The organism is Actinomadura monticuli (assembly GCF_041463655.1).
Lineage (GTDB): Bacteria > Actinomycetota > Actinomycetes > Streptosporangiales > Streptosporangiaceae > Spirillospora > Spirillospora monticuli.
Map to the genome: position 1 here is coordinate 113590 of NZ_JAXCEI010000001.1, position 169372 is coordinate 282961.

161 protein-coding genes, 1 tRNA gene, 2 rRNA genes, 2 pseudogenes and 1 riboswitch (2 of these 167 running past the window's edge) are annotated in these 169372 nt (G+C 73.9%); of the genes and pseudogenes, 71 read left to right on the forward strand and 95 right to left on the reverse strand.

Going from position 1 to position 169372, the window contains the following annotated elements:
* A protein-coding gene (gene mobA, locus SM611_RS00535) for a molybdenum cofactor guanylyltransferase (protein ID WP_371946761.1) crosses the window boundary here: on the reverse strand, nucleotides 1–238 show its start. It extends 317 nt beyond the left edge of the window; 238 of the gene's 555 nt are visible here — the first part of the coding sequence; the start codon lies at nucleotides 236–238; the stop codon falls past the left edge of the window.
* Nucleotides 239–1228 carry a GTP 3',8-cyclase MoaA gene (gene moaA, locus SM611_RS00540; RefSeq protein ID WP_371946762.1) on the reverse strand — a complete coding sequence of 330 codons (990 nt, stop codon included), beginning with the start codon at nucleotides 1226–1228 and terminating at the stop codon, nucleotides 239–241.
* Nucleotides 1229–1369: 141 nt separating this feature from the next.
* On the opposite strand from moaA, the gene SM611_RS00545 reads away from it, so the two are divergent.
* Complete coding sequence (locus SM611_RS00545; RefSeq protein ID WP_371946763.1) at nucleotides 1370–2176, forward strand: alpha/beta hydrolase; 807 nt, start codon at nucleotides 1370–1372, stop codon at nucleotides 2174–2176.
* Nucleotides 2177–2213: 37 nt separating this feature from the next.
* Here the strand turns inward: SM611_RS00545 and SM611_RS00550 are convergent, their stop codons facing one another.
* On the reverse strand, nucleotides 2214–3407 hold the full coding sequence (locus tag SM611_RS00550) for an RtcB family protein (RefSeq protein ID WP_371946764.1): 1194 nt from the start codon (nucleotides 3405–3407) through the stop codon (nucleotides 2214–2216).
* Between the two features lie 63 nt (nucleotides 3408–3470).
* Nucleotides 3471–5297 (reverse strand): SelB domain-containing protein, encoded by a 1827-nt coding sequence (locus tag SM611_RS00555; RefSeq protein WP_371946765.1) that lies wholly within the window; start codon nucleotides 5295–5297, stop codon nucleotides 3471–3473.
* A 392-nt stretch (nucleotides 5298–5689) separates the two neighbouring features.
* On the opposite strand from SM611_RS00555, the gene SM611_RS00560 reads away from it, so the two are divergent.
* Entirely contained in the window at nucleotides 5690–7120 is a 1431-nt protein-coding gene (locus SM611_RS00560) for an MFS transporter (protein WP_371946766.1), read from the forward strand.
* A gap of 153 nt (nucleotides 7121–7273) precedes the next feature.
* Nucleotides 7274–9154: a propionyl-CoA synthetase gene (locus SM611_RS00565; RefSeq protein ID WP_371946767.1), complete on the forward strand. Its 1881-nt coding sequence runs from the start codon at nucleotides 7274–7276 to the stop codon at nucleotides 9152–9154.
* Between the two features lie 29 nt (nucleotides 9155–9183).
* Here the strand turns inward: SM611_RS00565 and SM611_RS00570 are convergent, their stop codons facing one another.
* A complete protein-coding gene (locus SM611_RS00570; protein WP_371946768.1) occupies nucleotides 9184–9459 on the reverse strand; it encodes a GlsB/YeaQ/YmgE family stress response membrane protein in 276 nt (91 codons plus the stop codon).
* 101 nt (nucleotides 9460–9560) lie between these two features.
* Nucleotides 9561–10553, reverse strand: coding sequence for a selenide, water dikinase SelD (gene selD / locus SM611_RS00575; protein ID WP_371946769.1), 993 nt, complete (start codon nucleotides 10551–10553; stop codon nucleotides 9561–9563).
* Between the two features lie 178 nt (nucleotides 10554–10731).
* Between selD and SM611_RS00580 the strand changes: the two genes are divergently transcribed.
* From SM611_RS00580 to SM611_RS00590, 3 genes are all read left to right on the forward strand, one after another.
* Entirely contained in the window at nucleotides 10732–12564 is a 1833-nt protein-coding gene (locus SM611_RS00580) for an AMP-dependent synthetase/ligase (RefSeq protein ID WP_371946770.1), read from the forward strand.
* A gap of 23 nt (nucleotides 12565–12587) precedes the next feature.
* Nucleotides 12588–12680: transfer RNA gene (locus tag SM611_RS00585), tRNA-Sec, on the forward strand.
* 82 nt (nucleotides 12681–12762) lie between these two features.
* Nucleotides 12763–12945 (forward strand): DUF3099 domain-containing protein, encoded by a 183-nt coding sequence (locus SM611_RS00590; RefSeq protein WP_371946771.1) that lies wholly within the window; start codon nucleotides 12763–12765, stop codon nucleotides 12943–12945.
* A 4-nt stretch (nucleotides 12946–12949) separates the two neighbouring features.
* On the opposite strand, the gene SM611_RS00595 is transcribed toward SM611_RS00590, so the two are convergent.
* The gene (locus tag SM611_RS00595; protein WP_371946772.1) at nucleotides 12950–13276 is read right to left on the reverse strand and encodes a DUF4333 domain-containing protein; all 327 of its coding nucleotides are present in this window, start codon (nucleotides 13274–13276) and stop codon (nucleotides 12950–12952) included.
* 211 nt (nucleotides 13277–13487) lie between these two features.
* Here SM611_RS00595 and fdhD point away from each other — a divergent pair, with 211 nt between their 5' ends.
* The 5 genes from fdhD to SM611_RS00620 all read left to right on the forward strand — a co-directional run bounded on the left by fdhD (nucleotide 13488) and on the right by SM611_RS00620 (nucleotide 19477).
* On the forward strand, nucleotides 13488–14300 hold the full coding sequence (fdhD, locus tag SM611_RS00600; RefSeq protein ID WP_371946773.1) for a formate dehydrogenase accessory sulfurtransferase FdhD: 813 nt from the start codon (nucleotides 13488–13490) through the stop codon (nucleotides 14298–14300).
* 129 nt (nucleotides 14301–14429) lie between these two features.
* Nucleotides 14430–15365 (forward strand): metal-dependent hydrolase, encoded by a 936-nt coding sequence (locus SM611_RS00605; RefSeq protein WP_371946774.1) that lies wholly within the window; start codon nucleotides 14430–14432, stop codon nucleotides 15363–15365.
* A gap of 128 nt (nucleotides 15366–15493) precedes the next feature.
* On the forward strand, nucleotides 15494–17263 hold the full coding sequence (locus tag SM611_RS00610; RefSeq protein WP_371946775.1) for an SDR family oxidoreductase: 1770 nt from the start codon (nucleotides 15494–15496) through the stop codon (nucleotides 17261–17263).
* A 61-nt stretch (nucleotides 17264–17324) separates the two neighbouring features.
* Nucleotides 17325–18938, forward strand: a complete 1614-nt coding sequence (locus SM611_RS00615; protein WP_371946776.1) for a phytoene desaturase family protein — start codon at nucleotides 17325–17327, stop codon at nucleotides 18936–18938.
* A gap of 104 nt (nucleotides 18939–19042) precedes the next feature.
* Nucleotides 19043–19477 carry a CBS domain-containing protein gene (locus tag SM611_RS00620; RefSeq protein ID WP_371946777.1) on the forward strand — a complete coding sequence of 145 codons (435 nt, stop codon included), beginning with the start codon at nucleotides 19043–19045 and terminating at the stop codon, nucleotides 19475–19477.
* A 13-nt stretch (nucleotides 19478–19490) separates the two neighbouring features.
* Here SM611_RS00620 and yczR read toward each other — a convergent pair whose 3' ends face one another.
* Nucleotides 19491–20957 carry a MocR-like transcription factor YczR gene (gene yczR / locus SM611_RS00625; RefSeq protein ID WP_371946778.1) on the reverse strand — a complete coding sequence of 489 codons (1467 nt, stop codon included), beginning with the start codon at nucleotides 20955–20957 and terminating at the stop codon, nucleotides 19491–19493.
* Nucleotides 20958–21052: 95 nt separating this feature from the next.
* On the opposite strand from yczR, the gene yczE reads away from it, so the two are divergent.
* Complete coding sequence (gene yczE / locus SM611_RS00630) at nucleotides 21053–21676, forward strand: membrane protein YczE (RefSeq protein ID WP_371946779.1); 624 nt, start codon at nucleotides 21053–21055, stop codon at nucleotides 21674–21676.
* Here yczE and SM611_RS00635 read toward each other — a convergent pair.
* The 4 genes from SM611_RS00635 to SM611_RS00650 form a co-directional block, all read right to left on the reverse strand.
* Nucleotides 21673–22800, reverse strand: a complete 1128-nt coding sequence (locus SM611_RS00635) for a glycerate kinase (protein ID WP_371946780.1) — start codon at nucleotides 22798–22800, stop codon at nucleotides 21673–21675. The two genes, yczE and SM611_RS00635, sit on opposite strands and share 4 nt — an antisense overlap.
* On the reverse strand, nucleotides 22800–23690 hold the full coding sequence (locus tag SM611_RS00640; protein WP_371946781.1) for a hypothetical protein: 891 nt from the start codon (nucleotides 23688–23690) through the stop codon (nucleotides 22800–22802). The genes SM611_RS00635 and SM611_RS00640 overlap by 1 nt, the downstream gene beginning before the upstream one ends.
* A complete protein-coding gene (locus SM611_RS00645; protein WP_371946782.1) occupies nucleotides 23687–24775 on the reverse strand; it encodes a S66 peptidase family protein in 1089 nt (362 codons plus the stop codon). The genes SM611_RS00640 and SM611_RS00645 overlap by 4 nt, the downstream gene beginning before the upstream one ends.
* Before the next feature lie 102 nt (nucleotides 24776–24877).
* The gene (locus tag SM611_RS00650) at nucleotides 24878–25645 is read right to left on the reverse strand and encodes an SIR2 family NAD-dependent protein deacylase (protein WP_371946783.1); all 768 of its coding nucleotides are present in this window, start codon (nucleotides 25643–25645) and stop codon (nucleotides 24878–24880) included.
* Between the two features lie 134 nt (nucleotides 25646–25779).
* On the opposite strand from SM611_RS00650, the gene SM611_RS00655 reads away from it, so the two are divergent.
* Complete coding sequence (locus tag SM611_RS00655; RefSeq protein ID WP_371946784.1) at nucleotides 25780–26733, forward strand: sulfotransferase family protein; 954 nt, start codon at nucleotides 25780–25782, stop codon at nucleotides 26731–26733.
* A gap of 25 nt (nucleotides 26734–26758) precedes the next feature.
* On the opposite strand, the gene SM611_RS00660 is transcribed toward SM611_RS00655, so the two are convergent.
* A complete protein-coding gene (locus tag SM611_RS00660) occupies nucleotides 26759–28696 on the reverse strand; it encodes an ABC transporter ATP-binding protein (RefSeq protein WP_371947395.1) in 1938 nt (645 codons plus the stop codon).
* A gap of 202 nt (nucleotides 28697–28898) precedes the next feature.
* On the opposite strand from SM611_RS00660, the gene SM611_RS00665 reads away from it, so the two are divergent.
* On the forward strand, nucleotides 28899–30809 hold the full coding sequence (locus tag SM611_RS00665) for a Xaa-Pro dipeptidyl-peptidase (protein ID WP_371946785.1): 1911 nt from the start codon (nucleotides 28899–28901) through the stop codon (nucleotides 30807–30809).
* A 40-nt stretch (nucleotides 30810–30849) separates the two neighbouring features.
* Here SM611_RS00665 and SM611_RS00670 read toward each other — a convergent pair whose 3' ends face one another.
* The 3 genes from SM611_RS00670 to SM611_RS00680 all read right to left on the reverse strand — a co-directional run bounded on the left by SM611_RS00670 (nucleotide 30850) and on the right by SM611_RS00680 (nucleotide 33781).
* Entirely contained in the window at nucleotides 30850–31596 is a 747-nt protein-coding gene (locus tag SM611_RS00670; RefSeq protein ID WP_371947396.1) for an enoyl-CoA hydratase/isomerase family protein, read from the reverse strand.
* A gap of 257 nt (nucleotides 31597–31853) precedes the next feature.
* Nucleotides 31854–32066, reverse strand: coding sequence for a helix-turn-helix domain-containing protein (locus tag SM611_RS00675; RefSeq protein ID WP_021596738.1), 213 nt, complete (start codon nucleotides 32064–32066; stop codon nucleotides 31854–31856).
* Between the two features lie 116 nt (nucleotides 32067–32182).
* Entirely contained in the window at nucleotides 32183–33781 is a 1599-nt protein-coding gene (locus tag SM611_RS00680) for an ABC-F family ATP-binding cassette domain-containing protein (RefSeq protein ID WP_371946786.1), read from the reverse strand.
* 325 nt (nucleotides 33782–34106) lie between these two features.
* Here SM611_RS00680 and SM611_RS00685 point away from each other — a divergent pair, with 325 nt between their 5' ends.
* Entirely contained in the window at nucleotides 34107–34901 is a 795-nt protein-coding gene (locus tag SM611_RS00685; protein ID WP_371946787.1) for a VOC family protein, read from the forward strand.
* A 45-nt stretch (nucleotides 34902–34946) separates the two neighbouring features.
* Here SM611_RS00685 and SM611_RS00690 read toward each other — a convergent pair whose 3' ends face one another.
* The 3 genes from SM611_RS00690 to SM611_RS00700 are packed head-to-tail and all read right to left on the reverse strand — an operon-like array spanning nucleotide 34947 to nucleotide 37003.
* On the reverse strand, nucleotides 34947–35708 hold the full coding sequence (locus SM611_RS00690) for an AIM24 family protein (protein WP_371946788.1): 762 nt from the start codon (nucleotides 35706–35708) through the stop codon (nucleotides 34947–34949).
* Between the two features lie 3 nt (nucleotides 35709–35711).
* On the reverse strand, nucleotides 35712–36365 hold the full coding sequence (locus tag SM611_RS00695; protein WP_371946789.1) for an AIM24 family protein: 654 nt from the start codon (nucleotides 36363–36365) through the stop codon (nucleotides 35712–35714).
* The gene (locus SM611_RS00700) at nucleotides 36365–37003 is read right to left on the reverse strand and encodes an AIM24 family protein (protein WP_371946790.1); all 639 of its coding nucleotides are present in this window, start codon (nucleotides 37001–37003) and stop codon (nucleotides 36365–36367) included. The genes SM611_RS00695 and SM611_RS00700 overlap by 1 nt, the downstream gene beginning before the upstream one ends.
* A gap of 68 nt (nucleotides 37004–37071) precedes the next feature.
* On the opposite strand from SM611_RS00700, the gene SM611_RS00705 reads away from it, so the two are divergent.
* Entirely contained in the window at nucleotides 37072–37467 is a 396-nt protein-coding gene (locus SM611_RS00705) for an ABC transporter permease (RefSeq protein ID WP_371946791.1), read from the forward strand.
* A 66-nt stretch (nucleotides 37468–37533) separates the two neighbouring features.
* Here the strand turns inward: SM611_RS00705 and SM611_RS00710 are convergent, their stop codons facing one another.
* Nucleotides 37534–38211 (reverse strand): response regulator, encoded by a 678-nt coding sequence (locus SM611_RS00710; protein WP_371946792.1) that lies wholly within the window; start codon nucleotides 38209–38211, stop codon nucleotides 37534–37536.
* Entirely contained in the window at nucleotides 38208–39422 is a 1215-nt protein-coding gene (locus tag SM611_RS00715; protein ID WP_371946793.1) for a sensor histidine kinase, read from the reverse strand. Before SM611_RS00715 ends, SM611_RS00710 begins: the two co-directional genes overlap by 4 nt.
* 133 nt (nucleotides 39423–39555) lie before the next feature.
* On the opposite strand from SM611_RS00715, the gene SM611_RS00720 reads away from it, so the two are divergent.
* Nucleotides 39556–40119: a hypothetical protein gene (locus SM611_RS00720; protein WP_371946794.1), complete on the forward strand. Its 564-nt coding sequence runs from the start codon at nucleotides 39556–39558 to the stop codon at nucleotides 40117–40119.
* A 159-nt stretch (nucleotides 40120–40278) separates the two neighbouring features.
* On the opposite strand, the gene SM611_RS00725 is transcribed toward SM611_RS00720, so the two are convergent.
* From SM611_RS00725 to SM611_RS00785, 13 genes are all read right to left on the reverse strand, one after another.
* Nucleotides 40279–40611 carry a metal-sulfur cluster assembly factor gene (locus SM611_RS00725; protein ID WP_371946795.1) on the reverse strand — a complete coding sequence of 111 codons (333 nt, stop codon included), beginning with the start codon at nucleotides 40609–40611 and terminating at the stop codon, nucleotides 40279–40281.
* On the reverse strand, nucleotides 40608–41066 hold the full coding sequence (gene sufU / locus SM611_RS00730) for a Fe-S cluster assembly sulfur transfer protein SufU (RefSeq protein ID WP_371947397.1): 459 nt from the start codon (nucleotides 41064–41066) through the stop codon (nucleotides 40608–40610). The genes SM611_RS00725 and sufU overlap by 4 nt, the downstream gene beginning before the upstream one ends.
* 43 nt (nucleotides 41067–41109) lie before the next feature.
* Nucleotides 41110–42372, reverse strand: a complete 1263-nt coding sequence (locus SM611_RS00735; protein ID WP_371946796.1) for a cysteine desulfurase — start codon at nucleotides 42370–42372, stop codon at nucleotides 41110–41112.
* 50 nt (nucleotides 42373–42422) lie between these two features.
* Nucleotides 42423–43187: a Fe-S cluster assembly ATPase SufC gene (sufC, locus tag SM611_RS00740; RefSeq protein ID WP_371946797.1), complete on the reverse strand. Its 765-nt coding sequence runs from the start codon at nucleotides 43185–43187 to the stop codon at nucleotides 42423–42425.
* Between the two features lie 26 nt (nucleotides 43188–43213).
* Complete coding sequence (locus tag SM611_RS00745) at nucleotides 43214–43576, reverse strand: non-heme iron oxygenase ferredoxin subunit (RefSeq protein ID WP_371946798.1); 363 nt, start codon at nucleotides 43574–43576, stop codon at nucleotides 43214–43216.
* Nucleotides 43573–44709 (reverse strand): Fe-S cluster assembly protein SufD, encoded by a 1137-nt coding sequence (gene sufD / locus SM611_RS00750; protein ID WP_371946799.1) that lies wholly within the window; start codon nucleotides 44707–44709, stop codon nucleotides 43573–43575. The genes SM611_RS00745 and sufD overlap by 4 nt, the downstream gene beginning before the upstream one ends.
* Entirely contained in the window at nucleotides 44709–46121 is a 1413-nt protein-coding gene (gene sufB / locus SM611_RS00755; protein WP_371946800.1) for a Fe-S cluster assembly protein SufB, read from the reverse strand. The genes sufD and sufB overlap by 1 nt, the downstream gene beginning before the upstream one ends.
* A gap of 112 nt (nucleotides 46122–46233) precedes the next feature.
* On the reverse strand, nucleotides 46234–47046 hold the full coding sequence (locus SM611_RS00760) for a helix-turn-helix transcriptional regulator (RefSeq protein ID WP_371946801.1): 813 nt from the start codon (nucleotides 47044–47046) through the stop codon (nucleotides 46234–46236).
* Nucleotides 47047–47126: 80 nt separating this feature from the next.
* On the reverse strand, nucleotides 47127–48101 hold the full coding sequence (locus SM611_RS00765) for a universal stress protein (RefSeq protein WP_371946802.1): 975 nt from the start codon (nucleotides 48099–48101) through the stop codon (nucleotides 47127–47129).
* Nucleotides 48098–49552, reverse strand: a complete 1455-nt coding sequence (locus SM611_RS00770; RefSeq protein WP_371946803.1) for an amino acid permease — start codon at nucleotides 49550–49552, stop codon at nucleotides 48098–48100. Before SM611_RS00770 ends, SM611_RS00765 begins: the two co-directional genes overlap by 4 nt.
* On the reverse strand, nucleotides 49549–50484 hold the full coding sequence (gene arcC, locus SM611_RS00775; protein ID WP_371946804.1) for a carbamate kinase: 936 nt from the start codon (nucleotides 50482–50484) through the stop codon (nucleotides 49549–49551). The genes SM611_RS00770 and arcC overlap by 4 nt, the downstream gene beginning before the upstream one ends.
* Nucleotides 50485–50523: 39 nt before the next feature.
* A complete protein-coding gene (argF, locus tag SM611_RS00780; RefSeq protein WP_371946805.1) occupies nucleotides 50524–51525 on the reverse strand; it encodes an ornithine carbamoyltransferase in 1002 nt (333 codons plus the stop codon).
* A gap of 38 nt (nucleotides 51526–51563) precedes the next feature.
* Nucleotides 51564–52805, reverse strand: coding sequence for an arginine deiminase (locus SM611_RS00785; protein WP_371946806.1), 1242 nt, complete (start codon nucleotides 52803–52805; stop codon nucleotides 51564–51566).
* Between the two features lie 199 nt (nucleotides 52806–53004).
* Between SM611_RS00785 and SM611_RS00790 the strand changes: the two genes are divergently transcribed.
* The 5 genes from SM611_RS00790 to polX all read left to right on the forward strand — a co-directional run bounded on the left by SM611_RS00790 (nucleotide 53005) and on the right by polX (nucleotide 58326).
* Nucleotides 53005–53943 (forward strand): ATP-binding cassette domain-containing protein, encoded by a 939-nt coding sequence (locus SM611_RS00790; RefSeq protein WP_371946807.1) that lies wholly within the window; start codon nucleotides 53005–53007, stop codon nucleotides 53941–53943.
* Between the two features lie 50 nt (nucleotides 53944–53993).
* A complete protein-coding gene (locus SM611_RS00795) occupies nucleotides 53994–54710 on the forward strand; it encodes an ABC transporter permease (protein ID WP_371947398.1) in 717 nt (238 codons plus the stop codon).
* A 3-nt stretch (nucleotides 54711–54713) separates the two neighbouring features.
* A complete protein-coding gene (locus SM611_RS00800) occupies nucleotides 54714–55661 on the forward strand; it encodes an EamA family transporter (protein ID WP_371946808.1) in 948 nt (315 codons plus the stop codon).
* A gap of 71 nt (nucleotides 55662–55732) precedes the next feature.
* Nucleotides 55733–56569, forward strand: a complete 837-nt coding sequence (prcB, locus tag SM611_RS00805) for a proteasome subunit beta (RefSeq protein ID WP_371946809.1) — start codon at nucleotides 55733–55735, stop codon at nucleotides 56567–56569.
* 38 nt (nucleotides 56570–56607) lie between these two features.
* Complete coding sequence (gene polX, locus SM611_RS00810) at nucleotides 56608–58326, forward strand: DNA polymerase/3'-5' exonuclease PolX (RefSeq protein WP_371946810.1); 1719 nt, start codon at nucleotides 56608–56610, stop codon at nucleotides 58324–58326.
* A gap of 7 nt (nucleotides 58327–58333) precedes the next feature.
* Here polX and SM611_RS00815 read toward each other — a convergent pair whose 3' ends face one another.
* The 3 genes from SM611_RS00815 to SM611_RS00825 all read right to left on the reverse strand — a co-directional run bounded on the left by SM611_RS00815 (nucleotide 58334) and on the right by SM611_RS00825 (nucleotide 61690).
* Nucleotides 58334–59326 carry a COX15/CtaA family protein gene (locus SM611_RS00815; protein WP_371946811.1) on the reverse strand — a complete coding sequence of 331 codons (993 nt, stop codon included), beginning with the start codon at nucleotides 59324–59326 and terminating at the stop codon, nucleotides 58334–58336.
* Between the two features lie 134 nt (nucleotides 59327–59460).
* On the reverse strand, nucleotides 59461–60687 hold the full coding sequence (locus SM611_RS00820; protein ID WP_371946812.1) for a PrsW family intramembrane metalloprotease: 1227 nt from the start codon (nucleotides 60685–60687) through the stop codon (nucleotides 59461–59463).
* 73 nt (nucleotides 60688–60760) lie between these two features.
* Nucleotides 60761–61690: a heme o synthase gene (locus tag SM611_RS00825; RefSeq protein ID WP_371947399.1), complete on the reverse strand. Its 930-nt coding sequence runs from the start codon at nucleotides 61688–61690 to the stop codon at nucleotides 60761–60763.
* 547 nt (nucleotides 61691–62237) lie between these two features.
* Between SM611_RS00825 and tkt the strand changes: the two genes are divergently transcribed.
* From tkt to SM611_RS00875, 10 genes are all read left to right on the forward strand, one after another.
* On the forward strand, nucleotides 62238–64364 hold the full coding sequence (gene tkt / locus SM611_RS00830; protein ID WP_371946813.1) for a transketolase: 2127 nt from the start codon (nucleotides 62238–62240) through the stop codon (nucleotides 64362–64364).
* 9 nt (nucleotides 64365–64373) lie between these two features.
* On the forward strand, nucleotides 64374–65489 hold the full coding sequence (tal, locus tag SM611_RS00835) for a transaldolase (protein WP_371946814.1): 1116 nt from the start codon (nucleotides 64374–64376) through the stop codon (nucleotides 65487–65489).
* The gene (locus SM611_RS00840; protein WP_371946815.1) at nucleotides 65486–67135 is read left to right on the forward strand and encodes a glucose-6-phosphate isomerase; all 1650 of its coding nucleotides are present in this window, start codon (nucleotides 65486–65488) and stop codon (nucleotides 67133–67135) included. The genes tal and SM611_RS00840 overlap by 4 nt, the downstream gene beginning before the upstream one ends.
* 128 nt (nucleotides 67136–67263) lie before the next feature.
* Nucleotides 67264–68964, forward strand: coding sequence for a phosphoheptose isomerase (locus tag SM611_RS00845; RefSeq protein WP_371946816.1), 1701 nt, complete (start codon nucleotides 67264–67266; stop codon nucleotides 68962–68964).
* Complete coding sequence (locus SM611_RS00850; protein ID WP_371946817.1) at nucleotides 68961–70553, forward strand: glucose-6-phosphate isomerase; 1593 nt, start codon at nucleotides 68961–68963, stop codon at nucleotides 70551–70553. The genes SM611_RS00845 and SM611_RS00850 overlap by 4 nt, the downstream gene beginning before the upstream one ends.
* 94 nt (nucleotides 70554–70647) lie before the next feature.
* Nucleotides 70648–72174 carry a glucose-6-phosphate dehydrogenase gene (gene zwf, locus SM611_RS00855; protein ID WP_371946818.1) on the forward strand — a complete coding sequence of 509 codons (1527 nt, stop codon included), beginning with the start codon at nucleotides 70648–70650 and terminating at the stop codon, nucleotides 72172–72174.
* The gene (opcA, locus tag SM611_RS00860; protein ID WP_371946819.1) at nucleotides 72174–73205 is read left to right on the forward strand and encodes a glucose-6-phosphate dehydrogenase assembly protein OpcA; all 1032 of its coding nucleotides are present in this window, start codon (nucleotides 72174–72176) and stop codon (nucleotides 73203–73205) included. The genes zwf and opcA overlap by 1 nt, the downstream gene beginning before the upstream one ends.
* Nucleotides 73202–73954, forward strand: coding sequence for a 6-phosphogluconolactonase (gene pgl, locus SM611_RS00865; protein WP_371946820.1), 753 nt, complete (start codon nucleotides 73202–73204; stop codon nucleotides 73952–73954). The genes opcA and pgl overlap by 4 nt, the downstream gene beginning before the upstream one ends.
* Nucleotides 73955–74095: 141 nt before the next feature.
* Nucleotides 74096–75301, forward strand: a complete 1206-nt coding sequence (locus tag SM611_RS00870) for a L,D-transpeptidase (protein ID WP_371946821.1) — start codon at nucleotides 74096–74098, stop codon at nucleotides 75299–75301.
* Nucleotides 75302–75359: 58 nt separating this feature from the next.
* Nucleotides 75360–75707, forward strand: a complete 348-nt coding sequence (locus tag SM611_RS00875; protein WP_371946822.1) for a cupin domain-containing protein — start codon at nucleotides 75360–75362, stop codon at nucleotides 75705–75707.
* An 8-nt stretch (nucleotides 75708–75715) separates the two neighbouring features.
* Here SM611_RS00875 and SM611_RS00880 read toward each other — a convergent pair whose 3' ends face one another.
* The gene (locus SM611_RS00880; RefSeq protein ID WP_371946823.1) at nucleotides 75716–76348 is read right to left on the reverse strand and encodes a helix-turn-helix transcriptional regulator; all 633 of its coding nucleotides are present in this window, start codon (nucleotides 76346–76348) and stop codon (nucleotides 75716–75718) included.
* A 5-nt stretch (nucleotides 76349–76353) separates the two neighbouring features.
* A complete protein-coding gene (fdxA, locus tag SM611_RS00885; RefSeq protein WP_371946824.1) occupies nucleotides 76354–76677 on the reverse strand; it encodes a ferredoxin in 324 nt (107 codons plus the stop codon).
* 288 nt (nucleotides 76678–76965) lie between these two features.
* Between fdxA and SM611_RS00890 the strand changes: the two genes are divergently transcribed.
* Genes SM611_RS00890 through SM611_RS00900 form a run of 3 tightly spaced genes read left to right on the forward strand, consistent with a single transcriptional unit; the run spans nucleotide 76966 to nucleotide 79268 of the window.
* Nucleotides 76966–78168, forward strand: coding sequence for a sensor histidine kinase (locus SM611_RS00890; RefSeq protein WP_371946825.1), 1203 nt, complete (start codon nucleotides 76966–76968; stop codon nucleotides 78166–78168).
* Nucleotides 78149–78577 (forward strand): pyridoxamine 5'-phosphate oxidase family protein, encoded by a 429-nt coding sequence (locus SM611_RS00895; protein ID WP_371946826.1) that lies wholly within the window; start codon nucleotides 78149–78151, stop codon nucleotides 78575–78577. Before SM611_RS00890 ends, SM611_RS00895 begins: the two co-directional genes overlap by 20 nt.
* A gap of 19 nt (nucleotides 78578–78596) precedes the next feature.
* Entirely contained in the window at nucleotides 78597–79268 is a 672-nt protein-coding gene (locus SM611_RS00900; protein ID WP_371946827.1) for a response regulator transcription factor, read from the forward strand.
* Here the strand turns inward: SM611_RS00900 and SM611_RS00905 are convergent.
* A complete protein-coding gene (locus SM611_RS00905) occupies nucleotides 79265–80770 on the reverse strand; it encodes an MDR family MFS transporter (protein WP_371946828.1) in 1506 nt (501 codons plus the stop codon). The genes SM611_RS00900 and SM611_RS00905 overlap by 4 nt on opposite strands.
* 83 nt (nucleotides 80771–80853) lie before the next feature.
* On the opposite strand from SM611_RS00905, the gene SM611_RS00910 reads away from it, so the two are divergent.
* The 5 genes from SM611_RS00910 (at nucleotide 80854) to SM611_RS00930 (ending at nucleotide 85680) form a co-directional block, all read left to right on the forward strand.
* On the forward strand, nucleotides 80854–81309 hold the full coding sequence (locus SM611_RS00910; protein WP_371946829.1) for a MarR family winged helix-turn-helix transcriptional regulator: 456 nt from the start codon (nucleotides 80854–80856) through the stop codon (nucleotides 81307–81309).
* A gap of 135 nt (nucleotides 81310–81444) precedes the next feature.
* A complete protein-coding gene (locus SM611_RS00915) occupies nucleotides 81445–82575 on the forward strand; it encodes a sensor histidine kinase (RefSeq protein WP_371946830.1) in 1131 nt (376 codons plus the stop codon).
* On the forward strand, nucleotides 82572–83246 hold the full coding sequence (locus SM611_RS00920; RefSeq protein WP_371946831.1) for a response regulator: 675 nt from the start codon (nucleotides 82572–82574) through the stop codon (nucleotides 83244–83246). The genes SM611_RS00915 and SM611_RS00920 overlap by 4 nt, the downstream gene beginning before the upstream one ends.
* 90 nt (nucleotides 83247–83336) lie before the next feature.
* Nucleotides 83337–83549 (forward strand): hypothetical protein, encoded by a 213-nt coding sequence (locus SM611_RS00925; RefSeq protein WP_371946832.1) that lies wholly within the window; start codon nucleotides 83337–83339, stop codon nucleotides 83547–83549.
* 1 nt (nucleotide 83550) lies between these two features.
* Complete coding sequence (locus tag SM611_RS00930; protein WP_371946833.1) at nucleotides 83551–85680, forward strand: MMPL family transporter; 2130 nt, start codon at nucleotides 83551–83553, stop codon at nucleotides 85678–85680.
* Here SM611_RS00930 and SM611_RS00935 read toward each other — a convergent pair whose 3' ends face one another.
* From SM611_RS00935 to SM611_RS00955, 5 genes are all read right to left on the reverse strand, one after another.
* Nucleotides 85681–86052 (reverse strand): VOC family protein, encoded by a 372-nt coding sequence (locus SM611_RS00935; RefSeq protein ID WP_371946834.1) that lies wholly within the window; start codon nucleotides 86050–86052, stop codon nucleotides 85681–85683.
* Between the two features lie 174 nt (nucleotides 86053–86226).
* Nucleotides 86227–86688, reverse strand: coding sequence for a nitroreductase family deazaflavin-dependent oxidoreductase (locus tag SM611_RS00940; protein ID WP_371946835.1), 462 nt, complete (start codon nucleotides 86686–86688; stop codon nucleotides 86227–86229).
* A 4-nt stretch (nucleotides 86689–86692) separates the two neighbouring features.
* On the reverse strand, nucleotides 86693–87106 hold the full coding sequence (locus tag SM611_RS00945) for a VOC family protein (RefSeq protein WP_371946836.1): 414 nt from the start codon (nucleotides 87104–87106) through the stop codon (nucleotides 86693–86695).
* Between the two features lie 242 nt (nucleotides 87107–87348).
* On the reverse strand, nucleotides 87349–87561 hold the full coding sequence (locus SM611_RS00950; RefSeq protein WP_371946837.1) for a DUF397 domain-containing protein: 213 nt from the start codon (nucleotides 87559–87561) through the stop codon (nucleotides 87349–87351).
* Nucleotides 87558–87797: a Scr1 family TA system antitoxin-like transcriptional regulator gene (locus SM611_RS00955; protein ID WP_371946838.1), complete on the reverse strand. Its 240-nt coding sequence runs from the start codon at nucleotides 87795–87797 to the stop codon at nucleotides 87558–87560. Before SM611_RS00955 ends, SM611_RS00950 begins: the two co-directional genes overlap by 4 nt.
* Before the next feature lie 59 nt (nucleotides 87798–87856).
* On the opposite strand from SM611_RS00955, the gene SM611_RS00960 reads away from it, so the two are divergent.
* Nucleotides 87857–88243, forward strand: coding sequence for an ATP-binding protein (locus SM611_RS00960; protein WP_371946839.1), 387 nt, complete (start codon nucleotides 87857–87859; stop codon nucleotides 88241–88243).
* 126 nt (nucleotides 88244–88369) lie between these two features.
* Here the strand turns inward: SM611_RS00960 and lexA are convergent, their stop codons facing one another.
* Complete coding sequence (lexA, locus tag SM611_RS00965; RefSeq protein ID WP_371946840.1) at nucleotides 88370–89044, reverse strand: transcriptional repressor LexA; 675 nt, start codon at nucleotides 89042–89044, stop codon at nucleotides 88370–88372.
* Nucleotides 89045–89101: 57 nt separating this feature from the next.
* Here lexA and SM611_RS00970 point away from each other — a divergent pair, with 57 nt between their 5' ends.
* The 4 genes from SM611_RS00970 (at nucleotide 89102) to SM611_RS00985 (ending at nucleotide 90905) form a co-directional block, all read left to right on the forward strand.
* Nucleotides 89102–89401, forward strand: a complete 300-nt coding sequence (locus SM611_RS00970) for a hypothetical protein (RefSeq protein ID WP_371946841.1) — start codon at nucleotides 89102–89104, stop codon at nucleotides 89399–89401.
* 134 nt (nucleotides 89402–89535) lie between these two features.
* Complete coding sequence (locus SM611_RS00975; protein WP_371946842.1) at nucleotides 89536–89931, forward strand: ArsR/SmtB family transcription factor; 396 nt, start codon at nucleotides 89536–89538, stop codon at nucleotides 89929–89931.
* Nucleotides 89864–90346 carry an SRPBCC family protein gene (locus SM611_RS00980; protein WP_371946843.1) on the forward strand — a complete coding sequence of 161 codons (483 nt, stop codon included), beginning with the start codon at nucleotides 89864–89866 and terminating at the stop codon, nucleotides 90344–90346. Before SM611_RS00975 ends, SM611_RS00980 begins: the two co-directional genes overlap by 68 nt.
* A complete protein-coding gene (locus SM611_RS00985; RefSeq protein ID WP_371946844.1) occupies nucleotides 90333–90905 on the forward strand; it encodes a TIGR03086 family metal-binding protein in 573 nt (190 codons plus the stop codon). The genes SM611_RS00980 and SM611_RS00985 overlap by 14 nt, the downstream gene beginning before the upstream one ends.
* A gap of 10 nt (nucleotides 90906–90915) precedes the next feature.
* Here SM611_RS00985 and SM611_RS00990 read toward each other — a convergent pair whose 3' ends face one another.
* A complete protein-coding gene (locus SM611_RS00990) occupies nucleotides 90916–91314 on the reverse strand; it encodes a VOC family protein (protein ID WP_371946845.1) in 399 nt (132 codons plus the stop codon).
* A 71-nt stretch (nucleotides 91315–91385) separates the two neighbouring features.
* On the reverse strand, nucleotides 91386–92771 hold the full coding sequence (gene pdxR / locus SM611_RS00995) for a MocR-like pyridoxine biosynthesis transcription factor PdxR (protein ID WP_371946846.1): 1386 nt from the start codon (nucleotides 92769–92771) through the stop codon (nucleotides 91386–91388).
* 47 nt (nucleotides 92772–92818) lie between these two features.
* Here pdxR and SM611_RS01000 point away from each other — a divergent pair, with 47 nt between their 5' ends.
* Complete coding sequence (locus tag SM611_RS01000) at nucleotides 92819–93547, forward strand: phosphodiesterase (protein ID WP_371946847.1); 729 nt, start codon at nucleotides 92819–92821, stop codon at nucleotides 93545–93547.
* 98 nt (nucleotides 93548–93645) lie between these two features.
* Here SM611_RS01000 and SM611_RS01005 read toward each other — a convergent pair whose 3' ends face one another.
* Nucleotides 93646–94422: an IclR family transcriptional regulator gene (locus SM611_RS01005; RefSeq protein ID WP_371946848.1), complete on the reverse strand. Its 777-nt coding sequence runs from the start codon at nucleotides 94420–94422 to the stop codon at nucleotides 93646–93648.
* Between the two features lie 22 nt (nucleotides 94423–94444).
* Nucleotides 94445–95914, reverse strand: a complete 1470-nt coding sequence (locus tag SM611_RS01010) for a dihydroorotase (protein WP_371946849.1) — start codon at nucleotides 95912–95914, stop codon at nucleotides 94445–94447.
* Between the two features lie 297 nt (nucleotides 95915–96211).
* On the opposite strand from SM611_RS01010, the gene SM611_RS01015 reads away from it, so the two are divergent.
* The 6 genes from SM611_RS01015 to SM611_RS01040 all read left to right on the forward strand — a co-directional run bounded on the left by SM611_RS01015 (nucleotide 96212) and on the right by SM611_RS01040 (nucleotide 101661).
* Nucleotides 96212–97399: a CaiB/BaiF CoA transferase family protein gene (locus SM611_RS01015; RefSeq protein ID WP_371946850.1), complete on the forward strand. Its 1188-nt coding sequence runs from the start codon at nucleotides 96212–96214 to the stop codon at nucleotides 97397–97399.
* Nucleotides 97396–98232, forward strand: coding sequence for an HpcH/HpaI aldolase/citrate lyase family protein (locus tag SM611_RS01020; protein WP_371946851.1), 837 nt, complete (start codon nucleotides 97396–97398; stop codon nucleotides 98230–98232). The genes SM611_RS01015 and SM611_RS01020 overlap by 4 nt, the downstream gene beginning before the upstream one ends.
* Nucleotides 98232–99050 (forward strand): cyclase family protein, encoded by an 819-nt coding sequence (locus SM611_RS01025; protein ID WP_371946852.1) that lies wholly within the window; start codon nucleotides 98232–98234, stop codon nucleotides 99048–99050. Before SM611_RS01020 ends, SM611_RS01025 begins: the two co-directional genes overlap by 1 nt.
* A complete protein-coding gene (locus SM611_RS01030; RefSeq protein ID WP_371946853.1) occupies nucleotides 99047–100444 on the forward strand; it encodes an MmgE/PrpD family protein in 1398 nt (465 codons plus the stop codon). Before SM611_RS01025 ends, SM611_RS01030 begins: the two co-directional genes overlap by 4 nt.
* A gap of 11 nt (nucleotides 100445–100455) precedes the next feature.
* On the forward strand, nucleotides 100456–101187 hold the full coding sequence (locus SM611_RS01035) for an aspartate/glutamate racemase family protein (protein WP_371946854.1): 732 nt from the start codon (nucleotides 100456–100458) through the stop codon (nucleotides 101185–101187).
* A gap of 264 nt (nucleotides 101188–101451) precedes the next feature.
* Complete coding sequence (locus tag SM611_RS01040) at nucleotides 101452–101661, forward strand: hypothetical protein (RefSeq protein WP_371946855.1); 210 nt, start codon at nucleotides 101452–101454, stop codon at nucleotides 101659–101661.
* Here SM611_RS01040 and SM611_RS01045 read toward each other — a convergent pair.
* From SM611_RS01045 to SM611_RS01055, 3 genes are read right to left on the reverse strand one after another with little or no spacing between them, the layout of a single operon-like run.
* A complete protein-coding gene (locus tag SM611_RS01045) occupies nucleotides 101648–103081 on the reverse strand; it encodes an NAD(P)/FAD-dependent oxidoreductase (RefSeq protein WP_371946856.1) in 1434 nt (477 codons plus the stop codon). The genes SM611_RS01040 and SM611_RS01045 overlap by 14 nt on opposite strands.
* Before the next feature lie 50 nt (nucleotides 103082–103131).
* A complete protein-coding gene (locus tag SM611_RS01050) occupies nucleotides 103132–103734 on the reverse strand; it encodes a GNAT family N-acetyltransferase (RefSeq protein WP_371946857.1) in 603 nt (200 codons plus the stop codon).
* Complete coding sequence (locus tag SM611_RS01055; protein WP_371946858.1) at nucleotides 103727–104422, reverse strand: carboxymuconolactone decarboxylase family protein; 696 nt, start codon at nucleotides 104420–104422, stop codon at nucleotides 103727–103729. The genes SM611_RS01050 and SM611_RS01055 overlap by 8 nt, the downstream gene beginning before the upstream one ends.
* A gap of 162 nt (nucleotides 104423–104584) precedes the next feature.
* Here SM611_RS01055 and SM611_RS01060 point away from each other — a divergent pair, with 162 nt between their 5' ends.
* Both SM611_RS01060 and SM611_RS01065 read left to right on the forward strand, forming a co-directional pair.
* Entirely contained in the window at nucleotides 104585–105649 is a 1065-nt protein-coding gene (locus SM611_RS01060; protein WP_371946859.1) for a GNAT family N-acetyltransferase, read from the forward strand.
* The gene (locus SM611_RS01065; RefSeq protein ID WP_371946860.1) at nucleotides 105633–106403 is read left to right on the forward strand and encodes a class I SAM-dependent methyltransferase; all 771 of its coding nucleotides are present in this window, start codon (nucleotides 105633–105635) and stop codon (nucleotides 106401–106403) included. Before SM611_RS01060 ends, SM611_RS01065 begins: the two co-directional genes overlap by 17 nt.
* Here SM611_RS01065 and glyA read toward each other — a convergent pair.
* From glyA to gap, 8 genes and pseudogenes are all read right to left on the reverse strand, one after another.
* Entirely contained in the window at nucleotides 106400–107671 is a 1272-nt protein-coding gene (gene glyA, locus SM611_RS01070) for a serine hydroxymethyltransferase (protein ID WP_371946861.1), read from the reverse strand. The genes SM611_RS01065 and glyA overlap by 4 nt on opposite strands.
* Before the next feature lie 53 nt (nucleotides 107672–107724).
* A riboswitch (ZMP/ZTP riboswitch) is annotated at nucleotides 107725–107811 on the reverse strand.
* Nucleotides 107812–107903: 92 nt separating this feature from the next.
* Nucleotides 107904–108704 (reverse strand): annotated as a pseudogene (locus SM611_RS01075) (DMT family transporter); the annotation flags it as partial.
* Between the two features lie 130 nt (nucleotides 108705–108834).
* On the reverse strand, nucleotides 108835–109305 hold the full coding sequence (locus tag SM611_RS01080) for an Lrp/AsnC family transcriptional regulator (protein WP_371946863.1): 471 nt from the start codon (nucleotides 109303–109305) through the stop codon (nucleotides 108835–108837).
* Between the two features lie 310 nt (nucleotides 109306–109615).
* A complete protein-coding gene (locus tag SM611_RS01085) occupies nucleotides 109616–109987 on the reverse strand; it encodes an RNA polymerase-binding protein RbpA (RefSeq protein WP_371945493.1) in 372 nt (123 codons plus the stop codon).
* A gap of 81 nt (nucleotides 109988–110068) precedes the next feature.
* The gene (gene secG, locus SM611_RS01090) at nucleotides 110069–110311 is read right to left on the reverse strand and encodes a preprotein translocase subunit SecG (RefSeq protein WP_346046783.1); all 243 of its coding nucleotides are present in this window, start codon (nucleotides 110309–110311) and stop codon (nucleotides 110069–110071) included.
* Nucleotides 110312–110448: 137 nt separating this feature from the next.
* Complete coding sequence (gene tpiA / locus SM611_RS01095) at nucleotides 110449–111243, reverse strand: triose-phosphate isomerase (protein WP_371946864.1); 795 nt, start codon at nucleotides 111241–111243, stop codon at nucleotides 110449–110451.
* Nucleotides 111244–111246: 3 nt separating this feature from the next.
* Entirely contained in the window at nucleotides 111247–112434 is a 1188-nt protein-coding gene (locus SM611_RS01100) for a phosphoglycerate kinase (protein ID WP_371946865.1), read from the reverse strand.
* Nucleotides 112435–112584: 150 nt separating this feature from the next.
* Complete coding sequence (gene gap, locus SM611_RS01105) at nucleotides 112585–113592, reverse strand: type I glyceraldehyde-3-phosphate dehydrogenase (RefSeq protein WP_371946866.1); 1008 nt, start codon at nucleotides 113590–113592, stop codon at nucleotides 112585–112587.
* 234 nt (nucleotides 113593–113826) lie between these two features.
* Here gap and SM611_RS01110 point away from each other — a divergent pair, with 234 nt between their 5' ends.
* The 3 genes from SM611_RS01110 to SM611_RS01120 are packed head-to-tail and all read left to right on the forward strand — an operon-like array spanning nucleotide 113827 to nucleotide 117045.
* Nucleotides 113827–114573, forward strand: a complete 747-nt coding sequence (locus tag SM611_RS01110; RefSeq protein ID WP_371946867.1) for a hypothetical protein — start codon at nucleotides 113827–113829, stop codon at nucleotides 114571–114573.
* Nucleotides 114570–115841 carry a hypothetical protein gene (locus SM611_RS01115; protein ID WP_371946868.1) on the forward strand — a complete coding sequence of 424 codons (1272 nt, stop codon included), beginning with the start codon at nucleotides 114570–114572 and terminating at the stop codon, nucleotides 115839–115841. The genes SM611_RS01110 and SM611_RS01115 overlap by 4 nt, the downstream gene beginning before the upstream one ends.
* On the forward strand, nucleotides 115831–117045 hold the full coding sequence (locus tag SM611_RS01120; protein ID WP_371946869.1) for a hypothetical protein: 1215 nt from the start codon (nucleotides 115831–115833) through the stop codon (nucleotides 117043–117045). The genes SM611_RS01115 and SM611_RS01120 overlap by 11 nt, the downstream gene beginning before the upstream one ends.
* Nucleotides 117046–117137: 92 nt before the next feature.
* Here the strand turns inward: SM611_RS01120 and whiA are convergent, their stop codons facing one another.
* The 4 genes from whiA to uvrC form a co-directional block, all read right to left on the reverse strand.
* Nucleotides 117138–118118 (reverse strand): DNA-binding protein WhiA, encoded by a 981-nt coding sequence (whiA, locus tag SM611_RS01125; RefSeq protein WP_371945485.1) that lies wholly within the window; start codon nucleotides 118116–118118, stop codon nucleotides 117138–117140.
* A 61-nt stretch (nucleotides 118119–118179) separates the two neighbouring features.
* Nucleotides 118180–119157 (reverse strand): gluconeogenesis factor YvcK family protein, encoded by a 978-nt coding sequence (locus SM611_RS01130; RefSeq protein WP_371946870.1) that lies wholly within the window; start codon nucleotides 119155–119157, stop codon nucleotides 118180–118182.
* A 37-nt stretch (nucleotides 119158–119194) separates the two neighbouring features.
* On the reverse strand, nucleotides 119195–120073 hold the full coding sequence (gene rapZ / locus SM611_RS01135) for an RNase adapter RapZ (RefSeq protein WP_371946871.1): 879 nt from the start codon (nucleotides 120071–120073) through the stop codon (nucleotides 119195–119197).
* Nucleotides 120070–122064 (reverse strand): excinuclease ABC subunit UvrC, encoded by a 1995-nt coding sequence (gene uvrC / locus SM611_RS01140; RefSeq protein ID WP_371946872.1) that lies wholly within the window; start codon nucleotides 122062–122064, stop codon nucleotides 120070–120072. The genes rapZ and uvrC overlap by 4 nt, the downstream gene beginning before the upstream one ends.
* 194 nt (nucleotides 122065–122258) lie before the next feature.
* Between uvrC and SM611_RS01145 the strand changes: the two genes are divergently transcribed.
* Nucleotides 122259–123488 (forward strand): mechanosensitive ion channel family protein, encoded by a 1230-nt coding sequence (locus SM611_RS01145; protein ID WP_371946873.1) that lies wholly within the window; start codon nucleotides 122259–122261, stop codon nucleotides 123486–123488.
* Here SM611_RS01145 and SM611_RS01150 read toward each other — a convergent pair.
* The 4 genes from SM611_RS01150 to SM611_RS01165 all read right to left on the reverse strand — a co-directional run bounded on the left by SM611_RS01150 (nucleotide 123475) and on the right by SM611_RS01165 (nucleotide 128551).
* Nucleotides 123475–123960, reverse strand: a complete 486-nt coding sequence (locus SM611_RS01150; RefSeq protein ID WP_371946874.1) for a Rieske (2Fe-2S) protein — start codon at nucleotides 123958–123960, stop codon at nucleotides 123475–123477. The genes SM611_RS01145 and SM611_RS01150 overlap by 14 nt on opposite strands.
* Before the next feature lie 107 nt (nucleotides 123961–124067).
* Nucleotides 124068–124502: a Rieske (2Fe-2S) protein gene (locus SM611_RS01155; RefSeq protein WP_371946875.1), complete on the reverse strand. Its 435-nt coding sequence runs from the start codon at nucleotides 124500–124502 to the stop codon at nucleotides 124068–124070.
* A 140-nt stretch (nucleotides 124503–124642) separates the two neighbouring features.
* On the reverse strand, nucleotides 124643–127477 hold the full coding sequence (gene uvrA / locus SM611_RS01160) for an excinuclease ABC subunit UvrA (RefSeq protein ID WP_371946876.1): 2835 nt from the start codon (nucleotides 127475–127477) through the stop codon (nucleotides 124643–124645).
* Nucleotides 127478–127759: 282 nt separating this feature from the next.
* Nucleotides 127760–128551 (reverse strand): MBL fold metallo-hydrolase, encoded by a 792-nt coding sequence (locus SM611_RS01165; protein WP_371946877.1) that lies wholly within the window; start codon nucleotides 128549–128551, stop codon nucleotides 127760–127762.
* A 70-nt stretch (nucleotides 128552–128621) separates the two neighbouring features.
* Here SM611_RS01165 and SM611_RS01170 point away from each other — a divergent pair, with 70 nt between their 5' ends.
* The gene (locus tag SM611_RS01170; RefSeq protein WP_371946878.1) at nucleotides 128622–129380 is read left to right on the forward strand and encodes a maleylpyruvate isomerase family mycothiol-dependent enzyme; all 759 of its coding nucleotides are present in this window, start codon (nucleotides 128622–128624) and stop codon (nucleotides 129378–129380) included.
* 37 nt (nucleotides 129381–129417) lie between these two features.
* Here SM611_RS01170 and SM611_RS01175 read toward each other — a convergent pair whose 3' ends face one another.
* From SM611_RS01175 to SM611_RS01185, 3 genes are all read right to left on the reverse strand, one after another.
* Nucleotides 129418–130110 carry a Crp/Fnr family transcriptional regulator gene (locus tag SM611_RS01175; protein WP_371946879.1) on the reverse strand — a complete coding sequence of 231 codons (693 nt, stop codon included), beginning with the start codon at nucleotides 130108–130110 and terminating at the stop codon, nucleotides 129418–129420.
* A gap of 161 nt (nucleotides 130111–130271) precedes the next feature.
* The gene (locus SM611_RS01180; RefSeq protein ID WP_371946880.1) at nucleotides 130272–134099 is read right to left on the reverse strand and encodes a tetratricopeptide repeat protein; all 3828 of its coding nucleotides are present in this window, start codon (nucleotides 134097–134099) and stop codon (nucleotides 130272–130274) included.
* Nucleotides 134096–134584: a hypothetical protein gene (locus SM611_RS01185; protein WP_371946881.1), complete on the reverse strand. Its 489-nt coding sequence runs from the start codon at nucleotides 134582–134584 to the stop codon at nucleotides 134096–134098. Before SM611_RS01185 ends, SM611_RS01180 begins: the two co-directional genes overlap by 4 nt.
* Nucleotides 134585–134777: 193 nt before the next feature.
* On the opposite strand from SM611_RS01185, the gene SM611_RS01190 reads away from it, so the two are divergent.
* Nucleotides 134778–135443 (forward strand): MBL fold metallo-hydrolase, encoded by a 666-nt coding sequence (locus SM611_RS01190; RefSeq protein WP_371946882.1) that lies wholly within the window; start codon nucleotides 134778–134780, stop codon nucleotides 135441–135443.
* A 97-nt stretch (nucleotides 135444–135540) separates the two neighbouring features.
* The gene (locus tag SM611_RS01195) at nucleotides 135541–136116 is read left to right on the forward strand and encodes an ATP-binding protein (RefSeq protein WP_371946883.1); all 576 of its coding nucleotides are present in this window, start codon (nucleotides 135541–135543) and stop codon (nucleotides 136114–136116) included.
* Here SM611_RS01195 and SM611_RS01200 read toward each other — a convergent pair.
* On the reverse strand, nucleotides 136109–136447 hold the full coding sequence (locus SM611_RS01200) for a hypothetical protein (protein WP_371946884.1): 339 nt from the start codon (nucleotides 136445–136447) through the stop codon (nucleotides 136109–136111). The two genes, SM611_RS01195 and SM611_RS01200, sit on opposite strands and share 8 nt — an antisense overlap.
* Nucleotides 136448–136542: 95 nt before the next feature.
* On the opposite strand from SM611_RS01200, the gene SM611_RS01205 reads away from it, so the two are divergent.
* The 4 genes from SM611_RS01205 (at nucleotide 136543) to SM611_RS01220 (ending at nucleotide 139570) form a co-directional block, all read left to right on the forward strand.
* Complete coding sequence (locus SM611_RS01205; protein WP_371946885.1) at nucleotides 136543–136833, forward strand: hypothetical protein; 291 nt, start codon at nucleotides 136543–136545, stop codon at nucleotides 136831–136833.
* Between the two features lie 191 nt (nucleotides 136834–137024).
* Nucleotides 137025–138110, forward strand: a complete 1086-nt coding sequence (locus SM611_RS01210; protein WP_371946886.1) for an S-(hydroxymethyl)mycothiol dehydrogenase — start codon at nucleotides 137025–137027, stop codon at nucleotides 138108–138110.
* Nucleotides 138110–138754 (forward strand): MBL fold metallo-hydrolase, encoded by a 645-nt coding sequence (locus SM611_RS01215; RefSeq protein WP_371946887.1) that lies wholly within the window; start codon nucleotides 138110–138112, stop codon nucleotides 138752–138754. The genes SM611_RS01210 and SM611_RS01215 overlap by 1 nt, the downstream gene beginning before the upstream one ends.
* Before the next feature lie 90 nt (nucleotides 138755–138844).
* Nucleotides 138845–139570, forward strand: a complete 726-nt coding sequence (locus tag SM611_RS01220; RefSeq protein WP_371946888.1) for a hypothetical protein — start codon at nucleotides 138845–138847, stop codon at nucleotides 139568–139570.
* Here SM611_RS01220 and SM611_RS01225 read toward each other — a convergent pair.
* Both SM611_RS01225 and SM611_RS01230 read right to left on the reverse strand, forming a co-directional pair.
* A complete protein-coding gene (locus SM611_RS01225) occupies nucleotides 139567–141159 on the reverse strand; it encodes an adenylate/guanylate cyclase domain-containing protein (protein ID WP_371946889.1) in 1593 nt (530 codons plus the stop codon). The genes SM611_RS01220 and SM611_RS01225 overlap by 4 nt on opposite strands.
* 74 nt (nucleotides 141160–141233) lie before the next feature.
* Nucleotides 141234–141728: a winged helix-turn-helix transcriptional regulator gene (locus SM611_RS01230; protein WP_371946890.1), complete on the reverse strand. Its 495-nt coding sequence runs from the start codon at nucleotides 141726–141728 to the stop codon at nucleotides 141234–141236.
* A gap of 96 nt (nucleotides 141729–141824) precedes the next feature.
* On the opposite strand from SM611_RS01230, the gene SM611_RS01235 reads away from it, so the two are divergent.
* Entirely contained in the window at nucleotides 141825–143219 is a 1395-nt protein-coding gene (locus tag SM611_RS01235; RefSeq protein ID WP_371946891.1) for an MFS transporter, read from the forward strand.
* Here SM611_RS01235 and SM611_RS01240 read toward each other — a convergent pair.
* From SM611_RS01240 to SM611_RS01250, 3 genes are read right to left on the reverse strand one after another with little or no spacing between them, the layout of a single operon-like run.
* Complete coding sequence (locus SM611_RS01240) at nucleotides 143216–144607, reverse strand: vWA domain-containing protein (protein WP_371946892.1); 1392 nt, start codon at nucleotides 144605–144607, stop codon at nucleotides 143216–143218. The two genes, SM611_RS01235 and SM611_RS01240, sit on opposite strands and share 4 nt — an antisense overlap.
* A 1-nt stretch (nucleotide 144608) precedes the next feature.
* Nucleotides 144609–145478 (reverse strand): AAA family ATPase, encoded by an 870-nt coding sequence (locus tag SM611_RS01245; protein WP_371946893.1) that lies wholly within the window; start codon nucleotides 145476–145478, stop codon nucleotides 144609–144611.
* Nucleotides 145475–145909, reverse strand: coding sequence for a hypothetical protein (locus tag SM611_RS01250; RefSeq protein ID WP_371946894.1), 435 nt, complete (start codon nucleotides 145907–145909; stop codon nucleotides 145475–145477). The genes SM611_RS01245 and SM611_RS01250 overlap by 4 nt, the downstream gene beginning before the upstream one ends.
* A 123-nt stretch (nucleotides 145910–146032) precedes the next feature.
* Here SM611_RS01250 and SM611_RS01255 point away from each other — a divergent pair, with 123 nt between their 5' ends.
* Entirely contained in the window at nucleotides 146033–146395 is a 363-nt protein-coding gene (locus SM611_RS01255; RefSeq protein WP_371946895.1) for a hypothetical protein, read from the forward strand.
* Between the two features lie 3 nt (nucleotides 146396–146398).
* On the opposite strand, the gene SM611_RS01260 is transcribed toward SM611_RS01255, so the two are convergent.
* The 11 genes and pseudogenes from SM611_RS01260 to SM611_RS01310 all read right to left on the reverse strand — a co-directional run bounded on the left by SM611_RS01260 (nucleotide 146399) and on the right by SM611_RS01310 (nucleotide 160183).
* A complete protein-coding gene (locus SM611_RS01260) occupies nucleotides 146399–148585 on the reverse strand; it encodes an acyl-CoA dehydrogenase family protein (RefSeq protein ID WP_371946896.1) in 2187 nt (728 codons plus the stop codon).
* A gap of 73 nt (nucleotides 148586–148658) precedes the next feature.
* Complete coding sequence (locus tag SM611_RS01265; protein ID WP_371946897.1) at nucleotides 148659–149672, reverse strand: TerC family protein; 1014 nt, start codon at nucleotides 149670–149672, stop codon at nucleotides 148659–148661.
* 246 nt (nucleotides 149673–149918) lie between these two features.
* Nucleotides 149919–151118, reverse strand: a complete 1200-nt coding sequence (locus tag SM611_RS01270) for a glycosyltransferase family 4 protein (protein WP_371946898.1) — start codon at nucleotides 151116–151118, stop codon at nucleotides 149919–149921.
* Nucleotides 151111–152772, reverse strand: coding sequence for a murein biosynthesis integral membrane protein MurJ (murJ, locus tag SM611_RS01275; RefSeq protein ID WP_371946899.1), 1662 nt, complete (start codon nucleotides 152770–152772; stop codon nucleotides 151111–151113). The genes SM611_RS01270 and murJ overlap by 8 nt, the downstream gene beginning before the upstream one ends.
* A 35-nt stretch (nucleotides 152773–152807) precedes the next feature.
* Entirely contained in the window at nucleotides 152808–153779 is a 972-nt protein-coding gene (locus SM611_RS01280) for a hypothetical protein (RefSeq protein ID WP_371946900.1), read from the reverse strand.
* Between the two features lie 4 nt (nucleotides 153780–153783).
* Complete coding sequence (locus tag SM611_RS01285; RefSeq protein ID WP_371946901.1) at nucleotides 153784–154740, reverse strand: copper transporter; 957 nt, start codon at nucleotides 154738–154740, stop codon at nucleotides 153784–153786.
* On the reverse strand, nucleotides 154737–155987 hold the full coding sequence (gene steA, locus SM611_RS01290; RefSeq protein ID WP_371946902.1) for a putative cytokinetic ring protein SteA: 1251 nt from the start codon (nucleotides 155985–155987) through the stop codon (nucleotides 154737–154739). Before steA ends, SM611_RS01285 begins: the two co-directional genes overlap by 4 nt.
* Nucleotides 155988–156081: 94 nt before the next feature.
* The gene (recN, locus tag SM611_RS01295; protein ID WP_371946903.1) at nucleotides 156082–157788 is read right to left on the reverse strand and encodes a DNA repair protein RecN; all 1707 of its coding nucleotides are present in this window, start codon (nucleotides 157786–157788) and stop codon (nucleotides 156082–156084) included.
* 214 nt (nucleotides 157789–158002) lie between these two features.
* Nucleotides 158003–158899: pseudogene (locus SM611_RS01300) on the reverse strand (NAD kinase); the annotation flags it as partial.
* Nucleotides 158900–159026: 127 nt separating this feature from the next.
* A complete protein-coding gene (locus tag SM611_RS01305; RefSeq protein ID WP_371946904.1) occupies nucleotides 159027–159830 on the reverse strand; it encodes a TlyA family RNA methyltransferase in 804 nt (267 codons plus the stop codon).
* Complete coding sequence (locus SM611_RS01310) at nucleotides 159827–160183, reverse strand: hypothetical protein (protein WP_371946905.1); 357 nt, start codon at nucleotides 160181–160183, stop codon at nucleotides 159827–159829. The genes SM611_RS01305 and SM611_RS01310 overlap by 4 nt, the downstream gene beginning before the upstream one ends.
* A gap of 113 nt (nucleotides 160184–160296) precedes the next feature.
* Between SM611_RS01310 and SM611_RS01315 the strand changes: the two genes are divergently transcribed.
* Nucleotides 160297–160638 carry an SCP2 sterol-binding domain-containing protein gene (locus SM611_RS01315; RefSeq protein WP_371946906.1) on the forward strand — a complete coding sequence of 114 codons (342 nt, stop codon included), beginning with the start codon at nucleotides 160297–160299 and terminating at the stop codon, nucleotides 160636–160638.
* Here SM611_RS01315 and SM611_RS01320 read toward each other — a convergent pair.
* Both SM611_RS01320 and SM611_RS01325 read right to left on the reverse strand, forming a co-directional pair.
* A complete protein-coding gene (locus tag SM611_RS01320; RefSeq protein WP_371947400.1) occupies nucleotides 160635–161636 on the reverse strand; it encodes an HAD-IIA family hydrolase in 1002 nt (333 codons plus the stop codon). The two genes, SM611_RS01315 and SM611_RS01320, sit on opposite strands and share 4 nt — an antisense overlap.
* A gap of 56 nt (nucleotides 161637–161692) precedes the next feature.
* Nucleotides 161693–162145 carry a tetratricopeptide repeat protein gene (locus tag SM611_RS01325; RefSeq protein WP_371946907.1) on the reverse strand — a complete coding sequence of 151 codons (453 nt, stop codon included), beginning with the start codon at nucleotides 162143–162145 and terminating at the stop codon, nucleotides 161693–161695.
* Nucleotides 162146–162211: 66 nt separating this feature from the next.
* On the opposite strand from SM611_RS01325, the gene SM611_RS01330 reads away from it, so the two are divergent.
* Complete coding sequence (locus tag SM611_RS01330; protein ID WP_371946908.1) at nucleotides 162212–163561, forward strand: DUF1015 family protein; 1350 nt, start codon at nucleotides 162212–162214, stop codon at nucleotides 163559–163561.
* A gap of 7 nt (nucleotides 163562–163568) precedes the next feature.
* On the forward strand, nucleotides 163569–164507 hold the full coding sequence (locus SM611_RS01335) for an MBL fold metallo-hydrolase (protein WP_371946909.1): 939 nt from the start codon (nucleotides 163569–163571) through the stop codon (nucleotides 164505–164507).
* A 41-nt stretch (nucleotides 164508–164548) separates the two neighbouring features.
* On the opposite strand, the gene SM611_RS01340 is transcribed toward SM611_RS01335, so the two are convergent.
* The gene (locus SM611_RS01340) at nucleotides 164549–165715 is read right to left on the reverse strand and encodes an alkaline phosphatase PhoX (RefSeq protein ID WP_371946910.1); all 1167 of its coding nucleotides are present in this window, start codon (nucleotides 165713–165715) and stop codon (nucleotides 164549–164551) included.
* A gap of 108 nt (nucleotides 165716–165823) precedes the next feature.
* Nucleotides 165824–166690, reverse strand: a complete 867-nt coding sequence (locus SM611_RS01345; protein WP_371946911.1) for a hypothetical protein — start codon at nucleotides 166688–166690, stop codon at nucleotides 165824–165826.
* On the opposite strand from SM611_RS01345, the gene SM611_RS01350 reads away from it, so the two are divergent.
* Entirely contained in the window at nucleotides 166679–167056 is a 378-nt protein-coding gene (locus tag SM611_RS01350; RefSeq protein ID WP_371946912.1) for a hypothetical protein, read from the forward strand. The genes SM611_RS01345 and SM611_RS01350 overlap by 12 nt on opposite strands.
* A gap of 871 nt (nucleotides 167057–167927) precedes the next feature.
* Here the strand turns inward: SM611_RS01350 and rrf are convergent.
* Nucleotides 167928–168044: ribosomal RNA gene (gene rrf / locus SM611_RS01355) — 5S ribosomal RNA — on the reverse strand.
* Nucleotides 168045–168197: 153 nt separating this feature from the next.
* A 23S ribosomal RNA gene (locus SM611_RS01360) occupies nucleotides 168198–169372 on the reverse strand (it continues 1891 nt past the right edge of the window).

A 169372-nucleotide genomic window follows, 5' to 3' on the forward strand; every position in this document is an offset into this window, starting at 1 on the left:
CCTCGGCGAGCCCGGCGCGCAGCGCGGGCACCGGACCGGCGCCGGGCGGGTCCTCGCGGACGACGACGGCGCCGGGCAGGACGTCCCGGCGCGGCCCGACCACGATCAGCCGGGACGCCCCGGCCACCGCGGCGGCCGTCCATTCGACGAGCGCGCGCCCGCCGACCGGCGCGGCGGGCTTGTCGGCCCCGAACCGCCGGGCCCGGCCGCCCGCCAGCAGGACCGCGTCGAACTCCACTCAGCCGCCGATCGCCGACATGGGCCGGGCCGGCTGCAGGAAGGACGGGTCGTCGATGCCGTGCCCGGCGCGCTTGGCCCAGACCGCCTTGCGCCAGCGCTCGGCCAGTTCGCCGTCGGTGGCGCCGCCGCGCAGCGCGTCCCGCAGGTTGGACTCCTCGGTGGCGAACAGGCAGTTGCGGATCTGCCCGTCGGCGGTCAGCCGCACCCGGTCGCAGGCGCCGCAGAACGGGCGGGTCACCGAGCCGATCACGCCGACCGTGGCGGGGCCGCCGCCGATCACGAACGACTCGGCGGGGGCGCTGCCCCGGTCGTGGGCCTCGTCCGGGGCGAGGTCGAACTCCGCCGACAGCCGGTCCAGGATCTCGTCCGCGGTGATCATGTCCGCGCGGGTCCAGCCGTGCTGGGCGTCCAGCGGCATCTGCTCGATGAACCGCAGCCGGTAGCCCCGCTCCAGGCAGTAGCGCAGCAGCGGCACGGCCTCGTGGTCGTTGACCCCGCGCATCAGCACCGCGTTGATCTTGACGGGTTCGAGCTCGGCGGCGCGCGCCGCGGCGAGGCCCGCCAGGACGTCCGGGAGCCGGTCGCGGTGCGCGAGCCGCTCGAACGTGCCGCGGTCGAGGGTGTCGAGGGAGACGTTCACCCGGTCGAGGCCCGCCGCGGCGAGCGGCGCGGCCAGCCGGTCGAGCCCGATGCCGTTGGTGGTCAGCGAGATCTGCGGGCGCGGCGACAGCTCCGCGGTCCGCCGCACGATCTCCGCCAGCCCGCGCCGCAGCAGCGGCTCGCCGCCGGTGTAGCGGACCTCGGTGACCCCGAGGTCGCGGACGGCGAGGCCGACGAGCCGGACCACCTCGTCGTCGGTGAGCAGTTCCGGCTTGGGCAGCCAGTCCAGCCCCTCCGGGGGCATGCAGTAGGAGCACCGCAGGTTGCAGCGGTCGGTGAGCGAGACCCGCAGGTCCGTCGCGGTACGGCCGAAGGTGTCGACCAGCACTGGCGCCCCTTCCTGCTGGCCGGCGGCCGATCTCGCGGCGCGCCGGGTGTTGCGGTCGGTCACACCAGCCTATTGCGGTGGTTGACGTTTCGTCGCATCACGGTGGACCGTTACGTTCTGTCGAGCATGAGGGAGGCCGGAGTGACGACGGCGCGGGAGTGGGAGTTCGCCGGGACGCGGGGCGCGGTCACCGCCCGGATCTGGGTGGACGGGGAGCCGCGCTACATCGCGGTCCTCGTGCACGGCTACGGCGAGCACCTCGGCCGCTACGACCGCGTCGCGGACGTCCTCGTCCGGCACGGCGCCGTCGTCTGCGGGCCCGACCACATGGGTCACGGCCGCTCCGCCGGCGACCGCGTGCTGATCGAGGACTACGAGGACGTCGTCGCCGACCTGCACACGGTCGTGGAGTCGGCGCGCGGCGACCATCCCGGCCTGCCCGTCGTGATGATCGGCCACTCGATGGGCGGGCTGATCGCCGCCCGCTACGCCCAGCTCCACGGCGGCGGCCTCGCCGCGCTCGTCCTGTCCGGCCCGGTGCTCGGCCGCTGGCACGCCGTCGACGAGCTGCTCCCCCTGGACGAGATGCCGGACGAGCCGATCGACACGTCCACGCTGTCCCGCGACCCGGCCGTCGGCGCGGCCTACGCCGAGGACCCGCTCGTCTGGCACGGCCCGTTCAGGAAGCGCACGATCGAGGCCCTCGACACCGCCCTGCGCCGCGTCGACGAGCACGGCTCCCTGGGCGCGCTGCCGACCTTCTACGTGCACGGCGAGGACGACGAACTCGTCCGCCCCGAGGACACCCGCGCCGGCATCGAGAGGATCCGCGGCGCCGACCTCACCGAGCGGCTCTACCCGGGCGCCCGCCACGAGGTGTTCAACGAGACCAACCGCGACGAGGTCCTCGCCGACGTCACCGCGTTCATCGACCGGGCCCTCGCCTGAGCGGCGGCCGCCCAGGCGCCGCCCAGGCGCCGCGCCGTCAGCCCTTGACGCAGATGAGCTGGCGGAGGCGGGCGACGACCTCGACCAGGTCGGACTGGGACGCGATCACCGTCTCCAGGTCCTTGTAGGCGCCCGGGATCTCGTCGACGACGCCGCCGTCCTTGCGGCACTCGACGCCCTTCGTCTGCTCGATCAGGTCGTCCACGGTGAAGCTCTTGCGGGCCTTGTTGCGGCTCATGCGGCGGCCCGCGCCGTGCGAGGCCGAGTTGTAGGCGGTCTCGTTGCCGAGGCCGCGCACGATGTAGGTGCCGGTCGCCATCGAGCCCGGGATGATCCCGAGGTCGCCGCGGCCCGCGCGGATCGCGCCCTTGCGGGTGACCAGCAGCTCCTCGCCGCCGTACACCTCCTCCGCCACGTAGTTGTGGTGGCAGGAGATGACCTGGCCCCACCTGCAGCGCTTCTCGCCGAACTGCCTGGTCACGACGTTCTGCGCGAGCGCCGTCATGACGGCGCGGTTGCGGCGCGCGTACTCCTGCGCCCAGAACAGGTCGTGGCGGTAGGCGTCCATCTTGGCGGTGCCGGTGAGGAACACGGCGAGGTCGTTGTCCGGAAGGTCCTGGTTGTGCGGGAGCTTCCGGGCGGCCTCGATGTGGTGCTCGGCCAGCTCGTTGCCGATGTTGCGCGAGCCCGAGTGCAGGACGAGCCAGATCGCGCCCTTGTCGTCCGCGCACAGCTCCAGGAAGTGGTTGCCGCCGCCGAGCGTGCCCATCTGCTGGCGGGCGCGGCCGAGCCGGGCCCGGACCGCCGGGTGCAGGTCGTCGAACTGCTTCCAGAAGTCGTACCAGCCGCGCTCCTTCAGGTTCGGGAGCGCGGACGGGTCGACGGGGCTCTTGTGCGAGCCGCGCCCGACGGGGATCGCCCGCTCCAGCCGGTGCCGGAGGCCGGACAGGTCGTCCGGCATGTCCTCCACGGCGAGGGACGACTTGACGGCGGTCATCCCGCAGCCGATGTCGACGCCGACGGCCGCCGGGGACACCGCGTCCTTCATCGCGATGACCGAGCCGACGGTCGCGCCCTTGCCGTAGTGGACGTCGGGCATCACCGCGAGGCCCTCCACCCACGGCAGGGCGGAGACGTTGCGGAGCTGGTCGAGGGCGACGTCCTCGACGGTGGCGGGGTCGGTCCACATGCGGATGGGAACGCGGCCGCCCTCGAGCGTCTGGTACGGCATGCCTTCTCCTTGATCGACGGGAACCGGACCGCGATCCATGAGGCCAGAATCACCGGCCGCTGTTCAACCGGTTTTCCCGTCCTGGAGGGGTTCATCACCGTTCGACCTGCGGCGTTCGGTGAGCCCGAGCCGGTCCAGATGGCGCAGGAGCGCGACGGCGACCCGGCGGCTGGTGCCCAGCGCGTCGCCCGCCTGGCCGGGCGTGAACGGCTGCGGCAGCGCGTCGAGGACGCGCAGCGCGGCGCGGTCGGCGCCCGGCAGCAGGACGATCCCTCCCTCGCCGCCCTCATCGCCGCCCTCCTCGCCGCCGGCGTCGATGCGCAGGACGGCGCCCGCGCGGTCGGCGGCGGCGAGCAGCTCGCCGGTGAGGCCCAGCTCGGCCAGGCGCTCGGCGGACGGCGGCGAGAACGGCGCGTCCGCGAGGTCGGCGCGGAGCCGCTCCACGGCCCCGGCCCAGGGCGGCGGAGGCGTCGCGGCGATCGCGGTGGGGGCCGCCGGGCGGGCCCCGGGATCCGGCGCGGAACCGGGCGCGTCCGCCGGCGCGGGGCCGTAGACGCGCCCGGCGTCCACCCGCAGCGGCGGCCGGACGAGCGCGGCGACCAGCTGCCGGGCCGGCAGGCCGAGCCGCAGCCGGACGGTCTCCAGCGGGATGCCGGGGGCGTGCGGGCTGCCCGCGGCGTGCCGGGACGCCTCCGCGGCGAGCCGGTCGAACAGCGAGGACCAGTGCGCCGGGTCGGCGATCCACTCGCCGTTCAGCGCGACGGCGTCCGGCGGCGGCGCGCAGCCCATCAGCGACAGCTCCGAGCGCCGCAGGACGCCGTGCCGGCGCAGCACGACCGCGCCGTCCGGCCGGTCCGGCCAGGACGCCAGCTCCCGGGCGCGGGCGGCCCCCGCGCCGCGGCTCACCAGCGTCGGCGGCCGGACGTCCAGGACGCTCACCCCGGCGATCGAGCGGCGCGCCGGGTCGCGCAGGACGCCGGTGTCGCCGAGGTGCAGGGCGAGCCGGGTGTTCAGCGTCAGCCGGGCGGTGTCGGGGCCGAGCGGCCGCAGCCCGACGGGGACGGCGGCGGTCCCGAGGTGCAGGGTCAGCCGCCGCGCGAGCCGCCCGGACGCCTCCCCGAACCGGGTGCGGACGTCGACGCAGGTGGTGTGGGTCCAGGCGCCGGGGGTGACCAGGGCCATGCCGACGTCCACGCGGCCGGCGTCGCGGAGCGTCAGCACGACGCGGGAGACGCCGCCGACCGTGTCGCGCGGCTCGCCGGCGCAGCCGATCGTCCGGACGCGGACGCGGTCCGCGGCGGGCATGAGCAGCAGCTCGTCGCCGACCGCGACCGTCCCGGCGGCGAGGGTGCCGGTCACGACGGTCTGCCGCCCGGCGGTGAAGGCGTGGTCGACCCACAGCCGCACCGGGGCGGCCGGGTCGGGGACGGGCAGCCGGCCGGCGAGCCGGTCGAGGGCGGCGGCCAGCTCGTCCACGCCGGCGCCGGTGAGGGCGCTGACGGCGACGGCCTCCACGCCGCGCAGCGCGGTGCCGGCGAGCCGCTCGCGGAGTTGGCGCAGCGCGGGCCGGGCGTCGGCGGCGTCGGCCTTGGTGACCGCGAGGACGCCGGACCGGACGCCGAGCGCGCCGAGGGCGTCCAGGTGCTCGCCGGTCTGCGGCATCCACCCCTCGTCGGCGGCGACGGCGAGCAGCGCGGCGGGCGCGGGCGCGGCGCCCGCGAGCATGGCCGGGACGGATCGCTCCCCGCCGGGGACGTCGACGAACGCGACGCGCCGCCCCGAGGGCAGCTCGGTCCAGGCGCCCGCCTCCCCCGGCTCCTTGCCGGTGAGGGCGCGCACGAGCGCCGACTTGCCGTGCCCACCGTGTCCGGCGGTGGTGACGACCTGCATCAGCGTCCTTTCCGGGCCGGGGCGCGGAAGGCCGTGCGGGGGGATGCGTCGCGGGGGTCGTGCGGACGAAACTCGCCCGATAGCGGGTCCACGGAAGCCAACCCTAGGGACGCCGGGCCCCCGCGCAAAACCGGGTCGGGCCCGCCGCCCGCACCGGAAGATCCCACTGACCTCACGTAAACCACAAACGACCAGAAATCGCCACCGGTTCAGCTCCGTCCGGAACCGGTATCTCCCGGTCACCTCCGGCCGCATGCCGCGAACCCGGCCGCTCTACACTTACTTAACCTAAGTAACCACAGCGTCCAGGCACGCGGGCGCGGCGCCGCGCGGCCGGGTCCCCGGCGGCCGGACGTCGCCGATCGCACGAGAACCGCAGGGGGGAGGTCCGCATGACCGGTGCCCAGACGACGGCGCAGACCGCGGCCGGGCACCCGGCCGGGGGTCCCGCCCGCACCGGCGGCACCCTGCTCGCGCTCGCCGCCGCCGGGATGGTCGTCTCGGTCCAGCAGACCCTGGTGCTGCCGCTGCTGCCCCAGTTCATGGTCCGCTTCGACGCCCCGATCACCGACGTGACCTGGGTGTTCACCGCGTCGCTGCTGGCCGGCGCGGTCGCCACCCCGCTGCTGGCGCGGTTCGGCGACATGTACGGCAAGAAGCGGATGATCGTGCTCACGCTCGTCCTGCTGGTGACCGGCTCGGTGGTCTGCGCGCTGTCGGCGTCGCTGCCGGTCCTCATCGCCGGACGCGCCCTGCAGGGCGTCTCGTCCTCGCTGATCCCCCTCGCGATCGGCATGATCCGGGACGCCTTCCCGCGCGAGCGGATCATCACCGCGATCGGCATCGTCAGCGCCACCATGGGCGTCGGCGGCAGCGCCGGCATGATCGTCACCGGGCTGATCGCCGCGCGGACCGGGAGCCACCACCCGGTCTTCTGGATCACCGCCGCGCTGGGCGCCGCCGCGCTGGCGCTGGTCGCCGTCTGCGCCCGCGACGCCGGGGCGCGGGCCGGCGGGCGGCCCGACCTCGCGGGCGCCGCGCTGCTCGCCGCCTGGCTCGTCTGCCTGCTGCTCGGCATCAGCCAGGGCAACGCGTGGGGCTGGACGTCCGGCGGCGTCCTCGGCCTGTTCGGCGCCGCCGCCGCGCTGTGCGCGGTGTGGACGGTCGTCCAGTTGCGGGTCCGCGCCCCGCTGGTGCGGCTCACCCTGCTGGTCGGCGCCCGGTCGCTGTCGGCGAACATCGTGTCGGCGCTGCTCGGCTTCTCGATGTTCGCCGCGTTCACGCTGATCGCCGGGTTCGTGCAGGCGCCGTCCGCGGAGGTCGGGTACGGGCTGGACGGCACGGTGCTGGACGTCGGCCTCTACATGCTGCCGAGCACCGTCACGATGCTGGTCTTCTCGGCGCTGGCCGGGCGCATCGCGGGACGGATCGGCCCCGCCTACACCCTCGCGACCGGGTCGGCGTTCGCCGGGCTGTGCTACGCGTGGCTGGCGGTCTCCAACTCGCACGTGTACGACATGCTCGCGTTCAGCGCCATCCAGGGCATGGGGTTCGGGATCGCCTACGCGGCGCTCGGCACGCTCGCCGTCCAGCACGTCCCGATGGACCAGAGCGGCATCGCCAGCGGGATCAACTCGCTCGTCCGCACCGCCGGCGGCAGCGTGGCGGGCGCCGTCACCGCGTCGATCCTGGCCGGGCAGGTGATCGCCGGGACCGAGGTCCCCACGCTCGGCGCCTACGAGCTGTGCTTCTGGGTCGTCGCGGCGGGCGCCGCCGTGGCCGCGCTCATCGCCGTCGGCCACGGCCTGCGGCACCCCGACTGACGGGCGGCGCGGCCCCGCCGGCACGCGGGCCGGGCGGCGCGGGCCCTTGACGAACCGGCCCCGGGCCATGCCCTATAGGGGTGCGGCCCGAAAACACCCGACCGGGGCCGCAGCGCAGATCCGGGCCAGCGACCCCGCACCGGGAGGACGACCATGGGCGCCTACGCGGCCGCGTACGAACGCAGCATCGCCGACCCGACCCGCTTCTGGGGGCTGGCGGCGCGCGACGTCCGCTGGCTCGTCCCGCCGGACCGGGTCCTGGACGACGGCGCGCCGCCCTTCTACCGCTGGTTCACCGGCGGCGAGCTGAACACGTGCGACAACGCGCTGGACCGGCACGTCGAGGAGGGCCGCGGCGACCAGGCCGCGCTCATCTACGACAGCCCGGTCACCGGCACGGTGCGCACCTACAGCTACCGGGAGCTGACCGCCCTCGTCGCGCGGTTCGCCGGGGCGCTGCGGGCGCAGGGCGTCGACCGCGGCGACCGCGTCGTCATCTACCTGCCGATGGTGCCGGAGGCGGTCATCGCGATGCTGGCGTGCGCCCGGCTCGGCGCGGTGCACTCGGTCGTCTTCGGCGGGTTCGCGGCGCGGGAGCTGGCCGTCCGCATCGACGACGCCCGGCCGAAGGTGGTCGTGTCCGCGTCCTGCGGGATCGAGGGGGGCCGGATCGTGCCCTACAAGCCGCTGCTCGACCAGGCGCTCGAGCAGGCCCGGCACAAGGTCGAGCGGTGCGTGATCCGGCAGCGCGAGCAGCTGCACGCCGACCTCGTCCGGCCGCGGGACGTGGAGTGGGACGAGGCCGTCGCCGCCGCCGAGCCCGCCGAGTGCGTGCCCGTCGCCGCCACCGATCCGCTCTACATCCTGTACACGTCCGGGACGACCGGGCGGCCGAAGGGCGTCGTCCGCGACAACGGCGGGCACGCGGTGGCGCTGCGCTGGTCGATGGAGAACGTGTTCGGCGTCGGGCCGGGCGACGTGTTCTGGGCGGCGTCCGACGTCGGCTGGGTCGTCGGGCACTCCTACATCGTGTACGCGCCGCTGCTCACCGGCTGCGCGACCGTCCTGTACGAGGGCAAGCCGGTCGGGACGCCGGACGCGGGCGCGTTCTGGCGCGTGGCCGCGCAGCACCGGGTGAAGGCGCTGTTCGCCGCGCCGACCGCGATCCGCGCGATCAAGAAGGAGGACCCGGAGGGCGCGCTGCTCGCCGGGCACGACCTGTCCGCGCTGGACACGCTGTTCCTCGCCGGGGAGCGCCTGGACCCCGACACCTACCGGTGGGCGTCGCGGATCCTGGACCGGCCGGTCATCGACCACTGGTGGCAGACCGAGACCGGCTGGCCGATCGTGGCGAACCTGCGCGGGCTGGAGCCGATGCCGGTCAAGGCGGGTTCGCCGTCGGTGCCGGTGCCCGGCTACGACGTGCGGATCCTCGGCCCGGACGGCGGTTCGGTCCCGCCCGGCGCCGACGGCGACATCGCGATCCGGCTGCCGCTGCCGCCCGGCACGCTGCCCACCCTGTGGCAGGACGACGAGCGGTTCGTCGAGTCGTACCTGACGAAGTACCCGGGGCACTACCTCACCGGCGACGGCGGGCACATCGACGAGGACGGCTACGTGTGGGTGATGGGCCGCACCGACGACGTCATCAACGTGGCGGGGCACCGGCTGTCCACCGGGACGATGGAGGAGGTCATCTCCTCCCACCCGGCCGTCGCCGAATGCGCGGTCATCGGCGTCCAGGACGCGCTGAAGGGGCAGGTCCCGCGCGGGCTCGTCGTGCTCAAGAGCGGGGTCCTCGCCGAGCCCGCCGAGCTGGGCGCGGAGCTGGTCGGGATGGTGCGCGAGCAGATCGGGCCGGTGGCGGCGCTGAAGGAGATCACGGTCGTCCCGGCGCTGCCGAAGACGCGCTCGGGCAAGATCCTGCGGGGCGTGATGCGGGGCATCGCCGACGGGCAGGAGGTGACCGTCCCGTCCACGATCGAGGACCCCGAGGTGCTGGAGGGCCTGCGTCCCGTCCTGCGCCGGTCCTAGGGCCGCGGAAGGAGCGAGCGGGGCGCGGGCTAAGGGCGGTCGCCGGCCCCCTTGGGCCAGAACGCCGCGACCAGGCAGACGCCGGCCGCCGCGACCACGATCTGCAGGAGCGTCTCCCAGGGGCTCCAGCCGCCGTCACCGAGGCCGGACACCTGGGCCAGGCCCGTCCCGGCGAACGCCGCGACGACGCCTGCCGCCATCAGGAGCCAGGCCGGCATGCCCGGCCGGCCCGGCACGAGCAGCCGTCCGAAGACCCCGATCACCGCGCCCAGGACGACTGCGGCGGCGAGTCCCCCGATGGTCATGCCCGCTCCTCAGCTGCCCCGCCCGGCGATGCGTCGCCGTTCCCCCTACCCGCATCCGGGACGGTGACACGGGCGGGTCAGCGGCCGGATTAGCGGCCGGGTCAGCGGACGAGGAGCGCGTGCCGCCCGCGGGGGACGAGTTCGCCGACGACGGGGGCGCCCGGGACCTCCCCGGCGACGAGCAGCCCGCCGGAGGTCTGCGCGTCGGCCAGCAGCAGCCGCTCCTCCTCGGCGATCCGGCGGAAGTCGGTGTGCGGGGACACCCACGCCAGGTTCCGCCGCGTCCCGCCGGGCACGAACCCGTCCCGGACGGCGGACCGCGCCCCGTCCAGGTAGGGGACGGCGGCCGCGTCGACGACGGCGGTGACCCCGCTCGCGCGCGCCACCTTGTACAGGTGGCCGAGCAGCCCGAAGCCGCTGACGTCCGTGGCGCACGCGGCGCCGCGCTCCAGGGCGGCGACGCCCGCCTGCGCGTTGAGCCGCGTCATCGTCTCCACCGCGTGCGGGAACACCTCGCCGGTCGCCTTGTGCCGGGCGTTGAGGACGCCGAGGCCGAGCGGCTTCGTGAGCGACAGCGGGACGCCGGGCCGGCCGGCGTCCAGCCGCAGCAGCCGGGCGGGGTCGGCGACGCCGGTCACGGCCAGGCCGTACTTGGGCTCGGGGTCGTCGATGCTGTGCCCGCCCGCGATCGCGCAGCCGGCGAGCGCCGCGACGTCCCGGCCGCCGCGCAGCACCTCGCGGGCCAGTTCGGCGGGCAGCGTGTCGACCGGCCAGCCGAGCAGGTTGAGGGCCATCAGCGGCTCGCCGCCGACCGCGTAGACGTCGGACAGCGCGTTGGCGGCGGCGATGCGGCCCCAGTCGTAGGCGTCGTCGACGACGGGGGTGAAGAAGTCGGCGGTGGAGACGACGGCCCGGCCGCCGGCGACGCGCAGCACGGCCGCGTCGTCGCCGTCGGGCCCGCCGACGAGCAGCGCGTCGTCGCCGCCGGTCAGGCCGGTGACGACCCGCTCCAGCACCCCGGGCGGGATCTTGCAGGCGCAGCCGCCGCCGTGCGCGTACTGCGTCAGGCGGGCCACGGGGGCGAGGCGGGTCACCCGCATGATTTAACGCACAACCTCCGCAAATGATCAAGGAACGCACAGTACGGATGCGGTCACCGAGGGCGGAACATCACGCCCGACCAGCGCGGAAATGCACGAAACCCTTGTCCGAACAACGTTCGGCATGATGCGATTTCCCTTCTGCAAGTCATCACTTACATCAAGGGGCGTCATGGGTAGTGGGGACAGGAGTGCCGAGGGCGTGGCGGGGCAGACGATCTGCACCAGCCTGGCCGCGACCGTGGAGAAGCACGGCGGCCGGCCGGCCTACGCGGACCGGATCGACGGCGAGTGGAAGACCCTGACCTGGGCGGACACCCGTACCCGCGCGCTGGAGACGGCCGCCGGGTTCGCCGCCCTCGGCCTGGAGCCCGGCGACGTGGTCGCGCTGATGATGCCGAACCGGTCCGAGCACGTGCTGGCCGACCTCGGCGCCGTGCACGCGGGCGGCGTCCCGACCACCGTGTACGCGACGCTCGCGCCCGACCAGGTCGCCTTCGTGGCCGGGCACTGCGCCGCCAAGTACGCCGTCCTGAACGGCGGGGACCAGCTCGACCGCTGGGAGCCCGTCCTCGACCGGCTCCCCGAGCTGCGCAAGATCATCGTGGTGGACGCCGCCGCGTGCCCGTCCGGCGACCGCTACCTCAGCTGGGACGACTTCACCGCGCTCGGCCGCGAGCGGCTCGCCGCCGACCCGGCCGAGATCGACCGCCGCTGGCAGGCCGTCAAGCCCGAGGACACCGTCACCCTCCTCTACACCTCCGGCACCACCGGCGACCCCAAGGGCGTCCTGATCACCCATTCGATGGTGCTGAACGAGGCGGACATGGTCCAGCGGACCTCCGTGCTGCCCGAGCACCCGGCCGGCGTGTCCTACCTGCCGTTCGCGCACATCGCCGACCGCGTCCTCAGCTACTACCTGCCCATCCGGCTCGCCTCCCACATCCACTTCTGCCCGGACCCGGCCCAGCTCACGGCCGTCCTGGGCGAGGTGCGGCCGCACTCCTTCTTCGGCGTGCCGCGCGTCTGGGAGAAGATCATGGCCGGCATCCAGGCCGTCCTGTCCGCCGAGCAGGACGAGGCCAAGAAGCAGGCGGTCCAGGGGGCGCTCGACGCGGGCCGCGCCTACGTGACGGCCCAGGAGTACGGCAACACGCTCACCCCCGAGATCACCGCCGCGTTCGAGGCGGCCGACAAGGCCGTCCTCACCCCGATGCGCGGCCTGCTCGGCCTGGACCGCGTCCGCCAGGCCTCCAGCGCCGCCGCGCCGCTGCCCGTCGAGGTCGCCCGCTTCTTCGCCGGCCTCGGCCTGAAGATCTTCGACGCCTACGGGATGACCGAGACGACCGGCGCCGTCACCGCCAACCTCGCCGACTCCTTCAAGCTCGGCACCGTCGGCCGCCCGTTCGACGGTGTCGAGCTGAAGCTCGCCGACGACGGCGAGATCCTCGTCCGCGGCGCCACCTGCACCCCCGGCTACCTGCGCCGCCCGGACGCGACCGCCGAGCTCATCGACGCCGACGGCTGGGTGCGCACCGGCGACATCGGCCGCATGGACGCCGACGGCTTCCTCACCGTCGTCGACCGCAAGAAGGAACTGATCATCACCGCGGGCGGCGAGAACATCGCCCCGTCCCTCATCGAGAACCACCTCAAGGAGCACCCCCTCGTCGGCCAGGCGCTCGCCTTCGGCGACCGCCGCCCCTACGTGGTCGCCCTGATCACCCTCGACGGCGAGGTCGCCCCCGTCTGGGCCGCCGCCCACGGCATCGACACCACCGACCTCGCCGCCCTCGCCGACCACCCCCTCGTCAAGGAGGAGGTCGCCAAGGCCGTCGAGGACGCCAACGCCCGGCTCGCCCGCGTCCAGCAGGTGAAGAAGTGGCGCCTGCTGCCCGCCGAGTGGACGGCCGAGAGCGAGGAGCTGACCCCGACCCTCAAGCTGAAGCGCCGCGTCGTCCACACCAAGTACTCCCCCGACATCGAGGACCTCTACGGGTCCTGATCACGGCAGCTAGGATCACCTGCGGAGGCGTGTGAGCGCCTGGTGGCCTCCCCGGCCTTCAAAGCCGACGGTCCCGAGGATCTCGGGACGGCGGGTTCGATTCCCGTACGCCTCCGCCGCCTCCCCTCCGCCGCGCCCTCCGCGATCGCCCCCTCGCCCCGCCGGCGGTGTCCCGGCGGGGCGACGTAGCCTGGAGGCATGCGGAGGCGGAAGATCGCCTACGGCGTCATGATGGGGACGTGCCTCACGCTGTTCGTGCTGGCGTGGGCCGTCGTGCGGGACTGGTCGCACACCGCCGCGATCGTGATGTCGGTGGTGGCGCTCGTCATCCCGCCGTTCGCGGCGATCGTGGCGAACTGGAACATCGACCGCCGCGACTGAGCGGCTACTCGCCGCCCTTCGGCTGCGGGGGCTCCTTCATGCTGAAGCGGACCTGGTCGCCCTCCACTGAGGTGACCGTGACGATCAGCGGGTACTCGCCGCCCTTGGCGTCCCGGACGGTGCACTGGATCGCGGTGCCGACCTCGCCCTTCAGGTCCTCCGGGCATTCGGCGGTGGCCGGCCCGATACCGCCGTCGTCGAACGGCCCGCTGAACTTGGCGACGATCTGCTCCTCCACGTTCGCGGCGGAGACGGTCTTGGTCACCTCGCAGGCGGCGGTGGTCAGCGCCAGGGCGCCGAGGAGGACGGGTACGGCCAGGAACTTGCGCATCGGTGTCGTTGCTCCCCGTCTGTTCTCTGTCTGTTCTCTGTCTGTTCTCAGCGGCGCCCCGGTCCCCGTGGGCGCCTTGGCACGTTCCGATGCTCGGGCCGCGGGCGCCCCGGGCGCCAGGGCGCCCCGTCCCGAGCGAAAAGGGACCAGGAAAGGGACAGAACGGTCCGAACTTTTCGTTACCCGCGGGTATCCGGGGTACGGTCGCGGCATGGGGCGGATCACCGTGCGCAAGCCCGTGCTGCGGCTGAGCACGACCGGCGCGCGGGGCCGCAGGCCCGACACCCTCGCGGTGGAGGAGCCGCTGGAGATCCGCGTCGCCGGCAAGCCGCTCACGATCACGATGCGGACGCCCGGCCACGACTTCGACCTCGTCGCCGGCTTCCTGGCGGCCGAGGGCGTCATCGGCGACGCCGGCGACCTCGCGTCGATGCGGTACTGCGCCGACACGGCCGAGCAGAACACCCTGGACGTGACGCTGGCGCCCGGCGTGCCGCCGCCGGACGACTCGATGACCAGGGCGTTCACGACGACGAGCGCGTGCGGCGTGTGCGGCAAGTCCAGCATCGAGGCGCTGCGCGCCGGCCGGCCCTACGAGGTCGCCGCCGATCCGGTGCGGCTCGCGCCGGACGTGCTGGCCGCGCTGCCGGACCGGCTGCGCGCGGCGCAGCGGGTCTTCGACCGGACGGGCGGGCTGCACGCGGCCGGGCTCTTCGGCGCCGGGGGCGGGCTCCTCGCCGTCCGGGAGGACGTCGGGCGGCACAACGCGGTCGACAAGGTGATCGGGTGGGCGCTGCGGCAGGGTCGGCTGCCGCTCACCGGCACGGTGCTGGTGGTGAGCGGGCGCGCGTCGTTCGAGCTGACGCAGAAGGCCATGACGGCGGGGGTTCCCGTGCTCGCGGCCGTGTCGGCGCCGTCGTCGCTGGCGGTGGAACTCGCCGAGGACGCCGGGATGACGCTGGTCGGCTTCCTGCGGGGCGAGACCATGAACGTGTACGCGGGAGCCGCGCGTATCGTCCCGTGACGGGCGGCGCTTGTCATCACAGACCGAAAACCAAGCGGTAACTTGTTGGGCCGACCGCAAGAAACCGCGGCCCCACAGGAGTTGACTGCTCCCCCAATGGCATACGCGCGCGCGGAAGCGAGGGACGGCATGACGAGGCCCCTGACAGGCGGCGCACCCGCGTCCGGCATCGATGAGCGACACCCGCCGATCAAGCCTCGGCGGGTGTCGTTCGACTGGTCGGGGACGCCGCTGCACTGGGTGCCCGGCGACCCCGTCGCCACGCACATCATCAACTCGTTCCACATCGTCCTGCCCGAGGGCGAGAAGTGGTTCATCCAGTGCGTCAAGGACGCGCGCCCCTACATCAGGGACGAGCGGCTGCTGGAGGAGATCAAGGGCTTCATCGGCCAGGAGATGGTGCACGCCCGCTCCCACCAGGGGGTGCTCGACCAGATCCTGGAGCGGAACGGGATCGACGTCTCCAAGATCACCGACGCGGCGGCGAAGGGCAACGCCGAGCGGCCCGCGCAGATGGCGGCGCTGAAGGAGAAGAACCCGCGGGCGTGGCGGCGCCGGCTGCGCTTCGAACTGGCCGCGGTCGCCTCGATCGAGCACTACACCGCCGTCCTCGGCCAGTGGATCATGGACAACGAGCGGTTCGAGAACGCCGGGGTCGACCCGACCATGCTGGACCTGCTGCGCTGGCACGGCGCCGAGGAGGTCGAGCACCGGTCGGTCGTGTTCGACGTGTACAAGGCCATGGGGGGCCGCTACCCGACGCGCGTCGCGGCCTGGGTCGTGTCGCTGTTCTTCCTGTACTGGGCCCTGATCGGCGGGTCGCTGTACCTGCTCAAGCAGGACCCGACGGTCACCAAGCGGGTGACGCCGCTGCGCGTGTACCGGGCGTACCGGCGGTCGGTCCGGCAGGGGCACGTGCCCGGCATCTTCAAGCTGCTGCTCGGCGAGGCGCCCGTCTACCTGAAGCCCAACCACCACCCGTCGAAGGTGTGCTCGACCCCGCGCGCGCTGGAGTACCTCATGCAGTCGCCCGCCGCGAAGGCCGGGGGGTACGACCCCTACTAGCCGACGCCGGCCGCCCAGACCTCGCCTGAGGGCCCGTACCGCCGCGCCGTACGGGCCCTCGGCGTCGGGTGGCGGGGCTCACGCCGCGCCCCCTTGACCAGGGACGGATTCGGCGGTTTATTACCAAGATGTCTAATAAAGCGGCCCGAGTCCCTCCGGTCGGCAGGCGCCGGGTCCACGGCGAGGGCGTCGACCTCGCCGTCTACGAGCAGGGCGACCCGGCGCGGCCGACGCTGCTGCTCGTCCACGGCTACCCCGACACCCACGCGATGTGGGACGAGGTGGCCGCGCTGCTCGCCGAGCGGTTCCACGTCGTCCGGTACGACGTGCGCGGCGCGGGCGCGTCGTCCCGGCCGTTCGGCCGCAAGCGCTACGCGCTCGACTACCTGATGTCCGACATGCGCGCCGTGCTGGACGCGACCGCCCCCGACCGCAAGGTGCATCTGGTCGGGCACGACTGGGGGTCGATCCAGGGCTGGGAGGCGGCCTGCACGATGCCGGACCGCTTCGCCTCCTTCACCTCGATCTCCGGGCCGTGCCTGGACCACGTCGCGCACTGGATGCGCCGCAAACTCGCCCGCCCCACGCCGTCCAACCTGCGGCGGGCGGCCGGGCAGGCCGCGCGGTCGGGCTACATCTACTTCTTCCAGACGCCGCTGCTGCCGGAGCTGCTGTGGCTGGGCGGGCTGACCCGGCTGTTCACCCGCGCCCTGGCCGTCGGCGAGGGCGTCGCGCCGCGCCCCGGCCACCCGGCGCGGACGATGGCGCGCGACGCCGCCGCCGGAGTCGGCCTGTACCGGGCGAACATGGTGCGGCGGCTGCGCAGCCCCCGCGACCGGCGCACGGACGTGCCGACGCAGGTCATCGTCCCCACGCGGGACCTGTTCGTCTCGCCGCACCTGGTCGGCGGCCTCGGCGGGCGCGTCCCCGAGCTGTCGCTGCGACCGGTCCCGGCCGGGCACTGGGTGCCGCGCAGCCACCCCGGCCTCGTCGCCCGCTGGATCACCGAGCACGTCACGGGCGTCCAGGGCGGCCCGCTCACCGCCGCCGAGTCCCGCACGCTCGGCCGGGCGCGGGTGCGGCCGGAGCGGCGCCCGTTCGACGGCTCCCTCGTCGTCGTCACCGGCGCGGGCAGCGGCATCGGCCGCGCCACGGCGCTGGCGTTCGCCGGGCGCGGCGCCGAGGTCGTCGCCGCCGACCTCGACCTGGAGACCGCCCGGCGGACCGCCGAACTCGCCGGCCCGGCCGCCCGCGCCTTCCAGGTGGACGTGTCGGACCCCACCGCGATGGAGGACTTCGCCAAGGCCGTCCTGCACGAGCACGGCGTCCCGGACGTCGTCGTCAACAACGCGGGCATCGGCATGGCCGGGTCCTTCTTCGACCACACCGCCGACGACTGGCGCAAGGTCCTGGACGTCAACCTGTGGGGCGTCATCCACGGCTCGCGGCTCTTCGCCGCGCAGATGGCCGAGCGCGGGCAGGGCGGCCACATCGTCAACACCGCGTCGGCCGCCGCGTTCACGCCGTCGCGCGCGCTGCCCGCCTACTCCACCAGCAAGGCCGCCGTCCTGATGCTGTCGGAGTGCCTGCGCGCCGAACTGAAGGGCAGGGGCATCGGGGTCAGCGCCATCTGCCCCGGGATCGTCGACACCGGCATCACCCGGACGGCCCGTTTCGTCGGCCAGGACGAGGCCGGCCAGGCCCGCAGCCGGGACCGCGCGGCGCGGGCCTACGCCCGTCGCGGCTACGGGCCGGAGCGCGTCGCGGAGCGGATCGTCGCGGCCGTCCGGGACGACCGCGCGGTCGTCCCGGTCACGCCCGAAGCGCGGCTGGGCCGCCTCGCCTCCCGCGCGGCCCCGGGGGCGCTGCGGCTGCTGGCCCGGCTCGGCCCGGGCTGACCGCCGCCACCGGCCGCCGCCCGCCCCGGTAGCCGTAGGGTGATCAGGGGAGGGATGCCGCATGGCGGACGCCGTGGTGATCGGCGCGGGGCACAACGGCCTCGTCGCGGCCAACATGCTGGCCGACGCGGGCTGGGACGTCGAGGTCCTGGAGGCGCAGCCCGAACCGGGCGGCGCGGTGCGCAGCGACCGGGGCGTCCACCCCGACTATGTCAGCGACCTGTGCAGCGCGTTCTACCCGCTCGGCGTGGCGTCCCCGGCGATGCGCGCGCTGGACCTCGAACGGCACGGGCTGCGCTGGCGGCACGCGCCGGCCGTCCTCGCCCATCCGCTGGCGGACGGGCGCGCCGCCGTCCTGGAACGCGACCGGGACGCGACCGCGGCCGGCCTGGAGGCGCTCGGCGCGGGCGACGGCGAGGCGTGGCTGCGGCTCTGCGCGCTGTGGGACGAGCTGGGAGAGGACGTCCTGCGCGCCCTGTTCACCCCGTTCCCGCCGGTCCGGGCGGCGCTGCCGCTGGCGGTGTCGGCGCGCCGCGCGGGCGGGCTGCGCGTCGCGCGGTCGCTGCTCGCGCCGGTCCGCACGCTCGGCGAGCAGGAGTTCACCGGGCCGGGCGGGCGGCTGCTGCTCGCCGGGTCGGCGCTGCACACCGACATGTTCCCCGAGTCGACGGCCGGGTCGGTGTTCGCGTGGCTGCTCGCCATGATCGGCCAGCGGCACGGCTGGCCGGTGCCCGAGGGCGGCGCGGGCGAGCTGACGGCCGCGCTCGTGAGGCGGCTGGAGTCGCGCGGCGGACGCGTCCGCTGCGGCACGCCGGTCGCGTCGGTCGTCGTCCGGGGCGGGCGCGCGCTCGGCGTGCGCACCGCGGGCGGGGAGCCGGTGCGGGCGGCGAAGGCCGTCCTCGCGGACGTGTCGGCGCCCGCGCTGTACGGCGGCCTCGTCGGCTGGTCCGACCTGCCGGGGTCGCTGCGCGCGGACATGCGGCGCTTCGACTGGGACCACGCCACCTTCAAGGTCGACTGGGCGCTGTCGGGCCCCATCCCCTGGTCGTCCCCGGGCGCCGCACGGGCCGGGACCGTCCACCTGTCCCCCGGCATGGAGGCGCTGACCGACTACAGCGCGCAGATCGCCACCGGCCGCGTCCCGTCCGAGCCGTTCGCGCTGCTGGGACAGATGACGACCGCGGACCCCGCCCGCTCCCCCGCCGGGACGGAGTCGGTCTGGGCGTACACCCACGTCCCCCACCGGGTGACCGCCGACGCGGGCCCCGACGGCATCACCGGCGCGTGGGACGAGCGGGAGCGGACCGCGATGGCCGACCGCCTGGAGGGCGTCGTGGAGCGCCTCGCGCCCGGCTTCCGCGCGCGGATCACCGGCCGCCGCGTCACCGCGCCTCCCGCGTTCCAGGACCACGACGCCAACCTGGTGAACGGCGCGCTGAACGGCGGGACCGCGCTGATCCACCAGCAGCTCGTGTTCCGGCCCGTGCCCGGTCTCGGACGGGCCGAGACGCCGGTCGCGGGCCTCTTCCTGGCGTCGGCGTCCGCGCATCCGGGCGGCGGCGTCCACGGCGCGTGCGGGGCGAACGCCGCCCGCGCCGCGCTCGCCCACGCCGGGCCCGCGGGCCGCGTCCTCACCCCCGCCCTCCGGGCGCTCGGCCGCCTCCTGGCTCCGTAGCCGGTTTTGGCCGCCGCGGGGTTTTCCTCCGGGCCGGAACATGCGACCTTGACAGGAACGAGCCGGGCGGGAGCGACCCGGCGACCCACACCGGAGCGTGAGGAATGCGGATTCGCGACATCCTTCGGCGGAAGGGAGACACGGTGGCGACGGTCCGGCCCGACGCCACCGTGCGTCAGCTTCTCGCCGTCCTGGCTGAGCACAACATCGGGGCGGTGGTGGTCTCGCCCGACGGGGCGTCGATCGCCGGCATCGTCTCCGAGCGCGACGTGGTGCGGCGGCTGCACGACCGCGGCGCCGCGCTGCTCGACCGTCCCGTCTCCGACATCATGACCGCGGAGGTCCGCAGCTGCGCCCCCGGCGACAAGGTGGAGGACCTGCGCCGCACCATGACCGAGCACCGGTTCCGGCACGCGCCCGTCGTCGAGGGCGGCCGGCTCGCCGGGATCGTCAGCATCGGCGACGTCGTCAAGAGCGCCATCGACGAGCTGGAGAGCGAGCGCGAGCACCTCGTCGGCTACATCCAGGGCGCGCCCTGACGGGCCCGGCCCGTCACACGTAGGCCGGGAGGGGACGGGCGGCGGGGGCCGCCCGCACCTCCCGGTGGGCGAGCGCCAGCCGCTCGACGGCCGTGCGCAGCGTGTCCGGCGGCAGCACGTACGGCAGCCGGACGTAGTCCTCCAGCACGCCGTCCGCGCCGAACACCGGCCCGGCGACGACCCGGACGCCGAGCCGCTCGGACGCCTCGGCCAGCGCGGTCGCGACGGGCGCGCCGATCCGCGCCCACAGCGACATGCCGCCGTCCGGCAGCCGGAACTCCCAGCCGGGCAGCAGCTCCCGCAGCGCCGCGGCGAGCGCGTCCCGGCCGCGCAGCAGGCTCTCCGCGCGCTCGGCGCGGACCTCCTCCACCCGCAGCAGCAGCTCCCGGACGATCAGCTGGTCGAGCACCGGGCTGGCCATGTCGAACGGCTCGCGGGCCAGCACGAGGCGGCGGGCGAGCGGCGCCGTCGTGCGGATCCAGCCGATGCGGAGCCCGCCCCACAGCAGCTTGGAGGCGGACCCGACGGTGATGACCCGCCCGCCGCCGTCGTAGGCGGCCAGCGGCGCCTCGCGGGGCGCGGCGAGGTCGTGGGCGAGGTCGGCGAACGTCTCGTCGGCGACGACGAACGCGTCGGCGCGGCGCGCGGCGTCGACGAGCGCGGCCCGGTCGCCGGCCCCCATGAGGTGGCCGGTCGGGTTGTGGAAGTCGGGGATCGTGTAGGCCATCCGGACGGCGGCCTGCCGCATCGCGCCGGCCGCGAGCTCGACGTCCCAGCCCTCGTTGACGCCGACCGGCACGAGCCGGGCGCCGCGGCGGCGCAGCGCGCCGAGCGCGTGCGGGTAGGTGGGGCGCTCCACCATGACGGCGTCGCCCGTCTCCACGAGCAGCTGCGTCAGCAGCGTGAACGCGTGCTGCGCGCCCGTGGTGACGACGATCTGGTCGGCGCGGGTCGGGACGCCGCGCGCCGCGTACCCGTCGGCGACGACCTGCCGCAGGCCGGCCAGCCCGGCGGGCTCGTAGCCGGGGCCGGAACTGTAGCGGGGCAGCTCCTCGACGGCGGCGGCGACGGCCTCGTGGAAGATCGCGGGGGCGCCGGGGGTGGCGCAGCCGAGGTCGATGAAGGTGCCGTCGTCCGGCGCCGGGTACGCCTTGCCGAACCGCCCGCCGGGCGGGGCGCCGCGCCGCCCCTCCGCCGACATCCGCACCGGGGGCAGGGCCGTCCAGCTCCCGGCGCCCTGCCGGCTCTCGACGTAGCCCTCGTCGCGGAGCCGGTCGTAGGCGGTCGTCACGGTGGTGCGGCTGACGCCGAGGGCGGCGGCGAGGTCGCGTTCGGCGGGCAGCCGGGTCCGCAGCGCGAGCCGCCCGTCCAGGACGAGGCCGCGCACGGCCCGGGCCAGTGAGGCGTAGACGGGGCGCTCCCGCGACACGTCGCCCAGCAGCCGGGCCAGGTGCGGACCGCTCACATAGCGGGTGCTCATACAAGCCACTTTCGCATAATTGGCCCTGCCGAGACCAGTCCACTTGCCGCCAAGGTAGTCCCGAAGATGGCCACTCATGATTCGGGGAGCGGATAATGGCCTTGATGGCACGGCGGCTCGTGCAGCTCTACGTCGGATTGGCCTTGTACGGGCTCGGGGTCGCCCTGCAGGTGTCGTCCGGCCTGGGGAACGACCCGTGGGACGTCTTCCACCAGGGGCTGTCCCGCCGCTTCGGCCTGTCCATCGGGCTGTGGATCATCATCGCGGGCGCGGTGGTGATGCTCGCGTGGATCCCCATGCGGCAGCGGCCCGGGATCGGGACGGTCAGCAACGTCGTCCTCATCGGGCTGTTCGCCGACCTGTTCCTGTGGCTGCTGCCCGCCCCCGACGCGCTCGCCGCGCGCTGGGCGTACCTCGTCGTCGCGATCCTCGCCGGCGGCGTCGCCACCGGCTGCTACATCGGCGCGGGCCTCGGGCCCGGCCCGCGCGACGGGCTGATGACCGGGATCGCCGCGCGGGGGCACTCGATCCGCGTCGTCCGGACCGGGATCGAGCTCACCGTGCTGGCCGCCGGCTGGTTGCTCGGCGGCACCGTCGGCGTCGGGACGCTGCTGTACGCGGTCGCGATCGGCCCGCTGACGCACGTCTTCCTGCCGAGGCTGACGATCGAGTCCCCGGCCCCGGAACCGGCCCCCGAGCCGGAACCCGCCCCGGCCTAGCGGGCGAAGAGGCGGACGGCCTGCTCGGCGGCGCCCGACAGGAGCGCGGCGGCCTCCGCCCTCAGCTCGTCCAGGGTGCGGGGGCCGTCGGCGATGCTGAACGCGGCGGTGAGGCCCAGCGCGTGCAGCTCCTCCAGCGGCCCGGCCACGCCGCCGGCCAGCGCGACGCACGGGACGCCGCGGGCCCGCGCGAGGACCGCCACGGCGGACACGACCTTGCCGGCCGCGCTCTGCCCGTCCACCCGCCCCTCCCCGGTGACGACCAGGTCGGCGCCGGCGAGGGCGGCCGGGAGCCCCACGGCCTCGGCGACGAGGAGCGCCCCGCCGGACGGCTCCGCGCCCAGCGCCCCCACGAGCCCGCCGCAGGTGCCGCCGGCCGCGCCCGCGCCGGGCAGGTCGTGGACGCGGGGCCCGCCGGCGGCGGCCAGCGCGTCCGCGAAGACGGTGAGGGCGGCGTCCAGCTCCGCGGCCTGGCCGGGGGACGCGCCCTTCTGCGGGCCGAACACGGCGGCGGCGCCGTCCGGCCCGACGAGCGGGTTGGTGACGTCGCAGGCGACGCGGAACCGGGTCGCGCGGACCGCGTCCGGCACCCCCGAGCCGTCGATCGACGCGAGCCGGGCGAGGGCCGCGCCGCCCGGCGGCAGCTCCGCCCCGGCGGCGTCCAGGAAGCGGAATCCGAGCGCGCGCAGCAGCCCGGCGCCCCCGTCGGTGCTGGCGCTGCCGCCGATGCACACGAGCACGTCGCGGGCGCCGCGCCGCACCGCGTCCGCGATCAGCTCGCCGGTGCCGGTGGTGGCGGCGTTCATCGGGTCCGGCGGGACGTCCTCGACCAGCGGCAGCCCGGACGCGGCGGCCAGCTCCACCACCGCGGACCGCCCGTCGCCGGACAGGGCGTAGCGGGCCCTGACCGGGCGCCCCAGCGGGTCGGCGGCCGCGACCTCGACCGCGTCGCCGGCGCGGGAGCGCAGGAAGCAGTCGAGGGTGCCCTCGCCGCCGTCCGCCATCGGCACGGCCGCGACCTCGGCGCCCGGCACGGCGCGGAGCGCGCCCGCCTCGACGGCGGCGCACGCCTGCGCCGCCGACAGGCTCCCCTTGAACGAGTCGGGGGCGACGACGATCCGCATCAGTGTTCGGCGGCCAGGGTGGCGAGGACGGAGGCGAACTCCTCCGGCAGCACCATCGTGTCGCCCTCGTACCGGGTCTCCAGGTAGGTCAGCTCGCCGGCGCGCCACCAGTACAGGTGCGGGCTGAGCGAGCCGGGACCCTCCTCGTAGGCGCGGTGGGCCTGCGCCTGCAGCTCGGTCGCCGCGGCCACGGCCGCGCGGTACCGGGCCCTCGGGTGGCCCTCGGCGATGCGGAGCGGGTGGGCGACGATGAGGCTGCGGTTCGGCGCGATGACGAGCGCCCCGTACGGGCCGATCGGGAGGTACTCCTCCAGCCAGGCCAGGTGGGTGACGGCGTAGAACGTCCAGCCGTGCAGGACGGAGACGCGGACGCCGCCGAGGTCCTGCTCGTCCAGTTGCAGGGGGCCGTCGGCGCGGACGTTGGCGCGGCCGAGCATGAACAGCGCGTCGCCGGAGACCGGCCAGCCGTCCATCTCCTCGGTCGTGACGGTCCGCACGGTGGTGGGGGTGTCGACGACGACGGCCTCGATCAGGCCGGGCGCGAACGGCCGGGCCGCGAGGACGCCGTTGTCGGCCTCCGCCGGGTAGATGCGGGTGCGCAGCAGGTACTGGGCGAGGTCGAAGTCGCTCAGGTCGAGCGGCTCCTCGATCGCGGTGACGATCGTGGTGACGTGGTCGGACACCAGGGCCGGCCAGTCGTCGCGCGGCACGAGCCGGGCGAGCTGCCGCAGGTCACGCAGGCTGACGTGCAGCCTGTTCGCGCCCTCCAGCAGCATCACCTCGCCGGGCGCGTGGGTGCAGCGGTAGCCGAGGCTCTCGGCGACCAGTACGAGCAGCGAATCGAGGGTCCCGTCGTCCCAGGGTTCGGGACGGGCATGGCGGCCGCTCATCGCGCACCTCCCGAGGGCGCTTCGAGGGTGAGCGCGCCGGGTTCCGGCACGGCGGGGTGCGGATCTGCGGGGTCGGGTGAGGCGATCAGCACCGCGGGGGCGCCGAGTTCGAGGGTGAGCTGGCGCGGGCCGTGCCCGGCGGGGACGCCGGCCAGCAGCGGGACGCCGAGCGGGCCGAGCCGCGCGGCGAACACCGCGTCGAGCTCGGCGGGGTCGCCGCAGTCGTGCCAGGAGCCGAGCGCCACCCCGGCCGCGCCGTCGAACCAGCCGGCCTGAAGGAGCTGGACGAGCATCCGGTCGATCCGGTAGGGCGCCTCGGTGACGTCCTCCAGGAAGACGACGCGGCCCGCGGCGGGCGGCGGGGCGTACGGGGTGCCGAGCAGCGCGGTGAGGAGCGAGAGGGTGCCGCCGGTGAGCGGCCCCTCCGCGCGCCCCGGCCGCAGGACGCGCGTGCCGGGCAGGGTCACCGGGCCGCCGAACAGGGCCGCGCGCAGACAGGCGAGGGTGGCGCCGCCGGGCTCGTCCTCGGCGAGGAGGCCGGCGGGCATGGGGCCGAAGGACGTGGTGACTCCCAGGCGCGTTCCAAAGGCGGTGTGCAGTGCGGTGATGTCGCTGGAGCCGTGCAGGATCTTCGGGCCGGCGGGGGCGTCCGCGGCGGCGCCGAGGGCGTCCCAGTCGAGGTGGTCCAGGACGCGGGTGGCGCCGTAGCCGCCGCGCGCGCAGACCACCGCGCGGACGCGCGGGTCGCACCAGGCGGACTGCAGGTCGGCGGCCCGGTCCGGGTCGCTCCCGGCGAGCCGGTGCCAGTCGTCGCGGACGGGGCCGGGCGCGCCGAGGTTGACACGGTCGAGGGCGTGCTTCCCGACCACGGCGTCAAGGCCGAGGTCGCGCAGCGCGGCGAGGCCGGCCTCCAGCCGGGCGGGCTCGGCGGGGCCGCTGGGCGCGATCACCGCCACCCGGTCGCCCGGCCGCAACCTCCGGTACCTGCGGGTCTTCCGGGACGGGCGCCGACCGCCGGGCATGCCGACGGCGGGCGCGGCCTGCGGCCCGTCGGCCGCCTCCGCGCGGGCGCCCCCGCTCTTCAACCCGATCCCTCCTCGCACCGCGACGGATAGAGCTTGTCAGGATCCGGACCCCAGTGGAAGGGGCGGCCGGTCACGACCCGCCAACAGATCGGCGTCACCGGGTCAGCGCCCCCTGCCGAGCGCGAGGCCGGCGAGGCGCGGCAGCACCTCGCCGATCGGCCGCCGCAGCACCGCGTCGGCCAGCCCATCGTACGGCGTCTCCTCGGCATTGATGATCACCAGCCGGGCGCCGTGGTCGACCGCCTCCAGGCACAGCCCGGCGGCGGGCTGCACGGTCAGCGAGGTGCCGACGGCGAGGAACAGGTCGCAGGAGCGGGCGGCGGCGACGGCCGCGTCCAGGACGTCCCGGTCGAGGGCCTGGCCGAAGGAGATCGTCGCGGACTTCTGCACCCCGCCGCACGCGGCGCAGGGCGGGTCGTCCTCGCCGGCGTCGACGCGGTCGAGGATCTCGGGCATCGGGGTGCGCAGGTCGCAGGACAGGCAGACGGCGTCGCGCATCGTGCCGTGGATCTCGATGACGGTGTCCTCGGACGATCCGGCGCGCTGGTGCAGGCCGTCGATGTTCTGGGTGATCAGGGCGCGCAGCAGCCCGCCCCGCTCCAGCTCGGCGAGGGCGGCGTGCGCGGCGTTGGGCTCGGCGTCCCAGACGGGGTTGTCGCGCCGGGACCGCCACGCGCGCCTGCGGACCTCGGGGTCGGCGAGGTAGGCGCCGATCGTGGACATCGCCTCCGCCGCCGGGTCCTTCGTCCAGACGCCCTGCGGGCCGCGGAAGTCGGGGATCCCGCTGTCGGTGGATATCCCGGCGCCGGTCAGCACGGTGATCGCCTCGACCTTGGGCAAAAGCTCGGCGAGCGTCAGGGGAGCGTCCACCCTCACATGGTAGGCGCCGCCGCCCGCCGGCGCGGCGGCCGGCGCCCGCCCCGGCTAACGGATGGGTATCGGGCACGCCCTCACGCAGGGTCACGGACCGACCGGTCCCGAAAAGGTGACAAACTGTGCCCCGTATGAGTTCGACGCCGCACATCCTGGTGGTCAACGGCACCAAGGTCCGCCGCCCGGTGTTCATCCTGGGGGCTCCGCACTCGGGTGCGGAGCTGCTGGCGCGCGCGGTCAAGCGGTCCCCCGGCTTCCATCTGACCACCGGCCGCCCCGGCGTCCTGCGCGTCACCTACGCGTTCGCGCGGCAGCCCTCGATCGCGACCGAGCGCGGGGAGGGCGCGGCGCGGGTGCTGCGGGACGCCTGCGCCGAGGCGTGGCTGGTCTCGGCCCGCGCCTGCGCGCAGTGCCCGGACGACTGCCGCGAGCTCGCCGGCCTGCCGCCGGGCCCGCCCGGCCGCCCGGCGCCGGACGGCGACCCGCCCGAGCCGTGCGTGGACCCGCAGGGGATCGCCCGGTTCGCCGACGCCTCCCCCGACCTGATCTACAGCGCCGACGTGCTGCTGGACGCCTTCCCCGACGCCCAGCTCGTCCAGGTGATCCGGGACGGCCGGGACGCCGTCGCCGACATGCTGGACGACGAGCGCTGCCTCGCCTGGTTCAAGCCGGGCCTCGCCAACCTCGACACGGTGTTCCCCAACCCGTTCTTCGGCGTGGAGGACCACACCGAGCGCAACCGGTGGCCGCGCGCGGCGCTCGCCGTGAAGTGCGCGCTGCGGTGGCGCGGCTCGGTGCGGCTCAGCGCGAAGCTGCGGCGGCAGGTCCCCGAGGAGCAGCTGTTCACGATCCGCTACGAGGACCTCGTCGGCCGGCCGCGCGCCATCGCCGCCGGCCTGGCGGAGTACCTGGACGCGCAGATCCCCAAGTCCTCCCTGTCGGGCCTGGTCAGGGCCGGCGGCGCGAGCGACGGCGGCGTCGGGTCGTGGCGGGACCGGCTCACGCCGCGGCAGGCCGCCCAGGTCGAGAAGATCGCCGGCACCGAGCTGCGGCGGCTCGGCTACCCGACCGGCCGGGAGGGCTGAGCCGCCGCCGCCCGGCGCCGGGCCGCTACTCGGCGCCCAGCGGCTCGGTCTGCCGCCCGTCCCGCTGGTGGGAGAACTGGGTGCGGTACAGCTCGGCGTACAGGCCGCCCTGCAGCAGCAGCTCCTCGTGCCGGCCGCGCTCGGCGACCCGGCCGTTCTCGATCACCAGGATCTGGTCGGCCTCCCGGATCGTGGACAGCCGGTGCGCGATCACCAGCGACGTCCGGCCGGCGAGCGCGGTGCGCAGGGCGCGCTGCACGGCCGCCTCGGACTCGGAGTCCAGGTGCGCGGTCGCCTCGTCCAGCACGACGACGGACGGCGCCTTGAGCAGCAGCCGGGCGATCGCGAGCCGCTGCTTCTCGCCGCCCGACAGCCGGTAGCCGCGGTCGCCGACGACGGTGTCCAGGCCATCGGGCATGTCGGCGACGAGGTCGCCGATGTGCGCGGCCTCCACCGCCGCGAGGATCTCCTCGTCGGTGGCGTCCGGGCGGGCGTAGCGCATGTTCTCGCGGATCGAGTCGTGGAACAGGTGCGCGTCCTGGCTGACGACGCCGATCTCGGCGCGCAGCGATTCGAGGGTCACGTCGCGGACGTCGGCGCCGCCGACGCGGACGGCGCCGCCGGACACGTCGTACAGCCGCGACACCAGGTGCGTGATCGTCGACTTGCCCGCGCCGGACGGCCCGACGAGCGCGACGAGCTGCCCGGGCTCGGCGCGGAAGTCGACGTCGTGCAGGACCTCGCGGCTGGGCGAGGTGTCGGTGCGGGCGATCGACTCCAGCGAGGCGAGCGACACCTCGTCCGCCGCCGGATAGGCGAACCGGACGTGGTCGAACTGGACCGACGGCGCCTTCGCCAGGGACGGCCCGGCACCGTTGCCGGCCGGCGCGCGCCGCTCGCCGAGCGGGCGGGCGTCCTCGCGGTCGCGGATCAGCGGCTTGAGGTCGAGCACCTCGAACACCCGGTCGAAGCTGACGAGCGCGGTCATCACGTCGACGTGGACGTTCGACAGCGCGGTCAGCGGCCCGTACATCCGGGTCAGCAGGGTGGCCAGGGCGACGAGCGTGCCGAGCTGGAGGGTGTCGCCGACGACCAGGAAGCCGCCGACGCCGTAGACCATGGCGGTGGCGAGCGCCGCGACCAGCGTGAGCGCGGTGAAGAACACCCGCCCGTACATGGCGGCGACGATCCCGATGTCGCGGACGCGCGCGGCGCGGCGGGAGAAGTTCTCCTCCTCCTCGGCGGGCCGCCCGTACAGCTTGGCGAGCATCGCGCCGGCGACGTTGAACCGCTCGGTCATCAGCGAGCCCATCTCGGCGTCCAGCACCATCTGCTCGCGGCTGATGCGCTGCAGGCGCTTGCCGACCCACTTGGCCGGCAGGATGAAGATCGGGAGCAGCAGCAGCGCGATCAGCGTCACCTGCCACGACAGGATCAGCATCGTGACCAGCACCAGGACCAAGCTGATCACGTTGGACACGACCGACGACAGGGTGGTGGTGAGGGCCCGCTGCGCGCCGATGACGTCGTTGTTGAGGCGGCTGACGAGCGAGCCCGTCTGCGCCCGCATGAAGAACGCGACCGGCTGCCGCTGGACGTGCGCGAAGACCTGGCTGCGCAGGTCGTAGATGAGTCCTTCGCCGATGCGCGCCGAGTACCAGCGCTGCGCGAGTCCGAGCACCGCCTCGACCAGCGCGAGCGCCGCGACGGCGACGGCGAGCCAGACCACGACGTCCTGCCTGCCGGGCACGATGCCGCTGTCGATGATCGACTTCAGCAGCAGCGGGTTCGCCACGACGATCACCGCGGCCAGCGAGTTCAGCGCGAGGAAGATCACCAGCTCGCGGACGTAGGGACGGGCGTACCCGGCGATCCGGCCGACCGTGCCGGGCTTGAGCTTCTGCTGGGTGACGGAGCTGTCCTTGCGGAAGGAGGCCATCACCTGCCAGCCGTTGCCCGGCATTCCCGGCATTCCCACATTTGCCTCCGGCGCCTCAACGTCATCGACGTAATCAAGTAAGCATCTCAGTATCCGGCCCCCACAACGCACTCCCGCCCGGCGGGCTTCCCGGCTCCGCTCACGGCGTAACCGGCTCTGGACAACCCGCCGCGCCGGTGCGACCGTGATCGCGTCCCAGGCTCACACCCCCCCCAGGAGCCCACAAGTGAGACGACGCCTTCCCGGCGGCGCCGGCGTGATCACCGTCACCGCCGCGCTGCTCGCCACGACCGCGCTTCCCGCCGCGGCGGACACCCCCGCGAAGGGCGCCGCGCACGTCACCGTGAAGAACGGCGAGACGCAGCCGGTGTTCTCCCGCGCCGACGCCGTCACCCAGACCGTCGACATCGAGACGACGGCCGACAGCGACCGCGACGGCGTGCGGGACCGCGTGCGGATGCGGATCATGCGTCCGAAGGAGACCGCCACCGCCGGCCTCAAGGTCCCGACGATCCTGGAGCCCAGCCCGTACTGGGCCGGGATCAACGACGTCCCCAACCACCCGGTCGACATCGGCGACGCGCGGGCGCGGTCGCTGACCAGTACGAAGCGAAACCTCGCCGAGTTCTTCCCCGGGTACTACGACAACTACTTCCTGCCGCGCGGGTACGCGGTCGCCGACCTCGACAGCATCGGGACGGGCGGCTCGACCGGCTGCCCCACGTCCGGGGACCGCAGCGAGCAGGCGGGTGCCAAGGCGGCGGTGGACTGGCTGAACGGCCGCGCCCGCGGCTGGACGCCGGACGGCGCGCCGGTGCGGGCGACCTGGTCGACGGGGAACGTCGGCATGATCGGCCAGTCCTACGACGGGACGCTGCCGAACATGGCCGCCGCCACCGGCGTCGACGGCCTGAAGGCCATCGTCCCAATCGCCGGGATCTCCAGCTGGTACGACTACTACCGCGCGGGCGGCGGCGTGGTCGCGCCCGGCGGCTACCAGGGCGAGGACCTGGACGTCCTGGCCAAGGCGGTGCTGACGCGGCAGAACCCGGCGGTCTGCGCCGGGATCATCGACGAGATCGAGGCGGCCCAGGACCGCGAGACCGGCGACTACTCCAAGGTGTGGGCCGAAAGGGACTACGTCGGGCAGGCGCGGAAGGTGCGCGCCGCCGTCATGGTCGTGCACGGTCTCAACGACTGGAACGTCAAGATCAAGAACTCGGTGCAGTGGTGGAACGCGCTCAAGGAGACGGGCGTGCCGCTCAAGCTGTGGCTGCACCAGGGCGACCACTCCACGCCGTTCGGCTGGCGGATCGAGGAGTGGCTGCGGCAGACGCTGCACTGGTTCGACCGGTACCTCTACGGCGTCCGCAACGGGATCGAGCGCGAGCCGCGCGTCGACGTCCAGCACGCGGACGGGACGTGGGAGACGGCGCGCGACTGGCCCGTCCCCGGCACCCGCACCGTCCCGCTCAGCCTGAACGCCGGGCCGTCCGGGCAGCCCGGCACCCTCGGGCTCCTGCCCCGGCCGGGTGAGCGCCAGACGTTCACGGACGCGGGCAAGACCCGCACCGCCGAGCAGCTCCTCGCCGGGGAGGAGCAGGCGGACCCGAACCGGCTCGCCTACCTGACCGGGCCGCTGCCGGGCGCCGTCCGGATCGACGGCATCCCGTCGGTCTCCCTGCGCGCCTCGCTCGACGGCCCGTCGCCGTACCTGACGGCGCTGCTGGTCGACTACGGCACCGACGCCCGCCCGACCGGCTCCCGCGCCTCCACCGACCAGCAGGTCTGCTACGGGGAGAGCGTGCCGGGCGACGCCGGCTGCATCTACCGGCAGGTGCTGCGGACCGAGACCGCCGACTACAAGATCATCACGCGGGGGTGGCTGGACGTCCGGAACCGGCACGACTTCAGCCGGACCGAGCCGATCAAGGCCGGGAAGGCGTACACGTTCCGGTGGGACCTCGAACCCACCGACTACACCGTGAAGGCCGGCCACCGGCTCGGCGTGATCCTGCTGTCGACCGACTACGACTACACGCTGCGCTACCCGGCCGGGACCGAGGTCGCGGTGCGGCCCGGCGCCGCGCGCGTGCTGCTGCCGCTGGCCCGCGGCGGCCGCGAGTCGCTGAGCTGAGGCCCGGGGCGGGCCGGAGCACCCGGCCCGCCCCTCCGGCTCACCTGCCGAACATCTCGCGGAGGCGGCCGATCTGCTCGCGGCGCTCCGCGGCGCACTGCTCCTCGAGGGTGTTGTCGGCGGCCTCCCACAGCAGCCGCTTGGTCGCCACGGCCGCGCCCGGGTTCACCGCCAGCAGCGCCGCGACCAGGTCGCGGACGGCGCCGTCCAGGCCGTCGCGCGGCACCACGATCTCGGCGAGCCCGAGCCGGGCGGCCTCCTCGGCGAGGACGGTCCGCGCCGTCAGGCACAGCTCCAGCGCCCGCCCGATCCCGACGATCTCCACCAGCGGCTTGGTGCCGGTCAGGTCGGGGACGAGCCCGAGCGCGGGCTCCTTCATGCAGAACTTGGCGTCGTCGGCCGCCACGCGGATGTCGCAGGCCAGCGCGAGCTGGAACCCGGCGCCGATGGCGTGACCGTGCACGGCCGCGACGGTGACGATGTCGGGGCGCCGCAGCCAGGTGTAGCCCTCCTGCAGCTCCGCGATGAAGCGGTCGGTGCCCTCGGCGTCGGCGCCGTCGGCGAAGCCCTCGCCGCCGCCGGAGAACATGCCGAGGTCGATGCCCGCCGAGAACGACGGGCCCGCGCCCCGCAGGACGACGACGCGGACGTCCGCGGGCAGGGTGCGCCCGATCGCGGCGAGGCCGCGCCACGTGTCGAACGTCATGGCGTTGCGCCGCTCGGGCCGGTCCAGCGTGACGGTCGCGACGGCGCCGTCCACCTCCAGGCGGAGGCCGGCCTTCTCCAGATCCGGCCCCTGCGGGTCCGCCTTCCCCGCCCCGGCGCCCGCCCTGGCCGTTTCCGGCCGTCCGGCCGTTGTCGCGTCCCCCACTGGTCTCCCTCTCGATGAGCGTGCCCCCGCCGCGCGGGCGGGAGCATGGCGGGCCCGCCCCGCCGTCCACGGGGCGGGACCCGCTCGCCCGGCCCGCCGCCGCGACCGAACCTTACTCGGTCGTTCGCGGCGCCGGACCGGGCGGTGCGCTCATCCCGGGGGCAGGTGTCCGGTCAGGACTTCTTGCCCCGGGTCGCGCCACCGCGACCGCGCAGGTTGACGCCGGACTCGGTCAGAATCCGGTGAATGAAACCGTACGAGCGGCCGGTGGCGGCTGCCAGGGCGCGGATGCTCTCGCCGGAGTCGTACCTCTTCTTCAGGTCCGCCGCCAGCTTGTCGCGCTCGGCACCGGTCACGCGGGTGCCCTTCTTAAGGGTCTCGGCCACGAGTACCTCCCGTAGTGATGTGGTGACCGCTGCGTTATCCCCCGCCATGATCAGTCATTCCCGGCTGTTCGGCTACCCACTCGGCCAGAAAAGATCTGCGGAAGTCACCTCGCAGGTCACGCGAGCGCCACCAGATCGGCAAACTCGTCACTCCAGATGTCTTCCACACCATCCGGCAGCAAAATCACTCTTTCCGGTGAGAGCGCCTCGACGGCCCCCTCGTCGTGCGTCACCAGGACGATGGCCCCGGCGAACGTTCGCAGGGCGGAGAGGATCTCCTCGCGGCTTGCCGGGTCGAGGTTGTTCGTGGGCTCGTCCAGCAGCAGGACGTTCGCGCTCGACACCACGAGCATCGCCAGCGCCAGCCGGGTCTTCTCGCCGCCGGACAGCACGCCCGCGGGCTTGTCGACGTCGTCGCCGGAGAACAGGAACGAGCCGAGGATCTTGCGGACCTCGACCGGCGCCATGCCGGGCGCGGCCGACTGCATGTTCTCCAGGACGGACCGGTCCACGTCCAGGGTCTCGTGCTCCTGCGCGTAGTAGCCGATCCGCAGGCCGTGACCGGCCACGACCGCGCCCGTGTCGGGCTTGTCGACCCCGCCCAGCAGGCGCAGCAGCGTGGTCTTGCCCGCGCCGTTCAGGCCGAGGACGACGACGCGGCTGCCCCGGTCGACGGCCAGGTCCACGTCGGTGAAAATCTCCAAAGATCCGTACGATTTCGACAAACCCTCCGCGGTGAGCGGAGTCTTCCCGCACGGGGCCGGGTCCGGAAAGCGAATCTTGGCCACCTTGTCGGCCTGCCGCTCGCCCTCGACGCCGGCGAGGAGCTGGCGCGCGCGGCGGTCCATCTGCTGGGCCGCCTTCGCCTTGGTGGCCTTGGCGCGCATCTTGTCGGCCTGCGACAGCAGCGCGGACGCCTGCCGGTGCGCGTTGGCCGACTCCCGCTTGCGGCGACGCTCGTCGGTCTCCCGCTGGTCGAGGTACTTCTTCCAGCCGACGTTGTAGATGTCGACCACGCTGCGGTTGGCGTCCAGGTGGAACACCCGGTTGACGACCGCGTCCAGCAGCTCCACGTCGTGGCTGATGACGACGAGGCCGCCCTGGTGGCCCTTCAGGAAGTCGCGGAGCCAGACGATCGAGTCGGCGTCCAGGTGGTTGGTCGGCTCGTCCAGCAGCAGGGTGTCGGCGCCGGAGAACAGGATGCGGGCCAGCTCCACGCGGCGCCGCTGCCCGCCCGACAGCGTCCCGAGGGGCTGGGTCATCACCCGGTCGGGCAGGCCGAGGCTGGAGGCGATCGACGCGGCCTCCGCCTCCGCGCTGTAGCCGCCCAGCACGTGCAGGCGCTCTTCGAGGCGCCCGTAGCGACGGACGGCCTTGTCGCGCTCGGCGCCCGTCGCGGTGGCCATGGCGTCCTCGGCGGCGCGCAGCTTGCGGATCACCTCGTCCAGCCCGCGGGCGGACAGGATCCGGTCGCGGGCCAGCTCGTCCAGGTCGACGTCGCGCGGGTCCTGCGGCAGGTAGCCGATCGTGCCGGACGACGTCACGGCGCCCTGCGCGGGCAGCGCCTCCCCGGCCAGCACCTTGGTGAGGGTGGTCTTGCCGGCGCCGTTGCGCCCGACGAAGCCGACGCGGTCGCCGGGGTTGACCCGGAACGTGGCGGCCTCGATGAGCAGCCGGGACCCGGCGCGCAGCTCGATGTCTTTCGCGATGATCACAGTGACAGGGCTCCCCTGACGGACGGCTCGGTGGACAGGCGCACGAAACGGCGCGCCGCGCGGCCGTCGTGGACCGTGGGCGCGCCGGAGCGGCCTGTCAGTTCGGGAGCGGAACCATTCCCCAAGTGTACGGGACCGCCGGGCGGGCCTCGCCGCTGCGAACGACGCCGTCCGGGGGCCGGAGGACGGTCGGCCGGTCCCGGCCATCGCGGTCCGGCGCGAGGGCGATGTGTGAACGCCGCGGCGGGGGCCACTATGAGGGTGGTGGCGTGCGGTGGGACCGGCAGCGGGGCCGGTGGTACCCGCGCGAAGGAGTGTGAGTCGGATGACGCAGGTCACGACCAACCCGCCGGACGGGACGCCGAACTGGCTCGACATCGGCGTCCCCGACATCGACCGGGCCAGGACGTTCTACGGGACGCTCCTCGGCTGGCAGTTCGAGGACACCGGCGCCGAGGGCGGCCACTACAACCTGTGCACGCTGCGCGGCGAGCCCGTCGCCGGGATGATGCGGAACCCCGACGACCAGCCCGACGAGTACTGGTGGAGCGTCTACTTCGCCGCCGACGACTGCGACGGGCTGGTCAAGCGCGCCACGGACGCGGGCGCGGAGGTCGTGGTCCCCGCCATGGACGTCATGGACCAGGGACGCATGGCGATCCTGAAGGACCCGCAGGGCGGCCAGTTCGGCCTCTGGCAGGGCCGCTCCCACCCCGGCTCCCGGATCGTCAACGACCCGGGGTCGTTCGTCTGGAACGAGCTGGTCACGCCCGACTCGGCGGCCTCCGGCGAGTTCTATCGGACCCTGTTCGGCTACGAGCTGGAGCCTGTGCCGGGCGGCATGGACTACCTCGTCCTGCGCCGCCCGGACGGGCGCTACGTCGGCGGCATCCTGGGCGGCTCCGGCGTCGTGGTCGGCGGCGGCTCCGCGGAGGTCACGTCCTGGACGACCTACTTCGCGGTGGACGACGCCGACGAGGCCGTCCGGAAGGTGCGGGCCGGCGGCGGCTCCGTCGACTCCGGGCCGGCCGACAGCCCGTACGGCCGGTCGGCCGCCGTCCGCGACCCGTTCGGGGTGCCGTTCCATGTGATGAAGCCGGCGCCCGAGCCCGCGTCGTGACCGGTCTCCGGGGCCCGGGCGCCCTGCGTCCCGGGCCCCGGGAGGTCAGCCCTGGCGCTCGGCCGCGAGCCGCTGGCCGATCGTCTGGTGGAGCCGCTGGAGCCCGGACGTGCCGACGAGCCCGATCTGGCCTTCGAGGTCGCGCAGCAGGACGTCCTCGTTCATGACGACCTCCGACGACTGCATCATCACGGTGCCCTGGCCGGTGAAGTCGAACTGGTGCTCCTCACCGGACTGGCCGCCGATCCCGAACACCATCCGGGCGGCGCCGAACGCCCCGCGCATGTAGGAGTGGTCGTAGTGGTGGCAGGGGGACGGGCAGTCGGCCCAGCCGAGCAGCGCCTGCGGGTCGACCCTGATCGGCGGCTCGACGAAGTGGACGGGCCCGTTGGAGGCCGCCACGAACCGCCCGGTGCCGATCAGCGTCAGGAAGCCGGGGATGATCGACTGCTTCAGCTCCAGGCCCGGCTCGAAGGCCAGGAGGTTCCCGGCCCGGACGGTGAGGTTGCCGTCCTCCAGGTCGAAGGAGTTGACGTCGAACCCGCGGTCGGCGAGGACGAGCTTGCCCTGCCCCTGCGCGACGATCCAGTCCTGCGCGTACAGCGGGGAGTTGAACGTGTGCGCGACGAGGGAGTCCAGCGGCCCCGCCGACAGCGCCTCGAACCTGATCTGCCCGTAGTAGGCGATCATCTTGCCCTTCTGCGCGAACCACTGCCCGTTGAGGTCGACGCTGAAGGCGTAGGGGTTGACGTTGTCGTTGGACGGGAGGGTGTACGGGTTCCAGGTCTGCGTGCCGAACGTGCTCACGGGTCAGATCTTCCTCTCGCTGGCCTGGACGTAGACGACGCCGGAGCCGCTCAGCTCCAGCTGGAAGCCCTCGCCGGAGCCGCGCCCGACCAGGTCGCGCAGCCCCATCGCCGCGGTCAGCTTGTTCTGCACCTGGCCGCGGTGGGCCACGTACGCCTGCGGGTCGACGTGGACGGGGCGCTGCGGCGTGATCGGCAGCTCCATCACGCCGCCGTGCGACAGCAGCGCGCACGCGCCGTGCCCGGTGAGCGTCGTGGTGAACAGGCCCTGCCCGGTGACGGCGCCGCGCACGATGCCGCGCACCCCGCCCTGCTCGCCCATGAACATCGTCCCGACCTGCAGGGTCGCGTCGTGGACGAGGAGCCGGTCGGCCTCGGCGTAGAGGGTGTCGGCGCCGTTCAGCTCGACGACGGTGACCTCCAGCCCGCCGTGCCCGAACATGACGCTGCCCTGCCCCGTCACGTGCATCATCGCGCTGTGCTCGCCGGCGACGGCGCGTCCGATCGCGCCGCCGACGCCGTGCCCGGCCGTGGTGGACGGGGCGAACGACACGGGCCCGGTGTAGGCCAGCATCGCGCCGCGCTTGCTGTAGACCTCCTGCCCCGGCCCGATCCGCACCTGGAGCATCTTGGAGTTGATCGACTGGTAACCGGGCATCAGATCTCCAGGATTCCGCCGCGCTCGGCCGGCTGGACGTAGACCAGCCCATGGCCCTGATACCGGAACTGCACGCTCTCCCCCGATCCCTGGCCGATCACCGTCCGCCAGTTGACGTCGGTGACCACGTCCTGCTGGAGCTGCCCGTGATGGCACACGTACGCGTGGGGGTCGACGCACAGCGGCGTCTGCGGCGTCACCTCCAGCGCGATGGCCGGTCCCTCGGACAGGACCGCGACCGTGCCGTGCCCCTCCACCTTCGTCGTCGCGAGGCCCTGGCCGGTGCCCATGCCCCGCAGCCCCACGAACTGCACGCCGGTCTGGAGGTTCCCGTCGAGGGCCAGCAGGCTCTCCGACTCCACGAACAGGGTGTCGCCGGTGAGCTGGACGAGGGTGACCTCGGTCGCCTCGCTCGCCAGGTAGACCGTCCCCTGCCCGCTGACCTCCATGAGGGTCATGCCCTCGCCGGCGATCCTCCGCTTGAGGGCGCCCCGCAGCCCCTCGCCACCCGTCATGCCCTGCCGCTTGAACGTCATCTGGCCCTCATAGGCGACCATGGATCCGTTCAGCGCCCTGACGGTCTCGCCGCCGAGGTCGACGGCGAGCATCTTCGAGCCGTTCAATCGAAATTGCGCCACGAAGCGAGAAGATACAGCCCGGCGCGTTGCCGGTCCCGCTCGCGCGCACATCGGGAAGGATGAGCACCATGTGGATCGCTCCCGAACGCCGCAGTCTCAGCCGGTGGGCCGTGCCAGGGCTCGTCCTGGGCGCCGGTGTGGTGGTCGGGGCCGTGCTGGCCGCCGATGGACGGTCCGGGACGGCCCTCGCCGCGCTGGCCGCGCTCGCCGGATACGCGGGCTACCTCGCCTACCGGCGCAACGAGCCGGCGCTGCCGGTCAGCGACGGGTTCGGCTCCGGCACGCGGGCCCGCGCGCACCTGCGCGCCGCCGCGATGACCGGGGACGTGCTGACCGTCGCGGTGGTCGGCGCGCTCGTCGTGCAGGCGCTGCGCGGCGCCGACATCACGGCCTACGCGTGGCTCGCGGCCGTCGCCGGCGCGACCTACCTGCTGTCCGCGCTGGCCGGCACCCGCAGCCTCTGAACCCGGCGCATCGCGGACCGGCCTCCCCGGTCCGCGCCAGGCCGTGCTGAGACCGTCCGTGCGGCGTCAGCGCGGGCCCGGCGCCTCCTTGTGCGGATCATGCCGGGAAAGTCCGGTGGCGGCCGTTTCCTGGGCGAGGATGGCGGCCTGGACGCGGCTCGCCAGCCCGAGCTTGCCGAGGATGCGGCTGACGTGCGTCTTGGTGGTCGTCTCCGCCATGTCGAGGCGGGCCGCGATCTGCTGGTTCGACAGGCCCTCGCCCAGGCACGCGAACACCTCGCGCTCGCGCGGGGTCAGCCCGTCCAGGCCGGGCGTCTCCGCCGGGGCCGCAGGACGGGACGCGAACGCGCCGATCAGCCGCCGGGTGACCCGCGGCGCGATGACGCCCTCCCCCGCCGCGACCGTCCGGACGGCCTCCACCAGCCGGTCGGCGTCCACGTCCTTGAGCAGGAAGCCGGCCGCGCCCGCGCGCAGGGCGCCGAACACGTACTCGTCCATGTCGAACGTGGTCAGGACCAGGACGTCGGCGATCCCAGCGATCTCCCGGGTGGCGCTGATGCCGTCCAGGCGGGGCATGCGGACGTCCATGAGCACGACGTCGGGGCGCAGCTCGCGGGCCAGCTCCACCGCCCGCGCGCCGTCCGCCGCCTCGCCCACGACCCGGACGTCCGGCGCGCCGCGCAGGATCAGGACCAGGCCCGCCCGCACCGCCGCCTGGTCGTCGGCCACCAGCACCTCGATCACGGCGCCGCCTCCGTGCGGTCGACGGGCAGCTCGGCGTGCACCCGCCAGCGGCCGCCGTCCGGTCCCGCGTCGAACTCCCCGGCGAGCATCGCCGCGCGCTCGCGCATCCCGACCAGGCCGCTGCCGGTGCCCGGCAGCCGGGCCCCGTCCCGGCCGAGCGGGCTGGACACGTCGATCACGAGCCGCGGGCCGTACTCGACCCGCACCTCGGCGCGGCCCGGCCCGGCGTGCTTGAGCGCGTTGGTCAGCGACTCCTGGACGATCCGGTACGCGGCCAGCTCCACCGCCGCGGGCAGCTCCGGCGGCTCCCCCACCAGCTCCAGGAAGGCCGACAGGTCGGACCTGCCGGTGTGCCGGACGAGCCGGTCCAGCTCGGCGAGCCGCGGCCGGGTCGCCGGGTCCTCGGCGGCGCCGTCGCGCAGCAGCCCGATCATCCGGCGCATCTCGGCCAGGCCCGCCACGCTGTTCTCCCGGATGACCTCCATGGCCCGCTCGATCTCGGCCCGGTCGAGGTCGGGCACCCGCAGCACCGCCGAGGAGTGCAGCGCCACCGCGCTGAGATGGTTGGCGATCACGTCGTGCAGCTCGCGGGCCATCCGGGCCCGCTCGGCGGTCACCGCGGCGCGCCGGTCCAACTCGGCCAGCCTGGCCACCTGCTCGGCCCGCTCGCGCTCCGCCTCGGCCCGCTCGCGCTCCGCCTCGGCGCGGCGCCGCTCCGCCTCGGCCCGGAAGCGGTGCTCGCGGACGGCCATCGCGGTCAGCACCGGCGCCACCCAGACGAGCCCGGCGACCGCGCCCGCCACCACGCCGACGGCGACGTCCCGCAGCCCGGTCCCGACACCGGCCGCCACCGCCAGCGACGCGAGCACCGTCGCGCCGAGCAGCCACTCCGCCGTCCGCCGCCGCCCGTACAGGCTCGCCGCGTACAGCGCGTCCCCGTAGATCATCGCCGTCGCGATGCTCGGCCCGAACGCCACGTCGGCGAGGTTGAACGGGGTCGCCAGCGCCAGCCCGGTCAGCGGCGCCGTCCGGCGCAGCAGCATCGCCGCGCACAGCCCGAGCAGCGGGACGAGCCGGACCCAGAACGGGAAGTCCCAGTCGTCGCTCCACGTCGAGTAGCCGTGCGCCGCGAGCATCAGCAGCCCGCCGGCCAGCGCCGCCGCGACGATCAGCGCGTCCTGGCGCGTGGTCGCCCGTCTGATCAGGTGCACCGGTCCATCACAGCATCCCGGCGCTCGTGCCTCGTCCGCCCGGGTGAGGAGCCCGCGTACATCCTTCGGACGACCCGCGAAACCCTCACCGCAGACGACGATCCGGCGCCCGGCCGCGCGCACGATGGAACACGTGCTCATCGCCGTCATCGCCGGCTGCGAGATCGGGTTCTGGATCGTCCTCGCCGCCGGCCTCGCCGCCCGCTACCCGCTGCGCCTGCGCCGCACCGGCGCCGCGCTCCTGCTGTGCGTCCCGCTGGTCGACCTGGTCCTGCTGGCCGCGACGGCGGTCGACCTGCGCGGCGGGGCGACCGCCGGCACCGGCCACGGCCTCGCCGCCGCCTACCTCGGCTATTCCGTCGCGTTCGGCCACAGCATGGTCCGCTGGGCCGACGAGCGCTTCGCGCACCGCTTCGCCGGGGGCCCGCCGCCCCGCGGCAAGCCGAAGTACGGCGGCGCCCGCACCCGCTACGAGTGGCGCGAGTTCGGCAAGGCGACCCTCGCGACCGCCATCGCCTGCGGCCTCCTCCTCGCGATGATCGTCCTGGTGGATGACCCCGGCCGCACCGAGGCCCTCTCCGCCTGGACGGCCCGCCTGGGCACCGTCCTGGCGATCTGGTCCATCTGGCCGATCAGCCACACCCTCTGGCCGGCGAAGCCGAAGGACCGCGAAGAAGACCGCGTACGGCGAGGGTGAGGCCCGGCGACGCGGACCCGTGATCTCGCCCGGGTCGGGGGTGCCGACACGGGCTCCCGCCGCCCGGTGCCCGTCCGGCCGAAGGCGAATCCCCCGCGGCGGCCCGGAGACGCGTAAGGCCGCGCCCCGGGCGGGGGCGCGGCCTCGTGGCGCGGAAGGTCAGACGTTGAAGCCGAGGGCGCGCAGCTGGTCGCGGCCGTCGTCGGTGATCTTGTCCGGGCCCCACGGCGGAAGCCAGACCCAGTTGATCTTGACGTCCTTGACGAGCCCCTCCAGGGCGCTGTGGGCCTGGTCCTCGATCACGTCGGTGAGGGGACAGGCAGCGCTGGTCAGGGTCATGTCGAGGGTGGCGATCTCGTCGTCGAGGTTGACGCCGTAGATCAGGCCGAGGTCGACGACGTTGATGCCGAGTTCGGGGTCGACGACGTCCTTCAGGGCCTCCAGGACCTCTTCCTCCTGGACGGTCGAGCCGGTCGCGGGCGTGTCGGTCATGATGCCTCTCCGAGTGCGCGTGCGGTCGCGTCCTTCCACGCCATCCAGGCGAGCAGGGCGCATTTGATCCTGGCGGGGTACTTGGAGACCCCGGCGAAGGCGACGGCGTCCTCCAGGACGTCCTCGTCCGGCTCGGTGTCCCGGCCGCGCGACTGCATCAGCGCCAGGAACTCCTCGCCGACGGCCATCGCCTCCTTCACGGACTTTCCGATGATCAGGTCGGACATCACCGAGGCGCTCGCCTGGCTGATCGAGCAGCCCATGGCGTCGTAGGAGACATCGGCGACCGTGGCGTCCTGGCCCTCGCCGTCCAGGTGGACGCGCAGCGTCACCTCGTCACCGCAGGTCGGATTGACGTGGTGCGCCTCGCCCTCGAACGGCTCCCGCAGCCCCTTGTGGAGGGGATTGCGGTAATGGTCCAGGATGACCTCCTGGTACATCGCCTCCAGCTGCATGTCGTCCCTTTCCAAGCCTTTCTCGCTACAACCGGCCCGTCGCTCAGTGTGTTCCGAAGAACTTCTGGGCGTGCCGCACCGCGTCGGCGAGCGCGTCCACGTCGGCGAGGGTGTTGTAGAGGTAGAACGTCGCGCGGGTGGTCGCCGGGATGCCGAAGCGCCGGCAGATCGGCCAGGCGCAGTGATGGCCGACGCGGACCTCGACGCCCAGGTCGTCCAGGACCTGGCCGACGTCGTGCGGGTGGATGTCCTCGACGGTGAACGACACGGCGCCGCCGCGCGCCTCGGTGGTGCCGGGGCCGATGATCCGGACGCCGGGGATCTCGCCGAGCCGCTCCAGCGAGTAGCCGACGAGGGCCTCCTCGTGGGCGTGGACGCGGTCCATGCCGATCTCGGTGAGGTAGTCGCACGCGGCGCCGAGCCCGATCGCCTGCGCGGTCATCGGCACGCCCGCCTCGAACCGCTGCGGCGGCGGCATGAACGTGCTCTCCTCCATGTGGACGACCTCGATCATGGAACCGCCGGTGATGAACGGCGGCATGGCCTCCAGCAGCTCGCCGCGCCCCCACAGGACGCCGATGCCGGTCGGGCCGAGCATCTTGTGCCCGGAGAAGGCGAGGAAGTCGGCCCCGAGCGCGGTCACGTCGACCGGCTGGTGCGGCACCGACTGCGCGGCGTCCAGCAGGACGAGCGCGCCGACGGCGTGGGCGCGCTCGACGATCCGCTCGACCGGCGGAACGGTCCCGAGCACGTTCGACTGGTGCGTCAGCGCGACGATCTTGGTGCGCTCGTTCACCAGGCCGTCGAGGTCGGCCAGGTCGAGGCGGCCCTCGTCGGTGATCCCGAACCAGCGCAGGGTGGCCCCGGTGCGGCGGCACAGCTGCTGCCACGGGACGAGGTTCGCGTGGTGCTCCATCTCGGTCACCACGACCTCGTCGCCGGGACCGACCGCGAACCGCTCGGCCTCCGGGCCGGCGGTCGCGGCGTTGCTCATCGCGTACGCGACGAGGTTGATGCCCTCGGTGGCGTTCTTGGTGAACACGATCTCGCCGGGCGTCGCGCCGATGAACCGGGCGATCGACGCGCGGGCGTTCTCGTAGGCCTCCGTCGCCTCCTCGGCGAGCAGGTGCGCGCCGCGGTGCGGGGCCGCGTTGTGCCGCTCGTAGAACTCCCGCTCGGCGTCCAGCACCCGGACGGGCTTCTGCGAGGTCGCCCCCGAGTCGAGGTACACCAGAGGACGCCCGCCGCGGACCGTGCGGCGCAGCAGCGGGAAGTCCTTCTTCAGCTCCTCGGGCAGCATGTTCATGCCCTGCCCCCGTGAGGGGTCGCCCCCCCACGCCCCCCGGTTCGCTTCGCTCATGCGGACGCGCCCGCCTTCGCGTACTTCTCGTAGCCCTCGTTCTCCAGCTCGTCGGCCAGCTCCGGGCCGCCCTCGGCGACGACGCGGCCGCCGGCGAAGACGTGCACGAAGTCGGGCTTCACGTAGCGCAGGATGCGGGTGTAGTGGGTGATGAGCAGGACGCCGGTGTCGCCGCCGGCGAACCGGTTCACGCCCTCGGAGACGACCTTGAGGGCGTCGACGTCGAGACCGGAGTCGGTCTCGTCCAGGATCGCGACCTTCGGCTTGAGCATCTCCAGCTGCAGGATCTCGTGCCGCTTCTTCTCACCACCGGAGAAGCCCTCGTTCAGGCTGCGCTGCGCGAACGCCGGGTCGATGGACAGATCGTCCATCGCCTGCTTCATCTCCTTGGAGAACTCGCGGAGCTTCGGGGCCTCGCCGCGGACGGCGGTCACGGCCGAGCGCAGGAAGTTGGAGACGGACACGCCCGGCACCTCGACGGGGTACTGCATCGCCAGGAACAGCCCGGCGCGGGCGCGCTCGTCGACCGACATGGCGAGGACGTCCTCGCCGTCCAGCGTGACGGCGCCGGACGTCACCTCGTACTTGGGGTGCCCGGCGACGGCGTAGGCCAGGGTGGACTTGCCGGAGCCGTTCGGCCCCATGAGCGCGTGGGTCTCGCCGGCCTGCACGGTCAGGTCGACCCCGCGCAGGATCTCCTTCGCCCCGTCGGAGCCGTCGCCGACGGAGACGTGGAGGTCGCGGATCTCTAGCGTGGCCATAGTGCGTGTAGTCCTTCGTCGTGGGGTCAGTCGCCGGTGAGCGAGACGTAGACGTCCCCGCCCTCGACCTTGACCTTGTAGGTGGCGACCGGCTGCGTGGCCGGCGGGTTGGTGGGCTTGCCGCTGCGCAGGTCGAAGCAGGACCCGTGCAGCCAGCACTCGATGGTGCCGTCGTAGATCTCGCCCTCGGACAGCGAGACCTCGGCGTGCGAGCAGATGTCGTTCACCGCGAACACGTCGTCGCCGCTGCGCGCGAGCGCGACCGGGGTGTCGTCGATCTCGACGCCGAGGGCCCCGCCGGCGGGGATCTCCTCCAGCGCGCACACCTTCACGTATCCCCCCTGGGGGGACGACCCCCCGGACCCCCCGGACTTCGCGGATGTGGTCATCGAGCCGCTCCCAGGTCCAGCTCTTCCTCGATCGCCTCGCGGACCTTGTCGCGGACCTCGGCGACCTCGATGCGCTCGACCAGCTGGCCGAGGAAGCCCCGGACCACCATGCGGCGCGCCTCGTCGAAGGTGATGCCGCGCGCCCGCAGGTAGAACAGGTGCTCGTCGTCCAGCCGCCCGGACGCCGAGGCGTGCCCGGCGCCGGCCACCTCGCCGGTGAGGATCTCCAGGTTCGGGACCGAGTCGACCCGCGTCCCGTCGGTGAGGACGAGGTTGCGGTTCAGCTCGTAGGTGTCGGTGCCCTCCGCCTCCGCGCGGATGATCACGTCGCCGATCCACACGGCGTGCGCGTCCTGGTCCTGCAGGGCGCCGCGGTAGTCGACGCGGCTGCGGCAGTGCGGGACGGTGTGGTCGACGAGGAGGCGGTGCTCCAGGTGCTGGCCGCCGTCGACGAAGTACACCCCGTACAGCTCGGCGTCGCCGCCCGGCTGGTCGTAGGCGACCGACGGCGAGATCCGCACGACGTCGCCGCCGAGCGAGATGTTGTGCGAGACGAAACGGGCGTCGCGGCCGAGCCTGGCGTGCTGGTGGGAGACGTGGACGGCGTCGTCCGCCCAGTCCTGCAGGCTGATCACCGAGAGGCGGGCGCCGTCGCCGACGACGAACTCGACGTTGTCGGCGTAGGTCGCCGAGCCGCGGTGCGTCAGCACGACGGTGGCCTCGGCGAACGGCTCCACCAGGACGGTGGTGTGGCCGTAGGCGGCGGCCGAGGCGTCCTCGCCGCGCAGCCGCAGGACGGTCGGCGCCGAGGCGACGGCCTCCTTCGGGACGGTCACGACCGTGGCCTCGGTGAAGGAGTTCCACGCCTGGGCGCTGACCCGGTCGGCGGGGACGTAGGACCTGCCGAGGCGCGGGTCCTCGCGCCCGACGGTCTCGACGGTCACCTCGGGGGCCGGCGCGACCTCGAGCAGGACCTTGCCGCCGTCCTCGGCGGTGCCCTTGTGCAGGCCGCGCAGGCGGCGCAGCGGGGTGAACCGCCACTCCTCCTCGCGGCCGGTCGGCACGTCGAAGTCGGCGACGTCGTAGGACGCCTTCTCGTGCAGCGTCGAGAGAGGCTTGGTGTCGAGCCCCATCAGCCGACGGCTCCTTCCATCTGCAGCTCGATGAGCCGGTTCAGCTCGAGGGCGTACTCCATCGGCAGCTCCCGCGCGATGGGCTCGACGAACCCGCGCACGATCATGGCCATCGCCTCGTCCTCGGTCATGCCGCGGCTCATCAGGTAGAACAGCTGCTGCTCCGACACCTTGGAGACGGTCGCCTCGTGGCCCATCTCGACGTCGTCCTCGCGGACGTCGACGTAGGGGTAGGTGTCGGACCGGCTGATCTGGTCGACGAGCAGCGCGTCGCACTTGACCGTCGACTTGCTGTGCTCGGCGCCCTCCTGGATCTGCACCAGCCCGCGGTAGGACGTGCGGCCCCCGCCGCGCGCCACCGACTTGGAGATGATGCTGGAGGAGGTGTTGGGCGCGGCGTGCACCATCTTGGCGCCGGCGTCCTGGTGCTGGTCCTCGCCCGCGAACGCGATCGACAGGGTCTCGCCCTTGGCGTGCTCGCCGAGCAGGTAGACCGCCGGGTACTTCATGGTGACCTTGGAGCCGATGTTGCCGTCGACCCACTCCATGGTGGCGCCCTCGTAGGCGACGGCGCGCTTGGTCACCAGGTTGTAGACGTTGTTGGACCAGTTCTGGATGGTCGTGTAGCGGACGCGGGCGTCCTTCTTCACGATGATCTCCACGACGGCCGAGTGCAGCGAGTCCGACTTGTAGATCGGGGCGGTACAGCCCTCGACGTAGTGGACGTAGGAGCCCTCGTCGGCGATGATCAGCGTCCGCTCGAACTGGCCCATGTTCTCGGTGTTGATCCGGAAGTAGGCCTGGAGCGGGATCTCCACGTGCACGCCCGGCGGCACGTAGATGAACGAGCCGCCCGACCACACCGACGTGTTGAGCGCGGCGAACTTGTTGTCGCCGACCGGGATCACTGAGGCGAAGTACTCCTGGAAGAGCTCCGGGTGCTCGCGCAGGCCGGTGTCGGTGTCGACGAAGATGACGCCCTTCTCCTCAAGGTCCTCACGGATCTTGTGGTAGACGACCTCCGACTCGTACTGCGCGGCGACGCCGGCGATCAGGCGCTGCTTCTCGGCCTCGGGGATGCCGAGCTTGTCGTAGGTGTTCTTGATGTCCTCGGGGAGCTCCTCCCAGGACGCGGCCTGCTGCTCGGTGGAGCGCACGAAGTACTTGATGTTGTCGAAGTCGATGTCCGACAGGTCGGAGCCCCAGGTGGGCATCGGCTTCTTGCCGAACAGCCGCAGCCCCTTCAGGCGCAGGTCGAGCATCCACTCGGGCTCGCTCTTCTTGCCCGAGATGTCGCGGACGACGTCCTCGTTCAGCCCGCGCTTCGCCGAGGCGCCGGCCTCGTCGGAGTCGGCCCAGCCGAACTTGTACCTGTCGAGCCCCTCTAGTTCAGGGTGGGCTGCCGTAGTCATAGAACAACTCCAGAGAGTGATTGCTTAGTCACGTCGCGATGGCCGAGCGACCGGCGGCACGGTATGCCGTCGCAGGACGTGGAGACTCCGCCGCCGGGCGGCCTGTGAAGCGTCAACCTCGGCCCCCCGGGTCGGACCCCCCGGCCTCGGCCGTTGGGTGGATGTCAGAGGGACGTCCCTCCGGACCGTCACCTCGGTCCCGGTCGACGCACAGGTCGGCCGGGCTGACGTGGGTGGTGCAGATCCCGTCGCCGTGGGCGATCGTGGCCAGCCGCTGGACGGGCGTGCCCAGCAGGCGGCTGAACGCCTCGGTCTCGGCCTCGCACAGCTGCGGGAACTCCGCGGCGACGTGCGCGACCGGGCAGTGGTGCTGGCAGAGCTGCTCGCCGCCGCCCGGCTGGGGCGCCTTCGCCGCGGCGGCCGCGTAGCCGTCGCCCGACAGGGCCTCGGCGAGCGAGCGGACGCGCTGCTGGGGCGGAGCGTCCTGCACGACGGGGCGGTAGCGCTGCTCCAGGTCGGCGATCTGCCGCCGGGCGAACTCGGCGACCGCGTGGTCGCCGGCCGTCTCGGCGAGGAACCGCAGCGCGCTGGTCGCCAGGTCGTCGTAGGCGTGCACGAAGGCGCTGCGCCCGGCGTCGGTGATGGCGAACCACTTGGCGGGGCGTCCCCGGCCGCGCCGGGTCTGCGGCACCCGCGCCTTGCGGACCTCGATCATGCCCTCGGCCAGCAGCGCGTCCAGGTGCCGGCGGATCGCGGCCGGCGTGAGGCCGACGCGCTCGCCCAGCGTGGACGCCGTGACCGGGCCGTGCTCGAGGATCAGCCGGGCCACCCGCGCGCGCGTGTCGCGCTCGGCGTGGCCGGGGCCGGACGGCACGCCGGAAGGCCGCGCGGCGGCGCCCCCGGTGGTCGTCTGATCCTCGCTCACGTATTTCACAACATCAGTGTGCCGTAATTACTTCCCCCGAAACACCGGAACGCCGATGTCGTAGCTCACGCAGGTAAGCCTTACCTAACCTGGGCTTTCTCGCCCACGGTCGGCGCGCTCGCCCCGCGCGGCAGGAGCAGCACCGGGCAGCGCGCGGCCCGGACGATCTTGCCGGAGGTCTCCCCGAGGAAGACCTTGCGCAGCGGCCCCTCGTGGCTGGACATGCAGGCGAGCACCTCGCCGTGCAGCATATCGACGGTGCCGAGCGTCTTGGCGATGTCGGTCCCGACGGCCGTGAGCCGCTCCACCGGCGTCCCGCCGCCGAAGAGCCCGGCGGCGTAGCGCAGGTCCTCCTCGGCCTGGGCGAGCTGGCGGTCCAGGACGCCGCCCGGGGCGCGGAACCGCGCCGTCAGGCCGGGCGGCCGCAGCACCAGGGTGAGCAGGCGCAGCTCCGCGTCCAGCCGCTCGGCGAGCGCGGCGGCGGCCGACAGCGGCCCGTCGCCGTCGCGGCGCCGCCAGTACGCGAGCGTCATCCGGGAGATCCGCCGCGGCGGATGCTCGGCGTAGCCGCGCGGGGCCAGCATGACCGGCACGGGCGATCCGTGCAGCAGCTGGTCGGCGGTGCTGCCGATGGCGACCCGGCCGCGCCGCCCGCGCGGCCCCGAGCCCGCCACGATCAGGTCGGCGCCCACGTCCCCGGCGACCTGGATGAGGCCGCGCCCGCTGCCCCGGTGGGCGTGCACGCGCAGGGCCACGTCCCGCTCCGGGACGCCCAGCTCCGCCAGCCGCGCCGCGGCCCCGGTGAGCGCCTCGTCCGCCTGGCCCCTGAGGTAGGCGACCCACTCGGCGTCCACGGCGCCCGGGCCTGGGGCGGGCCACGGCGGCGGATGGACGTGGACCGCCGTCAGCGGCGCCCCCATCGTCCGGGCCAGGAGGGCGGCCAGCGCGAGCGCGTCGTCGCCGCGCTCGTCGGGGGCGTAGCCGACCAGCACCCGCATCCCGTTGTCGTCGTTCCCCCGGTCGCCGCTCCCCTTCATCTCGTTCATGTCGTTCATGGCGTCCCCCTTCCCGCGGATCCGGCCGCCAGCCGCGAGTGGCGGCGGCCGTAGAGGAAGTAGGCGGCCAGCCCGACGGAGCACCAGAGCGCGAACACGACCCAGGTGACGCCGCCGAGGCCGACCATCAGGTACACGCAGAACCCGACGCCGAGCAGCGGCGTCACGGGGAACAGCGGGGTGCGGAAGCTGCGCGGCAGCTCGGGCCGGGTGCGGCGCAGGACGATGACGCCCACGTTGACCAGCGCGAACGCGAACAGCGTCCCGATGCTGGTGGCGTCCACGAGCCGGCCGAGCGGGATGACCGCGGCGAGGACCCCGATGAACACCGCCACGATGACGGTGTTGGCGACGGGGACGCGCCGGCCGGGGCTGACCTTCTGGAACACCTCCGGGACGAGGCCGTCGCGCGACATCGCGAACAGGATGCGGGTCTGCCCGTACATGACGGTCAGGACGACGCTGGCGATGGCGATCACGGCGCCGAGGGCGAGGATCATCGACGGCCAGGACCGCCCGGTCGCCACGTCCAGCACCTGGGCGAGGGACGCCTCCGCGCCGCTCAGATCGAACTGCCGCCAGTTCATCGCGGCGACGGCGGCGAGCCCGACCAGCACGTAGATCACGGTCACGATGACCAGCGACAGGATGATGGCGAGCGGCAGGTCGCGGCGGGGGTTCTTCGCCTCCTCGCCGGCCGTGGAGGCGGCGTCGAAGCCGATGTAGGAGAAGAACACCTTGCCGCCGGCGGCGCTGATCCCCGCCCAGCCCATGGGCGCGAACGGGCTGAGGTTCCCGGACCGGAACGCGGTGAAGGCGATGGCGCAGAAGAACAGCAGCACGGCGATCTTGAGGAACACCATGACCGTGTTGGCGGTGGCGCTCTCGGACGTTCCGCGCAGCAGCAGCAGCGTCGCGAACAGCACCACGACCACCGCGGGGACGTTGACGAGGCCGCCCTCGCCGGGCGGGTTGCTGATCGCCTCGGGGATCGTGAAGCCGAACGCCGAGTCGAGGAACGCGTTGAGGTAGGAGCCCCAGCCGACCGCGACGGCCGACACCGACACCGCGTACTCCAGGAGCAGGCACCACCCGCAGACCCACGCGACCAGCTCGCCGAGCGTCGCGTAGGCGTAGGAGTAGGACGAGCCGGAGACCGGGATCGTCCCGGCCAGCTCCGCGTACGACAGGGCGGAGAACAGCGCGGTCACGGCGGCGAGCACGAACGACAGGACGACGGCGGGGCCGGCGAGCGGCACCGCCTCGCCGAGGACCACGAAGATGCCGGTGCCGAGGGTCGCGCCGACGCTGAAGAACGTCAGCTGCAGCAGGCTCATCGTGCGCTTCAGCTCGCCGCCCTCGCCCTGTCCGCCCTCGGCGACGATCTGGTCGACCGGCTTGGTCCGCAGGAGGCTGCGCGCGAACCCGGTCCCCGCCGTCCCGGCGGTCACAGGGTGCTCTCCAGGGGCCAGGTGGCGTTGGGGGTGACGATCGTGCCGGCGGTGCCGGCGAGGATCTCCACGCACTGGTCGAGCAGCCCGATCGCGGCCATGTCGCCGGTTCGCTCGACGAAGCCGGACGCCGCCGCGACCTTGGGTCCCATCGACCCGGCGGGGAAGTCCTCGGCCCGCAGCTCGTGCGGGGTGGTGTGGGTGATCTCCTCCTGCTCGGGGGCGCCGAAGTTCCGCATCACGCGGGGGACGTCGGTGAGGATGAGCAGGGCGTCCGCGTCCATGCTCTCGGCCAGGACGGCCGCGGTGAGGTCCTTGTCGATCACCGCCTCGACGCCCTCCAGCCGCCCGACGTCGTTGCGGAACACCGGGATGCCGCCGCCGCCCGCGCACACGACGACCGTCCCGAGCCGGACCAGCTCCCTGATCAGCCGCGTCTCGATCACCCGCTGCGGGCGCGGGGACGGCACCACGCGGCGCCACGCCTCGCCGTCCTGGCGGATCGTCCAGCCGTACTCGCCGGCGAGCTTCTCGGCCTCCTCCCGGTCGTAGACCTGGCCGACGAACTTCGTCGGGTTCTCGAACGCCGGGTCGACCGCCGACACCAGCGTCTGGTTGATCATCGCCATCACCTGGCGGCCGGGCAGCGCGTTCTGCAGCGCCTGCAGCATCCAGTAGCCGATCATCCCCTGGGTCTCGGCGCCGATCGTGTCCAGCGGGTAGGGCCGGGTCAGGTTCGGGTCGTTGACGCTCTCCAGCGACAGCACCCCCACCTGCGGCCCGTTCCCGTGCGTGATGATCAGCTCGTGCTTCTCGGCGAGCGGCGCCAGCGACCGGACCGCCCGGTCGACGTTGTGGCGCTGCGGCTGGGCGTCGGGCGTATCGCCCCGTCTGACCAGCGCGTTCCCCCCGAGCGCGACGACCACGCGCATGCTGCCTCCCCCTCCCCCCTGCGGCGGGCCCCGCCCCGCTCAGCCGAGCGTCGCGACCATGACCGCCTTGATCGTGTGCATCCGGTTCTCGGCCTCGTCGAAGACGATGGAGGCGCCGGACTCGAACACCTCCTCGGTGACCTCCAGCGCCTCCAGGCCGGTCTTCCGGTAGATCTCCTCCCCCACTGCGGTCTCCCTGTTGTGGAAGGCCGGGAGGCAGTGCATGAACCGGGCGCCCGGATTGCCGGTCGCCCGCATGACCTCGGCGTTGACCTGGTACGGCGTGAGCAGCGCTATGCGCTCGTCCCACACCTCCTCCGGCTCGCCCATCGACACCCACACGTCGGTGATGACGAAGTCGGCGCCCCGCACGCCGTCGGCGACGTCCTCGGTAAGCGTGATCTCGGCCCCGGTCTCGGCCGCGACCGCCTCGGACGGCCGGACGACCGTCTCCTCGTCCGGCCAGAGGGCGCGCGGCGCGACGATGCGCACGTCCATGCCGAGGAGCGCGCCCGCGGCCACGTAGGAGTGGCCCATGTTGTTGCGCGCGTCACCCAGGTACGCGTACGCGACGTCCCGCAGGGGCTTGCCGCCGTGCTCGCGCATGGTGAGCATGTCGGCGAGCATCTGCGTGGGGTGCCACTCGTCGGTCAGGCCGTTCCACACGGGGACGCCCGCGTACTCGGCGAGTTCCTCGACGAGCCGCTGGCTGGAGCCCCGGTACTCGATGCCGTCGTACATCCGCCCCAGGACGCGCGCCGTGTCCTTCATCGACTCCTTGTGGCCGATCTGCGTCCCGCCCGGGCCGAGGTACGTCACGTGGGCGCCCTGGTCGTGCGCGGCGACCTCGAACGCGCAGCGCGTGCGGGTGGACGCCTTCTCGAAGACGAGCGCGATGTTCTTGCCGGTCAGGACGCGCGTCTCGGTGCCGCCGTACTTCGCGGCCTTCAGCTCGGCCGCGAGGTCGAGCAGGGACCCGAACTCCTCCGGGCGGAGGTCGAGTTCCCTGACGAGGCTGCGGCCGCGCAGGTCGAGCGCCATTTCCGGTCTCCCGAGGGTCGTGCCGAGGCTGGTGGACGTCAGGCGTCCCGGACGAGCGGGCAGGTCATGCAGCGGGGGCCGCCGCGGCCGCGGCCGAGCTCGCTGCCGCGGATGGTGATGACCTGGATCCCGTTCCGGCTCAGCTGGTTGTTGCTCGTCGCGTTGCGCTCGTAGGCGACGACGACGCCGGGCGCCACGGCCAGGACGTTCGCGCCGTCGTCCCACTGCTCGCGCTCGGCGGAGAAGACGTCCTGGGAAGGGGTGATGACCTTGACGGAGTCCAGGCCGAGGGCGGCGGCGATCGCCCGGTACATGTCCTCCGGCGGGTGATCGGTGATCTTCAGTTCCTTCTCGGTGTCGCCGGGCTCGACGGTGTGGGACGGCAGCGTGCCCAGGCCCTCGTAGGCGGTGAACACGCCGTGGTCGACCATCGTCATGACCGTGTCCAGGTGCATGAACGCCCGCTTCTGCGGCATCCGCAGCGCGACGATCCGGGTGCACGAGCCGGAGGCGAACAGCGACTGCGCGAGCATCTCCACGGCCTGCGGCTGCGTCCGCTCGCTCATCCCGACCAGCACCGCGCCGTTCCCGATGACCAGGACGTCGCCGCCCTCCAGCGTCGCCGGGGCCATCGCCGTCCCGGTGTTCCAGACGTGGAAGCCGCCCTCCTCCGGGCGACCGTAGCCGGCGGCGAACAGCGGATGCCAGCGGTAGACGGCCTCCATGTTCACCGTCTCGCGCATCCGCGCCTTCTTGCGCATCGTGTTGATCGAGACGCCGTCGTAGATCCAGCAGGACGTGTCGCGGGTGAACAGGTGGTTCGGCAGCGGCGGCAGGATGAACCCGTCCATGCCGACCGAGTGGAACGCGATCGACGCGGGCTCGGGCATCCGCTCCAGCATCTCCCGCTTGGTGATGCCGCCGATGAGGAACGAGCTCAGCTCCTGCACGTCCATGGCGTCGAAGCAGTTGCGGATCGCGTCGGTGGCCAGCGGGCCGAACCAGTGCGGGTCGACGACGGCGTCCAGGATGTGCTTGCGCGCCTCCGGGATCCCGACGGTCTCGCCCAGCAGGTCGATCAGCAGGTGCGTGCGGACGCCCTCGGCGCGCAGGACGTCCTCGAACTCCTTGTGCTCCTCCACCGCGCGCCGCACCCACAGCACGTCGTCGAAGAGCAGCCCGGCCGCGTTGGACGGGGTGAGCCGCTTCAGCGACAGCTCCGGCCGGTGCAGCAGCACCTCCCGGAGCCGGCCGGCCTCCGAATCGACGTGGAACGGCATCCCCCACCTCCTCGGGGCCCGGCCACGGTGCCGCTCGACCCCAGGTCACCGGGGACGGCCCGGCGACAGGCCGTCAATTCCCCGAGGCCGGGCGGTGAAACTGGACCGGCGCCCGCCCGGAGGCTTTGCCGGACCTTCACCCGCCGCACCGGCGGGACCCGGCGCGGAGCCGTCCGGAACCGGACCTAAACTCGTCGGCATGACACCCCCCGGAGGCGGCGGCCGAGACAGCGCGGTCGAGCTGCACTCGCTCGTGAAGCGCTACGGCTCCGCGACGGCCGTGGACGGCCTGTCGTTCCGCGCCGCCCGGGGCGCCGTCACCGCGCTGCTCGGGCCGAACGGCGCGGGCAAGACGACCACGATCGAGATCTGCGAGGGCTTCCGGCGGGCCGACGCGGGGACCGTCCGGGTCCTCGGCCTCGACCCGGCCGCCGACGGCCGGTCGCTGAAGCCGAGGGTGGGCGTGATGCCGCAGTCCGGCGGCGTCCCCGGGACGGCCCGCGCCGGCGAGTTCCTGAACCTCGTCGCCTCGTTCCACTCCGCGCCGCTCGACACGTCCGCCCTGCTGGAGCGGCTCGGCCTCACCGAGCACGCCCGCACCCCGTTCCGGCGCATGTCGGGCGGGCAGCAGCAGCGGCTCTCCCTCGCCGTCGCCGTGGTCGGGCGCCCCGAGCTGGTCTTCCTCGACGAGCCCACGACCGGGCTCGACCCGCAGGCCAGGCACGCCACCTGGGAGCTGATCGAGGAGCTGCGCGCCGCCGGGGTGTCGGTGGTCCTCACCACCCACAACATGGAGGAGGCCGAGCGCCTCTCCGACCGCGTCGTCATCGTCGACCATGGCCGGGTCGTGGCCGACGGCGCGCCCGAGGAGCTGACCGGCGCCGAGCGGCAGCTGCGGTTCCGCGCCCGGCCCGGCCTCGGCCTGGAGGAGCTGCTGTCGGCGCTGCCCGCGGGGAGCGCCGCCAAGGAGTCGCCCGCCGGGCACTACCTGATCGAGGCGGACGTGCGGCCCGAGCTGCTCGCCACCGTCACCGCCTGGTGCGCCTCGCACGGCGTCATGACCGAGGACCTGCGGATCGAGCGCCGCACCCTGGAGGACGTCTTCCTCGAACTCACCGGACGGGAGCTGCGCTCGTGACCGCCACCCTGGACCTGTCCCCCGCGCCGGGGGCCGCGCCGCTGCCGCGGATGATCATGTCGCAGGCCGGCTACGAGTTCCGCGCCGTGCTGCGCAACGGCGAGCAGCTGCTGCTCACGCTGATCATCCCGGTGGTGCTGCTCGCGCTGTTCAGCGCCACGTCCCTGCTCGACCTCGGCTCCGGCCGCCGGGTCGACTTCCTCGCGCCGGGCGTCCTCGCGCTCGCGGTGATGTCCACGGCGTTCACCGGCCAGGCCATCGGGACCGGCTTCGAGCGGCGCTACGGCGTCCTCAAGCGGCTCGGCGCGACCCCGCTGCCGCGCGGGGGCCTTATCGCCGCCAAGACCGCCAGCGTCCTCGCCGTCGAGATCGTGCAGGCCGCGGTGATCTGCGCGGTGGCGTTCGGGCTCGGCTGGCGCCCGGACGGCGACCCGGGCTCCGTGCTCGTCCTGCTGCTGCTCGGCACCGCCGCGTTCTCCGGGTTCGGGCTGCTCATGGCCGGGACGCTGCGCGCCGAGGCCACCCTCGCCGCCGCGAACCTCGTCTACATCCTGCTGCTGGCCGTCGGCGGCGTGGTCTTCCCCCTGGACAAGTTCCCCGGCCCGGTGCGGGACGCGCTGGAGCTGCTGCCGATCTCGGCGCTCGCGGGCGGGCTGCGCGACGTCCTGCGGGACGGCGCCGTACTGCCCGCGCAGCCGCTGCTCGTCCTCGCGGTGTGGGCCGTCGCCGGCCTCGCCCTCGCCGCCCGGTTCTTCACATGGGAGTGACCTTTGGCCCTCGCTGAGGCGCCCGGCTCGTTCGGCGGCGCGAGCCGCGCGCCCGGCCGCATCCGCACGCTGTCGCCGGCGTCGGTGCCGCCGCCGGCGCTGATCCTGCTCGGCATCGTGTCCGTGCAGGTCGGCGCGGGCCTGGCCAAGCATTTGTTCGAGCGGATGCCGCCGACCGCGGTCGTGTCGATCCGGCTGCTGGCCTCGGCGCTGGTGCTGGGGTTCCTGGCCCGCAAGGCGCTGCGGACCGTGCTGCGCGACCACTCCTGGACGAGCCTCGCCGTCGTCGCCGGCTACGGGGTCTCCCTCGCCGGGATGAACTTCGCGTTCTACCAGTCGCTGTCGCGGATCCCGCTGGGCGTGGCGGTGACGATCGAGTTCCTCGGCCCGCTGTCGGTCGCCATCGCCGGCTCCCGCCGCCCGCGCGACGCCCTGTGGGTCGTGCTCGCGGGCGCGGGGGTGGTCCTGCTCGCCAGAGGCGGCGGCGACGCGGACGTCCTCGGCATCGTGTTCGCGCTGCTCGCCGCGGTCGGCTGGGCATCCTACATCCTGCTCACGGCCGCCACCGGGCGGCGCATCCCCGGCACCACCGGGCTGGCCCTGGCCAGCATCATCGGAACGCTGGTCATGCTGCCGGGCGGCATCGCGACCGGTGTCGCCGCGGACGGCGCCGCCCTCCTCGACCCGGCGCTGCTGGCCATCGGGCTCGGCGTCGGCCTGCTGTCCTCGGTGATCCCGTACTCGCTGGAGCTGGAGGCGCTGCGGCGCGTGCCCGCCCGCGTCTTCGGGATCCTGATGAGCCTGGAGCCCGCCGTCGCCGCGCTCGTGGGCGTCGTCGTGCTCGGCGAGATCCTCAGCGGGCGCCAGTGGGTCGCGATCGGCTGCGTCATCGTCGCGTGCGCGGGGGCCACGCGGGGGCAGAAGGAGCCGCCGGCGGCGCCCGAGGCGTGAGTGGCGGGCGCGTGTGGCAGCGTGGAAGGATCGGCGCGTACGGGTCGTCCAGCGTGGGGAGAGGAGCCGCCGTGATCGGCCGGACCGAGGACCAGGGGATCCCGCCCGAGTTCTTCGAGGCGGGGTCGGCGTCGTTCGTCGACTTCCTGCGCCTGCACTCGCCCGAGCTGCTGCCGATCAACCGGGTGCCGGAGGGGGACGCCCCCGAGCTGCCGCACGGGACGACCGTCCTGGCGCTGACGTTCCCGGGCGGCGTCATGATGGCCGGTGACCGGCGCGCCACACAGGGCAACCGCATCGCCTACCGGGAGCTCGACAAGGTGCAGCGCGCCGACGAGTACTCCGCCGTCGCCTTCGCGGGGACGGTCGGGCTGGCGCTGGAGATGGTCCGGCTGTTCCAGGTCGAGCTGGAGCACTACGAGAAGATGGAGACCGTCCCGCTGTCGCTGCCGGGCAAGGCCCGCAGGCTGGGCGCGGTCATCCAGGCCAACCTCGCGCAGGCGCTGCAGGGGCTCGCGGTCGTCCCGCTGTTCACCGGCCTCGACCCCGACTCCGGCGAGGGACGGATCTACACCTACGACATCACCGGCGCCCCGCAGGAGGCCCGCGACTTCCACGCCGACGGGTCGGGCTCCCCGTACGCGATCGGCGCGCTGAAGAAGCTCTACCGGCACGACCTGTCCCTGGAGGACGCCGCCACCGTCTGCGTACAGGCCCTCTACGACGCGGCCGACGACGACACCGCCACCGGCGGGCCCGACCCGTCGCGGCGCATCTACCCGACGATCGCGGTCGTCACCGCGGACGGCTACCGGCGGCTGCCCGGGGACGAGGTGGCCGCGATCGCCGACGAGGTCGTGCGCGCCCGCATGGACAACCCCGGCGGGCCGGTCGCGCCCCTGCGCTGATCATGGGGAATGTCGTACCCGGCTCCTAGACTCGGCGTATGGCACGGGCGAACGACGAGGCTGCGGCCCTCATCCAGGAACTGGCCGACCTGCTGTCCATCACCGGCGGCGACGGCTTCAAGGTCAGGGCGTACGAGAAGGCCGCGCGGGCGATCGCCGGGTACCCCGACGACATCGCCGGGCTCGACCTGGCCGGGCTGCGCAGGATCCCGACCGTCGGCGAGGCGATCGCCAAGAAGGTCCTCGACTACACCACCACCGGCACGATCCGGCAGGTGGAGGAGCTGCGCACCCAGATACCGGCCGGGGTCCGCGCGCTCACCGCCATCCCGACGCTGGGCCCGAAGAAGGCCCTCGCCGTCTACGAGGAGCTCGGCATCTCCTCGGTGGACGAGCTGGCCGCCGCCATCAAGGAGGGCCGGCTGCGCGGCCTCAAGGGCTTCGGCGCCAAGACCGAGGAGAACATCCTCCGCGGCATCGAGCTGATGCGGAGCTCCGGCGAGCGCGTCCTGGTCGACGCCGCCGCGGGCGTCGCCGACGAGATCGTCGCGGCCCTCTCGAAGCTCCCGCAGGTGGAGCGCTGCGCCCACGCGGGCTCGCTGCGGCGGATGCGCGAGACGATCGGCGACGTGGACGTCCTCGCCGCCTCCCGCGACCCGCGTCCGATCATGGAGGCGTTCACCGCGCTGCCACTGGTCGCGGAGGTCATCGCGGGCGGCGCCAAGAAGACCTCGATCCGCACCGGCAAGGGGCTCCAGGTCGACCTGCGCGTCGTCCCGCCGGAGTCGTGGGGCGCGGCGCTGCAGTACTTCACCGGCTCGCAGGCGCACAACATCCGCACCCGCGAGATCGCCGTCAAGGCGGGCCTGAAGCTGTCGGAGTACGGCCTGTTCGACGCCGGGAGCGACGAGCTGATCGTGTCGGAGACCGAGGAGGAGGTCTACGAGCGCCTCGGCCTTCCCTGGGTCCACCCGACCCTCCGCGAGGACACCGGCGAGATCGAGGCCGCCCGCAGGGGCGCGCTGCCCCGCCTCGTCACCGTCGACGACCTGCGCGGCGACCTGCACAGCCACACCGACCTGACCGACGGCGTCGCCTCCCTGGCCGACATGGTCGACGCCGCGCGCGCCCGCGGCCTGGAGTACTACGCGATCACCGACCACGCGCCGAACCTCGTGATGCAGCGCATGACGGACGAGAAGATGCTCGCCCAGCGCGCCGAGGTCGCCGAACTGCAGAAGAGCCACCCCGGCCTCGTCCTGCTCCACGGCACCGAACTCAACATCGACCCCGACGGGAACGTCGACTGGGACGCCGACTTCCTGTCCGGCTTCGACGTGTGCGTCGCGTCGGTCCACTCGCACTTCACCCAGGACCAGGACGCCATGACCCGCCGCCTCGTCCGCGCCTGCGAGAACCCCCACGTGCACGTCATCGGCCACCCCACCGCCCGCAGCATCGGCCGCCGCCCGCCGGTGGACGCCGACTGGGACGAGGTGTTCCGCACCGCCGCCCGCACCGGCACCGCGATGGAGATCGACTCGTTCCCCGACCGGCTCGACCTGCCCGCCGACCTGGTCCGCCGGGCGAAGCGGTTCGGCGTGAAGTTCTCCATCGACACCGACGCGCACTCCCTGGGCCACCACCGCAACATCCGCTACGGCGTCGGCACCGCCCAGCGCGGCTGGCTGACACCCGACGACGTCATCAACACCTGGCCGCTCGACCGCCTCCGCGACTTCCTGCGCAAGCGCTGAGCCGTCGTCAGGCGGGCTGCGGGGCCTCGGCCTGCGCGACGGCCGGGGCCGGCGCCTCCGCGGGCACGGGGCCGCGGTCGCGGAGGGCGAAGAAGAGGCGGAACGCGGCGATCCACATCAGCACCGCGCCGAGCATGTGCAGCAGCACCAGCCCGGCCGGGACGCCGAGGAAGTACTGGGTGTAGCCGATCGCGCCCTGCACGACGATCAGCCCGGCCAGCTCCAGCGCGCGGCGGCGCGCGGCGGCCGGGCCGCCGGAGCGGTAGAGGGCCGCGATGACGGCCGCGGTCAGGGCGATGGTGAGCCACGCCAGCTCGCCGTGGATGCGGGCGACCTCGGTGATGTCGAAGCCGTAGCGGCGGGACTCGGCGTCCCCCGCGTGCGGGCCGGTGCCGGTGACGACGGTGCCCGCGACGAGGACGGCGGCGCAGGAGGCCAGCAGCACGGCGGCGAGGCCGCGCGTCCAGGGCCCGGCGAGCGGGCGCGGCGGCGCGTCGCCCTCCCCCGCGCGGACCCACAGCGCCACGCAGAAGACGAGCAGCGCGGGCGAGACGAGGAAGTGCAGCGACACGGCCGCCGGGTGCAGCTTGGTGAGGACGACGATGCCGCCGATGACGGCCTGCGCGACCACGCTCATCGGCTGCGCCAGCGCCCACCACACCAGCGACGTGCGGCGCGGGCGCAGCCGCAGCGCCGCGACGAACACCAGGAGGCCGATGCCCAGCACCAGAAAGGTGATCAGCCGGTTGCCGAACTCGATCGACATGTTCAGCACATGGTGCTCGGGGTTGTGGGTGGGGACGAGGCTGTCGCCGGTGCAGCGCGGCCAGTCGGGGCAGCCGAGCCCGGACTTGGTGACGCGGACGGCGCCGCCGCTGACGACGATCAGCACGTTGCCGAGGACGCCGAGGAGCGCGAGCAGCCGCAGCGACCCCGGGGTCGGACGCCACACGGCGTTCCACGTCCGAATCGGGAGGGTAGACGACTGTCGCTCTGCCACGGCACCAATCGTATGGCCGGGTCGCCGTGGCCTTGACCCGCCCCCCGGTTACGTCCCGCAGGCGTCGGGCGCGTGCTGATCGGGGTGCCTTGCTGATCGGGCGCGGGTCGGGCGCGGGTCGGGTCCCGGGCCGGTCACCTTCCGTACGGGTCGGGCGGCCGGGGCGGCAGGAACCCCGACGGGCCCTGCGCGGCCCACGGCGGGCCGGCCGGCCAGTTCGCCCCCGGCCGCGGCGGCGTGCGCAGGAACGCCTGCCTGGCGAGGGACATCAGCTCCAGCAGCGAGTCGCGGCGGGTGACGAACCAGCGCTCCTCGGCCACCCCCCGGTCGGCGCGCTTGTGCAGCAGCGCCAGCTCGGTCGCGGCCAGCTGGTAGTCGGTCATGGCGCGGCCCGCGGCCGGGCCGCCCACGGACCGGGCCCATCGGCGGGCGGCCCGGCGGGACGGGATGGAGCGCAGCATCCGCACGTCCTGCGGCGTCACCAGGCCCGTCCCGGCGTACATCGGCAGGTAGGTCTCGATGCGGCGGACGGTGCCGCGCCGCTCGACGAACACGATGACGATCAGCGTGACGAGGACGCAGAAGTCCAGCAGGTAGACGATGCCGAGGCCGGCCAGGCCGAACGCGCCCGCGGCGCCGTTCCACAGGCCGTGCAGGATCATCGCGCCGAGCAGGCCAGCGAGCGGCGCGGCGATCTGGCCGCGCCGGTGGGTGGCGGCGTAGGCGACGCCGAGCCCGGTCATGGACGTGAACAGCGGGTGGCTGAGCGGCGCGATGAGGCCGCGCAGGATGAACACCGCCTGGAGCTGCTGTGCGCCGCCGTCCTCGAACGCCCGCATGTAGTAGGTGATGTTCTCCATCATGGCGAAGCCGAGGCCGACCATGGCGGCGTAGATGATGCCGTCGGCGAAGCCGTCGATCTCGTTGCGGCGGAACCACAGCAGGCCGAACAGGACGGCGCCCTTCAGCGTCTCCTCGATGACGGGCGCGCCGAAGGTGGCGCTGACGAAGTGGCCCTCGGTCTCGCCGAAGATGGGCACGGTCACGTACAGCAGCCCGGCCGTGTTGAGGACGAGCGCGCCGAGCACGGCGATGCCGGCGCCCCACATGAACGAGAACGCGAGGGCGCGCGGCGGCTCGGGCTCCAGCCGGTCGAGGGTGAGCGCGAGGGCGATCAGCACCGGGATCGGGAGGATGGCGAGCAGCACGCCGACCCAGAAGCCCGCCCCGCCGAACGCGGCGTCGGCGCCGAACGCGACCAGGATGCAGAGCCCGGAGACGGTCATGCCGACGATGAGGCCGACCGGGGGCCGGCCGGGAACCCGGCCCTCCAGCACCGCCTTCGGGTCCATGCGTGCCATGACGTGAGCGTAACGGCAGGTCGGGCGAAGCGCTAAGCCGGAAAGGTCACGGAACGTGATCGGACCTGGGGCGTCAGTGGAGAAGGGGGTCGACCGCCACGGCGGTGAACAGCAGCGCCAGGTACACGTTGGACAGGTGGAAGAAGCGCATCGGCCGCAGGTGGACGCCGGTGACGCCGGCGCGCACCGCCTTCAGCAGCCGGTGGCCCTCGGCGAGGAACACCAGGCCGAGCACGACCGCGACGGCGCCGTACACCGGGCTCATCCCGGCGACCGGCCACAGCGCCAGCGAGGCCGCGACCGTGGCGTAGGTGTAGGCGAGGCTCTCGGTGACGACGCGGCGCTCGGACGCGACGACCGGCAGCATCGGAACCTTGGCGACGGCGTAGTCCTCGCGGTAGCGCATCGCGAGCGTCCACGTGTGCGGCGGCGTCCACAGGAACACCACCATGAAGAGGACGAACGGCGTCCAGGCGACGGATCCGGTGATCGCGGCCCAGCCTATGAGGACGGGCATGCATCCGGCGATGCCGCCCCAGACGACGTTCTGCGAGGTGCGCCGCTTGAGCAGCAGCGAGTAGACGAAGACGTAGAACAGGATCGCGAACAGCGACCCGGCCGCGGCGACGGGGTTGACGGCCAGCAGGAACCCGGCCGTGGACAGCACGGCCAGCGTCACCCCGAAGATCAGGGCGCGGGCCGGGGTGACCTGGTGGCGGGCCAGCGGGCGGCGCCGGGTGCGGCGCATCTTGGCGTCGATGTCGCGGTCGATGTAGCAGTTGATCGCGTTGGCGGACCCCGCGGACATCGTCCCGAACGCCAGCGTCAGCAGCACCGTGGACAGCGGCGGGACGCCGCCGGCCGCCAGGAACATCACCGGGATGGTGGTGATCAGCAGCAGCTCGATGACGCGCGGCTTCGTCAGCGCCACGTAGGCACGGACGCTCGCGCCCACCGTCCGGCGGGCGGCGCTTTCGGCGGGGTTCGGCACGAGGGCCGGCACGAGCGTCGGCTCTTCAAGCTCGATCCCGCGCTTGTTACTGAGCACCGTCACAATCGGGTCCACGTCCAACTAGGGATGAGAAATCGGTCCACCTCGGCGGTGCCCCCGCGTTTCCGGGCCGGCCTCGGGTTGGGTGCGACTTCGGCTTGGTCTGGTTGCCGCGGCCGCTGGCCGTCAGCCGCGCAATCACTGTAGTCCGCCCCCTCCGGAGGTCGCGCACCGGGTCACCGGACGCGCCGGACGGTGACCGTCCGGGCCCCGGTCCGCGTCCCGGATCACCCCCGGGATCACCCGTGCGGGGGGTTAATCGACGAGGCGTCCGGGCAAGGGTGTTCGAAGGCGCCAGGAGCGGCCCGGGCCCCCGACCGCGGTGTCGCGCGGCGCTTCTCCGCCGCCTGCGGCCACCCTCCCGCGCGATAGGCTCGCCAGGGGCGCGGCATGATCTTCGCCCGCCGCGGACCGGGCGGCGGCACGGGGCAGGGGAAGCTGTGGCGCCCGACATCACAAGGTGACACATACAACCGGTTCGAGAGGAGCCTGGCGTTCCGTGAGCAGGGACAACAGCACGTTTGAGTGGTCCGACCAGGACCGGCGCGCGGTGGACGTGATCCGCGCCCTCGCCATGGACGCGGTCGAGGAGGCCGGCTCCGGTCACCCCGGGACGGCGATGAGCCTCGCGCCCGCCGCCTACCTTCTGTTCCAGCGCTTCCTCCGGCACGACCCTACGGACCCGAACTGGGCCGGCCGGGACAGGTTCGTGCTCTCCTGCGGCCACTCCAGCCTGACCCTCTACATCCAGCTGTACCTGTCGGGCTACCCGATGACGCTGGACGACCTGAAGGCGCTGCGCAAGTGGGGCAGCCTCACCCCGGGCCACCCCGAGCACGGGCACACCGCCGGGGTGGAGACGACCACCGGGCCGCTGGGGCAGGGCATCGCGAACGCGGTCGGGATGGCGATGGCGGCCCGCCGCGAGCGCGGCCTGTTCGACCCCGACGCGGCGCAGGGCGAGTCCCCCTTCGACCACATGGTCTGGGCGTTCGCGTCGGACGGCGACATCGAGGAGGGCATCAGCCACGAGGCGTCCGCGCTGGCGGCCCACCAGCGGCTCGGCAACCTGGTGCTGCTCTACGACGACAACAAGATCTCCATCGAGGACGACACCGCGATCGCGCTGTCGGAGGACGTGCGCGCCCGGTACGCCGCCTACGGCTGGGACGTCCACCACGTCGACTGGACCGAGGACGGCGACTACGAGGAGAACGTGGCCGCGCTCGCGGCGGCGTTCGCGGCGGCGAAGGCGGAGACGTCCCGGCCGTCGTTCATCGCGCTGCGCACGATCATCGGCTGGCCCGCCCCGAACAAGAAGAACACCGGCAAGATCCACGGCTCGGCGCTCGGCGCCGACGAGGTCGCCGCGACCAAGCGGATCCTCGGCATGGACCCGGCGGAGACGTTCCACGTGCCCGAGGACGTCCTGGCGCACGCCCGCGAGGTGTGCGCGCGGGGCCGCGACGACCACGCCGAATGGACCAAGTCGTTCGACGCGTGGCGGTCGGCGAACCCGGAGCGGGCCGCCGAGTACGACCGGATCTCCGCGCGCACGCCGCCCCCCGGCTGGGAGAATGCGCTGCCGGCGTTCGAGGCGGGCAAGGACATCGCGACCCGCGCCGCGTCCGGTGAGATCCTCGCGGCCCTGGCGCCCGTGCTGCCGGAGCTGTGGGGCGGCTCGGCCGACCTGGCCGAGAGCAACAACACGACGATGAAGGGCGAGCCGTCCTTCATCCCGGAGGAATTCCAGACCAAGGAGTTCCCCGGCCACCGCTACGGCCGCACGCTGCACTTCGGCGTCCGCGAGCACGCCATGGGCGCGATCTGCAACGGCATCGCGCTGCACGGCGGCACCCGCCCGTACGGCGGCACGTTCCTGATCTTCAGCGACTACATGCGCCCGGCCGTGCGGCTGGCGGCGCTGATGAAGCTGCCGGTCACCTACGTGTGGACGCACGACTCGATCGGCCTCGGCGAGGACGGCCCGACGCACCAGCCCGTGGAGCACCTGTGGGCGCTGCGGGCGATCCCCGGCCTGGACGTGGTCCGGCCGGCGGACGCCAACGAGACGGCGGTCGCGTGGCGGACCGTCCTCGGGCACACCGACCGGCCGGCGGGCCTCGCGCTGACCCGGCAGAAGCTGCCGACGCTGGAGCGCGGCGGCGAGATCGCGTCCGCCGAGGGCACCGCGAAGGGCGGCTACGTGCTGGCCGACGCCGACGGCGGGCAGCCCGATGTGATCATCATCGCGACCGGCAGCGAGGTCCAGCTCGCGCTGGAGGCGCGCACGGCGCTGCAGGCCGAGGGGACCCCGACCCGGGTCGTGTCGATGCCGTGCGTCGAGTGGTTCGAGGCGCAGACCGACGCCTACCGGCAGGAGGTGCTGCCGCCCGGCGTCCGCGCCCGGGTGTCGGTCGAGGCGGGCGTCGCGCTCGGCTGGCGGAGCTACATCGGCGACGACGGCGAGTCGGTGAGCCTGGAGCATTTCGGCGCCTCCGCCGACTACAAGACGCTGTTCCTGCAGTTCGGGATCACCTCCGAGCGGGTCGTCGCGGCGGCGAAGGCCAGCCTGATCAAGGCCGGCGTGCACGGCGCCGGGCGCGGCGAGACCACCGGCAACTAGGAGAGGGCGATGAGCGACATTCTGAAGGAGCTCTCGGACGAGGGCGTGTCGATCTGGCTGGACGACATCAGCCGGGAGCGGCTGCGCACCGGCAACCTCGCCGAGCTCGTCAAGGACAGGCACGTCGTGGGCGTCACGTCCAACCCGACCATCTTCGCGAAGGCGCTGAGCAAGGGGAACGCCTACGACGACCAGGTCCGCGACCTGGCGCTGCTCGGCGTGGACGTCGAGGAGGCGTCCCGCGCGATCACGACCCACGACATCCGGTGGGGCTGCGACGTGCTGCGGCCGGTGTACGACCGGACGGACGGCGTGGACGGCCGCGTGTCGATCGAGGTCGACCCGCGCCTCGCCAAGGACACCGCCAAGACGGTCGCCGAGGCGCGGATGCTGTGGTGGCTGGTCGACCGGCCCAACCTGTTCATCAAGATCCCTGCGACGCCGGAGGGCCTGCCCGCGATCACCGAGACGCTGGCGCAGGGCATCAGCGTGAACGTGACGCTGATCTTCGCGCTGGAGCGCTACGGCGCGGTGATCGACGCGTTCTTCGCCGGGCTGGAGCGGGCGCGGGAGAACGGCCACGACCTGTCGAAGATCGCGTCGGTGGCGTCGTTCTTCGTCAGCCGGGTGGACACCGAGATCGACAAGCGCCTCGACAAGATCGGCTCGGACGCGGCGACGTCGCTGCGCTCGAAGGCGGGCCTGGCCAACGCCCGGCTCGCGTACGCGCTGTACGAGGAGAAGTTCGGCACCGGCCGGTGGAAGGCGCTGAAGGACGCCGGGGCCCGTCCCCAGCGGCCACTGTGGGCCTCGACCGGGGTGAAGGACCCGGACCTCAACGACACGCTGTACGTGGACGAGCTGGTCGCGCCGGGCACCGTCAACACGATGCCGGAGGCGACGCTGGTGGCCGAGGCCGACCACGGCCAGGTGCGCGGCGACACCGTCCGCGGCTCCTACGGCGACGCCCGCGCGCACATGGCGGCGCTCAAGGAGGTCGGCGTCGACTACGACGACGTGGTGCGGGTCCTGGAGGACGAGGGCGTGGAGAAGTTCGCGGCGTCGTGGAAGGGCATGCTCGACTCCATCACCGGCGAGCTGGAGTCCAAGAAGGCCGGCGCGTGACCTCGGTGGTGACCGCCGGGGGGATCTCGGTCACCATCCGCGGCGCGGTCGTCGACGAGAGCGAGACGGTCCTGGACCGTCTCGTCTCCGACGGCGTGCCCGGGTCGCTCACGTCCCGGAACGCCAAGCTGTGGGGGCCGGACGCGGCCCCGCTCGCCGCCCGCCGGCTCGGCTGGCTGGACCTGCCGGAGACCTCGCGGTCCCTGCGGGACCGGCTGGCCGGCCCGGCGGGCGCCGCCGCGGGGCTCGACCGGATCGTGCTGGCCGCCGCCGGGGGGGCGGCGCTGGCCGCCGAGGCGATCTGCCGCAAGGCGGGGGCGGAGCTGACCGTCCTCGACACCACCGACCCGCACGAGGTGTCGGGCGCCCTGTCCGGCGACCTGTCCCGGACGCTCGTGGTCGTGGCGGACGACGGCGTCGAGGCCGACTCGGTGCGCCGCGTGTTCGGGCGCGCGTTCTCCGAGGCCGGCCTGGGCGGCGCGGAGGCGGCGCACCGTTTCCTGGTGGTGGCGGACGAGGGCTCGGACCTCGCGCACGCCGCCGAGGAGGCCGGCCACCATCTCGTCCTGGCCGAGCCCGACGTCGGCGACCGGTTCGGCGCGCTCGGCGCCCGCTCGCTGGTGCCGGCGGCGCTCGCGGGCGTGGACGTGGACGCGCTGCTCGACGAGGCGACCGGGTTCGCGGCGACGCTGCGGCAGCCCTACGAGAACCCGGCGCTGGCGCTGGGCGCGGCGCTCGGCTCGTCGGCGCTCGGCGTCCGCGACAAGCTGGTGATCGCCGACCACGGCTCGGGCCTGGCCGGTCTCGCCGGGTGGGCGGAGCAGCTGGTCGCCGGGGCGATGGGCAAGGACGGCAGGGGCCTGCTGCCGGTCGTGGTGGAGAGCGCGGACGCGCCGGGCTTCGAGCTGGCCGACGACCTGCGCCGGGTGATCCTGGGCCGCCGCCCGGACGAGCCGGGCGCCGGGCGCGAGGCGGGGGTGAGCGTCGCCGGGCCGCTCGGCGCGCAGTTCCTGCTGTGGGAGTACGCGGTCGCGGTGGCGTCCCGGGTGACCGGGGTGAACCCGTTCGACGCGCCGGACGTCCGCGCGTCGCGGGAGAGCACGGAAGCGCTGCTGCGGTCGGAGGAGGGCGCGGCGCCGACGGTCGTGCGGCGCCCGCCGGAGCTGGTCGAGGACGCGGTCGAGGTGCACGCCCCGGAGGACGCGCTGCGCGGCGCGCGGACGCTCGGCGAGGCGCTGGAGACGATCCTCGCGGACGTCCCGGGCGGCGGCTACCTCGCGGTGCTCGCGTACCTGGACCGGTCCGGGGACGCGGCGGCGGCGGCGCTGCGACCGCTGCTGGCCGCGCGGGGCGGCAAGGTGCGCAGGCATCCGGCGCCGGTCACGTTCGGGTGGGGCCCGCGCTACCTGCACACCGCGGGCCAGTACCACAAGGGCGGGCCGCCGAACGGGGCGTTCCTGCAGATCACCGGAGCGGTCACCGGCGACGTGCCGGTGCCGGGCCGGCCCTACAGCCTGGGCGAGCTGCAGCTCGCGCAGGCGTTCGGCGATCTGCGGGTGCTGCGGGCGCTCGGCCGCCCGGCGGTCCGGCTGCACCTGCGCGACCGCGCCGCGGGCCTGGCGCAGCTGGCGGCGGCGCTCGCCTGACGGCGCCCGGACGCGGACCGGTCCGGACGCAGCGCGACCGGGCGGGTTCGAAATGCGACCAAAGAGATCATCGGAGATGGTCGCGAATGCCCGTTCTCTCCTGAAACGATGGGGGGCGGGAGGGAACGGTGTCCGGATTCGACGTATTGACGCGCGGTGACGTGCTGGACTCGGCGCTGCGGGCGAGGGACTACCTCGTGAGCTGCGGCGTCCCCGGCGCGCTGGCCGCGAAGGACCCGCGGCTGTGGGGGCGGCGCGCGGTAGACCACAGCCGGCTGGGCTGGCTCGACCTGCCGTTCGCCTCCCGCGGGCTGCTGAGCCAGGTGAACGGGCTGGTGGCGGAGGCCCGCTACTCGGGCCTCGACCACATCGTGCTGATCGGCGTCGGGGCGGAGAGCCTCGCCGCGCAGGCGGTCATGGAGGCGCACGCGCCCGCCCTCGCCGCCGCGGGCGGCCCGGCGGGCGCGGCCGGCTCCGAGCGGCGGCCGACCGGCGAGCTGACCGTGCTGGACGGCGGCGACACCGCCGCGCTGGCGTTCGCGATGGAGCGCCTCGACCGGACGCTCGTCGTGCTGGCCAGCAAGGCGGGCGTGTCGCTGGAGGGCGACGCCTACCGGCGGATCTTCGCCGAGGCGTTCCGCGAGCGGGGCCTGTCGGAGCGGGAGATCGCGGGCCGGTTCCTGGTCATCACCGACCACGGGAGCCCGCTGCACGACTTCGCCCGGCAGTGCGGCTACCGGATCGGGCTGACCGACCCCTACCTGCCGGGGCACTACGGCGCGCTGTCGGCGTACGGGCTCGTCCCGGCGGTGCTGGCGGGCGCGGACGCCGACCGGCTGCTGGACGAGGCGGCGTCGCTGGTGCCGTCGCTGTCCAAGGACGAGGACAATCCGGGGCTGCTGCTCGGCGCCGTCATCGGCGGCTGCGCGCAGCAGGAGCCGGGCGGCCTCGCCCGCGACAAGGTGCTGCTGCGCGAGCCCGGCGGGCCCGGCGCGCTGACCGCGTGGATCTCCCAGCTCCTCGCGGTCGGCACCGGCAAGCGGGGCCGCGGCGTGCTGGCGTTCGAGCCGCCCGGCGGGCGCGGCGACTTCCCCGACGTGCACGGCGTGTCGATCAACCCGCGGTCGGCGGCGCAGGACGACTCCGACACCTCGGTGTGGGCGCCGCTCGGCGCGCAGTTCCTACTGTGGGAGTACGCGACGGCGGTCGCCGGGTGGCTGCTCGGCGTGAACCCGTTCGAGGCGGGCAGCTCGGTCGTGCAGGAGTCGGAGGACGACGCGGCGACGCTGCTGCGCACCGCGTCGTCGGGCTCGCTGACGGCGGAGCGGCCGGTGTACGTCGAGGACGACATCGAGGTGCACGCCGACTTCCCGTGGCCGGCCGGCGCGGAGCTGCAGACCGTCCTCGGCGGGCTGGTCGCCTCGGTGCCCTCCGACGGCTACCTGTCGGTGATGACGTACCTGTCGGGCGACTTCTCCGGGCGGTACCTGGCGCCGTCGCTGGCCCGGGCGTCCGGGCGTCCCGTCGCCTACGGCCCCGGCCCCGGCTACCCGCACGCGACCGGCCCGGTGCACAAGGACGGGCCCGGCAACGGCGCGTTCCTCATCATCACCGGCGATCCGGCGCCGGGCGACGCGCTCGCGGCGCATCCCGTCCCCGGCCGGCCCTACAGCCTGGCGCAGCTGCGGCTGGCGCGGGCGCTGGGCGAGCTGCGGGCGCTGCGCGAACGCCGGTTGCCGGTGATCCGGCTGCATCTGCGCGACCCGGTCGAGGGCGCGGGCAGGCTCACCGAGGCGGTCCGGGCGGTGGCTGGGGCGCGCAGGCCGTGAGCTTCACCGCCGTCGTCTCGGGGGAGACGGCCATCACCGCGCGCGGCCCGCTCAAGGACGCCGCGGAGCGGATGCTCGGCCGGCTGTGGATCGACCAGGTGCCGGTCCGGCTCGCGTCGGAGGACCCGTCGCTGTGGCCGTCCGCCGCCACCGCCGGGGTGGAGGGCCGCCCGCTGTGCTGGCCCGGCCAGCCGGGCCCCGGCCGCGCGGTGCTGGACCGCGCCGAGGAGCTGCGCGCGCAGGCCCGCGCGGACGGGCTGACCGAGGTGGTGCTGCTCGGCGGCGGCGCCCCGGCCCGCGCCGCCGAGCTGATCGCCGCCGCGGACGGCGCGCCGCTCACCGTCCTGGACGGCCTGGACCCCGGCCCGCTGCTGCGGCTGCGCGACGACGGGGAGCGGCTCGCCCGGACGGTGATCGCAGTGACCGGCGACGATCCGGCCGCCGAGACGCTCCGCCTGGTGCTCACCGGGATGCTCGGGGACGCCGGCCTCTCCCCCGCCGAGGCCGCGCGGCGGTTCGTCACGGTCGCCGAGCCGCGCGCCGCGGCGGCCAAGCACGCCATCGAGGCGGGGCACGCGCTCGTGGAGGCCCCGGCGGCCACCGTGTTCGGCGCGCTGTCGCCGTACGCGCTGGTGCCCGCCGCGCTCGCCGGCGCGGGCGTCCGGACGCTGGTGCGCGAGGCGACCGCCGTGCTGCCCGCGCTGACCCGGCCGGAGAACAACCCGGGTCTCGTCCTCGGCGCCATCCTGGGCGGGGCCGCCCGCGCCGGCCGCCGCACCGCGGTGCTCGGCGGCTACCCGGCGGAGCTGCCCGGCATCGCCCGCTGGGCGGCGGCGCTGCTGGAGGAGGCGGCCGGCGGCCGGCTGGTCCCGGTCGTCCAGGACGGCGGGCTGCCGCTGGCGCCCGCCGGCGACCTGTTCCTGGTGACGTTCGGCGGGCGCCCGCACCAGGACGACGCCACCGTCGCCGGGCCGCTCGCCGCGCAGCTCGTGGTGTGGGAGTACGCCGCCGCCGTCGCCGCCTACCTGCTGGAGGCGGACCCGCTCGCGCCGTCCGTCCCGGCCGCCGCCATGACGCTGGACGACGGCGCCGGGGAGCCGCTGTTCGCCGACGGCGACCGCGGCCGGGCCGTCGAGGCGCACACCGCGGTGCCCGCGCTGCTCGGGGCGTCCGGGCTCACCGCGCTGCTGGACGGGCTGGTGGGCGGGATCGGGCCGGGCGGCCATCTGGACCTCGTCGCCTACCTGGATCCCGACGAGGCGCGCGGCCAGGGCCTGGAGGTGCGCCGGCTGGCCGCGCTGCTCGCCGCCCGCTGCGGCCGGCCGGTGCGGGCCTGCTGGGGCGGGCCGCCCCGCCGGGCCGGGAATGATCGATCCGGCGGTGGCGTATACCTCCTGGTGACCGGGAACGTCGTCCACGATGTGCCGGTCCCCCACCGGCACCACCGGCTGGGCATGCTGCAGCTCGCGCGGGCGCTCGGGGACGCCCGCGACGCGCGCGCGGCCGGCCGCCCGGTCGTGCGGCTGCACCTGCAGAACCGCTGGGCGGGCCTCGCCCGGCTGCTGGACTCCGCCAGAGGGGACCGATGAGCGCCCGTCCGTGAGTTGGGTCCCGCAAGACGAGTTGGGGCAGGATGCTTGCAGTAGTGAGACGAGAAGGCGCAGTCCGATCAGAGGGGGCCACGTGACCAACCCAGCCAATCCGCTCCGCGACCCGCGGGACAAGCGCCTGCCGCGGGTGGCGGGGCCGTGCGTGCTCGTGCTGTTCGGGGTCACCGGGGACCTGTCCCGCAAGAAGCTGCTGCCGGCGATCTACGACCTGGCGAACCGGGGGCTGCTGCCGCCGGGGTTCTCGCTGGTCGGCTTCGCGCGCCGCGACTGGGAGAACGAGGACTTCCGGCAGATCGCCTACGAGTCGGTCAAGGCGCACGCGCGGACCCCCTTCCGCGAGGACGTGTGGACGCACCTGTCGGAGGGCATGCACTTCGTCCCCGGCGAGTTCTCCGACCCGGGCGCGTTCGACGCGCTGTCGATGGCCGTCAAGGAGCTCGACGAGTGCCGCGGCACCGGCGGCAACTACGCCTTCTACCTGTCGATCCCCCCGAAGTTCTTCCCGCAGGTCGTCGAGCAGCTGCAGCGCAGCGGCCTCGCCGACCGCGAGGACGGCGCCTGGCGCCGGGTCGTGATCGAGAAGCCGTTCGGCCGCGATCTGAAGACCGCGCTGGAGCTGAACGACACCGTGCACCGCGTCTTCCCCGAGGAGTCGATCTTCCGGATCGACCACTACCTCGGCAAGGAGACGGTGCAGAACATCCTGGCGCTGCGGTTCGCCAACACCATGTTCGAGCCGATCTGGAACCGCTCCTTCGTCGACCACGTGCAGATCACGATGGCGGAGGACATCGGGATCGGCGGCCGGGCCGGCTACTACGACGGCATAGGCGCGGCCCGCGACGTCATCCAGAACCACCTGCTGCAGCTGCTGGCGCTGACGGCGATGGAGGAGCCGACGTCGTTCCGGGCGGAGGCCGTCCGCGCCGAGAAGGCCAAGATCCTGTCCTCGGTGCGGGTGCCCGGCGACATCGCCCAGGCCACCGCGCGGGGGCAGTACGCGGCGGGCTGGCAGGGCGGCGTGAGCGTCCCCGGCTACCTGGAGGAGGACGGCATCCCCGCCGACTCCCGCACCGAGACCTACGCCGCGATCAAGCTGGAGATCCAGAACCGCCGCTGGGCGGGCGTCCCGTTCTACCTGCGCACCGGCAAGCGGCTCAGCCGCCGCGTGACCGAGGTCGCGATGGTGTTCCAGAAGGCGCCGCACCTGCCGTTCTCGGAGACCGACACCGAGGAGCTCGGGCAGAACGCGCTGGTGATGCGGGTGCAGCCGGACGAGGGCATCACCGTCCGGTTCGGCTCCAAGGTGCCCGGCACCTCGATGGAGATCCGCGACGTCAACATGGACTTCGCCTACGGCGAGTCGTTCACCGAGACCTCCCCCGAGGCCTACGAGCGGCTGCTGCTGGACGTGCTGATCGGCGACCCGCCGCTGTTCCCCCGGCAGGAGGAGGTCGAGCTGTCCTGGCGGATCCTCGACCCGATCACCGAGTACTGGGCCGGCCGCGGCGGCCTCGACCAGTACAAGTCCGGCGGCTACGGGCCCGACAGCGCCGACGAGCTGATGGCGCGGGACGGGCGCACCTGGAGGCGGCTCTGATGAACATCGATCTCACCGGGACCACCACCCGCAAGATCCAGGACGCGCTGACGCAGTCCCGGCACCTGATGGGCGGCCCGGCCGTCGGCATGGTGCTCACCCTCATCATCGTGACCGACGAGTCGGCGCAGTACGACGCGGTCCGCGCCGCGACGGAGGCGGCGCGCGAGCACCCGTGCCGGGTGCTGACCGTGATCTCCCGCGACCCGCGCGGCGGCTCCTCGCGGCTGGACGCCGAGATCCGGATGGGTGAGACCGGGCCGGGCGAGACCGTCCTGCTGCGCATGTACGGGCCGCTCGCCGAGCACGCCGACTCGGTGGTCGTCCCGCTGCTCATGCCCGACACGCCGGTCGTGACGTGGTGGCCGGGCGGCAAGGTGCCGAAGGCCCCCGCCAAGGACCCGCTGGGCGCGCTCGCGCAGCGCCGGGTGACCGACTCCTACGCCGCCCGCGACCGGCTCGGCACCCTCGCCCAGCTCGCGGAGGGGTACCGGCCGGGCGACACCGACTTCACCTGGACGCGGCTGACCTCGTGGCGGTCGCTGCTGGCGGCGGCGCTCGACCAGCACCACGACGAGATCGCGTCCGGCGAGGTGACGGCCGAGCCGGACAGCCCGAGCGCGGAGCTGCTGGCCGCGTGGCTGTCGGTCCGGCTGGGCGTGCCGATGGCGCGGACGGTCTCCGAGGGGCCGGGGATCACCGGCGTCCGGCTGACGACGACGTCCGGCGACATCGTGATCGACCGCCCGGACGGGCGGGTCGCGACGCTGTGCCGCCCGGGCCAGCCCGACCGGCAGGTGTCGCTGCTGCGCCGCCCGATGGCCGAGCTGCTGGCCGAGGAGCTGCGGCGGCTCGACCCCGACGAGGTGTACCGCGAGGCGGCGGCCCGGTTCGCCAAGGACCTCGCGCACGGGACGGCGAAGCCGGGCGTCGCGAGCGACCCGGTGTCGGCGACAGCGGAGGCCGCGAAGACCGAGCCGGCCCGGCGGCACGCGCGGGAGCGGCGGGACGACGCGGCCGGGGACGCGTGAGCGCCCCCGCGGTCCTGGTCCACCGCGACCAGGACCTGCTCGCCGAGGCCGCCGCGGCGCGGCTGGTGACCCGCGTCGCCGACGCCCAGGCGGCGCGCGGAACCGCGTCGGTCGTGCTGACCGGCGGGGGCGTCGGCACGGCGGTGCTGGCCGCGCTGGCCGCCGCCGGCGCCCGCGACGCCGTCGACTGGTCCCGCCTGGACGTGTGGTGGGGCGACGAGCGGTTCCGCCCGTCCGGGGACCCCGAGCGCAACGAGACCGGGGCGCGCGCGGCGCTGCTCGACCACGTCCCCGTCGACCCGGCGCGGGTGCACGCGATGCCCTCGTCCGACGGCCCGGACGGCGACGACCCGGAGGCCGCGGCGGAGCGGTACGCCGCCGCGTTGCGCGCCGCCGCCGCTCCGGGCGGCCCGGTCCCGGCGTTCGACGTGCTGATGCTCGGCGTCGGGCCGGACGCGCACGTCGCGTCGCTGTTCCCGGGCCTGCCGGCGCTGCGCGACGAGCGTCCGGTGGTGGCGGTGCACGACTCCCCCAAGCCGCCGCCGACGCGGATCTCGCTGACGTTCCCGTCGCTGCGCGCCGCGCGGGAGGTGTGGGTGCTCGCGGCCGGCGGGTCGAAGGCGGACGCCGTCCGGCTCGGGCTGGCGGCGGGCACGGACGTCGCGGAGGCGCCGGTCGCCGGCGCCCGCGGCCGGGAACGGACCCTGTTCCTGCTGGACAGGGCGGCCGCGTCGGGGCTGCCCGCCTGAGAGGGGACCGGCGAGTGCGCCAGGTTCCGCATGTCTCGCGCTGAACCGTGCATAACCTGAGCACGTGCATACCTTGTGCATGCCTTGAACGAGGGATGACCCGCAGTGCGGGCCGGGCAGGCGAGCGTGAGGAGTTCTCAGGTGCTCAAGGGTCGGACCGGGACGGCGAGCGCGGCGGTCGCCGGGGCGGTGCTTCTCGCCGTCGCGGGCTGCTCATCGGGCGGCGACGGCGACGGCAAGGGCGGGGACGGCGGCAAGGGCGGGGACGAGGTCGAGCTGGCCATCGCCCCCGCCACGGGGACCGGGCAGGCGGCCCCCGACCAGCCCGTCACCGTCACCGCGGACAACGGCAGGCTGACCAGCGTGACCCTCACCTACGGCAAGAAGAACGCCAAGGCGGAGGGCAGGCTCGCGGCGGACGGGAAGTCGTGGAAGTCGGCGTGGACGCTGCGCCCGTCCACGACGTACACGGTCACGGCGAAGGGGACCGGAGACGGCGGCGGGCAGGTCACCGCGACGTCGACGTTCACGACGCTGACGCCGCGCAAGAAGCTGACGTCCGGCATGTCGCCGCTGGACGGCGAGACCGTCGGGGTCGGCATGCCGGTGCAGCTGCTGCTGTCCCGGCCGGTCGCCACCAAGGCCGGGAAGATCGCGGTCGAGAAGGCACTCGAAGTCCGCATGTCGAAGCCGGTCGAGGGCGCCTGGTACTGGATCAGCGACAAGGAGGTCGACTTCCGGCCCCGCGATTACTGGCCGTCCGGGCAGAAGGTGAAGGTCATCGCGCACCTGGCGGGCCTGAAGGCCGGCGAGGGCATGTACGGGATGACGGACCGCAGCGCGAGCTTCACCGTCGGCCCCCGGCACATCACCACGATCGACGCCGAGAAGCACCGCGCCACGGTGACGAACGGCGGCGAGACCGTGCGGACGATGAAGGTCAGCCTCGGCAAGCCGGGCCACGACAGCTACAGCGGGACGATGATCGCGCAGGAGAAGAACGCGCACATCGTCATGGACTCGGCGACGACCGGCGACCCCGGCGAGTACCGGATCCCGACGAAGTGGAACGTCCGCCTCACCTACAGCGGGACGTTCGTCCACTCGGCGCCGTGGTCGACCGACGCGCAGGGCAACGACAACGTCAGCCACGGGTGCGTGAACGCCTCCCCGTCCGACGCGAAGTGGTTCTACGACTTCACGAACCGCGGCGACGTCGTCAAGGTGACCGGCACGTCCCGGCGGCTCCAGTTCGGGAACGGGCCGACGCCGTGGGCGAAGTCGTGGGACGGCTGGCTGGCGGGCAGCGCGACCGGCAGGCCGGTCACCGGCCTCCCGCTCACGTAACGCCGATCACGGGGCCCCGCCCGTGTGCGCGACGCGATCAAGGGGCAGACTTGATGCCATGCAGAAGCTCTCGTTGGACGCACAGGTCCGTGACCATCTGAAGCGCGCCGCGGCCGGCTCGACCGGGCGCAGCGCCGACACCGTCTACGGCGGGCATGAGCGCGTCCTGCGCCAGACGCTGGTGGCCCTGACGGCGGGCACGTCGCTGGCGGAGCACGAGAGCCCCGGCGAGGCGACGATCTACGTCCTGCACGGGCGGGTCCGGCTGCTGGCCGGGGAGCACGCGTGGGACGGGATGAGCGGCGACATGCTGATCGTGCCGGAGGCGCGGCACAGCCTGGAGGCGCTGGAGGACGCGGCGGTCCTGCTCACGGTCGCCAAGACCGGCGTCGCCAAGACCGGCTGAGCGCGGGTTCAGCCGCGGCGCAGGTGGGTGAGGCAGGCTCCGGGCTCGGCGAAGGGCTCCAGCCGGTCGGCCTCGATCGGCGCGTCCAGTTCCTTCAGCGCCCCCTGCATGAGCCCGAGGTGGACGTCGCAGACGAGCGGCCCGTACTCCTCGGCCAGTTCCAGGAACGGGCAGTGCCGCAGCCGGATGAGATCGCCGTCGGGCCGGGGCGCGAAGTCCAGGTCGTCCAGCAGGGCGGTGAGCCGGCCCGCGGCCTCCTCGCCGGTCAGCCGCTGGAACGGCGGTGGCCGGTCGACGAGGTAGCGGCCCCATTCGCGGCCCGCCCGCGCGGCGTTCTCGCGGGCGGCGGGCCCGTCGGAGGCCAGCCGGCTGAGCAGGATCTGGGCGAGCAGGCGGTAGCCGCGGGCGCCGCCGCGATCCATGCCGGGGCGCGGCGTGTAGACGGTGCGGGGGCGGCCGGGGCCGGAGGGCTGCTCGGCGGTGCGGTCGACGGCGCCCTCGGCGGTCAGGGCGTCCAGGTGGAACCGCGCGGTGTTGGCGTGCACGCCGAGTCTCTCGGCGACCTCGGCGACGCCGAGCGGGGAGCCCGCGTCGCGCAGGATGTCGAGGACCTCCCGGCGGCGGGAGCGTTCGGTGGTCATGCGGGTCACCCCTCCCCCGCCGGCGGCAGCGCCGCGATCAGCGGGTGGTCGCGGTCGAGCGCGCCGAGCTTGGTGGCCCCGCCCGGGGCGCCGAGGTCGTCGAAGAACTCGGCGTTCGCCTGCGTGTAGGCCTTCCAGCGGTCCGGCAGGTCGTCCTCGTAGTAGATCGCCTCGACCGGGCACACCGGCTCGCACGCGCCGCAGTCGACGCATTCGTCGGGGTGGATGTAGAGGGCGCGCGCGCCCTCGTAGATGCAGTCGACCGGGCACTCGTCGACGCACGCCCGGTCCTTGACGTCGACGCACGGCTCGGCGATCACATAGGTCACGGCTCGCTCCTCACACCCGCACGGCACCTCCGCACATTTCTTACAATTCTACATGTAATTATAAGCGAACCGGTAGAGGGGTGCCCGCCGCCCGGCCGCGCGGTTCCGCGAGGATCTCACGAACGGGGGTTGCGGCGGGGAATCGATCGGGGCCGCCGTCGAGTCCCGCCCCTCCAGGGACGCGCGGGATCCCGCGCGGCCCGCGGCCTTCCGCGTGCCGACCAAAGTCGATGCCCCGTCTACCTGCGGCCACTGGCGGGCGCGGACGGCGCGGCTACCGTTGGGCGGGTGGACCTCTTTCGGCGCTCGTGGCGCGAATGGCTCGGCGACGTGGGCCTGACCGCCGCCGCGGGCGCGCTCGGCACCCTGCTCCTGCTGGGGACGGAGGAGGACCCGCCTCCCGACGTGACGATCGTGGTCCCGCGCGATCTCGCGATCGGCGCGGTCTGGCTGGTCTTCCTGCTGCTGTTCCGGCGCCGGTGCCCGGCGGCCGTCGCGGTGACGATGATGTTCGCCCAGTGGACGGCGACGTCGGCGCTGGGCACGGCCGCGATCGCCGTGTATTCGCTGGCGATGCTGCGGTCCTGGCGGACGGTGCTGCCGATCGCGGGCGCGAACATGGCGCTCATCGTCACGCTGTTCTGGATCACCTCGACCTGGCACCAGTTCCGGCAGGGCACGGTCGTCTTCGTGCTGCTCTACGCGGTGCTGATCACGGCGGGCATGCTGGTCAGGTCGCGGCGGCAGCTGATCGCCTCGATGGACGAGCGGGCCCGCGCCGCCGAGACCGAGCAGCGGCTGCGGGTCGAGGAGGCGCGGCTGCTGGAGCGCGAGCGCATCGCCCGCGAGATGCACGACGTCCTCGCGCACCGCATCTCGCTGCTGGCCGTCCACGCGGGGGCGCTGGAGTTCCGCCCGGACGCGCCCGCCGACCAGCGCGAGGCCGCCGGGATCATCCGGCGGAGCGCCTACGAGGCGATGGAGGACCTGCGCGAGGTGATCGGCGTGCTGCGCGACGACGCGCCGGGCGGCGACCCGGAGCGCCCGCAGCCGACGCTCGCCGACGTCTCCGCGCTCGTGCAGGAGTCGCGGCGGGCCGGGGGGCGCATCACGCTGGAGGAGAACGTCCCCGACCTCGGCCGGGTCCCGGCCCGCGTCGGGCGGCACGCGTACCGGATCGTCCAGGAGGGGCTGACCAACGCCCGCAAGCACGCCCCGGGCGCCGAGGTCACGGTGTCCCTGGACGCCGGGGCGGAACTGGGCGTCGAGATCGTCAACCGGCTGCCGCCCGGCCCGCCCGCGGCGCCGCTGCCGGGCTCCGGCGCGGGCCTCGTCGGGCTCGCCGAGCGGGTCGCGCTGCTCGGCGGGACGCTGGAGCACGGCCGCACCGGCGACGGCCGGTTCCGGCTGCGCGCCCGCCTGCCGCTGGAGACCGCGCATGCCCGCGAGACCGGCGGGAAGGGTGAGGTGCATGGCAGCGAACTCCTCTGAGCGGCCCGTGCTGGAAGAACTCGACCGCGCCGAATGCCTGCGCCTCATCGCGGGCGGCGTGATCGGCCGCGTCGCGTTCGACGACGGCGAGGGGCCGACGGTCATCCCGGTGAACTACGCCGTCGACGGCGACGCCGTGATCTTCCGGACGTCGGTGTCCGGCCGGCTGAACCGCAGCCTGCTGACGTCCGTGGTCGGCGGGGAGGTCCGGGCGGCGTTCCAGGTCGACCGGTTCGACGAGGCCGACCACGCCGGCTGGAGCGTGCTGCTGCGCGGCGGCGCCCATCCGCTGTCGGAGGAGGAGATCGAGAAGGCCGCGCGGGTCGAGGCATGGCCCGGCGGCGACCGCGAGGCGTGGTTCCGGCTGTCGGCCATGGAGGTCAGCGGCCGCCGCCTGCACCGGCCCTGACCGGCCCTAGGCTGGCCGGATGGAGTCCTCCCCCGTCCGCGTGCTGATCGTGGACGACGACGCGCTCGTCCGCGCCGGCCTGTCGATGATGCTGGCGAACGCCGACGACCTGGAGGTGGTCGCAGACGTCGCGGACGGCGCCGAGGTCGTCGCCGCCGTGAACCAGCACCGCCCCGACGTCGTCCTGATGGACGTCCGGATGCCCCGGCTGGACGGGCTCGCCGCGACCGAGCTGCTGCGCTCCCGCCGCGAGCCGCCCGAGATCATCATCCTGACGACGTTCGACACCGACGACCACATCCTGCGGGCGATGCGGGCGGGCGCGAGCGGCTTCCTGCTGAAGCACACCCCGCCGCCGGAGATCATCCGCGCGATCCGGCAGGTCGCGGCGGGCGAGCCGATGCTGTCGCCGGCGGTGCTGCGCAAGATGATGTCCTACCTGGCCGAGAGCGGCGCCGACCCGCGCCGCGACCGCGCCCGCGAGCTGCTGGCCCGGCTGAGCGACGGGGAGCGGGCCGTCGCCTCGCTCGTCGGGCGCGGCCGGACCAACAGCGAGATCGGCCGGGAGCTGTCGCTGAGCGTCGCCACCGTGAAGGCCTACGTGTCGCGGCTGCTCACGAAGCTGGACCTGAACAACAGGGTGCAGGTCGCCCTCCTCGTCCACGACGCCGCCCTCGACGACCGGCCCTAGTCCTTCGGCCCGCGCGGAACCAGCGGGACGTGCCGCAGGAGCAGCGCGGCGGCCAGGCCCACGGCGAGGACGGGCAGCGCGGTGACGAACAGGGTAGAGAACGCGTCCGCGAACGCCGCCGCGACGCCGTCGCGGACGGGTCCGGGCAGGGTGGCGAGGACTTCCGGGCGGACGGCGTCGGCGAACGCGGGGACCCGCCCGTCCGGGACGCGCCGGACGACCTCCTCGGCGAACCGGCCGGCCACGATGGCGCCGAAGACGGCCATCCCGGCGGCGGTGCCGAGCATCCGGGTGGCGAACACGCCCGCGCTGGCGGCGCCCAGGTCGCGGGGCGGCGCGGCGTTCTGCGCGATCAGCATGACGACCTGCTGGGACAGTCCGGCCCCGAATCCGAGGACGGCCATGTAGCACCCGGCGGTGAGCAGGCCGGTGCGGGCGTCCATGGTGGCCAGCAGCGCCACGCCCGCCGCGCTGATCGCCATGCTCGCGGCGGGGAGCCGGTGGTAGCGGCCGGTCCGGTGGATGTACTGGCCGGCGCCCATCGAGGCGGCCAGCAGGGCGGCCATCATGGGCAGGAGCAGCAGGCCCGACCGGGTGGCGTCCACTCCCCCGACGACCTGGAAGAACATCGGCAGGTAGGTGGCGAGGCCGAAGCCGGTGGCGCCGCCCACGGCCGCGACCGCGCAGGCGACGGCGAACGACCGGTCGCGGAACAGCCGCGGCGGGATGACGGGTTCGGCGGCCGTCCGCTCGGCGAGCACCCACGCCGTGAACAGGACCGCCGCGCCCGCCCCGAGCGCGAGGACGACCGGCGCGTCCCACGCGTACCGGGTCCCGGCCCAGCTGGTGAACAGCGTGAAGCAGGTGACCGCCGCGCCGAGCAGGACGATGCCGAGGTAGTCGATCCGCGGCCGGTCCCGCGGCGCGGGCAGGCGCAGGAACAGCACGGTCGTGGCCGTGGCGGCGAGGCCGAGCGGCAGGTTGAGGTAGAACGCCCACCGCCATGAGGCGTGGTCGGTGAGGAACCCGCCAGCCAGCGGCCCGGCGATGCTGGAGACCGCGAAGACCAGCGTCGAGTAGCCCTGGTACTTGGCGCGCTCCCGGGGCTCGAACAGGTCGCCGGCCAGCGCGAACATCGAGCTCATCAGGCAGCCGGCGGCGGCGCCCTGCACCACCCGGAAGACGATCAGCAGGTCCATGGTGGGCGCCGCGCCGCACGCCGCCGACCCGGCCAGGAACCCGGCGAGCCCGGTCAGCAGGACGGGGCGGCGCCCGAACAGGTCGCCGAGGCGCCCCGACAGCGGGACGGTGACGCTGGTGGCCAGCACGTACGCCGTGGACACCCAGGCGAGCCGGTCGAGCCCGCCGAGGTCCCCGACGATCGTCGGCAGCGCGGTGCCGAGCACCGTCGCGTCCAGCGAGGACATGAGGCCGGCGAGCATCAGCCCGCCGAACACCCAGAGCCGCTCGCGGCGGCTCATCGGCACGGTCGTCGCGCCCATGCGCACCTCCCATATGTATGCTTAGGGCAACTAGATGCTAAGAGCATGTAGATGAGATGCGCAAGCCGATTAGACTGGCCGGCATGGACGAGGGGGCACTGGACTCGGTCGAGCGGAGCATGGTCCGGCTGCGCCGGGGCATGTCGCGGCAGCGGCTCGGCAAGGCCGCGATCCGGGACCACAACCTCCCCGTCGACGTGCGGGTCCTGCACGTCGTGGACGTCGTCGACGAGGGCCCCGACCGTCCCGGCGAGGAGATGAGCGTCGGCGTGGTCGCCGCCCGGCTCGGCGTGGACGCCTCGCGCGGCAGCCGCATCGTCGCCGAGGCCGTCAAGTCCGGCTACGTCCGGCGCGTCGCGTCCCAGGAGGACGGCCGCCGCATCCACCTGGAGCTCACCGACGCCGGCCGCGCCGTCGTGGAGGCCACCCGCCGCACCCGGCAGGAGCACTTCGCCAAGGCCATGAGCGGCTGGACGGACGAGGAGCGCGCCGAGTTCGCCCGCCTCCTCGCCCGCTTCGTCCACACCTACGAGGACTGACCCCGCCCGTCCGGCAGGTCATCCTCGGGTTGCGGGTGAGCGCCCGCCGCCTCCACCCCAGGTTGCGGGTCCGGCCCGCGAGGTTGGGCCGTGCGGCGGACAGCGCGGACGGGGCCTCCCGTCTAGGCTGGTCGCATGGGTGGTCGTCGCGTCCTCCGGGTGCGGCACGGCCGGTTCCGGGACGCGGCCCTCGCCGGCGGCGTACTGCTGGTCGTGGCCGCCGGAAGCCTGAACTCGTTCATCGGCGCCGCCCCCGAGCCGCGGGGCGTCAAGGCCGCGGGCTGGGCGCTGATCGTCCTCACCTGCGGCGCGCTGTACCTCTCCCGCCGGATGCCGGCCGCCGTCGCCTCCCTCGCGCTCGTGGCCACCGGCACGTACTACGTCATCACCGTCAACGACGGCGCGCTGATGATCGCGCTGATCGTGGCGCTGTACAGGGTCGCGGCCCACGGCAGGCTCCAGGCGGCCGTCGCCCTCGGCGCCGTCACCGTGATCGGCACCGGCGCCGGGACGCTGCTCGGCAACGACGACGTCAACGCGGTCGCCCTGTTCATGCTGACCGGGTGGATCGTGGCGGTGGTCGCGCTCGGCCGGGTCCGGCACGGCCGCCTCGCCTACCTGCGGGAGGCCGAGCGCCGCGCCGCCGGCGAGGAGCGGCTGCGCATCGCCCGCGAGCTGCACGACGTCGTCGGGCACCATCTCTCGCTCATCAACGTCCAGGCGGGGACGGCGCTGCACCGCTTCCACCGGGACCCGGCGCAGGGCGAGGCCGCCCTCGCCGCCGTCAAGCAGTCGAGCCGGGAGGCGCTGCGCGACCTCCGCGCGACGCTCGGGGTCCTGCGGCAGGCCGACGAGGAGGCGCCGACCGCGCCGCCTCCCGGCCTGGACGGCATCGGGGAGCTGATCGGGTCGGCGCGGTCGGCGGGGCTGACCGTGCACGGACGCGTCGCGGCGGCGGACGCGCCCACCGAGGTGGGGCTCGCCGCGTACCGGATCGTCCAGGAGTCGCTCACGAACGTGTCGCGGCACGCCGCCGCGGCGAAGGTCACCGTCAGCGTGCAGCACGGTGCGGGAGAGCTGCTGATCGAGGTCGCCGACGACGGCCCGGGGCAGGCGCAGGGCGCGGGCGCGCCCGGAAGCGGGGTGGACGGCATGCGCGAGCGGGCCCGCGCGCTCGGCGGCGAGCTGACGGCGGGCCCCGGACCGGACGGCGGCTTCCTCGTCCGGGCGCGGCTGCCGTACCGGAACGGAGCGTCCAGCCGATGATCGAGGTCCTGCTGGCCGACGACCAGGGCCTGGTCCGGGCCGGGTTCCGCTCCATCCTCGACGACGAGGACGACATCACGGTCACCGGCGAGGCCGCCGACGGCGAGCGGGCCGTGGCCGCCTGCCGCGAGCTGCGCCCGCACGTGGCGCTGCTGGACGTGCGGATGCCCCGGATGGACGGCCTGGAGGCCGCCCGCCGCATCACCGCCGACCCGCGCCTCGACGGCGTCCGGGTCGTCATCCTGACCACGTTCGACCTGGACGAGTACGTGTACGGCGCGCTGCGCGCCGGCGCCACCGGCTTCCTGCTGAAGGACACCGAGCCGGCCGAGCTGATCCACGCCGTCCGGGTCGCGGCGCGCGGCGACGCGCTGATCACGCCGTCCGTCACCCGGCGGCTCATCGGCGAGTTCGCCGGGCGCGTCGAGGCGCCCGTCCCCGGCCCCCGGCTGAAGGCCCTCACCGAGCGGGAGCGCGAGGTCATGCTCCTGGTCGCCGCCGGGCAGAGCAACGACGAGATCGCCGCCCGGCTCGTACTGAGCCCCGCCACCGTCAAGTCGCACGTCAGCCGCATCATGGCGAAGGTGGGCGCGCGGGACCGCGCCCAGCTGGTCGTCCTCGCCTACGAGTCGGGCATGGTCAACCCCCGCTGGATGCGACCCGGGACGTAGCCGGCCGGGCCGTCCCGCAACCTGCGGGGTGCCCCGGATGCGATCCAGGGGCCGATGCCGGACGGCATGCCGCACGCCGACGCTGGGGGCATGAATCTTCCCGGCGCCCTCATCGGGTTCCTGGTCGGCGGAGCCGCGGGCTTCCTGCTGACCGAGACGGTGGGCGCGTTCTTCACCTTCGTCATCGACCGGACGCTCGACGTCGACGGCACCCCCGTGCTGCTCGCCGCCTTCATCGCCGTGCCGATCCTGACCGCCGTGCTCGGCGCCGCCGTCGGCGCCCGCTTCCAGAACCGAGGTTGACGTGCCCACTCCCTCCTCCGGCCGGTTCGGCCGCCTGGCCGCCTGGTCGCAGCGCCATCGCTGGACCGCCCTCCTGCTGTGGGTCGCCGTCGTCGCGGCGATCACGGCCGGCTCGCAGGCCGCCGGAAGCGCCTACCACAACGACTTCTCACTGCCCGGCACCGACGCCCAGGCCGCCGCCGACCTGATGACCGAGCACGGCTCCCGGCAGGCGGGCGCCACCGTCCAGATCGTGGCGGAGGACGCGCGGGGACTCGCCGGCGACCGGCCGGTCATCGCGCCGATGCTCGCGAAGGTGCGCGGGCTCCCCTCCGTCGCGGACGTCGGCGAGCTGTCGGTGTCGGAGTCCGGCACCATCGGGTACGCCACCGTGACCCTCGACGCCACCGCGCAGGACGTCCCCAGGGAGCACGTCACCGAGATCATCGAGACCGCGCGGGCCGCCGCCGGGGACGGGCTGCGCATCGAGCTCGGCGGCGACCCGGTGCGCGGCGCCGAGGAGGGCGGGGGCGGCGCGGCCGAGGGCGCGGGAATGCTCGCGGCCCTGGTGATCCTCGTGCTGCTGTTCGGCTCCGTCGTCGCCGCCGCGCTCCCCCTCGGCACCGCCCTGTTCGCGGTCGGCGGCGCGGTCGGGCTGATCGCGCTGGCCTCGCACGTCTTCACCGTCGCCGACTTCACCCCGCCGATCATGATGCTGATCGGCCTCGGCGTGGGCGTCGACTACGCGCTGCTGATCTTCTACCGCTACCGGCAGGAGCTGCGGGACGGCGCCGACCCGGCCACCGCCACCCGGCGGGCCCTCGACGCCGCCGGGCGCACCGTCTTCTTCGCCGGCTGCACCGTCATCATCGCCCTGCTCGGCCTGATCGCGCTCGGTCTCGGCTCCCTGCAGGGGGTGGCGCTGGCCGTGGCGCTGACCGTGCTGGTCACGATGGCGGCGTCCCTGACCCTGCTGCCGGCGCTGCTGGGCGTCTTCGGCGCGCGGATCCGGCGCCAGGTGCTCAAGCGGGCGGCGAAGGCCCGCACGGGTGAGGGCCGCTGGCACCGGCTGGCGTCGGCCGTCCAGCGCCGTCCCGTCCCGGCGCTGCTGGCGGCCGCCGTCGCGCTGCTCGCCCTGTCGGCGCCCGCGCTGACCATGCGGCTCGGCTTCGCCGACGCGGGCAACGACGCGCCGTCCAGCACCGGCCGGCAGGCGTACGACCTTCTCGCGGAGGGCTTCGGCCCCGGGTTCAACGGGCCGCTCATCGTCGTGGCCAAGGGCGACGCCGGACCGCTGCGCACGGCCCTCGTCCAGACCGAGGGGATCGCCGCCGCGACGCCGCCGTTCCCGTCCCGGGACGGCGCGGTGTCGGCCGTCATCGCCTACCCGGCCACCGCGCCGCAGGACGAGGCGACCACCGACCTCGTCCACGAGCTGCGCGACGACGTGCTGCCGTCCCTCTCGGCCCGCACCGGCGTCGACTACCTGGTCGGCGGCCCGACCGCCGCCACCCAGGACTTCTCCGACGCCGTCTCGGCGCGCATGCCCCTGTTCGTCGCCCTCGTCGTGGGCATGTCGGCCCTGCTGCTGATGGTCGTGTTCCGCTCGGTGCTGATCCCGGTCAAGGCCGCCCTGCTCAACCTGCTGTCGATCTCCGCCGCGCTCGGCGCGATCACCCTGGTGTTCCAGGACGGCCGGTTCGGCGCGCAGAGCGGCCCCATCGAGGCGTTCATCCCCGTCATGATCTTCGCGATCGTGTTCGGCCTCTCCATGGACTACGAGGTCTTCCTCGTCTCCCGCATCCACGAGGAATGGGAGCGCACGCGGGACCCGTCGCTCGCCGTCCGCGAGGGCCTGGCCGCCACCGGCAGGGTCATCACGGCCGCCGCCGCCATCATGATCGTCGTGTTCGCGGCGTTCGTCCTGAGCCCCGACCGCATGCTCCAGCAGTTCGGCCTGGGCCTGGCGGTGGCCGTCCTCCTGGACGCCGTGGTGATCCGCTGCCTGATCGTCCCGGCGGTCATGCAGCTGCTCGGCCGCCACGCCTGGTGGCTCCCCGCGCCCCTGGCCAGGCGCCTCCCGAAGGTGGCCCTGGAGCGTCCTGAAGCGACCCCCGGCGACCCGCTCGGAGTCGGCGCGGCCGACCGGTGATCAGCCGACGCGGCGGCGCAGGAGGCAGAACTCGTTGCCCTCCGGGTCCTGCAGGACGACCCAGCTCTCCTCCCCCGTCTGCCCGACGTCCGCGTGCCGCGCCCCGAGGGCCAGCAGCCGCTCGAGCTCGGCGTCCTGGTCCCGGTCGGTGGCGTTGACGTCGAAATGCAGCGGCAGCTTGCCCGCCTTGGCATCCGTGCTGCGGCCGAGGACGATCGTCGGCTGGAGCCCGCCGAACCCCTCGCGGGGCCCGATCTCGATGCCCTCCTCGTCCTCGTCGAGCACCACGAAGTCCAGGACCTCGCACCAGAACCCGGCGAGCACCTCCGGGTCCCGGCAATCGATCACCAGTTCCGTGATCCGGCACGCCATCCGGCCACCTCCTCGCTGTTGCCGCCCAGGGCACTCCGATGTCCCCGGACGTTCCCAACCTAGGGGCATGATCGCGCCGGGGTTGACTCCGCCCGAGTGGGCGCTGCCCCGGGCCACGCCGCCGCCGCCGGAGCGGCGGTAGGGCGTGACCCGGGCGAGGTGAACGCAGGCCGGTCACCGGCTGGTGAGACGGACTACCGGGTACTCGCGGTCGGACTTGCTCTGGTACTTCGCGATGCGGGGCTGGGCTTCGGCGATGCGCTGCCATGCCCGCTCGCGGTCGGCGCCTTCGAGGCGGTGCGGCGTCACCGGTACTGGTTCCTCGCCGGGCAGTTCGATCAGCGCCCGGTCGGGGTTCGCCATCAGGTTGTCGAACCAGTCCGGGTTGCGGGTACCGCCGCCCGACGCGACGATCAGCCGCGAATCCCCCTCGTCGGGGAACCACGCGACGGGCGTCTCCCGCGGCTGCCCGCTCCGGCTGCCCGCCGTGTTCAGGATCAGCACGTCCATGCCCATGAACGTGCCGCGCCCCCGCCGGACCTTCCGGTTCATGCGGGCGTTCATACGGTGCTGCATCCACCGGGAGAACGCCCCGGGCGTGCCGGGCCTGCGGCCTCCCCCCTGTTTCTCGGCCATCGGACTACCCCCGCACCTCGTTGATGCGGACCATGTTGCCCGCGGGGTCGCGGAAGGCGCAGTCGCGGACGCCGTACGGCTGCTCGGTCGGCTCCTGGACGACCTCGGCGTCGCGTGCCTGCACGCGCTCGAAGACGCCGTCGAGGTCCGGTGTGGCCAGGACGATGATGCCGTAGGTGCCCTTGGCCATCATCTCGGTGATCACGCGCCGCTCCTCGTCGGTGACGCCGGGGTCGGCGAACGGCGGGGTCAGGACGATGGACGTGCCCGGCTGCCCGGCGGGGCCGACGGTGATCCAGCGCATCGTGCCCTTGCCGACGTCGTTGCGGACCTCGAAGCCGAGGGTGTCGCGGTAGAAGGCGAGTGACGCCTCCGGGTCCTCGTGCGGGAGAAAGGCGGTGTGAATGGTGATGTCCATGCCCATCACGCTAGGCGCGGCCCGCTGACCGGCGCTTCTTGATTCCTGACCGGTTGGGTCACCTCTTCCCCTGCACACCGCACGCGCGTCAGCCGAGCACGTCCTCGGGGTGGCCGACGCCGGAGATCCCCCACCATGGAAGCGCCCTGTCTCGCCGTCGCGACCGACACGCTGCGGCGGCCTGCGGCGGAGGCGCTCGCCGTGCCCCTACGCCGACCGCACGCTTTCGGCCATGCGTGACTTCACAGGTCGAACGCACCACGCTTGGCCTCGGTCAGGAAAACACACCACTCACTCTGCGCGAACGCCAGCACCGGCCCGGACGGATTCTTGGAGTCTCGCGCGAGGACATCCGCCGTCTTCCCCTGCGCGGCAACCTCCACACAGTTGGTGCCGTCCGTAGTGCTGTAGCTGCTCTTGCGCCACGGCAAACCCTCAATTTGGTGGATGCTCATAGATCGCACGCTATCCGCTCGACAAGTGCCCGTGAATCCTCTTTCGTCAGGGCGAGGGAGGCCAGCACCTCATGGACCCGCTCGTAGTACGAGACGTCCGCGAGGTTATCGATGAACCAGCTGCGCACGAGGCCGTGGACGGCGACAACCTTCACCGGGTCGTCCAGCCCGATGTCCAGGATGGAGAATGTTCCGTCCAGCCCTGGGTGACCGCCAGTGGCAAGGGGCAGAATCAAGGATGATCACCCATGAGACCGGGGAACTGCGGCTTCTCGCCGTCCTGACATTGCCCGGTGTGGATCGTTCTGTCCGGCATGCCCGGCGGTTTCTGCGGGACACGCTCGTCCCCGAGCACGTGGAGACCGGCGACGAATTGCTGGACGACATGGCGCTCGTCGTGGACGAGTTCGCCGCCAATTGCATCGCGCACACCGCGTCGGGACGGGGCGGGAAGTTCCACATCGCGCTGTGGGCGGGAGAGGGCGTGCTCCGCGCCGAGGTGACCGACGAGGGCGCGCGTGGAGCACGGCCTCTGCTGCGGGACGCGGCGGACGGCGAGAGCGGGCGCGGCCTGCAGATCGTCGCCGCGCTCGCGTCCCGCTGGGGTCACCGCCCCGACGGCCCCCGCACCACCGTGTGGGCCGAGTTCCCGAGTCCCGCCGGTCGTCCTAGAGCGTCTTGACGAACCGCGCCGTACGCCTGCGGCCGGCACCGCGCTCTGCGGGTCCGCGAGCCAGTACTTGACTCGGGCCGTCACCTCGTCCACCGATGCGGGGTACCCCAATGGCGACCGCCATGACGGCCGGTCTCAGACGCTGCGCAGGACGGAGACGACGACGCCCAGGACGACCGCGTCATCGCCGTCGATGACGTCGTAGGCCGGGTTGCGGGGTTCGAGGAGGACGTGGCCGTCGCGGCGGCGGAAGACCTTGACGGTGGCCTCGCCGTCGATCATCGCGGCGACGATCTGGCCGGAATGCGCCTCGGGCTGCTGCCGGACCACCACGAGGTCGCCGTCGCAGATCGCGGCCTCGATCATCGAGTCGCCGCGGACGCGGAGGGCGAAGACCGTGCCGCGCCCCGTCAGCCCGGCGGGCAGCGACAGGATGTCTTCGACATGCTCCTCGGCCGAGATGGGCGCGCCGGCGGCGATGTCGCCGACGACGGGCACGACCACCGAATCGTCGGCGGCCTCCGACGCGGGGCGGTCGTGGAGGAACGCCCGCACGTCGATCGGCCGGGTCACCGAGGCGCCGCGGCGCAGGAACCCCTTGTCCTCCAGGCTCGCCAGGTGCCGGGACACCGACGACGCGGAGCGCAGGCCGACGGCGTCGCCGATCTGGCGCGCGCTCGGCGCGTACCCGTACCGGACGGCCCAGTCCCGGATGGCGACCAGGATCCGCTGCTGGCGCGCAGGCAGAACCGAGGCGTCCAGCCCCTCGAACCCGTCAAGATCGTAATCGCTGGTCACCCGGGAAAGCATAGGGCCCGCCCCGCGCGACGGAGGCCCGAGCGGGGCGCGCGGGGGTACGGTCACCCGATGAGTCACGGTTCGCGCCGGTACCGCTACGTGGGCCCCCCGGAGATCCTCGCCGCGGTGCGGCCGGACGCCGAAGGGACTCCGATCGGATCGCCGGAGGATCTGGCCTCCTGGCTGGCCCCGATGGACCGGGCCGCGCTGCGGCATCCCGGCGGGTTCACCGGGCCCGTCGTCTTCCGGCGCTGCCCCCGCTGCCACGAGCGCAACCTGGTCAAGGACGACGATTTCACCTGCGCCGTCTGCGACGCGGAGCTTCCGCGCACCTGGAACTTCGACGCCGCCCCGTCGCGCGGAGAGTGAGCGCCCCCGGGTCGGGCGACCTGTCCGGGGAACCCTCACCAGGGCTTGACGCTGCACTTTCAACCGCATGGTTTACAACGGGGTGGCGTCCGGCCTACGATGGTTTCAACCAAGAAGTTGAAACAGGAGGGCCGATGACCGCGGACGCGCTGTCCCAGGTCTTCGCGGCGCTCGCGGATCCGACCCGGCGCGACATGGTGGCGCGGCTCTCGGAGGGCGACGCGACCGTGAGCCGGCTGGCGGAGCCGTACGCGATGAGCCTGCAGGCCGTCTACAAGCACCTGCGGGTGCTGGAGGACGCCGGGCTCGTCAGCCGCCCGCCGGGGCCGCAGCCGCGTCCGGTGCGCCTGGAGGTGGAGGCCCTCGACCTGATGGACACCTGGATAGAACGCCACCGGGCCCGCGTCGAGCGGCGCTACCGCCGGCTCGACGCCGTCCTGGCCGACATGGAGGAGGACGAGCATGCACAAGATCACAGAGACGGTCATCGAGGCCGACCCGAAGCTGCCGGTCATCCGGATGGCGCGTGACTTCGCGGCGACGCCCGAGCAGCTGATGCGCGCGCACACCGACCCCGAGCTGTTCGCGAAGTGGGTGGGGCCCGACGGCCTGACCACCCGGATCGAGCACTGGGACGCCCGTTCCGGCGGCAGCTGGCGATACGTGGCGGCGCAGGGCGACGCCGAGTTCGGGTTCCACGGCTCCTTCCACGAGGTGGCGCCGGGCCGCATCGTGCAGACCTTCACGTTCGAGGGCGAGCCCGAGGGGGTCGCGCTGGAGACGCTGTGGTTCGACGACCTCGGCGACGGGCGCACCCGGCTGCGGGCGCAGTCGCTCGTCGACAGCTTCGAGGGCCGCGACGCCTGGCTGCGCAGCGGCATGGAGACCGGCGTCAACGAGGGCTACGCCAAGCTGGAGAGGATGATCGCCGATGGCGCTGTCTGAGCGTCCGGCCGAACGGCACCGGGAGGTCGCCGGGCTGTTCACCGACCGGGTCCGCGGCGCCTCGTCCTGGGACGCGCCGTCCCCGGTCGACGGCTGGGCCGCCCGCGACGTCGTGCGGCACCTGACCGAGTGGTTCCCCGGCTTCCTGTCCGCCGGCGCCGGCATCGACCTGCCGCGCGGGCCGTCGGTGGACGAGGACCCGGTCGCCGCCTGGCAGGTCCACTGCGACGGCGTCCAGGCCGTCCTGGACGACCCGGGGACGGCGGACCGGAAACTCACCAACCCGCACATCGGCAGCCTCCCCCTGGACACCGCGATCGACCGGTTCTACACCGCCGACGTGTTCATGCACACGTGGGACCTCGCCAAGGCCACCGGCCAGGACGCGCGGCTCGACCCCGCCTTCTGCGCCGAACTCCTCGGCGGGATGGAGGCGATGGAGGAGGTCCTCCGGTCGTCCGGCCAGTACGGGCCCCGCGTCGACGTGCCCGGTGACGCGGACGTCCAGACCCGGCTGCTGGGCTTCATCGGCCGGGACCCGTTCTGGCCGGGGCGGTGACGTCCCGGCGTCAGGCGGCGATCGGGGTCAGGAAGATCCAGACGTGGCCGGACGGGTCGCGGAGCATGGACTGCCGCGCGCCGTAGGGCATGTCCGCCGGGGCCGACAGCAGTTCGGCCCCGGCCGCCGCGGCGCGGGCGGTCAGGGCGTCGACGTCCGGGACGTAGACGTGCAGGAGCACGGACGTCCCCGCTTCGCCCGGAGGTCCGAACGGGCCCTCGGCGTCACCGAGCATGAGCGTGGACCCCTGGACGCTGATCTCGGCATGGACGATGCGCCCGTCGTCCCCGTCGAGCCGGAACAGTTCGGAGGCGCCGAACGCCTCGGTGTAGAACTTGATCGCTTCGGCGGCACCGTCGATCATGATGTGCGGGATGACCGAGTACCTGTAGTGCTCCGGGATGTCCATGCGCTCCACGCTAGGTAGCCGCCGTCCCCCCGCGCATCGGGCCGCGGCCCCTCTCGTCTGCGACGAAAGGCCTAGGTCCGTGCCGTGAGGACGGCGCACAGCGCGTCCAGGGCGGGCCGGTAGGCGGCGCCCCGCGGGGTGCTGTATCCGACGACGAGGCCCTGCGGGCGGCCGGCCGGGTCCTGCCAGTGGTCGCGGAGCGGCATGAGCGCGAGGCCGGCGGACGCGGCGCGCCGCATGACCTCGTCCTCGTCCGGCCCGCCGGGCGGGAGCAGGACGAGGGCGTGCAGCCCGGCCGCGACGCCCTGCACGCGGACGTGCGGGGCGCGGGCGCGCAACGTCTCGACCAGCAGGTCGCGGCGGCGCCGGTAGCGGAGCCTGGACGCGCGGACATGCCGGTCGTAGGCGTGCGTGCCGATCAGGTCGGCGAGGACGAGCTGCCCGAGCGACTGCGTGTGGGCGTCGGCGAGCCGCTTGGCCTCGGCGACGGGCTCGACGAGGTGGGCGGGCAGGACGAGCCAGGCGAGGCGCAGCGCCGGGGCGAGGGTCTTGGACGCGGTGCCGCCGTACACGACGTGGTCGGGGGCCATCCCCTGGAGGGCGCCGACGGGCTGCCGGTCGTAGCGGAACTCGCCGTCGTAGTCGTCCTCGATGATCGTGCCGCCGGTGTCGCGGGCCCAGGCGGCGAACGCGCGGCGGCGTTCCGGGTGGAGGGTCGCGCCGGACGGGTACTGGTGCGCCGGGGTGAGCACGGCCGCGGCGGCGTGGCCGGGCGCCTCGGGGCGGGCGCCCCTGCCGTCCACCGGCAGGGGGACGATCCCGGTCCCCGCGCGCTCGACGATGGCGCGGTGGAAGAAGTGGCCCGGTTCCTCCATCGCGAACGGCCCGGCGAGCACCCCGGCCAGCAGCCCGAGAGACTGCGCGTACCCGGAGGCGACCACGATCCGCTCGGGGTCGGCGTGAACGCCCCGGGCCCGTCCGAGATAGCCGGAGAGGGCCGCGCGCAGTTCGGGACGGCCGCGCGGGTCGCCGAGGGCGTGCACGTCCGGCGGCGCCCCCGCGAGGACGCGGCGGGTCGAGCGCAGCCAGGCCGCCGAGGGGAAGGTGCTCAGGTCCGGGAGTCCCGGCCGCAGGTCGTGCCGGGGCGCCTCGGGGGCGTCCGGGACGCGCGGCCAGGCCGCCGGCGCCGGGGCGAGGGCCGGCGCGACCCGGGTCCCGGAGCCGGGGACGGCGATGAGGTGGCCCTCGGCGGCCAGCTGGTCGTAGGCGGCGCTGACCGTCCCGCGCGCGAAGCCGAGCTCGGCGGACAGGGCGCGGGTCGAGGGGAGCGCCGTGCCCGGGGCGAGGCGTCCGGTGGCGATGGCGGCGCGGAGGGCGCGCTCCAGACCCGCCCGGCGCCCGCCGGACGGGTCGACGTCCAGGTGCAGGTCGACGGAAGTGGCCCAATCCTTCGGCATGCCACCGGATCTTAATCTTGGTCCGGTGCCCGCCTAGATTCACGGGCATGCTTGTTTTCGCGCATCTCAGCGACACCCACCTCGACCTGGGCGACCGGAGCGCCGAACGCGCGGCGCGGGTCATGGACCACCTCAACGGCCTGCCGCTGGACGCCGTCCTCGTCACCGGGGACATCGCCGACCACGGCGAGCCCGCCGAGTACGAGCAGGCCCGCAAGCTGCTGGCCTCGCCGCATCCGGTGCTGCTGTGCCCCGGCAACCACGACGTGCGGGGTCCGTTCCGGGAGGTCCTGCTGGACGAGCCGCCGCACGGCAACCCGGTCAACCGCGCTCACAGGATCGCGGGCGCCACGTTCGTGATGTGCGACTCGACCGTCCCCGGCAAGGACCACGGGTTCCTCGACGACGACACGATCGGCTGGCTCGACCGGCAGCTCGCCGACGACCCCGGCGGGCCGGCGTTCGTGTGCTTCCACCATCCGCCCGTGCCGCAGGGCATCCCGTACGTGGACGGGATCCGGCAGTTCGGCGAGGAGCGCCTGGCCGAGGTCATCGAGCGGCATCCGCGGGTCGTGGCCGTGCTGTGCGGGCACAACCACACGGCGGCGGCCACGACCTTCGCGGGACGGCCCCTGCTCGTCGCGCCCGGGGTCGTCTCGACGCTCGTCTTCCCCTGGCAGGGCGGCGACGTCGCCGACCACGGCGCTCCCCCGGGCGCGGCGCTCCACGTCCTGCACGACGACGGCCGTCTGACGACGCACTACCGCACCTTCTAGGTGCACCGGGTGCGTTGACCTGCGGCGTGTTGTTGGTATGAGCGCGCCGGAAGCAACAACACGCCGCAGATCAACGGCGTGGTGACCCGGCGGGCGCACTAGCGGTGCGTCGTCCAGGTGCGGGTGATCTCCTCGGCCGCGTCGCGGACGAGGGTCCGGTAGCGGTCGACGGCCTCCGGGGTGAAGCGGTGCCGGGGCCCGCACACGCTGATCGACCCGTGGACCTCGCCGTCCGGGCCGAAGAGCGGCGCGGCGACCGAGCCCGCGTCGGCCTGCCGCTCGCCCAGGGAGAGGGCGACGCCCTCCTCGGCGGTCTCGGCGAGCCGGGCGCGGAGCGCGGCCTCGTCGGTGACGGTCCGGTCGGTCAGCGCGGCCCGGGGGCGGGCCAGCACCGACTCGCGGCGCGCCGCCGGCAGGAACGCGAGGATCACCCGGCCCGAGGAGCCCGCGTGCAGCGGGAACCGCCGGCCGACCTCGACCGTCATCTTGACCTCGCGGGGGCTCTCGAACTGGTCGAGGTAGACCCGCTCGTCCCCGGCGAGGCCGGACAGCGTCGTCGTCTCGCCGGTCTCGTCCCGCAGCCGCCGCAGCACGGGCGCGGCGGCGGTGCGGACGTTGAAGCGCCGCAGCGCGCTGACGCCGAGGGCGACGGCGGCGGGGCCGAGCCGGTAGCCGGCCGTGCCCGCCTCCAGCATCTCGCGGGACACCAGCGACTGCAGGATGCGGTACACGACGGCCTTGGAGATGCCGAGCTCGCGGCTGATGGCGGTGACGCCGAGGTGCTCGGGCCCGCCGGCGAACAGCAGCAGCACGTCGGCGACGCGCCCCGCCGCCTCGGTGCCGCCCGCGGGCGGGGCGGCGGTCTGGCCGGTCACCGGACGATCCTAGGCAACGGGCTCACCGGCCGCGGCGCAGGTAGCGGCCGACGGGGTCGCCGGTGATCGCGCCGTCCCGGTACACGTGGTTGCCGCGGACGAACGTGTCGGTGACGCGGGCCGTCATCGCGAACCCCTCGAAGGGCGTGTACTCCTGCGCCGACTCGGAGTCGGCGGCGCGGACCGTCCAGGACGCGTCGGGGTCGACCAGGGCGATGTCGGCGTCGTACCCCTCGGCGATGGCGCCCTTCTTGAGCAGGCCGTAGCGGCGGGCCGGGTTCCAGGACGTCAGCCGGGCGACGCGCTGGAGCGGCAGGCCGCGCTTGAGGCCCTCGCCGACGAGTCCCGGCAGCAGGTACTCGGCGCCGCCGAACCCCGACTTGGCGAGGAAGACGTCCTCACGGTCGGCGCCGAACTTCATCTCGTCCCGGCAGCAGGCGTGGTCGCTGACGACCCAGTCGACCTCCCCGGCGAGGACATGCCGCCACAGCGCCTCGACGTCGGAGCGGTCGCGCAGCGGCGGGTTGACCTTGCCGCCGAGGCCGTGCGCGGTGTCGACGTCCGCGAGGAGGTGCCCGATGGTGACCTCGCGGCGGAAGTCGATGTGCGGGAACGCGCCCGCCATGGTCAGCGCGGCCGACAGCGCCTTCTCCGACGACAGGTGCAGCAGGTTGATGTTCGGCAGGCCCGTCTCGTGCGCCAGGTAGGACGCGATCGTGACGGCGAGGCCCTCCGAGTGCGGCGGGCGGGACGCGCTGTAGGCGCGCAGGCCCGACAGCGACCGGTCCTGCTCGACGATCCTGGTGTAGGCGGTCATGATCTCGGCGGTCTCGCAGTGCAGCGACAGCGAGATGTGCGGGGCGTACTCGGCGAGCCGCTCGCGGGCCCCCTGGACGCCGCGCATGACGAACTCGAAGTGGGCGACGTCGTAGCGCTCGTCCGGGGGCGTCATGAGGAACTCGCTCTGGCCGGACGAGCGGCCGTGCAGCCCGTGGCTCCCGTAGAACATGAAGATCTTGAAGGACGTGACGCCGTGCTCCTCGACGAGGTACGGGATCTCGTTGATGTGCTCGGCCATCATCGGCGCCAGGTGGAACCCGTAGTCGACGTAGGCGTTGCCCCGCGCGGCGCTCAGCACCTCGGGGAAGAACTCGCGGTAGGGCCCGCCCTTGTTCAGGTAGTACTGGCCGGTCCGCATGTAGGTCAGGGATGTCGTGACGCCGCCCTGCGCACTGGCGCGGCTCTCGGTCCGGGTGTCGGTCGCCAGCTCGTTGTAGATGCCCCAGTGCTGGTGGGCGTCGACCACGCCGGGGAAGGCGAGCCGCCCGCCCCCGTCGACCACGGTGGCGGCGTCGTCGTCGGGCAGGCCGGGCGCGACGCGGACGATCGTGCCGTCGTTGACGGCGACGTCCAGGGGTTCCGGCCCGGTGCCCTCGGGGGCGTCGGGACGGACCACCCGCACGTTCTTCAGCAGCAGCTCGGTAGTCGCCATGGGACATCTCCTCAGTTCTCGCGGGTGGTCCTCACTCGGGCGACGGCGCCGGCCCCCGGGCGGGCATTCGCCCCTCCCGCCCCGTCCGTCCGGTGATCGTTCCGCTAAGAGGAACATCGGGTCACTGATGCGCCATGGTGGCACTCGTCATGCCGATCGGTCAACATCTGGGAAAACTTGACCCAGCTCGACGAGCAGTGCCACCTTGAGAGTCCCGGGGCGCCCGCGCGAACCGGCCGAGCTGTCCACTATCGTTTCTTTTAGCGGAACGATCGTCCGTGAAGGCGGTACCGTCCCATGACCGACGCGCTGTCCGGCATCCGGGTCCTCGACGCGGCCACGCTGTTCGCCGGCCCGCTCGCCGCGACGCTGCTCGGCGACTACGGGGCCGAGGTCATCAAGATCGAGCACCCGAGGGGCGACCCGGTGCGCAGCCACGGCGCCCAGCGCGACGGCGTCGGGCTCTGGTGGAAGATGCTCGGCCGCAACAAGAAGGCGATCACGCTCTACCTCGGCTCGCCCGAGGGGCAGGAGCTGTTCCGCCGCCTGGCCGCCGACGCCGACGTGGTGATCGAGAACTTCCGGCCCGGGACGCTGGAGCGCTGGGGGCTCGGCTACGACGTGCTGAAGGAGATCAACCCCGGGCTCGTCCTCGCCCGGGTCACCGGGTTCGGGCAGACCGGCCCGTACGCCCGGCGCCCCGGGTTCGGGACGCTCGCCGAGGCGATGAGCGGGTTCGCCGCGATCACCGGGGAGCCGGACGGCCCGCCGACCCTGCCGCCGTTCGGCCTCGCCGACGGGATCGCCGCGCTGACCACCGCGTTCGCGGTCATGACCGCGCTGCGGGCGCGGGCGGCGACCGGCGAGGGGCAGGTGGTCGACCTCGCCATCGTCGAGCCGATCCTGACCCTGCTCGGCCCGCAGATCATCGCCTACGACCAGCTCGGCGAACTCCAGGCCCGCACCGGGAACCGGTCGCACAACAACGCGCCGCGCAACACCTACCGCACCCGCGACGGCGGCTGGGTCGCGATCTCCACCAGCGCCCAGTCGATCGCCGAGCGGGTGATGCGGCTGGTCGGCCGGCCCGAGCTGATCGACGAGCCCTGGTTCGCGACCGGCGCCGAGCGCGCGAAGCACGCCGACGTGCTGGACGAGGCCGTCGGGTCGTGGATCGCCGCGCGCGACCGCGGCGAGGTCGTCAAGGCGTTCGAGGAGGCGCAGGCCGCGGTCGCGCCCGTCTACACCGCCGCCGACGTCATGGCCGACCCGCAGTTCGAGGCCCTCGGCACCATCGCGACCGTCCCCGACGACGAACTGGGGCCGGTGAAGATGCAGAACGTCCTGTTCCGGCTGTCGCGGACGCCGGGGCGGATCGAGTCGGCGGGGCCGCCGCTCGGCGCGCACACCGCCGAGATCCTCGCCCGCTACGGGGTCGACGAGGCCGGGCTGGCCGAGCTGCGCGGCAAGGGCGTGATCAGGTGACGCCCCGCTCCTGGCTGTACGTGCCGGGTGACCGGCCCGACCGGTTCGGCAAGGCGCTGGACTCCGGCGCCGACGCGGTGATCCTCGACCTGGAGGACGCCGTCGCGCCGTCCGCCAAGCAGGACGCGCGCCGCAACGTCCTGGACGCGCTGGCCGCCGGTCGGCCCGCCCACGTGCGGATCAACGCCCCGGCCACCCCCGACGGCGCCGACGACATCGCGCTGCTGGCGAACGCGCCGGACGCGCTCGCCGGGGTCCGGGTCCCCAAATGCGAGGACCCGGACGAGCTGCGCCGTGTCGCCGACGCGCTCGGCGTTCCGGTGTTCCCCGTCCTGGAGTCGGCCCTCGGGGTGGAGAACGCCCTGCTGCTCGCGACGGCGCACCCGCTGGTCGCCGGGATCTCGCTCGGCGAGGCCGACCTCGCCGCCGACCTGCGGGCGGGCGGCGACGCGCTGGCGTGGCCCCGGTCCCGGGTCGTGGTGGCCGCCCGCGCCGCCGGGCTCCCGTCCCCGCCGCAGAGCGTGTGGACCGCCGTCCGCGACCTGGACGGGCTGCGCGCCGACACCCTCGCGGGACGGCGGGCCGGGTTCTTCGGCCGGTCGGTGATCCATCCCGCGCAGATTCCGGTCGTCCACGAGGCGTGCGTCCCCGATCCGGACGACGTCGCGTGGGCGCGCGACCTCATGGACCGGCTCGCCGAGCAGGGCGAGGCGGCATGGATCGACTCCGCCGGGCACTTCGTGGACAAGGCCGTCGTCGAGCGCGCCGCCTGGCTGCTCGACGCCGCCGCGTCCGCCGAGTCCGCCGCCCGGCCCGTCCAGGAAGGCCACTGATGAACTCTCGGGATCCGCTGCTCGCGGCCGTCGCCGGCGGGGTCCGGCTGATCGAGCTGGGCCAGCCGTTCTTCACCGGCATGCCCTGCTCCCCCAACCACCCCGGCTTCCGGATGACGCTGATCCGGCGGCACGGCGACATGGAGCGCCCGGACGGCGGGTCCGCCGCCAACGAGATCATCGTGACCGGCGGGCACGTCGGCACGCACATCGACGCGCTCTCCCACGTCAGCCACAACGGCGAGCTGCACGGCGGGATCTCCGCCGCCGAGGCGCAGCGCGGGGGCGCCTTCAGCCGGCACGGCGCCGAGAACCTCCCGGGCCTGCTGCGCCGCGGTGTGCTGCTGGACGTGGCGGCCGTCCACGGGGTTGCGACGCTGCCGCCCGGCTACGGCGTGACCGCCGAGGACCTCCAGCTCGCCGCCGAGCGCGCGGGCGCGGAACCGGGCGAGGGCGACGTGGCGCTGATCCGCACCGGCTGGTCCCGCAACTTCGGCGACGCGACCGCCTACCTCGGCAAGGAGACGGGCGTCCCCGGCGCGACCCCGTCCGCCGCGCACTGGCTGGCCGCACGCGGGATCGTCGCGACGGGCGCCGACACGACCGCCTACGAGCAGATCCCGGAGGGGGCCGGGCACGCCGTCCTGCCCGTGCACCGGATCCTGCTGGTCGAGTCGGGCATCTTCATCCTGGAGCACCTGGACCTGGAGGCCCTGGCCGAGGCCGGACCGCACGAGTTCGTGTTCGTGCTGGCCCCGCTGCGGATCAAGGGCGGCACCGGCTCCCCCGTCCGCCCGCTCGCGGCGGTGACGGCATGACGCCCGTCCAGCGGTTCGCCGCCCTCGCCGCGTCCGCCGCCTCGCACGGGCTGCCGGCGGAGCTGCGCGAGGACGCCGCCCGCCGCGTCCTGGACGTCCTGGGCAACAGCCTGGCCGCGACCGCGGAGCCGCCCGCCCGCGCCGTCGGGGCGCTCACCGCCGAATGGGGCGGCGAGGGCCGCGCCACCGCGATCGGCACCGGGACGCGCCTGCCGGAGCCGAGCGCCGCGCTGCTGAACGGGACGCTCGCCCACTCGCTCGACTTCGACGACACGCACCTGCCGTCCGTCCTGCACCCGTCGGCGTCGGTGGTGCCCGCCGCGCTGGCCGTGGCGGAGGCCCGTGGCGCGACCGGGGCCCGGCTGCTGGACGCCGTCGGGGTCGGGATCGAGATCACCGTGCGGCTCGGCATGGCCGGCTACGACCGCGAGCTCGGGAACTCGGTGTTCTTCGAGCGCGGGCAGCACGCCACGGCGATCTGCGGGACGGTCGGCGCCGCCGCGTCCGCCGCCATGCTGTCCGGCCTGGACGCCGCCGGCATCGCGGACGCCATGGGCATCGCCGCCAGCATGGGCTCGGGCATCCTGGAGGCCAACCGCACGGGCGGGACGGTCAAGCGGATCCACTGCGGCTGGGCCGCGCACGCCGCCGTCACCGCCGCCGGGCTCGCCCGGACCGGGATCACCGGCCCGCCGACCGTCCTCGAAGGGCGCTTCGGGTTCCTCCAGGCGTTCTGCGGCGACCAGGTCGACCTGGACGCCCTCACCTCCGGCCTCGGCGAGCACTGGGAACTGCCCGGCATCTTCTTCAAGCCGTACCCGTGCAACCACTTCACGCACGCCGGGATCGACGCGGCGCTGCGGCTGCGCGCCCGCGGCCTGGACCCCGCGGACGCCGAGTCGATCGAACTGGGCGCGCCGACGCCCGTGCTGCGGACCATCGGCGAGCCGCACGAGGACAAGATCCGGCCGAAGTCGGGGTACCACGCCGCGTTCTCCGGCCCCTACACGGTCGCCGCGGCCCTGCTCGGCGGCGGCGGCCTCGGCGTCTTCCACGAGGACTTCACCGACGCGGCCGCCGCCGACCCCGACCGGCTGGCGCTGGCGGCGAAGGTCCGCTGCGTCCCCGACGCCCGCTGCGACGAGATCTTCCCGCACCAGTTCCCGGCCGTCCTGCGCGTCCGCACCCGCGGCGGCGCGCTGCTGGAGGAGCGGGTGGACGCCAACCGGGGCGGGCCCGGCAACCCGCTCTCGGCCCGCGAGCTGGCGACGAAGTTCCGGCTGAACGCCGCCCGCCGCGTCCCGGAGTCCCGGGCCGAGGAGATCACGGCCCACGCCTACGGCCTCGCCGGCCTGGAGGACCTGGGTGCGCTGACGTCCCTGCTCCTGGGCTAGTTTCGGGTGCCATGAGGCATCTCGGCATCCTGGCCCACAGCGCGGAAGGCGCCGCGCTCTGCTTCCGGACCTTCTGCCAGGAAGGCTTCCGCGAGCTGGGCCCCGACGACCATCCGGACGTGACGCTCGACCTGATCGCGCTGGCGCGCAGCATGCCCGCCTGGGACGCCGGCGACCACGACTCGATCAGGGTGACGCTGGCCGAGAGCGCGCGGCGGCTCGCGGCGGCGGGCGCCGGCTTCTTCGTCTGCCCCGACAACACCGCCCACCTGGCCCTGGAACGTCCCGGCGACGACCTGCCGCTGCCGGGCCTGCACATCGCCGACGTGGTCGCCGGCCGGGCCGCCCGCGACGGCCGGACCCGCGTCGGCGTGCTCGGCACCCGCTACACCATGGACGGCCCCGTCTACCCGCGCGAGCTGGCCGCGCGCGGGATCGCCGCCGAGGTGCCCGGGCCCGCCGACCGCGAGACCGTCGACCGGATCATCTTCGACGAGCTGGTCAACGGCGTCTTCACCGAGGAGTCGCGCCGCGAGTACGTCCGGATCATCGAGCGGCTCGCCGAGCGCGGCTGCGACGCCGTCGCGCTCGTGTGCACCGAGATCCCGCTCCTGGTCACGCCCGACGTGTCGCCCCTGCCCACGCTCGACTCGACGCGGCTGCTGGCCCGCGCCGCGTTCGACGTCGCCGTGGGCCGCGCCCCCCTCCCCACCTGGCACGGCGGACACTTCGACCGGGAGTGAAACGTACCGTCCCTATGTTCGAGGCATGCAGAAGACAGAGACGGTCATCGACCGGTACGCCGACGGCGGCCGTGCCCCGGCGCCGGCCAGGCGCCGGGGCTCGCCGCGGGTGCGGTCGAGGCGGTCGTGCACGGAGGGGAGGGCGTCCGGTGAGCTTCCACGATCTTCACCACGGTGACCGCCCGCTGGTCCTGCCCAACGCGTGGGACTTCGCCAGCGGCGCCGCGCTCGCGCAGGCGGGCCAGCGCGAGGGTCTCGGCCCGCGTGTCGCCGGTCAACGTCCTCTACCTGCCGGGCAAGACCGGGTATCCGCGGCTGGAGCGGCTCGGCGTGCACCGGATCAGCACCGGCTCGCTGCCGTTCCGCAAGGCGCTGCAGGCCGCCGTCGCGGCGGCCCTCGGCGTCACCGGCGAGGACGGTGACCGGCCCGCGCCCTCCTACGGTGACGTCCAGCGGCTCGTCAGTGGCCGGTGATCCGGTCGGCGAGCCGCGCCAGGGCCGACGTGCCCGCAGCCCCCGTGGCCGACTCGCGCGCGTCGGCGGCCCGGTAGAGCGCGTACATGGCGTGGACGCCGAGCCAGCGCAGCGGCTCCGGCTCCCAGCGGCGTACGCCGCGGTCCACCCACGGCAGCGCGGTCAGCGCGGTGTCCTCGCCCAGAACGAGGTCGCGGAGCGTCCGGCCGGCGAGGTTGGCCGCCGCGACGCCGTGCCCGGTGTACCCGCCCGCGTGGCCGAGCCCCGCCGCACGGTCGAGGACCACGGTCGAACACCAGTCGCGGGGCACGCCGAGGACGCCCGACCAGGCGTGGTCGACCTGTGCCTCGTCGGCGACGGCGGGGAACATCGCGGTCAGCATCGTCCAGAGGGCACCGACGGTGCCGGGGTCGGTGCGGCCGCCGTCGTCGACGCGGGAGCCGTAGCGGTACGGGCGGCCCCGGCCGCCGAACGCGATCCGGTCGTCGGCGGTGCGCTGCGCGTACATGTAGTAGTGCGCCATGTCGCCGAGCAGCTCGCGGCGCTCCCAGCCGATCGACTTCCACGTCACCGCCGGCAGCGGCGTCGTGACGATCATCGAGCTGTTCATCGGGAGCCAGTCGCGGCGGTGGCCGGGCATGCCGGCGGTGAAGCCCTCGGTGGCACGCAGCACGTACCCGGCGGTGACCGTGCCGTACGGGGTGACGGCGGACGCCGCGCCGCCGCGCCGCGGGTTGATCCGGACTACCGGCGTCCCCTCGTAGATCCGCACGCCGAGCCCCCGGACGACCGCGGCGAGGCCGCGCGCGAGGGCGGCCGGCTGGACGCGGGCGCAGTGCGGGCTCCACGCCGCGCCGGTCGCGCCCTCGACGCGGAGCCGGTCGTCCCGCTCGGTGGCGGGCAGCGGCACGAGGTCGTCGTCCGCCCAGCCCCAGCGGCGCGCCTCGTCGACCATGGCGGCGAGCCGGGCGCGCTGCGCGGCGTTGCGGGCGACGTGCAGCACGCCGCCCTTCACGAGGTCCGCGTCGATGCCCTCCTCGGCGGCGACGCGGACGACCTCGTCCACCGCCCCGAACATGGCGCGCTGCAGCGCGATCGCGGCGGGGCGGCCGTGCCGGGCGGCGTACCGCTGCCGGTCCCCGGCGATCTCGCCCAGCACCCAGCCGCCGTTGCGGCCGGACGCGCCGAACCCCGCGAACTCCCGCTCCAGCACGACGATCCGCAGGTCGGGGCGGGCGCGCTTGAGGTAGTAGGCCGTCCAGAGGCCGGTGTAGCCGGCGCCGACGACGCAGACGTCCGCCGTGCGGGGGCCCGGCAGGCGCGGTCCGGGGCCGGGGCGCCCGCCGGCCCGGTACCAGAAGGACACGCCGCCGTTGACGAATCCGGGCGCGAGCGGCGCTCTGCCCGAGGAGGGACTCATGCGCACATACTGCTGTATTCCGCAGCAAGAGCAACAGGTGGCAACGGATTCTATGGGATCGCGTCGACTATTCGACGGGATCCGACCCAGCGGGAGCGGTCCGCCGCGTAGTAGGCGGCGCCGTCGGGGCCCGCCGGGCCGTCCCGCCACCGCCGCATCCCGAGCTGGAGCGCGATCTCCGCCGACGCCGCGTTGGCCATGTCGATCTCGGCGGTGATCCGGTGCACGCCGACCACGCCGAACGCGTAGTCGAGCACCGCGCGGGACGCCTCGGCGGCGAGGCCCCTCCCCCAGTGGTCCGGCTCCAGGCTGTAAAGGATCTCGACGTCCACGCCGTGGCCGAGCGGCCCCTCGTGGTGGCTGAGCCCGGCGACGCCGATCAGCGGGTCCCCGGGCGCGGCGCCGGCGGCGCCGGCGCCGTCGATCCCGCCGGACCAGCGGACCGGGCGCAGCGCCCACAGCCCGTAGCCCTCCGTCGCGAAGTCCCGCTCGCTCGCCTCGATGATCTCACTGACCTGGACGGGCGTGACCATCCGGTCGTCGAAGAGGTGGCGCCGCACGAGCGGCCCCGTCCAGTGCGTCAGCAGCGCGCGGTGGTCGCGCATCGACACCGGGTGCAGCACGAGCCGCACCGTGCGCAGGACCTCATCCATCCCCGGCCCCGCCCGTGCCCGGCGCCGCCGGGTCGTCCGCGGGCCACTCGGGCGCGTCCTCGCCGTCCGGGACGCCCACCCGGAACACGCGCAGCTGCAGCGCGAGCGCCTTGTAGTAGCCGACGAGCGTCACCAGCTCGACGAGGGCGGCGCGGCCGAGCGTCGCGACCGCCTCGGTGAACACGGCGTCGGCGAGGTCGCCCTCGGCGGCGAGCTGCCGGGCCGCCTCCAGCACGACGCGCTCGCGGACGTCGCCGAACATGGGCGCGCGGCCCTCCCGCAGCGCGTCCATCTCCGCGTCGGTGAGCCCGTGCCGGCGGCCGATCCGCTCGTGCGCGTACCACTCGTAGTCGGACCGGACGTGCGCGGCGACGACCAGCGTGGCGATCTCCCGCTCGCGCTTGGTGAACGCCGTCCGGAACCGCAGCGCGACGCCGAGGTCCTGGAGCGGCAGCCCGACGGACGGGCTGTACAGCATGGCGTTGAAGGGGCCGTGCAGCCGCCCGATGTCGTCGGCCATGCCGAACGGCGGGGTGCGGCCGGCGGCGCGGGGGCCACCCGTCACCGCCTCGTACACGGCTCGCTGCTCGTCGCTGAGCGAACCGGGGAGCAGCAGCGGCAGCCGGGTCGAGGACGGGCCGCGCCGCGGTCGATCGTTGACGTCCTCACCGCTCACGGGGTCGATCACTTACCGCACGCTAGGCGGTCGGCGCGGACGGCTCAACCCCCGGTCCGGAATGTGAAACCACCGGCACACGGTGACGTAGCGGTCGCGTAACACGGGTCGGCCAGCCTTGCGGGCGACCCCACCGGGCGCACACGGCGCCCGGCCCCCCGGAGGGAACGTTCCATGCCGCTGTTCCGCATCCGCACCGAGATCGAGGACAGGCCCGGACGCCTGGCCCTGCTCACCGCCGCGCTGGGCCGGCGGGGCGCCAACATCCTCGGCCTGTCCGTCCAGATGGACGCCGAAGGGGTCGTGGACGAGTTCATCGTCGACGTCCCGCACGGCGGCCCCGGCGCCCGGGAGCTCGCCGAGACGCTGGGCGCGGCGGGCGGGGCCCGCACCTCCGTCCTTCCCGCGCGCCCGCACGAGCTGGTGGACGAGCCGACCCGCGCCCTCCTGCTGGCGTCCCGGCTGCGGTCCGAGCCGCACGCCCTGCCCGGGGTCCTCGCCGAGCTGCTGCGCGCCGACGAGGCGGGCTGGGCCGAACCCGGCGTGCCCGAGCCGGACCGCTGCGTCCTCCTCGTCCCGGCGAGCGGCCGCCGCGTGCGGCTGCGCAGGTACGGGCTGCCGTTCACCGCGACGGAGGCGGCGCGGGCGGACGCCCTGGTGCGGACCGCGCTGCCCGCCGCGCCGCGCCGTCCCTCCCGCCGCCGGATGACGCTCCGCGACGGCACGCAGGTCGTCGTCCGGCCGATCGAGCCGCGCGACGCGGACGCCGTCCGCGCGCTGCACGAGCGCTGCTCCCTCGACAGCCGCAGGATGCGCTACTTCAGCTCGAAGCCGTACCCGACGCAACGGGTGTTCGAAGGATTCTGCGACCCGGCGCGCGGCCTGACGCTGGTCGCCGAGGGCGCGGACGGGTCGCTGCTCGCGATGGCGCACCTCGTCCACGTCATCGATCCGGGCGTCGCGGAGGTGGCGTTCCTGGTCGAGGACGCCTGGCAGGGCCGCGGTCTCGGGCGCGGCCTCGCCGAGCTGATCCTGGCGGTGGCGCACGACCGCGGCCTGGTGGAGCTGCGCGCGACGGTGCTCACCGCCAACACGCGGATCCGGCGGCTGCTCGGCTCGCTCGGCGGCCGGGCGCGGCACACCGAGGACGCCGCGATCCTGGAGATCAGGCTGCGGCCCGGCGCCCGTCCCGGCGGCGCGGAGGCGCTGGCAGGATGGCCGGGTGAGCGGCATCTATGACGACCCCGGGGCCTACGAGCTGGCCTGCTCGTTCCGCGACGTGGCCGCCGAGGCCGACGTCCTGCTCGGCTGGTGCGCCGAGCACGGCCTGAAGCCCGCGACGGTGCTGGAACTGGCCGCCGGGCCGGCCGAGCACGCCCGCGAGTTCGGGCGCCGCGGCCTCGCGGCGACGGCGCTCGACCTGAACCCGGCGATGTGCGCCTACGCCGCCCGCCCCGGCGCGCGGATCGAGGTCGTCCAGGACGACATGACCCGGTTCGACCTCGGCCGCCGGTTCGACCTCGTCGTCACGATGCTCGACTCGACGTCCCACCTCATGACGCTGGACGCGTTCGTCGCGCACCTGCGCCGCGTCGCCGCGCACCTGTCCCCCGGCGGCCTCTACATCGTGGAGATGTCGCACCCCCGCGACCGGCTGGGCGGCGAGCCCAGCGTCAGCACCGGCTGGACGGTCGAGCGCGGCGGCGTCCGGGCGAGCGTGCGGTGGGGCGAGCCGTCCGACCGGCTCGACCCGGTCACCCAGATCGCCGACGACCACGTCACGATGACGATCACGGAGGGGGACGCCACGCGGGTGATCCGCGACGTCGTCCCCTACCGCTTCTGGACCGCCACCGAGCTGGACGCCGCGCTCCGCCTCGCCGGCGGCCTCGGCGTCGTCGCCCGGTACGGCGACTTCGGGACCGGCGAGGACGCCGTGGCCCTCACCGACCCCGAGGCCTGGCGCATGATCACCGTTCTGCGCGGCGCCTAGCGCGGCGTCGCCCAGCCCGGCATCGGGTAGGACGCCAGCAGTTCCCGGATCTCCCCGGCGACCCGCTCGACGACCGTCCCGTCGTTGCCGGCGGCGGCCTGCACGACCTCGTCGATCCACGCCGCCACCTGCGGCATCTGCCCCTCGGCGAGGCCGCGGGTGGTGATCGCGGCGGTGCCGAGCCGCAGCCCGGACGGGTCGAACGGCTTGCGCGGGTCGAACGGGACGGCGTTGTAGTTCAGCTCGATCCCCGCGCGGTCGAGGGCCTGCGCGGCGGGCTTGCCCGCGACGCCCTTGTTCGTCAGGTCGATCAGGATGAGGTGGTTGTCGGTGCCGCCGGAGATCAGGTCGTAGCCGCGGTCGGCCAGCGCGGCGGCCAGCACCTTCGCGTTCGCGACGACCTGCCGCGCGTACCGGGCGAAGCCCGGCTCCGCCGCCTCCCGCAGCGCGACCGCGATCGCGGCGGTCGTGTGGTTGTGCGGGCCGCCCTGCAGGCCCGGGAACACCGCCTTGTCGATCGCCTTCGCGTGCTCGGCCGTCGACATGACCATCGCGCCGCGCGGGCCGCGCAGCGTCTTGTGCGTGGTCGTGGAGATCACGTCGGCGTGCCCCACCGGGGACGGGTGCGCGCCGCCCGCGATCAGCCCCGCGATGTGCGCGACGTCGGCGGCGAGCACCGCGCCCGCCTCGCGGGCGATCTCCGCGAACGCCGGGAAGTCGATCGTCCGCGGGATGGCGGTGCCGCCGCACCAGATGAGCTTCGGCCGCTCCTTCAGCGCCAGGTCGCGGACCTGGTCCATGTCGACGCGGCCGGTGTCGGCGCGCACGTCGTAGCGGACGGGGCGGAACCACGTGCCGGTGGCCGACACCGACCAGCCGTGCGTGAGGTGCCCGCCCATCGGCAGCGACAGGCCCATCACCGGGTCGCCGGGCTCCAGGAACGCCATGTAGACGGCGAGGTTCGCGGGCGACCCCGAGTACGGCTGGACGTTGGCGTGCTCGACGCCGAAGAGCTCCTTCGCCCGCCCGATCGCCAGCAGCTCGATCGGGTCGACGTTCTGCTGCCCCTCGTAGTACCGCTTGCCGGCGTAGCCCTCGGAGTACTTGTTCGTCAGCACCGACCCGGTGGCCTCCAGGACCGCCGGGGACACGTAGTTCTCGGACGCGATCAGCCGGATCTTCTCGTACTGGCGGCGGGCCTCCGCCTCCACCAGCCCGGCGATCTCCGGGTCGCTGCTCTGCAGATGGGGTACGGGCGGTTCGTGCATCGTGAGCCTCCGCGCTGCTCGCGCCGGGACTTCGGGCGCCCCGGCGAAGGGGACCCGTACACCCAGGCGCGCGGCGTGCGGACTAGTTTCGCTCCCCGGTGGTCGTCTCCACCTTGACTGCGCCAGTCACGTGATCGCCATCATATCGGGCCGGCCGCGCCCGTGCCGGGACGGAGACGACGAACAGCCCGCCCAGCAGGAGCAGCGATCCCGCCGCGACGGGGAGCGAGAGGCGCTCGCCGAGGACCGCGATGGCGAGACCCGACGCCACCAGCGGCTCGGCGAGGCTGAGCGTCCCGGCGGCGGCCGCCGTCACCCCGCCGAGGCCGGTGACGAAGAACATGTACGCGGCCGCGGTCGCCGCGATCCCGAGCCAGCCGACCAGCAGCGCCGAGCGCGGCGCGGCGAGGGCGGGCAGTTCCGCGAGCGTCCAGGGCAGCAGTGCCGCTCCCCCGGCCAGCAGCGTGACCGACACGGCCGCGGCCATGCCCGCGTCCCGTCCCGTGAGGACCTTGGCGGACACGGTGTAGACGCCGAAGCACGTCCCGCCGGCGAGGCTCAGCAGGATGCCCACCGGGTCGACGCCGACGGTGGACCCGGGCAGCATCAGCAGCGCGACGCCGCCGATCGCGGCCGCCGTCCCGGCCCACCACCTGCGGCTCAGCCGGGTCCCGAGGACGAGCCGCTCGCACAGCCCGGTCGAGACCGGCGCCAGGCCGAACACCACGGCGGTCGCGACGGCGGCGCCGGTGCGGTCGACGGCGCTGAAGAACGCCGCCTGGAACGTCCCGGTCGCGGCGGAGGCCGCCAGCAGCGGCGGCCACGTGCGCCGCCCGAGCGTCACGAACGCGCGCCGGTTCGCCACGAGCGCGAGCAAGGCCAGGATCAGCCCGCCGGACAGGATCCGCGCCCCGCCGACCGCGACCGGCCCGGCGGCGGGGGCGGCCAGCACCTGCGCGGGCCCGACGGACCCCCAGAGCACCCCGGCAGCGAGCACCAGCATCGATCCGGAGGCATTGCTTCGTCGGTCCATGCGTCGGACGCTAGAAGAAGATGCGGCCCATCTGTTCAGCAGCCGTCGTTCGTTCGACCCAGAGGGCTGCGGCCGTCACACGTTCGTTCTGATCGTGGCGAAGGGGCAGCCCGGCGCAGGACGTTCGGGACTACCGCCTGTCCGGCGATGGAAGTTCGGACTGCTCCACCGCCTGGACGTGGTCGTAGACGACCGTGGTGCGGACGTCCACGAACTCCTTGCGCCGCGCCAGCCGGTCGAGCACGAAGTCGCGCAGGTACGCGGTGCTCGGCACCGCGACGTGGACGAGCAGATCCTCGTTGCCCGTCACCACGAACACCCCGACGGTCTCGGGCATCGCGGCCATGCCGTCCCGGGCCGACTCGATCGCCTCCCGCGACTGCGGCCGGATCCGGATCGAGATCAGCGCCTGCACCCCGCGGCCGAGGCGCTCGAAGTCGACCGCCGCGTGGAATCCGGTGACGACTCCCCGGGACCGCAGTGCCCGCGTCCGCTCCAGGGCCGTGGACGGCGCGATCCCCACCGCCTCGGCCAGCTCCCGGTTCGTCTGCCGCCCGTCCCGCTGCAACCGCCGCAGGATCGCCTGGTCGACCGCGTCCACCCGTCGCCTCCGAATCGTCCGCCGGTGCCGAACTCCCGCGCGCGAACCACGCCCGCGAGCCTCATATCCCGAAGAATATTCGACGGGAGGCGGTCCCTGCTCGTGGCGGCGCTTCCGCGGGGGCTCAGGCCCGGCGCCTGGACGCCTCATGGAGGGACAAAGCCGGAGATAGCCAGCACGGTGCTGGTGTCCACCGACGACCGCCTCTGCGCCCCCGACCGCTGACGCCGCGTCCCCGCCCCCGAAACGGCGTGCGGCCCGGTCCCCTTCGCAGGGGCCGGGCCGCACGGATGCCTGTGCGGAGGGCGGCTCAGCGGGCCGCGGCCTCCATGGCCTTCTTGACGGCGGCGCGCTTCTGGCGGAGCTTGGCGAGCGCCTCCTCGAGGATGGCCTCGCCGTCCTCGTCGCTGCGGCGCTCCTTCACGTAGGCCAGGTGCGTCTTGTACGGCTCGGTCTTCGGCGGCGCCGGGGGGTTCTCGGAGTCCTGACCGGCGGGGAACCCGCAGCGCGGGCAGTCCCACGTCTCGGGGACCGCGACGTCCGTCGCGAAGCTGGGGCGGGTCTCGTGCCGGTTGGCACAGTAGAAGGTCACCCAGACGCGGGGGGCGGCGTCGCCGCGCTCCGCCTCTCCCATCGGACCGGCCCCGACACGGCTGCCCCGAATCGCGTTGCCACTACCCACGGATAACTCCTCGCTCGGTGTTCCGCCGCCGCCCGTGACCTCCTGGGGCGGCGCGGTGATCGCATGTGTCAGACGGGTGGCTCAGCCGACGCCCTTGTGCTTGAACAGCAGCCCCAGCACGACGATGGACGCGAACCACAGCACCCCGACGCCGACGGTCAGCCGGTCGAGGTTGCGCTCGACCACGGACGACCCGCCCAGGGACGACGAGACGCCGCCGCCGAACATGTCCGACAGCCCGCCGCCCTTGCCCTTGTGCATCAGGACGAGGACCACCATCAGCAGGCTCGTGACGATGAGCACGATGGACGATGCGATGATCACGATTCTTCAACGCCTTTGTCTGTAGGTCGGGACGGAGGGTCGGGCCGGGCGGTTTACCCGTCAGCTACGAAGGGTACGACGAACTACCCGCTGGTTCGGCAAGAACCCCCAGTTCAAACTGAATTGATCAGTTTTGATCAGACGGGGAGCTCCCGGTACCGGCAGATTTTGACGAACTCTCCCGGGTCCAGGCTGGCGCCGCCGACCAGGGCGCCGTCCACGTCGTCCTGCGCCATCAGCTTGGCGACGTTGCCGCCCTTGACCGAACCGCCGTACAGGATACGCACCTCGTCGGCCACCCCGCCGTCGTACAGCTCGGCGATTCGCGTCCTGATCTCGGCGCACACCTCCTGCGCGTCCTGCGGGGTGGCGACCTCGCCGGTGCCGATGGCCCAGACCGGCTCGTAGGCGATCACGGTGCGGCGCGCCTGCTCGGCGGTGATCTTCTCCAGCCCGCCGTCGAGCTGGGTGAGGCAGTGCCGGACGTGCTCGCCCGCCTTGCGGACCTCCAGGCCCTCGCCCACGCACAGGATCGGGGTGAGGTCGGCGGCGAGCGCCGCCCGCGCCTTGGCGTTGACGACGGCGTCGTCCTCCGCGTGGTACTGGCGGCGCTCGGAGTGCCCCACCACGGCGTAGGTGCAGCCGAGCTTCGCCAGCATCGCGGCGGAGATCTCGCCGGTGTAGGCGCCGGAGGCGTGCTGGGAGACGTCCTGCGCGCCGTACTGGATCCCGAGCCGGTCGGCGTCGATCAGCGTCTGCACGGAGCGGATCGCGGTGAACGGCGGGATCACCGCAACGTCGACGGCGTCGTAGTCGGGCTCCTTGAGCGCGAACGCCATCTTCTGGACGAGCGCGATCGCCTCGAGGTGGTTGTTGTTCATCTTCCAGTTGCCGGCCATCAGCGGCTTACGGGAAGGGGTAGCGGGGGCCATCGGTCAGTCCTCCAGAGCCTGCAGGCCGGGCAGCGTCTTGCCTTCGAGGTATTCGAGGCTGGCGCCGCCGCCGGTCGAGATGTGCGAGAAGGCGGCCTCGTCGAAGCCGAGCTGCCGGACGGCCGCGGCCGAGTCGCCGCCGCCGACCACGGTGAACGCGCCCGAGTCGATGAGGCCCTGCGCGACGGCGCGCGTGCCGTGCGAGTACGGCTCCATCTCGAACACGCCCATGGGGCCGTTCCAGAACACCGTCCGGGCGTCGGCGAGGCGCGCGGCGAACAGCTTGCCGGACTCGGGGCCGATGTCGAGGCCGAGCCGGTCGGCCGGGATCGCGCCGGCGGCGACCACGGCGTGGTCGGCGTCGGCCGCGAACGCGGTGGCCGCGACGATGTCGACGGGCAGCACGAACTCGACGCCGGCCTCCTCGGCCCGCCGCAGGTAGTCGCGGACGGTGCCGAGCTGGTCCTCCTCCAGGAGGCTCTTGCCGACCTCGTGGCCCTGCGCCTTGAGGAAGGTGAACACCATGCCGCCGCCGATCAGGATGCGGTCGGCCTTGCCGAGCAGGTTGTCGATGACGCCGAGCTTGTCGGACACCTTGGACCCGCCGAGCGCGACCGCGTAGGGGCGCTCGACGTCCTCGGTGAGCCGCTTCAGCACCTCGACCTCGGCGGCGATCAGCCCGCCGGCCGCGTGCGGGAGCCGCCGCGGCACGTCGTAGACGGAGGCGTGCTTGCGGTGGACCGCGCCGAACCCGTCGCCGACGTAGACCTCGGCGAGGGCGGCCAGCCGGTCGGCGAGCGCGCCGCGCTCGGCGTCGTCCTTGCTGGTCTCGCCCGGCTCGAAGCGCAGGTTCTCCAGCAGCGCGACGCCGCCGTCCGCGAGGCCCTCGGCGGTGGCGCGGGCGGAGTCGCCCACGACGTCGGACGCGAACGCCACGTCCGCGCCGAGCAGCTCGCCGAGCCGCCGGGCGACCGGCGCCAGCGAGAACTCGGGCTTGACCTCGCCCTTGGGACGGCCGAGGTGGGCGCAGACGATGACCTTGGCGCCCTTGGCGCGCAGCGCCTCGATCGTCGGGAGGCTGGCCCGGATCCGCCCGTCGTCGGTGATGGCGCCGTCCCGCAGCGGGACGTTCAAGTCCGCGCGGACGAGCACCCGCCTTCCGGCGACGTCGAGATCGTCAATGGTGCGCATCGGGATGCGATGTCCTTCCCTGCACGGCCGCGCCGTGGCCGCGCGCCCATCCTGGGCGCGGCGGCCACGGCGGAGACGGCTTGTCGAACGGTCGGGGTCAGGGTTCGTCCGGGGGCGGCCCCCAGACCCCCGGCTCCGCCCGAACGGCGATCAGAGCTGCGAGCCGACGAGCTTGACGAGGTCCACGAGGCGGTTGGAGTAGCCCCACTCGTTGTCGTACCAGCCGACGACCTTCACCTGGTCGCCGATGACCTTGGTCAGCCCGGAGTCGAAGATGCAGGACGCCGGGTCGGTGACGATGTCGCTGGAGACGATCGGGTCGTCGGTGTAGGTGAGGTAGCCCTTCAGCGCGCCGCTCTCGGCGGCGGCCTTGAACGCCGCGTTGACCTCCTCGACCGTGACCTCGCGGGACACGTTGACGGTCAGGTCGGTGGCGGAGCCGGTCGGCACCGGGACGCGCAGCGCGTAGCCGTCCAGCTTGCCCTTCAGCTCGGGCAGCACGAGGCCGATCGCCTTGGCGGCGCCGGTGGAGGTCGGCACGACGTTCAGCGCGGCGGCGCGGGCGCGGCGCAGGTCCTTGTGCGGCGCGTCCTGCAGGTTCTGGTCCTGCGTGTAGGCGTGGATCGTCGTCATCAGGCCCTTCTCGATGACGAAGTTGTCGTGCAGCACCTTCGCCAGCGGGGCCAGGCAGTTGGTGGTGCAGGACGCGTTGGAGATCACCGTGTGCGCCGCGGGGTCGTACTTGTCGTCGTTGACGCCCAGCACGAGGGTGACGTCCTCGTTCTTGGCCGGCGCCGAGATGATCACCTTCTTGGCGCCGTTGTCGGCGTGCACCTTGGCCTTGGTGGCGTCGGTGAAGAAACCGGTGGACTCCACGACGACGTCCGCGCCGACGTCGCTCCACTTCAGGTTGGCGGGGTCGCGCTCGGCGAACGCCTTGATCGCCTTGCCGCCCACGACGATCTCGTCGGCGGTCGCGCGCACGTCCTCGGGGAAACGGCCGAGGATGCTGTCGTACTTGAGCAACTGGGCGAGCGTGGCGTTGTCGGTCAGGTCGTTGACCGCCACGATCTCGATGTCGGCCCCGCTCGCCTTCACAGCGCGGTAGAAGTTGCGGCCGATCCGGCCGAACCCGTTGATGCCTACTCGGATGGTCACGGAACGGCTCTCCCTCACGTCGTATCGCCCGGCTCGGGCCGGACTGTTAACTGCGGTGGACCCGGGGTCCTCCCCGCTCTCGACCCTATCCAATGACTCGCGGGTAGCCCGACACCGGCGGTGTGGGTTTTCACGGGTGAGACGGGCGTCCCCCGGCCGGGGGATTCCTCCGCTTGTACCCCAGCTCACGGCATTCGTCGATCATCACTACACTCGCCGTCCATGTGGCGCGGCATGTCTGTCCTGGTGATCGGTGCTTTGCTCGCGTGCGTGCCGGTGCCCGCCGCGGGCGCCGCGGGCGCCGTGCTGGAGCGTGCGAAGCCGGTGAGCCGCATCGACCACCTCATCGCGGAACTGCGCCGCGACCCCGTCTACGTGACCGATCACGCACCGCGTGCGCTGCCGGCGGACGCGGCCGGGCGGATCAAGAAGGCCGTCGCCCGGCTCGGCGTCCCCGCCTACGTCGCGGTGACGCCGACGGTGCTCGCCGACGGCTACGGGACGGAGGACCTCGTCCCGCTGCTGCACGACGACCTCGGCCGCCCGGGCGTCTACATCGTCGCGGACCCGACGAGCCCGTCGTTCACGGCCGTCCAGTACGGCGGCGCCACGCTCCCGGTGAAGGACGCGATGTGGGCCACGGCGTCGGAACTGCCGTCCGACGCGGGCGCGGTCGCGATGGTCGAGCGGTTCGTGGAGATCGTCCTGTCCGGCCGCGCCAAGGAGCGGCGGGAGGCCGGCGGGCCGCGGCCGAAGTCGAAGACGCGCATCGCCCTGGACGCCCACGACCGGTCGGAACGGGCCGCGAGCCGGGCCGAATGGCGTGCTTTCGCCACCGGTACCGCGCTCAGCGGCGGCGCGCTCCTCCTCCTCCTGCTCCTCTTGGCGTCCTACCGGAACCGGAGGCGGAAGGCACGGGCCGGAAAGACGCGGAGCAAGGCCAGGCCGGTTTCCGCGGCGGGCGGAAGGAAGCGCCGGTGAACGCCATCGCCCGGATTCTCGTCCTCACGGCCGTCGCCGTCGTCGCACCGCTGCTCGCGGCGGCGCCCGCGGCCGCGAGCGAGCCGGTCCCCGCCTACGCGCAGCACAGGCTGGAACGCGTCGCGGCGGCGCTCGCCGAGGACCCCCTCTTCGTCGACCCCGACATGGCCTCGGCGCTGGACGAGGCCGGACGCGCTCGCGTCCGGGAGGCGATGCGGTCGGCGGCGGCCGTGCTCGGCACGCCCGTCTACGTGGTGGTGATCCCCAACAAGTCGGAGTCGGAGAGCCAGGGCAGGGACGACGTGTTCCTGCACTGGCTCCACGACAGGCTCCGGCGCGACGGCCTCTACGTGCTCGTCAACTCGTCCTCCTGGTTCGAGGAGAAGGCGTTCGGCGTGCCGCGCCGGCTGTACTCCATCGAGGACGACACCGCGGACCGGCCCGCCGACACCGAGAACCGGTTCGCCGACCTCGCCGACCGGCTGTCCGCCCGGCTGCGGGTCATCCGGGACGCCCGGTCCGGGCCCCCGGACACCCCCCGCCTCTACAGCACGCCCGACCCGTTCGGGCAGGAGGACCGGCTGCGGCCGGCCGAGGCCGAGACCAGGGCCCCCTTCCTCACCGGCCTGCTGCTCGCCGGCCCGGTCGCCGGCCTCACCCTGTACGGCGCGGGCGTGGGCGCCGCAGCGTACCGGCGGCGGCGCCGCGAGCCCCGCCCGGTCCCCGCCATCGCCACCGTGGAGGCCCGCCCGGGTGCGCCCGCCGAGCCGTCCATGAAGTGGCTGCGCCGCATGGGCCGCCGGGAACTGGACCGGCTGCGCGCCCTACTGCCCAAGAGCACCGGGAACCCGGGCCGCGAGTACGCGGTGTCCGCCTATGACGTCGCGCAGATCCTCTACGACGACGCGGGCGACGATCCCGGCAGGTCCCTCGACCTCGTCGGCACGATCGTCCTGGCCCGGCTGGGACGGGCGGCCCTCGTCCACAAGACCGAGAGGCCCCCGGCGCCCTGCTACGTCAACCCGCTGCACGGCACGTCGACGCAGAACCGGAAGCTGCGGCTGGGCACGGCGGGCCCCAGGCGGCGCCGCGTCTGCGCGGCGTGCGGAGGCCGCGGCACGGCGGAGCTGGCGGCGCGGGAGCTGAAGGTCCCCGGCCCGGACGGGCCGCGCCCCCACCACACCATCGCCGGGGTCTGGAAGGACACCGCCTTCGGGGCCGACGGCGATCTGATCCGGCGCATCCAGGAGTATCTCGGTGTCGAGTGAACCATCCCCCGGCGATCGGCTGGCCGCGGCGCTGCGGCGCTCCCCCATCTACGTCGACCCGTCCCTCGCCTCCGCGCTGCCCGAGGCGGACCGCGCACGGCTCAGCGCCAAGTTCCGCGGATTCCCCGTCCCCGTCTTCGTCGTCCTCGTCCCGCTGGTCAAGGGCGGAACCTGGAGCGACGACGACCAGCTGGCGACGGTCGTGCACGCGAAGCTCGGCAGGGACGGCGTCTACATCACGTTCAGCGACATCGGCGACGACCTGCGGGCGAAGGAGTTCGGCGGCGACCACCAGGCCCGCTACGCCGCCTGGGCTGTGGCCTTCGACCGCTCCATGGACGACGCGTCGCTCGCGGCCCGCCTCGACCGCATCGCCGACCTCATGCTGTCGGGCAACGCGAAGAAGGAGTACGACCGCCAGTCGGCGCTGATCCAGAAGCGCGCCCAGGAACGCCGCTCGGAGTCGGAGCCGGAGGAGGACCCGTCGTCCGGCGGCTCCTCGGCCGTGCCGCTCACTCTCGGCGCCGCGGGCGTCGCGGCCGCCGCCGGACTCGGCGGCCTCCTCCTGTGGCGGCGCCGCCGCATGGCGTCGGCGCACCGCGCGGGCAGCGCGCTGCTCCTGCCCAGGACGGTCTTCTCCACGGCGAAGCGCGCCAGCGAGGACCAGCTCCGCGAGCAGACGTCCCGCGAGGTCATCGCCTTCGGCGAGCTCCTCGACACCACCGACGTGCCCGTCTCCGGGGAGCGCGCCGGCGACCTGATGACCAGGGCGCTGGACGCCTACCAGGCGGCCTCCAAGACGCTGGACCGGGCACGCGGCGTCCCGGACCTGGCGGGCGTCCTGGTCCTGCTCGACCAGGGCCACGACGCGCTCGCGTCCGCGCGGGCCGTCGCCGCGGGCGAGCCGGAGATCCCGCCGAGCCCGCTCTGCTTCTTCAACCCGCTGCACGGCGACGCGGCCACCAGGATCGAATGGCGCCCCATCGGCTCCCGCCGCCGCCTGCGCGTCCACGCCTGCCGCGACTGCGCCCGCGCCGCCCGCGCGAAGGAGACCCCCGACATCCTCATGGACCGCCGTGACGGCCGCGACGTCCCCTATTTCGAGGCCGACCCGTCCGAGAGCGTCTGGGCCGAAACCGGCTACGGCCACCTCCGCGACGACCTGATCCACCGAGTCCTCAGAGGCGACCTGAACCCCAAATAACCCGGGGAACACGCCCCCTCTTGGACCGCAACAGCGGCGCGAGGATCGCCTGCGTCGCAACGGGGGATTGGGGGGTCGCGCCCCCCAGTGAATTACGGCGCGAGCATGTCGGCGGTCAGGTTGGCGTCGGTGCCGGGGATGCCCTGGTCGCCGGCGCGTTTGTCGGCCATGGCGAGGAGGCGGCGGATGCGGCCGGCGATGGCGTCCTTGGTGAGGGGCGGGTCGGCGAGCTGGCCGAGTTCCTCCAGGGACGCCTGCTTGTGCTCCAGGCGGAGGCGGCCGGCGTTGACGAGGTGCTCGGGGGCGTCGTCGCCGAGGATCTCCAGGGCGCGGGCGACGCGGGCGCCGGCGGCGACGGCGGCGCGGGCGGAGCGGCGGAGGTTGGCGTCGTCGAAGTTGGCGAGCCGGTTGGCGGTGGCGCGGACTTCGCGGCGCATGCGGCGCTCTTCCCAGGCGAGGACGCTGTCGTGCGCGCCGAGCCGGGTGAGGAGGGCGCTGATCGCGTCGCCGTCGCGGACGACGACGCGGTCGACGCCGCGGACCTCGCGGGCCTTGGCGTGGATCTTGAGGCGGCGGGCGGCGCCGACGAGGGCGAGCGCGGCCTCGGGGCCGGGGCAGGTCACTTCGAGGGACATGGACCGGCCGGGCTCGGTGAGCGAGCCGTGCGCGAGGAACGCGCCGCGCCAGGCCGACTCGGCGTCGCAGGCCGCCCCCGCGACCACGTGCCGGGGCAGGCCGCGGACGGGCCGGCCGTTGCCGTCGATGAGGCCGGTCTGCCGGGCGAGCGACTCGCCGTCCCGGAAGACGCGGACGACGTAGCGGTTGCCCTTGCGCAGTCCGCTCGGCGCGAGCACGACGACCTCGGAGGTGTGTCCGAACACCTCCGCGATGTCCTTGATCAGGCGCCGTGCCGCGACCCCGGTGTCGATCTCGGCCTCGATCACGATTCGCCCGCTGACCAGGTGCAGGCCGCCCGCGAACCGCAGCAGCGTCGAGACCTCGGCTTTGCGGCAGCACGGCTTCATGACCGTGAGCCTGCTCAGCTCGTCCTTGACCACACCGGTCATCGCCATCTGATGAACCCTCCCCCTATCGGACTCCCAGCAGTGTGGCCGATTTCGGCCCCGCGGGTCGTCACTCGCTGAAGATCTGTACGAAGGCTTGGGCCAGCCGGGCGGGTTCATGACGCGGCGAGCCGTCGTCGGCGGCGACGTCGGCGAGGACGAGGCGCCCGCCGAGGGCTTGGACGGCCTTGTCGAGCGCGGCCGGGTCGTCCACCACGTCGCGGTCGGCGACGACGACGTCGACGCGCAGGTCCGGGGCGTGCGCCTGCAGGACCTCCAGGTGGGTCTGCGGTGAGAAGTCGTCGGTCTCGCCGGGTTGCGGCGCGAGGTTCAGCGCGACGACGCGGCGGGCGCGGGCGGTGGTGAGGGCGCGGGCCAGCGCGGGCACTTTGAGGTGCGGCAGGACGCTGGTGAACCAGGAGCCGGGGCCGAACACGATCCAGTCGGCGTCGTCGACGGCGTCGAGGGCCTCCTGGCAGGCGGGCGGGTCGGCGGGGACGAGCGACACGCCGAGCACCCCGCCGGGCGTCTTCGCGCACGCCACCTGCCCTTTGACATGGGTGATCTCGTCGGGGCGGGCCGGGTCGGCGCCGCGCACCTCGGCGACGATGTCGAGGGGGACGGCCGCCATCGGGAGGACGCGGCCGTGCGCGCCGAGCAGCCGGCCGACCCAGTCGAGCCCGGCGACGGTGGAGCCGGACGCGTCGGCGCCGCCGAGCAGTTCCCACAGAGCGACGATGAGGAGGTTGCCGACGGCGTGGTCCTTCAGGTCGCCTTCGCTGCGGAACCGGTGCTGGACGACGTCGCGCCAGGTCTGGCCCCATTCGTCGTCGCCGCAGAGGGCGGCGAGCGCCATCCGCAGGTCGCCGGGCGGCAGCACGCCGAGTTCGCGGCGGAGCCGGCCGCTGGAGCCGCCGTCGTCGGCGACGGTGACGATCGCGGTCAGCCGGTCGGTGACGCGGCGGAGCGCCGACAGCGAGGCGTAGAGGCCGTGGCCGCCGCCGAGCGCGACGACCTTCGGACCCGCGTCCGGGCCAGGGGACTTCACCGTGCCGTTTCTCTCCTCGTCCGGGAGCCGCGGGCGGTCATTCGCGGCCGAGGTCGCGGTGGGCGACCTGCACGTCGATGCCCGCGTCCCGCAGCCGGGCGGAGATCTGTTCCGCCATGGCCACACTACGGTGTTTTCCGCCGGTGCATCCGACGGCGAGCGTGACGTAGTGCTTGCCCTCGCGCTCGTACCCGTCGGCGAGCAGACGCAGGACCTCGGCGTAGGCGTCCAGGAACTCCTTGGCGCCGCGCTGCCCGAGGACGTAGTCGCGGACGGCGGTGTCGCGGCCCGTCTTCGGCCGCAGTTCCGGCACCCAGTGCGGGTTCGGCAGGAAGCGGCAGTCGACGACGAGGTCGGCGTCGACCGGCAGGCCGTACTTGTAGCCGAACGACACGACGGTGGCGCGGAGGCTGGACTCGCCGGTGTCGTTGCCGAAGAACCCGATGATCTTGTTGCGCAGCTCGTGCACGTTGAGGCCGCTGGTGTCGATCACGAGGTCGGCCTCGGCGCGCACCTCGCGGACCAGCTCCCGCTCGCGGGCGATGCCGTCCACCAGGCGGCCGTCGCCCTGCAGCGGGTGCGGGCGCCGGACGCTCTCGAAGCGGCGCACCAGGTCGGCGTCGCTCGCCTCCAGGAACACGACCCGCGGGTGGACGCCGCGCGCCTCCAGCTCGGCGATCGAGGAGTGCAGGTCCTCGGTGAAGGCGCGGCTGCGCACGTCGACGACGACGGCGATGCGGGGCACCGCGTCCTTCACCCGGCCGCCGAGGTCGGCCATCGTGGCGAGCAGCCCCGGCGGCAGGTTGTCGACCACGAACCAGTCGAGGTCCTCCAGGGACTTGGCCGCGGTGCTGCGGCCCGCCCCGGACATGCCGGTGACGATCACGATGTCCGGGATCTTGGTCTCGCTGGTCATGCCCGTCTCCCCCTGTGCTCCCCGTCGCCGGCGCCCCCGCCGGCGCTCTCGCCTCCGCCGCCCGGGACGGCGCCGCCGTGCAGCGCCGCGACGATGCTCTCCGCGCTGCGCATGCCGATCCCCGGGACCTCGGCGACCTGCTCGGGCGTCGCGTCCTTCAGCCGCTTCAGCGAGCCGAAGTGCTTCAGCAGCGCCGCGCGCCGCGCCGGGCCCAGACCCGGAACGTTATCGAGTTCGCTGGCCGTCATGGACTTGGACCGCCGCTGCCGGTGGAAGGTGATGGCGAACCGGTGCGCCTCGTCGCGTACCCGCTGGACGAGGAACATGCCCTCGCTGTTGCGCGGCAGGATGACGGGATCGCCCTCGCCGGGGAGCCACAGCTCCTCCAGCCGCTTGGCGATGCCGCAGACGGCGATGTCGTCGACGCCCAGCTCGTCGAGGGCGCGCTGGGCGGCGGCGACCTGCGGCGGGCCGCCGTCGACGATCACCAGGTTGGGCGGGTAGGCGAACTTGCGCGGCCTGCCGGTCTCCGGGTCGATCGGCTGGTGCGCGCCCTCCTCCTCGGGGTCCCCCAACGTGTCGAGCTCGCCCAGCTTCTCGCTCTCGGCGAGGTAGCGGCGGAACCGGCGGAGGATCACCTCGTGGATGGAGCGGACGTCGTCCTGCCCCTCGACGGCCTTGATCGTGAACCGGCGGTACTCGCCCTTGCGGGCCAGCCCGTCCTCGAACACGACCATGGAGGCGACCACGTTGGTGCCCTGCAGGTTCGAGACGTCGTAGCACTCGATGCGCAGCGGCGCCTCGTCGAGGCCGAGGGCGTCCTGGATCTCCTGGAGCGCCCGGCTGCGGGTGGTGAGGTCGGACGCGCGGCGCGTCTTGTGCTGCTTCAGCGCCTCGTGGGCGTTGCGCGCGACCGTCTCCAGCAGGGCCTTCTTGTCGCCGCGCCGCGGAACGCGCAGCCGGACCGGCCCGTCGCGCTGCTCCGACAGCAGCTCGGTCATCGCGTCCTCGTCGGGCGGCAGCGCCGGGACGAGGACCTCGCGCGGCACCGACTCGCTCTCGCTGTAGGTCTGGATGAGGAAGTTCTCGACGAGGTCGCTCGTGGTGACCTCCTCGACCTTGTCGACCACCCAGCCGCGCTGCCCGCGGATGCGGCCGCCGCGCACGTAGAACACCTGGACGGCCGCCTCCAGCTCGTCCTCGGCGAAGGCGATCATGTCGCAGTCGGTGCTGTCGGGCAGGACGACGGCCTGCTTCTCCAGGGCGCGCTCCAGCGCGCGGACGTCGTCGCGGAGCCGGGCGGCGCGCTCGTACTCCTGGGACGCGGCGGCCTCGCGCATGTCGCGTTCGAGGCGCTTGATGAACCGGGTCGTGTTGCCCGCCATGAAGTCGCAGAAGTCCTCGGCGAGCAGGCGGTGCTCCTCCGGGGAGACGCGGCCGACGCACGGCGCGGAGCACTTGCCGATGTAGCCGAGCAGGCAGGGGCGGTCGAGCTGGTGCTGGCGCTTGAACACGCCGGCGCTGCACGTCCGGACGGGGAACACGCGCAGCAACTGGTCGACCGTCTCGCGGATCGCCCACGCGTGGGAGTACGGCCCGAAGTAGCGGACGCCCTTGCGCTTCGCACCCCGCATCACCATCACCCTCGGGAAGTCCTCGTTCAGGGTGACGGCGAGATACGGATAGGACTTGTCGTCGCGGTAGCGGACGTTGAACCGCGGGTCGAACTCCTTGATCCAGGAGTATTCGAGCTGGAGGGCCTCGACCTCGGTGCCGACGACCGTCCAGTCGACCCGGGAGGCGGTCTGCACCATCGTCTGCGTGCGGGGGTGCAGCGAGGAGAAGTCGGCGAAGTAGGAGTTCAGCCGCGAGCGCAGGCTCTTCGCCTTGCCCACGTAGATGACCCGGCCGTGCTCGTCGCGGAATCGATACACCCCGGGGGACTCCGGGATCGAGCCCGGAGCGGGTCGGTAGGTCGCCGGATCTGCCACGCTCAGAAGCCTAGTGGGCGCCGCCGACACGCCGGGCTCCGCGCGCGGCCCGCGCGGCCCGCGCGGCCAGCCCGGGCGCGCGGAGCCCGGCGCGGGTGACATAGATCTCCCGTTCGCGGCCGGATGACCGCAAAGAGAAGGGAAAGGGAAGGTCGGACGGAGGTTTCCGACCGGCCGAGGGGGTCGTTGCACACATGTCCGCGTTCTGGGCATGGGCCGTTCTGGCGGCCGTCGTCGCCACGTCCGTGATCGGCGTCGAGGGAGGGCGGCGGCTGCTCGCCGGCCGGCTGTCGCACCGCTGGCCGGGGGCGGGCCGGGTCGCCCGCCGCTGCGCCGCGCCCGCGTTCGCGTTCGCGGCGGTGGTCAGCACCAACGCCGCGATGCCCTACCACCTGCTGCACGGCCAGGTGGACGGCGTCGTCCGGCACGCGCTGCGGATCGCCGCCATCGGCGCCACCACCTGGCTGGTGCTGCGCATCGCCTACGCGCTGAGCGATCCGCCGCTGGCCCGGCTGATGAACATCGAGGGCGAGCGCAACCGGCGGGCCAGGCGCGCCCGCACGCAGATGTTGCTGCTGCGCCGGATCGCGGCCGTGCTGATCGTGATCCTCGCGGTGGGCGCCGCGCTGTTCACCTTCCCGGGCGTCCGGGCGGTCGGCGCCGGGGTGCTGGCCTCGGCGGGCGTCGCCGGGCTGGTCGTCGGGATCGCGGCCCGGCCCACGCTCGGCAACCTGCTCGCCGGGCTGCAGCTGGCGTTCAGCGACGCGCTCCGCCTGGACGACATCGTGGTCACCCAGGACATCTGGGGACGGGTCGAGGAGCTGACGCTGTCGTACGTGGTGCTGCGGCTCTGGGACGACCGGCGGATGATCTTCCCGGTGTCGCACTTCACCGAGCAGCCGTTCGAGAACTGGACCCGGCACTCCAGCCGCCTCCTCGGCTCGGTGGAGCTGCACGTGGACTGGACGGTCCCGGTCGAGGAGCTGCGCGCCGAGCTGTACTCCGCGCTCCAGGACAATCCGCTGTGGGACCGCCGCGAGTGGATCCTGCAGCTCGTGGAGACCCGGCCGAACGGGCTGGTCACGCTGCGCGCGCTGATGAGCGCCGCCGACTCGGCGAGCACCTGGGACCTGCGCTGCGACATCCGGGAGCACCTCGTCGCCTACGTCCGCGACCACTACCCGGAGGCGCTCCCCCGCTTCCGGGTGGGCGCCGAACCCGTCGCCGACGGCGCGGCGCCGCGCGCGGACGCGCCGGCCCCGGACGGCCCGGCCCCGGACGCGGACCTCGGCCCGCAGACGTCGGGCGGCGCCTCCGCCGGCGTGAACGCGCCCGAGGACCCCGACGGCGACCGGGCCGACCCGCACGCGGACGGCCCGCGCGCGGACGGCGCGGCGCGGCCGACGTCGCTCAGGCGAGCATGATCTTGTCGCCTTGGACGGTGACCTTCTTCGTCTTCAGCGGCTTGTCCGCGGGCGGGTTCACCACCGAGCCGTCGGCGATGTCGAACTTGCTGCCGTGGCACGGGCAGTTGATCGTCCCGCCCGACACCGAGCCCACGCTGCAGCCGCGGTGCGTGCACGCCGCGGAGAACGCCGTGAACCGGCCCTGCCGCGGCTGGCAGACGACGACCTCGGCGTCCTCGAAGACCTTGCCGCCGCCGACCGGGATCTCACCGGCGGACGCGAGGGCGGCGCCGGCTCCGGCGTCCCGACCGCCGGATTCGGCGCCCGTCCCGGAGCCGCCGGACTCCTCGCCGTCCCCGGACCCGCCGCACGCGGCCGCCAGCCCGGCCACGCCCGCGAGACCCGCGCCGACGAGCAGCCCTCTGCGGCTGCTCACCTTCCCGGCGTCCTGCTCCGTTCCCTCCGCCTGCGACTTGGACCCCTGTGCCATGCTCGCCCCTCCGGTGACATCTCTCGATTCCGCCATCACCCGGAAGCACGGATGCGCGGGCGAAGTGGTTCAAACCCGAACCAAATCACCCAGGGGACGCTCGTCGGTCAGGTGACGACGATGCCGCCGTTCTCGACCCGCACCGGGTACTCCTTGAGCGGCTTGTCCGCCGGCCCCCGCGCCACCGATCCGTCGGCGATCTTGAACTCGCTGCCGTGGCACGGGCAGTGGATCATCCCGTTCCGGACGCTGCCCACCGTGCAGCCCTGGTGGGTGCACACCGCTGTGAACGCCTTGAACGAGCCCTGGCTCGGCTGCGTGACCACGACCTTGTCGTCCCCGTAGATCTTGCCGCCGCCGACCGGGACGTCCGCAGCCTTCGCGATCTGCTTGCCCTTGAGGTCCTCGGCGGACTTCTCCCCGCCGCCGGAGGCGCATCCGGCGAGCGCCGCGGCCCCGACGGCCCCGGCCCCGCCGTACAGCACCGCGCGGCGCCCGATCGACCCGGCGCCGGCGGCCCCACCCGTCATGTTCTCTCCCATGGGTCCCATCTTCGTGCACGTCACGCCATGTCCCGAACCGACCCCTGCGGCTCGTGCGCGACCGCTGCGGCTCGGCCTTCCGCGTCGGCGACGCCCGAGCCGGATGGCCGGCTCCGCCGGTCGGGAGACCGGCCGCGCCGTCAGAGGATCTTCTTGAGGAACTGGCCGGTGTGGCTGGCCTCGACGCGGGCCACGTCCTCGGGGGTGCCGGTGGCGACGACGGTGCCGCCGCGCGAGCCGCCCTCGGGGCCCATGTCGATGATCCAGTCGGCCGTCTTGATGACGTCCAGGTTGTGCTCGATGATGATCACCGTGTTGCCCTTGTCGACCAGGCCGTTCAGGACGCCGAGGAGCTTGCGGATGTCCTCGAAGTGCAGGCCGGTGGTCGGCTCGTCCAGCACGTAGATGGTGCGGCCGGTGGAGCGCTTCTGCAGCTCGGACGCCAGCTTGACGCGCTGCGCCTCGCCGCCGGACAGCGTCGGGGCGGGCTGGCCCAGCCGGACGTAGCCGAGGCCGACGTCGTTCAGCGTCTTCAGGTGCCGGTGGATGGCCTTGATCGGCTCGAAGAACTCGGTGGCCTGCTCGATCGGCATGTCGAGCACCTCGGAGATCGTCTTGCCCTTGTAGTGGACCTCCAGGGTCTCCCGGTTGTAGCGGGCGCCGTGGCAGACCTCGCACGGGACGTAGACGTCCGGCAGGAAGTTCATCTCGATCTTGATGGTGCCGTCGCCGGAGCAGTTCTCGCAGCGGCCGCCCTTGACGTTGAAGGAGAACCGGCCCGGCTGGTAGCCGCGCACCTTCGCCTCGGTGGTCTGCGCGAACAGCTTGCGGATGTGGTCGAAGACGCCGGTGTAGGTCGCCGGGTTGGAGCGCGGGGTGCGCCCGATCGGCGACTGGTCGACGTGCACGACCTTGTCGAGCTGGTCGACGCCGTTGACCCGCCGGTGCTTGCCGGGGACGGTCCTCGCCCCGTTCAGCTTCTTCGCCAGCGAGTTGTAGAGGATGTCGTTGACCAGCGTCGACTTGCCCGACCCGGACACGCCGGTGACGGCGGTGAGGACGCCGAGCGGGAACGCCACGTCGACGTCGCGCAGGTTGTTCTGCTGCGCGCCCTTGACGGTGACCTCGCGGCCCTTCGTGCGCGGCCGGCGGATCTGCGGGACGGCGATCTCGCGGCGCCCGTCCAGGTAGGCGCCGGTCAGCGAGCGCTCGGACTTCTTCAGGTCCTCGACGGTGCCGGACACGACGATCTCGCCGCCGTGCTCGCCCGCGCGGGGGCCGATGTCGACGATCCAGTCGGCGGCGGCGATGGTGTCCTCGTCGTGCTCGACGACGATCAGCGTGTTGCCCATGTCGCGGAGCCGGAGCAGCGTCTCCAGCAGCCGGTGGTTGTCGCGCTGGTGCAGGCCGATGGACGGCTCGTCCAGCACGTAGAGGACGCCGACGAGGCCGGAGCCGATCTGCGTCGCGAGCCGGATGCGCTGCGCCTCCCCGCCGGCGAGCGTCGCGGACGCCCGGTCGAGGGTCAGGTAGTCGAGGCCGACGTCGAGCAGGAACCCGAGCCGGGCGTTGATCTCCTTGAGGACGCGCTCGGCGATGTGCGTCTCGCGCTCGTTCAGCTCCATGGCGAGGAGGAACTTCGCGGCCTCGCCGATCGGCAGCGCGGCCACCTCGGCGATCGACATCCCGCCCATGGTGACGGCCAGCACGACCGGCTTGAGCCGGGCGCCGTCGCACGTCGGGCAGGGGATCTCGCGCATGTAGCCCTCGAACCGCTCCCGGCTGGAGTCGCTCTCGGACTCGGCGTGCCGCCGCTGGATGTAGGGGATCACGCCCTCGTAGGCCGTGTAGTACGACCTCGTCCGGCCGTAGCGGTTCTTGTACCGCACGTGGACCTGGGTCTCGTGCCCGTTGAGGACGGCCTTGCGCGCCTTCGCCGGCAGCTTGGCCCACGGGGTGTTGAGGTCGAACCCCATGGCGTCGCCGAGCGCGGACAGCAGCCGCAGGAAGTAGTCGCTGACGTGCCCGTTGGACCAGGGCTGGATGGCGCCCTCGCCCAGGGTGAGCTCATCGTCCGGGACGACGAGCTCGGGGTCGACCTCCATGCGGGTGCCCAGGCCGGTGCAGTCGGGGCAGGCCCCGTAGGGCGAGTTGAACGAGAACGACCTCGGCTCGAGCTCCTCGAACGACAGGTCGTCGTAGGGGCAGTAGAGGTGCTCGGAGTACATCCGGGTGCGGTTCTCGTCGCCCTCGTCGAGGTCGACGAAGTCGAGGACGATCGTGCCGCCCGCGAGCCCGAGCGCGGTCTCCACCGAGTCGGCGAGCCGCTGGCGGGCGGAGTCCTTCACGGAGAGCCGGTCGACCACGACGGAGATGTCGTGCTTCTCCTGCTTCTTCAGCTTGGGCGGCTCGTCCAGGCGCACCGTCCGCCCGTCCACGAGCGCCCGCGAGTAGCCCTTGGACTGCAGCTCGCGGAACAGCTCCAGATACTCTCCCTTGCGCCCGCGGATCACCGGCGCGAGCACCTGGAACCGCGTGCCGGGCTCCAGCTCCAGCACCCGGTCGACGATCTGCTGCGGCGCCTGCCGGCTGATCGGCCGGCCGCACTCGGGGCAGTGCGGGTGCCCGATCCGCGCGTAGAGCAGCCGCAGGTAGTCGTACACCTCGGTGATCGTCCCGACCGTCGACCGCGGGTTCTTGCTGGTCGACTTCTGGTCGATCGACACCGCCGGGGACAGCCCCTCGATGAAGTCGACGTCGGGCTTGTCCATCTGGCCGAGGAACTGCCGGGCGTACGCCGACAGCGACTCCACGTACCGGCGCTGGCCCTCCGCGAAGATCGTGTCGAACGCCAGGCTGGACTTCCCGGAACCCGACAGACCGGTGAACACGATCATGGAGTCCCGCGGGAGGTCGAGCGAGACGTCCTTCAGGTTGTGCTCGCGTGCTCCACGCACGATGAGTCGGTCATGCACGGTGTTGATCCGGTTCCTCTTCTGGGCGCGGCGGTGGGGAGAGACACGTCGGTCTCAGGCTAGCCACGGGGTACGACAGAATCCCCCGACTCTGTAACGGCGACGGCCGCCGCCGCATTTCATGAAGCTACCCGCCCGGCCCGAGCGGTCCGAACGGCACTTCCGCACCGTACACGTGTTCGAACGCCCCCCGCCACCGCAACACCCGACCCCGCCCGCCCCGGGGACCGCGCACCCCACCCCACCTGGGACGGAGGGCCGCGGCGGAGGCGCTCGGACGAATCACCCGTCGTCCAGGGCGTAGCCGAGGTAGCGCTCGGCGGAGCGCCGGACGGCGTCCTTGCCGTCGGTGTAGACGATCTTCCTCCACCAGGCGCCGTAGACGCGGTCGAAGTCGTAGGGCTCCAGCAGGCGCAAGGCGCGGCGGATCGTCCGGGGACGCTCCGGGATGAGGTTCGGGTAGCTGTACATGAAGCTCACCCAGTCGCGGTCGTTGACCACCTGCAGGATGTCGCCGGAGAACAGCGCGCGGCCGTCGCGCCAGTGCAGGACCTGGCCGCCGTCGAAGTGGACGCCAGCGTTGACCAGCGTGAGGCCGTCCGCCAGCTCGTGGGCGTCGCCCTCCCAGAAGACGACCGCGTCGTCCGGTCGGGCCACCCAGCGGCGGTCGGCCTGGTGGATGTAGACGGGCGCGTCGAACGCGTGCGCCCACTCGATCATCGAGCCGTAGAAGTGCGGGTGGCTGATGGCGATCGCGGAGACACCGCCGAGTTCGGCGACCTGCCGGACGAGGTCGTCGTCGATGTGGGTGACCATGTCCCACAGGACGTTGCCGGACGGGGCCCGCAGCAGCAGGGCGCGCTGCCCGATGGCGGTGGACGGCTCGGTGCCGATCCCGACGACGTCCGGGCCCTCCTCGGCGACCCGGCCCCGGTGGCCGGCGCGCAGCTCCTCCAGGGACGTCCATCTCTGCCCGTCCCAGCCGACGTACTGGCGCTCGTCCTCGCAGATCGGGCAGTCGGGGCGCGGCCCGGCGTACTGGACGCCGCAGGTCGTGCAGATCGGAAGATCCATGATCACCATTGTCTGGCACGGGACCGGCGGGTGCGACAGGATGGAGGCTCTTCTTCGGCTGAGGAGGGTCATGGACGGGGTCATCCACTGGCGGGCCGTGCTCGACGAGCTGGACACGGGCACCGAGCGCCTCATCGGGACTCTGGGCGGGCTCACCGAGCCCGACCTGCGCGGACCGTCGGCGCTGCCGGGGTGGAGCCGCGGACACGTCGCCACCCACATCGCCCGCAACGCCGACTCCCTGTGGAACCTGCTCGAATGGGCGCGGACCGGGGTGGAGATCCCGCAGTACCCGAGCCTGGACAAGCGCAACGCCGACCTCGACGCGGGCGCCGGCCGGAGCGGCGCCGAGCTGATCGCGGACGTCCGCGCCACCGCAGAGCGGTTCGCCGCGCAGGCCCGCGCGCTCTCCGAGGACGCCTGGAACGCTCCCGTGAAGGCGATGCAGGGCTGGCCGCACCCCGCCTGGTACACGGTGTTCCGCCGGTGGAACGAGGTCGAGGCGCACCACGCCGACCTCGCCGCGGGGTACGGGCCCGCCGACTGGCCCGAGCCGTACGTCCGGTGGTCGTCGGCGGCGACGCTCACCGGCCTGGCGGCGCTCCCGGAGGGGCGGCGCGGCGAGCTGGCCGGGTACCGGATCACCGCGACCGACTCCGGCGAGTCCGCCGCGCCGGGCTGGACGGCGGGCGGCCCCGAGGCGTCCGGTTCGGCGCGGGCGCTGCTCGGCTGGCTGAGCGGCCGCACCGACGGGTCCGGCGTGCACGTCCGCCCGGACGCCCCGCTCCCGGCGCCCCCGCCCTGGCCGTACGAGCCGTCGGGCTTCTAAGCCGTCCTCGCCCGAGGAGGCGGCGCCGGCGAGGGCGTCAGTCGTCGCCGGCGAGCCTGCGCAGAGCCTCGGCGGACCGGACGACGATCGCGTTGCGGGCGACGGTCAGGCCGTCGCGGAGCGGCTCGGCGGCGAGGATCTGCGCGACCTTCCGGCGCCCCATCCCGGCCCAGCGGCCGAGGTCCTGCTGGGAGATCGGCACCTGGACGTGGACGCCCTCCACCGGCGCGCCGTCCGGCCGCTCCTCCTTCACGGGCGTGCCGAACCGTTCGGCCAGGCGCAGCAGGCGGCCCGCGAGGCGGCGCCCGGGGTCGTCGGGGAAGTGGGCGACGCGCAGCTCGTTGGAGTCGCGCAGCCGCTCGGCGAGGACGGCGGCGACGGCCCACACCGTCCCCGGGTGGGCGTCCAGGACGCCGCGGAACCGGGCGGCGGGCAGCACGAGCGCCTCCACCCGGGTCATCGCCTCGGCGTTGGCGTGCCGGATCCCGCCGTCGGCGGCCTCCACCTCGCCGACCAGGTCCCCCGGCCCGAGCACGTCGAGGATGGCGATCTGGCCGTCCCGGTCCACCCAGATCTTCACGGCGCCGGTGCGCAGCACGAAGACCTGCGACGCGCGGGTGTGCTCGCGCATCAGGAACGCGCCCGGCCGGATCACCACCGGGGCGGCGGACGCGCGCAGCGCCTCCCGGACGCGCGGGCCCAGCGCGTCCCAGAACCGGGTGCCCGCCATCTCTCCTCCCCACCGGACCCGGCCCGGCCGGGGGCCGGGGCCACGCCCCTCGTGATCACATGTCGGGGCCCAGGGAACGCGGCGCTGCGCCGATGGACTACCCCCATCCTCCAGTCCCGCCCGCCGCGAGACAATCGGCGGATCGCCGCGGGCGGCCCTCGTCACATGTCGAGGGACCTTTCCGATTCCAGCAGGTTGTCGAGGGCGCGGACGCGGCGCAGGCAGTCGGCCGCCGCGGCCCGGTCGCCGAGCGCGAGATGGGAGTCGCCCAGCAGCCGCAGCGCCTGCCGGAGCCCCCGCTGGTCGTCCATGTCGCGGCGGATGGCGATCTCGGCGTTGACGTGCTCCACCGCGCGGGCGTGCTTGCCGAGCAGCTGGGACGCGCGGGCCATCGAGTGCAGCGCGTGCGCCTGCTCGCGGGCGGCGCCCAGCTCGGCGGCGAGGTCCAGGGCGCGCATGCCGGTCTCCAGCGCGTCGTCGGCGCGGCCGAGGTCGAGGTGGATGGCGGCGAGGTGGACCAGTCCGGTGGCCTCGCTGTGCCGGTCGCCGACCTCGCCGAGGAAGCGCAGCGCCTCCAGTTCCTCCGTCAGCGCCTCCTCGGGGCGGCCCGCGCGGCGCAGCACGGCGGCGAGGGTGTCCAGCCCGACGCCGAGGCCGTACCAGTCGCCGCCCGACCTGCGCAGGTGCAGCGCCTGCCGGGCCGCGCGCTCGGCCTCCTCGGGCAGCCCGAGCCAGGAGTAGGTGCGGGCGAGGCTGCCCAGCGTCCCGGCCATGCCGCCCCGCGCGCCGAGCCGGGACCACAGGTCGAGGGCCTCCAGGCCGAGGACGAACGCCTCCTGCGGGCGGCCGAGGCGGCGCATCACGACCGACAGGTGCTCCAGGTCGTGGGCCTCGCCGTGCTGGTCGCCGATCTCGCGGCGGATCTCCACCGACCGCAGCAGGTGCTCGCGCGCCTCCCGGTACCGGCCGAGCCGCCAGTGGACGATCCCGATCTGCGCGAGCGCCTCGGACTCGCCGTGCCGGTCGCTGGTGTCGCGGTGCAGCCGCAGCGCCTGCCCGCAGTAGGTGAACGCCTCGGCGAACTTCGTCGCCTCGCACATCAGCATCCCGAGCGTGGTCAGCGCGCGCGCCTCTCCGTGGCGTCCGCCCAGGGCGCGGTAGGTGCGCAGGGCCTGCTCGGCGTCCTGCTGGGCCATGCCGCGCAGGCCGAGCGCGGCGTTCATCCGCGCGAGCTCGGTCAGGGCCTCGGCGGCGCCGTGCATGTCGGCGAGCTCCTGCCGGATGGACAGCGCCTCCAGCGCGTGCGTGACCGCCTCGTGCACGTTGCCCTGCCGCCGGTGCACGCCGGCGAGGGTGAGCAGCGTCTCGGCCGTGCCCGCCTGGTCGTCGATCCGGCGCCGGACGGCGAGCGCCGTGGCGGCGTGCTCCAGCGCCGTCTCGTAGTCGCCGAGGCCGAGGTGGGCGCGGGCGAGCGTGCTGCGGCTCTTGGCCACTCCGGCGTCGTCCCCCAGCTCCTCGTGGATGTCCAGGGACCGCCGCGCGTGGTCGATCGCCGTCAGGTAGCGGCCGAGGACGACGTGGACGTCGGCGAGCGTGGCGAGGGTGACGGCCTCCCCGTACCGGTCGGGCGGGTCGACGGCCCGGAACCCGCGCCGCGCGTCCTCCCCGTAGCCGATGGCCTGGACCGAGCCGCCCTGCTCGAAGTGCGCCATCGCGAGGTTGTGCAGCATCACGGCCGCCGCGGCCCAGTCCTCCTCGGCGCGGGCCGCGTGCAGGCCCGCCTGCTGGACGGCGATGTTGTCCTCGCTGTAGCGGCGGAACTCCTGGAAGTCGAACAGCGCGTCGGCGAGCTCCCAGCAGGTGCGGTGCAGGCCGAGCCGGGCGGCCTGGTGGACGGCGGCGACCAGGTTGCGCCGCTCGGCCTCGAACCAGGCGAGCCCGGCCGCGCGCTCGGCCGCCGAGGGGCGTCCGCGCGCCCCGTCCCGGCCGGCCGGGCCGCGGTGCGCGGTGGGCCGGGGCCGGTTGGGCAGCGCGGCGCCCGACGCGCGGGCCTCGGCGAGGTACCCGGCGAGCAGGCGCCGCTGCGCCGCGTGCAGCTCGCCGTCGGAGTCCTCCCTGAGCCCGCGCTCGCGGGCGAACTCGCGCAGCAGGTCGTGCATCCGGTAGCGGCCGGGGGCGGCGTCGTGCACGAGGTACGCCTGCCGGAGCCCCTCCAGGCATTCGCGCGCCTCGTCGGCCGTCCGGTCCTGGAGGGCGGCGAGGGCGGCGGGCGTGAAGTCGGGGCCGGCGACGAGCGCGAGCCTGCGGAACGCCTCCCGCTGGTCCCGGCGCAGGCCGCGGTAGGCGACGTCGAACGTCGGGTCGACGACCGCGCTCAGCCCCGGCGCGGGCGTCCCGGGCGCGGCGGCGCCGGGCGCGTCGCGGGCGGCCAGCTCGCGGACGGTCCCGGCGATCGACTCGTCCGGGTTCTCGGCCAGCCGGCCGGCGATGACGCCGAGGGCGAGGGGCAGGTGGCCGCACTCGCGGGCCAGCCGCACGACGGCCTTGTGCTCGTCCCGGACGCGGGCGTCCCCCGGCCCGAGGACGTTGGAGATGAGGTCGACGGCCTCCTGCGTCGCCATCTCCCGCAGCTCCAGGGTCCGGACGTCGGCGCCTTCGAGCAGCGCGGGCAGCCGCCGCCGGCTCGTCACGACGACCAGCCCGGACGCGACCGCCGCCAGCAGCGGCCGCACCTGCTCGGGCTGGACGGCGTTGTCGAGGATCAGCAGCATCCGGCGGTCGCGCAGCAGCGAGACGCACTGCGCCGCCAGCTCGTCCTCGGTGCGCGGCAGCTGGTCGCCGGGCACGCCCGCCGCGCGCAGCACCTGCCCCATCGCCTCCGCCGGGGTGGCCGGGCTGCGGGTCGTGCCGCGCAGGTCGGCGAACAGGGCGCCGTCCGGGAACCGGTCGGCGACGCGGTGCGCCCAGTGCAGCGCCAGCGTCGTCTTGCCCACGCCGGCCATGCCCTGGACGATCACCGCACGCGGCCACACGGACTGGCCGACCAGCAGGTCCAGCTTGCTGAGGCTCACCGCGCGCCCCGCGAAGAACGGGTTGTCGGCGGGGAGACGCGCGCCGGGCGGCCGGCCGCCCGGCGGGTCCAGGCGCACCGGCTCGCGGGTCGCGATCCCGGCGTCCCCCGCCGTTTCGGCGGTCTCGGCCGGGCGGGCGGGCTCGGCGTCGGCGGCCGGCCACTCGTCCCCCCACGGGCTCGCGGCGCGGCGCAGCCGCTCGACGTCCAGCACGGTGAGGGGGCGGGCCCGCTGGTGGAGGATGCCCTTGGCCCGCCACGACCGGAACCACCGCACCAGCGTCTCGCGGGAGATCCCCGCCCAGTTCGCCAGCTCGGCCTGGCTGAGCTTCAGCGGGATCCGCGTCCCGCCCCCGGCGCCGGGCTCGCCGAACCGGTGCGCCAGCTCCAGCAGGTGGTAGGCGAGGCGCTGCGGGTGGTCGGCCGCCCGCACCGCGTGCCGGCGTCCGCCGAACGTGACGCCCTCCGAGATCGCGTGCATCATCGCCTCGGCGACCTGCGGGCTCGCGGCGAGGAGGCTGCGGAACTTGGCGCGGTCCACCCGCAGCGCCGCGACGTGGTCGAGCGCGGCGACGGTGCCGCGCTGCGGGTGCCCCCACGGGGCGAGGAACCCGACCAGGTCGCCCGCCCCGAACAGATCGATGATCGACTCGTCGCCGTCGCTGGAGTCGACGAACTCCTTGGCGACCGCGTTGCTCGCCGCGCGCGGCGACGCCTTGAACACCACGTACACGGCGGGGGCCACCGACCCCTGGTGGCACAGCATCCCGCCGGGCGGGATGTCGGTGCGCCGGCCCATGGCGCGCAGGGCCTGCCGGTCGGTGGCGGCGAGCCGGTCCCAGAAGCTGCCCGGCCGGACGTCGGGGACGTGGTCGGCCAGTGCGGGATCGGTCGGTACGGGGTCGATCAATCCGGTCATCCTCCCGCCATCGCCGCCGCCAGCGTCCAGAAGAGGAACAGGACGGAGGTCGCCACGGCCCACGCGACGGACTGCCAGGACAGCTCGCCGCAGCGGTGCGCCGCCGACAGCAGCCTCCGCAGCTCCGCGTCGCGGACCCGGTCGTCCAGCGCGAGCGCCGACCCGAACGGCGTCCACGGCACGCCCGGGTCGACCGGCGAGCCGGTCCGGCCGCGCACCTCGCCGAGCACCGCCACCAGTGTGCGGCGCGACCGGACGGCGTAGCCGGCCGAGACCGCGAACGCTCCGGCCGGCACCGGCAGCAGCGCCAGCGCCGGGAGGCCGGGCGGGCCGGCCGCCAGCCGGGAGACGGTCCCGGCCAGCACGAGGGCGAGGAACACCGCGGCGATGGCGGAGTCCCTGCCGCAGAGCCGGACCAGCGTGCAGGCGTGCCCGAGGAGGTCCTCCGGCTTCTCCCTGTCCGGTCCGGGACGGAATGCGGTCACCAACGCTTCACCGTCCTCACGGGTCGAACCTGATCTTCCAGTTCCCATGCTGCGGTGGCAAGGCGGGATTGTCCGTCCGCGTGCGCACGGTTGGGCTGCGTCCGGTGACTCATTCGCGCCGCGGCCGTGGTTCACCGGCGCCGCGCGATGATGGAGGATGGTCTAGCCTGCGTACGACCGACGGGGAGGACCCATGACCTACACCGGGAACGTCGAGACCGGCGGACGCCCCGACGTCCGGGAGCTGCCCGGGCTGACGATCACGAAGGTGGCGGTCGGCCCGTACGACAACAACGCCTACCTGCTGCGCTGCGCCGCGACCGGCGAGCAGCTGCTCGTCGACGCGGCCAACGAGGCGCCCCGGCTGCTGGAGCTGGTCGGCGACGGGCCCCTCACCCGCGTCGTCACCACGCACCGCCACCAGGACCACTGGATGGCGCTGAGCGAGGTGGTGCGCGCCACCGGCGCCCCGGTCGCCGCCCACCCGCGCGACGTCGAGGCGCTGCCGGAGCCGGTCGCCGAGCCCGTCGAGCACGGCGACACCGTCCGGTTCGGGCGGGTGTCCCTGGACGTCATCCACCTGCGCGGCCACACGCCCGGCTCGATCGCGCTGCTGTACGACGCCGGCGGCGAGCTCGCCGACCGGCCGCACCTGTTCACCGGCGACAGCCTCTTCCCGGGCGGCGTCGGCAACACGTGGGGCGACCCGACCCGCTTCAAGCAGCTCCTCGCCGACGTCGAGGAGCGCGTCTTCGACCGCCTGCCCGACGCCACCTGGTTCTACCCCGGCCACGGCAAGGACTCGACCCTCGGCCGCGAGCGCCCCTCGCTCCCGGAGTGGCGCGAACGGGGCTGGTGACTCCGCGGCCCGAGGCGGAACAAGCGGTGGGGGGTGTTCGTTGGCCCCTTCACCACCGGGCCGAACCCAGGAGACGACCATCCACGAAGTCCACGAGGTGGATCCGGAACCCGCCCTGCGCTACCCGGCGGGCTCGCTGGTGCTGGTCGCCGGGCTGCCGGGGGCGGGCAAGAGCACGCTGCTCGACCGGCTCTACGGGCTGCGGGGCGACGAGACGGCGCCGGTGCCCGCCGGCGGCGCGCTGGTGATCGACTCCCGGCAGTCCCGCAACTGGTGGGCGCGGTTCCTGCGTCCCCTCCCCGTGCGGCTGCGCACCCCGCTCGTCCACGCCACCCACGTGTGGCGCATCGGCCGGGCGATCCTCACCGGGCACGGGGTCGTCGCGCACACCCGCGGCACCTGGCCGCACATCCTGCACCTGTTCGCCTGGCTGGCGCGCCGGCGCGGCGGGCGGCTGCACCTGATCCTCATCGACGTCGCCCCCGAGACCGCGCGGGCCGGCCAGTTCGCCCGCGGCCGCGTCGTCACGTCCACCACGTTCAACCGCCACTGCCGCCGCTGGCGCCCCCTCATCGACCGCGCCCGCGGCGGCGGCCCCCTGCCGCCCGCCGCCGGCGTCACGGTCCTCGACCGCGACGCCGCCGACAAGCTCCAGGCCATCCGCTTCACCTGAGCGCGGCGAACCAGCGGACGATCCGGGCGGTGCCCGCGACGTTGGAGCCGAGATGGCGGGAGCCGCCGTAGAGCGTGTCGCCCACGTCGACGACCGGGACGTCCACGCCGCGCCGCCGGAGCCAGGTGGCGCAGTGGTCGGTGTTGGCGGTCGCGGCCTGCTCGTCGCCCGCCGTCTTGTAGAGGCGGACGGGGACGCGGGGCGTCCAGGCGGCGCAGACCTCCGCGTCCACGCGCAGGGCCTCGGCGAAGGTGCCGGACGGGTGGCGCAGCGTCTCGAAGCCGCGTGGGGTGAGGAGTTCACCGAGCGTGTCCGGCAGGCCCTTGAGCATGACGGGCCCGGGTGTGGTGCCGTCGAAGTAGCCTTCGACGCGGCCCGCGTACTCTCCTCCTGGAACACCTCCCGAGGGGTCGCGTAGATGCCGCCATGGACGCGGTTCCAGGCCGTGAGCAGATACGAGGCGTAGGCGACGGACATCTTCTCGTCCAGCTCCCCGCGCAGCAGCGCCGGCAGCTCGGCGCCCCGGAAGTCGTAGGCGCCGCTGATCGGGGCGACCGCGCGAAGCCGGAACCGGCGGTCGGCGCCGTCCTGGAGAGCCCGGGCGAGGCCGAGGGCGGACGAGGCGCCCTGCGAGAAGCCGGTGGCGAAGACCCGGCCGTCCAGGACGCGCCCCCTGCGGGGCGCGAAGTCGCGGGCGGCCCGGAGCATGTCCAGTGACGCCGTCGTCTCGGACGGGACGTCCTTCCACTCCCGCCGTCCGGACGCGCATCCCGCACACGGGTGATCTCTCCCCTCGTACTCGTGGGGGTGTCCGCCCGGACGGCAGGGCGCGGGCAGGTCGGGACGGGCTGTACCAGGGCCGGGATATATAGGGTCGGGAGGAGAGCGAGACGAGGAGAGGCGGCAGTATGGCGCAGCAGGTACGCGGGGTCGTCGCACCGGGCAAGGGCCAGCCCGTGCGGATCGAGACGATCAACGTCCCGGACCCGGGTCCGGGCGAGGCGGTCGTCGATGTCCAGGCGTGCGGGGTCTGCCACACCGACCTGCACTACCGCGAGGGCGGGATCAACGACGAGTTCCCGTTCCTGCTCGGGCACGAGGCGGCCGGGGTCGTCGAGTCCGTCGGCGACGGCGTGACCGAGGTGGCGCCGGGCGACTTCGTCGTCCTGAACTGGCGGGCGGTGTGCGGGCAGTGCCGGGCCTGCCTGCGGGGGCGTCCCTGGTACTGCTTCGACACCCACAACGCCGCGCGGAAGATGACGCTGGAGGACGGCACCGAGCTGTCCCCCGCGCTCGGCATCGGCGCCTTCGCCGACAAGACGCTGGTGCACGCGGGGCAGTGCACGAAGGTCGACCCGGCGGCGAAGCCCGAGGTGGCGGGGCTGCTCGGGTGCGGCGTGATGGCCGGGCTCGGCGCGGCGATCAACACCGGCCGGGTCGGGCGGGGCGACTCGGTCGCGGTCATCGGCTGCGGCGGGGTGGGCGCGGCGGCGGTGCTCGGCGCGCGGCTCGCCGGCGCGGCGCGCATCATCGCGGTGGACCTGGACGAGCGGAAGCTGACCACCGCGTCCGCGCTCGGCGCCACGCACACCGTCAACGGCCGGGAGAAGGACGTCGTCGAGACCGTGCGCGAGCTGACCGGCGGGTTCGGCGCCGACGTGGTCGTGGACGCGGTCGGCCGCCCGGAGACCTACGAGCAGGCGTTCTACGCGCGCGACCTCGCGGGGACCGTGGTGCTCGTCGGGGTCCCCACGCCGGAGATGAGGCTGGAGCTGCCGCTGCTGGACGTCTTCGGGCGCGGCGGGTCGCTCAAGTCGTCCTGGTACGGCGACTGCCTGCCCTCGCGCGACTTCCCGATGCTCATCGACCTCTACCTGCAGGGCCGCCTGGACCTCGACGCGTTCGTGTCCGAGACGATCGGGCTGGGCGACGTGGAGGCGGCGTTCGAGAAGATGCACCACGGCGACGTGCTGCGCTCGGTCGTGATGCTCTGATGGCCGCGGACGCGCCGCGGGCGCGCATCGACCACGTCGTCACCTCCGGGACGTTCTCCCTCGACGGCGGCACGTGGGAGGTCGACAACAACGTCTGGATCGTCGGCGACGACGCCGAGGCGATCGTCATCGACGCCGCGCACGACGCCGACGCGATCGCGGCGGCGGTCGGCGACCGGCGCCTCGTGGCGATCGTGTCCACGCACGGGCACGACGACCACATCGACGCGGCGCCCGCGTTGAAGGCGCGCACGGGCGCGCCGATCCTGCTGCACCCGGACGACCTCATGCTGTGGAAGCAGAGGCACCCGGACCTCAGCCCCGACGGCGACCTCGCCGACGGCCAGGTCATCACGGTGGCGGGCACCGGGCTGACCGTCCTGCACACGCCGGGCCACAGCCCCGGCGCGGTCTGCCTGCACGCGCCCGCGCTGGGCACGGTGTTCTCCGGCGACACGCTGTTCAGCGGCGGGCCGGGCGCGACCGGCCGGTCGTTCTCCGACTTCCCGACGATCATCACCTCGATCCGGGAGCGGCTGCTGACGCTGCCGCCGGAGACGACCGTCCGCACCGGGCACGGCGACTCCACCACGATCGGCGCCGAGGCGCCGCATCTGGCCGAGTGGATGGCCCGCGGGCACTGACCCGGCTAGTGTCCCCCGTGTCGGACAGGCGTGTCGGACAGGCGTGGCGGGCAGGCGTGGCGGGCAGGCGTCCGGGGCCGGGAGGGTGCGATGCGACGGGGGGCGCCGCTGGCCCTGCTGCTGTGCGGGGCGCTGGCGGGGTGCGGGCAGAGCGCCGAGGGGGCGGCGGGACGGGTCCCGCCGCCGGCGGCGCCGGCCCCCGCCGCGACCGCGTCGGCCGCGTCGACCGCGCCGGCGCCGGCGCTGACGGGCTCCCCGTTGCTCGGACGGGCCGGCGGGTGGCGCGTCACCACCTACTACACGGCGCGCGAAAGCCTCTACGACGGTGAGCGCAAGGCGGTCCGGGGGTGCGAGACGTTCCACTGCTCGCACGGGAAGTCTCCGCTCGGGGCGTATCCGGCCGACTTCCTCAAGGTCGTCCAGATGGAGGGCAGCGGGCGCATCACCGAGGGGCCGCGGCGGGGCCGGTACCTGAACTGGTCGCACAGCGTCGGCTTCTGGCTGGACGACACGACGCGCGACTCGCGGGGGCGTCCGCTGCGGCCGTGGGCGTCGGCGGCGGCCGACAAGTCCGTCCTGGCGCGGGGCCGGCGGTTCGCGATCGTCGGGTGCGGCAAGGACGGCAACGGCCGCCCCGTCCAGGGCGAGGTGTGCGCGGTGTTCCGGAAGGCCCGCTGGACGGTCACCGATCTGTTCCGTCCCGGCTACGGGGGCGAGAACCACGCCGACGTCTATATCGGCGAGGAGCAGGGCTCGCGCCTCTCGGAGTCGCCGTTCTACACGACGCTGAAGGGCGCCACCCTCGGCCCGTCCTAGGAGGGGACGCGCTCGGACGGGCGCGGCGACGCGAGCCGGGTGGCCCGCGTCCGGCCCCGGAGCGTGACCTCCTCGCCGAGCGACCACCGCGCGGCCTCCTCGGGGTCGGCCTGCGCGACGAGGGAGCCCGAGGCGAGGACCCGCTCCTCGGTGCCCTTGGCCATGTCGGTGAGGCGGGCGGCCTCGTTCACCGGGTCGCCGATCACGGTGTACTCGAAGCGCTCCTCGGCGCCGATGTGCCCGGCGACCGCCTCGCCCGCCGAGACGCCGACCGCCGCCGCCAGTTCGGGGACGTCCTCGCGCAGCCGGCGGGCCAGCTCGCGGGCCGCGGCGAGCGCGCGGCCGGGCGCGCCGTCCAGCGGGAGCGGCGCGCCGAAGATCGCGAGCGCGGCGTCGCCCTCGAACTTGTTGATCCAGCCGCCGTGCGCGCCGACGACCTCGACGACGACGGCGAAGAAGTCGTTCAGCAGCCGGACGACCGCGGCGGGCGGCCGGTCGGCGGCGAGCCGGGTGGAGCCGATGATGTCCACGAAGATCACCGCGACCTCCCGCAGCTCGCCGCCGAGGTCGATGCCGCGCTCGACGGCGACGCGCGCGACGTCCGCGCCGACCTGCCGGCCGAACAGGTCGCGGAGCCGCTCGTGCTCGCGCAGCCCGGCCGCCATGTGGTTGAACCCGGCCTGCAGCAGCCCGACCTCGCTGGCGTCGTAGACGGGGACCTCGACGTCCAGGTCGCCGCGCTGCACGCGGGCGAGGCCGAGCCGCACCGACTCGACCGGGTCGGCGATGGCGCGGGCGGCGGTGTAGGTGACGCCGAGCCCGACGAGGAGCGCGATGCCGCCGAGCGCGAGCACCGCGACGGCGAAGTCCCGCACGGTGATCCGGGCGATGACGAACGAGCCGATGGCGAGGGTGATCAGGCCGAGGATCGGGACGGCGGTGCCGAGGCCCCAGGCGAGCACGGAGCGGGCGACGACGCCGGGCAGGCCGGTGCGGCTCGGCAGCTCGCTGCGCATCGCGGTGGTCACCGCGCGGCGCAGCAGCCGCTCGGTCAGCAGGTAGACGATCGTGCAGGTGGTGAGGCCGCCGAGCAGGCTGGTCAGGCCGAGCTTGACGGCGAGCAGCCCGGAGAACGGGGCGTTGATGACGACCCAGCCGACCGTCCCGATGCCCCACAGCGTCAGGTGCAGGGCCATCAGCCGCAGCGGCCCGTACAGCAGCAGGGCGCGCTCGTGCCGGTCGGGCTCGTCGTGCCGCTCGACGAGGCGCCGGACGCGGCGGAAGAACCGCTCGCCGAGCAGCAGGCCGACGGGCACGGCCGCGGACACGTAGGCGGTGAAGACGACCAGGTTGATGAGCTGGAGCCGGTCGGAGACGTGCCCGACCGGGTCGGGGACGACGACCGCGAACACCAGGACGACGAGGGCGCCGCCGAGGTTGGCGAGCCCGGTGGCGATCGTGACGAGGATGCGGGCGCGGCGGGCGATCCGCGCGCGCGAGTCGCCGGGCGCGCCGTCGATCAGCCGCCACAGGAGGCCGAGCCGGTTCCGCCTGGGCCGTGGCGCAGGCGTCGCCTTTTCGGTCTCCATGAGCGTGCAGATTAGCCGGTCAAATCCCGCAAAACCCGACAGCAGGCGCGCGTTCTCGGCGAGGGATTGCTCACTCAGGTGCGAATCGGGTCCAGCAGGCGGTGCGGTGACCGCAGCACCAGGCTGACCGGGTCGGTGCGCCGCCGCACCCCCGGCCCGGCGTGGATCTCCAGCTCCTCCGGACGGACGTGGCGCCCGCAGCCGGAGCACGTCCCGTCCGGGCCGACCCGGGTGCCGCAGGCCACGTGGACGAAGACGCGGCACGCCTCGGCGGCCAGGTGGTCCTCGGCCCAGCGGGCGAGCGTGTGCACGACGGGCCACAGCTCCTTGCCCATGTCCGTCAGCAGGTAGTCGTGGCCCTCCTTGACCAGGACCCCGGTCTCGACGAGCGACTGCAGGCGCGCCGACAGCACCGCCCGCGGGATGTCCAGGTGGACGAGGAAGTCGCTGAACCGGCGCACGCCGTAGAAGGCGTCCCTGATGATCAGCAGCGTCCAGCGCTCCCCCACGACCTCCAGCGCGCGGGCCAGCGAGCAGTCCTGCGCCGCGTAGTCCTTGCCGAGTGCCATGCGCCCCACATTACCCGCCGGGGAGTTCAATGATTGAACCAGGCGTGCTACCGTCGGCTCATTCTAGTTCGTTCACTGAACTTGACGGGAGAGCACATGACGACCCTGGCCGCACCGCGCGCGGCGCGCCGCGCGTCCGGCCCGCCCGCCGCGCTGGCGCTGCCGGCCGCCGCGACCCTGCTGGCCCTCATGAACTACTGCGCGCCGGCGGCGACGCTCGCCGACACCGCCCGCGGCCTGCACGCCGGGGCGACCGCGCAGATCTGGCTGATGAGCTCCATCAGCCTGGGCCTGTCGGCGGCGCTGCTCGCGGCCGGCGGGCTCGCCGACGACCACGGCCGCAAGCGGATGTTCGTCCTCGGGGCGGCGGCGCTCGCCGTCTCCAGCGTGGCGTGCGCCCTCGCCCCCAACGCCCCGGTGTTCGTCGCGGGCCGGATCGCGCAGGGCGCCGCCAGCGCCGCGCTGCTGGTCACCGGGCTCGGCATCGTCGGCGCGTCGTTCGAGGGCCCGCGCCGGGCGCGGGCGACCGGCGCGTGGGGCGCGATGGTCGGCCTCGGCATCGCGCTCGGCCCGATCGGCGCGGCCGGGCTGACCGTGCTCGGCGGGTGGCGGCTCTGGTACTGGGCGACGGTCGCCGCGTCCGCCGTGCTCGCCGCCGCGGCCGCCCGCACGCTGGCGGAGTCGCGGGCCGAGCGGCCGCGCGGCGTGGACGTCCCGGGCCTCGCCACCATGAGCCTGGGCGTCGCGGCGCTCGTCGCGGCGATCACCTGGGGCCGCACGGGCTGGACGTCCCCGGCCGTCCTCGCGCTGTTCGCGGTCGCGGCCGTCCTGCTCGCCGCGTTCGCGCTGGTCGAGTCGCGGCGCCGGGACCCCCTGGTCGACCTCGCGCTGTTCCGGCGGCCCGCGTTCCTGCTGTCGGTGACGGGCGCACTCGTCACCGGGCTCGCCGTGATCGGCGTCATGACCTACCTGGCGACGATGATGAGCCTGGTCATGGGCCTGTCGCCGGTCGAGGCGGCGCTCGTCCTCGCGATCTGGTCCGCGCTGTCGTTCGCCGTCGCGCTGCAGGCGCACCGGCTCCCGGCGCGGCTGCCCGTCCGGCGGCTGCTGGCCGCCGGGTTCGCGCTCGCCGCCGTCAGCGAGTTCGCGATGGCGGACCTGGCCCCGGACGCGCACTGGTGGCGCCTCGCCCCCGGCCTCGCCGTCGCCGGCGTCGCGAGCGGCCTCACCAACGCGATGCTCGCCCGGCTGGCCGTGGAGAGCGTCCCCGCGGACCGGGCGAGCATGGGCGCCGGCGCCAACAACACCGCCCGCTACATCGGGGCGTCGCTCGGGGTGGCGGTCGTCGGCGCCGTCGCGACCGGCTCCGGGCACGACCCGTCCGCGCTGGCCCGCGGCACCAACACCGCCATGGTCGTCTCCGCGGTCGCCGCCCTCGCCTACGCCGCCCTCGCCCTGGTCATCCGCGACCGCCGGCCCGCGTCCGGCTAGGCCAGCTCCTCGACGAAGGCGGCGAGCTGCGTCAGGTTGCGGCACTCGAACATGGGGAGCAGCTCGCCGTAGCGGGACGCGGCGGAGTCACCGGTGTCCCACCGGTCGCGCGGCTCGGGGTTGAGCCAGTACGCGTGCCGGGCGCGGTCCACCATCGAGCGCACGATCGGCAGCGACAGCTCCCCGTAGTTGGAGCGCGCGTCGCCGAGGATCAGCAGGGACGTCCTGGACGTGACGGCGTCCCGGTACCTGTCGTCGAACACCTTGATCGCGTGGCCGTAGTTGGAGCGGCCGGTGATCCAGACGAGGTCGGCCTCGGCGGCGAGGCGCGCCATCGCGTCCACCACGTCGGTGCCGGGCGCGAAGTACTTGGTGATCTCGTCGGTGGCGTCGATGAACGCGAACGCGCGGACCTTGCTGAACTGCTCGCGCAGCGCGAACGTCAGCAGCAGGGTGAAGTGCGCGAACGCCGACACCGAGTCGCTGGCGTCGCACAGCACGACCAGTTCCGGCTTGTGCGGGCGGCGCGGCCGGTGGTGCGTGGTGAGCGGCACTCCCCCGCTGGCGAGGGACGCGCGCACCGTCCGGCGGAAGTCGAGCCGCCCGCGGCGGCCGTGCCGCTGCCGCTGCACCAGGCGGGACGCCAGCTTGCGGGCCAGCGGGTACACCTCGCGGCGCAGCGCCTCCATCTCGGCCCGGCTCGCGCTCGCGAAGTCCAGCCGCTCCAGCGGCGGCCGGACGGCGATGCGGGCGGTCCGCTCGACGCCGGTGTCCTCGGCGATGCGGCGCCGCACCTCGCCGGCGACCAGGTCCTGGAAGCGGGCGATGCGGTCGCGGAACGTCCGGCGCGCGACCCGCTCGGCCATCCCGCCGCGCTCCTGCCCGCCGAGGACGGCGTTGAGCAGCCGCGCCATCAGCGTCTCCGGCGACAGCGCGGTCAGGACGCCGGAGGAGAACCACGACTCCTGCCCGGGCGTCTGCCCGTACTCGGCGACGGCCGTCCGGGCGAACTGCCGCAGGCCCGCGTCGTCGCCGGAGAGCAGCAGCTCCGCCAGCTCGCCGCGGCGGTCCTGGACCCGCGGATCCAGCGCGGGCGGGACCGGGCGCCCGTCGTCGCCGAGCGTCCGCGCGCCGCGCCCGGCCGGCGCGCCCGCGCCGGCCCCGACCGCGGCCGGGAACCACAGGTCGAAGAGCGTGTCGAAGGTCGGGCGGTGCTGGGGCCGCTTGACGACCGTCGCGGCGTAGGCGGCGCGCAGCGACTCGCGGTCGAGCAGGTCGATCGCCTGCAGGGCGCGGACCGCGTCCAGGCCCTCGGCGACCGACACCGGCAGCCCCGCCCTGCGCAGCTCGGCGACGAACCCGGTGTGCCGGTCGACGAGGGACGCCATCTCAGCCCCGCAGCCCCAGTTCCCTCGCCGCGCGCTCCTGGTCGGAGACGTGCTTGAGGACGACGCCGAGGGTCCGCGCGACGGCGGCCTCGTCCAGGTCGTCCAGGCCGAGCGCGAGCAGCGTGCGCGCCCAGTCGACCGTCTCCGCGATGGACGGCGCCTTCTTGATCTCCAGGTCGCGCAGCGTCCCCACCGTGCGGACGAGCTGCTCGGCCAGCTCCGCCTCGATCCCCGGCACCTGCGCGAGGACGATGTCGCGTTCCCGCTCGGGCGCCGGGTAGTTCAGGTGCAGGTAGAGGCAGCGGCGCTTGAGCGCCTCCGACAGCTCCCGCGCCGCGTTCGAGGTGATGAGGACGAACGGGCGCCGGACCGCGCTCACCGTCCCGAGCTCGGGGATCGTCACCTGGAAGTCCGACAGGACCTCCAGCAGCATGCCCTCCACCTCGACGTCGGCCTTGTCGGCCTCGTCGATCAGCAGGACGGTCGGGTCCGCGCGCCGGATCGCGGCCAGCAGCGGCCGCTCCAGCAGGAACTCCTCCGAGAAGATGTCGTCGTGGGTCTCCTGCCAGGCCCGGTCCGCCGGGGCCGCCTGGATGGCGAGGAGCTGCTTCTTGTAGTTGAACTCGTAGAGGGCGCGGGCCTCGTCCAGCCCCTCGTAGCACTGCAGCCGGATCAGCTCCGCGCCGGTCGCCGCCGCGACGGCCTTCGCCAGCTCCGTCTTGCCGACCCCGGCCGGGCCCTCGACGAGCAGCGGCTTCCCGAGCGCCTGCGCGAGGTACACGGTCGTGGCGATCGCCTCGTCCGCGAGGTAGCTGACCTCGGCCAGCCTGGCCTCGACGTCCGCCGGCGAGGCGAACATTCCGTCGGTCATCCGTTGCCCTTCTTCGCGCCCCGCTTCGAGACGACCTTCTTGTACTTCTGGTTGGTACCGGCGAAGACGAGCGTGTTCGCGTTCTCCAGGCTGACGCCCCAGTAGGACGCGGTCCGGGGGTCGCCGCCCCGCCACGAGAAGCGGAACTTGCCGCCGCCCTCGGGGATCGCCGACCCGCTCCACAGCTTCTGCCCGCCCCGCACCCACACTCCGCCGCCGTCGGCGGCGAACTGGAAGTAGTCCTCGGCGGTGCCGACCCAGCGCCCGACGAGCGGCTTGACGTCGGCCGGCCGCACCGCCGGCAGCGGCGCCAGCGTCGTGGCCGGCGCGGACGGATCGGCGCCCGCGGCGTCCCCCTTCTCCCCCCCGCCGCACCCGGCCAGCGCGAGCACGGCGACGGCGCAGGCGCCGACGACCATCGAACGGGCCACGAAGACCTCCGGGGGGATCTGGGGCGAAAGCCGCAGTGTATTCCGGTTGCTACCTGCGGCGTACTCGGCGGTTCGCACCTCGGGGTGACGCGGGCGGGCGGGCCGGCTGCCTATAACGGAGCCATGACCACCCCACGACTGCCCCGCGAGGACCTCACGGCGGCGCTGGCCGCCCGGCGCGAGCTCGGGCCCGACTACGACGACGCCTTCATCGAGACGGTCGTGGACCGCATCGAGGAGGCCCTCGACGCCCGCACCGCCGCCGCGCCGCGGTCCCGGCGCCGTCCGGCGCCCGAGCCGCGCCGCGGCGGCGAGTACACCGCCGCGCCACGCGATCACAGCCTGGCCATGGCGGTGCTGTCGCTGCTGGCCGCGATCCCGCTGAGCGCGATCGCCGTCGTCAACGCCGGCCTGCCCGGCCTGCTGCTCGCCCTCGCCGGCATCGTGCTGGTGAACCTCACCTACACGTTCCGGCCGCGCCCGTAGCGGCTACTTGCCGGGCTCCGGGTCGCGGGGCAGCCCGAGGAGGCGCTCGCCGATGATGTTCAGCTGGACCTCCGTCGTGCCGCCGTAGATGGTCATCGCGCGGCTGAACAGCATGGCGCGGGCGACGATGCCGCTCTCGGTCATGGGGACCTCGGTGGCGGCGGCCGTGCCCTGCGCGGCCCAGCAGTAGTCGGCGACGTCCTGGTTGAACTGGACGCCGAGGAGCTTGCGGACGCTGGCCTCCGCGCCCGGCTCCACGCCGTTCAGCTGCTTCAGGGTCGTGCGCAGGCCGAGCAGGTCGATGGACTGGCCCTGCGCGACGAGCTTGCCGACCTCGGCGGCGGCGACGGCGTCCAGGTCCCGGCCCTGGAAGAACTTCAGCAGCTCCGGGACGCCCATGCCGAGGCCGCCGCCGGTGGACAGCGACACCCGCTCGTTGGACAGCGTGTTCCGCGCGACCTGCCAGCCGCGGTTCACCTCGCCGACGACGCGGTCGTCCGGGACGAAGACGCCGTCCAGGAAAACCTCGTTGAACAGCGCCTCGCCGGTCAGCTCGCGCAGCGGGCGCACGTCCACGCCCGCCGCCTTCATGTCGACGAGGAAGTAGGTGATGCCGTCGTGCTTGGCGGCGTCGGGGTCGGTGCGGGCGATGCAGAAGCCCCACTGGGCGTGCTGGGCGAGGGACGTCCAGATCTTCTGCCCGGTGAGCTTCCAGCCGCCCTCGACGCGCTCCGCCTTCATCGACAGGGACGCGAGGTCGGAGCCGGCGCCCGGCTCGGAGAACAGCTGGCACCAGACGATCTCGCCGCGCAGCGTCGGGCGGAGGAAGCGCTCCTTCTGCTCGTCCGACCCGTACCGGACGAGGGACGGCACCAGCCAGGCGCCGATCCCCAGGTTCGGGGCCTTGACCTTGGCGGCCTTCAGCTCCTGCTGGATGAGGATCTGCTCGACCGGCCCGGCCTCGCGGCCCCACGGCTTCGGGAAGTGCGGGACGGTCCAGCCCTCGTCGCCCATACGGGCGGCCCTGTCCTCGGCCGCGGCCAGCTCGGCGACCTCCGCGCGGATCCGCTCGCGCAGCGGCTGGGCGTCGGCGTCGAGTTCGAGGACGACCTCGCGGCGGCCCCCCTCCAGCGCCTGCTTCGCGATCTTGGCGGCCCAGCCCTTGGACGGGCCGAGCAGCGACCGGAGCGTGAGGGCGCGGCGCAGGTACACGTGCGCGTCGTGCTCCCAGGTGAAGCCGATGCCGCCGAGGATCTGGATGGCGTCGCGGGCGGTCTGCACGCCCGCGTCCAGCGCGATGACGGCGGAGACCGCGGCGGCGAACTCGGCCTCGTCGGTGCCCTCGTCCATGGCGCGGGCGGCGTCCCAGGCGGCGGCACGGGCCTGCTCCAGCGCGATCAGGCTGCGCGCGGCCTTGTGCTTGACGCCCTGGAACTGCCCGATCGGGCGGCCGAACTGCTCGCGGACCTTGGCGTACTCGGCCGCGGTCTCGACCAGCCGGCCGGCGAGGCCGGCGGCCTCGGCGCCGAACAGCGCGGCGGCGATGTCGGTGACGCGGCCGGCGGTGAGCCCGTCCGCGACCCGGTCGGCGGCGACCGGCACCCCGGACGCCTCGACGGCGGCGACGCGGCGGACCCGGTCCAGGCTCGCGACGGGGGTGACGGTGAGGTCGGCGGCGTCGACGGCGACCCACTGCTCGCCGTCGTCGGCCGCGACCGGCAGGACGATCACGTCGGCGAGCGCGGCGCCGAGCACCGTCCCGGACGTGCCGGACACGACCAGGGAGCCGCCGTCGCGGCGGCCGGTCAGCGCGCCGTCCAGCGCGACGGCGGCGGTCTTCGACCCGTCGGCGAGCGCGGGCAGCAGCTCCGCGCGCAGCTTGGCGTTGCTGGACGCGTCGATGACCGCGCTCGCGAGGACGGTCGGCAGGAACGGGCCGGGCGCGGCGGCGCGGCCCAGTTCCTCCAGCACGACCGACAGCTCCAGCAGGCCGTAGCCCTGCCCGCCGTGCTCCTCGTCCAGGTGCAGGCCCAGCAGGCCCTGCTCCGCCAGGGCGGGCCAGAACCCGGGCCTGGTCTCCTCGTCCGCGTCCAGGGCGGCTCGGACGGCCGTCGCCGGGATGTTGCGCTCGGCGAAGCCGCGCACCGAATCGGCGAGCGCCTCGTGCTCCTCGGTCAGCCCGATGGCCATGCGTAACCCTCTCTCAGACCTTTTGACCGAGATTCTAGAACAGGATTCGGGTCTGTGGGGAGTGCCGCGGGTCTCAGCTCTCGCGTGTCGCCGCGGCGTCCGGCTCGTCCGCCCCGGCTTCGCGGAGCGGCTCGCGCAGCCCCTTGCCCTCCGGCCGCCGCCCCGCGGCGAGACTCGCCACGGTGGTGGCCGTGAGGGTGCCCGCGATGACCGCGAGGGACAGCCAGATCGGGATCTCCGGCGCCCACGCGACACCGTACTCGTGCAGCGCGTGGAAGATCAGCTTGACCCCGATGAAGCCGAGGATGAACGCCAGCCCGTGCGCGAGGTAGACCAGCCGGTCGGTGAGGCCGCCGATCAGGAAGTACAGCTGGACGAGGCCCATCAGCGCGAACGCGTTGGCCGTGAAGACCAGGTACGGCTCGGTGGTCAGCCCGAAGATCGCGGGGATGGAGTCCAGCGCGAACAGCACGTCGGTCGAGCCGATCGCGATCATCACGATGGCCATCGGCGTCATCAGCCGGCGGCCGCCCGCCCGCGTGGTGAACCGGCTGCCCTCGTACTCGTCGGAGGTGGGGATGACGCGCTTGGCCCACCGCAGCAGGCGGTTCTCCTTGAACTCCTCCTCGTCGCCGCCGCGCACCAGGCCGACCGCGGTCCAGATGAGGAACGCGCCGAAGAGGAAGAAGACCCACGTGAAGGTCGAGATCGCCGCGGCGCCGACCGCGATGAAGATTCCGCGCAGCAGCAGCGCGATCACGATGCCCGCCATCAGCACGGTGTGCTGCGCCTGCTTCGGCACGGCGAACCGCGTGAGGATCACCATGAAGACGAAGAGGTTGTCGACGCTCAGGCTCTTCTCGGTGACGAACCCGCCGAAGTACTCGCCGGCGTACCGGCCGCCGGCGAAGAGCCAGACGCCGACGCCGAACAGCGCGGCGAGGCCGATGTAGATCGCCGACCAGAACGCGGCCCTGCGGGTCGTGAACTCCCGCGTGTCGTTCCTGTGGATCAGGAACAGGTCGGCGGCGATGACGGCGAGGATTCCTGCGATGGTCAGGCCCCACACCATGGGTGAGACGGACACGTGAACACCTCCAGCGGACACGAACGAGCGCTGGAGGTCTCTCCCGCCCTGAACACCGAGCGTGCGGGCCGCGGAACCCGGGCCGGTACGGACCGACCGTATTGACGAGAACCGCGCGCGGGGATACTCCCCTCCACTTGCCTACTTGAACGCGGGCGGCGCCGGAGGCGTTCCAGGTTCACCGGATTTCTTCGGCCCGGTTCCGAACCCTGTCCCCGGTTGGCCCGTCTAAGGCCCGGCGATGCCTCAGCGGCGGGTGTCGGTCAGCTCCCGGTACATGCTCGCGAGCTGGTCGACGGCGTCCGCCTCGTCCGGCAGCAGCGCCGCCCGCTCGGCGGCGGCCGAACCGAGCCGCGCGGCGAGCGACGGGTCGTCCAGGACGCGGCTCACCGCGCGCTCCAGCGCCTCCCCGTCGCCCGGCGGCACCAGCAGCGCCGCGTCGCTCTCCGGCCCATGCAGCAGCGACCCGCCCGCGGGCCGCTCCGCCGCGCCGACCATGCCGGGGATGCCGCCGACGCGGGTGGCGACCAGCGGCCGTCCGGCCCGCAGGATCTCCTGGACGACCAGCGGCTGCCCCTCCCACACGCTCGGCACGACCGCCACGTCGCAGGCGGCCAGCAGCCCCGGGACGTCGGAGCGGCGGCCGAGCAGCCGGACGGGCAGGTCCTCCGCCTCGATCCGGGCGAGCAGGCCGGCTTCGAGGGGGCCGTCGCCGGCGAGGGCGACGAGCGGCGGCGGGGTGCGCGCCGCCCACACCGCGGCGGCGTCCAGCAGCGTGGGCAGGCCCTTCTGCTCGGCGAGCCGCGCCACGGTGAGGATCAGCGGCCGCTCCCCCACGCCCAGCTCGGCCCGCAGGTCGGCGCGGACGGCCGGGCCCGGCTGCGTCCGCGGCGCCGGGGCCGGGACGACCGCGTGGCCCACCGACCGGGCGCCGAGCGACCGCATCCTCTCCTCCAGGTCGGGCGAGACGCCGAGGACCCGGGTGGCGCCGCGCGCCACGACGCGTTCCAGCGCCCCGTACACGGCGGCCGTCCGCCCGCCCGTGATGACGGCGTTGTGCAGGGTGACGACGAGCGGCGGGCCGCCCCGCGAGAACCGCAGCGGCCCCGGCGCGACCCGCGCCCCCGCCGCCACGGCGAGCGCCCCCGCCCGCAGCCCGTGGGCGTGCACGACGTCGGCGCCGCGCAGCAGCGCGCGCAGCCGCCGCACCGCCTTGGCGTCGTTCACCGGGCGGGGCCGGTCGGCGAGGTCCACCTCGGCGAACCGCGCGCCGGTGCCGCTGAAGCCGAACTGCTCCTCGGTCGCGGCGGGCCCGCACACGAGCACGCGGGCGCCGCGTCCGGCGAGGCCCGCCGCGACGGACCGGACGTGCCGTCCGACGCCGCCCGCGCTGGTGCCGAGGACGATCGCGACGCGCAGCCCGTCCAGGTCCCGGTCGTCAGCCATTGCGTGTCACCTTCCGGGTGAGGACGGCGCGCAGGTCACGGCCGTCGATCAGGAACGCGAGGATCAGGAACACCGCGCCGGCGGCCAGCGCGGCCAGCGCACCCGTCCCGACGTTGCGCAGCTCGCCGGCCGGGCCGGTGCCGCCCGGGCCGAGCAGCGCGGCGACCCCGTATCCGGCGGCGCCGCCCGCCGCGCCGCCCAGCAGCCCGGCCGCCAGCGCGCGCGGGAGCCCCCGCGCGGACGCCGCCCCCCGGGCCCGGACGAGCGTGCCCAGCAGCAGCACGCCCGCGACGGTCATCCCCACCGCGTTGCCGATGCCGAGGGCCGCGACGACCCACTGCCGGTCGACCGACAGCACCAGCGCGACGTCGGCGACCATCACGACCGCCCAGCCGGCGACGACCGCCGCGGCCCCCATCCGGCCCCGGTGGCAGGCGAACAGGACGCGGCCGAGATGGGCGACGAGCCCGTAGCCGAGCAAGCCCGGCGCGAACGCGAGCACCGCGCGCGACAGCACCTCCTGCTGGTCGGGATGGCCGGGGTTGAACACCGCCGCGACCGGCACCGCGACGGCGGCCAGCGCGGCGGCGCCCGCGCACGACACCAGGATCACCGCGCGGGTCGTGGACGCGGTGACCTGGTCGAACCGGTCCTGCTCCCCCGCACTGATCCGCGCCGACAGCAGCGGGAACGCGCTCGTCGCGATCGGCACCGCCAGGATCGCCCACGGCAGCAGGTAGATCGCCCACGCGTACTGGTAGTTGGCGAGCGCGCCGCCCGTGCCCTCGTAGCTGAGCCGGACGACCAGCAGCGCCGACAGCTGCTGCGCCGCGACGGTGGCGAGGCCCGCGACCGCGAGCCGCCGGACCCGCCGCGCCACGCCGTCCGGGAAGCGCAGCGTGGGACGCAGCCGCAGCTTCAGCCGCCACGCCGCGATCCCCGCGGTCGCCGCCATCGCGACGCCGCCGAGCGTCGTCCCGACCGACAGGGTCAGCTCCGCGTCCAGCGGCAGGCCCGCGAGGTCGTTCTCGTGGCCCCGGCCGAGCGGCGCGTAGGCGACGTAGGCGCCGATCACCACCAGGCTCGACATCAGCGGCGCGAGCGCGGGCGCGACGAACCTGCGGTGCGACTGCAGCAGCCCGTACAGGACGACCGCCATCCCGTACATGACCATCTGCGCCGACATGATCGCGAGCATGCTGGAGCCGACGTCCACGATGTCGCCGCGCGAGCAGCCCGTGAGGTCGCCGCCGACCAGCACCTCCATGATCGGGCGGGAGCCGAGCGCCATCAGCGCCGACAGCGGCACCATCAGCACGACGATCCAGGTGAGCAGCGCCGACCCGATCCTGCGGACCTGCTCGCGGTCGCCGCGCTCGGCGGGCCCGGCCAGCACCGGCACGACCATGCTGGCGAGCGCGCCGCCCGCGACGATCTCGTAGACGATGCTGGGGAACTGCGTCGAGGTGAAGTACGCCTGGCTCAGGCAGGACGTCGTGACCGTCTGCGAGAAGGCGTAGGTGCGCCCGAACCCGGCGAGCCGCGACAGGACCGTGATGACCGCGATGACGACGGCGGCCCCCGCGAGGCCGCCGGCCAGCCGGCGCGCCGCCGGGGAGCGCGAGGACGGGGAGGACGTTTCGGGAGGGGTCACGCTCGTGGACGTTCCGCGGAGGCCGTCCGGTGCACCTAGGCGGGGCCCGCGGCGACGCCGTTGCCCGCCGGACCGGCTTGCGGCGGGACGGACGGCGGGCGGAACGCGTCCTCCGTCACCGGCTTCTCCGCCGGCGCGGGGACGGCCGCCGGGCGGCGCCCCAGCATGTCGATGCGGTTCAGCACCGGGTTGCCCGCGATGACCTTGGTGAAGCTGACGACCTCGCTGGCGGCGTTCAGCCCGGCGACCCCGGCCAGCACGGCGAGCCGCGGCCCCCGCCCGAGCCGGGTCGCGGCGAGGCCGAGCAGCGCGCCGAGCGCGTTGGCGCCGGTGTCGCCCAGCATGGCCCGCTCGCCGAGGTCCTCGGGGAGCAGCGCGGCGGCGGCGCCGAGCGGCGCCGCGACGACGGCGGAGCCCGACCGGGTGAGCGCCAGCGGGGCGCCGGTGATGAGGCCGACCTTGACCGCCCGCCCGGGACGCAGGTCGAACAGGTTCATCAGGTTCGCGGACCCGGCGATGAGCGCGCCGTTGACGAGGGCGTCGAACGCGCGCCCCGTCCGGGACGGGGCGGGCGACCCGGCGACCGCGGCGGCGGCCAGCCCGGTCGCGCCGATGCCGAGGATCTTCACCGCGCCGCTGGTGACCTCGCCGCGGGCGAGCGCCGTCAGGTGGCCCTTGAAGCCGCGGGACGCGCCGGACCCCGCCAGGTCGTCGTACCCGCCGAGGACGCCGGAGCCGGCGCCGGCGAGCAGCGCGGCGGCGCGCATCCGGCCGGCGGCGCCGGGGGCGAGCAGCCCGGCCGCGGCGGCGCCCGCGACGAACGCGGGGCCCTCCAGCAGCGTCACCGGCTCGCCGCGGTGGTTGGTGCGGCCCCAGACGTCCTCGCCCGGCAGGCCGTTCAGCCCGGGCGGCCGGCGGGTCAGCGCGGCGTACGCGGCGCGCGCCGCCGCGGCGCCGAGGCCCATCCCGGCCGCGAGCCGCACGCCGCTGGCGATGCGTCGTTTCATCAGGTCACCCGTTCTTCCCCGCCGGGGGCGCGGGCGAGGGCAGGTAGCCGCTCACGCCGGCGCCCGTCCCGTACTGCCCGGACTTGCCGCCGATCTCCTTCTGCAGCGCCAGGATCGTCACGACCTGCCCGGACGCGGTGTCCACCACATCGACGGTGGAGACCGAGTCCGCGGCGTCGGCGTCGCGCAGCGCCGCGATCAGCCCGCCCTCCTGCGCGGAGGTCGGCGGGCCACCGACGACGGTACCGCGCCCGGCGCCGTCGAGTGCGGCGGCCAGCGAGATCAGTGCCTTGTTGGCCTCGTCGCCGCCGTCGTAGGCGTACGGGGCGGCGGGCGCGACCATGACGGCGAGCGTCGCGTGCTGGCCGGGCTTTCCGCTGGTGGTGACGTACCCGGCCGCCTTGAAGCCGTTGAGGACGGCGCCGCCGACGGCGTCCTCGCGGCCGGACCTCGCCGGGTCCTTGGTGACGAGGGCGTTCGCCAGCACGGCGCCCGCCTTGTCGTAGGCGCTCGCGTCGGCGGGGAACTCGACGCCGTCGCCCTTCAGCTGCGTGGACAGCTCGTCGACGGTCGTGCGCTGGTCGGCGTCCAGGAGCTTCTTCTGGATCGTGACGCGCCCGGTGACGGCGGCGCCCGCGTTCTTCGCCAGCTCGCTGACCTGCTCGATGCCGTCGTCGCCGGCGCCGGGCGTCTCGACGAGCACCACCGACTGGCCCTTCAGCCGGTTCTGGACGATCTGCGGCGCCAGCACCTTGGTGAACTGCTCCTGGCCGTTCACCCGGTGCTGCAGGTCGCGCTGCGCCAGCCGGGCCTGCTGGGCGGTCTTGGCCGCCGAGTTGGCCTGCTGGCGCAGGGTGTCGCTCACCGAGTCCGACAGCGTGGTGGAGCCCAGCACGATGCCGAGCGCCAGCGCGAGGAAGATCGCGACGATGGAGACGAGATGGTAACGGAAATCGATCACGTGAAGAGTCCGGTCAGCCAGAAGACGAAGGCGTGCCAGCGGTCGGCGAGCAGGGGACTGATGACGTCCCCCGCCGGGGACATGGCGACGGCGGTGACGATGGCGATGAACGCGCCGAGGACGAGGAACAGCAGCGACCAGGTGGAGATCCGGCTGCGGTAGAGCCTGCTGACGCCCTTGGCGTCGACGAGCTTGCTGCCCACCCGGAGCCGGGTGAGGAACGTGCTGGCCATGCCCGCGCGGCCCTTGTCGAGGAACTCGACCATGTTCGCGTGCGTGCCGACCGCGACGATCAGGGTCGCGCCCTTGTCGTCGGCGAGCAGCATCGCGATGTCCTCGCTGGTGGCGGTGGCCGGGAACACGACGGCCTCCCGCCCGAGCTCGTGGACGCGCTTGAGGCCGGGCGCGCGGCCGTCCCGGTAGGCGTGCACGACGATCTCGGCGCCGCAGGTGAGCGCGTCGTCGGACACCGAGTCCATGTCGCCGACGATCATGTCGGGCCGGTAGCCGGCCTCCAGCAGCGCGTCGGCGCCGCCGTCCACCCCGATCAGGACCGGGCGGTACTCGCGGATGTAGGGCCGCAGGGTCGCGATGTCCTCGCGGTAGTGGTAGCCGCGGACGACGATCAGCGCGTGCCTGCCGTTGATCCTGGTGGTGACGTCCGGGACGCCGACGCCGTCGATGAGCAGGTCGCGCTCGCGCTTGACGTACTCCATCGTGTTGGCGACGAACGCCTCCAGCTGGGACGCGAGCCCCGCCTTGGCCTCGGTCAGCGCCGTCTCGACGGACTCGTCCGTCTGCTCGGTGCCCTTGGCGACGACGTCCTCGCCGCGGAACACGGCGGGCCCCTCGACACGGGCCTGGTCGCCCTCGTGCAGCTTGGTGAAGATCTCCGGGCCGACGTCGTCCACCAGCGGGATGCCGGCCTCGACCAGGATCTGCGGGCCGAGGTTCGGGTAGCGGCCCGAGATGCTCGGCGCGACGTTCACGACGGCGCCGACCTCGCACGACACCAGCGCCTCGGCGCTGACGCGGTCGAGGTCGACATGGTCGATCACCGCGATCTCGCCGGGCTGCAGCCGCTTGGTCAGGTCCTTGGTGCGGCGGTCGAGCCGGACCGTGGCGCTGACCCCGGACCGGCCGTCCTCGCGGCCGCGGCCGAGCGTGAGCACCCGGCGGGGCAGCTTCCGGGACGGCCGGACGCCCCGCTCGGCGCCGGACTCGGTGGTGGGTGACGGGTCGTTCATCACCGACCATCCTGCCAGAGCGCGGGAGCCGACGCCGGAAAGCGCGACCGTCCAGGCGCGTCCACTCGCGTACCCTCTGTGACGATCGGCCTGGTCACCGTTCGTCGGCGGCCATGGCGAGGAGCTCCTCGGCGTGGGCGCGGCCGAGCTCGGAGTCCTCCAGGCCGGCGAGCATCCGCGACAGCTCGCGGACGCGGCCCTCCCGGTCCAGGGCGGTGACGCCGCTGCTGGTCACGGTGCCGTCGTCGGACTTCTCCACCAGCAGGTGCTGGTCGGCGAACGCCGCGACCTGCGGCAGGTGCGTGACGACGATCACCTGCGCGTTGCGGGCCAGCCGCGCCAGCCGGCGCCCGATCTCCACCGCGGCCTTGCCGCCGACGCCCGCGTCGACCTCGTCGAACACGAACGTCGGGACGGGGTCGGCGCCCGCGAACACGACCTCGATGGCGAGCATCACCCGGGACAGCTCGCCGCCGGACGCGCCCTTGTGCAGGGGCAGCGGCGGCGACCCCGGGTGCGGCGCGAGCCGGACCTCGACCTCGTCGACGCCGTGCGGCCCGTACTCGCCGGTCGGGTTCACGGTGACCGCGACGCGGGCGTGCGGCATGGCGAGGGCCGTCAGCTCCTCGGTGACGGCCCCGGAGAAGCGCTCGGCGGCGCGGGTGCGGACCGCGGTCAGCTCCGCCGCCTCGGCGGTGAGCCGCTCGGTCAGCTCGGCGTGCTCGGCGCGCAGCTCCTCGATGCGGTCGTCGTCGCCCTCCAGCTCGGTGAGGCGGGCGGCGGACGTCCGCGCCCATTCCAGGACCGCGGCGGCCGTCCCCTCGGTGCCGCCGTACTTGCGGGTCAGCGCGGTCAGCTCGGCCCGCCGCTCCTGGACGGCCGCGAGCCGCGCCGGGTCGGCGTCCACCGACTCGGCGTAGGACGCGAGGTCGGTGCCGACGTCGGAGACGAGGTAGCCGGCCTCGGCGAGCCGGTCGGCGAGCGCCGCCAGCTCCGGGTCGTGGTCGCGGACGGCGTCCAGGGCGTTGCGGGCCTGGCCGAGCAGGCTCGTGACGTTCGCCGCCTCGAACGCGGCGGCGGGGTCGCCGAGCAGCGCCTCGTGCGCGGTGTCGGCGGCGCCGCGCAGCGCGTCGGCGTGGCCGAGGCGCTCCTCCTCGCCGGCGAGGCCGACGTCCTCGCCGTCCTTCGGGTCGACCTTCTCGATCTCCTCCAGGCCGAAGCGGAGCACGTCGGCCTCCTGGGACCGCTCGCGCGCCCGCGTCGTCAGCTCCTCCAGCAGCGCGCCGACCTGGCGGTGCCGCTGGTACGCCTTGGTGTAGGCGCGCATCGGCTTGGTCAGCGCGCCGCCCGCGTACCGGTCGAGCGCGGCGCGCTGCCGCCCGGCCTGCAGCAGCCGCTGCTGGTCGGACTGGCCGTGCACGGCGACCAGGTCGTCAGCCAGGTTGATCAGGACGTTGACCGGGACGGACCGGCCGCCGAGGAACGCCCGGGAGCGGCCCTCCGCCGACACCGAGCGGCTGATGATCAGCGCTCCGTCGTCCAGCTCGCCGCCGGACTCCTCGACCCGCTCCACGACCCGGCCGCCCGGATCGACGACGATCCGGCCCTCGACCGTGGCGCGGCCCGCGCCCGGCCTGACCCGCTGCGGGTCGGCGCGGCCGCCGAACAGCAGCCCGAGGCTGGTGACCACCATGGTCTTGCCCGCCCCGGTCTCCCCGGTCACCACGTTGAATCCCGGCGACAGATCGAGCACGGCCTCGTCGATCACCCCGAGGCCCTGGATCCGCACCTCATCGACCATCGGACGCACCGGCGTCACAACCCTCCGCAAACAGATCCCCGATCAGCGCCTGTGGAGATTATCTCCTCTGCCCGCCGGACGCCTCCCCGTCCGATCCGCCGGGGAGCCGCTCGGGCACGATTCCCGGTCCCGTTCCCGGCCCCGGGGGGCCGGCCACGCCGCCGGCCGCCGGAGCGTCCCCGACCTGCGAGTCCCCGAGCGGCGGGGACGGCCGGGACGGCTGCCTGACCCGCCCCCGCCAGCCCGTCACGGGCAGCCCGAACTTGGTGACCAGCCGGTCGGTGAACGGGGTGAGGTGCAGCCGCGCGAGCCGCACCGGCTCCGCGCCGCGGCGCACCTCCACCCGCGCGCCCGGCGGCAGGTCGAGCGTGCGGCGCCCGTCGCACCACAGGACGGCGCGGGGCGTGTCCGGCAGCACCTCGACGGCCACCGACGAGCGCGGCGACACCACCAGCGGGCGGGCGAACAGCGAGTGCGCGCTGATCGGCACGACCAGCATCGCCTCCACCTCCGGCCACACCACCGGTCCGCCGGCGGAGAACGCGTAGGCGGTGGAGCCGGTCGGTGTGGCGCACACCACCCCGTCGCAGCCCCAGTTGGACAGCGGTCGGCCGTCGATCTCGGCGACGACCTCCAGCATCCGCTCCCGCTCGGCCTTCTCGATGCTCGCCTCGTTCAGCGCCCAGGTCGTGCCCAGGACCGTGCCGTTGCGGCGGGCGGTGACGTCCACGGTCATCCGCTCCTCGACGTCGTAGCGGCGGTCGCAGACCCGGTCGACGGTGGCGGCGAGGTCCTCCCGCTCGGCCTCGGCGAGGAAACCGACGTGGCCGAGGTTGACGCCCAGCAGCGGCGTGCCGGACGTGCGGGTCAGGTCGGCGGCGCGCAGCAGCGTCCCGTCGCCGCCGAGGACCATGACGACCTCGGCGTCGTCGGCCGCCGCCGCGTTGCTCGGCATCACCTGCACGCCCGCGCAGCCGATCGTCCCTGCCTCGTCGTCCAGGACCCGGACGCCGATCCCCGCCTCGCCGAGCCGCTCGATGACCAGCTGCGCGCTGCGGACGGCCTCCGGCCGCCCGGTGTGCGTCACGACCAGCACCGACCTTCTGCTCATGCTCCCGCCCCACTCCCCGACGCGCTCCGGCGTGCGTTCGTCTGGACGAACGTCCCTCGTGCGGACGTTCCCGTCTCGGACGTCCTCTGTACGTTCCGGGGACCCCGTCCGTTCGCGGGCCGGCCGATCATCGCGGGCCCTCCTCGATCGCCTTCGCCAGGCCGCCCTCGTCCAGCGGCGGGGCGCCGGCGCGCAGCCACAGGAAGTACTCCACGTTGCCCGACGGGCCCGGCAGCGGGCTCGCCGCCACCCCGAGCACGCCGAGGCCGAGCGTCGCGGCGTGCCGGGCGACGCCCCGCACGGCGTCGGCGCGCAGCTCCGGGTCGCGGACGACGCCGCCCGCGCCGACCCGGTCCTTGCCGACCTCGAACTGCGGCTTCACCATGACCGCGTAGTCGGCGCCGGGCGCGACGCACCTCTGCACGGGCCCGAGGACGAGCTTGAGGGAGATGAACGACAGGTCGCCGACGACCAGGTCGGGCGGCGGGTCGCCGAGCGTTCCCGGCTCCAGCTCGCGGATGTTGACCCGCTCCATGACGGTGACCCGGTCGTCGGTGCGCAGCGACCAGGCGATCTGGCCGTAGCCGACGTCGACCGCGTACACGCGGGCCGCGCCCGCGCGCAGCAGGACGTCGGTGAACCCGCCGGTGGAGGCGCCCGCGTCCAGGCAGGAGCGCCCCTTCACCTCCAGGCCCGCGAACGCCTTGAGCGCGCCCGCGAGCTTGTGCCCGCCGCGCGAGACGTACTCGGGCCCCTCGGCGGCCTCCTCGACGACGATCGCGGCCCCGGCCTCGACCTGCGTCGCGGCCTTGGCCGCCTTCTGCCCGCCGACCCGCACCCGGCCGTCGGTGATGAGCTGCCCGGCGTGCTCGCGCGAGCGCGCCAGCCTCCGCCGGACGAGCTCGGCGTCGAGCCTGCGCCTGGCGCTCACCGGGGGCGGAGGGCGTCGGGGAAGGCGGGACGGGGCGCCTGGGGCGGCGGGGACGGCTCGTCCTGCCCGGCGGACGCGAGCAGCTCCTGGAGCCCGCGGTGGACGTCCTCGTAGAGTTCCACGTGCTCGGAGACCGGCCGCCCGCCGAGTTCGGCGAGGCGCGCGACGGCGGCGTCCACGCGCGGATCGCCGGTCGGGCCGGGCAGGGACGCCGCCGGGAAATCCGGCTCTGCGGCCTCCGGCTCCTCCGGCTCCTCCGCCGGCCGCGGCGGCTGCGGCGCGTCCTGCGACGCATCGTGCGGCGCGTCGTGCGCGGCCGGGGACCCCGGCGTCCCCGCGGCCTCGTCGGACATCACGTTTACCTCCCAACGGTCCGGAGCGCCCGCGACGAGTCGCCTCCGGCTCATCCAGAACGCTACCGTCCCTGGACGACATCGTTGCCGGACGAACGGGGAACGGCCTGACCATGGCGAACGAGGAGGACTGCCGTGCGGCACTGGAGCGCGTCGCGGCGCGCCTGGCGGAGGTGGACGGCGACCGGCTCGCCGAGCACGTCGTCGAGCGGACGATCAGCTGCCGCGTCCGGGACCTCGGGCTCGCCTACCGCACCCGGCTCCACCGGGGCGGCCTCGACCCGTTCGAGCCCGACGCCGACCCGGGGGCGGCGCAGGTGCGCCTCACCGTGGACAGCGACGACCTCGTCGCCATGGCGCACGACGAGCTGAACCCGGCCAAGGCGTGGGCCGCCGGCCGCGTCAAGATCGAGGCGAGCATCTTCGACCTGCTGCGGCTCCGCAAGCTCCTCTAGAACGGCAGGTTCTCCAGGGCGCCGGCGAGCGCCTCCCGGGGCGGCGGCTCGTCGCTCTCCCAGGCGGCGGACGCGAGGGCGCGCAGGCCGTCGTAGGGGTCGCCGGAGCCGGTCACGGTGAACGCACCGCCGTCGCGCCGGGCCGTCCAGCCGCCGCAGGCGTGCCCGCCGTCCGCCCGGACGATCTCCGGATGCGGGACGAGCAGCCCGCTCAGGTCGGGGGCCAGGTAGCTGGGCCGCCGGTTCGGCGGGGCGGTGAGGGCCTGCATGTGGTCGGTGACGCCGGTGAAGACCAGGAGGCTGTCGGCGCCGCCGTTCCAGGCGCCCTCGATGTCGGTGTCGAGCCGGTCGCCGACCACGAGGGGGCGCCGCGCGCCGGTGCGCAGGACCGACTCCTGGTGCAGGGGGCGCTCGGGCTTGCCGGTGACGATCGGCTCGACGCCGGTCGCCGCGCTGATCACGCGCAGCAGGGCGCCGTTGCCGGGGTGCGGCGGGCCCTCGCCGCCGGGGATGGTCAGGTCGCCGTTGGAGCCGACGAACAGGGCGCCCATGGCGACGGCCTGCGCCCCCTCCGACAGCGCCCCGTAGCCGAGGTCGGGGTGGTAGCCCTGCGCGACGGCGGCCGGCCGTCCCGCCGCGGTCGACACCGGGCGCAGGCCCCGCGCGTACAGGGCGTGCCGCAGCCCCATGCCGCCCACGACGAGCACCTCCGACCCGGCGGGCAGCCGCTCGGCGAGCAGCCGCGCCGCGGCCTGCGCGGAGGTGACGACGTCGGCGGCCTCGGCCGGGACGCCGACCTCGGTGAGCAGCGCCGCGACGGCGGACGGGGTCCGGGAGGCGTTGTTGGTCACGAACGCGAGCCGCTGCCCGGCCGCGCGCGCCTTGGCGAGCGACTCCGCCGCCGCCGGGACGGGCCTGCGGCCGACGTAGACGACCCCGTCGAGGTCGAGCAGGGCGACGTCGTACGCCTCGCTCAGGGGACGGTCGCTGCCTTTCATCGCGCTCCTCATGCCTGCGATCGTACGGGGGTTATTACCGGCGGGTAAGGAACGGGTCAGCGCCGGGCCGCGAGGGTGGCCCTGGCCTGCCGCAACGCCGTCGTGTAGTCCTTGTTCTCCGGGCGCATCGCGGCGGCGAGCGCGAACTGCTCGACGGCGCCCTCGAAGTCGCCGAGCCGGCTCAGCGCCAGCCCGAGCCCGAACCGCGCGTAGTCCTCGGCGGGCTCCTCCTCGACGATGGCGCGGAAGCTCTCGGCCGCCGCGCCGAACTGCCGGGCGCCGAACTGGGCGCGGCCGAGCGCCTCCCGGATGCTGTGCGACGCCGGCTCGGCCTCCGCCGCCCTGGCCAGCAGCTGCAACGCGGCGGCGGCGCTGCCCGCCCGCAGCAGCTCCAGGCCCCGCGTGTACCACTCGTAGACCCCGCCGCCCGGCGAGGCGGGATCCTCGCCGCGGGCGCCCCGCCCGTCCCCTGGGGAATCCTCCGGCCCTCCCGGCCCTTGACCATTCATATGGACCTCCCCTCGGATCACTACGACCGTACCCGCCGGGGCGCGGGACGCCCCGCGGTGAATACCATGCCCACCGTGGACGACGACCTCTCCTCCGGACTCGCGCCGGAGGAGTTCAGCGCCCGGATCTTCGGGACGGCGGGGCCGCGCACCGGCGCCGGCCTGGCGCTGTCCCCGTTCCGGGGCGTCCGGTTCGTCCCCGAGGTGGCCGGCGACCCGGCGGCGGTGACCATGCCGCCGTACGACCTGATCGACGAGGCGGCTGCGCTGCGGCTGCTGGCCGGCGGCGGGCACAACATCGTCCGGCTCAACCTGCCGCGCGCCGCCGGGGAGAGCTACCGCGCGGCGGGCGACCGGCTGCGCCGCTGGCTGGACGAGGGCGCCCTCGCCGTCGACCCCGAACCGGCCCTCTACGTCTACGAGGCGGCCCGCGGCGGGACCGTCCTGCAGCGCGGCCTGATCGGCGGGCTGGGCCTGCGCGCGGAGGCCGACGGGGTCGTGCTGCCGCACGAGAACGTCTTCCCCGGCCCGGTCCGCGACCGGCTCGCGCTGATGACGGCCGCGAACGCCAACCTGGAGCCGATCTTCCTGGTGTACGAGGGCGGCGGCGACGCGGCCCGGATCGTCGACGACGCCGCCTCCCGGCCTCCGCTGACCGAGTTCGACGCGGACGACGGGCTGACGCACCGGCTGTGGCGCATCACCGACCCCGGCGCGCACGCGCGGGTCGCCGCCGACCTCCGCGGCAAGCAGGCCCTCATCGCCGACGGCCACCACCGCTACGCGACCTACCGCGCCCTGCAGGCGCGCCACCACGCCGCCGGCGACGGCCCCGGGCCCTGGGACCAGGGCCTGGCGCTCCTGGTCGACTCCACGCGCTACCCGCCGCACCTGGGCGCCATCCACCGGGTCCTGCCCGGCCTCCGCCCGCAGGACGCCGTGGACCGCGCCCGCACGGCCTTCCACGTCGGCGATTTCCCGGACGAAGCGTCCGCCATCGACGCGCTCGCCGGTGCGAACAGTCCCGCGTTCCTTCTCGGCGGGGGCGACTCCCTCCATCTCCTCACGGCACCCGATGCGGCGGCGCTCGCCCGCTGCATGCCGTCCGAGCACTCTCCGCGCTGGCGCGCGCTCGACACCGCCGTCCTGGACCACCTGCTCATCGGCGACCTGTGGCAAATCCCGGAGAACGAGACCGCCATCGAGGTGGTGCACGACGACCCGTCCGCCGCCATCGCCCGCGCCCGGCGCACGGGCGGCACCGCGGTCGTCCTCAACCCCCTGAGGGTCGAGGACGTGCTCGCCGTCGCGGGCGGCGGCGAACGCGTCCCGCGCAAGTCGACCTCGTTCGGGCCGAAGCCCCGCACGGGCCTCGTCCTGCGTCTCCTCGACCCGGACGCGTCCGGGAGGCCATGATCGGAGGATGGACACCACGACCACGATCACACCGCTCGGCGGGGACGTCTACGAGATCGACACCAGGATGGCCGGCTACAGCGGCATCACCGCCGGATACCTGATCCTTTCCGACCGGCCATGCCTGGTGGAGCCCGGCACGTCCGGTTCCGCGCCCGTGGTGCGGGCCGCGCTCGGGGAGCTCGGCGTCGGGCCCGACGATCTGGCGACCGTGGTGGTGACCCACATCCACCTCGACCACGCGGGCGGCGTCGGCGACATCGCGGAGACGTACCCGCAGGCCGAGGTCGTCGTCCACGAGAAGGGCGCGCGGCACCTCGCCGACCCTTCGCGGCTCATGCGCAGTGCCCGCATGGTGTACGGGGACAGCCTCGACACCCTGTTCGGCGAGCTGAAGCCCACGGACGCGGCCCGGATCCTCGCCGTCGAGGACACCGGCGTCGTCGACCTCGGCGGCGGCCGGCGGCTGGAGTCGCACTACTCCCCCGGCCACGCCAAGCATCACGTCGGACTCATGGACTCCCACACCGGCGACCTGTACGTGGGCGACGCCGCCGGCATCTACATCCCGGAGACGGCCGACGTGAAGCCCGCGACGCCGCCGCCGGACTTCCACCTCGCCACCGCGCTGGAATCCATCGGCAGGTTCCGGTCGCTGGGCCCGCAGCGGCTGCTGTTCGCCCACTACGGGCCCGTGACCGAGGTGGACGACACGCTCGAACGGTCCGCGGAGGAACTGCGCGTCTGGGTCGACGCCGTCCAGGACGCCAAGGACCAGGGCCTCGACCTCGACCACGCCGTCGCCATGGTCGTCGACCGGACCAGGAGCCGGTACGCCATCATGCGCGAGGACGTCGACCCCGGCCTGGTCGCCAGGTACGAGGTGCTGAACAGCGCCGAGAGCAACGTCGCCGGCATCATGCACGCGCTGGACCGGCACGCCTGAGCGGGGCCCGGTGCGTCCAGGGAGCACCGGGCGCGCGGGCTTCAGCGGCGGAACGGACCGGTGACCTCGAACGTGTAGCCGTCCGTCCCGGCGATGAAGCCGCTCTTGCCGCGCTGGGACGAGAAGTACAGGCGCGAACCGTCCGGGCTGAACGCGCAGCCGGTGATCTCCGACTCGTCGTGGCCGAGGACGCGCAGGAACGGCGTCACGATCCCGTCCGCGGTGATGAGGTTGATCTCCATGTTGTCGCCGTCCTCGGCGACGTAGAGCTCGCCGGACGCCGTGGCGGTCACCGCGTCGACGCCGTGCAGGGGCGCCTCACCGGAGGTGACGAGGTCGTCGTCGTAGGCGATGTCCAGCCGCTCGCCGGCCGCGTCATAGGCCCACACGCGGTTGTCGCCCTTGGTGGTGAAGTAGCAGACGCCGTGGGTGTAGTAGCACCCCTCGCCGCCGTCGAAGCGCATGGCGCCCCCCACCTGCTCGCGGGTCGGCGTCAGCCAGAACTCCGGACTGGGGACCTTCGCCCAGGTGACGGGGCCCGTCCCGGAGCCGACCAGGACTTCGAGCGTCCCGGACGACAGGTCGCCCCACGTCTTCGGCCGGAAACGGTAGAAGCAGCCGTCACCCTGGTCCTCGGTCAGGTAGACGACCTTGCGCTCCGGGTCGGACGCCGCCGCCTCGTGCTTGAACCGGCCCATCGCGGGCCGCGCCACCGCCGCCTTCTGCCCGCGCGGGTCGGTCTCGTAGACGAGGCCGAAGTCGTGCTCCTCGCACGACAGCCACGTGTTCCAGGGCGTCGCCCCGCCGGAGCAGTTGAGCGTGGTGCCGTTCAGGATCCGGTACGCGGACGTCACCTTCCCGGACGCGTCGAACCGCACGGCGGACACGCCGCCGACGACCGGGACCTCCGAGTTGCTGACGTAGATCCAGCCGTCCCCGTCGGGGAAGCAGGCGCCGCCGTCGGGCGCGGCGTGCCAGGTGTACCGCGTCCCCTCGACGCGCTGCATCGACCGCGCCACGACCCGGCTGGTGAACCCGCCCGGCAGCTGCACCCCGTTGCCGTCCGCCGCCAGCAGCGGGCCGTACGGGCTCGGGCCCGGCTGCGCGGGGCCGGCGGCGAGCGCCTGCTGCCACAGGGCGCCGGAGAACGCGGTCGTCCCGCCGGCGACGGCGGCGGCGCGCAGGAACGTGCGTCGGTTCAGGGGCATGAGTCTCCTCAAGGAGTCGATCACCGCCGGACGTGTCCGGCGGCCCCCCGAACGGCGCGGTTCCCGTGGAATATCCGGGAAACCTACTCGCCAGTCAAGTACCCGTGGTCAATCGCCTCGCGGCGGCCGCTCCTCGTTCTCCGGCCGTTCATCGTCCACCGGCTTCGGCTCCAGGAAGACCGCGGGAGCCTCCGGGGCGTCCTCGTCGGGCACGTCCCGCACCTCGGGCTCGGCGGGCTGGAACGCGATGTCCGTGGCCGCCGACATCGGCTCCGGTTCCGTCTCCGGCTCCTCGGCGCCCGCGTCCTCGTCGGCGGCGTCCTCGTCGGCCCCCTCAGTGGCGGCCGTGGTGTCATCGGCGTCGTCGGCCGTGTCGGCGTCGTCGTCCTCGGTGTCGAGGATGTGGAGACCTTCTAGCTCGGCGTAGCGTTCGGCGGCGTCGGTGTCGCCGTCGCGGTCGGCCGCGGCAGCGCGGGCGAACCAGTCGGCCGCCTCGTCTCCGCGGCCGGCCTCGACGAGCGCGTCCGCGTAGGCGTAGAACAGCCGCATCGACCACGGCCGGAGCCGCCGATCACGCAGCTCGGGGATCTGCAGCGTGACGACGGCCGCGTCGTACTGCCCCATGTCGCGGCGTACGCCCGACTCGACGATGCGCAGCTCGACGCGTCCCATCGGGTCGAGTTTCGCCGCCTCCGGCGACTTGATCACGTCGAGGGCCCGTTCGGGACGGCCGAGGCCGCGCTCGCAGTCGGCCATCACCGGCAGGTAGGAGTCGTCGCCGGCGCCGAGCCGCCGCGCGGCGCGCAGCTCGGCGAGCGCCTCCGCCCATTCGCCCGCGTGGTACGCCGCGATCCCGGCCGCCTCCCGGACGATCCCGACCCGGGACGCGAGCCGTCGCGCCGCCCTCGCGTGCTTGTACGCCTGCTCCGGCTCCTCCTCGGCCAGCCGTCCCGCCATCACGAGATGGCGCGCCACCTTGGCCGCCAGCTCCTTCGGCAGGGTGCGCAGCTCGACGCGCGCGTCGGCGTCCAGTTCCTCGCCGGTGACGTCGTCCGGCAGCAGCGGATCGTCGTGCCTCGGACGCTCCTGCTCTTCGGGCCGCGCCCGCCGGTCCTGGCGGTCGCGCGGCGGCCCGTAGGAGCGTCCGCCGTCCTGCGGTCCCTTCGGCCCGCGCGCCTTGAAGGGCCGGTCCCGGTCTCCCGGACGCCCTTCGCGCCTGCCCTCGAACCTGCGCCCGCCCGACCGCTCGTCGCGATCCTTGAACCGGCGCTCCCCTGGACCGCCCGGACGCCCGTCACGCCGAGGGCCGCCCCCGCCCTGCCCCTGGCGGGGCCCACGTGATCCGCTGAAGCGCCCTTCCCGGCGCTCCTCGCCCTGCCGCTCGAACCGACGCTCACCGGGCTTGCCCTGGCCACCACGTGGCCCGTCGAAACGACGCTCACCGGCCTCACTCCGGCCGCCGCGCGAACCCTCGAACCGTCCCTCGCCCGGTCTGCCCTGGCCACCGCGCGGCCCGTCGAAACGACGCTCTCCAGGCTTACCCTGACCACCGCGCGGCCCGTCAAAACGACGCTCACCAGGCTTACCCTGACCAGCGCGAGGCCCGTCAGAACGCCGCTCTCCCGGTCTGCCCTGACCGCCGCGCGGCCCGTCGAAACGACGCTCTCCCGGCCTGCCCTGACCGCCACGCGAACCCTCGAAGCGGCGCTCGCCCGGCCGCCCCCGACCGGCGCGCGGCCCGCCCTGACCACCACCGCGCGAGCCTTCGAAACGGCCTTCGCGACGGTCGTCCGAGCGTCCCTCACGGGAGTCGGTACGCCGATCATCCGAGCGCTTGGACGGCCGGCCTGGCTTCCGGTCATCACGCTTGCCGCGCGTATCCCGGTCCTTCCAGGAACCACCGGCGGGACGTCCTCGGCCGCCCTGCGGGCCACCCGCGCGAGGGGCGCCACCACGAGGCCCGCCACCCCGGCGGTCCCCGGAACCCGCCGGACCGCCTCGGGCGTTGCCCCCACCACGGGGCGGAGTGCTCCGTCGCCCGTTATCGCCCCGCCGCTCGCGGCCCTCGTCGCTGCGGCCGTCCTCTTCCGCGCTCATCACGTCCGTCACTGTTCTTGATGTGGTTCGTGGACACTTGCAGCCTACTTTGGCAGGGCCACTACATGCGTCGAGGGCCGCTCCGCAAAAACGGAGCGACCCTCGACCAATTCAAGTCCGGCGGTGTCCTACTCTCCCACACAGTCTCCCATGCAGTACCATCGGCGCTGAAGGGCTTAACTTCCGGGTTCGGGATGGGACCGGGTGTTTCCCCTTCGCCAAAACCACCGAACGTCTCAACGCACCACCCCACGCGGGGGCGGGCAAATCAACGTCCGAGCAACCAGGCTCGGTATCCAAATATTAAACTGCGGTGCCCAGGTTGTTTTCTGGGAACCACACAGGGACGCGAACAACACACAGCGATTCGAATTGAACGTTCAGTGTGTTCAAGCCACTCGGCCTATTAGTACCGGTCGACTCCACACGTTACCGCGCTTCCATCTCCGGCCTATCAACCCGGTCGTCTACCGGGGGCCTTACACCCACATGGAGTGGGAGAACTCATCTCGAGGAAGGCTTCCCGCTTAGATGCTTTCAGCGGTTATCCCGACCGAACGTAGCCAACCAGCCGTGCCCCTGGCGGGACAACTGGCACACCAGAGGTCCGTCCGTCCCGGTCCTCTCGTACTAGGGACAGACCCTCTCAATTCTCCTACGCGCGCAGCGGATAGGGACCGAACTGTCTCGCGACGTTCTAAACCCAGCTCGCGTGCCGCTTTAATGGGCGAACAGCCCAACCCTTGGGACCTACTCCAGCCCCAGGATGCGACGAGCCGACATCGAGGTGCCAAACCATCCCGTCGATATGGACTCTTGGGGAAGATCAGCCTGTTATCCCCGGGGTACCTTTTAGCCGTTGAGCGACACCACTTCCACACGTAGGTGCCGGATCACTAGGCCCTGCTTTCGCACCTGCTCGACACGTCCGTCTCACAGTCAAGCTCCCTTGTGCCCTTGCACTCGCCACCTGATTGCCAACCAGGCTGAGGGAACCTTTGGGCGCCTCCGTTACACTTTAGGAGGCAACCGCCCCAGTTAAACTACCCACCAGGCACTGTCCCCCACCCGGATACACGGGTGCGGGTTAGACGCTCAAAACGACCAGAGTGGTATTTCACCAACGACTCCACCGACACTGGCGTGCCGGCTTCACAGTCTCCCACCTATCCTACACAAGACGCTCCAAGCGCCAATGCCAAGCTGTAGTGAAGGTCCCGGGGTCTTTCCGTCCTGCTGCGCGAAACGAGCATCTTTACTCGTACTGCAATTTCGCCGGGCCTGTGGTTGAGACAGCGGGGAAGTCGTTACGCCATTCGTGCAGGTCGGAACTTACCCGACAAGGAATTTCGCTACCTTAGGATGGTTATAGTTACCACCGCCGTTTACCGGCGCTTAGATTCTCAGCTTCGACCCCCCGAAAGGAATCTAACCGGTCCTCTTAACGTTCCGGCACCGGGCAGGCGTCAGTCCGTATACAGCGTCTTACGACTTCGCACGGACCTGTGTTTTTAGTAAACAGTCGCTTCCCCCTGGCCTCTGCGACCCCACCCAGCTCCC

Coding starts and splice junctions, on each gene's coding strand:
- SM611_RS00550 (WP_371946764.1), bottom strand. CDS start 3,407: ATGCCGTACCAGACGCTCGAGGGCGGCCGCGTTCCCATCCGCATGTGG.
- SM611_RS00555 (WP_371946765.1), bottom strand. CDS start 5,297: ATGCAGGTCGTCACCACCGCCGGACACGGTGGGCACGGCAAGTCGGCG.
- SM611_RS00560 (WP_371946766.1), top strand. CDS start 5,690: ATGACCGGTGCCCAGACGACGGCGCAGACCGCGGCCGGGCACCCGGCC.
- SM611_RS00565 (WP_371946767.1), top strand. CDS start 7,274: ATGGGCGCCTACGCGGCCGCGTACGAACGCAGCATCGCCGACCCGACC.
- SM611_RS00570 (WP_371946768.1), bottom strand. CDS start 9,459: ATGACCATCGGGGGACTCGCCGCCGCAGTCGTCCTGGGCGCGGTGATC.
- SM611_RS00580 (WP_371946770.1), top strand. CDS start 10,732: ATGGGTAGTGGGGACAGGAGTGCCGAGGGCGTGGCGGGGCAGACGATC.
- SM611_RS00590 (WP_371946771.1), top strand. CDS start 12,763: ATGCGGAGGCGGAAGATCGCCTACGGCGTCATGATGGGGACGTGCCTC.
- SM611_RS00595 (WP_371946772.1), bottom strand. CDS start 13,276: ATGCGCAAGTTCCTGGCCGTACCCGTCCTCCTCGGCGCCCTGGCGCTG.
- fdhD (WP_371946773.1), top strand. CDS start 13,488: ATGGGGCGGATCACCGTGCGCAAGCCCGTGCTGCGGCTGAGCACGACC.
- SM611_RS00605 (WP_371946774.1), top strand. CDS start 14,430: ATGACGAGGCCCCTGACAGGCGGCGCACCCGCGTCCGGCATCGATGAG.
- SM611_RS00610 (WP_371946775.1), top strand. CDS start 15,494: ATGTCTAATAAAGCGGCCCGAGTCCCTCCGGTCGGCAGGCGCCGGGTC.
- SM611_RS00615 (WP_371946776.1), top strand. CDS start 17,325: ATGGCGGACGCCGTGGTGATCGGCGCGGGGCACAACGGCCTCGTCGCG.
- SM611_RS00620 (WP_371946777.1), top strand. CDS start 19,043: ATGCGGATTCGCGACATCCTTCGGCGGAAGGGAGACACGGTGGCGACG.
- yczR (WP_371946778.1), bottom strand. CDS start 20,957: ATGAGCACCCGCTATGTGAGCGGTCCGCACCTGGCCCGGCTGCTGGGC.
- yczE (WP_371946779.1), top strand. CDS start 21,053: ATGGCCTTGATGGCACGGCGGCTCGTGCAGCTCTACGTCGGATTGGCC.
- SM611_RS00635 (WP_371946780.1), bottom strand. CDS start 22,800: ATGCGGATCGTCGTCGCCCCCGACTCGTTCAAGGGGAGCCTGTCGGCG.
- SM611_RS00640 (WP_371946781.1), bottom strand. CDS start 23,690: ATGAGCGGCCGCCATGCCCGTCCCGAACCCTGGGACGACGGGACCCTC.
- SM611_RS00655 (WP_371946784.1), top strand. CDS start 25,780: ATGAGTTCGACGCCGCACATCCTGGTGGTCAACGGCACCAAGGTCCGC.
- SM611_RS00660 (WP_371947395.1), bottom strand. CDS start 28,696: ATGCCGGGCAACGGCTGGCAGGTGATGGCCTCCTTCCGCAAGGACAGC.
- SM611_RS00685 (WP_371946787.1), top strand. CDS start 34,107: ATGACGCAGGTCACGACCAACCCGCCGGACGGGACGCCGAACTGGCTC.
- SM611_RS00695 (WP_371946789.1), bottom strand. CDS start 36,365: ATGCCCGGTTACCAGTCGATCAACTCCAAGATGCTCCAGGTGCGGATC.
- SM611_RS00705 (WP_371946791.1), top strand. CDS start 37,072: ATGTGGATCGCTCCCGAACGCCGCAGTCTCAGCCGGTGGGCCGTGCCA.
- SM611_RS00725 (WP_371946795.1), bottom strand. CDS start 40,611: ATGACCGACACGCCCGCGACCGGCTCGACCGTCCAGGAGGAAGAGGTC.
- sufU (WP_371947397.1), bottom strand. CDS start 41,066: ATGCAGCTGGAGGCGATGTACCAGGAGGTCATCCTGGACCATTACCGC.
- SM611_RS00735 (WP_371946796.1), bottom strand. CDS start 42,372: ATGAACATGCTGCCCGAGGAGCTGAAGAAGGACTTCCCGCTGCTGCGC.
- sufC (WP_371946797.1), bottom strand. CDS start 43,187: ATGGCCACGCTAGAGATCCGCGACCTCCACGTCTCCGTCGGCGACGGC.
- SM611_RS00745 (WP_371946798.1), bottom strand. CDS start 43,576: ATGACCACATCCGCGAAGTCCGGGGGGTCCGGGGGGTCGTCCCCCCAG.
- sufD (WP_371946799.1), bottom strand. CDS start 44,709: ATGGGGCTCGACACCAAGCCTCTCTCGACGCTGCACGAGAAGGCGTCC.
- sufB (WP_371946800.1), bottom strand. CDS start 46,121: ATGACTACGGCAGCCCACCCTGAACTAGAGGGGCTCGACAGGTACAAG.
- SM611_RS00765 (WP_371946802.1), bottom strand. CDS start 48,101: ATGAACGACATGAACGAGATGAAGGGGAGCGGCGACCGGGGGAACGAC.
- arcC (WP_371946804.1), bottom strand. CDS start 50,484: ATGCGCGTGGTCGTCGCGCTCGGGGGGAACGCGCTGGTCAGACGGGGC.
- argF (WP_371946805.1), bottom strand. CDS start 51,525: ATGGCGCTCGACCTGCGCGGCCGCAGCCTCGTCAGGGAACTCGACCTC.
- SM611_RS00785 (WP_371946806.1), bottom strand. CDS start 52,805: ATGCCGTTCCACGTCGATTCGGAGGCCGGCCGGCTCCGGGAGGTGCTG.
- SM611_RS00790 (WP_371946807.1), top strand. CDS start 53,005: ATGACACCCCCCGGAGGCGGCGGCCGAGACAGCGCGGTCGAGCTGCAC.
- SM611_RS00795 (WP_371947398.1), top strand. CDS start 53,994: ATGATCATGTCGCAGGCCGGCTACGAGTTCCGCGCCGTGCTGCGCAAC.
- polX (WP_371946810.1), top strand. CDS start 56,608: ATGGCACGGGCGAACGACGAGGCTGCGGCCCTCATCCAGGAACTGGCC.
- SM611_RS00820 (WP_371946812.1), bottom strand. CDS start 60,687: ATGGCACGCATGGACCCGAAGGCGGTGCTGGAGGGCCGGGTTCCCGGC.
- tal (WP_371946814.1), top strand. CDS start 64,374: ATGAGCGACATTCTGAAGGAGCTCTCGGACGAGGGCGTGTCGATCTGG.
- opcA (WP_371946819.1), top strand. CDS start 72,174: ATGAACATCGATCTCACCGGGACCACCACCCGCAAGATCCAGGACGCG.
- SM611_RS00875 (WP_371946822.1), top strand. CDS start 75,360: ATGCAGAAGCTCTCGTTGGACGCACAGGTCCGTGACCATCTGAAGCGC.
- SM611_RS00880 (WP_371946823.1), bottom strand. CDS start 76,348: ATGACCACCGAACGCTCCCGCCGCCGGGAGGTCCTCGACATCCTGCGC.
- SM611_RS00895 (WP_371946826.1), top strand. CDS start 78,149: ATGGCAGCGAACTCCTCTGAGCGGCCCGTGCTGGAAGAACTCGACCGC.
- SM611_RS00900 (WP_371946827.1), top strand. CDS start 78,597: ATGGAGTCCTCCCCCGTCCGCGTGCTGATCGTGGACGACGACGCGCTC.
- SM611_RS00905 (WP_371946828.1), bottom strand. CDS start 80,770: ATGGGCGCGACGACCGTGCCGATGAGCCGCCGCGAGCGGCTCTGGGTG.
- SM611_RS00910 (WP_371946829.1), top strand. CDS start 80,854: ATGGACGAGGGGGCACTGGACTCGGTCGAGCGGAGCATGGTCCGGCTG.
- SM611_RS00915 (WP_371946830.1), top strand. CDS start 81,445: ATGGGTGGTCGTCGCGTCCTCCGGGTGCGGCACGGCCGGTTCCGGGAC.
- SM611_RS00920 (WP_371946831.1), top strand. CDS start 82,572: ATGATCGAGGTCCTGCTGGCCGACGACCAGGGCCTGGTCCGGGCCGGG.
- SM611_RS00925 (WP_371946832.1), top strand. CDS start 83,337: ATGAATCTTCCCGGCGCCCTCATCGGGTTCCTGGTCGGCGGAGCCGCG.
- SM611_RS00935 (WP_371946834.1), bottom strand. CDS start 86,052: ATGGCGTGCCGGATCACGGAACTGGTGATCGATTGCCGGGACCCGGAG.
- SM611_RS00940 (WP_371946835.1), bottom strand. CDS start 86,688: ATGGCCGAGAAACAGGGGGGAGGCCGCAGGCCCGGCACGCCCGGGGCG.
- SM611_RS00945 (WP_371946836.1), bottom strand. CDS start 87,106: ATGGACATCACCATTCACACCGCCTTTCTCCCGCACGAGGACCCGGAG.
- SM611_RS00950 (WP_371946837.1), bottom strand. CDS start 87,561: ATGAGCATCCACCAAATTGAGGGTTTGCCGTGGCGCAAGAGCAGCTAC.
- lexA (WP_371946840.1), bottom strand. CDS start 89,044: ATGCTTTCCCGGGTGACCAGCGATTACGATCTTGACGGGTTCGAGGGG.
- SM611_RS00970 (WP_371946841.1), top strand. CDS start 89,102: ATGAGTCACGGTTCGCGCCGGTACCGCTACGTGGGCCCCCCGGAGATC.
- SM611_RS00975 (WP_371946842.1), top strand. CDS start 89,536: ATGACCGCGGACGCGCTGTCCCAGGTCTTCGCGGCGCTCGCGGATCCG.
- SM611_RS00980 (WP_371946843.1), top strand. CDS start 89,864: ATGCACAAGATCACAGAGACGGTCATCGAGGCCGACCCGAAGCTGCCG.
- SM611_RS00985 (WP_371946844.1), top strand. CDS start 90,333: ATGGCGCTGTCTGAGCGTCCGGCCGAACGGCACCGGGAGGTCGCCGGG.
- SM611_RS00990 (WP_371946845.1), bottom strand. CDS start 91,314: ATGGACATCCCGGAGCACTACAGGTACTCGGTCATCCCGCACATCATG.
- pdxR (WP_371946846.1), bottom strand. CDS start 92,771: ATGCCGAAGGATTGGGCCACTTCCGTCGACCTGCACCTGGACGTCGAC.
- SM611_RS01000 (WP_371946847.1), top strand. CDS start 92,819: ATGCTTGTTTTCGCGCATCTCAGCGACACCCACCTCGACCTGGGCGAC.
- SM611_RS01010 (WP_371946849.1), bottom strand. CDS start 95,914: ATGGCGACTACCGAGCTGCTGCTGAAGAACGTGCGGGTGGTCCGTCCC.
- SM611_RS01015 (WP_371946850.1), top strand. CDS start 96,212: ATGACCGACGCGCTGTCCGGCATCCGGGTCCTCGACGCGGCCACGCTG.
- SM611_RS01025 (WP_371946852.1), top strand. CDS start 98,232: ATGAACTCTCGGGATCCGCTGCTCGCGGCCGTCGCCGGCGGGGTCCGG.
- SM611_RS01030 (WP_371946853.1), top strand. CDS start 99,047: ATGACGCCCGTCCAGCGGTTCGCCGCCCTCGCCGCGTCCGCCGCCTCG.
- SM611_RS01035 (WP_371946854.1), top strand. CDS start 100,456: ATGAGGCATCTCGGCATCCTGGCCCACAGCGCGGAAGGCGCCGCGCTC.
- SM611_RS01045 (WP_371946856.1), bottom strand. CDS start 103,081: ATGAGTCCCTCCTCGGGCAGAGCGCCGCTCGCGCCCGGATTCGTCAAC.
- SM611_RS01050 (WP_371946857.1), bottom strand. CDS start 103,734: ATGGATGAGGTCCTGCGCACGGTGCGGCTCGTGCTGCACCCGGTGTCG.
- SM611_RS01060 (WP_371946859.1), top strand. CDS start 104,585: ATGCCGCTGTTCCGCATCCGCACCGAGATCGAGGACAGGCCCGGACGC.
- glyA (WP_371946861.1), bottom strand. CDS start 107,671: ATGCACGAACCGCCCGTACCCCATCTGCAGAGCAGCGACCCGGAGATC.
- tpiA (WP_371946864.1), bottom strand. CDS start 111,243: ATGGCCCCCGCTACCCCTTCCCGTAAGCCGCTGATGGCCGGCAACTGG.
- SM611_RS01100 (WP_371946865.1), bottom strand. CDS start 112,434: ATGCGCACCATTGACGATCTCGACGTCGCCGGAAGGCGGGTGCTCGTC.
- SM611_RS01110 (WP_371946867.1), top strand. CDS start 113,827: ATGTCTGTCCTGGTGATCGGTGCTTTGCTCGCGTGCGTGCCGGTGCCC.
- whiA (WP_371945485.1), bottom strand. CDS start 118,118: ATGGCGATGACCGGTGTGGTCAAGGACGAGCTGAGCAGGCTCACGGTC.
- rapZ (WP_371946871.1), bottom strand. CDS start 120,073: ATGACCAGCGAGACCAAGATCCCGGACATCGTGATCGTCACCGGCATG.
- SM611_RS01145 (WP_371946873.1), top strand. CDS start 122,259: ATGTCCGCGTTCTGGGCATGGGCCGTTCTGGCGGCCGTCGTCGCCACG.
- SM611_RS01150 (WP_371946874.1), bottom strand. CDS start 123,960: ATGGCACAGGGGTCCAAGTCGCAGGCGGAGGGAACGGAGCAGGACGCC.
- SM611_RS01155 (WP_371946875.1), bottom strand. CDS start 124,502: ATGGGAGAGAACATGACGGGTGGGGCCGCCGGCGCCGGGTCGATCGGG.
- SM611_RS01165 (WP_371946877.1), bottom strand. CDS start 128,551: ATGGATCTTCCGATCTGCACGACCTGCGGCGTCCAGTACGCCGGGCCG.
- SM611_RS01170 (WP_371946878.1), top strand. CDS start 128,622: ATGGACGGGGTCATCCACTGGCGGGCCGTGCTCGACGAGCTGGACACG.
- SM611_RS01175 (WP_371946879.1), bottom strand. CDS start 130,110: ATGGCGGGCACCCGGTTCTGGGACGCGCTGGGCCCGCGCGTCCGGGAG.
- SM611_RS01180 (WP_371946880.1), bottom strand. CDS start 134,099: ATGACCGGATTGATCGACCCCGTACCGACCGATCCCGCACTGGCCGAC.
- SM611_RS01190 (WP_371946882.1), top strand. CDS start 134,778: ATGACCTACACCGGGAACGTCGAGACCGGCGGACGCCCCGACGTCCGG.
- SM611_RS01200 (WP_371946884.1), bottom strand. CDS start 136,447: ATGCTCAAGGGCCTGCCGGACACGCTCGGTGAACTCCTCACCCCACGC.
- SM611_RS01205 (WP_371946885.1), top strand. CDS start 136,543: ATGGACGCGGTTCCAGGCCGTGAGCAGATACGAGGCGTAGGCGACGGA.
- SM611_RS01210 (WP_371946886.1), top strand. CDS start 137,025: ATGGCGCAGCAGGTACGCGGGGTCGTCGCACCGGGCAAGGGCCAGCCC.
- SM611_RS01215 (WP_371946887.1), top strand. CDS start 138,110: ATGGCCGCGGACGCGCCGCGGGCGCGCATCGACCACGTCGTCACCTCC.
- SM611_RS01220 (WP_371946888.1), top strand. CDS start 138,845: ATGCGACGGGGGGCGCCGCTGGCCCTGCTGCTGTGCGGGGCGCTGGCG.
- SM611_RS01225 (WP_371946889.1), bottom strand. CDS start 141,159: ATGGAGACCGAAAAGGCGACGCCTGCGCCACGGCCCAGGCGGAACCGG.
- SM611_RS01230 (WP_371946890.1), bottom strand. CDS start 141,728: ATGGCACTCGGCAAGGACTACGCGGCGCAGGACTGCTCGCTGGCCCGC.
- SM611_RS01235 (WP_371946891.1), top strand. CDS start 141,825: ATGACGACCCTGGCCGCACCGCGCGCGGCGCGCCGCGCGTCCGGCCCG.
- SM611_RS01240 (WP_371946892.1), bottom strand. CDS start 144,607: ATGGCGTCCCTCGTCGACCGGCACACCGGGTTCGTCGCCGAGCTGCGC.
- SM611_RS01245 (WP_371946893.1), bottom strand. CDS start 145,478: ATGACCGACGGAATGTTCGCCTCGCCGGCGGACGTCGAGGCCAGGCTG.
- SM611_RS01255 (WP_371946895.1), top strand. CDS start 146,033: ATGACCACCCCACGACTGCCCCGCGAGGACCTCACGGCGGCGCTGGCC.
- SM611_RS01260 (WP_371946896.1), bottom strand. CDS start 148,585: ATGGCCATCGGGCTGACCGAGGAGCACGAGGCGCTCGCCGATTCGGTG.
- SM611_RS01270 (WP_371946898.1), bottom strand. CDS start 151,118: ATGGCTGACGACCGGGACCTGGACGGGCTGCGCGTCGCGATCGTCCTC.
- SM611_RS01280 (WP_371946900.1), bottom strand. CDS start 153,779: ATGAAACGACGCATCGCCAGCGGCGTGCGGCTCGCGGCCGGGATGGGC.
- steA (WP_371946902.1), bottom strand. CDS start 155,987: ATGAACGACCCGTCACCCACCACCGAGTCCGGCGCCGAGCGGGGCGTC.
- recN (WP_371946903.1), bottom strand. CDS start 157,788: ATGGTCGATGAGGTGCGGATCCAGGGCCTCGGGGTGATCGACGAGGCC.
- SM611_RS01310 (WP_371946905.1), bottom strand. CDS start 160,183: ATGTCCGACGAGGCCGCGGGGACGCCGGGGTCCCCGGCCGCGCACGAC.
- SM611_RS01315 (WP_371946906.1), top strand. CDS start 160,297: ATGGCGAACGAGGAGGACTGCCGTGCGGCACTGGAGCGCGTCGCGGCG.
- SM611_RS01320 (WP_371947400.1), bottom strand. CDS start 161,636: ATGAAAGGCAGCGACCGTCCCCTGAGCGAGGCGTACGACGTCGCCCTG.
- SM611_RS01325 (WP_371946907.1), bottom strand. CDS start 162,145: ATGAATGGTCAAGGGCCGGGAGGGCCGGAGGATTCCCCAGGGGACGGG.
- SM611_RS01330 (WP_371946908.1), top strand. CDS start 162,212: ATGCCCACCGTGGACGACGACCTCTCCTCCGGACTCGCGCCGGAGGAG.
- SM611_RS01335 (WP_371946909.1), top strand. CDS start 163,569: ATGGACACCACGACCACGATCACACCGCTCGGCGGGGACGTCTACGAG.
- SM611_RS01340 (WP_371946910.1), bottom strand. CDS start 165,715: ATGCCCCTGAACCGACGCACGTTCCTGCGCGCCGCCGCCGTCGCCGGC.
- SM611_RS01350 (WP_371946912.1), top strand. CDS start 166,679: ATGGCGCGCCACCTTGGCCGCCAGCTCCTTCGGCAGGGTGCGCAGCTC.